207 protein-coding genes, 8 tRNA genes and 5 pseudogenes (1 of these 220 running past the window's edge) are annotated in these 227,649 nt (G+C 64.5%); 80 read left to right on the top strand and 140 right to left on the bottom strand.

The window, feature by feature from the left end; translation table 11 throughout:
- The 7 genes from QFZ94_RS18120 to iolB all read left to right on the top strand — a co-directional run.
- Window positions 1-928: the 3' portion of a sugar ABC transporter substrate-binding protein gene (locus tag QFZ94_RS18120; RefSeq protein WP_368587194.1), read on the top strand. 119 nt of this gene lie to the left of the window's left edge; 928 of the gene's 1,047 nt are visible here — the last part of the coding sequence; the start codon falls outside the window, past its left edge; its stop codon occupies window positions 926-928.
- Between the two features lie 224 nt (window positions 929-1,152).
- Complete coding sequence (locus QFZ94_RS18115; protein WP_368587195.1) at window positions 1,153-2,343, top strand: ABC transporter permease; 1,191 nt, start codon at window positions 1,153-1,155, stop codon at window positions 2,341-2,343.
- Between the two features lie 13 nt (window positions 2,344-2,356).
- On the top strand, window positions 2,357-3,163 hold the full coding sequence (locus QFZ94_RS18110; protein WP_410849503.1) for an ATP-binding cassette domain-containing protein: 807 nt from the start codon (window positions 2,357-2,359) through the stop codon (window positions 3,161-3,163).
- Window positions 3,164-3,249: 86 nt separating this feature from the next.
- Window positions 3,250-5,274 carry a bifunctional 5-dehydro-2-deoxygluconokinase/5-dehydro-2-deoxyphosphogluconate aldolase gene (locus tag QFZ94_RS18105; protein WP_410849504.1) on the top strand — a complete coding sequence of 675 codons (2,025 nt, stop codon included), beginning with the start codon at window positions 3,250-3,252 and terminating at the stop codon, window positions 5,272-5,274.
- A complete protein-coding gene (gene iolD, locus QFZ94_RS18100) occupies window positions 5,271-7,244 on the top strand; it encodes a 3D-(3,5/4)-trihydroxycyclohexane-1,2-dione acylhydrolase (decyclizing) (protein WP_429458585.1) in 1,974 nt (657 codons plus the stop codon). Before QFZ94_RS18105 ends, iolD begins: the two co-directional genes overlap by 4 nt.
- 19 nt (window positions 7,245-7,263) lie before the next feature.
- The gene (gene iolE / locus QFZ94_RS18095; RefSeq protein ID WP_410849506.1) at window positions 7,264-8,172 is read left to right on the top strand and encodes a myo-inosose-2 dehydratase; all 909 of its coding nucleotides are present in this window, start codon (window positions 7,264-7,266) and stop codon (window positions 8,170-8,172) included.
- Window positions 8,169-8,969, top strand: coding sequence for a 5-deoxy-glucuronate isomerase (gene iolB / locus QFZ94_RS18090; protein ID WP_368587200.1), 801 nt, complete (start codon window positions 8,169-8,171; stop codon window positions 8,967-8,969). Before iolE ends, iolB begins: the two co-directional genes overlap by 4 nt.
- Before the next feature lie 76 nt (window positions 8,970-9,045).
- Here iolB and QFZ94_RS18085 read toward each other — a convergent pair whose 3' ends face one another.
- The 9 genes from QFZ94_RS18085 to QFZ94_RS18045 form a co-directional block, all read right to left on the bottom strand.
- Window positions 9,046-9,771 carry an ABC transporter ATP-binding protein gene (locus QFZ94_RS18085; protein ID WP_429458582.1) on the bottom strand — a complete coding sequence of 242 codons (726 nt, stop codon included), beginning with the start codon at window positions 9,769-9,771 and terminating at the stop codon, window positions 9,046-9,048.
- A complete protein-coding gene (locus QFZ94_RS18080; RefSeq protein ID WP_429458580.1) occupies window positions 9,768-10,568 on the bottom strand; it encodes an ABC transporter ATP-binding protein in 801 nt (266 codons plus the stop codon). The genes QFZ94_RS18085 and QFZ94_RS18080 overlap by 4 nt, the downstream gene beginning before the upstream one ends.
- Window positions 10,565-11,887, bottom strand: coding sequence for a branched-chain amino acid ABC transporter permease (locus QFZ94_RS18075; protein ID WP_429458578.1), 1,323 nt, complete (start codon window positions 11,885-11,887; stop codon window positions 10,565-10,567). Before QFZ94_RS18075 ends, QFZ94_RS18080 begins: the two co-directional genes overlap by 4 nt.
- The gene (locus tag QFZ94_RS18070) at window positions 11,880-12,818 is read right to left on the bottom strand and encodes a branched-chain amino acid ABC transporter permease (protein ID WP_429458576.1); all 939 of its coding nucleotides are present in this window, start codon (window positions 12,816-12,818) and stop codon (window positions 11,880-11,882) included. Before QFZ94_RS18070 ends, QFZ94_RS18075 begins: the two co-directional genes overlap by 8 nt.
- Window positions 12,819-12,822: 4 nt before the next feature.
- Window positions 12,823-13,272: an acyl-CoA thioesterase gene (locus QFZ94_RS18065; RefSeq protein ID WP_410849511.1), complete on the bottom strand. Its 450-nt coding sequence runs from the start codon at window positions 13,270-13,272 to the stop codon at window positions 12,823-12,825.
- 40 nt (window positions 13,273-13,312) lie between these two features.
- Entirely contained in the window at window positions 13,313-14,461 is a 1,149-nt protein-coding gene (locus QFZ94_RS18060; RefSeq protein WP_368585275.1) for an iron-containing alcohol dehydrogenase, read from the bottom strand.
- 160 nt (window positions 14,462-14,621) lie between these two features.
- Complete coding sequence (locus QFZ94_RS18055; protein WP_368585274.1) at window positions 14,622-15,152, bottom strand: NUDIX domain-containing protein; 531 nt, start codon at window positions 15,150-15,152, stop codon at window positions 14,622-14,624.
- A 126-nt stretch (window positions 15,153-15,278) separates the two neighbouring features.
- On the bottom strand, window positions 15,279-16,310 hold the full coding sequence (locus QFZ94_RS18050; protein WP_429458573.1) for a threonine aldolase family protein: 1,032 nt from the start codon (window positions 16,308-16,310) through the stop codon (window positions 15,279-15,281).
- Window positions 16,311-16,397: 87 nt separating this feature from the next.
- Window positions 16,398-17,711 carry a YbfB/YjiJ family MFS transporter gene (locus tag QFZ94_RS18045; RefSeq protein WP_429458571.1) on the bottom strand — a complete coding sequence of 438 codons (1,314 nt, stop codon included), beginning with the start codon at window positions 17,709-17,711 and terminating at the stop codon, window positions 16,398-16,400.
- A 100-nt stretch (window positions 17,712-17,811) separates the two neighbouring features.
- Between QFZ94_RS18045 and QFZ94_RS18040 the strand changes: the two genes are divergently transcribed.
- Window positions 17,812-18,732 (top strand): LysR family transcriptional regulator, encoded by a 921-nt coding sequence (locus tag QFZ94_RS18040; RefSeq protein WP_368585271.1) that lies wholly within the window; start codon window positions 17,812-17,814, stop codon window positions 18,730-18,732.
- 163 nt (window positions 18,733-18,895) lie between these two features.
- Here the strand turns inward: QFZ94_RS18040 and alaS are convergent, their stop codons facing one another.
- Window positions 18,896-21,520 (bottom strand): alanine--tRNA ligase, encoded by a 2,625-nt coding sequence (alaS, locus tag QFZ94_RS18035; protein ID WP_429458569.1) that lies wholly within the window; start codon window positions 21,518-21,520, stop codon window positions 18,896-18,898.
- Window positions 21,521-21,842: 322 nt separating this feature from the next.
- Here alaS and QFZ94_RS18030 point away from each other — a divergent pair, with 322 nt between their 5' ends.
- Complete coding sequence (locus tag QFZ94_RS18030; RefSeq protein ID WP_429461847.1) at window positions 21,843-23,063, top strand: CaiB/BaiF CoA transferase family protein; 1,221 nt, start codon at window positions 21,843-21,845, stop codon at window positions 23,061-23,063.
- Window positions 23,064-23,081: 18 nt separating this feature from the next.
- On the opposite strand, the gene QFZ94_RS18025 is transcribed toward QFZ94_RS18030, so the two are convergent.
- Window positions 23,082-23,645 carry an RBBP9/YdeN family alpha/beta hydrolase gene (locus QFZ94_RS18025; protein ID WP_429458567.1) on the bottom strand — a complete coding sequence of 188 codons (564 nt, stop codon included), beginning with the start codon at window positions 23,643-23,645 and terminating at the stop codon, window positions 23,082-23,084.
- A gap of 52 nt (window positions 23,646-23,697) precedes the next feature.
- Entirely contained in the window at window positions 23,698-25,503 is a 1,806-nt protein-coding gene (gene ggt, locus QFZ94_RS18020; protein ID WP_429458565.1) for a gamma-glutamyltransferase, read from the bottom strand.
- A gap of 347 nt (window positions 25,504-25,850) precedes the next feature.
- On the opposite strand from ggt, the gene QFZ94_RS18015 reads away from it, so the two are divergent.
- Window positions 25,851-27,575, top strand: a complete 1,725-nt coding sequence (locus tag QFZ94_RS18015) for a glutamine--tRNA ligase/YqeY domain fusion protein (RefSeq protein ID WP_429458563.1) — start codon at window positions 25,851-25,853, stop codon at window positions 27,573-27,575.
- 104 nt (window positions 27,576-27,679) lie between these two features.
- Entirely contained in the window at window positions 27,680-28,669 is a 990-nt protein-coding gene (locus QFZ94_RS18010) for a transporter substrate-binding domain-containing protein (RefSeq protein ID WP_429458561.1), read from the top strand.
- Window positions 28,670-28,685: 16 nt separating this feature from the next.
- On the opposite strand, the gene QFZ94_RS18005 is transcribed toward QFZ94_RS18010, so the two are convergent.
- The 5 genes from QFZ94_RS18005 to QFZ94_RS17985 form a co-directional block, all read right to left on the bottom strand.
- Window positions 28,686-29,135 carry an NUDIX hydrolase gene (locus QFZ94_RS18005; protein ID WP_429458559.1) on the bottom strand — a complete coding sequence of 150 codons (450 nt, stop codon included), beginning with the start codon at window positions 29,133-29,135 and terminating at the stop codon, window positions 28,686-28,688.
- Window positions 29,132-29,515 (bottom strand): hypothetical protein, encoded by a 384-nt coding sequence (locus QFZ94_RS18000; protein WP_429458557.1) that lies wholly within the window; start codon window positions 29,513-29,515, stop codon window positions 29,132-29,134. Before QFZ94_RS18000 ends, QFZ94_RS18005 begins: the two co-directional genes overlap by 4 nt.
- 114 nt (window positions 29,516-29,629) lie before the next feature.
- On the bottom strand, window positions 29,630-31,195 hold the full coding sequence (locus tag QFZ94_RS17995) for a methyl-accepting chemotaxis protein (RefSeq protein ID WP_429458555.1): 1,566 nt from the start codon (window positions 31,193-31,195) through the stop codon (window positions 29,630-29,632).
- A 261-nt stretch (window positions 31,196-31,456) separates the two neighbouring features.
- A tRNA-Arg gene (locus QFZ94_RS17990) sits at window positions 31,457-31,533 on the bottom strand.
- Between the two features lie 119 nt (window positions 31,534-31,652).
- Entirely contained in the window at window positions 31,653-32,483 is an 831-nt protein-coding gene (locus QFZ94_RS17985; protein WP_368585263.1) for an undecaprenyl-diphosphate phosphatase, read from the bottom strand.
- A gap of 588 nt (window positions 32,484-33,071) precedes the next feature.
- Between QFZ94_RS17985 and QFZ94_RS17980 the strand changes: the two genes are divergently transcribed.
- From QFZ94_RS17980 to QFZ94_RS17970, 3 genes are all read left to right on the top strand, one after another.
- Entirely contained in the window at window positions 33,072-33,980 is a 909-nt protein-coding gene (locus tag QFZ94_RS17980) for an aldose epimerase (protein ID WP_368585262.1), read from the top strand.
- A gap of 153 nt (window positions 33,981-34,133) precedes the next feature.
- Complete coding sequence (locus QFZ94_RS17975) at window positions 34,134-34,856, top strand: peptidoglycan DD-metalloendopeptidase family protein (RefSeq protein WP_429458553.1); 723 nt, start codon at window positions 34,134-34,136, stop codon at window positions 34,854-34,856.
- A gap of 97 nt (window positions 34,857-34,953) precedes the next feature.
- Complete coding sequence (locus QFZ94_RS17970; RefSeq protein ID WP_368585260.1) at window positions 34,954-35,280, top strand: hypothetical protein; 327 nt, start codon at window positions 34,954-34,956, stop codon at window positions 35,278-35,280.
- A gap of 782 nt (window positions 35,281-36,062) precedes the next feature.
- On the opposite strand, the gene QFZ94_RS17965 is transcribed toward QFZ94_RS17970, so the two are convergent.
- Entirely contained in the window at window positions 36,063-36,215 is a 153-nt protein-coding gene (locus QFZ94_RS17965) for a hypothetical protein (RefSeq protein WP_368585259.1), read from the bottom strand.
- Window positions 36,216-36,273: 58 nt separating this feature from the next.
- Here QFZ94_RS17965 and QFZ94_RS17960 point away from each other — a divergent pair, with 58 nt between their 5' ends.
- Both QFZ94_RS17960 and QFZ94_RS17955 read left to right on the top strand, forming a co-directional pair.
- The gene (locus tag QFZ94_RS17960; protein ID WP_429458550.1) at window positions 36,274-36,582 is read left to right on the top strand and encodes a DUF2288 domain-containing protein; all 309 of its coding nucleotides are present in this window, start codon (window positions 36,274-36,276) and stop codon (window positions 36,580-36,582) included.
- Window positions 36,579-37,976, top strand: coding sequence for an MATE family efflux transporter (locus QFZ94_RS17955; RefSeq protein ID WP_429458548.1), 1,398 nt, complete (start codon window positions 36,579-36,581; stop codon window positions 37,974-37,976). The genes QFZ94_RS17960 and QFZ94_RS17955 overlap by 4 nt, the downstream gene beginning before the upstream one ends.
- Window positions 37,977-38,202: 226 nt before the next feature.
- Here QFZ94_RS17955 and QFZ94_RS17950 read toward each other — a convergent pair whose 3' ends face one another.
- Window positions 38,203-38,370, bottom strand: a complete 168-nt coding sequence (locus QFZ94_RS17950) for a hypothetical protein (protein ID WP_429458546.1) — start codon at window positions 38,368-38,370, stop codon at window positions 38,203-38,205.
- Window positions 38,371-38,550: 180 nt separating this feature from the next.
- On the opposite strand from QFZ94_RS17950, the gene QFZ94_RS17945 reads away from it, so the two are divergent.
- Entirely contained in the window at window positions 38,551-38,727 is a 177-nt protein-coding gene (locus QFZ94_RS17945) for a hypothetical protein (RefSeq protein WP_368585256.1), read from the top strand.
- Window positions 38,728-38,790: 63 nt separating this feature from the next.
- On the opposite strand, the gene QFZ94_RS17940 is transcribed toward QFZ94_RS17945, so the two are convergent.
- Window positions 38,791-38,982: a hypothetical protein gene (locus QFZ94_RS17940; protein WP_429458544.1), complete on the bottom strand. Its 192-nt coding sequence runs from the start codon at window positions 38,980-38,982 to the stop codon at window positions 38,791-38,793.
- 139 nt (window positions 38,983-39,121) lie between these two features.
- Here QFZ94_RS17940 and QFZ94_RS17935 point away from each other — a divergent pair, with 139 nt between their 5' ends.
- Complete coding sequence (locus QFZ94_RS17935; protein WP_176105549.1) at window positions 39,122-39,280, top strand: DUF3309 family protein; 159 nt, start codon at window positions 39,122-39,124, stop codon at window positions 39,278-39,280.
- A gap of 70 nt (window positions 39,281-39,350) precedes the next feature.
- Window positions 39,351-39,427 (top strand) — tRNA-Pro (locus tag QFZ94_RS17930).
- Between the two features lie 594 nt (window positions 39,428-40,021).
- Here the strand turns inward: QFZ94_RS17930 and QFZ94_RS17925 are convergent.
- The 12 genes from QFZ94_RS17925 to QFZ94_RS17870 form a co-directional block, all read right to left on the bottom strand.
- Complete coding sequence (locus tag QFZ94_RS17925; protein ID WP_429458543.1) at window positions 40,022-40,489, bottom strand: hypothetical protein; 468 nt, start codon at window positions 40,487-40,489, stop codon at window positions 40,022-40,024.
- A gap of 61 nt (window positions 40,490-40,550) precedes the next feature.
- On the bottom strand, window positions 40,551-41,123 hold the full coding sequence (locus tag QFZ94_RS17920) for an HD domain-containing protein (RefSeq protein WP_429458542.1): 573 nt from the start codon (window positions 41,121-41,123) through the stop codon (window positions 40,551-40,553).
- Window positions 41,124-41,347: 224 nt separating this feature from the next.
- Window positions 41,348-41,767, bottom strand: coding sequence for a DUF4279 domain-containing protein (locus QFZ94_RS17915; protein ID WP_429458541.1), 420 nt, complete (start codon window positions 41,765-41,767; stop codon window positions 41,348-41,350).
- Between the two features lie 10 nt (window positions 41,768-41,777).
- Complete coding sequence (locus QFZ94_RS17910) at window positions 41,778-42,287, bottom strand: hypothetical protein (RefSeq protein WP_429458539.1); 510 nt, start codon at window positions 42,285-42,287, stop codon at window positions 41,778-41,780.
- Window positions 42,288-42,492: 205 nt separating this feature from the next.
- Window positions 42,493-42,891 carry a hypothetical protein gene (locus tag QFZ94_RS17905; RefSeq protein WP_429458537.1) on the bottom strand — a complete coding sequence of 133 codons (399 nt, stop codon included), beginning with the start codon at window positions 42,889-42,891 and terminating at the stop codon, window positions 42,493-42,495.
- 432 nt (window positions 42,892-43,323) lie between these two features.
- The gene (locus QFZ94_RS17900) at window positions 43,324-44,016 is read right to left on the bottom strand and encodes a hypothetical protein (protein ID WP_429458535.1); all 693 of its coding nucleotides are present in this window, start codon (window positions 44,014-44,016) and stop codon (window positions 43,324-43,326) included.
- A 1-nt stretch (window position 44,017) separates the two neighbouring features.
- Window positions 44,018-44,632 (bottom strand): hypothetical protein, encoded by a 615-nt coding sequence (locus tag QFZ94_RS17895; RefSeq protein ID WP_429458533.1) that lies wholly within the window; start codon window positions 44,630-44,632, stop codon window positions 44,018-44,020.
- Window positions 44,629-46,032, bottom strand: coding sequence for an AAA family ATPase (locus tag QFZ94_RS17890; RefSeq protein WP_429458531.1), 1,404 nt, complete (start codon window positions 46,030-46,032; stop codon window positions 44,629-44,631). The genes QFZ94_RS17895 and QFZ94_RS17890 overlap by 4 nt, the downstream gene beginning before the upstream one ends.
- Window positions 46,029-46,418 carry a hypothetical protein gene (locus QFZ94_RS17885; RefSeq protein WP_429458529.1) on the bottom strand — a complete coding sequence of 130 codons (390 nt, stop codon included), beginning with the start codon at window positions 46,416-46,418 and terminating at the stop codon, window positions 46,029-46,031. The genes QFZ94_RS17890 and QFZ94_RS17885 overlap by 4 nt, the downstream gene beginning before the upstream one ends.
- Window positions 46,418-46,624: a DNA-binding protein gene (locus tag QFZ94_RS17880; protein WP_429458527.1), complete on the bottom strand. Its 207-nt coding sequence runs from the start codon at window positions 46,622-46,624 to the stop codon at window positions 46,418-46,420. The genes QFZ94_RS17885 and QFZ94_RS17880 overlap by 1 nt, the downstream gene beginning before the upstream one ends.
- A 193-nt stretch (window positions 46,625-46,817) precedes the next feature.
- Window positions 46,818-47,900 carry a hypothetical protein gene (locus QFZ94_RS17875; RefSeq protein ID WP_429458525.1) on the bottom strand — a complete coding sequence of 361 codons (1,083 nt, stop codon included), beginning with the start codon at window positions 47,898-47,900 and terminating at the stop codon, window positions 46,818-46,820.
- Between the two features lie 128 nt (window positions 47,901-48,028).
- Window positions 48,029-49,417, bottom strand: a complete 1,389-nt coding sequence (locus QFZ94_RS17870) for an integrase arm-type DNA-binding domain-containing protein (RefSeq protein WP_429458523.1) — start codon at window positions 49,415-49,417, stop codon at window positions 48,029-48,031.
- 443 nt (window positions 49,418-49,860) lie between these two features.
- On the opposite strand from QFZ94_RS17870, the gene QFZ94_RS17865 reads away from it, so the two are divergent.
- Both QFZ94_RS17865 and QFZ94_RS17860 read left to right on the top strand, forming a co-directional pair.
- On the top strand, window positions 49,861-50,319 hold the full coding sequence (locus QFZ94_RS17865) for a SixA phosphatase family protein (protein ID WP_368585253.1): 459 nt from the start codon (window positions 49,861-49,863) through the stop codon (window positions 50,317-50,319).
- 155 nt (window positions 50,320-50,474) lie between these two features.
- On the top strand, window positions 50,475-51,287 hold the full coding sequence (locus QFZ94_RS17860) for a GNAT family N-acetyltransferase (protein WP_013089997.1): 813 nt from the start codon (window positions 50,475-50,477) through the stop codon (window positions 51,285-51,287).
- Window positions 51,288-51,386: 99 nt separating this feature from the next.
- On the opposite strand, the gene ltrA is transcribed toward QFZ94_RS17860, so the two are convergent.
- The 3 genes from ltrA to ppx all read right to left on the bottom strand — a co-directional run bounded on the left by ltrA (window position 51,387) and on the right by ppx (window position 54,890).
- Window positions 51,387-52,754, bottom strand: a complete 1,368-nt coding sequence (ltrA, locus tag QFZ94_RS17855; RefSeq protein ID WP_429456418.1) for a group II intron reverse transcriptase/maturase — start codon at window positions 52,752-52,754, stop codon at window positions 51,387-51,389.
- A gap of 109 nt (window positions 52,755-52,863) precedes the next feature.
- The gene (locus QFZ94_RS17850; protein ID WP_429456375.1) at window positions 52,864-53,022 is read right to left on the bottom strand and encodes a hypothetical protein; all 159 of its coding nucleotides are present in this window, start codon (window positions 53,020-53,022) and stop codon (window positions 52,864-52,866) included.
- Between the two features lie 215 nt (window positions 53,023-53,237).
- The gene (gene ppx, locus QFZ94_RS17845; RefSeq protein WP_018433461.1) at window positions 53,238-54,890 is read right to left on the bottom strand and encodes an exopolyphosphatase; all 1,653 of its coding nucleotides are present in this window, start codon (window positions 54,888-54,890) and stop codon (window positions 53,238-53,240) included.
- A 204-nt stretch (window positions 54,891-55,094) separates the two neighbouring features.
- Here ppx and ppk1 point away from each other — a divergent pair, with 204 nt between their 5' ends.
- Window positions 55,095-57,158, top strand: a complete 2,064-nt coding sequence (gene ppk1, locus QFZ94_RS17840; protein ID WP_368585251.1) for a polyphosphate kinase 1 — start codon at window positions 55,095-55,097, stop codon at window positions 57,156-57,158.
- Window positions 57,159-57,275: 117 nt separating this feature from the next.
- Here the strand turns inward: ppk1 and phoR are convergent, their stop codons facing one another.
- The 11 genes from phoR to QFZ94_RS17785 all read right to left on the bottom strand — a co-directional run bounded on the left by phoR (window position 57,276) and on the right by QFZ94_RS17785 (window position 69,596).
- A complete protein-coding gene (gene phoR, locus QFZ94_RS17835; protein ID WP_368585250.1) occupies window positions 57,276-58,589 on the bottom strand; it encodes a phosphate regulon sensor histidine kinase PhoR in 1,314 nt (437 codons plus the stop codon).
- Window positions 58,590-58,674: 85 nt separating this feature from the next.
- Window positions 58,675-59,376: a phosphate regulon transcriptional regulator PhoB gene (gene phoB, locus QFZ94_RS17830; protein ID WP_008922879.1), complete on the bottom strand. Its 702-nt coding sequence runs from the start codon at window positions 59,374-59,376 to the stop codon at window positions 58,675-58,677.
- A 26-nt stretch (window positions 59,377-59,402) separates the two neighbouring features.
- A complete protein-coding gene (gene phoU, locus QFZ94_RS17825) occupies window positions 59,403-60,107 on the bottom strand; it encodes a phosphate signaling complex protein PhoU (protein WP_368585249.1) in 705 nt (234 codons plus the stop codon).
- Between the two features lie 28 nt (window positions 60,108-60,135).
- Window positions 60,136-60,984: a phosphate ABC transporter ATP-binding protein PstB gene (pstB, locus tag QFZ94_RS17820; RefSeq protein WP_018433457.1), complete on the bottom strand. Its 849-nt coding sequence runs from the start codon at window positions 60,982-60,984 to the stop codon at window positions 60,136-60,138.
- Window positions 60,985-61,000: 16 nt separating this feature from the next.
- The gene (pstA, locus tag QFZ94_RS17815; RefSeq protein ID WP_368585248.1) at window positions 61,001-61,897 is read right to left on the bottom strand and encodes a phosphate ABC transporter permease PstA; all 897 of its coding nucleotides are present in this window, start codon (window positions 61,895-61,897) and stop codon (window positions 61,001-61,003) included.
- A complete protein-coding gene (gene pstC, locus QFZ94_RS17810; RefSeq protein WP_368585247.1) occupies window positions 61,894-62,895 on the bottom strand; it encodes a phosphate ABC transporter permease PstC in 1,002 nt (333 codons plus the stop codon). The genes pstA and pstC overlap by 4 nt, the downstream gene beginning before the upstream one ends.
- 160 nt (window positions 62,896-63,055) lie before the next feature.
- Window positions 63,056-64,087, bottom strand: a complete 1,032-nt coding sequence (pstS, locus tag QFZ94_RS17805; protein ID WP_368585246.1) for a phosphate ABC transporter substrate-binding protein PstS — start codon at window positions 64,085-64,087, stop codon at window positions 63,056-63,058.
- A gap of 396 nt (window positions 64,088-64,483) precedes the next feature.
- A complete protein-coding gene (glmM, locus tag QFZ94_RS17800) occupies window positions 64,484-65,842 on the bottom strand; it encodes a phosphoglucosamine mutase (RefSeq protein WP_368585245.1) in 1,359 nt (452 codons plus the stop codon).
- 29 nt (window positions 65,843-65,871) lie between these two features.
- Complete coding sequence (gene folP, locus QFZ94_RS17795; RefSeq protein WP_429458518.1) at window positions 65,872-66,684, bottom strand: dihydropteroate synthase; 813 nt, start codon at window positions 66,682-66,684, stop codon at window positions 65,872-65,874.
- Window positions 66,685-66,854: 170 nt separating this feature from the next.
- Window positions 66,855-68,744 (bottom strand): ATP-dependent zinc metalloprotease FtsH, encoded by a 1,890-nt coding sequence (ftsH, locus tag QFZ94_RS17790; RefSeq protein ID WP_013090008.1) that lies wholly within the window; start codon window positions 68,742-68,744, stop codon window positions 66,855-66,857.
- 189 nt (window positions 68,745-68,933) lie between these two features.
- The gene (locus QFZ94_RS17785) at window positions 68,934-69,596 is read right to left on the bottom strand and encodes an RlmE family RNA methyltransferase (protein ID WP_410849632.1); all 663 of its coding nucleotides are present in this window, start codon (window positions 69,594-69,596) and stop codon (window positions 68,934-68,936) included.
- Between the two features lie 197 nt (window positions 69,597-69,793).
- Between QFZ94_RS17785 and QFZ94_RS17780 the strand changes: the two genes are divergently transcribed.
- Window positions 69,794-70,321, top strand: a complete 528-nt coding sequence (locus tag QFZ94_RS17780) for a YhbY family RNA-binding protein (protein ID WP_429458516.1) — start codon at window positions 69,794-69,796, stop codon at window positions 70,319-70,321.
- 196 nt (window positions 70,322-70,517) lie between these two features.
- Here the strand turns inward: QFZ94_RS17780 and QFZ94_RS17775 are convergent, their stop codons facing one another.
- From QFZ94_RS17775 to gloB, 7 genes are all read right to left on the bottom strand, one after another.
- Window positions 70,518-71,027: a DUF4149 domain-containing protein gene (locus QFZ94_RS17775; protein WP_429461844.1), complete on the bottom strand. Its 510-nt coding sequence runs from the start codon at window positions 71,025-71,027 to the stop codon at window positions 70,518-70,520.
- Window positions 71,028-71,047: 20 nt separating this feature from the next.
- Complete coding sequence (gene greA / locus QFZ94_RS17770; RefSeq protein ID WP_026228283.1) at window positions 71,048-71,524, bottom strand: transcription elongation factor GreA; 477 nt, start codon at window positions 71,522-71,524, stop codon at window positions 71,048-71,050.
- 152 nt (window positions 71,525-71,676) lie between these two features.
- Window positions 71,677-74,931 (bottom strand): carbamoyl-phosphate synthase large subunit, encoded by a 3,255-nt coding sequence (gene carB / locus QFZ94_RS17765; protein WP_429458514.1) that lies wholly within the window; start codon window positions 74,929-74,931, stop codon window positions 71,677-71,679.
- Window positions 74,932-75,098: 167 nt separating this feature from the next.
- Window positions 75,099-76,253, bottom strand: a complete 1,155-nt coding sequence (carA, locus tag QFZ94_RS17760) for a glutamine-hydrolyzing carbamoyl-phosphate synthase small subunit (RefSeq protein ID WP_368585240.1) — start codon at window positions 76,251-76,253, stop codon at window positions 75,099-75,101.
- A 327-nt stretch (window positions 76,254-76,580) separates the two neighbouring features.
- Window positions 76,581-77,822, bottom strand: coding sequence for an MFS transporter (locus QFZ94_RS17755; RefSeq protein ID WP_429458511.1), 1,242 nt, complete (start codon window positions 77,820-77,822; stop codon window positions 76,581-76,583).
- 263 nt (window positions 77,823-78,085) lie between these two features.
- The gene (locus QFZ94_RS17750) at window positions 78,086-79,774 is read right to left on the bottom strand and encodes a transglycosylase SLT domain-containing protein (protein WP_429458509.1); all 1,689 of its coding nucleotides are present in this window, start codon (window positions 79,772-79,774) and stop codon (window positions 78,086-78,088) included.
- Window positions 79,775-79,931: 157 nt separating this feature from the next.
- Window positions 79,932-80,723, bottom strand: a complete 792-nt coding sequence (gene gloB / locus QFZ94_RS17745; RefSeq protein WP_429458507.1) for a hydroxyacylglutathione hydrolase — start codon at window positions 80,721-80,723, stop codon at window positions 79,932-79,934.
- Window positions 80,724-80,741: 18 nt separating this feature from the next.
- Here gloB and QFZ94_RS17740 point away from each other — a divergent pair, with 18 nt between their 5' ends.
- The 5 genes from QFZ94_RS17740 to QFZ94_RS17720 all read left to right on the top strand — a co-directional run bounded on the left by QFZ94_RS17740 (window position 80,742) and on the right by QFZ94_RS17720 (window position 85,390).
- Window positions 80,742-81,623, top strand: coding sequence for a class I SAM-dependent methyltransferase (locus QFZ94_RS17740; RefSeq protein ID WP_429458505.1), 882 nt, complete (start codon window positions 80,742-80,744; stop codon window positions 81,621-81,623).
- Window positions 81,620-82,066, top strand: a complete 447-nt coding sequence (gene rnhA / locus QFZ94_RS17735) for a ribonuclease HI (protein ID WP_176105530.1) — start codon at window positions 81,620-81,622, stop codon at window positions 82,064-82,066. The genes QFZ94_RS17740 and rnhA overlap by 4 nt, the downstream gene beginning before the upstream one ends.
- An 82-nt stretch (window positions 82,067-82,148) precedes the next feature.
- Window positions 82,149-82,883 carry a DNA polymerase III subunit epsilon gene (dnaQ, locus tag QFZ94_RS17730; RefSeq protein ID WP_368585235.1) on the top strand — a complete coding sequence of 245 codons (735 nt, stop codon included), beginning with the start codon at window positions 82,149-82,151 and terminating at the stop codon, window positions 82,881-82,883.
- Between the two features lie 48 nt (window positions 82,884-82,931).
- Window positions 82,932-83,006 (top strand) — tRNA-Val (locus QFZ94_RS17725).
- A 509-nt stretch (window positions 83,007-83,515) separates the two neighbouring features.
- A complete protein-coding gene (locus tag QFZ94_RS17720; RefSeq protein WP_429458502.1) occupies window positions 83,516-85,390 on the top strand; it encodes an ABC transporter ATP-binding protein in 1,875 nt (624 codons plus the stop codon).
- 77 nt (window positions 85,391-85,467) lie between these two features.
- On the opposite strand, the gene QFZ94_RS17715 is transcribed toward QFZ94_RS17720, so the two are convergent.
- The 3 genes from QFZ94_RS17715 to QFZ94_RS17705 all read right to left on the bottom strand — a co-directional run bounded on the left by QFZ94_RS17715 (window position 85,468) and on the right by QFZ94_RS17705 (window position 88,256).
- A complete protein-coding gene (locus QFZ94_RS17715; protein ID WP_176105484.1) occupies window positions 85,468-85,932 on the bottom strand; it encodes a DUF2214 family protein in 465 nt (154 codons plus the stop codon).
- A 150-nt stretch (window positions 85,933-86,082) separates the two neighbouring features.
- Window positions 86,083-86,937, bottom strand: a complete 855-nt coding sequence (locus tag QFZ94_RS17710) for a hypothetical protein (protein ID WP_410849548.1) — start codon at window positions 86,935-86,937, stop codon at window positions 86,083-86,085.
- Between the two features lie 254 nt (window positions 86,938-87,191).
- The gene (locus QFZ94_RS17705) at window positions 87,192-88,256 is read right to left on the bottom strand and encodes a glycosyltransferase family 4 protein (protein WP_176105482.1); all 1,065 of its coding nucleotides are present in this window, start codon (window positions 88,254-88,256) and stop codon (window positions 87,192-87,194) included.
- A gap of 695 nt (window positions 88,257-88,951) precedes the next feature.
- On the opposite strand from QFZ94_RS17705, the gene QFZ94_RS17700 reads away from it, so the two are divergent.
- Window positions 88,952-90,787, top strand: a complete 1,836-nt coding sequence (locus QFZ94_RS17700) for an ABC transporter ATP-binding protein (RefSeq protein WP_368585231.1) — start codon at window positions 88,952-88,954, stop codon at window positions 90,785-90,787.
- An 85-nt stretch (window positions 90,788-90,872) separates the two neighbouring features.
- Here the strand turns inward: QFZ94_RS17700 and otsA are convergent, their stop codons facing one another.
- Window positions 90,873-92,351 (bottom strand): alpha,alpha-trehalose-phosphate synthase (UDP-forming), encoded by a 1,479-nt coding sequence (gene otsA / locus QFZ94_RS17695; RefSeq protein WP_429458499.1) that lies wholly within the window; start codon window positions 92,349-92,351, stop codon window positions 90,873-90,875.
- A 52-nt stretch (window positions 92,352-92,403) separates the two neighbouring features.
- Window positions 92,404-93,153 (bottom strand): trehalose-phosphatase, encoded by a 750-nt coding sequence (otsB, locus tag QFZ94_RS17690; protein ID WP_410849550.1) that lies wholly within the window; start codon window positions 93,151-93,153, stop codon window positions 92,404-92,406.
- A 471-nt stretch (window positions 93,154-93,624) separates the two neighbouring features.
- Here otsB and QFZ94_RS17685 point away from each other — a divergent pair, with 471 nt between their 5' ends.
- The 3 genes from QFZ94_RS17685 to QFZ94_RS17675 are packed head-to-tail and all read left to right on the top strand — an operon-like array spanning window position 93,625 to window position 95,662.
- Complete coding sequence (locus tag QFZ94_RS17685) at window positions 93,625-94,248, top strand: SCO family protein (protein WP_429458497.1); 624 nt, start codon at window positions 93,625-93,627, stop codon at window positions 94,246-94,248.
- A 28-nt stretch (window positions 94,249-94,276) separates the two neighbouring features.
- Window positions 94,277-94,738: a copper chaperone PCu(A)C gene (locus tag QFZ94_RS17680; RefSeq protein WP_410849551.1), complete on the top strand. Its 462-nt coding sequence runs from the start codon at window positions 94,277-94,279 to the stop codon at window positions 94,736-94,738.
- Between the two features lie 39 nt (window positions 94,739-94,777).
- The gene (locus QFZ94_RS17675; RefSeq protein WP_429458494.1) at window positions 94,778-95,662 is read left to right on the top strand and encodes a cytochrome c oxidase assembly protein; all 885 of its coding nucleotides are present in this window, start codon (window positions 94,778-94,780) and stop codon (window positions 95,660-95,662) included.
- Between the two features lie 36 nt (window positions 95,663-95,698).
- Here the strand turns inward: QFZ94_RS17675 and QFZ94_RS17670 are convergent, their stop codons facing one another.
- From QFZ94_RS17670 to uvrC, 8 genes are all read right to left on the bottom strand, one after another.
- Complete coding sequence (locus tag QFZ94_RS17670) at window positions 95,699-96,199, bottom strand: GNAT family N-acetyltransferase (protein WP_429458492.1); 501 nt, start codon at window positions 96,197-96,199, stop codon at window positions 95,699-95,701.
- Between the two features lie 118 nt (window positions 96,200-96,317).
- Window positions 96,318-97,298, bottom strand: coding sequence for a sensor domain-containing diguanylate cyclase (locus QFZ94_RS17665; RefSeq protein ID WP_429458490.1), 981 nt, complete (start codon window positions 97,296-97,298; stop codon window positions 96,318-96,320).
- Window positions 97,299-97,439: 141 nt separating this feature from the next.
- Window positions 97,440-98,189 carry a TraB/GumN family protein gene (locus tag QFZ94_RS17660; RefSeq protein ID WP_429458488.1) on the bottom strand — a complete coding sequence of 250 codons (750 nt, stop codon included), beginning with the start codon at window positions 98,187-98,189 and terminating at the stop codon, window positions 97,440-97,442.
- 377 nt (window positions 98,190-98,566) lie between these two features.
- Window positions 98,567-98,640: transfer RNA gene (locus tag QFZ94_RS17655), tRNA-Cys, on the bottom strand.
- A 129-nt stretch (window positions 98,641-98,769) separates the two neighbouring features.
- A tRNA-Gly gene (locus QFZ94_RS17650) sits at window positions 98,770-98,845 on the bottom strand.
- A 63-nt stretch (window positions 98,846-98,908) separates the two neighbouring features.
- A tRNA-Gly gene (locus QFZ94_RS17645) sits at window positions 98,909-98,984 on the bottom strand.
- A gap of 198 nt (window positions 98,985-99,182) precedes the next feature.
- Window positions 99,183-99,776: a CDP-diacylglycerol--glycerol-3-phosphate 3-phosphatidyltransferase gene (pgsA, locus tag QFZ94_RS17640; protein WP_410849555.1), complete on the bottom strand. Its 594-nt coding sequence runs from the start codon at window positions 99,774-99,776 to the stop codon at window positions 99,183-99,185.
- A gap of 214 nt (window positions 99,777-99,990) precedes the next feature.
- Window positions 99,991-102,222 carry an excinuclease ABC subunit UvrC gene (uvrC, locus tag QFZ94_RS17635; protein ID WP_429458486.1) on the bottom strand — a complete coding sequence of 744 codons (2,232 nt, stop codon included), beginning with the start codon at window positions 102,220-102,222 and terminating at the stop codon, window positions 99,991-99,993.
- Window positions 102,223-102,474: 252 nt separating this feature from the next.
- On the opposite strand from uvrC, the gene earP reads away from it, so the two are divergent.
- The 4 genes and pseudogenes from earP to QFZ94_RS17615 all read left to right on the top strand — a co-directional run.
- Window positions 102,475-103,668 (top strand): elongation factor P maturation arginine rhamnosyltransferase EarP, encoded by a 1,194-nt coding sequence (gene earP, locus QFZ94_RS17630; protein WP_429458484.1) that lies wholly within the window; start codon window positions 102,475-102,477, stop codon window positions 103,666-103,668.
- A 393-nt stretch (window positions 103,669-104,061) separates the two neighbouring features.
- Window positions 104,062-104,619 (top strand): elongation factor P, encoded by a 558-nt coding sequence (efp, locus tag QFZ94_RS17625; protein WP_013090038.1) that lies wholly within the window; start codon window positions 104,062-104,064, stop codon window positions 104,617-104,619.
- A gap of 216 nt (window positions 104,620-104,835) precedes the next feature.
- Entirely contained in the window at window positions 104,836-104,994 is a 159-nt protein-coding gene (locus QFZ94_RS17620) for a hypothetical protein (protein ID WP_429456375.1), read from the top strand.
- A 109-nt stretch (window positions 104,995-105,103) separates the two neighbouring features.
- Window positions 105,104-105,826 (top strand): annotated as a pseudogene (locus tag QFZ94_RS17615) (reverse transcriptase domain-containing protein); the annotation flags it as partial.
- A gap of 519 nt (window positions 105,827-106,345) precedes the next feature.
- Here QFZ94_RS17615 and QFZ94_RS17610 read toward each other — a convergent pair.
- Window positions 106,346-107,479 (bottom strand): annotated as a pseudogene (locus tag QFZ94_RS17610) (recombinase family protein); the annotation flags it as partial.
- 334 nt (window positions 107,480-107,813) lie between these two features.
- Here QFZ94_RS17610 and QFZ94_RS17605 point away from each other — a divergent pair.
- The 3 genes and pseudogenes from QFZ94_RS17605 to QFZ94_RS17595 form a co-directional block, all read left to right on the top strand.
- A pseudogene (locus tag QFZ94_RS17605) lies at window positions 107,814-108,473 on the top strand (group II intron maturase-specific domain-containing protein); the annotation flags it as partial.
- Window positions 108,474-108,747: 274 nt separating this feature from the next.
- Entirely contained in the window at window positions 108,748-108,954 is a 207-nt protein-coding gene (locus tag QFZ94_RS17600; protein WP_429458482.1) for a CsbD family protein, read from the top strand.
- 189 nt (window positions 108,955-109,143) lie between these two features.
- Window positions 109,144-110,526 (top strand): sigma-54-dependent transcriptional regulator, encoded by a 1,383-nt coding sequence (locus QFZ94_RS17595; protein ID WP_429458480.1) that lies wholly within the window; start codon window positions 109,144-109,146, stop codon window positions 110,524-110,526.
- Window positions 110,527-110,606: 80 nt separating this feature from the next.
- On the opposite strand, the gene nagZ is transcribed toward QFZ94_RS17595, so the two are convergent.
- The 22 genes from nagZ to QFZ94_RS17485 all read right to left on the bottom strand — a co-directional run bounded on the left by nagZ (window position 110,607) and on the right by QFZ94_RS17485 (window position 130,981).
- The gene (gene nagZ, locus QFZ94_RS17590) at window positions 110,607-111,635 is read right to left on the bottom strand and encodes a beta-N-acetylhexosaminidase (RefSeq protein WP_429458478.1); all 1,029 of its coding nucleotides are present in this window, start codon (window positions 111,633-111,635) and stop codon (window positions 110,607-110,609) included.
- Between the two features lie 67 nt (window positions 111,636-111,702).
- Window positions 111,703-112,170, bottom strand: a complete 468-nt coding sequence (gene acpS, locus QFZ94_RS17585; RefSeq protein ID WP_368585216.1) for a holo-ACP synthase — start codon at window positions 112,168-112,170, stop codon at window positions 111,703-111,705.
- 24 nt (window positions 112,171-112,194) lie between these two features.
- Entirely contained in the window at window positions 112,195-112,959 is a 765-nt protein-coding gene (gene pdxJ / locus QFZ94_RS17580; RefSeq protein WP_368585215.1) for a pyridoxine 5'-phosphate synthase, read from the bottom strand.
- Window positions 112,956-113,861, bottom strand: a complete 906-nt coding sequence (recO, locus tag QFZ94_RS17575; protein ID WP_429458475.1) for a DNA repair protein RecO — start codon at window positions 113,859-113,861, stop codon at window positions 112,956-112,958. The genes pdxJ and recO overlap by 4 nt, the downstream gene beginning before the upstream one ends.
- A complete protein-coding gene (era, locus tag QFZ94_RS17570) occupies window positions 113,848-114,747 on the bottom strand; it encodes a GTPase Era (protein ID WP_050783920.1) in 900 nt (299 codons plus the stop codon). Before era ends, recO begins: the two co-directional genes overlap by 14 nt.
- A 54-nt stretch (window positions 114,748-114,801) precedes the next feature.
- Window positions 114,802-116,082: a ribonuclease III gene (gene rnc / locus QFZ94_RS17565; protein ID WP_368585212.1), complete on the bottom strand. Its 1,281-nt coding sequence runs from the start codon at window positions 116,080-116,082 to the stop codon at window positions 114,802-114,804.
- A 192-nt stretch (window positions 116,083-116,274) separates the two neighbouring features.
- Window positions 116,275-117,168: a signal peptidase I gene (gene lepB, locus QFZ94_RS17560; protein WP_410849561.1), complete on the bottom strand. Its 894-nt coding sequence runs from the start codon at window positions 117,166-117,168 to the stop codon at window positions 116,275-116,277.
- Between the two features lie 18 nt (window positions 117,169-117,186).
- Entirely contained in the window at window positions 117,187-118,980 is a 1,794-nt protein-coding gene (gene lepA / locus QFZ94_RS17555; RefSeq protein WP_013090048.1) for a translation elongation factor 4, read from the bottom strand.
- Window positions 118,981-119,207: 227 nt separating this feature from the next.
- Window positions 119,208-119,480: a glutaredoxin family protein gene (locus QFZ94_RS17550; RefSeq protein WP_429458472.1), complete on the bottom strand. Its 273-nt coding sequence runs from the start codon at window positions 119,478-119,480 to the stop codon at window positions 119,208-119,210.
- Entirely contained in the window at window positions 119,477-120,994 is a 1,518-nt protein-coding gene (locus tag QFZ94_RS17545; protein ID WP_429458470.1) for a DegQ family serine endoprotease, read from the bottom strand. The genes QFZ94_RS17550 and QFZ94_RS17545 overlap by 4 nt, the downstream gene beginning before the upstream one ends.
- 37 nt (window positions 120,995-121,031) lie before the next feature.
- Window positions 121,032-122,072, bottom strand: a complete 1,041-nt coding sequence (locus QFZ94_RS17540) for a MucB/RseB C-terminal domain-containing protein (protein ID WP_429458468.1) — start codon at window positions 122,070-122,072, stop codon at window positions 121,032-121,034.
- 4 nt (window positions 122,073-122,076) lie between these two features.
- Window positions 122,077-122,691 carry a sigma-E factor negative regulatory protein gene (locus tag QFZ94_RS17535; RefSeq protein WP_429458466.1) on the bottom strand — a complete coding sequence of 205 codons (615 nt, stop codon included), beginning with the start codon at window positions 122,689-122,691 and terminating at the stop codon, window positions 122,077-122,079.
- Between the two features lie 93 nt (window positions 122,692-122,784).
- On the bottom strand, window positions 122,785-123,384 hold the full coding sequence (gene rpoE / locus QFZ94_RS17530) for an RNA polymerase sigma factor RpoE (RefSeq protein WP_006051939.1): 600 nt from the start codon (window positions 123,382-123,384) through the stop codon (window positions 122,785-122,787).
- 101 nt (window positions 123,385-123,485) lie between these two features.
- Entirely contained in the window at window positions 123,486-123,878 is a 393-nt protein-coding gene (locus QFZ94_RS17525; RefSeq protein ID WP_429458464.1) for a hypothetical protein, read from the bottom strand.
- Window positions 123,879-124,018: 140 nt separating this feature from the next.
- Window positions 124,019-125,257 carry a beta-ketoacyl-ACP synthase II gene (fabF, locus tag QFZ94_RS17520; protein WP_429458462.1) on the bottom strand — a complete coding sequence of 413 codons (1,239 nt, stop codon included), beginning with the start codon at window positions 125,255-125,257 and terminating at the stop codon, window positions 124,019-124,021.
- Between the two features lie 256 nt (window positions 125,258-125,513).
- Window positions 125,514-125,753 carry an acyl carrier protein gene (gene acpP, locus QFZ94_RS17515; RefSeq protein ID WP_004197638.1) on the bottom strand — a complete coding sequence of 80 codons (240 nt, stop codon included), beginning with the start codon at window positions 125,751-125,753 and terminating at the stop codon, window positions 125,514-125,516.
- 152 nt (window positions 125,754-125,905) lie between these two features.
- Window positions 125,906-126,655: a 3-oxoacyl-ACP reductase FabG gene (gene fabG, locus QFZ94_RS17510; RefSeq protein WP_368585205.1), complete on the bottom strand. Its 750-nt coding sequence runs from the start codon at window positions 126,653-126,655 to the stop codon at window positions 125,906-125,908.
- 114 nt (window positions 126,656-126,769) lie between these two features.
- Complete coding sequence (gene fabD, locus QFZ94_RS17505; RefSeq protein WP_429458460.1) at window positions 126,770-127,705, bottom strand: ACP S-malonyltransferase; 936 nt, start codon at window positions 127,703-127,705, stop codon at window positions 126,770-126,772.
- A gap of 118 nt (window positions 127,706-127,823) precedes the next feature.
- Entirely contained in the window at window positions 127,824-128,813 is a 990-nt protein-coding gene (locus QFZ94_RS17500) for a beta-ketoacyl-ACP synthase III (RefSeq protein ID WP_429458458.1), read from the bottom strand.
- Window positions 128,813-129,919, bottom strand: a complete 1,107-nt coding sequence (plsX, locus tag QFZ94_RS17495; RefSeq protein WP_013090058.1) for a phosphate acyltransferase PlsX — start codon at window positions 129,917-129,919, stop codon at window positions 128,813-128,815. Before plsX ends, QFZ94_RS17500 begins: the two co-directional genes overlap by 1 nt.
- Before the next feature lie 123 nt (window positions 129,920-130,042).
- Entirely contained in the window at window positions 130,043-130,222 is a 180-nt protein-coding gene (gene rpmF / locus QFZ94_RS17490) for a 50S ribosomal protein L32 (protein WP_006401275.1), read from the bottom strand.
- Between the two features lie 102 nt (window positions 130,223-130,324).
- A complete protein-coding gene (locus QFZ94_RS17485) occupies window positions 130,325-130,981 on the bottom strand; it encodes a DUF177 domain-containing protein (RefSeq protein WP_429458456.1) in 657 nt (218 codons plus the stop codon).
- 300 nt (window positions 130,982-131,281) lie between these two features.
- Here QFZ94_RS17485 and QFZ94_RS17480 point away from each other — a divergent pair, with 300 nt between their 5' ends.
- Together QFZ94_RS17480 and QFZ94_RS17475 are read left to right on the top strand one after the other, a co-directional pair.
- Complete coding sequence (locus QFZ94_RS17480; RefSeq protein ID WP_429458454.1) at window positions 131,282-131,896, top strand: Maf-like protein; 615 nt, start codon at window positions 131,282-131,284, stop codon at window positions 131,894-131,896.
- A complete protein-coding gene (locus QFZ94_RS17475; RefSeq protein ID WP_429458452.1) occupies window positions 131,896-132,615 on the top strand; it encodes an SAM-dependent methyltransferase in 720 nt (239 codons plus the stop codon). Before QFZ94_RS17480 ends, QFZ94_RS17475 begins: the two co-directional genes overlap by 1 nt.
- A gap of 110 nt (window positions 132,616-132,725) precedes the next feature.
- On the opposite strand, the gene QFZ94_RS17470 is transcribed toward QFZ94_RS17475, so the two are convergent.
- The 4 genes from QFZ94_RS17470 to QFZ94_RS17455 are packed head-to-tail and all read right to left on the bottom strand — an operon-like array spanning window position 132,726 to window position 135,870.
- Window positions 132,726-133,727, bottom strand: coding sequence for a S49 family peptidase (locus QFZ94_RS17470; protein ID WP_410849570.1), 1,002 nt, complete (start codon window positions 133,725-133,727; stop codon window positions 132,726-132,728).
- Window positions 133,728-133,755: 28 nt separating this feature from the next.
- Entirely contained in the window at window positions 133,756-134,172 is a 417-nt protein-coding gene (locus QFZ94_RS17465) for a Rieske (2Fe-2S) protein (RefSeq protein ID WP_429458450.1), read from the bottom strand.
- A complete protein-coding gene (locus QFZ94_RS17460) occupies window positions 134,169-134,828 on the bottom strand; it encodes an HAD-IA family hydrolase (protein ID WP_176105449.1) in 660 nt (219 codons plus the stop codon). The genes QFZ94_RS17465 and QFZ94_RS17460 overlap by 4 nt, the downstream gene beginning before the upstream one ends.
- Entirely contained in the window at window positions 134,821-135,870 is a 1,050-nt protein-coding gene (locus QFZ94_RS17455) for an RluA family pseudouridine synthase (RefSeq protein ID WP_429458448.1), read from the bottom strand. The genes QFZ94_RS17460 and QFZ94_RS17455 overlap by 8 nt, the downstream gene beginning before the upstream one ends.
- A 740-nt stretch (window positions 135,871-136,610) precedes the next feature.
- On the opposite strand from QFZ94_RS17455, the gene QFZ94_RS17450 reads away from it, so the two are divergent.
- The 5 genes from QFZ94_RS17450 to QFZ94_RS17430 all read left to right on the top strand — a co-directional run bounded on the left by QFZ94_RS17450 (window position 136,611) and on the right by QFZ94_RS17430 (window position 143,524).
- The gene (locus QFZ94_RS17450) at window positions 136,611-139,829 is read left to right on the top strand and encodes an Rne/Rng family ribonuclease (RefSeq protein WP_429458446.1); all 3,219 of its coding nucleotides are present in this window, start codon (window positions 136,611-136,613) and stop codon (window positions 139,827-139,829) included.
- A 191-nt stretch (window positions 139,830-140,020) separates the two neighbouring features.
- Complete coding sequence (moaA, locus tag QFZ94_RS17445; protein WP_429458444.1) at window positions 140,021-141,130, top strand: GTP 3',8-cyclase MoaA; 1,110 nt, start codon at window positions 140,021-140,023, stop codon at window positions 141,128-141,130.
- A gap of 11 nt (window positions 141,131-141,141) precedes the next feature.
- Window positions 141,142-141,768 (top strand): molybdenum cofactor guanylyltransferase MobA, encoded by a 627-nt coding sequence (mobA, locus tag QFZ94_RS17440; RefSeq protein ID WP_429458442.1) that lies wholly within the window; start codon window positions 141,142-141,144, stop codon window positions 141,766-141,768.
- Between the two features lie 61 nt (window positions 141,769-141,829).
- Window positions 141,830-143,146 carry a molybdopterin molybdotransferase MoeA gene (gene moeA, locus QFZ94_RS17435; protein ID WP_429458440.1) on the top strand — a complete coding sequence of 439 codons (1,317 nt, stop codon included), beginning with the start codon at window positions 141,830-141,832 and terminating at the stop codon, window positions 143,144-143,146.
- Window positions 143,147-143,248: 102 nt separating this feature from the next.
- Entirely contained in the window at window positions 143,249-143,524 is a 276-nt protein-coding gene (locus tag QFZ94_RS17430; protein WP_008923126.1) for a hypothetical protein, read from the top strand.
- Between the two features lie 56 nt (window positions 143,525-143,580).
- On the opposite strand, the gene QFZ94_RS17425 is transcribed toward QFZ94_RS17430, so the two are convergent.
- The 5 genes from QFZ94_RS17425 to pncB all read right to left on the bottom strand — a co-directional run bounded on the left by QFZ94_RS17425 (window position 143,581) and on the right by pncB (window position 149,639).
- Window positions 143,581-145,029, bottom strand: coding sequence for a DNA recombination protein RmuC (locus QFZ94_RS17425; protein WP_429458438.1), 1,449 nt, complete (start codon window positions 145,027-145,029; stop codon window positions 143,581-143,583).
- Window positions 145,026-146,015, bottom strand: a complete 990-nt coding sequence (locus tag QFZ94_RS17420) for a 2-hydroxyacid dehydrogenase (protein WP_368586545.1) — start codon at window positions 146,013-146,015, stop codon at window positions 145,026-145,028. Before QFZ94_RS17420 ends, QFZ94_RS17425 begins: the two co-directional genes overlap by 4 nt.
- A gap of 48 nt (window positions 146,016-146,063) precedes the next feature.
- Window positions 146,064-147,500 (bottom strand): sodium:proton antiporter, encoded by a 1,437-nt coding sequence (locus tag QFZ94_RS17415; RefSeq protein WP_429458436.1) that lies wholly within the window; start codon window positions 147,498-147,500, stop codon window positions 146,064-146,066.
- A gap of 91 nt (window positions 147,501-147,591) precedes the next feature.
- A complete protein-coding gene (locus QFZ94_RS17410; protein ID WP_429458434.1) occupies window positions 147,592-148,254 on the bottom strand; it encodes a LutC/YkgG family protein in 663 nt (220 codons plus the stop codon).
- 188 nt (window positions 148,255-148,442) lie between these two features.
- Window positions 148,443-149,639, bottom strand: coding sequence for a nicotinate phosphoribosyltransferase (gene pncB, locus QFZ94_RS17405; protein WP_176105439.1), 1,197 nt, complete (start codon window positions 149,637-149,639; stop codon window positions 148,443-148,445).
- 290 nt (window positions 149,640-149,929) lie between these two features.
- Here pncB and fdxA point away from each other — a divergent pair, with 290 nt between their 5' ends.
- The 8 genes from fdxA (at window position 149,930) to QFZ94_RS17365 (ending at window position 154,487) form a co-directional block, all read left to right on the top strand.
- The gene (gene fdxA / locus QFZ94_RS17400; protein ID WP_429458432.1) at window positions 149,930-150,253 is read left to right on the top strand and encodes a ferredoxin FdxA; all 324 of its coding nucleotides are present in this window, start codon (window positions 149,930-149,932) and stop codon (window positions 150,251-150,253) included.
- 115 nt (window positions 150,254-150,368) lie between these two features.
- A tRNA-Asn gene (locus QFZ94_RS17395) sits at window positions 150,369-150,444 on the top strand.
- 62 nt (window positions 150,445-150,506) lie between these two features.
- A tRNA-Asn gene (locus QFZ94_RS17390) sits at window positions 150,507-150,582 on the top strand.
- A 154-nt stretch (window positions 150,583-150,736) separates the two neighbouring features.
- Window positions 150,737-151,213 carry a CreA family protein gene (locus QFZ94_RS17385; RefSeq protein ID WP_368586549.1) on the top strand — a complete coding sequence of 159 codons (477 nt, stop codon included), beginning with the start codon at window positions 150,737-150,739 and terminating at the stop codon, window positions 151,211-151,213.
- Window positions 151,214-151,339: 126 nt separating this feature from the next.
- A complete protein-coding gene (locus tag QFZ94_RS17380) occupies window positions 151,340-152,182 on the top strand; it encodes a helix-turn-helix transcriptional regulator (RefSeq protein ID WP_368586550.1) in 843 nt (280 codons plus the stop codon).
- 187 nt (window positions 152,183-152,369) lie between these two features.
- Window positions 152,370-153,131 (top strand): AzlC family ABC transporter permease, encoded by a 762-nt coding sequence (locus tag QFZ94_RS17375; protein WP_368586551.1) that lies wholly within the window; start codon window positions 152,370-152,372, stop codon window positions 153,129-153,131.
- On the top strand, window positions 153,128-153,451 hold the full coding sequence (locus QFZ94_RS17370; RefSeq protein WP_429458429.1) for an AzlD domain-containing protein: 324 nt from the start codon (window positions 153,128-153,130) through the stop codon (window positions 153,449-153,451). Before QFZ94_RS17375 ends, QFZ94_RS17370 begins: the two co-directional genes overlap by 4 nt.
- A gap of 268 nt (window positions 153,452-153,719) precedes the next feature.
- Window positions 153,720-154,487 carry a DUF4088 family protein gene (locus tag QFZ94_RS17365; RefSeq protein WP_176105434.1) on the top strand — a complete coding sequence of 256 codons (768 nt, stop codon included), beginning with the start codon at window positions 153,720-153,722 and terminating at the stop codon, window positions 154,485-154,487.
- 30 nt (window positions 154,488-154,517) lie between these two features.
- Here QFZ94_RS17365 and QFZ94_RS17360 read toward each other — a convergent pair whose 3' ends face one another.
- The 3 genes from QFZ94_RS17360 to QFZ94_RS17350 form a co-directional block, all read right to left on the bottom strand.
- The gene (locus QFZ94_RS17360; protein WP_429458427.1) at window positions 154,518-156,656 is read right to left on the bottom strand and encodes an ATP-dependent helicase; all 2,139 of its coding nucleotides are present in this window, start codon (window positions 156,654-156,656) and stop codon (window positions 154,518-154,520) included.
- 120 nt (window positions 156,657-156,776) lie between these two features.
- Complete coding sequence (locus tag QFZ94_RS17355; RefSeq protein ID WP_410849580.1) at window positions 156,777-157,040, bottom strand: hypothetical protein; 264 nt, start codon at window positions 157,038-157,040, stop codon at window positions 156,777-156,779.
- Between the two features lie 92 nt (window positions 157,041-157,132).
- Window positions 157,133-157,651, bottom strand: coding sequence for a hypothetical protein (locus QFZ94_RS17350; protein ID WP_429458425.1), 519 nt, complete (start codon window positions 157,649-157,651; stop codon window positions 157,133-157,135).
- Window positions 157,652-158,008: 357 nt separating this feature from the next.
- Between QFZ94_RS17350 and QFZ94_RS17345 the strand changes: the two genes are divergently transcribed.
- From QFZ94_RS17345 to fumC, 5 genes are all read left to right on the top strand, one after another.
- Window positions 158,009-158,227 carry an RNA-binding S4 domain-containing protein gene (locus QFZ94_RS17345; protein ID WP_013090085.1) on the top strand — a complete coding sequence of 73 codons (219 nt, stop codon included), beginning with the start codon at window positions 158,009-158,011 and terminating at the stop codon, window positions 158,225-158,227.
- A 295-nt stretch (window positions 158,228-158,522) separates the two neighbouring features.
- Window positions 158,523-159,938, top strand: a complete 1,416-nt coding sequence (locus QFZ94_RS17340; RefSeq protein ID WP_410849581.1) for an MATE family efflux transporter — start codon at window positions 158,523-158,525, stop codon at window positions 159,936-159,938.
- A gap of 344 nt (window positions 159,939-160,282) precedes the next feature.
- Window positions 160,283-161,242, top strand: coding sequence for a ketopantoate/pantoate/pantothenate transporter PanS (gene panS, locus QFZ94_RS17335; protein ID WP_410849582.1), 960 nt, complete (start codon window positions 160,283-160,285; stop codon window positions 161,240-161,242).
- Window positions 161,243-161,492: 250 nt separating this feature from the next.
- Window positions 161,493-163,094, top strand: coding sequence for a phospholipase D family protein (locus QFZ94_RS17330; protein WP_429461842.1), 1,602 nt, complete (start codon window positions 161,493-161,495; stop codon window positions 163,092-163,094).
- A 15-nt stretch (window positions 163,095-163,109) separates the two neighbouring features.
- On the top strand, window positions 163,110-164,507 hold the full coding sequence (fumC, locus tag QFZ94_RS17325; RefSeq protein WP_368586558.1) for a class II fumarate hydratase: 1,398 nt from the start codon (window positions 163,110-163,112) through the stop codon (window positions 164,505-164,507).
- A gap of 73 nt (window positions 164,508-164,580) precedes the next feature.
- On the opposite strand, the pseudogene QFZ94_RS17320 reads toward fumC, so the two are convergent.
- A pseudogene (locus tag QFZ94_RS17320) lies at window positions 164,581-165,085 on the bottom strand (acyl-CoA thioesterase).
- Between the two features lie 119 nt (window positions 165,086-165,204).
- Window positions 165,205-165,345 (bottom strand): hypothetical protein, encoded by a 141-nt coding sequence (locus QFZ94_RS17315; protein WP_368586560.1) that lies wholly within the window; start codon window positions 165,343-165,345, stop codon window positions 165,205-165,207.
- 186 nt (window positions 165,346-165,531) lie between these two features.
- Here QFZ94_RS17315 and QFZ94_RS17310 point away from each other — a divergent pair, with 186 nt between their 5' ends.
- Together QFZ94_RS17310 and QFZ94_RS17305 are read left to right on the top strand one after the other, a co-directional pair.
- The gene (locus tag QFZ94_RS17310; RefSeq protein ID WP_368586561.1) at window positions 165,532-166,245 is read left to right on the top strand and encodes an ArsR/SmtB family transcription factor; all 714 of its coding nucleotides are present in this window, start codon (window positions 165,532-165,534) and stop codon (window positions 166,243-166,245) included.
- A 172-nt stretch (window positions 166,246-166,417) separates the two neighbouring features.
- Entirely contained in the window at window positions 166,418-169,021 is a 2,604-nt protein-coding gene (locus tag QFZ94_RS17305) for a DUF6600 domain-containing protein (RefSeq protein ID WP_429458421.1), read from the top strand.
- A 104-nt stretch (window positions 169,022-169,125) separates the two neighbouring features.
- Here the strand turns inward: QFZ94_RS17305 and QFZ94_RS17300 are convergent, their stop codons facing one another.
- Window positions 169,126-170,097, bottom strand: coding sequence for a thymidylate synthase (locus QFZ94_RS17300; RefSeq protein WP_429458419.1), 972 nt, complete (start codon window positions 170,095-170,097; stop codon window positions 169,126-169,128).
- Between the two features lie 246 nt (window positions 170,098-170,343).
- Window positions 170,344-171,738, bottom strand: a complete 1,395-nt coding sequence (locus tag QFZ94_RS17295; RefSeq protein ID WP_368586563.1) for a sigma-54 dependent transcriptional regulator — start codon at window positions 171,736-171,738, stop codon at window positions 170,344-170,346.
- 539 nt (window positions 171,739-172,277) lie between these two features.
- Between QFZ94_RS17295 and QFZ94_RS17290 the strand changes: the two genes are divergently transcribed.
- From QFZ94_RS17290 to QFZ94_RS17250, 9 genes are all read left to right on the top strand, one after another.
- Complete coding sequence (locus tag QFZ94_RS17290; RefSeq protein WP_429458417.1) at window positions 172,278-172,754, top strand: hypothetical protein; 477 nt, start codon at window positions 172,278-172,280, stop codon at window positions 172,752-172,754.
- 119 nt (window positions 172,755-172,873) lie between these two features.
- Window positions 172,874-173,425 carry a hypothetical protein gene (locus QFZ94_RS17285; protein ID WP_429458415.1) on the top strand — a complete coding sequence of 184 codons (552 nt, stop codon included), beginning with the start codon at window positions 172,874-172,876 and terminating at the stop codon, window positions 173,423-173,425.
- Window positions 173,422-174,099, top strand: a complete 678-nt coding sequence (locus tag QFZ94_RS17280) for a hypothetical protein (RefSeq protein ID WP_410849589.1) — start codon at window positions 173,422-173,424, stop codon at window positions 174,097-174,099. The genes QFZ94_RS17285 and QFZ94_RS17280 overlap by 4 nt, the downstream gene beginning before the upstream one ends.
- Window positions 174,100-174,124: 25 nt before the next feature.
- On the top strand, window positions 174,125-175,516 hold the full coding sequence (locus QFZ94_RS17275; protein WP_429458413.1) for a hypothetical protein: 1,392 nt from the start codon (window positions 174,125-174,127) through the stop codon (window positions 175,514-175,516).
- Between the two features lie 105 nt (window positions 175,517-175,621).
- Complete coding sequence (locus tag QFZ94_RS17270) at window positions 175,622-176,335, top strand: C39 family peptidase (protein WP_410849591.1); 714 nt, start codon at window positions 175,622-175,624, stop codon at window positions 176,333-176,335.
- A gap of 7 nt (window positions 176,336-176,342) precedes the next feature.
- Window positions 176,343-177,152 carry a peptidase C39 gene (locus QFZ94_RS17265; RefSeq protein WP_410849592.1) on the top strand — a complete coding sequence of 270 codons (810 nt, stop codon included), beginning with the start codon at window positions 176,343-176,345 and terminating at the stop codon, window positions 177,150-177,152.
- A 94-nt stretch (window positions 177,153-177,246) separates the two neighbouring features.
- Window positions 177,247-178,698 (top strand): hypothetical protein, encoded by a 1,452-nt coding sequence (locus QFZ94_RS17260; protein WP_429458410.1) that lies wholly within the window; start codon window positions 177,247-177,249, stop codon window positions 178,696-178,698.
- Window positions 178,699-178,722: 24 nt separating this feature from the next.
- Window positions 178,723-180,237 carry a sigma 54-interacting transcriptional regulator gene (locus tag QFZ94_RS17255; RefSeq protein WP_429458408.1) on the top strand — a complete coding sequence of 505 codons (1,515 nt, stop codon included), beginning with the start codon at window positions 178,723-178,725 and terminating at the stop codon, window positions 180,235-180,237.
- A 93-nt stretch (window positions 180,238-180,330) separates the two neighbouring features.
- Window positions 180,331-180,831, top strand: a complete 501-nt coding sequence (locus QFZ94_RS17250; protein ID WP_410849595.1) for a dihydrofolate reductase — start codon at window positions 180,331-180,333, stop codon at window positions 180,829-180,831.
- Window positions 180,832-180,930: 99 nt separating this feature from the next.
- On the opposite strand, the gene pmbA is transcribed toward QFZ94_RS17250, so the two are convergent.
- Entirely contained in the window at window positions 180,931-182,301 is a 1,371-nt protein-coding gene (gene pmbA, locus QFZ94_RS17245) for a metalloprotease PmbA (protein WP_429458406.1), read from the bottom strand.
- A 151-nt stretch (window positions 182,302-182,452) separates the two neighbouring features.
- On the opposite strand from pmbA, the gene yjgA reads away from it, so the two are divergent.
- Together yjgA and mog are read left to right on the top strand one after the other, a co-directional pair.
- The gene (yjgA, locus tag QFZ94_RS17240; RefSeq protein WP_429458404.1) at window positions 182,453-183,061 is read left to right on the top strand and encodes a ribosome biogenesis factor YjgA; all 609 of its coding nucleotides are present in this window, start codon (window positions 182,453-182,455) and stop codon (window positions 183,059-183,061) included.
- Entirely contained in the window at window positions 183,042-183,683 is a 642-nt protein-coding gene (mog, locus tag QFZ94_RS17235) for a molybdopterin adenylyltransferase (protein ID WP_429458402.1), read from the top strand. Before yjgA ends, mog begins: the two co-directional genes overlap by 20 nt.
- 38 nt (window positions 183,684-183,721) lie before the next feature.
- Here the strand turns inward: mog and orn are convergent, their stop codons facing one another.
- Window positions 183,722-184,333: an oligoribonuclease gene (gene orn, locus QFZ94_RS17230; protein WP_368586575.1), complete on the bottom strand. Its 612-nt coding sequence runs from the start codon at window positions 184,331-184,333 to the stop codon at window positions 183,722-183,724.
- Between the two features lie 227 nt (window positions 184,334-184,560).
- Between orn and QFZ94_RS17225 the strand changes: the two genes are divergently transcribed.
- The 3 genes from QFZ94_RS17225 to QFZ94_RS17215 are packed head-to-tail and all read left to right on the top strand — an operon-like array spanning window position 184,561 to window position 187,128.
- On the top strand, window positions 184,561-185,820 hold the full coding sequence (locus tag QFZ94_RS17225; RefSeq protein WP_410849598.1) for a M48 family metallopeptidase: 1,260 nt from the start codon (window positions 184,561-184,563) through the stop codon (window positions 185,818-185,820).
- On the top strand, window positions 185,817-186,806 hold the full coding sequence (gene rsgA, locus QFZ94_RS17220) for a ribosome small subunit-dependent GTPase A (protein ID WP_368586577.1): 990 nt from the start codon (window positions 185,817-185,819) through the stop codon (window positions 186,804-186,806). The genes QFZ94_RS17225 and rsgA overlap by 4 nt, the downstream gene beginning before the upstream one ends.
- A gap of 1 nt (window position 186,807) precedes the next feature.
- Window positions 186,808-187,128: a DUF2007 domain-containing protein gene (locus QFZ94_RS17215; protein ID WP_176380308.1), complete on the top strand. Its 321-nt coding sequence runs from the start codon at window positions 186,808-186,810 to the stop codon at window positions 187,126-187,128.
- Between the two features lie 72 nt (window positions 187,129-187,200).
- Here QFZ94_RS17215 and QFZ94_RS17210 read toward each other — a convergent pair whose 3' ends face one another.
- From QFZ94_RS17210 to rpsP, 6 genes are all read right to left on the bottom strand, one after another.
- On the bottom strand, window positions 187,201-188,139 hold the full coding sequence (locus QFZ94_RS17210; RefSeq protein WP_368586578.1) for a CobD/CbiB family protein: 939 nt from the start codon (window positions 188,137-188,139) through the stop codon (window positions 187,201-187,203).
- A 149-nt stretch (window positions 188,140-188,288) separates the two neighbouring features.
- Window positions 188,289-189,047, bottom strand: coding sequence for an NUDIX hydrolase (locus QFZ94_RS17205; RefSeq protein WP_429458398.1), 759 nt, complete (start codon window positions 189,045-189,047; stop codon window positions 188,289-188,291).
- Between the two features lie 87 nt (window positions 189,048-189,134).
- Window positions 189,135-189,521 (bottom strand): 50S ribosomal protein L19, encoded by a 387-nt coding sequence (rplS, locus tag QFZ94_RS17200; RefSeq protein WP_167050256.1) that lies wholly within the window; start codon window positions 189,519-189,521, stop codon window positions 189,135-189,137.
- Between the two features lie 146 nt (window positions 189,522-189,667).
- Window positions 189,668-190,435 carry a tRNA (guanosine(37)-N1)-methyltransferase TrmD gene (trmD, locus tag QFZ94_RS17195; RefSeq protein WP_429458397.1) on the bottom strand — a complete coding sequence of 256 codons (768 nt, stop codon included), beginning with the start codon at window positions 190,433-190,435 and terminating at the stop codon, window positions 189,668-189,670.
- Window positions 190,436-190,460: 25 nt separating this feature from the next.
- Window positions 190,461-191,195, bottom strand: coding sequence for a ribosome maturation factor RimM (gene rimM / locus QFZ94_RS17190; RefSeq protein ID WP_429458396.1), 735 nt, complete (start codon window positions 191,193-191,195; stop codon window positions 190,461-190,463).
- A gap of 134 nt (window positions 191,196-191,329) precedes the next feature.
- Window positions 191,330-191,584: a 30S ribosomal protein S16 gene (gene rpsP / locus QFZ94_RS17185; RefSeq protein ID WP_013090118.1), complete on the bottom strand. Its 255-nt coding sequence runs from the start codon at window positions 191,582-191,584 to the stop codon at window positions 191,330-191,332.
- A 171-nt stretch (window positions 191,585-191,755) separates the two neighbouring features.
- Here rpsP and QFZ94_RS17180 point away from each other — a divergent pair, with 171 nt between their 5' ends.
- Window positions 191,756-192,940: a PQQ-dependent sugar dehydrogenase gene (locus tag QFZ94_RS17180; RefSeq protein ID WP_429458394.1), complete on the top strand. Its 1,185-nt coding sequence runs from the start codon at window positions 191,756-191,758 to the stop codon at window positions 192,938-192,940.
- Window positions 192,941-193,137: 197 nt separating this feature from the next.
- Window positions 193,138-193,605: a TM2 domain-containing protein gene (locus QFZ94_RS17175; RefSeq protein WP_429458392.1), complete on the top strand. Its 468-nt coding sequence runs from the start codon at window positions 193,138-193,140 to the stop codon at window positions 193,603-193,605.
- 35 nt (window positions 193,606-193,640) lie between these two features.
- Here QFZ94_RS17175 and QFZ94_RS17170 read toward each other — a convergent pair whose 3' ends face one another.
- Together QFZ94_RS17170 and QFZ94_RS17165 are read right to left on the bottom strand one after the other, a co-directional pair.
- Window positions 193,641-194,792, bottom strand: a complete 1,152-nt coding sequence (locus QFZ94_RS17170; RefSeq protein ID WP_429458390.1) for a PA0069 family radical SAM protein — start codon at window positions 194,790-194,792, stop codon at window positions 193,641-193,643.
- 144 nt (window positions 194,793-194,936) lie between these two features.
- Window positions 194,937-195,425 carry an Lrp/AsnC ligand binding domain-containing protein gene (locus QFZ94_RS17165; protein WP_013090122.1) on the bottom strand — a complete coding sequence of 163 codons (489 nt, stop codon included), beginning with the start codon at window positions 195,423-195,425 and terminating at the stop codon, window positions 194,937-194,939.
- Window positions 195,426-195,605: 180 nt separating this feature from the next.
- Between QFZ94_RS17165 and QFZ94_RS17160 the strand changes: the two genes are divergently transcribed.
- Window positions 195,606-196,892: a D-amino acid dehydrogenase gene (locus QFZ94_RS17160; protein ID WP_368586585.1), complete on the top strand. Its 1,287-nt coding sequence runs from the start codon at window positions 195,606-195,608 to the stop codon at window positions 196,890-196,892.
- Between the two features lie 140 nt (window positions 196,893-197,032).
- Here the strand turns inward: QFZ94_RS17160 and QFZ94_RS17155 are convergent, their stop codons facing one another.
- The 6 genes from QFZ94_RS17155 to QFZ94_RS17130 form a co-directional block, all read right to left on the bottom strand.
- The gene (locus QFZ94_RS17155) at window positions 197,033-198,823 is read right to left on the bottom strand and encodes an acyl-CoA dehydrogenase (RefSeq protein ID WP_429458387.1); all 1,791 of its coding nucleotides are present in this window, start codon (window positions 198,821-198,823) and stop codon (window positions 197,033-197,035) included.
- Window positions 198,824-198,920: 97 nt separating this feature from the next.
- Complete coding sequence (locus QFZ94_RS17150) at window positions 198,921-199,868, bottom strand: electron transfer flavoprotein subunit alpha/FixB family protein (RefSeq protein WP_368624094.1); 948 nt, start codon at window positions 199,866-199,868, stop codon at window positions 198,921-198,923.
- A gap of 13 nt (window positions 199,869-199,881) precedes the next feature.
- Complete coding sequence (locus QFZ94_RS17145) at window positions 199,882-200,631, bottom strand: electron transfer flavoprotein subunit beta/FixA family protein (RefSeq protein WP_368624095.1); 750 nt, start codon at window positions 200,629-200,631, stop codon at window positions 199,882-199,884.
- A 236-nt stretch (window positions 200,632-200,867) separates the two neighbouring features.
- The gene (locus QFZ94_RS17140; protein WP_368586765.1) at window positions 200,868-201,665 is read right to left on the bottom strand and encodes a MetQ/NlpA family ABC transporter substrate-binding protein; all 798 of its coding nucleotides are present in this window, start codon (window positions 201,663-201,665) and stop codon (window positions 200,868-200,870) included.
- Window positions 201,666-201,713: 48 nt separating this feature from the next.
- Entirely contained in the window at window positions 201,714-202,367 is a 654-nt protein-coding gene (locus QFZ94_RS17135; RefSeq protein ID WP_429458384.1) for a methionine ABC transporter permease, read from the bottom strand.
- Window positions 202,357-203,391: a methionine ABC transporter ATP-binding protein gene (locus QFZ94_RS17130; protein ID WP_429458382.1), complete on the bottom strand. Its 1,035-nt coding sequence runs from the start codon at window positions 203,389-203,391 to the stop codon at window positions 202,357-202,359. The genes QFZ94_RS17135 and QFZ94_RS17130 overlap by 11 nt, the downstream gene beginning before the upstream one ends.
- A gap of 238 nt (window positions 203,392-203,629) precedes the next feature.
- Between QFZ94_RS17130 and QFZ94_RS17125 the strand changes: the two genes are divergently transcribed.
- Window positions 203,630-204,535: a lysophospholipase gene (locus QFZ94_RS17125; protein ID WP_429458380.1), complete on the top strand. Its 906-nt coding sequence runs from the start codon at window positions 203,630-203,632 to the stop codon at window positions 204,533-204,535.
- 27 nt (window positions 204,536-204,562) lie between these two features.
- On the opposite strand, the gene QFZ94_RS17120 is transcribed toward QFZ94_RS17125, so the two are convergent.
- The gene (locus QFZ94_RS17120) at window positions 204,563-205,372 is read right to left on the bottom strand and encodes an enoyl-CoA hydratase (RefSeq protein ID WP_368586768.1); all 810 of its coding nucleotides are present in this window, start codon (window positions 205,370-205,372) and stop codon (window positions 204,563-204,565) included.
- Window positions 205,373-205,375: 3 nt separating this feature from the next.
- On the bottom strand, window positions 205,376-206,299 hold the full coding sequence (locus QFZ94_RS17115) for a histone deacetylase family protein (RefSeq protein ID WP_410849611.1): 924 nt from the start codon (window positions 206,297-206,299) through the stop codon (window positions 205,376-205,378).
- A gap of 334 nt (window positions 206,300-206,633) precedes the next feature.
- On the opposite strand from QFZ94_RS17115, the gene mltB reads away from it, so the two are divergent.
- Entirely contained in the window at window positions 206,634-207,812 is a 1,179-nt protein-coding gene (gene mltB / locus QFZ94_RS17110; protein WP_429461840.1) for a lytic murein transglycosylase B, read from the top strand.
- 112 nt (window positions 207,813-207,924) lie between these two features.
- Here mltB and cysM read toward each other — a convergent pair whose 3' ends face one another.
- The 17 genes and pseudogenes from cysM to gyrA form a co-directional block, all read right to left on the bottom strand.
- Window positions 207,925-208,827: a cysteine synthase CysM gene (gene cysM / locus QFZ94_RS17105; RefSeq protein WP_368586771.1), complete on the bottom strand. Its 903-nt coding sequence runs from the start codon at window positions 208,825-208,827 to the stop codon at window positions 207,925-207,927.
- A gap of 238 nt (window positions 208,828-209,065) precedes the next feature.
- A pseudogene (locus QFZ94_RS17100) lies at window positions 209,066-209,439 on the bottom strand (ComEA family DNA-binding protein).
- A gap of 78 nt (window positions 209,440-209,517) precedes the next feature.
- The gene (rfaD, locus tag QFZ94_RS17095; protein WP_429458377.1) at window positions 209,518-210,510 is read right to left on the bottom strand and encodes an ADP-glyceromanno-heptose 6-epimerase; all 993 of its coding nucleotides are present in this window, start codon (window positions 210,508-210,510) and stop codon (window positions 209,518-209,520) included.
- A gap of 97 nt (window positions 210,511-210,607) precedes the next feature.
- Window positions 210,608-211,615, bottom strand: a complete 1,008-nt coding sequence (rfaE1, locus tag QFZ94_RS17090) for a D-glycero-beta-D-manno-heptose-7-phosphate kinase (protein ID WP_429458375.1) — start codon at window positions 211,613-211,615, stop codon at window positions 210,608-210,610.
- A complete protein-coding gene (locus tag QFZ94_RS17085) occupies window positions 211,581-212,984 on the bottom strand; it encodes a UDP-glucose dehydrogenase family protein (protein WP_410849616.1) in 1,404 nt (467 codons plus the stop codon). Before QFZ94_RS17085 ends, rfaE1 begins: the two co-directional genes overlap by 35 nt.
- 126 nt (window positions 212,985-213,110) lie before the next feature.
- A complete protein-coding gene (lapB, locus tag QFZ94_RS17080) occupies window positions 213,111-214,286 on the bottom strand; it encodes a lipopolysaccharide assembly protein LapB (protein ID WP_368586775.1) in 1,176 nt (391 codons plus the stop codon).
- A gap of 70 nt (window positions 214,287-214,356) precedes the next feature.
- Window positions 214,357-214,650, bottom strand: a complete 294-nt coding sequence (locus QFZ94_RS17075; protein ID WP_368586776.1) for a LapA family protein — start codon at window positions 214,648-214,650, stop codon at window positions 214,357-214,359.
- Window positions 214,651-214,948: 298 nt separating this feature from the next.
- The gene (locus QFZ94_RS17070; protein ID WP_006050255.1) at window positions 214,949-215,272 is read right to left on the bottom strand and encodes an integration host factor subunit beta; all 324 of its coding nucleotides are present in this window, start codon (window positions 215,270-215,272) and stop codon (window positions 214,949-214,951) included.
- A 21-nt stretch (window positions 215,273-215,293) separates the two neighbouring features.
- Complete coding sequence (rpsA, locus tag QFZ94_RS17065; protein ID WP_008921410.1) at window positions 215,294-217,027, bottom strand: 30S ribosomal protein S1; 1,734 nt, start codon at window positions 217,025-217,027, stop codon at window positions 215,294-215,296.
- 162 nt (window positions 217,028-217,189) lie between these two features.
- Complete coding sequence (cmk, locus tag QFZ94_RS17060) at window positions 217,190-217,876, bottom strand: (d)CMP kinase (RefSeq protein WP_368586777.1); 687 nt, start codon at window positions 217,874-217,876, stop codon at window positions 217,190-217,192.
- A 45-nt stretch (window positions 217,877-217,921) separates the two neighbouring features.
- The gene (gene aroA / locus QFZ94_RS17055) at window positions 217,922-219,226 is read right to left on the bottom strand and encodes a 3-phosphoshikimate 1-carboxyvinyltransferase (protein WP_429458372.1); all 1,305 of its coding nucleotides are present in this window, start codon (window positions 219,224-219,226) and stop codon (window positions 217,922-217,924) included.
- Window positions 219,227-219,244: 18 nt separating this feature from the next.
- Window positions 219,245-220,186 carry a prephenate dehydrogenase gene (locus QFZ94_RS17050; protein WP_429458370.1) on the bottom strand — a complete coding sequence of 314 codons (942 nt, stop codon included), beginning with the start codon at window positions 220,184-220,186 and terminating at the stop codon, window positions 219,245-219,247.
- A gap of 61 nt (window positions 220,187-220,247) precedes the next feature.
- Window positions 220,248-221,369, bottom strand: coding sequence for a histidinol-phosphate transaminase (gene hisC / locus QFZ94_RS17045; RefSeq protein ID WP_429458368.1), 1,122 nt, complete (start codon window positions 221,367-221,369; stop codon window positions 220,248-220,250).
- 81 nt (window positions 221,370-221,450) lie between these two features.
- Entirely contained in the window at window positions 221,451-222,530 is a 1,080-nt protein-coding gene (gene pheA / locus QFZ94_RS17040; protein WP_429458366.1) for a prephenate dehydratase, read from the bottom strand.
- Between the two features lie 63 nt (window positions 222,531-222,593).
- Window positions 222,594-223,676: a 3-phosphoserine/phosphohydroxythreonine transaminase gene (serC, locus tag QFZ94_RS17035; protein WP_429458364.1), complete on the bottom strand. Its 1,083-nt coding sequence runs from the start codon at window positions 223,674-223,676 to the stop codon at window positions 222,594-222,596.
- A gap of 206 nt (window positions 223,677-223,882) precedes the next feature.
- Window positions 223,883-224,488: a DUF2059 domain-containing protein gene (locus tag QFZ94_RS17030; RefSeq protein WP_176105377.1), complete on the bottom strand. Its 606-nt coding sequence runs from the start codon at window positions 224,486-224,488 to the stop codon at window positions 223,883-223,885.
- Between the two features lie 124 nt (window positions 224,489-224,612).
- On the bottom strand, window positions 224,613-227,243 hold the full coding sequence (gene gyrA / locus QFZ94_RS17025; protein ID WP_368586783.1) for a DNA gyrase subunit A: 2,631 nt from the start codon (window positions 227,241-227,243) through the stop codon (window positions 224,613-224,615).
- Window positions 227,244-227,649 lie beyond the last annotated feature (406 nt).

The raw sequence follows: 227,649 nt of genomic DNA, 5'->3' as shown, positions 1-227,649 counted from the left end.
CCACGCGCCGGATTCGGACTCGTGGTGGAACACGATCAAGAACGCGATCAAGCAGGCGGACGAGGACTTCAACGTTCAGACCGACTACCGCAACCCGCCGAACGGCGACATCGCCGACATGGCGCGTCTCGTCGAACAGGCGGCCGCACGCAACTATGACGGCGTGATCGTATCGATCGCCGACTTCGACGTGCTGAAGAGCTCGATCGGGAAGGTCACCGAGAAACATATTCCGCTCGTCACGATCAACTCCGGCACCGAAGAGCAAAGCGCGAAGCTCGGCGCGATCATGCACGTCGGCCAGCCCGAGTTCGCGGCCGGCAAAGCCGCCGGCGAAAAGGCCAAGGCCGCCGGCATCAAGTCGTTCCTGTGCGTGAACCACTACGCGACGAACCCGGCTTCGTTCGAACGCTGCCGCGGTTTCGCCGAAGCGATCGGCGCCAACTTCAAAACCTCGACGCTCGACGTGGGCCAGGACCCGACCGGCGTGCAGTCGAAAGTCAGCGCGTTCCTGCGCAATCATCCGGATACCCAGGCGGTGCTGACGCTCGGTCCGCTATCGGCCGACCCGACCTTGAAGGCGCTGCAGCAGATGGGCCTCGCCGGCAAGATCTGGTTCGCGACCTTCGACTTCGATAGCGACATCGCGAAGGGCATCCAGGACGGCACGATCCAGTTCGCGATCGACCAGCAACCGTACTTGCAGGGCTATATCCCGGTCGCCGTGCTGGCGATCGCGAAGAAGAACAACACCACCGATCCCGTGAAGATCCGCGAGGTCCTGCAGGCGAATCCGAAGTTCAAGGAGCGCCTCGCGACCTATGGGCTCGCACCGTCGTATGGGCCGCGCAATATCGGCTCGGGTCCAGGCTTCATCACCAAGGAAAATGTCGACAAGGTGCTGAAGTACGCGGGTCAGTACCGCTAAGCGCACGGCATCGCATCGCGTCGCGCGATCAGGCCGCCGCGCCAGCGGCAAGGTTCAAAAGGCAGTGACCGGTGGGACGCATTGCGTCTTGCCGGCACTCGCCCGCTCAGCGGACATGCCGCCAAGCGGATATACCGCCCAGCGGACATGCCGCCCGGCGGATTCACAAACGCCCAACGCATTGCGCCGACTCGCCGGTCGCGGGCGTATCAAGGAGAGCTTCAATGGGTGTCGCCGACCTGTTTCATCCCCATCACCGCAAGCAACCGCCGTCCGATCCGCAGGACCCTGCGCAGTCTGGCGCGACGACCGCCTCGCAATCCGCTGCCGTCGACGAACGCGTGCGCGAGGAATCCTGGTTCCGCCATCTGCTCGGCCGACCGGAATTCGCGGCGCTCGCCGGCACCGTGATGGTGTTCATCGTGTTCGGCCTGGCCGCCGGCAACTCGGGGATGTTCAACCTCGACGGCGTGATGAACTGGTCGCAGGTCGCCGCCTATCTTGGTCTGATCTCGGTCGGCGCATGCCTGCTGATGATCGCCGGCGAGTTCGATCTGTCGATCGGCTCGATGATCGGCTTTGCCGGCATGATGGTCGCGTTGCCGACCATGTACTTCCACTGGCCGATCTGGCTTGCGATCGTGTTCGCGTTCGTCGGCTCGATGCTGCTCGGCGCGCTCAACGGCTATCTGGTGATACGCACGCGTCTGCCGTCGTTCATCGTCACGCTTGCGTTCCTGTTCATTCTGCGCGGTCTGACGCTCGCGCTATCGGTGATGTTCGCCGATCGCACGATCATCTCCGGCGTCGGCGACGTCGCACGTCAGGACTGGTTCGCGCACACGTTCTTCCAGGGCGTCGCGTTCCGAGGTCTGTTCGTATGGCTTGGCCACCTCGGTCTCGTGAAGATGCTCGACAACGGCGCGCCGCTGGTGCCGGGCATTCCCAAGGTGCTGCTGTGGTGGTTCGTGCTCGCGGTGGTCTGCGCGTTCACGCTCGCGAAGACGCGCTTCGGCAACTGGATTTTCGCGGTCGGCGGCGATGCCAACGCGGCCAAGAATGTCGGCGTGCCAGTGCGTCGCGTGAAGATCTCGCTGTTCGTGCTGACCGCGTTCTGCTCGGCCCTGTATGCGGTGCTACAGGTGTGCGATATCGGCTCGGCCGCGGCCGACCGTGGTTTGCAGGCGGAGTTCGAGGCGATCATCGCCGCGGTGATCGGCGGCACGCTGCTGACGGGCGGCTACGGCTCGGTGGTCGGCGCCTGCTTCGGCGCGCTGATCTTCGGCGTCGTGCAGATCGGCATCACGTACACCAACGTCGATTCCGACTGGTTCCGCGTGTTTCTCGGCGTGATGCTGCTGTTCGCCGTGCTGTTCAACCACTACGTACGCGGCCGCGTCGCGGCATCGCGCTAGACGGAGGTTCACGATGAGCACCCCCGAACCGAACCCGGACGACATCATCCTGTCGCTCGAAAACGTCAGCCGCTATTTCGGCAACATCATCGCGCTGAACGACATCACGCTGCGGCTCAAACGCGGTGAAGTGCATTGTCTGCTCGGCGACAACGGCGCGGGCAAATCGACGCTGATCAAGACGCTCGCGGGCGTGTATCAGCCGAGCAAGGGCACCTACCGGGTGGACGGCAAGCCGGTGCATTTCACGTCACCGAAAGACGCGCTCGATCTCGGCATCGCAACCGTCTATCAGGATCTCGCGCTGGTGCCGCTGCTCTCGGTCGCGCGCAATTTCTTCATGGGCCGCGAACCGCAGAGAAAGCTGTTCGGGTTTCTCAACGTGATGGACCTCGAAACCTGCGCAATCACCGCGCGCGACAAGCTCGCCGAAATGGGCATCAATGTGCGCGACCCGCATCAGCCGATCGGCACGATGTCGGGCGGCGAGCGCCAATGCCTGGCCATCGCGCGTGCGATTCACTTCGGCGCGCGCGTGCTGATTCTCGACGAACCGACCGCCGCACTCGGCGTCAAGCAGAGCTTCAACGTGCTGAAGCTGATCCATAAGGCGCGCGCCAAAGGCATCTCGGTGATCTTCATCACGCACAACGTGCACCACGCGTATCCGATCGGCGATTCGTTCACGCTGCTCAATCGTGGACGCTCGCTCGGCACCTTCACCAAACAGACGATCAGCAAGGATGAAGTGCTCGACATGATGGCCGGCGGCGCCGAGATGCAGAAGATGATCGGCGAACTCGAAGGCGCGACGATCTGACTGATTCGTGCGGTCCGTCCGGCGCCGACGCGTTTCGCCCGGCCAGCCATCGCGCACTCACCGCGCACTGTTATTCAGGACTATTCATGGCTCACTCCAGCACCTCCAGCGGTAACGCAGCAAGCAGCCGGTTCGCGCCGGGGCGCGCCCGCGACATCGTGTGCCTCGGCCGGCTGGCCGTCGATCTGTACGCGCAACAGGTCGGCGCGCGGCTCGAAGACGTGTCGAGCTTCGCGAAGTATCTCGGCGGCTCGTCGGCGAACATCGCGTTCGGCTGCGCGCGGCTCGGGCTTGACGCAGCCATGCTCGCGCGCGTCGGCAACGATCACATGGGACGCTTCCTGACCGAGACGCTCGCGAAGGAAGGCTGCGACGTGAGCCACGTGCGCATCGATCACGAACGGCTGACCGCGCTCGTGCTGCTCGGCCTGAAGGACCGCGACACGTTCCCGCTGATCTTCTACCGCGAGAACTGCGCGGACATGGCGGTCGACGAGGCCGATTTCGACGAGGCGTTCATCGCGTCGTCGAAAGCGCTGCTGATCACCGGCACGCATTTTTCCACCGAGCAGGTCAATCGCACGAGCCGCCGCGCGCTCGAATACGCGCGCCGCAACGACGTGCGCACCGTGCTCGACATCGACTACCGCCCGGTGCTGTGGGGACTGACGGGCAAGGCCGACGGCGAGACGCGTTTCGTCGCGAGCGAGGGTGTCAGCACGCATTTGCAGCGGATACTGCCGCTGTTCGATCTGGTGATCGGCACCGAGGAAGAGTTTCGCATCGCCGGCGGCAAGACCGACCTGCGCGATGCGCTCGCGATGGTGCGCGCCGTGACGCCGGCCACGCTGGTGCTGAAGCGCGGGCCGCTCGGCTGTCAGATCATTGACGGCGAGGTGCCTGCATCGCTCGACGCTGCGCCGATTCATGGCGGCGTCGAAGTCGAAGTGCTGAACGTGCTCGGCGCGGGCGACGCATTCGCTTCCGGCTTCCTCTCAGGCTGGCTGCGCGATCAGCCGCTCGAGGCCTGCGCGCGCGCCGCGAATGCGAGCGGCGCGCTGGTCGTATCACGCCACGGCTGCGCACCGGCGATGCCGACCCCGGCCGAACTCGACTACTTCCTGCGCGAAGCGCAGGCCGATCCGCAGCGCATGCGCCGGCCCGATCGCGATGCGAAGCTCGCAAGACTGCATCGCGTGTCGCCGGCGCGTAAAGCGTGGCACGAAGTACTCGGCTTCGCGTTCGATCATCGCAACCCGTTCTTCGAACTCGCGCAGCAGACCGGCGCGGACGAAGCGCGCATTGCCTCGTTGAAGGGCTTGTTCGTCGAAGCGGTAGCCCAGACCGAGCGCGCATTGAACCTGCAGGGACGCATCGGCGTATTGATCGACGACCGCTATGGTCAGGACGCGCTGAATGCCGCGACCGGCCGCGGCTGGTGGATCGGCCGTCCGGTCGAGCTGCCCCACTCCGTGCCGCTCGTGTTCGATCATGGCCGCTCGATCGGCACCACGCTGATCGCGTGGCCGCAGGAGCACGTCGCCAAATGCCTCGTGCAGTTTCACCCCGATGAGCCGATCGAGCAGCGGCTCGAACAGGAGGCGCAACTGCGCGCGCTGTATGACGCGACCCAGGCCAGTGGCCACGAACTGCTGCTCGAAGTGATTCCGCCGAAGCATGCGTCGCTGCCGCAGGGGCCGGACATCGTGTATCGCGCGTTGAAGCGCCTGTACAACCTCGGCATCTACCCCGAGTGGTGGAAGCTCGAACCGATGGACGCCGCGCAATGGCAGGCCATCGACGCGCTGATCGCCGAGCGCGATCCGTATTGCCGCGGCGTCGTGCTGCTCGGCTTGTCGGCGGCGGTCGAGCAGTTGAGCGAAGGCTTTCGTGCGGCCGCGCAAGCGGCGACGTGCCGCGGCTTCACGGTCGGCCGCACGATCTTTCACGAACCGAGCCATGCGTGGCTCGCCGGTGAAATCGGCGATGACGAACTGATCGCGCGCGTGCGCCACACGTTCGAAACGCTGATCGCCGCGTGGCGCAATGCGCGCGGCGAACCGACGGCGCATGGCACACCTCATCACGCTCATCAGGAGCAAGCCGCATGAACGAGGGCATCATGCATGACGACACTCCATCCACCAGCGGCGCGCCGCAAGCGCCCGCCCGCACCGGCGGCACGATTCGCCTGACGATGGCACAGGCGCTGGTGCGCTACCTCGCCGCGCAACGCGTCGCCAGCGAAGACGGCGCCAGCGTCGAACCACTGTTCGGCGGCGTGTTCGCGATCTTCGGCCACGGCAACGTCGCGGGCATCGGCGAGGCGCTGTATCAGCATCGCGACGCGCTGCCCACTTTCCGGGCGCATAACGAGCAGGCGATGGCACACAGTGCGATCGCCTACGCGAAGGCTCACTTTCGCCGCCGCATGATGGCGGTGACGACGTCGATCGGCCCCGGTGCGACGAATCTGCTGACCGCGGCCGCGCTCGCGCACGTGAACCGTCTGCCGGTGCTGCTGCTGCCCGGCGACATCTTCGTGTCGCGCGCGCCCGATCCGGTGTTGCAGCAGCTCGAGGATTTCAACGACGGCGGCGTATCCGCGAACGACGCGTTCAAGCCGCTGTCGCGTTACTTCGACCGCATCGTGCATCCGGCGCAATTGCTGAGCGCGCTGCCGCGCGCGATCCGCGTGCTGACCGATGCGGCGTTGTGTGGCCCCGTCACGCTCGCGTTGCCGCAGGACGTGCAGGCGCAGGCATGGGACTTTCCGGAGGACTTTTTCACGCCGCGCGTCGTGCGCATTCATGCGCCCGCCCCGCGTAGCGACGATCTCGACGCCGCGTGCGCGCGCTTGCGGCACGCGAAGCGGCCGCTGATCGTCGCGGGCGGCGGCGTGCTGTACAGCCGCGCGGCCGATGCGCTGCACCGCTTCGCGAGCGCGCATGGCGTGCCGGTCGCGGAAACCCAGGCGGGCAAAAGCTCGCTCGCGTGGAACGATCCGCTGAATGCGGGCGCGCTCGGCGTGACCGGCTCGCCGGCCGCCAATGCACTCGCGCATGACGCCGACTGCGTGCTCGCGCTCGGCACGCGGCTGCAGGACTTCACGACCGGCTCGAACACGCTGTTCACGCAAGCCGACGTGATCGCGATCAACGCGAATGGCTTCGACGCGCTCAAGCATCGCGGCTTCGTCGTCGAAGCCGATGTGAAGCTCGCGCTCGATGCGCTCGCCGGGCCGCTGCAAGGCTGGCACGCCGAGCGCGCGTGGACCGCGCGCGCGCACAAGCTCGCGGCCAGTTGGCGCGACACCGTGCAAACGCTCACGCATGCGCCGCAACGCGACGCGGTGCTGCCCTACGAGGGCGATGTGATCGGCGCGGTGCAGCGTTCGAGCCCGCGCTCGCCGACCGACGACATCGTCGTCTGCGCGGCCGGCACGCTGCCCGCCGATCTGCACAAGCTGTGGCGCGCGGGCCGGCCCGGCGCGTATCACGTCGAATATGGCTACTCGTGCATGGGCTACGAGATCGCGGGCGGCCTCGGCGTGAAGCTCGCGCGGCCCGAGCGCGAGGTGATCGTGATTCTCGGCGACGGCAGCTATCTGATGATGAACAGCGAGATCGTGAGCTCGGTGATGCTCGGTGCGAAGCTGATCGTCGTCGTGCTCGACAATCGCGGCTTCGGCTGCATCAACCGGCTGCAACAGGCTTGCGGCGGCGCACCGTTCAACAATCTGCTCGACGATTGCGCGCAAGGACCGGAAGGCGTGCCGCGCATCGACTTCGCCGCGCATGCGCGCGCGCTCGGCGCGCAAGCCGAACATGCGCGTAATCTCGCCGAACTCGAAGTGGCACTGCAACGCGCACGCGCGGCCAACGGCACGTACGTGATCAGCATCGACACCGACCCGGCTCGCACCACCGAAGACGGGGGCTGGTGGTGGGAAGTCGCGGTGCCCGAAGTATCGACGCGCACCGAGGTACGCGACGCCCGCGCGAAGTACGACGCGCAGCTCGCCGCGCGCGCGGCGCCCTCCGCACCGCCCTCGCCGCCACAGGGCGCCGATCACGACTGAGAACCATGAGGACTTCTGCATGACTGCTTTCGACGTACGCATCGGCATCAATCCGCTGTCGTGGATGAACGACGACCTGCCGTCGCTCGGCGGCGAGACGCCGCTCGAAGTCGCGCTGACCGAGGGCCGCCAGATCGGCTACCAGGGCTTCGAGCTCGGCAACAAGTTTCCCCGCGAGCCGCAAGCGCTGAAAACGCTGCTCGCGCAATACGACCTCGCGCTCGTGTCCGGCTGGTACTCGGGACAACTGGCCAAACGCAGCGTCGCGGAAGAAATCGACGCGGTCGGCTCGCATCTGGAATTGCTCGCGCAGAACGGCGCGACAGTGATGGTGTATGGCGAGGTCGCCGATTCGATCCAGGGCGCGCCGCGCCCGCTGTATCAACGGCCGCGCTTTTTCAGCGACGCGCAATGGGCCGGCTACGCGGCACGCGTCGATGAATTCGCGCGCTATACGCTGAGCCGTGGCGTTCGGCTCGCCTATCATCATCACATGGGCGCGTATGTCGAAACGCCAGCCGACGTCGATCAGTTGATGGCGCGCACCAGCGATGCGGTAGGCCTGCTGTTCGACGCCGGGCACATCACGTTCGCGGGCGGTGATCCGGTGGCCGTGCTCGACAAGCACATTGCGCGCGTTTGTCACGTGCACTGCAAGGACGTGCGCCCCGCCGTGATGAAGCTCGCGCGCAATCGCAACTGGAGTTTTCTCGATGCGGTGATCGCCGGCGCGTTCACGGTGCCCGGCGACGGCGCGGTCAATTTTCCGGCGCTGATCGACCGGCTGAAGCGGCATGGTTATTGCGGCTGGCTCGTGGTCGAGGCGGAGCAGGACCCCGTGGTCGCACCGTCGTTCGATTATGCGCAGAAGGGGTACGGTACTTTGCGGGCGCTCGTCGATGCGCCGCTCGGCAAGGAGGCAGCATGAGCTTATTGGTAAAGGCAGAGCGCGAAGGCCAGACGATCGCGCGCGTCACGCCGCAGTCGGCCTGCTGGCGCTATGTAGGATTCGCCGCGTACCGGGTCGGCGCGAACGAACTCGTGTATGTATTCGAACCGGCGCGCGAATCGTGCATCGTGGTGCTGAGCGGCGCGGTCGATGTCGAAACGCCGGATACGACTTGGAGTTCGCTCGGTTCGCGCGACAGCGTGTTCGAAGACGCGGCACCGTATGCGGTGTATCTGCCGCCGAACGTGCGCGCGACGGTGCGCGCGAACCGCGACGCGGAGATCGGTGTCGCGAGTGCGCCGGCCAAGGGCGAGTATCCGGCGCGGCTGATCGAGCCCGCGTCGATGAAGCGCTCGACGCGCGGCAAGTCGCTGAATACGCGCTACGTGTGCGACATTCTTCCGCAGACCGAGCCGGCGGAGTCGTTGCTGGTGGTCGAAGTGAGAACGCCGGGCGGTCACGCGTCGAGCTATCCGCCCCACAAGCACGACACCGACAACATTCCGCACGAAAGCTCGCTCGAAGAAACCTATTACCACCGGCTCGATCCGCCGCAAGGCTTCGCGTTTCAGCGCGTGTACACCGACTCGCGCGATATCGACGAATCGATGGCCGTCGAGGATCACGACGTCGTGATGGTGCCGCGCGGCTATCACCCGGTCATCGTGCCGTACGGCTACGACTCGTATTATCTGAACGTGATGGCCGGTAGCCAGCGGGTCTGGCATTTCCATAACGATCCGGTGCACGAGTGGATCATCAATAAGGATGCTTGACCATCCAAAACCCTTGACGCGTTGGCGTGCCCAAGCGTAGCCCCCGCCCCGCGCCGGGCGCGCGCAAGCCTGCGCGTCAACCCACGCCGAGCCACTCGCGCATCACATCGTCACGCGACAGAAATGACGCGAGCGCGCCGTCGAACACGATCTCGCCGTGCCCCATCACCGCGACGCGGCTCGCGATGTCCTGCGCGATCACGAGCCTCTGTTCGATCAGCAACATCGCGACGCCACGCTCGCGCAGCGCATGCAGACAATCGGCGACCTGCTGCATCACGAGACTCGCGAGCCCTTCGCCGGGCTCGTCGATCAGCAGCAGATCGGGGTCGCCGAGCAGCGCCCGCGCGAGCGCGAGCATCTGTTGCTCGCCGCCCGACAGCGCGCCGGCACGCGTGCGCTTGCGCTCGGCGAGCACCGGGAATAGCGCATATGCGTCGTCGAGCGTGAAGCGCGGCGCGCGGCCACGCTCACGCGATGCGGCAGCCGGCGCAATGCCGAGCAGCAGGTTCTCATGCACACTCAGCGCGGCGAACACGTCGCGATGCTCGGCCACATAGCCGAGCCCGAGCCGCGCGATCTCGAACGTGCGCAGACCCGCGAGCGAGCGCCCCGCGAAACGCAGTTCGCCCTCGCAGCGCACGAGGCCCATGATCGCGCGTGCAAGCGTCGAGCGGCCCGAGCCATTGCGGCCGACCAGCGCAATCACTTCGCCGGGCTCGATGCTCAGCGTGACGCCGTGCAGCGCCTGGCTCGCGCCGTACCACGCGTTGAGGTCGCGAATGTCGAGCAGCGCGCTCATCGGCCTGCCCCGTTGCCGGGTTCGTCACCGGCCCGAGTGCGTGAGCCCGGGTCGACGCGCTCACCCAGATACGCGGCCCGCACCGCCGCGTCCGCTCGAATCGCGCCCGGCGACCCGCTCGCGATGATGCGCCCCTGCACCAGCACCGAAATCCGATCCGCGATCGCGAACACCGCGTCCATGTCGTGCTCGACCATCAGCAGCGTGCGGCCCGCGGTGGTGTCGCGGATCAGCTCGATCGCGCGCGCCGCCTCCGCGCGGTTCATGCCCGCGGTCGGTTCGTCGAGCAGCAGCGTGTGCGCGCCGCCGGCGAGCGCGATGCCGAGGTCGAGCGCGCGTTGCTCCGCGTAGCTGAGCGTGCCGGCCGCGACGTCGCGGCGCGGGCCGAGGCCGACCGCATCGAGCACCTCGGCGGCGCGCGCATCGATCGCGGCGGTGCCGGTCAGACGCTGCCACCAGCGCGTGCGATCGCGCTCGGCAAGCTGCGCCGCGCAGCGCAGGTTGTCGAACACGGACAGCCGCGCGAACACGCTGGTGCTCTGGAAGCTGCGCGCGAGGCCGCGGCGCGCGATCGCGGCGGGCGCCAGCCGCGTGATGTCCGCGCCGAACAGATGGATACGCCCCGCGCTCGGCCGCGCGCCGCCCCCGATCAGGTTGAACAGCGTCGACTTGCCCGCGCCGTTCGGGCCGATCAGCGCGTGCCGCTCCCCGGGCTCGATCGCGAGATCGACGCCGCGCAGTATTTGCGTCGCGCCGAAACGCTTTTCGATGCCGTAGAGCGCCAGTGCGGGGATCACCGTGCGGCTCCGGAGGAACGTGCCGCGCGTGCGTGGGCGCTCACGCGTGCATGCGCGCGCAGCGCATGGCGTGTGGACAATGCAGCCAGGGCGGCGAGCGCAACGAATGCCAGCGCCAGAGGAAGCGGCAACAGCATCGGTGCGACGGTGACATCGGCACCCGCGCCCGCACCGCCGCCGAACAATGCGCTAAATGCCGCCCCTTCGTCCGCACCGAACTGCGCCGCATAGGCCCACTGCACCGCGATCACGACGGCCGCGAGCCACAGCAACCCTGCCGCCGCGCTCCACAGATAAGCGGCGCGGCAACCTCGCCAGCCATAGGCCGCAATCCGCGCCACGTGTCGCGAGGCAAAGCCCGCAAGCCCATCCGGCGCGGCCATCACGACGACGACAAAGAACAGCCCGAGATAAAACAGCCACGCCCGCGTGACACTCGCGACCACCACGCTGAAAAACGTCAGCACGATCGCCCCCGCGACCGGCCCGAAAAACGCGGCAGTGCCGCCGATCACGGTCGCGATCAGCACCGCGCCCGAGCGCATCATGCCGACGCTTTCGGTCGATACGAGTTCGATATTGATCAGCCCGAGCGTCCCCGCGATGCCCGCGAAAAACGCCGACAGCACGACCACGCCATAGCGAACCCGGCGCGGATAGCAGCCGATCGCCGCCGCGCGCGCCGGGTTGTCGCGCACCGCGTTCGCGAGCCGCATGAACGGCGTGCGCGACAGCGCGAACATCGCGACACTCGCGACGACGCACCACAGCGCGATCAGCGCATAGGCCTCGCGCGCCGGACCGAAACTGCAGCCGCCGAAGAGCGGCCCGCTCGCGCGATCGATCGCGACGCCCGCCTCGCCGCCGAACCAGCCCGGCAGCGTCCACGCGGCCGCGACGACGAGCTCGCCGAGACCTAGCGTGATCATCGCGAACGCGGTGCCGGCACGGCGCGTCGCGATGAAGCCGAACAGCACGCCGCACAGCGCGCCGCCGATGCCGCCGACCAACGGCAGCAGCACGAGCGGCACGCCGCCCGCGTTGAACAGGCGCGCGGCGATCAGCGCGCCGAGCCCCGCATACGCGGCATGTCCGAACGACAGCAGCCCGGTCTCGCCGAGCAACAGGTTGTACGACAGCGCGAACACGATCATCGTGGCGCTTTGCGCGAGATAGGCGAGCAGCCAGCTGTGCGGCCAGATGAAAGGCGGCACGGCCAGAAAGGCGACGAGCGCGAGCCAGGGCGCGAGCGCGCCACCGCGCCTGCGCGGCGGCGCCCTGCTTTCCAGCGCATCTGACGGCCCGCCCCGCTTACGCATGATCGTCACGCCGTCCGAACAGCCCGCGCGGCCTCATCGCCAGCACCGCGACGAGCAGTAGGTACGGCAGCAGCGGCGCGACTTGCGCGAGCGTCAGCGCGTCCCATTCGGGCGGCAGCACCGCGCCGACGAGCGCCACCGCGTCGCCCAACGACAGATCGCTCGCGACCGCCAGCGTCTGCACGCTCCCCACCAGCAGCGACGCGAGGAGCGCCCCGCTAAGCGACCCGAGCCCGCCGATCACGACGACGACGAACACGATCGAGCCGAGCGACTCCGCCATCGCCGGCTCGATCACGAACAGCGGCGCGCCGATCACGCCGGCCAGCGCGGCGAGCGCGGTGCCGGCCGCGAATACGCCGGTGAACACGCGCGGCACGTTGTAGCCGAGCGCTTCGACGGCCTGCGCATGCGTGAGCGCGGCGCGCACGATCAGGCCGGTCTTCGATACGCGCAGCATTGCGATGAGCGCCGCGAGCATCGCGAGCGACACCGCCATCATGAACGCGCGATAGCGGGTGAAAACCGCGCCGTACAGCGAGAACAGCGGACCGTCGAGCACGGCCGGGATTCTCGCCGACAGCGGACTGAGCCCCCAGCCGAGCTTGACGAGTTCGCCGAGCAGATACGCGGCGCCGAACGTCAACAGAAGCTCGGGCAGATGACCGTGGCCGCGCACGCGCCGCAGCAGCCAGCGCTCGAGCGCCGCGCCGAGCAGACCGACGACGAGCGGCGCGACCACCAGCGCGCTCCAGAAACCGGCGCGCGCCGCCACCGAAAAGCCGACGTACGCGCCGAGCATGTAGAAGCTCGCATGCGCGAAGTTGAGCACGCCGAGCATGCTGAAGATTAGCGTGAGCCCGGCCGACAGCATGAACAGCAACAGCCCGTAGCTCAGGCCGTTGAGCAAAGTGATGATGAACGACTGCACGCGTCTAGTCCGCCGTCCCGCCAACGCACAACGGTTCGAGCGCCGCGCGCAGTTCGGCGGGCAGGTTCACTGGCCGCCGCGTCGCGCGATCCACGTAGACGTGCACGAAATGCCCCTGCGCGGCGGGCGCATCATCGCCGTCGCGGAACAGCCCCACCTCGTAGCGCACGCTCGACGTGCCGAGCCGCGCGACGCGCAAGCCCGCGTCGATGCGATCGGGAAATACGAGCGGCGCGAAGTAGTTGCACTGCGTCTCGACGACGAGCCCGATCGTCGCGCCGTGCTCGAAATCGAGCACGCCCGCGCGTATCAGATACTCGTTCACGACGGTGTCGAAGTAGCTGTAGTAGACGACGTTGTTCACGTGGCCGTAGACGTCGTTGTCCATCCAGCGCGTGGTGATCGACAGGAAGTGCGGATACGCGGCGCGGCCGGCAGGGGCGGGTTTGTTCATCGGACGTGGCGGTTGGTGGATGCGAGGATGCGGGGCTGCGTCACAAAGATTCCGTCAGCATGCGGCGATAGTCGTCGGCGCTCGCCTCACGCGGATTCGTGCGATGGCAGTGATCGAGCAGCGCGCCCTGCACGACCTTGTCGAACATGCTTTCGTCGACGCCCATCTGCCTGAGGCCGGTCGGCAGACCGAGCCGCGCGGTCATGTCGAACAGCGCCTGCGCGAGATCCGCATGCTCGGGCACCCCCATCACGCGACGCATGCGCGCATAGCGGCGCTCGGCCACCACGCTCGGCGCGCGCTCGTTGAAGCGCAGCACCGCGGGCAGCACGACCGCGTTCAACGTACCGTGATGCAGCGACGTGCGGCCGTTCACCTTCAGGCCGCCCAGCGGATGCGACAGCGAATGCACACAGCCGAGGCCCTTCTGGAACGCCATCGCGCCCTGCATCGACGCGCTCATCATGTTCAGGCGCGCCTCGCGATCGCTGCCGTCCGCGCACGCGCGCTCGATGCTGTGCCACGCGCGTTCGAGGCCGTCGAGCGCGATGCCGTCGGCGGGCGGATTGAAGGCCGGCGCGAGGAAGGTCTCGATGCAATGCGCGATCGCATCCATGCCGGTCGCGGCGGTCAGCCCCGGCGGCAGGCCGAGCGTGAGACCCGGGTCGCACAGCGCCGATTTCGGCAGCAGACTCCACGAATGAAAGCCGAGCTTGCGGCCATCGTTCAGGATCACGATCGCGCCGCGCGCGACTTCGCTGCCGGTGCCGGCCGTGGTCGGAATCGCGATCAACGGCGCGACGGCGTCGGTGATCTTCGCGCTGCCGCCTTCGATCGTCGCGTACTGCGTGAGCGGCCCCGGATGCGTGGCCGCGATCGCGACGCCCTTCGCGAGATCGATCGACGAACCGCCGCCCACCGCGATCAGCCCGTCGCAGCGCTCGTCGCGATACACCTGGGCCGCCGCGAGCACCTTGTCCTCGGTCGGATTCGACGGCGTGTCGTCGAACAGCGGCACGTCGCCGAGCTTCAGCGCATCGAGTGCCTGCCGCGCGATGCCGGCCGCGACGACGCCCTTGTCGCTGATCACCAGAGGCCGCCTGATGCCGATGCGCGCGCACTCGGACGACAGTTGCGACAGTGCGTCGTAGCCCAGATGAATATGGGTCAGGTAGTAGATGTAGGCCATGCCGTTGCTTCTCCCTGAGCGTGCGCTCATTGACCGCTGATTGACGTGGATGAACGATTCGATGATGCGTCGATGGCTGCTGTGTGCTGTCTCTATGTTGTCTGCGTTGTCCGCATTGTCTGTGTGCTGGCCAATGTTGCGGCTCGATGGGCCGAGCGCTTCACAGCCCCGGCCGCTCGACGAATTCGAACGGCAAATTGCGCCGCCGCATCCATTCGCCGAGCGCTTGCCCCGTGCCCGCGCGCCACGGCCGCAGCTTCGCGGGCTCGACGAGCTGGTATTCCAGGAGTTCCGGCGACAGCGCGATCGTCCCATGCGCCTTCACGTGATACGCGATGATCAGCTCGTTCTTGCGGATGAATTCGTACACGCCGATCAGTTCGACCGATTCCGTGTGCAGCGACGTCTCCTCCATCACTTCGCGAGCGATGCCCTGCTCCGGCGTCTCGCCGTTTTCGAGGAAGCCGGTGATCAGCGCGAACCTGCCCTCGGGCCATGCGGCGTTGCGCGCAAGCAGAACCTTGCCCTCGTACTCGACGATCGCGGCGACGACCGGCAGCGGATTATTCCAATGAACATAACCGCACTCGGTGTCGGGACAGATCTGACGGACGCGGCCACCGTCGTGTTCGGGGTCGGTGCGTTCGGTCAGAGGCTTCGCGCAGCGGGGACAGAATCGGTACTCGGTCATGGCGGGGGACGTCTCGTTGTTTCCTGTTTTTTGGCGGGTCGTAGTGGTGTGGCATTGCGCGTGTACCGAGTGGTGCGCCGAGGCGCCGGCAGTCACTCAGGCTCCGGCAGCTTCATGCGTCTTCGGTCACGCGATGCACAGTTCGCGTACGTCGGCCGCGAAACGCTCGACCGTTTCGGGCTGCGTGTCCCACGCGCACATCAGCCGGCAACCGCCCGCGCCGATGAACTCGTAAAACTTCCAGCCACGTGCGCGCATCGTCTTCGCGGCATGCGGCGGCAACTGCGCGAACACCGCGTTCGATTCGCTCGGAAACATGATGCTCACGCCCGGGATTTCCTGCAACCGCGCCTCCAGCAGACGCGCCATCGCGTTCGCGTGACGTGCATTGCGCAACCATACGTCGTTGTCGAGCAGGCCGAGCCACGGCGCGGAAATGAAACGCATCTTCGATGCCAGCTGTCCCGCCTGCTTGAGCCGATAAGCGAAATCGTCGGCGAGCGCGCGGTCGAAGAACACCACCGCCTCGCCGACTGGCAGGCCGTTCTTGGTGCCGCCGAAGCACAGCACGTCGACACCCGCGCGCCATGTGATTTCCGACGGATGCACGTCGAGCGCGGCGACCGCGTTCGCGAAACGCGCGCCGTCCATGTGCACCTTCAGATGACGGCGCTTCGCGATCGCGGCGATCGCGCGCACTTCCTCGACGCTGTAGACGGTGCCGACCTCGGTCGACTGCGTCAGCGTGACGACCTTCGGCTTCGGATAGTGGATATCGGCGCGCCGCGTGACGATGCACTCGATCGCATCGGGCGTGAGCTTGCCGCCGATGCCCGGCGCGGTCAGCAGCTTCGAGCCGTTTGAAAAGAACTCCGGACCGCCGCATTCGTCGGTCTCGATGTGCGCGAGTTCGTGGCAGATCACCGAGTGGTACGACTGGCACAGCGACGCGAGCGCGAGCGAATTGGCCGCCGTGCCGTTGAACACGAAGAACACTTCGCAATCGGTTTGAAACAGGTCGCGCAGACGGTCGCAGACCTGGTTGGTCCAGGAGTCGTCGCCGTAGGCCGGCTCGTGGCCGCTGTTGTTGGCGGCGATCAGCGCGTCGAGCGCTTCGGGACAGATGCCGGCATAGTTGTCGGACGCGAAATGTTGCATGGTCGAGCGACGCGCCCGGCGACAGGCGCGAGGGAATGACGGAAAGCGGTCATTTTAGTGCGCTCGTGCGAGATTTGTTTTCAGGCGCTAGTTGCGACCGCAATCCGGCATGCGGCCACGGCGCGGGCCGCGCGGCACGCGCATCACCGCGATCAGCCCTACCGCCCCCGCCAGCAGCGCGCCCGCGGCGAGCCACAGCGCCAGCGAAAACGATCCCGTGTGGGCGGCAATCGGCGCTGCCACCAACGGACCCGCGATCTGTCCGATGCCATAGGCCGCCGTCGCGTAACCCATCAGCCCGGCCGCATCGTCGCCGCGCAGCCGCCGCGCCTCGCGCATCGCGAATAGCGTGATCGCGGTAAACGGCAGGCCGATCAGGATGCTGCCGAGCGAAAACCCGCCCGCCGTCGGCCACACGATGCCCAACGCGATGCCGATTGCCTGCAGCACATATGAGCCTGCGAGCAGCGTGCGGTTGTCCCAATGCAACGGCAAACGCGCGGCGAGCAACGCGCCGACGATCAGCGCGGCACCGAACATCGGCCAGAACAGGTCCGGCCATGCCGAGCCCGGCAACGCGTGGCGCGCGATGACCGGCAGAAAGGTCGCGGTGATGATGTAGCCGAAGCCCGGGATACCGTAGAGCAGCACCAGCCAGAACGCGTCGCTGCGGTGGACGGCATGGCTCGTCTGAACGCCGGCCGTACGGGGCGGCGGGTTTGCGCCAGTGCGTGATCCAGTGGCGGATTTTGCTGCCGAGGAGCTCGCAACGGCAGGCCGCGCTGCCCCCGCGCGCCCTGTCTCGGCGAACACGGGCCACACCAGCACGGTCAGCACCGCGCCGATCACCGCAAAGCCGATCCATCCGACCACCGCGCCATAGCCACCCGCGACGCTGACCAGCAAGCCGGTCCCGACGATGCCCACGCCCGGCCCGGTGTAGATGACCCCGCTCCACGCATGCGCGCCGAGTTCGGCGAGCCGCCGCAAGCCCCACTGCGACGCGAACACGAAGGTCCATGCGCTGACCGCGCCGGCGACGAAGCGCACCAGCGCCCACACCCAGAACTGGCCGGTGACGCCCATCGCGAGCGTGAGCAGCACGGTCGCGGCGAGTCCGACGCGCACCATCCGCGCGGGCTCTGCCCGCAGCGCCGCGCAGGTCATCGCACCGACGAAATAGCCGGCGTAATTGAACGACGCGAGCCAGCCGCCATGCTGGATATCGAGGTGCGGCTGGCCGAGCGCCGCGCCGTGCAGCATCAGCGGCAGCAGCGGCGTGAATGCGAAGCGCCCGATCCCGAGCGCGACGGCCAGCGCGGCCATGCAGGCGAGCGCCGCGCGCCGGGCGGCGTGCGGTTCGTGAAAGCGCCGGTACGCGTGGGAAGCCAGGTCGTTCATGTCGGACGGTCAAGCAGCGATGGGGTGAATCCATATTAGCTTGACCTTTCGATCACGAAAAATGAATAATTAGAATGTAATTCATCGCCGGGAGAGAATCATGGATCTGGCTGCTCTGACGATTTTTCGCGCGGTAGTACGCGAAAACGGCGTGACGCGCGCTGCGGCGAAGCTCAATCGCGTGCAATCGAACGTGACCACGCGCATCAAGCAGCTCGAGGAGCAACTCGGCACCGAGTTGTTCATCCGCGACGGCCGCCGGCTCGTGCTGACGCCGGCCGGCGAGACCCTGCTGCCCTACGCGGAACGGCTGCTCGCGCTCGCCGACGAGGCGCGTCACGCGGTGCGCGAGGATCGTCCGAGCGGGCGGCTGCGTCTCGGTACGATGGAAAGCGTCGCGGCGACGCGTCTGCCGGCCCTGCTCGCGCAATATCACCAGCAATGGCCGGCCGTCGAACTGGAGCTGGAGACCGGCACGACCGGCAGGCTGATCGAGCGCGTGCGCGAGTTCGAGGTCGATGCGGCGTTGGTCGCGACGCCGCTCGATCCTGCGACGCTCGGCGATGTGTTCGAAACCGTGCCGATCTTCCGCGAAGAACTCGTGATGCTGACGCCGCGCGGCCATCGGCCGATCCGCGAGGTGCGCGACATCGCGCTATCGACGCTGATCGCGTTCGAGCGCGGCTGCGCCTACCGCGCGTATATCGAGAAGTGGTATCTGGAGCACGGGGTGCGACCGGAGCGCGTGCTGGAGCTCGGCTCGTATCACGCGATCGTCGCGTGCGTGGCGGCCGGCGCGGGCGTCGCGGTCGCACCGCGCTCGGTGCTCGATCTGCAGCCCGACACGAGCAATATCGCGGTGCACGAGTTGCCCGATATCGGCATCATCGACACGCTGCTGCTCTGGCGACGCGGGCATTTTTCGTCGGCGCTCAACGCGTTGCGGCGCGCGCTGGTCGCGTCGCAGGAAGGGACGGCCGACGCGGATGCGGCGGCGCCCGTGGATACCAATGCGGTCTGATCGTTGAATCCACCGCGCCGGCAAAGAGGTTCGACGCAAGCCGATCGGCTTCGGCAAAAGCGAAGGGGCCACGCAACGCGCCGATTCTGCTGGCGCGCCGCGTGGCCCCTTTGTCGAACCCGGCTCGACTTCGCGTCGAGCCGGACTCAACCGACCATCAGATTCAAAGCTGTGCTTCGACCCAGCCCTTGACGCCCGCGAGCGCCGCCGGCAGGTTGGCCGGCTCGGTACCGCCAGCCTGCGCCATGTCCGGACGGCCACCGCCCTTGCCGCCCACCTGCTGGGCCACGAAGTTGACCAGTTCGCCCGCCTTGACCTTCTTGCTGGCGTCGGCGGTCACACCGGCGATCAGGCTGACCTTGCCGCCTTCGACCGACGCGAGCACGATCGCCGCGCTCTTCAGCTTGTCCTTGAGCTTGTCGACCGTTTCGCGCAGCGTCTTCACATCCGCGCCTTCGAGCGTTGCCGCGAGCACGTGCACGCCGCCGACGTCGATCGCCTGGCCCGCGAGCTCGTCGCCCTGGCTCGACGCCATCTTCGACTTCAGCGCGCTCAGTTCCTTCTCGAGCGCCTTCACCTGGTCCTGCACCTGGCCGATGCGCTGCGTGAGTTCCGCCGGTTGCGCCTTCAGCACGGCCGCGGCCGCGTTGACGCGCGCTTCGAGCTCCTGCACGTAGCGCACCGCGTTGTCGCCGGTGATCGCTTCGACGCGGCGGATACCGGCCGCGACGCCGCCTTCCATCACGATCTTGAAGAAGCCGATGTCGCCCGAGCGATTCACGTGCGTACCGCCGCACAGCTCACGCGAGAAGCCGAGGTCGAGCACGCGCACTTCGTCGCCGTACTTTTCGCCGAACAGCGCCATCGCGCCGCCCTTCACCGCATCGTCGTACGACATCAAACGCACGATGCCGGGCGCGTTCGCCAGCACTTCCGCGTTGACGATTTCCTCGACGCGGCGGATCTGTTCGTCCGTCATCGGCGCGTTGTGCGCGAAGTCGAAGCGGGTCTTGTCTGCGTCGACGAGCGAGCCCTTCTGCTGCACGTGCGAACCGAGCACCTCGCGCAGCGCCTTGTGCATCAGGTGCGTGGCCGAGTGGTTGCGCGCCGTGCGAGCGCGGCGCACCGCGTCGATTTCCGCCTTGACGACGTCGCCAACCTTCAGCGTGCCCTGCTCGAGCGTGCCGTGATGGCCGACCACGTCGGCCTGCACCTTCAGCGTATCGGCAACGGCAAAGCGCGTGCTCGCGTTCGCGAGCACGCCCTGGTCGCCGACCTGGCCGCCCGACTCCGCGTAGAACGGCGTGTGATCGAGCACGACGACCGCCGGCTGGCCGGCCTGCACCTGTTGCACCGACGCGCCGTCCACATACAGCGCGACGACCTTCGCGTCGTCGAAGACGATTTCTTCGTAGCCGTGGAAGGTGGTCTTCGCGCCCGAGTATTCGAGGCCCTGGGCCATCTTGAACTTGCCCGCCGCGCGCGCCTGCTCGCGCTGACGCGCCATCGCGTCGTCGAACGCGGGTTCGTCGACCGTCACTTCGCGCTCGCGGCAGACGTCCGCGGTCAGGTCGAGCGGGAAGCCGTAGGTGTCGTGCAGCTTGAACGCGAGTTCGCCGTCGAGCGTCTTGCCGCCCTTCGCGTCGAGATCGGCCAAAGCGGCTTCGAGAATCGACATGCCGTGCTCGATCGTCTCGAAGAAGCGCTCTTCTTCCTGACGCAGCACGTCGGTCACGCGCTTCTCGGCCTGTGCCAGTTCCGGATAGGCTTCGCCCATCTGCGCGACGAGGTCGGCGACGAGGCGATGGAAGAACGAACCCTTCTTGCCGAGCTTGTAGCCGTGGCGGATCGCGCGGCGCACGATGCGGCGCAGCACGTAGCCGCGGCCTTCGTTGCCCGGAATCACGCCGTCGACGATCAGGAACGAGCACGCGCGGATGTGATCGGCGATCACCTTCAGCGAGTTGTTGGTCAGATCGGTCACGCCGGTTTCGCGACCAGCGGCCTGGATGAGCGCCTGGAAGAGGTCGATCTCGTAGTTGCTGTGCACGTGCTGCAGCACCGCGGCGATACGCTCGAGGCCCATGCCGGTGTCCACGCATTGCTTCGGCAGCGGCGTCATGTTGCCCTGCGCGTCGCGGTTGAACTGCATGAACACGAGGTTCCAGATTTCGATGTAGCGGTCGCCGTCTTCGTCGGGAGACCCCGGCGGGCCACCCCACACGTCCGGGCCGTGGTCGTAGAAGATTTCCGAACACGGGCCGCACGGCCCGGTGTCGGCCATCTGCCAGAAGTTGTCCGACGCGTAGCGCGCGCCCTTGTTGTCGCCGATGCGGATGATGCGCTCGACCGGCACGCCCACTTCCTTCGCCCAGATGTCGTGCGCTTCGTCGTCCTCCTGGTAGACGGTGACCCACAGCTTGTCTTTCGGCAGCTTGTAGACTTCGGTCAGCAGTTCCCACGCGTAGTGGATCGCATCGCGCTTGAAGTAGTCGCCGAACGAGAAGTTACCGAGCATCTCGAAGAACGTGTGGTGACGCGCGGTGTAGCCGACGTTCTCGAGGTCGTTGTGCTTGCCGCCGGCGCGCACGCTGCGCTGCGCGGTCGTGGCGCGCGAATACGGACGCGACTCCGCGCCGAGGAACACATCTTTGAACTGCACCATCCCCGAATTGGTGAAGAGCAGCGTCGGGTCGTTGCCGGGCACGAGGCTCGACGAACGGACGATCGTATGGCCCTTCGATTCGAAGAACTTGAGGAATTTCTCGCGGATATCAGCGGCTTTCATAGCGTGCGGGGGACGGTCCTGACGGTTCCTGACGAAGACTGGCGGTCGATGGGATGCGCCAACTGTCTGTTTCTTTAAACGACTGATTATACGGGATCGGCACGCGTGCGCGGCACCGCGCGCCGCCTGGCTGGCGATCCGGCCAGCACGGCATGCGCCCGCTGCGACACGCGCGCGTCCGATCGTCCGATCGGCGCTATGACGTTCGGCTGACTGCGCCCGCGAGCGGGAATCGCTTAAGATGACTTCCACGAAACGTCGCGCGAAATTGCGCATGGCGGCTCGCCGCGCGGCCTGCAACCATCAGGAGACATTCAGGAACATGGGCGCTCTCAGTCATATCCGCGTGCTGGATCTCACCCGCGTGCTCGCCGGTCCGTGGTGCGCGCAGACGCTCGCCGATTTCGGCGCCGACGTCATCAAGATCGAACGCCCCGAGGTCGGCGACGACACGCGCCACTGGGGGCCGCCGTATCTGAAGACGCCGGACGGCGCGGACACGCGCGAAGCCGCCTACTATCTCGCGGCGAACCGCAACAAGCGCTCGGTCACGCTCGACATCGCGTCGCCCGAGGGCCAGCGGATCGTGCGCGAGCTGGCCGCGCAAAGCGACGTCGTGCTCGAAAACTACAAGGTCGGCCAGCTGAAGAAGTACGGCCTCGACTACGAATCGCTCAAAGCGGTGAAGCCCGACCTGATCTACTGCTCGGTCACGGGCTTCGGGCAGACCGGGCCGTATGCGCAGCGCGCCGGCTATGACTTCATCGTGCAGGGCATCGGCGGCTTCATGAGCATTACCGGCGAGCGCGACGGTCAGCCGGGCGGTGGCCCGCAGAAGGCCGGCGTCGCGATCGCCGACCTGATGACCGGCATGTACTCGACGATCGCCGTGCTGACCGCGCTCACGCACCGCGATCGCACGGGCGAAGGCCAGTACATCGACATGGCGCTGCTCGACGTGCAGGTCGCGATGCTCGCCAACATGAACTCGAACTACCTCGCGAGCGGCCAGCCGCCAGTGCGCTGGGGCAACGCGCATCCGAACATCGTGCCCTACCAGACCTTCCAGACGAGCGATGGCTGGATCATCGTCGCGGTCGGCAATGACGGCCAGTTCCGCAAGTTCGTCGAGGTGGGCGGCCGCCCGGAGCTCGCCGACGACGACCGTTTCGCGACCAACCCCGCGCGCGTGCGCAACCGCGAACTGCTCGTGCCGATGCTCGCGGACATGGTCCGTCTGCAAGGCAAGCAGCAATGGATCGCGGCGCTCGAAGCGGCCGGCGTGCCGTGCGGGCCGATCAATAACCTCGACGAAGTGTTCGACAACGAGCAGGTGGTCGCGCGCGGTCTGCAGGTGGATCTGCCGCATCCGTCGGGCGGCACGGTCAAGCTCGTGCGCAATCCGATCAACATGACCGGCACGCCGCCGCAGGCGCTGAGCCATCCGCCACTGCTCGGCGAGCACACCGAGCGTGTGCTGCGCGACCTGCTCGGATACGACGCGCAGACGATGGCGGAGTTGAAGCGAAAGGCGGTGATCTGATCGACGATGCGACGAGACTCAGCGCGGCGCCCTTAGCGAAGCCAGCCAGCTGCGCCCCTCGTCCCAATCGCCGAGGCCGCTATCGGCGTTGATGTGGCCGCGCGCGCCAATCTCGATCCAGCGGCTGCCCCACGCGTTCGCGCAGGTTTGTGAAAACGGCACGCCGCCATACGGATCGTCGCTGCTCGCCACGACGATCGTCGCAAACGGCAGGCGTTCGAGCGGCACCGGCGCAAAGCCGGTCGCGTCCCGCGGGAAATGCGCTTCGGCCGGATCGGGCACGGCGACCAGCAGCGCGCCGGCCACCTTCGCGAGTTGCGCCGCGCTCGCGTACCGCGAGGCCCAGAACGCCGTGGTCAGACAGCCGAGGCTGTGAGCGGCGAACACGACCGGCGCGTCGAGGGAGTCGAGCGTGGCGGCCAGCGTGCGGCACCAGGCGTCTCGCGAAGGGTGGTCCCAATCCGGCATCCGCACGCGGACGAACGCGGGATCGAGCGCTTCCCAGCGCGTTTGCCAGTGGCCTGGGCCGGAGTCCAGATAGCCCGGCAGTACGAGTGTGGTTGGTTGTTGTTCGGTCGTCATGCTTCCCCGTGTTCGGCTTATGGCCCGCTCGCGGGATAGCGCGGCGGGGCGTCTACCGTATCACGCGTGCCACGCCGGCACCACGGGGATCGCTCGCGGGCTCGGGCGTCGTGCCGTTCACGCGGATCATCTGCACGTCGCCGTTGTACGGCTGCTGCTCGACCGTATAGCCGAGCGCCTTCAGTTGCGTGGCGAGCTCATCCGGCGCCGGATGGTACGGCTCGAAGTAGATCGTCTTTTGCGGCAGCAGCTGATGATGGAACCGCATCGCGGCGAGCGCGTCCGTCGGCGACATGTCGAAGTCGGAGAGATTCGTCATCACCTGGAAGATCGTCGTCAGGATGCGCGAGCCGCCGGGCGTGCCGATCGCCAGCGCGATCTTGCCGTCCTTCAGCAGCAGCGTGGGCGTCATCGACGAAATCGGGCGGCGGCCCGGCGCGATCGTGTCCGGCTCGGCATCGTCGGCGCCGGATGCCGAGGCCGCGCCCGACGCGCCCGTCGCCCCGGCGCCGGCCGGCTTGATCAAGAAATCGTCCATCGCATCGTTCAGCAGGAACCCGCCGCCGTCCACCACCACGCCCGAGCCGAAATCGCCGTTCAGCGTGTAGGTGTTCGACACCGCGTTGCCCCACTTGTCGACTACCGAGAAATGCGTGGTTTGCGCCTTCTCCGTCGCCTCGGCGCCGTCAGCGCCGGGCTTCACCGGCGCCGCGCCCGGCGCTTCGTCGGTTTTGACTTCGGCCGCGCGCTGCGCGACGTAGGCGTCGTCGATCAGCTTCGCGACCGGCACCGGCGATGCGTCCGGGTCGCCGATATAGCGCTGCCGGTCCGAGAACACCCGATCCTCGATCTGCGCGATCAGATGGATGTACGGCGCCGAATTCAACGCGAGGCCGTCGAACGCCGGCTGCAGAGCGGCCCGCATCTTTAGCATCTGGATCAGCCCGATGCCGCCCGAGCTCGGCGGCGGTGCGGTGATCACGCGGTAGCCGTGCCAGTCGGCTGCGAGCGGCTCGCGCCACAGTGCCTTGTACTGGCTCAGATCCTGGCTCGTGATCAGGCCGTGGCCGTACATCTGCGCGGCGATCATTTGAGCGGTGCGGCCCTCGTAGAACTCGCGGCCGCCGTCGCTCGCGATTCGCCCGAGCGTCTGCGCGAGTTCCGGCTGGCGCAGCGTCGCGCCCGTTCTCAGGTTGCCGAAATAGGCGTCGAAATTGGTCTTGCCGGCGAAACCCTTCGCGGCCGCGTCGCGCCGCTGCTGCAGGCGCGGGCCGACCTGGAAGCCGTCGGTCGCGTAATGGATCGCGGGCGCGAGCACCTGCTTCCATTTAAGCTTGCCGAAGCGGCGCTGCGCTTGCCACATACCATCGACGGTGCCCGGCACAGCCGCCGCGCGATGACCGACCGTGCTCATGCCCGGCACCACGTTGCCCTTGTCGTCGAGGTACATGTCGCGGTTCGCCTGCTGCGGCGCGCGCTCGCGATAGTCGAGAAAATACGGCTTGCCGTCGACCAGCAGCGTCATGAAACCGCCGCCGCCGAGGTTGCCCGCATCGGGCCGCGTGACGGCGAGTGTGAAGGCCATCGCGACCGCGGCATCGACCGCGTTGCCGCCTTCGGCAAAGATCTGCTGCGCGGTGTCGGCGCTATAGGCATCGGGCGCGGCGACGGCCGACGCATCGAGCGGCGGCTTCGGCGCCGCTGTTTTCGCGGCGGCGGACAGCGGCGCGGCCACGTTCACGGCAAGCGCGGCAAACCAGGCCGAAGCGAGCACGCGACGAGTACCGCAAGAAAATCGGGCGCTAGCCAAAGCGCCGGCAAAAGGCGCGCGAAACGCGCCGTGCATCGGGATAGACATCCGGGAGAACTCCGGCAACGAAGCGAGCATGGCGCACGAGCAAAGGAGCCTCGTGCAAGCGATGAAGGACAGCGTGGACAGCTCAGGCGGCCCGCCCCGCGCGAAGGCCCAGCCCGGGTGCGCGGGCCGCGCGCAGCAGCGCATCCTAAGTCGGCGCGTCGCGCGCCGCCAACCCGTTTTACCTCCTGTTACAGCCCCGCGCGCCTCCTTCGGCGACTGCGGCATCCGCGCCAGACCCGCCCCGCCGTTGGCTGCGCGCCGCAAGCGCCTGCCGCGAGCGGGCTCGTCAGGTAGAATTGTCGGCTAAGCGGGCGCATTGCGCGCCCCACGGACTCTCACCTTCTCGCATGAATACCGAACGCAAAGACGCTGATCGCAACGACGCGCCCACGGCATCCAATTTCATCCGCAACATCATCGACGACGACAACCGCACCGGCAAATGGAGCCAGCGCGTCGAAACGCGCTTCCCGCCGGAGCCGAACGGCTATCTGCACATCGGTCACGCGAAGAGCATCTGCCTGAACTTCGGCGTCGCGCGCAGCTACGGCGGCGTGTGCCATCTGCGCTTCGACGACACCAATCCAGAGAAGGAAAGCGTCGAGTACGTCGAGTCGATCATCGACTCGGTGCGCTGGCTCGGCTTCGAATGGGAAAAGGACCGCACCGAACATCTGTACTACGCGAGCGACTACTACGACAAGCTGTACGAGTTTGCCGAGCTGCTGATCCAGCGCGGCAAGGCGTACGTGGATAGCCAGTCGGCCGAGGAAATGCGCGCGAACCGTGGCTCGGCCACCGAAGTCGGCACGCCGTCGCGTTTCCGCGATCGTTCGGTCGAAGAAAACCTCGACCTGTTCCGCCGCATGAAGGCGGGCGAGTTCAAGGAAGGCGAGCACGTGCTGCGCGCGAAGATCGACATGTCGTCGCCGAACTTCAACATGCGCGACCCGGTCATCTATCGCATCCGCTTCGCGCATCACTACCGTACCGGTGACACCTGGTGCGTGTACCCGATGTACGACTACACGCACTGCATCTCGGACGCGCTCGAAAACATCACGCATTCGCTGTGCACGCTCGAATTCGAAGATCACCGCCCGCTGTACGACTGGATCCTGAACGAGCTCGCCGAAGCCGGCATCTTCAAGCGTCCGTTGCCGCAGCAAATCGAGTTTTCGCGCCTGAACCTGACCTATGCGATCACCAGCAAGCGCAAGCTGCTGCAACTCGTCAACGAAGGCCATGTGGAAGGCTGGGACGACCCGCGCATGCCGACCATCGTCGGGGTGCGCCGGCGCGGCTTCACGCCCGAATCGATCCAGCTGTTCTGCGAGCGCATCGGCGTGACCAAGGTCGACTCGTGGATCGATATGAGCGTCTTCGAAGGCGCGCTGCGCGACGATCTCGACGAGAAGGCGCCGCGCATCGCCGCCGTGCTCGATCCGGTCAAGCTGATCATCGACAACTTCCCCGAACGCCTCACCGAGCCGTGCCACGCACCGGTGCATCCGCATCATCCGGAACAGGGCGTGCGCGAGTTTCCGATTTCCCGCGAGCTGTGGATCGAGCGCGAGGATTTCACGGAAACGCCGCCGAAGGGCTACTTCCGTCTGTTCCCGGGCAACAAGGTGCGCCTGCGCTACGGCTACGTGATCGAATGCACGCACGCGGACAAGGACGAGAACGGCAACATCGTCGCGGTGCATTGCAACTACTTCCCGGACAGCAAATCGGGCACCGAAGGCGCGAACAATTACAAGGTCAAGGGCAACATCCACTGGGTCAGCGCCGCGGCTGCGTGCCCGGCCGAAGTGCGCATCTACGACCGGCTGTTCAAGGAACCGCAACCGGACGCCGGCGGCCGCGATTTCCTCGAAGCACTGAATCCGGACTCGAAGCGCGTGGTCCACGCCTACCTCGAAACCGGCGCGCGCCATGCGCTGCCGGAGCAGCGCTACCAGTTCGAGCGCCACGGCTACTTCGTTGCCGATCGCGTCGATTCGAAGCCGGGTAAGCCCGTATTCAACCGCATCGTCAGTCTGCGCGACAGTTGGGGCAAGCCGGCCTAAGCTCACGTCAGCGACGGCCCGGCGTTGCCGGGCCCAGACCGGTTGCCTGAGATTCGATCGACACTCATGCGCGCTCGCCTGGGCGCGCCGGTCCGGGAGGTCCGATGAAGGTTGCAGTCCGCCGCGGGGATGGGACTGAAAGTAGGATTTGCGTCGCAAGGAGTCCGCGCGGCTCACGCTTGCCGCGCTTCGTGCGCGATCTGCACCGCGCGCTGCTTGCGCTGGTCGCCTGCGGTGCGGTCGCGTTCGCTGGCCCGGCACGCGCGGATGAACTGACCGGTACGCTGAGAAAGATCCACGACGACGGCGTCGTCGTCCTCGGCGTGCGCGAGGCATCGATCCCGTTCTCGTACTTCGACGGCAAGCGCACGGTCGGCTACTCGCAGGCGATCGCGATGCAGATCGTCGATGAAATCCGGAAGACGCTCGGCATGGCGCAGTTGCGGGTTCACGAAATCACGGTGACTTCGTCGAACCGCACGCCGATGCTGCTGAACAACCAGATCGATCTCGAATGCGGCTCGACCACGCACACGGTCGAGCGCGAAAACGTCGCCGCGTTTTCGGACAGCCTGTTCCAGTACGCGGTGCGCATGATCACGCGCAGGAACAGCGGCATCACCGACTTCCCCGATCTGGCCGGCAAGCCGGTCGTGACGACCGCGGGCACGTCCGACGAGCGCCTGCTGCGCAGCCTCAACACCGAGAAGCAGTTGAACATGCGCATCATGAGCGCGCGCGACCATCAGGAAGCCTTCAACGCAATGAAAGACGGCCGCGCGGTGGCGTTCGTGATGGACGAGCCGATCGTCTACGGTTTCAAGGCGACCGACCCGCATCCCGACGATTTCATCGTGACGGGTGCGCCGCTCGGCTATGAGGTGTACGCGTGCATGTTCCGCAAGGGCGACGAGCCGTTTCGCGCGCTCGTGAATCGCGTGATCGTGCGCTCGCAGACGTCCGGCGACGCCGAGCGTCTGTACCGGCAGTGGTTCACGCAGCCGATTCCGCCGCGCGGCATCAATGTCAATTTCCCGCTGTCGGAGCAGAACCGCGCGTTGTTCGCGCATCCTAACGACCGCGCGCTCGACTGAACGCGGCGCGCGCCGTCTATAGCGACCGGTGCAGCTCCGCGAGCGACAGCGTCGTCTCGAAGAGCCGCGTCAGACTACGGCTCGCATACAGCGGGACCTCTTCGATCGACGCCCAGCGGTAGTCGTCCATTTCGGGGATCAGCGTGCCGTCCGAGCGGCGCGGAAACAGCGACGTGCAGGTGCACACGCTCAGATCGAGTTCGCCGGCACTCGCGCGCGCCGCGAATAGATGCAGGTCCTTGTCGCGCCGGTAGACGAACAGGCCGAGATCCTTCAGGCGGCCCGCCTGGAGCGCGATGCCGGTTTCCTCGACCATCTCGCGCAGCGCGGTCTCGTGCGGCGCCTCGCCGTCCTCGCCCTGCCCTTTTGGAATATCCCAGTGCGACGTTTCGGTGGCGTGCGCGAGCAGCACGCGTCCGTCGGGATCGAGCAGCACGATCCCGCACGAGACGATTCGCGGGCTCATCGCTTCTGCAGTTGCCAGGCGCCGCCTACCTTGCAGAAGTTCGGACGCAGGTTCATCGATTGCCCTTTCGCATTGAGTACGACGCCGAGGACGCGGCAAGTGCGCCCGCCTTCGGTCGAGGTGCTGTCCATCGTGATGGTCGCGTCGATCTTCACGCTATTGCCGGTGCCGTCGTTGACCCACGTGAAGCTGTCGCCGTCCTTTCTGTCATTGAGCGCGCTCATGACCGCGTGCTTGATCGAGTCGTTGTCGCGCTGCTTCATGTAGGTGATCGGCGTGTCGTTCAGAAAGGCGAGGTTCGCCGCTTGCGCGCCGATCGCCGCGCCGAGCAGCAGGCTCGCGGCACTGAGGCGGAACAGCACACGGGTTCGCGTCGACATGTGGGACTCTCCTTGAGGTGCGCACGGCGCGCACGGGCGCACGGCGGCTTTTGATCCTGACCTCAAAAGCATAGCATGCACACTTCTGCGGGCAGCGCCCCATCGATGCGGCCATCAACGCGCGGCGGCCGTCCCCTGCAGGCGGAACGTATTGACGACGTCGCGCAGCATCTGCGCCTGCTCCTGCATCGACTGCGCGGCGGCCGCCGCCTGCTCGACCATCGCCGCGTTCTGCTGGGTGGTCTCGTCCATCTGCGCGATCGCGAGATTGACCTGCTCGATGCCACGGCGCTGCTCGTCGGACGCGGCGGAAATCTCGCTGATGATGTCGGTCACGCGCTTCACTGCATCGACGAGCGAGTCCATCGTGCCGCCCGCTTTCTCGACGAGCGCCTTGCCGCTGCCGACGCGCGCGACCGAATCCTCGATCAGCGTCTTGATCTCCTTGGCCGCATCGGCGCTGCGGCGCGCGAGATTGCGCACCTCGCCCGCGACGACCGCGAAGCCGCGACCCTCTTCACCGGCGCGCGCGGCTTCGACGGCCGCGTTCAGCGCGAGGATGTTGGTCTGAAACGCGATGCTCTCGATCACGCCGATGATGTCGACGACGCGTGCCGAGCTCTCCGCGATGCTCTGCATATTCGCGACGACGTGCTGCACGGCCTCGCCGCCCTCGCCCGCGAGTTGCGACGCGGAGTGCGCCATGCGGTTGGCCTGCAGCGCGTTGTCGGCGTTCTGTTTGACGGTCGCCGTCAGCTGCTCCATGCTCGCGGCCGTTTCGCCGAGCGACGACGCCTGCTGTTCCGTGCGCGCCGACAGATCGAGATTGCCCGCGGCGATCTCTTCCGCCGCGACCGTGATGGTTTCGGTGCCGCCGCGAATGCGCCTGATCGCGTCGGCGAGGCGGCTTTGCATGCGCTGCATCGCGAACAGCATGCTTTCCTGATCGTTGCCGGCCAGTGCGACGGGGCACGATAGATCGCCGTCGGCGATCGTCTCCGCGACGCTCGCCGCGTAGGCGGGCTCGCCGCCGAGACTGCGCTTGACGTTGCGGATGATCAGCACGAGCGCGATGGTGCTGACGCTGCCGATCACGAGGATCGTCAGCAGATAGCGCAGCAGGTCGGCGCGGAACGCCGCGTCGATGTCGTTCACGTAGACGCCCGAAATCAGATACCAGTCCCACGCGGCAAAGCGCTTGACGAAGCTGATCTTCGGCACGTGCTCGTTGTGGCCAGCAAGGCGTCCCATGTAATCGACGAAGCCCTGTCCCTGCGCCTGCGCCACCTTGACCATCTCGACGAACAGCAGCTTGCCGTCGGTGTCCGCGTAGTGCGACACGTCTTTGTTGCGCAGATCGGCGAGCACCGGGTGCATGATCACGACCGGCGTCGCGGTCGTCACGATCATGTAGCCGCTGCCGGGGTAGCGCATCGCGGACAGGCGCGCCAGCGCCTGCTGCCGTGCCTGTTCCGGTGTCAGCTCGCGCCGGTCGGCGCGCTGCGCGTAGTCGGCGACGATGCCGTACGCGCTCTCGACGACGTTCTGCACCGCCGATTTGCGCTCGGCGAGCATCGTCGCGCGCGACTGCCACGCGGCCCAGCCGCCGAGGCCGAGCAGACCGAGCCACGTGATCAGCAGCGCGAGCCAGAGTTTGGTGTTGAGGCTGAGTCGGTTCACGCTGATTCCTCCAATCGCGGCGCGTCAAACGGTTCTGTTGAACTAACGGCGTCGCGCGCGATTTCCTGAGTCGGGAAACACCCGAAGCGAGCCATTCGATGACGGAAACGACAACGTGCGTGTGACGTCGGGGAGTTGCTGATCGTCAGCCGGGCCCGCGCGCCGATATCAGTTGCTCGACGATCCGGGCGAGGTGCGAAAAGACAGCAAAAAAGACAAAAAGGGTTACAGGCGCGAGGCTTGTAACCCTTTCGATGTTTCTGGTACGGCAGGAGGGGCTCGAACCCCCGACCCTCGGCTTAGAAGGCCGATGCTCTATCCAGCTGAGCTACTGCCGTATGGATCGCTATCTGCATGAAACCGGCACTCGCAGCGAGCCGCCCGATTTCGCACAAACTAAAATTCTAACTGACCTGCAAACAACCGGGCCCGGATTATAACCGATCGCCCGCCGCGCTCAGACCGGCTGCGGATGCAGCATGAACCAGCCGAGGAACACGATCCCCGCGATCGCGCAGTACAAACCGAACGACGCGAGACGCCCGCGGCCTTCGAAATAGCGCATCAGGAAACGCACGCTCAAGTACGCGGCGATCGCGGTCAGCACGCCGCCGAGCGCCGCGTCGGCAAGCTGGCTCGGCGCGTGGAGCAGCTTCGGCAGTTCGAGTACGCCAGCCGCGAAAATGATCGGGGTGCCGAGCAAAAACGAAAACTCGGCGGCTTTCTCGGTGGTGAGGCCGGCCGCATTGCCGGCGATCATCGTCAGGCCGCTGCGCGAGAAGCCCGGAATCAGCGCGCCGATCTGCGCGAGGCCGACGAAGAACGCCTGGCGGAACGTCAGCTTTTCCGGTGCCCGATGCGCGCGTGCGCGTTGCAGGCGATCGCCGAACCACAGCAGCACGCCGTTCACGATCAACGCAAACGCGACGATCCGCAGATCGTGAAAAATCGCCTCGAGGCGCTTTTCCAGCACGAGACCGACGAGACCCGCCGGAATCGTACCGATGATCAGCGCCCACATCATGTGACCGTCGTCGTTGCGGCGACCGCCGAGCGACGCGAAGAAACCGCGCACCAGCGCGCACCAGCGCTCGCGGAAGTACCACAGCAGCGCGAACGCGGTGCCCAGATGCAGAGCGACGAGGAACGGCAGCAACTGCGGCGCATGCTTGTCGATGTGCATGTCGAACAGGGCTGGCACGAGCAGCGTGTGGCCAAGGCTGCTCACCGGAAACAGTTCGGTCACGCCTTGCAGCACGCTGAGAAAAATCAGAAACGACAGGTTCACGCGGCGGTCCTTGTAAGCAAAGTGTCGGGAAACTGCGCGCCGCACAAAAGGGAAGCCGGCGCGTCAAAAGGCGCACCGATTATGCCTGGCTGCACAGTCAGCGCCAAGCGGTTAGACCACATTCGGAGAGAAATTGACGCGCCGCGTCACAACTCGACACGGTTGTTACGCGAGGGCAAGGAAGCGGGCAGCGGATTCGTCGCGCGCGTACTGCGAACGCAGAGGAATGAACCCAGCGGGATCAGCGCTTGAGCGAGTGGAAGAAGTAGTACGTGCTAGCCGTGAATATGCCGAACAAAGAAACGGCCATTGCCATTGCGAGATCCATGATGCCTCCTGAGCCGATTCGCCCGGGAGTCGGATAGACCGGACGCTCAGGCGGATTATCAATAGGATTCGCCCTTTTCCGACACCCGCAATTTCCCGGGAAGGGTTTCCCCGTAGCGCAAAGCAGCGCAAAATCGCGGTTTCAGCGCGCCTGACGCAGTCGCGGCGAGTGGCGCAAAACGCCGCTTCATCCGGATGCAACGGCCGACGCAGCCAACCGCTTTGCAGGACCCTCAACCTCTATCTGGCTACCTACTGACCATGCCCCTCTCCCCGGAACAGGACATTCTCGAGATCGCCCAGGACGCCTCCGTGCTCCGCTTTTCGCCGCAAGCCGGCGGCCGTCTGCTATCGTGGACGATCGATGGCGAAGAGGTGATCCACTGGCCCGAACACGCCGACTGGAGCGCGCCCGCGCGGATTCGCGGTGGCAATCCGCTGCTGTTTCCGTTTCTCGGCCGTCACTTCGTCGACGGCAAGATCGGCCATTGGCGTGACGCGCATGGCACCGTGCGCGAGATGCCGATGCACGGTTTCGCGCGCGACCTGCCGTTCGAGCCCCACGCCGACGTGCATGGCGCCGGCCTGCGCATGATTCTGACCGACAGCAAAGCGACGCGCGCCGTCTATCCGTTCGGCTTTCGCTTCGAAGCCGCTTACGAGCTCATCGATCCGCGCACGCTCGACGTGACGCTGACCACCACCAATACCGGCCACACGCCCCTGCCCTACTACGCCGGCCATCACTTCTACTTCACGCTGCCGCACACGCAGCGCGCGCAGACGACGATCGAGCTGCCGCCCACCGAGCGCTGCCGTCAGCTCGGGGATGGCTCGATCAGCCCCGCCGAGCCTGGCGAAGCGAGCTACACGCTCGACGAAGACCGCATCTACGACCGCTTCCATTGCCTGAGCGGCACGCCCGATCGACCGGTGCGGGTCGAGGCGCCGGGCATCAACCGCGTAATTACGATCGATCTGCAGCGGCCCGGCTCGGTGCCCTGGTACTCGGTCACGACGTGGACCGAAACGCCGCAATCGGACTTTTACTGCGTTGAGCCGTGGCTCGGGCTGCCCGATGCGATCCATAACGGCCGCGGCTTGCGCTGGCTCGAGCCGGGACAAACCGAGACGGCGGCGCTGCGCATTACCGTCGAGAAGACCAGCTGATATGCCGACGCCGGCGGCGAGCGGCTCGAAGCGGCCGCCCGTCGCCTCGCCCTCCTCGCCGGGGGGCGCAACACAAAACCGTTAGAATCGAACGCTTTGTCTGTCTGTGCCGCGTGATCGGGATCGGCGCGCGGCAGCGCTTTGCGAGGTCCAATGCTGGAAACAACAAGAATCAAACGACTCGGTTGCGCGGCGTTGTTCGTGCTGCTCGCCGCGTGCGGGTCGGCGCCGGTGGCGCCGGGCTACTACCGGGTCGAACGGGGCGACACGCTGTCGAAAATCGCGCGCGGCAACCGCCAATCGGTGCAGAACATCGCGCGCTGGAACAACCTGACCAATCCGGACAACATCGAGGTCGGCCAGGTGCTGCGTGTCGCGCCACCGAGCGGAACGGCGTCGACGAGCGGTGCGATCCGTAGCGGCGGCGGTGGTGGCGGTAGCGGCAGCGCGAGTGCGTCGGCCGCGCCGCGTGCTGCGCCGCCGGACACTGCGCCGGCCACCGCGCCCGCGCCCATTTCGCTGGTCTGGCCGGCCGACGGCACCGTGTTCCGCCGTTTCGACGGCGGCAACTCGAAGGGGATCGATATTTCCGCGGCGGCCGGCACACCGATCGTCGCGGCGGCGCCCGGCACCGTCGTCTATGCGGGCAACGGTCTGCGCGGCTACGGCAATCTTTTGATCCTCAAACACAACGCCGACTACCTGACCGCTTACGCGCACAACCGCGCGCTGTTCGTGAAGGAAGGCGAATCGGTCAAGCGCGGCCAGAAAATCGCCGAAATGGGTGACACCGATACCGATCGCGTGATGCTGCATTTCGAGCTGCGCTACCAGGGCCGCTCGATCGATCCGTCGAAGGAACTGCCGCCGCGCTAGGCGGCGGCGGGCGCGAGAACCCACCGTGCTATAAACGCTCAATTCGAAGCGGCGTGGCTGCGCGCCACGCCCTTCGTAGATTTGCAAGGAATCTGAAATGAAAAGCCCATTGGCGCGCGTCGCGGCGGCCGCAACGATCAGTCTCGGCCTCCTGACGCTCGGCGGCCTCGGCGGCTGCTCGACCACGACTACGATGACCTATCTGCCGAGCGGCGACACCGGCTTCGCGATCAACTGCAGCGGCAGCGACGCGAGCACGAGCTGGGCCGAGTGCTACAAGCGCGCGGGCGAAACCTGCGGCAACTACGGGTACGACGTGGTGTCGAAAGACGTCGACAGCGGCGCAACGTCGGGCGGCACGATCGGCGGGATTTTCGGCGCGAATGTGAAAAACCGTTCGATGGTCATTCGCTGCAAGCAGTAATGGCGGCACTTTGTGCGCCAGGCACGGCCGCCCAGCGGGAATAGCGTCACCGATCAGCGGCGTCGCCGGCGTCCCGAGCGCGGATCGATGCGAGCGGCGAAGCGCAGCAGCAACGCGAGCGCGATCACCCATACGCCGACAAAGATGATCACCCCGGTCATGAGCCTCGCGCCGAAAAAATAATCCGCCATCATCGGCCGTGTATGTGAATTCGCGGTGAAGATCGCCGCGACGGGTTAAACACCCGCGTAAATCGGTTCAAAAAAAAGCCCGGCACGAAGCCGGGCTAACGGGGGTTCGGCGCATATCGGCAAAGGACCGGTTCACCATGCGCCAGAACGAAATCTAACAATCTGCATTTACAAGCGCAATCGATTAATTTTGCGGTCAATGTTACACGGCGTACGGATTACGCAATCCGTGAATCGGAAATGTCGGAATGAGACCGGCTAAATGCGCCGCGGCCGGGCTACTCGGCCCGCGAGGTCATTCAAACTGGATTGTCCGAGCCCCGCACCAGCCAATGTTCTTGGGCCATCGAGGAAAATGCCGGGAAAACAGCAGAGGAAAGACATCTGTCCGAATAACACTAACTCGTTCGGCAATAAGCCCGCTTTTGCTCGTGAAGATTAACTTGGTGCGGAAACGCACGTAACGTATCGATTAGTCGCGGCAACGGCTTCGGAATAAGCTTCGATATTTCATCACAACAAATTCGCGAATAGTGAAAGATTTAACATCGACAATTCCCCGACAATCTTGAAACCATTCAAACTCGCGTTTCAATTCGGAATATTCGGACGATTAATCGCGGCGCTGATTGGCGGCATGGCGCGTGCGCCGTCGTCGTTGAATCCGTCGGCATCCAGGTTCAGAATCCGACTCAGTCCGGCGATGCATAAAAGACCGCTCCGCGCGTTGCGCAGGCCCGCCATGCGGCTCGCCGGTCTGCGCCAATGGTTTATAGTGACGACCCCGTCCGACCCGCCTACTATGACTTCCAACGACGCCCCCCAAAGCCCCCTGTACGCGAAGCTGCTCGGCGAAACCGCCAAGATCGGCTGGAGCGAACTCGAACGTTTCTTTGCGCGCGGCATCCTGCTGCACGTCGCGCGCGACCTTGATCTCGTGAGCGTCGCCGAAGCGATCGCCAACGACGACACCGCCCAGGTCGCCCAATGGTTGTCTTCGGGCCTCGTTGAGCGCGTGCAGTCGGAGACGGCCGCCGATTTCGCCGCGCGCGATCCCGAGCTGTGGGCAGTCGTCGTCTCGCCGTGGGTGTGCGTTCAGGAGCGCTCTTGAGCGACGCGAGGACGCCCGATGCCGGGACGCCCGACGGCGCGCCTTCCCAAACCGCCGCGCATTCAGCCAGCGGGCGGGCGCTGCCGGTACGCTGGCATCGCCGGGTGCTCGCGCTCGCGTTCCCGATCGTCCTCGCGAATCTGACGCAGCCGATCCTCGGCGCGGTCGATACCGCCGTCGCCGGTCATCTGGATAGCGCCTCCTACCTCGGCGGCGTTGCGCTCGGCGGGCTCTTCTTCAACTTCGTGTTCTGGGGCTTCGGCTTCCTGCGCATGGGCACCACCGGCCTCGTCGCGCAGGCGCACGGCGCGGCCCACGGCGACGAGCTGCGCAACAGCGTGGTGCGCGCACTGCTGATGGCGGCTGCGATCGGCGCGCTGGTGCTGCTCGTGCAGCAACCGCTGATCGACTACGCGCTGCGGGCGATCGGCGGCAGCGACGCGGTGCAGCGGCATGCGCAGGTGTATTGCCACGCGCGCATCTGGGCCGCGCCGCTCGCGCTCGGCAATTACGTGGTGCTGGGCTGGCTGCTCGGCACGCAGCGGGTGCGGCTCGCGTTGCTGTCGCAGGTGTTCATCAACAGCGTGAACATCGTCGCGGTGCTGCTGTACGTGTACGCGTTTCATTGGGGCGTGGCCAGCATCGGCGCGGCTACCGCGACTGCCGACGCGCTCGGCTTCTTGCTCGGCCTCGCGCTGCTATGGCACGGCAGGCCGCGCGGCCTGCCCGCGCTGAATCGCGCCGCGTTGTTCGACACCGCCGCGCTGAAGCGTCTCGTCGTGCTCAATCGCGACATCTTCGTGCGCACGCTGTGTCTGCTTTCGTCGTTCGGCTGGTTTGCGCATCTCGGCGCGCGGCAAGGCGACGCGACGCTCGCCGCGAACGCATTGCTGCTCAATTTTCAGACCTTCATGGCGTACGGGCTCGACGGTTTCGCGCATGCGGCCGAGGCGCTGGTCGGCGCGGCGATCGGCGCGCGCGATCGTCACGCGTTCGCGCAGGCGGTCAAGGTCACCGCGATGTGGTCGGCGCTCGGCGCGATCGGCTTCTCGTTCGTGTACTGGGGCGCGGGCGCATGGATCATCGAGCGGCTGACCGATCAGGCCGTCGTGCGCGCGGCGGCCGAAACCTATCTGCCGTGGGCGGCGCTGTCGCCGGTCATTTCGGTGTGGGGCTTCCTGCTCGACGGCGTGTTCATCGGCGCGACGCGCACGCGCGAACTGATGATGGCGATGGTGGTGTCGCTCGTGGTGTTCGTCGCGGCGTCGTCGGCATTGCTCTCGTGGCACGGCAATCACGGGCTGTGGATCGCGCTGCTGATCTTCATGGCCACGCGCGGCGCGACGCTCGCGCGCTACCTGCCGGGCGTGTCGCGAGGGATTGCGGCGGCGTAGTCGCGCGGTGCGGCGCGCCGCGCCCCGTTGGCTGTTCGGCGGACGACAGAACGTTACGGCTTGAAACAAGCGCATACATATCGCATAACGAGCGCGTCCTAGAATGTTTCCAGCCCGTGCTCTCCGCGCGAACAGTCGGCACGGGTCAGAAGTGCCGGCGTGCCCGCGCCGGTGCTTCGCTTTCCCCGCCCCTCCCTTTCCCGATCGTTTTCAATTCGACGAGCGCTCACTGTGCGACGGGCGCGGGCACCATGGCGGGCGGCCGATCGTCGGTTGGCACGCCGTGGTAGTCGGCGGGATCATGTGGCGGGCTGCCGCGATGCGCGGACGGATGGTCCGCACAGCCGGCGACGCCGGCGCACAACAGCAAGGCAACAGTCAGAACGCGGGTCATTTTGCAATCTTCTCCGGGACAAAGGGGATGGCGGAAGTCCGCCGGCGCGCCGAGAGTCTACCCGCAAAGCGCGTTCCGCGACGCCATCACGCCCGCTCGTGCCCCGCTCGTTCCATTTCGTGAGATTTCGCCAGACCTGCGCTACTATGGGTTCATGGCTGAACCTACCGGGAGACTGCCATGGACGGTGAATCGATCGCGGGCCTGATCGGGCTCGCAATAGGCTTGCTCGTGCTGGTGGCGTTGTCGATTTTCGAATCGCGGGCCTACCGGCGAGAACACGACGGCGAGGGCATGCTGCATCACTGGACGCATCAGCACCTGCATATGCCGCATTGGAGGCGTCCAAGGCACTGATGCGGGTGATCTTCGACTCGGACCGAGTCGGCTCTAGTCGCGGCACCGGCATATCGCAGTGCCTCAGTTGCGCGTCCGCTCGATGACGCGATGACCGGCGTTGCGGCGCATGTTTGCGCCGCGCGCGTCGTCGTCCGCTGCACGTGCGCAATACCTTTTCAGTTCCTTCGGCATACATACATCGAACGGTGACGCTACGCGCGTCGCCCCCTCTTTTTTCACCGTCGTCCAAGGCCTCGCCGCATCGATCTTCATCGGTGATGGGCACACGCCTTGCGGGTTCCGATCCAGCAACAGGCGCGCGATACACGCGTCGATTGTCGCGGCGCGCGTGCGCCAAACCAGCGTGACGATGCGGCCAGCGATTTCGCGGCCCCTCGAAAAGGAGAACGCCATGACCGTCGGAACCATCCTGCTAATCGTGCTCATCCTGCTGTTGATCGGCGCATTGCCAAGCTGGCCGTATAGCAGCGGCTGGGGCTATCGACCGACTGGGCTTGTCGGCGTCGTGCTGATCGTCGTGATCATTCTGCTGTTGATGGGGCGAATATAGCTGACCGCCGAGCCAGCGCAAGGCAAGGCATTGACGCTCCTGTCCGTACCCCCTATACTCTCGGATTCGTCGGAGCGTAGCGCAGCCTGGTAGCGCATCTGATTTGGGATCAGAGGGTCGAAGGTTCGAATCCTTTCGCTCCGACCAATAGAATCAAGCATTTAGCCCAGCCCTAACCGGCTGGGCTTTTTGCTTTCTGAGTCCGTGTAGGCGCTGTGTAGGCAAATTCAATCGGCATTTGGCAACGCCTTCTCCACGGCTTACGGGACGCGTGGGAATGGTCTAGACCTGACCATCGTCCTCTTGCGGCGTGCAATACCGTCGCGTCATGCCGAGCGCCGTGGCTGGTTGACCCGTCCTCAAACGTGGTTCCGAGGTCGGGATATTCCCAGCGGCAACACCCGATGGTTGGGGTCGGGCCTTTGTCACGCCAGAGACAACCCGAACCCCATCGGCTCTTTTCAAGACTGTCTGGCAGCACAGGATAGTCGCAGCCTTAGGAACGAACCCGCACGGATCGCCCATCTTCACCCGAGGATGAAGTTGCCGCTCATTACCAAACAGCAGGGGTAGCAGATTTGCGCGTCGCCCGACGACGCATGAAGCCAGGATCACCGGCGACCTTTGTCATCACGTCCTGAACGGCTTCGGGCTGGCGCACAAGCGCGCGATTCTAGCACTCCGGGAAAACCCCCGGGAATTGGTCCGCTGCGCCTTGATAGCAGTCGCAAAAATCTGTTATCAAAAGCTATCACTTTCGCAAGCCGCTTTGTTTTCGGTCCGCGCGGCGTCAAGGCGCGGCCTTGCCGCGTACACTTGGCCCTTGCTCAACGCGACAAAGTTCGGCAGGGTGCAATCCGTTTCGGCGCTTGCCACATGTTCGCCGCAGCTGCATACGAGATTGGGGCCACACCGGCCTGTCATGCCGCAGCAGCCATATGTCCGCTCAATTAAGGGCGTGACGCTCAACCCGATCACGTCATCTTCCTGTACAAGCCAGCAGCCCGCGTAGGCTTGCCATACATCGCCGCGTTCCTTGATGGCAAACCCCGAGGGAAAGCAGGGCTCGCCCCATTTCCACGACTCGCCGCCGTGTGTGGTGTATTGCGACGCGTTCCCAACCGTCAAAACACGTGTAACTGGCGCGTTACAGCGGTTGCAGCGAAAACAGATGAGTTGCACACCCAGCTCGTTATGAGATTTCTCCATAGTGTCCTTTTGTCGGAGCGAGGGAACGACCGGCAAGGTCAAACCCGATGGCAGTGATCCATCAGGCCCGTTCGTCGCTCCCCTGCCGTGTGAAGTAGTCGTCGATGATGGCACGCACCTCAATTCGCAGACGGCCATCAGCTTTCGTCAGTACCTCCAGCAATAGCCGTTTCTCGCGCATGTAGACTGCTGCGAACTGCGGGTCGCGGGCCTCGACGGTACGCAGGTTCGATATGAGATCAGCCGCCTTGATGGTCTGCGCCGCAGCTGATGCATGTGCCGTATGCCTCCGGTCCAGTGCCTTTCGCGTGGCCCGGTCGCCGTCATCAGGTGTTGATATTGCGGTCAGCTCGCTCACAAGTCTCCCGACGCATACACCGAACTCCGCTTCGATCAATGCCAGCGGAACGGCGGTGTCCTCGACCGTATCGTGCAGCCAGGCGGCGGCGACCATTTCCGCCGTTACACCCGGCACCCGTGTCACCAGTTCGGCTACCTCAGCCAGATGCGTCGCATAAGGCTCGCCCACGTATTTGCGCCGCTGGTCAATGGCGGCGTGCGCACCAAGCGCAAACGCTCGCGCTCGGTCTATCAGCGCGAAATCCCGGTCTTTGTTTTTGTCGTTTTCCTTCATCGTCATCCTCAATCAAACGGTCACGTCTACGCATCAGCACGGCCCTTCTGGAACAGCGCCGCCCGATGATGGAAGCGTGGGCGCGGCACATCTTGTCGCTGTAATCGTTGCAGTCGCATCAATGAAAAACCCCGCCGAAGCGGGGCATGGTTCGCGTGCTTACGGGTTGATACTGTAACTTTGTACGAGGCGTAACTCGGGGATCGTCGCAGATCCATGCGCAGCTACCGGTATTCGTCAATCTCGACCGTCCCACCCATTGCTTCCATCATGGTGCGAATATCGTCGGGCACATCAGGTACGCGGTCGCCGCTCTCGTTGTCCCAGTAACAGAAGAAACGCATATGCGCGCCAGTGCGCTTAAGCAATTCCGGTAAATCTGATCGCGGTAGTGTCAAGTATTCAACAAGATAGCGAAGATGAGGCGTTAGTTGGTCGCTCGTGACTGCCTGCTCACTCGACACGCTCCATGTGCCTTGCCGCCAAGGGGTGCTGCTCATCTTGCCGGATGGCATTAACTTTGGTTGCCCTTTGGCTCCAGCGCGAGACGGTGATACGCCGAAATAGTCCGTCCAGAATTCGGGCGGCTCGGTGTCTTGGTAGATCGTGAACGATGCGTAGGCGAGTTGGTGTTTGGGTGCCATATTATTTCTCTCAAGGTGTCCAGCTATGCATGTTATCGATGATCGCGCCTCTGAACTCGACACCCCCATCGTCGTGCCAAATAACGTTGTCGTCCCCGCGCAATCGATTGTCCTCTTTCATCATGTGAATCATCTTGCCAAACGTCTTGCGGTCATACCCTAGCATTTTCGCTGCGTAGTCCGGATTGTTCGTGCTCGCGGCAAGTTCTTCGGTATCACCGCTCACTGTATCCGGCTGATACGTGAACCCCTGCGCGTTACCGAGGTTCTGCGGCGGGGTTCGTGAGCGTCCGCGACAAGTGCATGCCTGTGCGTAACCCAGGGCTTTGACCATGTCGTAACCGGATTTCATCTTGCGAACCCTGTCAAACGGAAAGAACTCGCCGGTCTCGACGTTCAGGGCTTGTGCAGACGGCATCGGCGGGAACTTGGAATAGATCGAATAGGTGATCTTGCAAAGGTCACAGACCTCCTCGTCCGTCGTCTGCGCTCCAGTGCCTTTCTGACTTTGTTCTTCCATTGCACTCCTCAAGAGTTTTCAGGCGATACCCCGCGAATTAACCATCGAAACGGACGAGGGTCAAACGCTTTAAATCGGGATAAGCCCGTTTTGACAATTATTTGCGACTGTGTCGGACATCTCGATTTCTATTGCATATTCCTGCTCGCGCAGGACGAAAAAACGGCGGCATTGTGCCGCCGTTATCGTCAGGGATCGAAACGGGTTAGTGTTGCGTCCATGAAGCGTCCATCGCCGCCAGTTTCGCGTTCACGCCTTGCGCAGCGTCAGCGAGAATCGCTGCCGCGTCTTCCGATGACAGTTGGCGCTGGGGAAGCCCCTTTGCGTCGAGCGCAAGCACGGTGAACAATTCCTGATCGCAGCAGTTAGCCTGGTAGTAGCTCTGGCCGGTCTGGATCATGATCTCCAGCAGGTTCCTGTGTTCGTGTCTTTCCTCGACAGTCACAGCAGGACTCCTGAACATCGAGGTCGCAAGCGTAATCAGGTGTCGGAGTTGCTGACCCTGCCGGTCGCAGGCGTGGAAGGCGGCAAGCGCGAGCTGTTCATACCGGAGAGCGTCCACAGGGGGACGGGCGGGAGACTGCTTTGTGGTTGGTTTGGTCATACGCTGTCCTGATTATCGTGAAGGATCGCCCGGACACATAGGGAGGCAGGTGAGCGGGCACGATAGCAAGGTTGGCAGACCGGTCCTGCAACCACAACCGGCAGACCCGAAGGTCTCCCCACCACGGCCCGCCCATTGGCAATGGACGTGCAGAGGTAGCGCACGACCTGCCTGAACAGGTGTGCGGGTTGCAGGATTTCAGGCTGCCAAGCCTGAGCCGTCGCTGTTTCGACGGCGCTTTGATTATAAACGTATGCAGAAAAGCTTAGTGCGCTTTCGTGTTGGTGAACTGTCAAATAGGATCGCTGAGCAAGTCACAAGCGCTTCACGCGCTTTTTGCACTCGCGCAACAAGGCATTCAGTTCGCGCAGTTGGCTCCGCCAGCGCGCGCTCATCATGCCGTGCGCGGTCGCATTGCCGGCGGATACCGCTTTACCCGCCTCGGTGCGCGGCCCCGTCGAGCTTTCCCACGGCTTCCACCGCCTTATCGCTTCGGCCTGCTTTGCCCGTTGCTCCGGTGTGCAGTGTCGTTTCGCCATTGCCGCTCGCTAATAGTTCGTTCGAAGGATTCGCGGAATTTTCCGCGCGCGCGTGAGGGTCGGGCGGCGCGCCGCCATTGCTGCCGTTGTTCACCTGCTGCGGGCCGTTCGCGATGTTCGCCTGTTTCACGAAGGCCACCGGACGCGGGTTCTTGATCTCCGTCAGCGCTTCGAGCGTCGCGCGGCTCTGTGCCTGCGCTTTCAGCGCCAGTGACAGATGCGCCTGAAACTGGTTCAGGTATTCGGAGAAAGCGGCCTTGCGCGCGCACTGGTTGAAAATCATGTCGAGCGTGTTGGCCTGGGCGATCAGCATCGCCTCGACGCCGGACATATCGCCGCCCTTCACGGCGTTGATCCGGGCGCGCAGTTCGCCCACGTAGGCGGTCAGGTCCACGCCCTCACCAAAGATACCCTCGGCGTACTTGCGGCCCGTCACGGCCCCGCGAACGACCGGGCTGGCCGCAATCATCGCATCGCGCTTTACCGGGTCGTCGTACTGACTCCCCGACAGCCCCAGCGCTGCCGGGTTGCGTTTTGGTGGCGGCGCGCTTGCTGCTTCCTTTGTCGCCTTCCTTTTCGCCACCATGTCACGGCCTCCGTTTGCAGCTTCGCGACGTCCCCACGCATGAGCCGCCGCAGCCTGGGCACCCGTGCCGGTCGTCCAGGCCTTCGAGCTTCCACGAGCGCGCCGCCAGCAGTGCGCGCGCCTCGGCCTCGGCGCGGCACTCGATCACCTTCGCATTGAAGTATTCGACGTTCGGCAACAGGTCCGCCAACGGACCATTGGCGGCGCGGCCCAGCGTGTCGGCATGGCGCTCGCGGGTCCAGCCTTCCGCGCGCGCCAGCTCGTCAATCATCGCGAACAGTTCGGCGCGCAGCCGCCGCACATTGTCCGCCGCAAGATACGGCCCCCAAGGCAGATACGCGCCGCCGTGCGGGTCGATCAAAGCCCCGGCGCAATCGTCCGGTACGGCTTGCGGATCGCTGGCGGCTTCCCCGGCTAACAGCGTGCCAGCGGCGGGCTCCCTCGCGCCTTCGCTGCGTTCCAGCAGATACGCCATGACCTCGGGCTTGTGGGCGGCAAGTTCCGGCTTGATCGTTGCCACTGCGCGCGCCGGTCCCTCGATGCCGATGCGCTCCCCCTCGATTGACAACGAGACGCCTAGGGCGGCGGCGCGCTCCACGATATCGGCGGCACTCATACCGAATCCTGAACACGGTCATCGTCGTCGGGCGGGTCGTTTTTCTCCGAAGAACCCGACTCCTGCGGCATGTCCCCTTCGGCAGAACCGTCCAAAGGGACAGACCGTAAAGCCACGCCGGGGCCGAAGGGGACAGCCGGCCCCGAAGGGGACATCGTATTTTGTTCAGTCTCCTTCGTGTCCCCTTCGGAATCTGTCCTCTTCGGTAGCGCCCATTGCCACCCCTCTTTCATGCTCAGCTTGCGCGTCTCGACGCCGAGCCGCGACGCCGCGCGCTGCATGGTCTTCCAGTTGAACCCCGCGCCGTCAGCATCCGCTTTCAGTTCACGCGCCCTCACCGGGCCGTCTGCAAGCAGACCGCGCAAGAGTGCTTCCGCCTCGGCCTGTTCGGTTTTCGCTTCGTCGTCCTGCTGCTCGACTTCGCCCAGGATATCGCGGGCGCTGCCGTCGATGCGCTCGCCCCAGGCAATGTGCTGTCCAATGATCCCAGCCTGAACCTCGACGCGCTCCAGCGTGTAGGCGAACCCGCCATCGTCCGCTGCAATGTTGGACTTCGCGCGGGCCAGAATCCGGCGTTCCGCGCCGTCGTCCTTCGCCGTCACCAGCACCATGCGCGCGAGTGCGCCAAACGCCTGTGAGCCGATCACGCGCTCTACAGGAGCCTTGCCGGACGATCCCTTGGCAAAGTGCGAGATGCCGATCACCGCGCAGCCGTGACGCGCCGCCAGATCAACCAGCGGTTGCAGGTCGCGGCGAACATCGTTAGCGCGGTGCGCGTCGCCACCAATGGCACTCACGACCGGATCGACGATCAGCAGCCGCGCGCCGCCCATGCTCGCCATGCGTTCGCTCAACAGCGGCATGTCGCGCGCCGGATCGAAGGGCACGAGTTCGCCGCCGGTCTTCGCCACGTTGCGGACAAGATGAATCCTCGACAGGTCCGCATCAGCGGCCATCAGGCGCGGCACCAACGTATCGCTCGCGTCGTCCTCACTGCTCCAGATCAGCACCTGGCCGGGGTGCGCACACGCGGTCCCGTCCGGCCACGCGCCCCCACGCGAGACGACGGCGGCCAGATCGAGTGCGAGTGTGGTCTTGCCGGTCCCCGACGCGCCCGCCAGTATGGTGAGCTTGCCTGCTGGCAACCAGTCCGGCCACAGCCACGTCACCGGCTGCGGCGTCACGTCTGCCGCGCATTGCAGCAGTACCGAGTCGGCGGGCGGCTCGGCACCGGCCCTGCCGTTTAATGGCGCAGCATGGGCAGTCGCCTTCGCCGCCTCTGCGTTCGCCGTCGCGAGTCGTTGCTTGCCAAGCTCGATCTGTTCGCGGCGGTTTTCGTTGAACTCGATCACTTCGGCGGCGCGCATCACATCAGCTTCGCTCCAGCGGCGATTATTCATAACGCCCCCTTGCGCGAACGCCGCGTGATCGCCGCCCACAGCGACGCGCGCGCGTTCTCCTCAATCCATTCGTGGTGTTCGCGCCATTCGTGCGGCATCATGCATGACTCGCAGCGCTGCAACTCCCTGTCGATCAGGTATTCGAAGCGCACAAGAAACGCCTCGGCGTCACGGCGGCGCGATCCCCGTACGGCGGCGCGGTGTTCCTGTTCGCGGACCTTCGGCGCTGAGGCCGCTTCGCTGCGCGCCGCCAATGTCGCCGGGCGGCGCGCTTGGACATTGGGCTGTGCGCCGCGCCACCGTGTCCAGAATGCAGCGCGGGCGGCGGCGAGCGCTTCGGCGTCGTCAGGCGGTGACGTCTGCGGTTCAATGGCTGCCGTATCCATTACGCGCCCCCTGTGAGCAGCTTCTGGATATCCGCGACCTTCCACGCAAGACGTCCATTGATGCGAATGGGGCGGATAGGGCCGTTTTCCAGACAGGCCCACTTACGCAGGGTCTGCGGGCGGCGGTTCAGGGCGACAGCAGCGGCCTCGGTCGTCAGGATGGCCTCAATGCCGTGTGCAACAGGGATGGTTTGCAGGGTGTTCATGTCAACGTCCAGTCGGGCCTTTCGCGGCGGTCCCTGGACGTTGATAACGTGCCGAATTCGTCTCAACGTCCGAAGGTTTCCGCCGTGGTCGGCCTGATGCTTCGGCGTTGATAGTTTCGAGTGGGGCGCTAGTGGTGACGCAAGAGTGGGAAGTGGGGTATTTGAAGTGGTGAGGTGGGGTATTTTTACCCCACTACCTCCGGGCGAACTTCTCGCGGTCCCTGATTGACACGCGTCCGGCCTTGCTCGCCTCCTTCCAGGCTTCGTTAAACGAGGAGTCGCCCGTTCCGAACAGCGCTACGTCCTCAGATTTGCAGCGCTCCCGGATTGCCTTCTTCCCGCCGGTCGGAATTGCATTGCGCTGATAATCGAGCGCGTCGGCAGCGCGCTCGATAGCCCTGATCTGGCGTTCGCGCCTGGACAAACGCGCATCACCGATACCGCTCCCGACAACAACGTCTGTCGCCACCTCGGCGCGCGGCTGTGGCCTAACTTCCGGCGCGGGCGGCACATGCTCGATATCAATGCGCAACCGGCTTTCCCGCAGAACCCCGAAAATCAGGCGGGGATAGAAACCAAACTCAGGCGACAGGCTACTGCCTGTCTGCAACGCCATGACGTAGCCCGCGACCCCCAGCAGGCCAGCACTGAGCACATCAACGCCGGCAATCCGTTGCAGATAAAGCTGGGCACGATTCGCGTCGAACCCCGTGGCAGGCTGTACCCCGTTCAATGCATCGCGCGTGATCCAGTCCGGGGCGCTGCCCGACTCCCTGAATGCCCTGTGTAGCAGCCTTGCGGCCTGCGACGGATCACAGGCGGGAATAACCACGCACATGCGACGCAGTACCTCGTTCACGTGGATGAAATTGGACTCGCCTGCGCTCAGAATTTCAGCGGCGGTAAGGGGGACTGGCGGTAGCAGCTTGGCCCGTTCAGCCAGCCCGGCGTCCTCGATCAGCCCCGCCTGCACCAGCACAATCCCGGTCTCCTGGGCTGCATTGCCGGGGTTCTTTTGTGAATCGAGCCATTCAAGCAGGGCTGCGGTCGCAACCGTTGTCAGATGCGGGTCAACCGGCGCGACCGGATTGCCTGTGATGCGATTGAGTTCCGGCCTGATATCGGCCTTCAGCTTCCCGCTCGTCACCGCGCGAACCAGAAGCCGCCGCGCCTCATCGGCTCCCCACTTACGCACAAGCAGCAGACTTTCGGCTTGCGCAAGCGTGAGAACATCGCGTTGCTTCAACTCACACACCCAGTCTTCAAGACGTGTCATGTGCCCCTCCAGCACGCCCTTCGGAAGGGCCCTGCCAGGCCGGGAAGGGAACCGGCTTTTCGCTCCGTCGAGCTAGACAGGGACATCGCGAATTATGCCTGCGTCCAGCGAGCTGCAGACTACCGGCTCTAGCTGACGGCTTGCAGGCCGCTCTTCCCCTCTTCGGCCTTGAACTCGATGCCAGCCTCTTCCAGCATCCACGCCTCGATGCGGCAATGCCACAGACGCAGCAGATCGAGCGGACGGCGACGGTAGTGTTTCTCGGCAATGGCGCTTGGCTTGTGGCCCTGAATTTGCGCAACCACGCCAACCGGGCATTCCACCCATTCAGACAGCGTGCCGAACGAGCGGCGCAGGCCGTGCAACGAGATATGCGGCAGGCCTGCCGCACGCAGCGCCTTGGCGTGGGCAATGCGCGGCTCGGCCAGCTTGCCGTCCTTGGCGGTCCGGCTACTGAATACCCACGGCGACGGCTCCCACTTCTCGCCGCGCGCTTCCATGCGCGTTAATGCCCGGACATTGGGCGGCGTGTCGTTACGCCGCTTCAGGTCAAGCAGCAGCGACGCCACATAGGGCGGCAACGGCACCACGCGCCCCTCGCTCTCCACCTTGTCCGACAGGCTAAGGCTCCCCCAGCGGAAATCGACGTCGGTCCACCGCAGCGCGGCCAGTTCCTCGCGGCGCGGTCCAACCAGCAGCAACGTTTGCAGGTAAGCAGCGATAACCGGATTCCCGATCTTGCGCATGCCATCGAACCACGCGCGCAACTGTTCGCGTTGCAGGCAATCGCCTTCGCGCGCCTTCGGGGAAGGTACGGCCTCCTTGACGGCTCTTGCTCGGTAAGCATCGGCGGGCACAAGAGACTGATACGCCGAGGTGTCCTCACACCACCGGATGAACGCTCGCAGTAAGCGATACGCAAGGGCAGCCAAAGCCGGTCGATCAGAAAGATGTTCGAGCCATTTGGCGATCCGCTCGCCGGTCAGTTCCGGCAGGCGCAGCATCATCAGTTCGGCGAGTGGCCCAGCTTGCGTGACACCGTTGCCGCGCTTCTTCTTGATACCACCAGTTGCTGCCAGCCGCACATGTTCAAGCATATGTCGTTCGCCCCACGCCTTTTCGACGCCACGCTGCTGGCGGTCCTTCTGATAGGCAAGATAGGCCTTCCACGCGTCGTCTACCGTCGCCTCACGCCGTTGCGCCGCCTCGCGCTTCGCGTCGGCGGCGGCGCGCTGCAGGGCTTCCTGTTCGCGCGGGTCGGTGCCCTTGTCGATCAGCACGCGCAGGTCGGCGGCATGCTGGCGGGCGTCCTCCAGCTTCCAGTTGGCAGGATCGCCGATGGTGCAGCGGATCGTGCGGCCGTGCAGGCGACCTTCGACAATGTAGGCTCGCGCGCCTGCCGAGGTGACCCGCAGGCCGAAGCCGCGCGTCTTGGCGTCGTACAGAATGGCCTGCTGTTTGCCGGGTTCGCACTGGAAGGCGGCGACGCGCGCCGCCGTGAGATTGGTTTTTGCCATTGGGGTTGCCTGAGAGTTCGGGGTGGCCGTGTAGGCGTCATGTAGGCAAATTCTATGGCAATCAAGCAATCTCGATCAACACAAAAATCAGATGGTTTTGCTTAAATCCCTTATACAGCCGGCAATTCTTTGCCTACATGAACACCAATCAACAAGCCGAAATATTAAAACGCACTGATTTGGGATCAGAGGGTCAAGGTTGGTCGAAGGTTCGAATCCTTTCGCTCCGACCACGAAAAGCAAGTCGAAACCCGCGAAGCCTCCGGCTTCGCGGGTTTTTGCTTTTTTGGCCCGCGCTCACCCGGACGCTGACAGCCAATCCATCAGGCACTCGCCTTGCAAATCATCATCCGTGCATGCGACAGTGCTTGCGCACGTACCTCGCTGCGAAGACGCGCAAACCCGCCGCAATGCCTTCCTAGGCCGCTCAAAAGGAGACTCTCATGGACCTGATCCTCTGGCGTCACGCCGAAGCAGAAGATGTCGCCTCGAGCGATCTCGCCCGCGCGCTCACGACGCGCGGCCGCAAGCAGGCGCAGAACGCCGCGAAATGGCTTCGCGCGCGCCTACCCGAGGACGCGGTCGTCCTCGCGAGCCCCGCCGTGCGCACGATCCAGACCGCCGAGACGTTGAGCGACCAGTATCGCGTCGTGCGCGAACTCGCGCCGAACGCGAGCGCGAACGATGTCCTCGAAGCGGCCGGCTGGCCCGGCGGCATCGCGCAGACCGTGGTGATCGTCGGCCATCAACCGACGCTCGGCCACGTCGCCGCGCAACTGCTCGGCGACAGCCGCGCGAGCTGGCCGCTGAAAAAAGCGGGCATCTGGTGGATCGAGAGCCGTGAGCGCCACGGCGAAGAGGAGGCGGTGTTGCGCGCCGCCATCAGTCCCGATCTGATCTGAGCGCGCGCGTCGCGCGACGCATCCGACTTTACGGGCACGCACGCGAGGGCTTACGGGCAGTCATCCAATCGTCACAGCTTTGCCATGCGAGCGTCACCGCGCGTTACTACATTGGCGAAAAAAGAAATCCTCCCTCTTTTCGACCAGGACAGCCAATGCGAGAACTGCCCACGCCCACCCTGCCCTTCGCCTCGCTTTTCGAACCGCGCCGTCTGCCCCGCGCCGAGGAAACGGTCACCGCGCAGCATCGCCTGCAAGTCTCGTGGGCGCGTACCGACGAAGAGCTGCGTGAAGCGCAGCGTCTACGCTATCGCGTCTTCGCCGACGAAATGGGCGCGCGCCTGAGCGGCCCCGCCGGCCTCGACGTCGATGCGTTCGATTCGTACTGCGACCATTTGCTGGTACGCGATCTCGACACGTTGAAAGTAGTCGGTACCTATCGCGCGTTGCCGCCGCATCAGGCCGCGCGCATCGGCCGTCTGTATGCGGAAAGCGAGTTCGACGTGTCGCGTCTCACGCATCTGCGCGCGAAGATGGTCGAGGTCGGCCGCTCGTGCGTGCATCCCGACTATCGCAGCGGTTCTGTGATCATGTCGCTGTGGGCAGGGCTCGGCGCGTACATGAAGCACAACGGCTACGAGACGATGCTCGGCTGCGCGAGCGTCGCGATGGCCGACGGCGGCCACTATGCGGCAAACCTGTATTGCTCGCTGCGTGACAACGCGCTGACCGCGCCCGAATATCGCGCGTTCCCACATACACCGCTGCCGGTAGACGACCTGCAGACCGGCGCCGCCGTCGCGCCGCCGCCGCTCGTGAAGGGCTACTTGCGACTCGGCGCGAAGATTTGCGGCGCACCGGCGTGGGACCCCGACTTCAATACCGCGGACTTCCTGACGCTGTTCCGCCTGTCCGATATCAACGCCCGCTACGCGCGGCACTTCCTCGGCGATGCGTTGCCGCGATAAGCTGCATCACCGGATCGGCATAGGGGGCAGCCATCGGGCTGCGCCCCTGCCACACCACCCGGCATGCGGGTCCGCACCGGGCGGTTCGGGAAGTTGAGGTCATGAGAGACGGGGCAAACCCAGCCGGTCGAACCACGCCACCGTGAACAGTCTGCTTAGCAGCCTGCCGCTGTTGCGCCACCAGCGACGGCCGTTGGCCGCCACCCGTCGCGCCACATCAACGGCGGCGCCCATCGCGCGCAGTTCGCGGTACATCGTCGTACCGCGCTTCCACTGCTTGAGCTGGATTGCGCGCAGTCGGTGACGCAACCACTTGTCCAGCTCACGCCAGACCTTCGGTGTCTGCGCCAGACGGAAGTACGCCTTCCAGCCCAGCAGGTACGCGCGTACCTGTCGCACCACTTCCCGCAGGCTGCGCCCGCATGAACGAGCGGTCAGTTCCCGGATGCGTTGCCGAAACGTCGCCAGCGGTTTGTCCGCCACGCGGCGCTTGACCTCGCGTCCGGGTGCCACCCAGAAGCTGTAGCCCAGGAACTTGCGTCCAAACACGCTGGCCACTGCGCTTTTGGTCTCGTTGACCTTCAAACGCAGTCGCCCGTACAGCCGCCGCAGCAACGCCATCACCCGTTCGCCCGCGCGCCGACTGCGAACGTACACGTTCGCGTCGTCGGCATAGCGCGCGAAGCAGTGACCGCGCCGCTCCAGTTCCTTGTCCACCTCGTCGAGCAACACGTTGGCCAGCAACGGCGATAGCGGCCCGCCCTGCGGCGTGCCCTGTTCGCGCTGCTGAACCACACCGCCATCCATGATGCCGCTCGTCAGATACGCCCGGATCAGCCGGATCACCCCGGCGTCCCCAATACGTTTCTGTAGACGGTCGATCAGGATGTCGTGGTTGACCCGGTCGAAGAACTTCTCCAGATCAACGTCCACCACGATTCGCCGGCCCGACTGCACGTACGACTGCGCGGCAAGCACCGCATCGTGCGCACGCCGTCCGGGCCGGAAACCATAGCTGTGCGCGCTGAAGGTGGGGTCCAGAACCGGTTGCAGCACCTGCAGCAGCGCCTGCTGGATCAGCCGGTCCGTCACCGTCGGGATGCCAAGCTCGCGCTCGCTTCCGTCCGGTTTCGGGATCGTCACCCGCCGTACCGGGCTGGGCCGGTACGTCCCCTTCAGCAACTGTTCACGGATCGCCGGCCACGCCGTCACCAGATGGCGCGACGTCTGGTCAATGTCCAGACCGTCCACGCCAGCGGCTCCCTTGTTGGCCCGTACCCGTTTGAATGCCTGCTTCAGGTTCTCTCTCGTCAGCGCCGCCATCAGCAGCGCTGACCCTGTGTCCCCGGATTCATGGCGCGGGCAACAGGCTTCGTCGCTCACGGGCATAGACGCAGCTTCACCGCGTGTGCCTCCCGCTCGCCCCGCTTGCACGGGCTTCTGACGCAGTACCTGTCGCATCGACATGACGCTGGACACTCCTTCCCGTTTGGCCCTTCGTCACCAGCTTCGGACTCATCGACCTGTCCTGTGACTACTACGGCCTCTGCTGACTCCTCGCTCCGGCTCGACGCCGTCACCCTTTCAGGCATGAGGCGAGGCCTCCCCAGGTAAGAACGCACTCCTTCATCGCACAACCGCCGCATCTACGCCACTTCACCTTGGTCACGAGAGCTTCGCGGTTTTTCGCCCGCTCGCCCTGCTCGGCAGCGCCTTCTATACGGTTCTTGTTCATCGGCTCGCGATTTACGCTCCACGCTTCCTCCCCACATCCGGTCGCCCTCGTGCAGTTGCGCTTCACTTCATTCGCTGTGACCAGCTTATGGCGGGACTTACACCCGCAGGAATGCGCCCATGCTGGGCGCACGAAACGAAAAAGCCCTGCATTTGCAGGGCTTTTTTTGTGCACGCGCACGCTGCGAATCGAAGCGTGCGTCGATCGGCGCGACATCAATCGTCGGTATAAACCACGCGATACGGAATCCCGACTTTCTCCCACTCCGCGGCTTCCTGGATCAGGCTGTAGTCCGTCAATGGATTGTTGGCGACCCACTCATTCGGCAAACGCACTTCGTAACCGCCGTTCGCCTGAGCAACCGTGATACCCGGCAGGCCGACGTCCGCGCGTCGACGGCACAGCAACGCCGCGAGCCGCAGGCAGAACAGCAGCGGCCATTCGACGTCGCGCGTCTGCGACAGCTTGCCGAGCTTGCCCGCGTGGCCGAGCACGAGCGCGGCGAGGCGTGCCTGATCGGTGCGCGAAAAGCCGGGCATGTCGGCGTTGCTTGCGATATACGCCGAATGCTTGTGATAAGCGCTATGCGAGATCGACAGCCCGATTTCGTGCAGCGACGCCGCCCAGCCGATGAACATGCGGTTCTCCGCGCGGCGTTCTTCGTCCGGTTCGATGAACTGATCGTAGAAGCTCGTCGACAGATCGCTGATACGCCCCGCCTGCGCACGATCGACGCCGTAGCGCCGCATGAAGCCGCCGACCGTCACCGTCCGCATGTCCTCGTGCTGCGAACGGCCGAGCAGGTCGTACATCACGCCGAGACGCAGCGCGCCGTCGGTGGTGTCGACATAGTCGACGCCCAGTTCGTCGAACACCGCGATCATGATCGACAGGCCGCCCGCGAGCACCGGCACGCGGTCGCTCTTCAGCGCGATCAGCTTCAGCCGGTTGACGTTCTCTGCCTTGATCAGTGCGCGCTTGAGCCGCTCGAGGCCGCCGCGCGAAATGCCGTGCGTGACGCCGGCATCGTTGAAATTGTTCGCCTCGACCAGTTCGGCGAGCGCGCGGGCGGTGCCCGATGAGCCGATCGCCTGCTCCCAGCCGGTCTTCTTGTATTCGGCGGAAATGATCTGGATTTCGCGGCGCGCGGCGAGTTCGGCCTGACGCATCGTGTATTCGTCGACGTTGCCGGCCGGGAAAAACGTGCGGCTATGGCTCACGCAGCCGATATACAGGCTCTCCATCTTGATCGGCGTGTAGTGCGAGCCGATGATGAATTCCGTCGAACCGCCGCCAATATCGACGACGAGCCGCTTGCCCGCGCTCGCCGGCACCGAGTGAGCGGCGCCTGCATAAATCAGGCGCGCTTCCTCACGCCCCGCGATCACTTCGATCGGAAAACCGAGCGCCGCCTGCGCTTCGCCGAGAAACTCGCCCGCATTCTTCGCGATGCGCAGCGTATTGGTCGCGACCGCGCGCACGTGGTCGGGGTGAAAATCGCGCAGACGCTCGCCGAAGCGCTTCAGCGCATCCCAGCCACGCACCTGCGAGGCGCGATCGAGCATTTTGTCGCTCGATAGCCCGGCCGCGAGCCGCACCGGCTCGCGCAAGGCGTCGACCTGATAGATCTGGCTGCCCGCGTCGGTTTCCTCGACCCGGCCCACGATGAGCCGGAAGCTGTTCGAACCGAGATCCACGGCGGCGAGGAGATGAGGGATATTGACCATCGGGTAAGCGTACTCCATGCGCGCGAGCGCGGCGGCTGCGGCTGCGGGCGTGGCGGCGGACGCTGGCAGCGCCACGCGCCTGCCCGGCGCCTTCGACGCATGATGCGCGTCGCGGCCGGCCGCACTGTTCAAAGACGCCATTCTAAGCGTAGCAGCCTTCACGGTGTCACCTCGCGGCGCAGGGAGTTCGGTATCGTCGCATAGGTAGCGCGTCATATTGACGACAGCCGACGATTGCGGCATAAAATGTTTAAAACACCGCCGATGTCATCAGGACGTCATCAAATCGTGAGAATTTCCGAGCGTCTTTCCGTCGCCATTTCAGACATTCCAATCTCGCCACCGATGTCCGTCCGCTATCCCCTATTGAATCGCGAGCTGGGCATTCTGGGTTTCAACGAGCGCGTGCTGGCGCAAGCCGCCGATCCCGCCGTCCCCCTGCTCGAACGTCTCCGTTTTATCTGCATCACCAGTAGCAATCTCGACGAATTCTTCGAAGTCCGCATGGCCGGGCTTCAGGAACAGATGCGCGACAACCCCGGCGCATTGTCGCCCGACGGCATGTCGCTGCAGCACGTGTACGACCTCGTGGTCGAACGTGCGCAGAAGCTCGTGCATCGCCAGTACACGATGCTGCACGACACGGTGCTCACCGCGCTCGAGGAGGAAGGCATCTATTTCCACGGCACCGAAGCATGGAGCGACGCGCAGACCGAATGGGCGCGTAACTACTTCTTCGACGAACTGCTGCCGGTGTTAACGCCGATCGGTCTCGACCCCGCGCATCCGTTTCCGCGCGTGCTGAACAAGAGCCTGAACTTCGTCGTCGAGCTCGAGGGCAAGGATGCATTCGGCCGCCAAGCGATGATGGGCATCGTGCAGGCGCCGCGCGCGCTGCCGCGCCTCGTGCGCATGCCGCAGGAGCTGTCGGGCTATCCGCATGGCTTCGTGCTGCTGAGCTCGCTGCTGCAGCGCTTCGTCGGCGAGCTGTTTCCGAATCTCGTCGTGCGCAGCTGCAATCAGTTTCGCATCACCCGCAATAGCGAACTGTTCGTCGACGAAGACGAAATCACCAATCTGCGCGTCGCGTTGCAGGGCGAACTGCCGGCGCGGCATCTTGGCAATGCGGTGCGGCTCGAAGTGTCGGCGGAAACGCCCGCGCACGTAGTGCGGCGCCTGCTCGACGAAAGCGGTCTGTCGAACAAGGACTGCTACTACGTGAACGGCCCCGTCAACCTGGTGCGGCTGATGCAATTGCCCGAGATGGTCGACCGGCCAGATCTGAAGTTCGTGCCGCATATTCCGTCGACGCCGCCCCAAATCGCCAATGCCGCGAGCATGTTCGACGTGATCGACCAAGGCGACGTGCTGCTGCATCATCCGTACGAGAGCTTCCAGCCGGTGCTCGAACTGCTGCTGCAGGCCGCCAAGGACCCGAACGTGGTCGCGATCAAGCAGACCATCTATCGCACCGGCACCGACTCGCCGCTGATGGACGCGCTGATGCAGGCCGCGCGCAACGGCAAGGAAGTCACGGTGGTCGTCGAACTGCTCGCGCGCTTCGATGAGGAAACCAACATCAATTGGGCCTCGCAGCTCGAAGCGGTAGGCGCGCATGTAGTCTACGGCGTGGTCGGCCACAAGTGCCACGCGAAGATGATGCTGATCGTGCGACGCGTATTGGCGGGCGGCAAGTCGACCCTGAAGCGCTACGCGCACCTGGGTACCGGCAACTATCACCCGCGCACCGCGCGCCTCTATACCGACTTCGGTCTGATGACCGCCGATCAGAAGATCTGCGAGGACGTGCACCATGTATTCCAGCAGCTGACCGGCATCGGCGGCGAACTCAAGCTGCACGAACTGTGGCAATCGCCGTTCACGCTGCATCCGAAGCTCGTCGAAGCGATCCGCAAGGAAGCCGAGCACGCACGGGCGGGCAGGAAGGCACGCATCGTCGCGAAGATGAACGCGCTGCTCGAGCCGACGGTGATCGCCGAACTGTACGAAGCAGCGCAGGCCGGCGTGAAGATCGATCTGATCGTGCGCGGTGTGTGCTCGCTGCAGCCGGGCGTGCCAGGACTCTCCGAGAACATCACGGTGCGCTCGATCGTCGGGCGCTTTCTCGAACATCATCGCATCTACTATTTCTACGACGGCGGCAAGGAGCAGGTCTATCTGTCGAGCGCCGACTGGATGGATCGCAATCTGTTCCGGCGCGTCGAAGTCGCATTTCCGGTCAACAACCGGCGGCTGAAACGGCGCGTGATCGCGGAAGGGCTATCGGCGTTTCTCGGCGACAACCAGTCGGCCTGGTTGATGCAAAGCGATGGTCACTATCGCCGGCGCCGGCCGGGCAAGGCGTCGCGCAATGCGCAGATGAGCCTGCTCGGCAAGTTCTGTTCGTAGTCGCCCGTGTTGCGGGTGCTCGCCGCGACGGCGGGCACCTGACGATCTGCGCGCATAAAAAAACCGCCTGTTCCAGGCGGTTTTTTGTTGGATCGACCAGTCGGACGACTGCCGTGCTCAAACCTGTGCGGTTTGACAGCGCGCGGTCCGATACACCGGAAAGCGCACCGTGAACGTGCTGCCGCGCCCTTCTTCGCTCTTCACTTCAAGTTGCGCATCGTGCCGTTGCAATACGTGCTTGACGATCGCGAGACCGAGCCCGGTGCCGCCCGTGTCGCGCGAACGGCTGCGATCGACGCGATAGAAGCGCTCGGTGAGCCGTGGAATATCGGCGGCCGGAATGCCGAGGCCGCTATCGGTGACCGAGAACACCGCATGGCCACCCTGCGCACGCCAGTTGACCTTGATCGAGCCGCCGTCCGGCGTATAGCGGATCGCGTTCGTCACCAGGTTGCCGAACGCGCTGAGAATCTCGGTTTCGACGCCGGTGACCGTCAAAGCTTCGTCGGCTTCGAAGACGATCTTGTGATGATCGCTGGACAGGCTCTGCGCGTCGTCGTGCAGATGCCGCAATACCGCCTGCATGTCGATCATCTGATCGCTCGGCGGCTTGTTGTCGCCTTCGAGCGTCGCGAGCACCAGCAGATCGCTGACGATATGACGCATGCGCGACGCTTGCTGCTCCATCAGGTCGAGATAGCGCGCGCGCTCGGCCTCGCCCAACGGCAGCTCACGCATCGTCTCGAGAAAACCGGACAGTACGGTGAGCGGCGTCTTCAGTTCGTGCGACACGTTGGCGACGAAGTCACGCCGCATCGCATCGGTGCGCTCGAGTTCGGTGATGTCCTGCGACAGCACCAGCTTGCGATTGTCGCCATACGGAAACACCTGCACCGACAGCACGTTCTGGCGCTTGTCGCCCATGCCGCGCATGATCAGCATTTCCTCGTACCGATGCGAATTCAGATAGCGCACGAAATCCGGATGACGCACCAGATGCGTGATGTGCTGACGCAGATCGCGCTTCGCATCGAGCCCGAAGTGGCTTTCGGAAATCGCGTTGCACCACTCGATCTGATCGTGATCGTCGAGCATCGCGACGCCGTTCGGCGACGCCTGGATCGCCTGGATGAACCGCGAATGCTGCTGCTCGACCTGGCGCACCTGGGCGTGCCAGCGCTTCGCGAGCTTGTGCAGACGGTAATAGATTTCGCCCCAGATGCCGGGGGCGCTCGGCACTTCGCCGTACACCGGCGCATCGAGCAGACGCCACAGACGCTGCTTGTGGAAGGTACTGAAGACGCTCTGTGCGAGCAGCATGACGATGGCGAGAGCGAGCCCTGCCTTGACGTTCACCAGTGCGCCGACCAACGCGCAAAGAACAGCAAGCAGCACGACCGACACGATGGAGCGCGCCCAGATGATGTTCATGGTCTAGCGATCGAAGAGAAAATACAGCGCAGCAAGGAGGTGTGGCGGCTCACCGTTACGCAGTGCAGTGCGCCGCCGGCGGCTATCAGGCGCTCTTCGCCAGCCGGTAGCCGCTGCCGCGTACCGTTTCAATCATAGCATCGCACCCGGCCGGCTTGAGAGCCGCGCGCAGACGCTTGATGTGCACGTCGACGGTACGCTCTTCGACGAACACGTGATCGCCCCACACCTGGTCGAGCAGTTGCGTGCGGCTGTGCACGCGCTCCGGGTGAGTCATGAAGAAGTGCAGCAGACGGAATTCGGTCGGGCCGAGATCGAGCTTGATCTCGCTGCCTTCCGCATGCGCGGCGACGCGGTGTGTGGCCGGATCGAGCTTCAGGCCGTTGATTGCGACCACGTCTTCGGTCAGCTGCGGCGCGCGGCGGCGTAGCACCGCCTTGATGCGCGCCATCAGTTCCTTCGGCGAGAACGGCTTCGTCACGTAGTCGTCGGCGCCGATCTCGAGGCCGAGCACCTTGTCCTGCTCGTCGCCGCGCGCGGTCAGCATGATGATCGGGATATGCTTCGTGCGCTCGTTGTTGCGCAGATCGCGGGCGAACGAAATGCCCGATTTGCCCGGCAACATCCAGTCGAGCAGCACGAGATCGGGCAGCACGTCGCTGATCAGGTTGTGCGCCTGCTCCGCGTTGTACGCGCGAATCGGGCAGTGTCCGGCGTGTTGAAGATTGACCGAAATCAATTCGGAAATGGCGGGCTCATCTTCAATGACGAGAATGCTGCTGGGCATCGGCACCTCTGTTCCTTATCTCTGGATTAGCTGAGCGCTTCGCGTTCGAGCGCGTCGCGCGACTGGTGCCGCACGTCGGTACCCTTGACGATGTAGATGATGAATTCGGCGATGTTCTTCGCGTGGTCGCCGATCCGCTCGATCGCCTTGGCGATGAACAGGAAGTCGAGGCCCACCGAGATCGAACGCGGATCTTCGGTCATATACGAAATCAGCTTGCGCACGAACGCGCGGAATTCCTCGTCGATCGCCTTGTCGTCGCGCACGATCTGCGCGGCAGCGACCGTGTCCAGACGCGCGAACGCGTCGAGCGCACGGCGCAGGATCGACACGGCCATCTCGCCGGACAGCTTGATTTCGGCGATGTTGATGGTGCGCGAGGCGCCGTCTTCCATCAGACGCTTGGTGCGCTTCGCGATCTTCTCGGCTTCGTCGCCGGCGCGCTCGAGGTTCGTGATGGTCTTCGAGATCGCGATCAGCAGGCGCAGATCGCGCGCGGCCGGCTGACGGCGCGCGATGATGTTGCTGCACTCTTCGTCGATGTCGACTTCCATCTTGTTCAGACGGTCTTCGGCGGCGATGACCTGCTCGCACATACCGAGGTCGAATTCGTTGAGCGCCTGCATCGCGTTGACGATCTGCGATTCGACGAGACCGCCCATTTCGAGCACTTTCGACGAAACGAGGTTCAGGTCGGCGTCGAACTGGCTGGACAGATGTTTATCGGACATGTCGTACTCCGTTGTATTGCCCGGCGGATCAGCCGAAGCGGCCGGTGATGTAGTCCTCGGTTTCCTTGCGGACCGGCTTGATGAAGATTTTTTCCGTGTCGCCGAATTCGATCAGTTCACCGAGGTACATATAGGCAGTGTAGTCCGAACAGCGGGCTGCCTGCTGCATGTTGTGCGTGACGATCACGACCGTGTAGTCGCTCTTCAGTTCGGCGATCAGCTCTTCGATACGGCCCGTCGAAATCGGGTCGAGCGCCGAGCACGGCTCGTCGAGCAGCAGCACTTCGGGTCGAATCGCGATACCGCGCGCGATACACAGACGCTGCTGCTGGCCGCCCGACAGACCGTAGCCGCTCTGGCCGAGCTTGTCCTTCACTTCGTTCCACAGCGCCGCCTTGGTCAGCGCCCATTCGACGCGGTCGTCCATTTCCGAGCGCGACAGCTTCTCGAACATCTTCACGCCGAAAGCGATGTTGTCGTAGATCGACATCGGGAACGGCGTCGGCTTCTGAAACACCATGCCGATGCGCGCGCGCAGCAGCGAAATGTCCTGGCGCGTGGTCAGCAGGTTCTCGCCGTCCATCACGATCTCGCCTTCCGCGCGCTGCTCCGGATAAAGCGCGTACATCTTGTTGAAGGTTCGCAGCAGCGTGGACTTGCCGCAGCCCGACGGGCCGATGAACGCGGTCACCTTGCCTTCGGGAATCTGCAGGTTGATGTTCTTCAGCGCGTGGTACTTGCCGTAGAAGAAGTTGAGATCCTTGACTTCGATCTTCGGACGCGACGGGGTTTGCGCGTGAGCGCTGTGTTCGGGGTCGGAGCCCGCGGGCGCGGTTGCGTGCCCGACCGGATTGAGTTGGGTTTCTGCCATGTTCATCGGATTCACTCCGCCCTTACTTGTTCGAGAAGATCGTGCGCGCGAGGATATTCAGTCCCAGCACCGCGAGCGTGATCAGGAAGACGCCGGCCCACGCGAGCGACTGCCACTGCGCGAACGGGCTCATCGCAAACTTGTAGATCGTGACCGGCAGGTTCGCGACCGGCTGGCCCATATCGACCGAGAAGAACTGGTTCGACAGCGCGGTGAAGAGCAGCGGCGCGGTTTCGCCGGCAATCCGCGCGACCGCCAGCAGCACCCCCGTGACAATGCCCGCGATCGACGCCTTCAGCGTGATCGACAGCACCATCTTCCACTTCGGCGTACCGAGCGCGAACGCAGCTTCCCGCATCGCATTCGGCACGAGCTTCAGCATGTTTTCGGTCGTGCGGATCACGATCGGAACCTGCAGCAGCGCTAGCGCGAGCACGCCGGCCCAGCCGCTGAAGTGGCCCATCTTCGCGACGACGAGCGCGTAGACGAACAGACCGATCACGATCGACGGCGCCGACAGCAGGATGTCGTTGATGAAGCGCGTGAGGTTCGCAAGCCAGCCTTTCTGGCCGTATTCGGCGAGATAGACGCCCGCCATGATGCCGATCGGCGTGCCGACGAAGGTCGCGAGCGCGACCAGCAACAGGCTGCCGACGATCGCATTCGCAAGACCGCCGCCATCGGTGTTCGGCGGCGGCGTCGACTGCGTGAACAGCTCGACCGACAAACCACCGATCCCGAGATGCAGCGTCGTATAGAGAATCCACACGAGCCACAGCAGGCCGAACGCCATCGCCGCGAGCGACAGCGTCAGCGCGATCGCGTTAGTCATCCGACGGCGCCCTTGCAGACGCACGCGCATCGCTTCGAGCGTCGCAGGGTCCTTCAGGCCCGGCATATTCAGGGACGGTCCGCTCATTTCGCGCCCTCCCCTTTCTCGAGACGCAGCAGCATGATTTTCGAAATCGCCAGCACGATGAATGTAATCACGAACAGGATCAGGCCGAGCTCCATCAGCGCCGACGTGTGCAGGCCCGGGTCCGCTTCCGCGAACTCGTTGGCGAGCGCCGACGTGATGCTGTTGCCCGGCGAAAACAGCGAAATATTGTCGAGCAGATTGGTGTTGCCGATCACGAAGGTGACCGCCATCGTCTCACCCAGCGCGCGGCCGAGGCCGAGCATGATGCCGCCGATCACACCGGTCTTGGTGTACGGCAGGACGATCTTCCACATCACTTCCCACGTCGTGCAGCCGATACCGTAGGCCGATTCCTTCAGCAGCACCGGCGTCACTTCGAACACGTCGCGCATGACCGCCGCGATGTACGGGATGATCATGATCGCAAGGATGACGCCCGCGCACAGGATGCCGATGCCGATCGGCGGACCCGAGAACAGCGCACCGACGATCGGAATGCCGCCGAGCACCGCGCCGAGCGGCTTCTGGAACCACACCGCGAAGATCGGTGCGAACACGAGCAGACCCCACATGCCGTATACGATCGACGGAATCGCGGCGAGCAGTTCGATCGCGATGCCGAGGGGCCGACGCAGCCATGCAGGCGACAGTTCGGTCAGAAACAGCGCGATGCCGAAGCTGACGGGCACCGCGATGATCAGAGCGATGATCGACGTCGCGAGGGTGCCGTAGATCGGCACGAGCGCGCCAAATTGTTTGCTGGGTGGATCCCACACCGCCGTCCAGAGGAACGCGAGACCGAACTCGCGAATCGACGGCATCGAGGCAATGATCAGCGACACGATGATGCCGCCGAGCAGCAGCAGCGTGACGATGGCGGAAAGGCGTGCGAGGCCGCCGAAGATCACATCGCCGGAGCGGCCAGGCGCTTTCTGCTGCGACGCGCTGCCAGGCGGAGTGGCCCGGCTCGTGCCGGACGCTAAATGAATATCGGACATGAGAGCCTGAGGGACCTGTATCCAGTTGCCGGACGACACATGTCGGGCGGGCGGTGATGCATGCGGCGCATGCCGCGTGAAAGTCACAGGCCGTCCTCATGCGAGGACGGCCGGGGTGCTACCAGGCACGATTCAGACATACCGCGCCAGCTTACGCCTGTTACTCGGCGAGCGTCTTGCCTGCCGAATCCTTGACCTTTTGCTTCCACTGCGTGCGGATTTCCGACACTACCGATTCCGGCAGCGAAATGTAGTCCAGATCGTTCGCAGCCTGACCGCCGTTCTTGAACGCCCAGTCGAAGAACTTCAGCGTTTCCGCGCCTTGCGGTGCCTTTTCCTGCGTCGTGTGCAGCAGCACGAACGTCGCGCCGACGATCGGCCATGCGTTCTTGCCCGGCTCGTTCGTCAGGATCTGGTAGAACGACTTCGACCAGTCAGCGCCAGCAGCCGCTGCCTTGAACGTGTCGGTCTGCGGCTGAACCACGGTGCCGGCTTCGTTCTTCAGCGCGACGTAGTTCATGTGGTTCTGCTTGGCGTACGCCCATTCGACGTAGCCGATCGAACCCGGCAGACGCTGCACGAATGCCGCGACGCCGTCGTTACCCTTGCCGCCCGTGCCGGTCGGCCAGTTGACCGTCGCACCTTCACCTACCTTCGTCTTCCATTCCGGGTTGACCTTCGACAGGTAGTTCGTCCAAATGAAGCTGGTGCCCGAACCGTCGGCGCGGCGCACCACGGCGATGTCCAGATCCGGCAGCTTGACCTTCGAGTTCAGCGCGACGATTGCCGGGTCATTCCACTTCTTGATCTTGCCGAGATAGATGTCGCCGAGCACTGCACCCGACAGCACCAGTTCGCCCGGCTTCACGCCCGGCACGTTGACTGCCGGCACCACGCCGCCGACCACCGTCGGGAACTGGAACAGGCCTTCCTTCGCGAGTTCGTCGTCCTTCAGCGGAGCGTCCGAACCAGCGAAATCGACGGTCTTCGCCTCGATCTGCTTGATGCCGCCCGACGAACCGATGCCCTGGTAGTTAACCTTGCCGCCGCCGGTCTTCTGATAAGCGTCGGCCCACTTCGTGTAAATCGGTGCCGCGAACGTGCTGCCCGCGCCGGTGATGTCTGCGGCTTGCGCTGCGATTGCGAAAAGCGCGCCAGCGACGCCAGCGAACACGGTTTGCATCAATTTCATGAGACCTCCAAGGGAGTGTGAGCGTGTGGTGTGAGCGGGAAACTCGAACACCGCGAAGCTTAGGGTCTCTTTATGACAAAAACGTGACTGATCGTGAATCGGATGTGACAGTCACATTACCCAGTGAAAGGTTCGGGAGCGGGCGAACGCCGCCATAGCGATGCTCGCTGCATCGCATTTTGCAAGTTAGACGAAAAAGACGGAGCGCGAACGTTTGCGCTCGGTGCGGAGGGACGTTTTTGTGCGGAGACGTCGACTTTCTGGTGGCTGGGGCGCGGGGAGTTGTTGGGGTGAAGCCCGGCGACGAAGTTTATGAGACGCGGGTCGCTGAACCTTCTCGTAGCGACCGTCAGGCAGCAAGCGGTCGCCACCGCCCGCCGCCTGTTCGGGAACAGATCAGGCCGTCGCTACCCGCACGGCTTCCGCAATCGCTTCCGAATGCTCGAGCGCGTCCGCGGCGTTCTGCGCCTCTACCATCACGCGCAGCACCGGCTCGGTGCCCGACGCGCGGATCAGTACGCGACCGCGGCCGTCGAGCGCGCCTTCGGCCACCTTGATCGCGCTACGAATCGTATCGCTGCCCTTCCAGTCCGCGCCGGGCTTCATGCGTACGTTGATCAGCTTCTGCGGGAACAGCGTGACACCGTCCAGCAGATCCGCGAGCGATTTGCCGCTGCGTTGCATCGCCGCCAGCACGAGCAGAGCGGACACGATGCCGTCGCCGGTCGAATGGCGATCGAGCGACAGAATGTGGCCCGAACCTTCGGCGCCGAGCTGCCAGCCGTGCTCGCGAAGCTGTTCGAGCACATAGCGGTCGCCAACCGCGGCGCGCACGAACTTGACGCCGGCTTTCTGCAGCGCGACCTCCACGGCCATGTTGGTCATCAGCGTGCCGACCGCGCCTTCCACATGGCCGGCCGTCGCGATACGGTCCTTGACCAGCACGTACAGCAGCTCGTCGCCGTTGAACAGGCGGCCGGACTCGTCGACGACCTGCAAGCGGTCGGCGTCGCCATCGAGCGCGATACCGAGGTCCGCGTGGTTTGCGCGCACCGCGCGAACCAACGCATCCGGAGCGGTCGCGCCGACGCCGTCGTTGATATTGAAGCCGTTCGGCGAGACGCCGATCGGGATCACTTCCGCGCCGAGCTCATGGAACACGTGCGGCGCGACGTCGTACGCGGCGCCGTGCGCGCAATCGACGACGAGCTTCATGCCGCGCAGGTCGTACGCGGCCGGGAACGTGCTCTTGCAGAACTCGATGTAGCGGCCGGCCGCGTCGTCGAGACGGCGCGCCTTGCCCAGTTGCTCGGAAGCCGCGCATGCGAGCGGCAGCTCGAGCTGCTCCTCGATCTGCGCCTCGACGTCGTCCGGCAGCTTGTTGCCGTCGGCCGAGAAGAACTTGATACCGTTGTCGTAGTACGGGTTGTGCGACGCGCTGATCACGACGCCCGCGGCAAGCCGCAGCGCGCGCGTCAGATAGGCGATGCCGGGTGTCGGCATCGGGCCGGCCAGCATCACGTCGACGCCGGCCGCCGAAAAGCCCGATTCCAGCGCGGCTTCGAGCATGTAGCCCGATACGCGCGTGTCCTTGCCGATCAGGACGGTCGGACGAGCGCCTGTCTTCGCCCATTGATCAGCGCCCGCGAGCACCTTGCCGGCCGCGTAGCCGAGCCGCAACACGAATTCCGGCGTGATCGGGCCTTCGCCGACCTTGCCTCGAATGCCGTCCGTTCCGAAGTAACGACGTGCCATATTTGTTCTCCCTCTATCTGGCTGCGGGTTCAACCGTGCGCGCGGCTCTGCTTTGCCGCGTCGCGCAGGGTTGCCCATACTTTCAATGCATCGACTGTTTGCGCGACGTCGTGTACGCGCAGAATCGCGGCGCCCCGCTCGGCCGCGCACACCGCTGCGGCGATGCTGCCGGCCACGCGCTCCGGCGCCGGCCGCCCCGTCACCGCGCCAACCATCGATTTGCGCGACATGCCCGCAAGGATCGGATACGGCGACGCGGCGCGCGGCGCCGTGTCGCCCAGATGCGCGAGCAGCGCATAGTTGTGCTCGACGACGACCTTGCCGAAGCCGAAACCCGGATCGACGCTGATACGCTCGCGCGCAATCCCCGCCTGCTGCAAAGCTGCGACACGCTCCTCGAGGAACTGGCGCACTTCGCTGACAACGTCGGCATAGTGCGGCTCGCCGCGCTGCATGGTCTGCGGCTCACCTAACATATGCATTACACAAAGGCCGCAGTCGCTGTCGCGCACCGCGTCGATCGCGCCGGGCATTCGGAAGGCCCAGACGTCGTTGATCAGGTCGGCGCCCGCGTTCAACGCGCTCCGCATCACTTCTGGCTTGTAGGTATCGACCGACAACGGCACGTTCGCGCCACGCAGTTGCTCGACGAGTGGTATCACGCGCTCCAGTTCTTCGTCGAGCGGCACGGGCGGCGCGCCAGGACGCGTCGATTCCCCGCCGATATCGATAATGTCCGCGCCCTCGAGCATCATGCGCTCGGCCTGGCGCAGCGCATCGCCGCGCATCGCGTACAAGCCGCCATCAGAGAAGGAATCGGGAGTGACGTTCAGGATGCCCATGACCAACGGGCGTTCAAACGTCAGCTTGAAGCGGCCGCACTGCAGCGGCTCTGGAAGGGGTACGGAGGAAGAATCGGCTTTCGACACGTAGCAATGCTTCACTTTGAACGGATAAATGCAAAACGGGCCGGTGTGTAGCACACCGGCCCGCACTTTCTACTGGCAACCTATCAGGCCGGCGCGGTTGCGCTGCCCGGCTTGACTTCAGTGCCCGCGCTGCCGCCCGACGAGGCGTCGCTTGCCGACGGCGGCGAGCTCTTCGGCGAACGCGGCGGACGGCCAGCCATGATGTCGTTGATCTGATCGGCGTCGATCGTCTCCCACTCCATCAATGCGGCGGTCATCGCTTCGACCTTGTCGCGGTTTTCTTCCAGCAGGCGCCGCGCGAGATTGTACTGCTCGTCCAGCACACGACGAATTTCCGCATCGACCTTCTGCTGCGTCGCTTCCGAAATGGTCCGCGTGAAGCCGCGGCCGAACGGCGAAGCGTCGTTTTCGTCGTCGACATAGACCATAGGTCCGAGCGCATCCGTCATACCGAAGCGGGCAACCATTGCGCGAGCCGTCTGGGTCGCCTTGTTGAAGTCGTCCGACGCACCGGTGCTGATGAGGTTCAGGAACAGCTCTTCTGCGACGCGGCCACCGAACAGAATGGCAAGACGGTCGAGCAGATAGTCCTTCGAGTACGTTTCGTTGTCATGCTCCGGCAACTGCCACGTGACGCCAAGCGCACGGCCGCGCGGAATGATCGTGACCTTGTGCACCGGATCGGCCTTCGGCAACAGCTTCGCGATCACCGCGTGACCCGATTCGTGATACGCGGTCGCACGCTTCGATTCTTCGCGGATCACGGCCGACTTGCGCTCCGGACCCATGAAGATCTTGTCCTTCGCGTCCTCGAAGTCCGTCATTTCGACGATGCGCTTGCCGCGGCGCGCCGCGAACAGAGCTGCTTCGTTGACGAGGTTCGCGAGATCAGCGCCCGAGAAGCCCGGCGTGCCGCGCGCGATCACTGCCGCATCGACGTCGTTCGAAATCGGGACCTTGCGCAGGTGCACCTTCATGATGTGCTCGCGGCCGCGGATATCGGGCAGACCGACATACACCTGACGGTCGAAACGGCCTGGACGCAACAACGCCTTGTCGAGTACGTCCGAACGGTTCGTCGCCGCGATCACGATGACACCCGAATTCGCCTCGAAGCCGTCCATTTCGACGAGCATCTGGTTCAGCGTCTGTTCGCGCTCGTCGTTACCGCCGCCCATGCCGGCGCCGCGATGACGGCCGACCGCGTCGATTTCGTCGATGAACACGATACACGGCGCGTGCTTCTTGGCCTGCTCGAACATGTCGCGCACGCGAGCCGCGCCGACGCCGACGAACATTTCCACGAAGTCCGAACCCGAAATGCTGAAGAACGGCACCTTCGCTTCGCCGGCGATGGCGCGCGCGAGCAGCGTCTTACCGGTTCCCGGCGGGCCCACGAGCAGCACACCGCGCGGAATACGACCGCCGAGCTTCTGGAATTTCTGCGGATCGCGCAGGAAGTCGACGAGCTCCGACACTTCTTCCTTGGCTTCGTCGCAACCGGCGACGTCGGTGAAATTGATTGCGTTGTTGTTCTCGTCGATCAGCCGCGCGCGCGACTTGCCAAACGAGAAGGCCCCGCCTTTGCCGCCCCCCTGCATCTGTCGCATCATGTAGAACCAGAAACCGATGATCAGGATCGTCGGCCCGAGGTAATACAGCACGGACATCAGTGCATTGGGTTCGTCGTCAGCCTTGCCGCTCACCTGTACGCCATACTTCATCAGATCGCCGACCATCCAGATGTCGCCGGGCGACACGATCTGGTACTTCTGGCCGTCTGCTGGAGTGACCGTGAGGTTCCGCCCCTGGACAATGACGTTCTTGACTTTGCCGTTCTTCGCGTCGTCCATGAACTGCGAATAGGAAACGCCTTCCTGGACACGGGGCTTGTCGAACTGCTTGAACACCGTAAACAGCACCAGTGCGATTACCAACCACACTGCTGCTTTCGAAAACATATTGTTGTTCAAAGCACCACTCCTTCACTTAGACGGGCGCCTACATTTGCCTTGCGGCACCACGAAAGCATTCTAATCCAGTCCGCAGACCCCTGCCATAGCGTTTCACTACCATGGAAATAGGGTAGCAGGCCGGCTTGGCGTCGGTCTTCGACGCATCGGGCTCATTATTGGCAGAAATGGAACCGGCTCGCCGCATCCTTATGCGGGACGCTTCAAATGCTTACCCAAAATAAATGTTTCTGACGATTTATCCCGCGACGCCTTCGGCTTGCGGGCCGCAACCACCTTGAATTGGCGCTTGAACTTTTCGACAATCTGACTATATCCGCTGCCGTGAAAGCATTTGACTAAAAGGGCACCATCCGGCTTCAGGTGATTTTGTGCAAATTCGAGCGCGAGATCGCATAAATGCTCGATCCGCGCCGCATCCGCGATCGCCACGCCAGAGAGGTTGGGTGCCATATCCGAAATTACAAGGTCTACCTGGCGCGCGCCGACCAATTCTTCGAGTTGGATCAGCACGGAGTCTTCGCGGAAATCGCCCTGGATGAAGTGCACGTCGGCTACCGGCTCCATCGGCAAAATGTCCAAAGCGATGATCGTGCCGTCGATGCCACCTTCGCGCTCCGCGTTGCGCTGCGAGCCGCCGGCAAGCTTGTTACGCGCGTACTGGCTCCAGCTGCCCGGCGAGGAACCGAGATCGACGATCACCTGTCCCGGGCGGATCAGCTTGTCCTGCTCGTCGATTTCCTTGAGCTTGTAGGCCGCGCGGGCACGATAACCTTCCCGTTGCGCCATTTTGACGTACGGATCGTTGATGTGGTCGTGCAGCCACGCGGTATTGAACTTGTTTTTTGCCATTAAAGATTGAACTATTGCTGCGTCGAGTCGCGCTTTAGGGGATAATACGCGGTTAATTCGCGCGGCCACCGCCAGACTGGCGGCCATCCGCGATTCTGTTGTTCTGACGCGCACCCTGCTGAATCAACCCGCCCGAATCGCTCGGCGATCGGACGAAAATGCAGGAGCCGCCATTTTAGTCGAGTCTTCCACTTTCCATGCCAGCCCTCAAAGTCTCTCCCGACCAACGCGCCGAGTTGCGCTCCCAGGCACATGCGCTCAAACCGGTCGTGCTCGTCGGGGCCGAAGGCTTGACCGACGCTGTGCTCGCCGAAATCAAGGTGCACCTCGCAGCGCATCAACTGATCAAGATCCGCGTGTTCGGTGATGAGCGCGAGGAGCGCATCGCCATCTACGAAGAAATCTGCGACACGCTGAACGCGGCACCGATTCAGCATATCGGCAAGTTGCTCGTGATCTGGAAGCCAGAATCGGCACAGCCTGCGGCAAAAGCGAAGCGCGGCGCATTGCCGAGCGCCCGTGAAGCGGCAGCTGAAGAAGCCCGGCCGGCCAAGGGCCGCGCACCGCGCATCGTCAAGGTGGTGAAGCCGACCGACGTGCCGATGCGCAAGCCGCGAGCGAAAGCGGTGTTGGTGCGCGGCAACGAACGCGTGACGCAGGGCGGCAACATCAAGCGCGCGAAGAAGCGGCAAACCAGCGCGAAGCGTTCGCATCAGTCGAAGTAAGAGAACACGCGGCCATGGTGCGGACCGGCTCCGCACCGCGCGTTGGGAGCCTTGAGCGCAAGGCCGAAACAGCGCGAATGAACTGTAGCTGGCCGCCGGAATCGCGACGATTCGTCGCAACATGAAGTTCGTCGCGGGGCATCGGCATCGACCGGCGGACACAGCGCCGAGTCACACCGCCAGCCACCCACGAGCTTCAGCCCGCCACCTTCCCCCTGACTGCGCGCGCGCCCTCTTCGTCGGCCGCAGTACCGACATGCGCCGGCAGCAGCCACACGAGCGCAACACCTAGCAGGCTCTCGATCAGATAGAACAGACTCGACACGCCATGCAGGATGCCGAAGCGCGTTGCATAAACGGAATGTCCGACGTCGCCGCCTGCCTCGAGCGCGGCGACGCGCATCGCGTTCATGAACGGCTGCAACGCGAAATAGCCAACCAGCACGCATACGAGCATACCGGCGAGCAGCCAGCGCAGGCGGCGATACGCGCCACTACCGCGCCGCACGAGCAGATTGGCCAGACCGAGCAGCAAAATACCGCACACGACGCCAATCACACCCTGAATCCGAAACAGCTGCGCGGCAATGGCACCCGCCGTCATGCGGTCGAGCGACGTGAAGAGCACGGGCGCAACCGCGTAGCCGATGGTCAACAGACTACCAACCCACACCACCGTCAGCAGGCGGAATAAACGATGCGGCATCAGAGACACCGGCGCCATCCTCAGATGTAGCTGACCGCGATGATTTCGTATTCGCGAATGCCGCCCGGCGCCTGCACCGACGCGACGTCGCCTTCCGACTTGCCGATCAGCGCACGCGCGATCGGCGAGCTGATCGAGATCAGGCCGTGGTCGATGTCCGCTTCGTCGTCGCCGACGATCTGGTATTTGACCGACGCGCCCGACTCGAGGTCTTCGAGCTCGAGCGTCGCGCCAAACACCACGCGGCCGTCGGCTTCCACTTGCGACGGATCGATCACCTGCGCGCCCGCGAGCTTCGACTCGATTTCGGCGATGCGGCCTTCGATGAAGCCCTGCTTTTCCTTCGCAGCGTCGTATTCCGCGTTTTCCGACAGATCGCCCTGGGCGCGCGCTTCCGCGATCGAGTTGATCACAGCCGGACGCTCAACCGATTTCAAGCGCTGCAATTCATCGCGCAGCATGTCAGCTCCGCGCTTCGTCAATGGAATAGTGCTCATAAACAACTCTGGAGGCAAAAAACGGCCATAAAAAAAATCACCGCGGTTAAGTGCATTCCGCGAAAGCCGCCGCCCATGGATAGACCTGGGCCGCAGCACCTGCGGAACGCCGCTTAACCGCGGCACTTACATCTTGGACAGGTATCGAAGCCTTAGTTTAGGCGAGCGTGGAGTCCTTGTAAATCATAGACTTCCAGGTTCTTCAGATAACGAAGACCCTCCACCGCCGCGCGTGCGCCCGACATCGTCGTGTAATAGGTAACCTTGTTCGCCTGCGCGCTCATGCGGATCGAACGCGAATCGGCGATCGCCGCGCGCGTTTCGTCGACGGTCGTGAAGACGAGTGCGATCTCGCCGTTCTTGATCATGTCGACGATGTGCGGACGGCCGTCCTTCACCTTGTTGACGACCTTGACCGGCACGCCGGCAGCTTCGATCGCGGCAGCCGTGCCCTTGGTCGCGACGATCGGGTAGCCGAGCTCGTGCAGCATGCGCGCGACTTCGACTGCCTTCTGCTTGTCGGCGTCCATCACAGTCAGCAGCACCGTGCCCGACTCGGGCAGACGCGAACCCGCCGCGAGCTGCGACTTGAACAGCGCCTCGCCGAACGTCTGGCCGACACCCATCACTTCGCCGGTCGAACGCATTTCAGGTCCAAGCACCGGATCGACCGTCGGGAACTTGACGAACGGGAACACCGCTTCTTTCACGCTGAAGTACGGCGGCTCGACTTCCTTCGTCACGCCTTGCGCGGCGAGCTTCTGGCCGACCATCGCGCGCGCCGCGATCTTCGCGAGCGGCAGGCTGGTCGCCTTCGACACGTACGGAACCGTGCGCGACGCGCGCGGGTTCACTTCGAGCACGTAGATGATGTCTTCTTTCGAACCATCCGCCTGCGGTACCTGCTGGATCGCGAACTGCACGTTCATCAGGCCGACCACGTTCAGCGCCTTCGCCATCGCGGCGGTCTGGCGCTTCAGTTCGGCAACCGTCTCCTTCGACAGCGAATACGGCGGCAGCGAGCAGGCCGAGTCGCCCGAGTGCACGCCCGCCTGTTCGATGTGCTCCATCACGCCGCCGATAAACACGGCGTCGCCATCGGAAATGCAATCCACGTCGCATTCGATCGCGTCGTTCAGGAAGCGGTCGAGCAGCACCGGCGAATCGTTCGACACCTTGACGGCCTCACGCATATAGCGTTCGAGGTCGCGCGGCTCGTGGACGATTTCCATCGCGCGGCCGCCCAGCACGTACGACGGGCGCACGACGAGCGGATAGCCGATTTCGTCGGCGAGCTTCAGCGCTTCGTCTTCGGTGCGCGCGGTGCGGTTAGGCGGCTGACGCAGGCCGAGGTCTTGCAACAGCTTCTGGAAACGCTCGCGGTCTTCGGCCGCGTCGATCATGTCCGGCGACGTACCGATGATCGGCACGCCGTTGGCTTCGAGATCGAGCGCGAGCTTCAGCGGCGTCTGGCCGCCGTATTGCACGATCACGCCGACCGGCTTTTCCTTGTCGACGATTTCGAGCACGTCTTCGAGCGTCAGCGATTCGAAGTACAGACGGTCGGAGGTGTCGTAGTCGGTCGACACGGTTTCCGGGTTGCAGTTGACCATGATCGTTTCATAGCCGTCTTCGCGCATCGCGAGCGCGGCGTGCACGCAGCAGTAGTCGAACTCGATACCCTGGCCGATCCGGTTCGGGCCGCCGCCCAGCACCATGATCTTCTTGTTGTTGGTCGGGTTCGCTTCGCACTCTTCCTCGTAGGTCGAGTACATGTACGCGGTCCTGGTTGCGAACTCGGCGGCGCACGTGTCGACGCGCTTATACACCGGACGCACGTTCAGCTCGATACGGCGCGCGCGCACGTCCGCCGGCTTCGCGCCGAGCAGCTTGGCGAGACGCCGGTCCGAGAAGCCGCTCTGCTTCAGATACTTCAACTCTTCCTTCGACAGGCTCGCGAGCGTGCGGCCGGCCAGCGCCTTTTCCTTCAGCACGATCTGTTCGATCTGCGCGAGGAACCACGGGTCGATCGCGGTCTCTTCGAAGATCTCTTGCGCGCTCATGCCGACGCGGAACGCATCGCCGACATACCAGATGCGATCCGGACCGGCTTCGCCGATCTGGCGGATGATCTCGTCGCGATCGGCAGTCTTTTCGTCGAGACCGTCGACGCCGACTTCGAGGCCGCGCAGCGCTTTCTGGAACGACTCCTGGAACGTGCGGCCGATCGCCATCACTTCGCCGACCGACTTCATCTGCGTGGTCAGGCGCGGATCCGCTTCGCGGAATTTCTCGAACGCGAAACGCGGGATCTTCGTGACGACATAGTCGATCGTCGGTTCGAACGACGCCGGGGTCTGGCCGCCGGTGATTTCGTTCTTCAGTTCATCGAGCGTGTAGCCGACCGCGAGCTTCGCCGCGACCTTCGCGATCGGGAAGCCGGTTGCCTTAGACGCCAGAGCCGACGAACGCGACACACGCGGGTTCATTTCGATCACGATCATCCGGCCGTCCTTCGGATTGATCGAGAATTGCACGTTCGAGCCGCCCGTGTCGACGCCGATCTCGCGCAGCACCGCCAGCGACGCGTTACGCAGGATCTGGTATTCCTTGTCGGTGAGCGTCTGCGCCGGCGCGACCGTGATCGAGTCGCCGGTATGGATGCCCATCGGGTCGAGGTTTTCGATCGAGCAGACGATGATGCAGTTGTCCGCCTTGTCGCGGACCACTTCCATCTCATACTCTTTCCAGCCGAGCAGCGACTCTTCGATCAGCAGCTCGCGCGTCGGCGACAGGTCGAGACCGCGCTTGCAGATCTCTTCGAATTCGTCGCGGTTGTACGCGATGCCGCCGCCCGAACCGCCCAGCGTGAACGACGGACGGATCACGACCGGGTAGCCGCCGCTGCCGGTTTCCGCGGCGATCTTCGCCTGCACCGCGAGTGCTTCTTCCATCGAATGCGCGGTGCCCGACTTGGCCGAACCGAGGCCGATCTTGGTCATCGCGTCCTTGAACTTCTGGCGGTCTTCCGCCTTGTCGATCGCTTCGGGCGACGCGCCGATCAGTTCGACGTTGTACTTCGCCAGCACGCCGTGCGCGTGCAGATCGAGCGCGCAGTTCAGCGCGGTCTGGCCGCCCATCGTCGGCAGGATCGCGTCCGGGCGCTCCTTCGCGATGATGCGCTCGACCACTTCCCACGTGATCGGCTCGATGTAGGTCACGTCGGCCGTGTTCGGGTCGGTCATGATCGTCGCCGGATTGCTGTTGACGAGAATGACCTTGTAGCCTTCCTCACGCAGCGCCTTGCATGCCTGCGCGCCCGAGTAATCGAACTCGCACGCCTGGCCGATGATGATCGGACCCGCGCCGATGATGAGGATGCTCTTGATGTCTGTCCGCTTGGGCATAACGCTCTCGCTAATGTATTCCTGAATTCTTTCCGTCGGCGCGCGCCGTTTTCACGTTGCGCGCGCTGTTTGCGGCGCCCGCCGCATCGTGCCGCGGGCCGCCGCGGCCGCCGCGAGCCGCTTTCGTTTCCGTCTCGGGCTGGCTCGTGGGGCCGATCTTTACGTCTTCAAGCCGCCGCGCTGTTGCCGCTCTTCTGCGCGTCCATCAACGCGGTGAAGCGGTCGAACAGGTACGCGATGTCGTGCGGACCAGGCGACGCTTCCGGGTGGCCCTGGAAGCAGAACGCCGGCTTGTCGGTCAGCGCGAAGCCTTGCAGCGTGCCGTCGAACAACGACACGTGGGTCACGCGAGCGTTCGCGGGGAGCGTGTCGGCGTCGACCGCGAAGCCGTGGTTCTGCGACGTGATCACCACGCGGCCGTCTTCGAGATCCTTGACCGGGTGATTCGCGCCATGGTGGCCGGTCTTCATCTTCATCGTCTTAGCGCCGACCGCGAGGCCCATGATCTGGTGGCCAAGGCAAATGCCGAAGGTCGGAATGCCGCGCTCGATGAACTCCTTGGTCGCCGCGATCGCGTAGTCGCACGGCTCCGGGTCGCCGGGGCCGTTCGACAGGAACACGCCGTCCGGGTTGAGCGCGAGCGCGTCGGCGGCGCTCGCCTGCGCCGGCAGCACCGTGACGTGGCAGCCGCGCTCGGCCAGCATGCGCAGGATGTTCTGCTTGACGCCGTAGTCGAATGCGACCACGCGGTACTTCGGCGCCTTCTGCTCGCCGTAGCCCGTGCCCAGACGCCACTCGGTTTTGGTCCACTCGTAGGTTTGCTCGGTCGACACGACCTTCGCGAGGTCCATGCCGGCGAGGCCAGGGAACGAGCGCGCGAGTTCGATGGCCTTGGCTTGGTCGTCGGAACCAGCGAGGATCGCGCCGTTTTGCGCGCCCTTGTCGCGCAGCAGGCGGGTCAGCTTGCGGGTGTCGATGCCGGCGATGGCGACCACGCCTTCGTCCTGCAGATATTGCGGGAGCGTACGCTCCATGCGGAAGTTCGACGCGAGAACCGGCAGATCACGGATGATCAGGCCGGCGGCATGGACTTTCGTCGCTTCGACGTCTTCGGCGTTCACGCCGACGTTGCCGATATGCGGGTACGTGAGGGTCACGATCTGGCGCGCGTAGCTCGGGTCAGTCAGGATTTCCTGATAGCCGGTGATGGCGGTGTTGAACACGACTTCACCGATGGTATGCCCGGGGGCCCCGATCGAATAACCACGAAAGACCGTGCCGTCGGCGAGCGCGAGAAGAGCGGGAGAAAATGACGGCAACACGGGAGACTCCTTGGGGGAACACCCTGTTGCCACCTGTCTATCCGATTTCGAGCCGCAGCGGAACACATTCTGGATGCGCGCGCAGACTCGCTCGCGAGCTGCCGGTAACGATGCAAGGGGCGCGATGAGTCCATTGTGTGGACGACTTCGGCTGGGTGCGGGGCCCTTCTTGCTACGCCAATGGCGCGCGGCGGATGAACGGTATGGGGGAGGTAGGCGCTAGGGTGCGGGTTGATAAGCTCAAACCTTGAAATTATAGCCTGAAACCGCCCTTCCTTCCAAATCTGAGATGGGGCGCGGACCTGCAACGGCGTGCCGCACGGCCGTTCAGGCCTCCTGCTCCGCGCGCATGTCGCCCGACAGGGCAAGCTGCCGCCCCGGCAATACGTACCAGATCGCGCTCAGCACCTGCAGCGCGACAAGGATTTTCCACGCGCTCAGATGCGCGACCGCCGGATAGTGCCCGCCGCTCGCCGGCCAGTGCGACAGCACCGCGCCAACGCCGATCTGAAAACCGAAGATCAGCAGAAAAATGATCAGCGTCAGCGTCGTGTTGACCCGGCCGATCATCTGCGGCGGGAAATGTCGCGCCATCACTGCGTAGCTCAGAATGCCGGTGCCACCGAAGATTCCGTATGCGGCCCACAACAGGCTCGCCGGCAATGGCGCGTTCAACATAATCAGCATCTGCGTCAGCACGTATAAGGCCATGCCGATGCCGCAGAACGCATACAACGAGAGGCCGCGCCGTTCGAGACTACGCGCCGCCGCGCCGAAACCGACGCACCCCGCCATCATCGCGAAGCCGAGAATCGACACGAGCGCCGCCGCCTCGCGCGGCTCGAAGCCTTGTACATCGCGCAGCCATGCTCCGACCCACAACGACTGCATCGCGTAGAAAACACCCTGCGTAACGACCGAGAATGACGCGATTTTCCAGAATGCCGCGCTGCGCAGGATATGCAACGTACCCTTGAACTGCGCGACGAGGCTCGTCTGGCGATGCGCGTCGCGCGCGTCCGGCGCGAGCGTCCATTGCGCGAGCGCGACCACCACTGTCAGCACACCGAGCCCTACACAGACCGAGCGCCAACTGGAAAAGCCGAGCACCCACGTGAGCGGCGAACCGACCATCACGCCGCCGAACCCGCCGATCGCCATCACGAGTCCGTTCATCAATGGCAAACGCGATACCGGAAAATGCTGCGCGAGCGCCTTGAACGCGGCGCCCAGACACACGGACACGCCGACGCCGATCAGCAGCCGCCCGACCATCATCATGCCGAGACTATGCGCGGCACCGAACACCCAGATGCCGAGCGCGGCGAAGAGCAGCGTGACGGCCGTCACGCGACGGGCGCCGAAGTGGTCGAGCAGCACGCCAGCGGGAATCTGCGCGCCCGCGAAGCCGAGGAAATACAGACTCGTCAGCACACCCAGATCGGCAGCTGACAGACCGAGATCGCGCGTGATGAACGGCGCGAAACCGAGATTGACGCCGCGAAACACGTAAGAGACGAAGTAGCCGGCGGAAAAAAGCAGAAAGACGCGCAGTTGGGTCGACGACATAAATCAGGAAGAAAACCTGGAAATGGACCTCGAAAACCTGGCCCGAGGTTCGGACGGATCAGGACAAAACGGCGTCCCGCGGCCAACGCGGCCGAAGCACGAACAATAAATTAAATACGGCAAGTCCGCAGGAATCGTCCGCCAATGAAAAACGCCGTCACCCTGAGATGACGGCGTTGGATGAACACGGTACGTGATCGGAGCGCAATCCATGCGCTGCCCCCGCAACGCATGTGGTCACTACCGTGAGAGCCGCTATTGGTCTATTTACCCTTCTTCTTCGCGTTGGCCACGGTCTTCGGGCGGCTCTCAGCCGCGGCCTTCGACGCCTTGCCGGGCACCGGGGCCGACACCTTCTCGACCTTGCCCTTGCTGGCGGGCGCCGCCGCCGGTTTGTCAGCCTTGCCGCCCGGCTGGGAGACCTTGACGATGGCAGAGTGGCCGCGCCCTTTCTTCTTATCGTAGCGCGAATCGCCGCGGGCGTCTGCGGCATGGACGCCAATCTTCTGCACACTGCCGCCTTGCACATCGGCGGCGATCTTTTCGGGACCCGGCTCGCTCGGTACCGGCTTGCCGACCGGCACGTGCAGCACGACCACCTGGCCGCGCGAAACCTGATCGCGACGGGTCTTGTTCCAAGCCTTCAACTGACCGACCGACACGCCGTAGCGCAAAGCGATGGCGGCCATCGACTGATTGCGGCGCACACGGATCAGCATCTTGCGCGTGTCAGGTACGTCGGGCTCCATCGCGAGCACCGCGCTTTCGGCGATGTCGGCGCTGATGTCCTCATCGTCGTCCGAGCCGCGCGGCACGACGATCGTCGAGCCCGGCTTCAGGCGCATGCCGACCGGAATCTTGTTCACTTCCATCAGCGTATCTGCGTCGACGCCGATCTTCTGTGCGATCGCCGCGGGTGTCGCCCGTGCGTCGACGGTGTAGGTCGTCCAGGACGACAGCGAGCCCGAGTACGTTTTCAGATTGCGCTCGAACGCGGACGCGTTGTCGAAAGGCAACAGAATCTGCGGCTGCGTCGCGCCGAGAATCACCGGCTTCTTGAACGACGGGTTCAGCGAGCGGAACTCGTCGGTCGACATGTTGGCAAGCCGTGCGGCGACGTCGACGTCGATATCGTGCGAGGTCGTGACCGTCACGAAGTACGGGTGGTTTGGAATCGGCGGCAGCGTGAGCCCGTACATCTGCGGGTTCATCACGAGGTTCTTCACCGCCTGCAGCTTCGGCACGTAATTGCGCGTTTCGTTCGGCATGCGCAAGCTCAGGTAGTCGGTCGGCAGACCAGCCGCCTCGTTGCGCGCGATCGCGCGCTGCACGTTGCCCTCACCCCAGTTGTACGCGGCGAGCGCGAGTTGCCAGTCGCCGAACATATCGTGCAGCTTCGACAGATAGTCGAGCGCGGCACTGGTCGACGCGAGCACGTCGCGGCGCTCGTCCTGCCACATGTTCTGCTTCAGGTTATAGGTACGACCTGTGCCCGGCATGAACTGCCACATGCCCGCCGCCTTGGCGACCGACAAAGCCTGCGGACTATACGCGGACTCGATGAACGGCAGCAGTGCGAGCTCGGTCGGCATATGGCGCGACTCGAGCTCCTCGACGATGTGATACAGATATTTCTGCGAGCGCTCGGTCATGCGCTGCACGTAATCGGGACGTTGCACATACCAGTTGAGCTGCATGTCGACGAGGTCGCTCTGCAGGTCTGGCATCTGGAAGCCACGGCGAATGCGGCCCCAAAGATCGGCGTCCTGGCTCGTCAACTGATTGACGGAGCTCTGGTCGACATTGATGGTTTCTTTAGCGGTGGCGTTCTTGCGAAGTGCGTCGGCTACGGCTTGCTGGCTGGCGGGGTTATTGGCGGTATTCGTCGTCGGTCCCTGACTCGCGCACGCGGCGAGTGTCAGGACCAATAACGCGCTTAAGATAAATCGCATGAACGTCTCGGTTTCCACAAGGGCTGGAATTTGCAGCCGATAGTACGAAACGTCAACGTTTCCGTCAATTGGAAAATCAAGAAAAAAATCAACCAAATCTGGGGCTTGGCGAATTTTTCCGATTCATCGCGTGAAGAACTGCCGAATGCGCTCCGGATCAACGGAAGCGGTTCTTCCATTCGCGCATCAATGTGAAGGCCTTCAGCCTGTCAGAGACCGTTTCGTGCAATTGTGCTTCGAGATTCGACTGGATCGCCGGCACGTCTGCACGCAGGAACGGATTGACCGCGCGCTCGTGCGCGATCGTGGTCGGCAGCGTCGGCTGGTGGCGGCCGCGGAGTTCGATCGCCTTGTCGCGCCACGCCTGCAGTTCCGCGTTGTGCGGCTCGCAAGCGAGCGCGAAGCGGATGTTCGGCAGCGTATATTCGTGCGCGCAATGCACTTCGGTTGCGCCGGGCAGCGCGGCGAGCGCATCGAGCGAATTCAGCATCTGCTGCGGCGTGCCTTCGAAAAGGCGCCCGCAACCGCACGCGAACAGTGTGTCGCCGCAAAACACGTGCGGCGTGCCGCGCGTATCGGCCGCCTGGAAATAGGCAATGTGTCCGCTGGTGTGACCGGGCACGTCGAGCACGCTGAATTCGAGTGCGGGTGCCGCGATCGTCACCTGATCACCGCTTTTGAGACGATGCGTAAGATGCGCAATCGCCTCGCCGGCGGGGCCGTAGACAGGCACGTCCTGGCCGTTCAGCAGATCGGCCACCCCGCCGACGTGGTCTTGATGATGGTGCGTGAGTAAAATAGCGCTCAGCCGCCAGCCTCGTTGGGCCAGACAGGCGCGCACAGGGGCGGCTTCGCCCGGATCGACGACGACCGCATGATGTCCGTCGGCAATGACCCAGATGTAATTGTCTTCAAACGCCGGGACCGGCACGTACTCGAGCGCATTCATAGGCGACGCATTTTTAATATGACTGACCGAGCGATTATAGACTGGCCCGCCTGGACCGATTCGCCGCCAGGCCGCTACGTGCTCGACTGGGAGCAAACCCAGCTCGATCGCGTGGTGTCGGACGTGTTCGGCTATCATGCGCTGCAACTCGGCCTGCCGCAGCTCGACGCGCTGCGCGAAAACCGCATGCCGTGCCGCGGCCTCGTGCTCGACGCGGCGAGCGGCGCGAGCGCGCCGTACACGTATCCGCCGGCGGCACGTCGCGCCAGCGTCGGCGGCATCAGCGGCGCGGGCAACCCTGGCGGCGACAATCCAGCCAACGCGGCGCCCGGCGCGCCGGGTCCGCACGCGCCGGCCGGGCGTAGCGCGGTATGGTGCGACCTGCTCGATCTGCCGTTCGAAGCGCAAAGCGTCGACCTCCTAGTGATGCCGCACACGCTCGAATTCACCAGTGACCCGCATCGGCTGCTGCGCGAAGCCGAACGCGTGCTGGTGCCCGAAGGCCAACTGATCATCCTTGGCTTCAACTCGTTGTCGCTGTGGGGCGTACGGCAATCGATCGGCAAGATGACGGGCCGCCCGTTCGTGCCTTCGGCCGTCGACCTGATCGCGTTCACGCGCCTGAAGGACTGGATCAAGCTGCTCGGCTTCGACCTTGAACGCGGGCGCTTCGGCTGCTATCGTCCGCCGCTCGCGAGCGATCAATGGCTCGCGCGCTACGGCTTCATGGAGGCCGCCGGCGACCGCTGGTGGCCGATTTTCGGCGCCACCTACATGATCAAGGCGATCAAGCGCGTGCGCGGCATGCGTCTCGTCGGGCCGCTCAAAGTGAAAAAGCCCGTGCTCGCGGCAGGCCTCGCGCCCGCCGCCACCCCGAACACACGTAACCACACCGAATGACTCCGGACCACATCGACATCTATACCGACGGCGCCTGCAAGGGCAATCCCGGCCCTGGCGGCTGGGGCGCGTTGCTGCGCTTCGGCAACCAGGAAAAAGAACTGTTCGGCGGCGAGGCCAACACGACCAACAATCGCATGGAGCTGATGGGCGTGATTTCCGCGCTCGAGGCGTTGAAGCGCCCATGCAAGGCGATCGTGCACACCGATTCGCAATACGTGCAGAAAGGCATCAGCGAGTGGATTCACGGCTGGAAGAAGAAAGGCTGGGTCACCGCGGCGAAGCAGCCGGTCAAGAACGCCGATCTATGGAAGCGGCTCGATGCGCTCGTCGCACAGCACGAAGTCGAATGGCGTTGGGTGCGCGGTCACAACGGCCACCCGGAAAACGAGCGCGCCGATCAGTTGGCCAATCGCGGCGTGGCATCGCTCGCCGAGATGTAACGAGCGTGCGCGCATCGGCCAACGACGCGCGCCGCCCTCTTCGCCTTTTTTCTGCACTTTTTTCGAAGCAGGCTAATCCGACATGCGTCAACTGATCCTCGACACCGAAACTACCGGCCTGAACGCCCGCGGCGGCGACCGGATTCTCGAACTCGGTTGCGTCGAGCTGGTGAACCGCCGGCTGACCGGCAACAACCTGCACTTCTATATCAACCCAGAGCGCGACAGCGATCCGGGCGCGCTCGCGGTGCACGGCCTCACGACGGAATTTCTGAGCGACAAGCCGAAGTTCGCGGAGATCATCGACGAGTTCCGCGACTTCATCCAGGGTGCGGACCTGATCATTCACAACGCGCCATTCGACATCGGCTTTCTCGACGCCGAGTTCGCGCTGCTCGGTCTGCCACCGGTGAGCACGCACTGCGGCGAGATCATCGACACGCTCGCGCAAGCCAAGCAGATGTTCCCCGGCAAGCGTAATTCGCTCGATGCGCTGTGCGACCGCTTCGGCATCAGCAATGCGCACCGTACGCTGCACGGCGCGCTGCTCGACTCGGAATTGCTCGCCGAGGTCTATCTGGCGATGACGCGTGGCCAGGAAAGCCTCGTCATCGATATGCTCGGCGAAGCACAGGCCGGCGGCGATATACATGCGCCGCGTGTCGCGTTCGACTCGCTGGAATTGATCGTGATCGCCGCGAGCGACGACGAAGCCGCCGCGCACGAAGCCGTACTCGACGATCTCGACAAGGCGAGCAAAGGCGCGAGCGTATGGCGTCTCGAACCCGCGCCAGCAGCTGATGAGCAAACTGCTTAAAAAAGACTAGACGAACCCCAAATTCCCTGACATAATCTCAATCTCTTCGGGTGGTTAGCTCAGCGGTAGAGCACTGCCTTCACACGGCAGGGGTCACTGGTTCGATCCCAGTACTACCCACCAGATTCTTGGTGTGTCGATCACCGAAGAAAAAAGGGCTTACGCAGCAATGCGTAAGCCCTTTTTCTATTTGCCGGCAAAAACATCGCTTGCGCAGCACGCGATTCCACTGGCTGTAGAACCACGTCGTTCCGTAGGATGGCGAGCGCCCCGCACTGTTGCTATATTCGACAGACGGGCATTCGCCCGGTCCGGCTCTGTCCGGTTTCTCCATCTTGAACCATCTCAGGGAGGCGCCACATGTTCGCAGTGCATCGCGCGCTCCCTCACATGGTCCCACGACCGTCAGCCCGTCCGCCGCGACCTTGAATGCCGCAGCGTCGTAGCTGATGCGCCGCCGTCCCGACAGGCGCGCTGCGTTCACTCCAGACAGTCCGTTGTTCCGCTGCCGTTGTTTGCCGCCGTATTTTTTCGCGCGTTCCCGCGCACATTCCGGCATCCGCTGGCTGTCTACCTTTTTTCGCTTCTGACTGGAACCTCGGCGCACTCGTACGGCGCCGGGTCGAAAGCAAATGGCCAACAAAAAACTCGACTTTCGCGGACAAGCCTTCAAGGATGTCCTCGGCTTCACCTTCCGTCACTGGGCACAACAGCCGTGGCGCATCGTCGTGATTGCGGCGCTCGCGCTGCTCACGGCGGGCGCGGACATCCTGACGCCGGTTTTCGCCGGACGTCTCGTCGACGCAATCGCGGCCGGGCCGGCGTCGTCGGCGCCCGTCTGGCATCACGCGCTCGAGGCCTTCGGCGTGCTCGCCGCGCTCGGGCTCACCGCGACGCTGCTGCGCCAGGGCGTGTACTTCAACATCATCCGCTTCACGCTGAAGATGATGAGCGAGATCGCTGCACGCGCTTTTCATCGCGTGCAGCGCTTTTCGACCGACTGGCACGCGAACAGCTTCGCCGGCTCGACCGTGCGCAAGATCACGCGCGGCATGTGGGCGCTCGACCTGCTTAACGACACGCTGCTGATCGCGCTGCTGCCGTCGCTGGTGATGCTGGTCGGCGCGACCCTGCTGCTCGGCTCGCGCTGGCCGATGATGGGCGTCGTCGTCGGCATCGGCTCACTGCTGTACATCGGCGTGACCGTGACGGTGTCGCTCGGTTTCGTCGCGCCGTCCGCACGTCTCGCGAACGCGTGGGACACGCGCATGGGCGGCGCGCTCGCCGATGCGGTCAGCTGCAACGGCGTCGTCAAGGCTTTCGGCGCGGAAGCGCGCGAGGAAGCGCGCCTCGGATACGTGATCGGCAAATGGCGGCAGCGCACGCGCCGCACGTGGGTGCGCGGCACGCTCAACGGCGGCCTCCAGGGCGGCATGCTGGCCGCGATCCAGGCCGCGATTCTCGGCGTGGCGCTGCTGCTGTGGGCACGCGGTGAGGCGAGCGTCGGCGACATCACGTTCGCGTTGACGATGTTCTTCATGCTGCAAGGCTATCTGCGCGACATCGGCATGCACATCCGCAACCTGCAGCGCTCGGTCAACGACATGGAGGAACTGGTGTCGCTCGAAAGCCAGCCGCTCGGCATCGAAGATCGTCCCGGCGCCGGCCCGATCGCGATCCGCAACGGCGAAATCCGCTTCGAGCATGTGTCGTTCCACTATGGCGCGCACAGCCGGCCGCTCTACGACGACTTCTCCATCCGCATCGCGCCGGGCGAGCGCGTCGGGCTGGTCGGTCATTCGGGCTCGGGCAAGACGACCTTCATCAAGCTGATCCAGCGCCTTCACGACATTTCGGGCGGCCGGATCACGATCGACGGCCAGGACATCGCGCAGGTCCAGCAGACGTCGCTGCGCAGCCAGATCGCGATCGTCCAGCAGGAGCCGGTGCTGTTTCACCGCTCGCTTGCCGAGAACATCGCGTATGGACGGCCCGGGGCGAGCCGCGCCGACATCGAGCGCGCCGCGCGGCTCGCCAGCGCGCATGACTTCATCGCTGCGCTGCCGAACGGCTACGACACGCTGGTCGGCGAGCGCGGCATCAAGCTATCGGGCGGCGAGCGTCAACGCGTCGCGATCGCGCGGGCGTTTCTCGCCGACGCGCCGATCCTGATTCTCGACGAAGCCACCTCGAGCCTCGACAGCGAAAGCGAAGTGCTGATCCAGCGCGCGATGGAGCGGCTGATGCAGGGGCGTACCACGCTGGTAGTCGCGCATCGGCTATCGACGGTGCGCGCGCTCGACCGGCTGCTCGTGCTGGACGAAGGCAAGGTGATCGAGGAAGGCAGCCACGACGCGCTGATCAAGCGCGACAACGGCTTGTACCGTCGCTTGTTCGAGCGTCAGGCGCTGGAGTTGATCAAGGGGCTCGGCGAGCCGGAACTCATGCGCGAGTCGGCAGCGGTCAAAGCCGACCGGGTCGACGATTCTGGCTTGCTGGTTGGCTAGCGTGACGCAGGCGTGCTCGAGGCGCCACGCTTGGCGCGCACCACCAGCCCGTCGCAATGGAAAGAAGGCCCGCCGCGCTACACCGCGCCGGCGGGCAGTCCGATGCCGCGCGCCATTCCGGTCGCCGCAAACACCATCAAAACCAGCAGCACGGTCTGGATCACGCTGAAATGCGCGTAGGAACGCGCCTTCTTCAGATTCGGCGCCGCGCCGCTGCGGATCGACGCGCGCCAGCGCATCAGGCCGAGCATCGTGGGCACTTCGAGGATCAGGATCAGCACCAGCAACGTCATCTTCACGTGAAAGAGCGGCTCGTGCAGGTAGTAGTCGGCGCCCTTCTCATAGCCGCCGAACACGCGCATCAGGCCGGTCACGATCAGCACCAGCGCGGCGATGCCCCAGCGTGAATCGGCGCGAAACACCGAACGCAGCGCGGCAGGCACCGATGCGCGACGCAGCGACCACGTGCGTCTGAGAATCGACGCGAGCGCAAAGCCATAAGCAAGCAGATGAAGGGCGGCAAGCAACCAGCGAACCAGCATAGCGACTCCTGCGAAAGACGCGATACGATCGATGAGTGTCCCACTCGCCCGCCAGCAGGCCGGGCGGCTTGATTGCATTATCGACGAAGCTTCGCTTCGGGATGCGTGCAATGGCCACGCGATGTGACCGATAGCACAAAACGTGCAGCGTCAGACTTGGCGCAGCGTCGAGTCGAGCGCGCGAGCGGCGACGCGATCGCCTTCGGTCGTCAGCGCGGCGCGGAAAACGGTCTGCCGGTTATGCCCAGCGGCGGCCGGCGAATCCCACAGCAACTCGACCTTCGGACGAACGCCGAACGTGCTGCGCGCCAGCGAGGGCGCCGCGACCGCCGGCATCGGCGCCGCCGACGCACCGGCCTCGCCCGCCGCGCCGAACGCAACTGCGGGCGCGGGCGCCGGCGTCGCGCGCGCATCGGAACCGCTCGCCCAGCGCACCGACAATTCGCGCGCATCGTATTGCCCCACCTTGCGCCGCTCGGCCCACACGACGACAGTGCGCGTCACCGGATCGAGCGACACCGCGTAGCGGCCGATCGCAAAACGCCGCGCCGCCACATTGGTGCGCCACAACGGCAGCGGCCGGCAGATCCACAAGACGATCGCATACAGCACCGGCGCAGCGACGAGCCAACCGTTGGTGGCCGCCACCGCCTGCATCGCGCGACGCCAGCCCGCGCTCGCGACGAACGCGCCGACCGACCACAGCGCAAACAGAAAGCCGAGGAACGCAAACAGGCGCAGCGCCTGACGCAGCCATTGCGGCAACGGATGGAACGGACGCTCGGCGACGGCGCGCGCGCCCGGCAGGAAGATCAGCAGGAACAGAAAGACGAGATTGATACATGCCCACGGTGAAGACGCCATCGCGGTCAGCGCGGTGGTCAGTCTCATCTCGGACATCGAGAAAAGCCAGCGGGCGGCGAGCACGAGACCGATGGCGCGCAACGTAAAAATCGTTCCGGCGCCGGGCGCGGCGTTCGCGCGCGTCTCTTTCGTTCTCGCCAAGGCATCCTCCTGTCGTCGGCGGCACCGCAGCCCAATTTGCGGCACGGCAATTATAGGGATATTACCGAGCCTGGCTCGTTCGCGCCGCGCGGAAACCGGTATTTTCATCGGTGCACCGACGAAAAACGCGGCGCGCATGCAACAACGCCCCGCCGGCAACATGCCGGCGAGGCGTTCAGAGCAGCGAGGGAAGCATGGTTCCCGCCGCCAGCGTCTTATCCGTCGCGAAACAACCGCGGCGAATCAAGCGCCAATCAGCCCGCGTTGACTTCGCGCAGCACCGTGCGATGCTTGCTGCGCAGCAGGTCTTCGTAGACTGCGACGTAGTTCTTCGCCATCACCTTCGACGTGAAACGTGCTTCGAAGGCTTTGCGCACGCCAGCGCGAGGCAGCGTGTGCAGACGCTTGAGCGCAGCGACCGCGCTGATTTCGTCTTCAACGACGAAACCCGACACGCCATTTTCGATCACTTCCGGCACCGAACCGCGGTTGAACGCGATCACCGGCGTACCGCAAGCCATCGCCTCGATCATCACCAGGCCGAACGGCTCCGGCCAGTCGATCGGGAACACCAGCGCATGCGCGTTGCCGAGGAACTCACGCTTTTCGGCTTCGCCGATTTCGCCGATGTACTCGACATGCGGGAGCGCCATCAGCGGCTTGATCACTTCTTCGTAATAGGCACGGTCGGCCTTGTCGATCTTGGCGGCGACCTTGAGCTTCATGCCTGCCTGGCCGGCGATGCGGATCGCGCGGTCAAGACCCTTCTCCGGCGAAACACGGCCGAGGAATGCGAGGTAGCCCGGTTCGACGTCGGGAATCGGCGTGAGCACGTTTTCCGGCAGGCCGTGGTAGACGGTTTGCAGCCAGTTCGCCTGTTGCAGCGGGATGCGCTGGTTGTCGGAAATCGACACGACCGGCACGTCCTTGAACGTATTGAAGATGGGCTGCAGTTCCGGCAGATCGAGACGGCCGTGCATCGTGGTCAGGAACGGCACCGGCTGACGCGCGAATAGCGAGAACGGGTAGTAGTCGATGTGGAAGTGCAGCACGTCGAATTCGTCCGCGCGGCGGCGCACTTCTTCGAGCAGCAGCATATGCGGCGCCATCACGTCGCGGATCGTCGGGTCGAGGCGCAGCGCCTGCGGCCAGAAAGCTTCGAGCTTCGCCGAGGTTTGCGAATCACCGCTTGCAAACAGCGTGACGTCGTGGCCCTGCTCGACCAACGCTTCGGTCAGATTGGACACCACGCGTTCCGTACCACCGTACAGCTTGGGAGGAACCGCCTCGTGCAGCGGAGCGATTTGAGCGATTCGCATATTGACGAACTCCTAGTAAAAAATCAGGCAAAAGTACTGCGATTGGAAAAAGCGACTCGCTTGCTCGCCAGGGCAGTCTGGCCGGAGATACCGGCGCGGGCCTGATTCTTTTGAGAAATCCAGCGATGGATCGCTTGGGTCACGAGCCCAGACAAGTGGATCAGCGTCTGCGCATGTGCGAGTAAACGCGCATGGGGCACCTACGTTGACAAACTGTCAGAAAATTTGCCGGGGCTAACGAGCACGCATTATCGATGCCCGAATTGTCGCCGCACCACAACATTTCAAAGTCTTTACGTTGTTACAAACGCGAAACACTTTGCAAACCCTTGTTTTCAAAGACAGTTCTACAGTATCGACGAGGTTAGGCGAGGCACGGCGTACCGAGTCGGTGAGCTCTCACGCATCCAACGTTGCGGGTAGGCATTGCAAAATTGCTACGGCCCGGTTGAATGCAAACTGTAATTATATCTCGAAATTTTCCGCGATCTGCCCGAATGGTCCGTCGGCTGGTGTGTCGAGACGACGCAGATCGCGGAGGTCCATCGCGAAATCAATCGCGTCAAAGCCCGGATACACAGGGCGCAATCGTCTTTGCATGTTTACAATGCGAAGCATCGGCTTCACGGAGCGATGCTTGTCCGTGTGGTCCGCGCATTGCATGCACAACCCGCAACACATCGATCTCAGCTCAATTGGAACACTTGACTATCGCCCAGCGAAACGCCGAGAACGCAAAGCTCGCGAGCTATGCGCACCGGCCGCTTGCGTTTCTCTTCCGCTTTATCCGCCGCCATCCGGTCGCGCACGCGATCGTGCTGTGCAGCGTGTTTGCGGCCGTGGGCTGTGCACTCGCTTCGCAATACGCGATCAAACATCTGATCGACGTGCTCGGCGGTGGCCGCCATCATCCGGGGCCGTTGTGGGGCGCGTTCGCGATCCTCGTCGGACTGATCGCCGCCGATAACCTGTTATGGCGGGTCGGCGGCTGGTTCGCCGCGCACACGTTCGTCGCCGTGACCGGCGATTTGCGGCGCGACCTGTTCCAGTACCTGAGCGGCCATTCGCCGACCTACTACGCCGAGAAGCAGCCCGGCATGCTGGCAAGCCGGATCACCGCGACCTCGAACGCCGTCTACACCGCCGAGAACACCACCGCGTGGAACGTGTTGCCGCCGTGTATCGCCGTGCTCGGCGCGATCGTGATGATCGTCTCGGTGAACCCGCTGATGGCCGCCGGCCTGATGCTGTGTTCGGCGATCCTGGCGATCGTGCTCTACAAGCTCGCGGGCCGCGGCTCCGCGCGTCACCATAATTTCGCGACCAAGGCGGCATCGGTCGACGGCGAGCTCGTCGACGTGATCAGCAACATGGGCCTCGTGCGCGCGTTCGGCATGACATTCCGCGAACAGCACCGTTTTGCGTCGACGGTCAAGTCGGAAATGGACGCGCGCCAGCAAAGCCTGCTGTACCTGGAAAAGCTGCGTCTGCTGCACGCCGTGATCACCGCACTGCTGTCGGCCGGCCTGCTCGGCTGGGCGCTGTGGTTGTGGGACCAGGGCCGCGCGACCTCGGGCGACATCGTGCTCGTCAGCTCGCTCGGTTTCACGATCCTGCACGGCACGCGCGATCTCGCGGTCGCGCTCGTCGACGTCACCCAGCACGTCGCGCGACTCGCGGAGGCGGTGCGCACGCTGCTCGAACCACACGGCATGCCCGATCGGGACGACGCGACCGAACTCGTGCCGCAGGGCGGCCGCGTCACGTTTGACGCTGTCACGTTCGCCTATCCGCGCCGCCGGCCGATCCTCGATCACTTCGACCTCAATATCGAGCCGGGCCAGCGCGTCGGCCTGATCGGCAAGTCGGGCGCCGGCAAATCGACGGTGCTCGCGCTGCTGCAGCGCTTTTACGACACCCAGGGCGGCGCGATCAAGATCGACGGCCAGGATATCGCGTCGATCACGCAGGACAGCCTGCGTCACGCGATCGCGCTGGTGCCCCAGGACATCTCGCTGTTCCATCGCACGGTGTACGAGAACATCGCGTACGGCCGCCCGGAAGCGAGCCGCGAGGAAGTGCTCGCCGCGGCGCGCGAGGCGCGTTGCGCGGACTTTATCGAAGCGATGCCGGAAGGCTACGACACGATCGTCGGCGACCGCGGCGTGAAGCTGTCGGGAGGCCAGCGCCAGCGCATCGCGATCGCGCGCGCGATTCTGAAAAACGCGCCGATCCTGCTGCTCGACGAAGCCACGTCGGCGCTCGACAGCGCGTCCGAGGAAGCGATCCAGAAGGCGCTCGACCGCCTGATGGTCGGTCGTACCGTGATCGCGATCGCGCACCGTCTGTCGACGCTGAACAACTTCGACCGGATCATCGTGATGAGCGCCGGCAAGGTCATCGACGACGGCTCGCCGGAAGAACTGCGTCAGCGTCCGGGCCTCTATCGCGACCTGCTCGCAAAGCAGTATGGCAAGGGCCAGACGCTGCATATCGGCGGCAAGAAGGTCGACGAACAGCACGTGGCCTGACGCCACGCAGGGTCCAGGCGCTGCGCGCCGCATGCAAAAAGCCGCTCCAGGGAGCGGCTTTTTGCTGTCTGGCTTCGCGGCTAGCTTAGCCGGTCACGCTCTCGCGCGCCGCCCTCTTCCGCCCGGCGCGAGCCGCACCCGTGGCCGCGCGCGCCTTCCCGCTTCTAGCGCGCTTCGCGCGATCGACGCCCTGCAGATCGCGCATGAAGTTATCGCGCCACACCGACACGTTGTTCTCACGCAGCTGCGCCATCATGTCGCGATAGCGCGCCTGCCGCTCGGCGAGCGGCATGTCGAGCGCCTGCGCCAGCGCCTCGGCCATGCCGTCGATATCGACCGGATTGACGATCAGCGCGCCGTCGAGCTCCTGCGCCGCGCCCGCGAAGCGCGACAGCACCAGCACGCCGGGATTCTCCGGATCCTGTGCCGACACGTATTCCTTCGCGACGAGGTTCATGCCGTCGCGCAACGGCGTCACATAGCCGACGTGCGCGGTGCGGAACAGCGCCGCCAGCACCGAGCGCTCGTATTGCTTGTGGATGTACAGGATCGGCGTCCAGTCCAGCTCGGCGAAACGTCCGTTGATCCGTCCGGACTCGCCTTCGAGCTGCAGCCGGATGTCCTGATACGCGTGCAAGTCGGCGCGCGTCGGCGGCGCGATCTGCAGGAACGACACCTTGTTGCGCTGCGCGGCCGTATGCTCGAGCAGGCGCTCGAACGCGCGGAATCGCTCGACCAGCCCCTTCGAATAATCGAGCCGGTCGACGCTCATGATCAGCTTGCGCGAATGCAGCGTCGCCTTCATCGTGCGCACCGGCTTGCCGCGCTCGCCCGCCTTCGCGAGCTCGGCAATTTCATCCGGATAGACGCCGATCGGATAGGCCGACGCGCGCAGCGTGCGGCCGAATGCATGCACGGTGAGCGGACCTTTCGGCGACGCGTCGGTCGAGCCGCCCGCCTCGTTGATCACGTAGTCGCAGAACGCGCGCAGATCGGGGCCGGTCTGGAAGCCCAGCAGGTCGAACGAACACAGCGCCTCGACGAGCTCGCGATGCGGCGGCACCGTCAGCAGCACCTGCGCGGCCGGAAACGGAATGTGCAGGAAAAAGCCGATGCGGTTCTTCACGCCTGCGGAGCGGAGCGCCTGAGCGAACGGGATCAGGTGATAGTCGTGCACCCAGATCACGTCGTCTTCGCGCAGCAGCGGCAGGAGTTGCTGCGCGAGCCAGGCGTTGACGCGGCAGTAGCCTTCGAAGTCGTGCCGGTCGTAGTGCAGCAGGTCGGATCGATAGTGGAACGCGGGCCACAGCGTCGCGTTCGAGAAACCGCGGTAGTACTGGTCGTAGTCGCGGCGCATCAGCGGGACGGTCGCGAAGGTCACCGGACCGCGCTCCTCGAGCTTGATCTGCGGCTGGCCGGAGCTGAGCACGTCGCCGCTCCAGCCGAACCACATGCCGCCAGTCTCTTTCAGCGCGTCGTACACGCCGACCGCCAGACCGCCCGCCGCCGGGCCGCCCTCCGAAATGGGCGCCACCCGGTTCGAAACAATGATCAGTCGGCTCATGAAGCGCGATTCCCGATGCAGTATGTTGTTTTCGTTGAACGTCGCACCGGCGTCATGCGCCGCGCGCCGCCGCGACAATCGTTTCGAGCCAGTCGAGCAGTGACGACACCGACTCGACGCGCGTGCGCGCCATCGTTTCGCCCGCGCCGACCTTGATCGACAGACCGCCACGTTCGTTGACGACCGCGAAGCCCTTCTCGTCGGTCAGATCGTCGCCGGCGAACACGGGCGTGCGGCCGGTGAACGGCAGCTCGTCGAGGAACGCCCGCGTCGCGCGGCCCTTGTCGACGTCCTTCGGCTTGATCTCGTAGACCATCTTGCCGGGCTGCAGCACGTACGACGTGGGGTAATCGGCGACGAGCCGCTCGGTTGCCTCGCGCGCGACCGGCTCGCGGTCCGGCGCATTGCGGTAGTGCAGCGCGAGCGCCGCGCCCTTGATCTCGAGCAGCATGCCCGGGTGCTCGTTGACGACCTGCGCGAGCACCTGCTCCATGCGCAACAGGCGCTGGTCGTGAAAGCCGATGCGCTGCGTGTCGCCGTTCGCATCGCGCCGCTCGGCGCCGTGCAGACCAGCGACCGGTAGATCGGGCATGCCGAGAAAACTGTCGATGCTGTCGATGCCGCGCCCCGACACCACCGCAACCGCGCCATTCGTCAGACTGCGCAGTTTGCGCAGCAGATCGATCACGCGCGGCTGCACGAGCACGCCGTCCGGCGTGGGGGCGAGTTCGACGAGCGTGCCATCGAAGTCGAAGAAAAATGCCGTCTCACTCGGAGACAGAACAGCCGGAAGTGCTTGCATTGCCTAGGTTCGCCTTTCAGCCATCTGGGGCCGGAAAAGTGTGCGCATCTTACCGCGCATCGGTCAATTTTTCGAGAAAGTAAGCCGGGACTCAAGCCCGGCGCGCCGTTTGCCCGCCCGCTCGCGGTGATTGCATTCAAAAGCGCAACGATCGGGCTTCGCCCGACCTTCAGCTTGCTGCGTCAAATTGACTCGCATATCGTGCGCCCGGCGCGCCCCGCGACGCTGGCGCCAATTTTGCGCTACAGTCGCTGCCACGCAGACCGTCGGCGTAATGGACATCGTTGCACCTGCCGCTCAATTTCGTGCCGCGCGCGAATCTTGCACGGCATGACGGGCGACGGTGCGCCTCCCCGCACCATCGATTCGTGTGGCCTGCTCCCAATCGAGTCATTGAACCCTGCTTTGTTCCCGATCTTCCCGCCCCGACGCCCGCAGCCAAACCTGTCCCGCTCACGATCCGACCGGCCCATGCACCGGTTGACGAACGGGGTAGCACGCCGGTTGGCGGCGGCGGCGCTGGGCACGCTGGTCGCGCTCGTCACACTGACCGGTTGCACGCAGCGCGCCGAGCCCTGGCGGCTGACCAACGTGACCGGGCACCTCCCGGATCTGGACTTTACGTTGACCGACGACACCGGCAAGCCCGTCAATGCCGCTTCGTTCAAGGGCCGCACCTCGCTGGTCTACTTCGGCTACACGCATTGCCCGGACGTCTGCCCCGAAACGATGGGCCGTCTGATGCTGGTGCTGGGCAAGCTCGGCCCCGAGGCGCAGAAAGTGCGCATCCTGTTCATCACCGTCGATCCCGCGCGCGACACGCCGCGGGCCTTGCACGACTATGTCGGCGCATTCGACGCGCAGCACGCCGAAGGGCTGACCGGCACCGACTGGCAGATCGAGTCGCTGGCGAAGCGCTATCGTGTTGCGTATCAGATGGAAAAGCGCGACCCGAACGGCAACTACGAGGTCACGCACAGCTCCGCCGTCTATGTGTTCGACAGCCAGGGCCGCGCGCGCCTGCTCGCCACCGATCACGACACGCCCGATGCGATTGCTAAGGACCTGCGCCGCATCATCGATGACCAATCCTGATTCTTCTTTGATCCCACTCCATTTCATCATGACGATCAAGCTCAAACCATTCGCTTCCCTCGCCTGCACGCTCGTGTTGTCTTTCGGCGTCGCGTCCGCCGCCCACGCGGCCGATGCTCACGCGATCAGCATCAAGGACGCGTGGGTCCGCTGGCTGCCGAACAACCTGCCCGCGGCCGGCTATGCGACGCTCGTCAACGCAAGCGACAAGCCGATCGACCTCGTTGACGTATCGAGCGACGACTACGGCGACGCGATGCTGCATCAAACCGTATCGAACGGGTCGACCCAGAAGATGGTGATGGTCGACAAGCTGACGGTGCCCGCGCATGGCCAGGTCGCGATCACGCCGGGCGGCTATCACCTGATGCTCGAGGACGCGAAGCACAAGGTTGCGCCGGGCGACACCGTGCATCTGACGCTGAAGTTCTCCGATGGCGAAACCTTGAGCGCACCGTTCGCGGTCAAAGCGCCGGGCCAGGCCAAGTAAGCGGCAACACGGGCCGCCGCCACCGCACACGCCACCGCCATGAACCTGCTCTACTGGCTCGATCCGTGGGAGTTTTCGCCGACCGTGGTGATCGCGTTGCTGATTCCCGCGATCCTGTTCGTGCGCGGCGCGCGCAAGGCGCGGCTGTCGTTCGCGCGGCGTCTGTCTTTCTGGTTCGGGCTGGTCGCGCTGTATGTCGTGCTGCATACGCGGCTCGATTATTTCTTCGAGCATGAGTTCTTCATGCATCGCTTGCAACATCTGGTGCTGCATCATCTCGGGCCGTTCTTCATTGCGCTGTCGTATCCGGGCGCGGCGTTGCGCGCGGGCATTCCATTGCGCTGGCGACAGCGTTTCGTGCGGCCCGCGCTGCAGACTCCGCTCGTGCGCGGGGCGCTCGACGTCGTCATGCACCCGGTCGTGGCGGTCACGCTATTCGTCGGGCTGATCTATTTCTGGCTGCTGTCGCCGATCCATTTCATCGCAATGCTCGACTGGCGGATCTATCGCGTGATGAACTGGAGCATGGCGATCGACGGTCTGCTGTTCTGGTGGCTCGTGCTCGATCCGCGCCCGGCGCCGCCAGCGCGTCTGTCGCCGGGCAAGCGCGTGCTCGTCGTGATTGCGGCTATTCCGCCGCAGATCATCCTCGGCGCGTTCATCTTCTTTACGCCGCACGAGCTGTATCCGATCTATTCGATCTGCGGCCGCGCGTTCACATGGCTGAGCCCGATGCGCGATCAGCAGATCGGCGGGCTGCTGCTATGGATTCCGGGCTCGATGATGAGCGTTGTCGGCGCGCTGATCGCGCTGCGTCACTGGATGCGGCTGTCGGCGCGCGGACGCCTGCGCGCCGAGCGGCGCGCGAAAGCGGCGCGCGGGCTCACGCATGCTGCGTCGACGACCGCGAACGGGCCTCGCTGACCCGTTTACAAGAAGGTTGAACTGACCGGCTCGCGTTCAGAGCGAGCGCATCCACACATGCGGGATGCCGTCTTCGTCGTGAATCTCCGAGACCGGCTCGAAACCGAACGCACCGTAAAAGCCTTGCAGATGCGCCTGCGCGTGCAGGCGGATCAGCGTATCGGGCCACTGCGCACGAATGTGCGCGAGCGAGCGTTCGAGCATCGCATTGCCGAGACCGATGCCGCGAAACGACGCGGTGGTCAACACCCGGCCGATGCGTACGTCGGCATCCGTCGCATCGGGCAACAACACGCGCAAATAGCCGGCCAACGGCGACGGCGCCGCTTCTCCGCCGGTGCCATACGCGAGCAGATGCCAGGCTTCGACGTCGAGCCCATCGATATCGCCATACACGCAGTTCTGTTCGACGACGAATACCGCGCTGCGGGCGGCCAGCATCTCATAGACTTCGACGCTCGTGAGGTCCGCGAACGGCTTCCAACGCCATTCGAGTTCGGTGAGCCGCGTGGCGGCGGTGTGCTGCAAATCAGTCATCGGTAGCTTTCAGGGTCAATGCGCGACAGCGCGGGCAACGATCCGTAATTATGCCGCGCGTGCCTGGGTTGGGCCATCGCACGGGTCGGCTGGAGATTGGCCGCGAGTCGGGCGCCCGTCAGTGCCGTTGCGCCGAGCGCGCCTTCGACGCCTGCTTGTGGCTATACATCGCCGCATCGGCCGCAGCGAGCAGTTCGGCGACCGTGCCGTGGCGCGTCGGCTCGTACGTCACCTGGCCGACGCTGAAGTGGATCTGATAGCCGGGCAGCAGCTCGGCATTGCGTTGGTCGAGCAGCTGCTCGAGACGCTGCGTCACCTCATGCGTCTCCGCGTTGCTGGCGCCGGTAAGCAGCGCGACGAACTCGTCGCCGCCGAGCCGCCCGATCACGTCGCTTTCGCGCAGCGCGGTACGCAGCACCTCGGCGAAGGCCTGCAGCGCGCGGTCGCCCTCCGCGTGCCCGAGCGTATCGTTGATCTGCTTGAAATCGTTCAGATCGAAGAACAGCAGTGACGCCGGCTTATCCATGCGCCGACAGACGTTCAGCGCGTGTTGCGCGAGCACTTCGAAACCGCGTCGGTTCGACAGCAGCGTGAGGTCGTCGAGCGTGGCCAGCTGGATCGCGGCGAGTTCCTGTTCGGCCATGCGCGCGAGGTCGCGCAGCAACGCGCGATCTTCGTCATCGAGCATGCGCGGCTTCGTGTCGAGCAGGCACAGCGTGCCGACCTTGCCGCCGTTCGCAACCTGCAGCGGACAGCCTGCGTAGAAGCGGATGTGCGGTTCGTCGGTGACGAACGGATTGTCGTTGAAGCGCGGATCGGCGAGCGTGTCGGGCACCATGAAAATATCGTCGCCGAGAATGGCGTGCGCGCAAAACGACACGTCGCGCGAGGTCTCGCTCGCCTCCAGGCCAATGCACGATTTGAACCACTGCCGGTTCGCATCGACGAGACTGACGACGGCGATCGGTACACCGAACAGCCGCCGCGCGAGGCGGGTCAGGCGATCGAAGCGCTCTTCCGGCGCCGTGTCGAGAATATGCAGTGCGTGCAATCCGTCGAGACGGGCGCTTTCATTGCTGGGGATCGGAGGAACAAGCATGAAGTGAGGTCGGCGGGTGTCGGATGTTCTAGCGGGTAAGGATTAGTGTATAGCGGCATTCCGGCGCGTGGAATTGAGGAAACGGCCAGTCGTCCGGGCGGTCGACACAGCCGTGTACAGCCGCGAAATCCGCGCACGCGCTCAGAACACTGCTTGCACGGGTCGCGCGAGACAGTCGAGCAGGTTGTCGGGGCCACACAGATGCAGCGCGCCGACGACCACCAGCGTGCGCTCGCGCACGTCCAGCAATTCGTTCAGCCGCGCGGCCCATGCGCGATTGCGCACGTCGAGGATCGCCTGACGGATGCCGGGTAGATTGAACATCGGCGATTCGACGGCGATTTGCTGTATCACTTGCAGATCGCCGTCCAGCCACGCCCCGTGCATCCGTTCGAGCGTGCGTTGCGGCTCGCCGCGATCGGCCATCAGCATGTCGAGCGCGGCGGCAATGGCTTCGAGCGGAATCGATTCGAGCGCGACGGCGACGTCCTGCGCGGACTCGAGATAGCGGTACGGCTTCGCCTGCGCGATCGCCGAGCGCAACATGCGCGGCTCGACACCCTCGACGACCTGCTGCAGCAGCGTCGGCGCGACGATCAGCGCGGCCCACGGACGCAGTGTTTCAAGCGGCGCCAGCAGACCAGCGGTTGGCCATAGGGCCTGCAGTTGGGTCCAGGCTTCGTCGCGCATCAAGGGCCGCAGTTGTGCGGCAGCGGGGTGTGCGTCGGCTTTGAGGAACGGCAGGATCGTCGCTGGATCGGACTCGAGCACGAGCGTGTCAGCCCAGTCATAGGCCTCGGCGATCCATGGCGGCGTTCGACGGCTGGTCGCAGGAAACAGATGCATCGAGCCGAGCAAGCGGACCTGGGTGCCGGTGAATTGGAAATACATGCGGCTTCAATGAAAGCGGGCGATGACGATGCTGTGATTCTATCGTCCGTTCCGGATGCGGCGCGACGGCAGACTTTGTCCTTCTCCGCGAGCCGGACACGCCATTAGTCTGAATGCGCTGCTCATGTGTGAGCAGGAGTCAAACGCGGTAATAGCGATGCACCGAAAAATGCGGTCATGCCGGTTCCTGAACAACGTCCCCCTGCCGTCAATCAAATCCGCGCTCCATTTCTGATCGATTCGAAGCAACGTCTACAGCACGCGGCGGGATCGACCGGTCCTCTCGCATCGCTGACGACGGTCGGCAAAAGCTGACGAAAGAGGAATAGAAAAAAGAAAAGCCCCGACAAGTCGGGGCTTCTCTTTACATCAAAGACTGGAGGCGCGAGCCGGAGTCGAACCGGCCTAAACGGCTTTGCAGGCCGCTGCATAACCGCTTTGCTATCGCGCCGCAAGCGGACTGGAACCTAGACACGGGTTCGCAGATTTATCTGGTGGTTACCAGAAGAACCGAAGCTCTGGAAAGTTCAGAACGACCGGCCTTCCAAACAAAAAGGGAAGCGTTGCTTCCCCTGATGTATGGAGCGGGAGACGAGGCTCGAACTCGCGACCTCAACCTTGGCAAGGTTGCGCTCTACCAACTGAGCTACTCCCGCATTGAACTGCTTCACACCGCGCTGCGTTTTTTACTTCGCCAAACAACGCGATGCTTCGAAAACTGGAGCGGGAAACGAGGCTCGAACTCGCGACCTCAACCTTGGCAAGGTTGCGCTCTACCAACTGAGCTATTCCCGCGTCGTACTGCATTCACTGCTACTTCTTTGCTGCGTCTCCGGTGTTTCGCGTTGCGTGCATCGGAGAAACGAGATTATGGAGAAACGACTGAAACGTGTCAACCCCTTTGGCCCATCAGTTTTTAAGAAAATATTTCGCTCGTAGTAGCGCGGGGTTCGAACACACTTTCGCGTCCCCGCGCTCCTTCTGTTCACACCATCACGCGACACCACCGCGCTCGCGAATCTGCGGCCACGCGAGCTTCATGTAGTACAGCATCGACCAGATCGTCAGGAACGCGGCCAGATAGATCAGCCACAGGCCCCACACCCGCGTATCGACTGTCACGCCGCCGCCGAGCGACAGCGGACCATAGAACAGCAGCATCGGAATCGCGACCATCTGGCAAGCGGTCTTGAACTTGCCGAGCGAGTTCACCGCGACGCTCTTCGATGCGCCGATCTGCGCCATCCATTCGCGCAGCGCCGAGATCGCGATTTCGCGGCCGACGATCACGAGCGCGATCGCCGAATCGATCCGCGCGAGCTGCACGAGCACGAGCAGCGCCGCGGTCACCATCAGCTTGTCGGCGACCGGATCGAGAAACGCGCCGAACGCCGAGGTCTGATTCCATTTACGGGCCAGAAAGCCGTCGAACCAGTCGGTGAGCGCCGCCAGGATGAAGATCGTCGCGGCCGCGAGATTGCGGTGCGCGGGGCTCATCATCATGTCAGGCAAATAGAACACACCGACGACGAGCGGAATCAGCACGATCCGCAGCCAGGTCAGGAATATCGGGAAATTAAACGGCATGGGGCAGGCGCAGCGTCTGACGAGTGAGTTGCAATTGTGCCGTGTCGCAAGGCCTGCCACAAGCAAGCGGCCCGGGCATGGCCACGCGGGGGCGGCAAGCGGGCCGCGCCCGGCGCGTGGTTTGCGGAGTCGGCGCCAGCCGGCGCATCCGCCGCGCGACGCGTCAGCTCCGGCGAGCGGTCGTGTCGACAACAGCGCGGCCCGGCCCGTCGATTCAATGCAGTTGCCGGTAGATCTGCTCGGCAAGCGCCTGCGAAATACCCTCGACGCTCGCCAGATCCTCGACGCTCGCGGCCACCACACCGCGCAAGCCGCCAAAGCGCGCGAGCAGGCGCTGACGCCGCTTGGCCCCCACCCCTTCGAGTTCTTCGAGCCGCGAGGTCTGGCGCGTCTTGCCGCGCTTGGCGCGCATGCCGGTGATCGCGAAGCGGTGCGCTTCGTCGCGGATCTGCGCGACCAGCATCAGCGCGGCGCTTTCCTTGCCGAGTTCCAGCGGCGTACGGCCGTCCGCGAAAATCAGCGTCTCGAGACCGACCTTGCGCCCCTCGCCCTTCGCGACGCCGACTAGCATGCCGGTGTCGAGCCCCAACTCGGTGAACACCTGCCGCGCGATCTCGACCTGCCCCTTGCCGCCGTCGATCAGCACGATGGTCGGCAGCACGCCGCCGGCCGCGGCGGGCTCGGCGGCATCGGCGGCGAGCGACGGATCGGCGGCCGCATCGCTTTGCGATTCGGCGGCTTCGTCGCTCGCGTTCGCGGCGGCTTGCGCGACCATCTTCTCGTAGCGGCGCGTGAGCACCTGGCGCATCGCCGCGTAATCGTCGCCGGGCGTGATGCCGGTGATGTTGTAGCGCCGATACTCGGACGACTGCATCTTGTGATGGTGATACACGACGCACGACGCCTGCGTCGCCTCGCCCATCGTATGACTGATGTCGAAGCATTCGATGCGCAGATGCGCGAGGTCGTCGCACTCCATGCCGAGCGTGTCGGTCAGCGAGCGCGTGCGCGCCTGTTGCGAGCCCTGCTCGGACAGCAGCCGCGCGAGCGCGAGCCGCGCGTTCTGCTCGGCCATCGCGAGCCACGCGCGCCGCTGTCCCTGCGGTTGACGCAGCACGCTCACCTTGTGGCCTGCCTGCTCGATCAGCACGTCGACGAGTTCGCGCGCCGGCGCGTGGCTGACCACCAGCACCGGCGGCACGCGATTGCCGAGGTAATGCTGCGCGATGAACGCTTCGAGCACTTCGGATTCGACGCCGCCGGGCGCGCGGCCTTTGCGGCCCTTCGCCGCCGGGCCGGATTCCGGGCGCCCGTCGGCGCCTTCGTCCACGCCTTCGTCGCTGATGGCGTCCGCGGCCGCTTCGGTAGCCTCGTCGAGCGCTTCTTCGTCACTACCATCGGTGTCTTCGTCTTCCGACGGCATGTCCTGCGCGATCGCGAGCGCATCGGCCGTGGCCCTCGCCGCTTCGGCCGACGGCGCGACTGCCTGCCCCCCCGCCGATGCACCGTCCTGATCGCCGTCTTCTTCGAGCCCGCCTTCCTCCGCCGTCAACGCGCTCTCCACGTGCGTGGGAAAGTACGCCTTGTCGCCGAGATGCCGCCCGCCGCGCACCATCGCGAGATTCACGCACACGCGGCCGCCTAGCGCGACCACCGCGAGAATGTCGACGTCGCTATCGCTGCCGACTTCGATCGCCTGCTGATGCAGCACCGTCGACAGCGAGCTCATCTGGTTGCGCACCGCCGCGGCCTGCTCGAATTTCAGCTCGCTCGCGAACGCGTGCATCTTCTGCTCGAGCTCCCTCATCACCTCGCCCTGGCGGCCGAGCAGAAAGCGCGACGCGTTGGCGACGTCGCGCGCGTAATCCTCTTCGCTGATATTCGCGACGCACGGCGCGGTGCAGCGGCCGATCTGATGCAGCAGACACGGCCGCGTCCGGTTGTTGAACACCGAGTCCTCGCAGGTGCGCAGCTGGAACACGCGCTGCAGGATCTGGATGCTCTCGCGCACCGCCCACGCGCTGGGGAACGGACCGAAGTACTGGTTCTTGCGATCGACCGAGCCGCGGTAATAGGCCATGCGCGGAAACTTGTGACCGGTCAGCTTCAAGTACGGATACGACTTGTCATCGCGAAACAGGATGTTGTACCGCGGCGTGAGCGCCTTGATCAGGTTGTTTTCGAGCAGCAGCGCCTCGGCCTCGGAACGGGTGACCGTCGTCTCGATACGCGCGATGCGCGTGACCATCATCGCGATGCGCGGCGACAGCTGCGTCTTCGTGAAGTAGCTCGATACGCGCTTCTTCAGATCGCGCGCCTTGCCGACATAGAGCACCACGCCGCTCGTGTCGTAATAGCGGTACACGCCGGGCAGATGCGGCAGTTGGGCGAGCACTTTTTTCGGCTCGAAGGTGTCGGGGGCGTCGGTTGCTTCGGGTTCGGTCATGCGGGATCGATTGGGGTGGGACTGTCTCGCGCCGCCTCGCCGCTTGCACCGATTACGTGGATTGCGCGGATTGCGCCGATTGCCCGGCACTACGCGCCGGGGGTCGTGTCGCGCATCGTGCCATGCGGCCCGCGTGGCGGACAAACGGCGCGCGCGATCGCGAGCGAGGCTTTAGAATCGCCAGTTTAGAACATTCCGCGTTCGTTCGAACCCGCTCCGCGTCGCCGGAGTCACCAAGCCAGCCGAGCCGCCATGTCCTCCGTCGCGCCCGCTTCCGGATCACCCGCTGCCCCTGCCAACCCGGTCGCCTGCGATATCTACTGCGCGGTGATCGACAACTTCGGCGACATCGGCGTGTGCTGGCGCCTCGCGCGCCAACTCGCGCACGAGCATGGCTGGCAGGTGCGCGTGTTCGTCGACGATCTGCATGCGTTCAAGAGGTTGTGCCCGTCGCTCATGCTCGAGCGTGCGCGGCAGACGCTCGACGGCATTGTCATCGAGCATTGGCACGAGCCGTCTCACGCAGGCGATACGCTCGAAGTCGCCGACGTCGTGATCGAGGCGTTCGGCTGCGAATTGCCGCCCGTCTATATCGCGGCGATGGCAAAGCGCGCGCGCGCGCCGCTGTGGTTCAACCTCGAATATCTGAGCGCCGAGGACTGGGTCGCCGATTTTCATTTGCGGCCCTCGCCGCATCCGCGCTACGCGCTGAGCAAGATCTTCTTTTTTCCCGGCCTCGGCCCCGGGACCGGTGGCGTCCTGAAGGAGCGCGATCTCGACGCGGCGCGCGCCGCGTTCGAAGGTTCACCGGCCGCGCGCACCGACTGGTGGCGCAACGTCACGGGCCACGCGCCGCCGCCCGCCGACGCGACCGTCGTTTCCCTGTTCGCATACGAAAATCCGGCGGTCGACAGTCTGCTCGAACAATGGCGCGACAGCGCAAGCCCGATCGTGCTGCTGGTGCCCGAAGGACGCATTTCCGGCGCGCTCGCGCGTTTTTTCGGCCTACCGTCATTTGCAGCAGGCACCCATGCGATGCGCGGCAACCTCAGGGCGCACGCACTCGCTTTCACCGAACAGCCGGGCTACGACGCACTGCTATGGGCGAGCGACATCAATTTCGTGCGCGGCGAGGACTCGTTCGTGCGCGCGCAGTGGGCCGCCAAACCGTTCGTCTGGCACATCTATCCGCAGGCCGACGACGCCCATCTGCCAAAGCTCGACGCCGCGCTCGCGCACTACACGCGCACGCTGTCGAGGGACGCACGCGCCGCGCTCGGGCGTTTCTGGCACGCGTGGAACGGCGCCGGTCAGCCGGACTGGGCGGAATTCCAGCGCCACTATCCGGCGCTTAAGCGGCGCGCCGCCGCGTGGTCGGTCGAACTCGCGCAAGTCGGCGATCTCGCCGGAAATCTGACCTCGTTCGCAAAAACTCAGTTAAAATAAGCGGTTATCCAACGGCCGACGACGCAAGCGCGGCCCGATTCGAGCAACAACCCCATGGTCAGCCCGTCTGACCGGTCCCCTCGAAAAACACAGCACGTGTCCCAATCTCCTGGTCGGGCACGCGAATGTCAAAAAAGGGACGTATGTTTGGGCGTATTGCAGATCGGCGCCACTCGTGTACACGCCCGAACAGGGTAAAACTCAGGTAACGGACAGGTGGAAACGCCGGGGCATCACGCCGCGGATTTTCGCCGTGAGCCGGTCCCGTTTCACGCATCCGGGCTGCGGTCGCTTCGAGCGGCGCGCGGCAGGCGGTGGGCGAAACGCCGAAGCCGCTTGGCACCTATGCCGTTGAGCAACAGTTAAGCTATTTATCTCGTACAGGACAGTTTTATGAAGACCGCACAGGAACTCCGCACCGGCAACGTCGTGATGATCGGCGCAGACGCAATGGTCGTGCAAAAGGCCGAATACAACAAATCGGGCCGTAACTCCGCCGTTGTCAAAATGAAGTTCAAGAACCTGCTGACCGGCGCAGGCATGGAAGCCGTGTACAAGGCGGACGACAAGTTCGACGTCGTCGTGCTCGAGCGCAAGGAAGTGACGTACTCGTACTTCGCCGACCCGATGTACGTGTTCATGGACGCCGACTACAACCAGTACGAAGTCGAAGCCGAAATGATGGGCGACGCGATGAACTACCTCGAAGACGGCATGGCTTGCGAAGTCGTGTTCTACAACGAGAAGGCCATTTCGGTCGAACTGCCGACCACGCTGGTTCGCGAAATCATCTACACGGAACCGGCTGTCAAGGGCGACACGTCGTCGGGCAAGGTCCTGAAGAACGCCAAGCTGAACACCGGCTTCGAACTGCAAGTGCCGCTCTTCTGCAACATCGGCGACAAGATCGAAATCGACACGCGTACGCACGAGTACCGCAGCCGCGCCTAAACGGCGGCCTGCGTCACCCCGCCAGCGCCGGCGCCCTGCCGGCCTGCACCGAAAGCGCTCAATTTTTGGGCGCTTTTTCTTTTCGTGCGCCCAGCATGGGCGCATTCCTGCGGGTGTAAGTCCCGCCATAAGCTGGTCACAGCGAATGAAGTGAAGCGCAACTGCACGAGGGCGACCGGATGTGGGGAGGAAGCGTGGAGCGTAAATCGCGAGCCGATGAACAAGAACCGTATAGAAGGCGCTGCCGAGCAGGGCGAGCGGGCGAAAAACCGCGAAGCTCTCGTGACCAAGGTGAAGTGGCGTAGATGCGGCGGTTGTGCGATGAAGGAGTGCGTTCTTACCTGGGGAGGCCTCGCCTCATGCCTGAAAGGGTGACGGCGTCGAGCCGGAGCGAGGAGTCAGCAGAGGCCGTAGTAGTCACAGGACAGGTCGATGAGTCCGAAGCTGGTGACGAAGGGCCAAACGGGAAGGAGTGTCCAGCGTCATGTCGATGCGACAGGTACTGCGTCAGAAGCCCGTGCAAGCGGGGCGAGCGGGAGGCACACGCGGTGAAGCTGCGTCTATGCCCGTGAGCGACGAAGCCTGTTGCCCGCGCCATGAATCCGGGGACACAGGGTCAGCGCTGCTGATGGCGGCGCTGACGAGAGAGAACCTGAAGCAGGCATTCAAACGGGTACGGGCCAACAAGGGAGCCGCTGGCGTGGACGGTCTGGACATTGACCAGACGTCGCGCCATCTGGTGACGGCGTGGCCGGCGATCCGTGAACAGTTGCTGAAGGGGACGTACCGGCCCAGCCCGGTACGGCGGGTGACGATCCCGAAACCGGACGGAAGCGAGCGCGAGCTTGGCATCCCGACGGTGACGGACCGGCTGATCCAGCAGGCGCTGCTGCAGGTGCTGCAACCGGTTCTGGACCCCACCTTCAGCGCGCACAGCTATGGTTTCCGGCCCGGACGGCGTGCGCACGATGCGGTGCTTGCCGCGCAGTCGTACGTGCAGTCGGGCCGGCGAATCGTGGTGGACGTTGATCTGGAGAAGTTCTTCGACCGGGTCAACCACGACATCCTGATCGACCGTCTACAGAAACGTATTGGGGACGCCGGGGTGATCCGGCTGATCCGGGCGTATCTGACGAGCGGCATCATGGATGGCGGTGTGGTTCAGCAGCGCGAACAGGGCACGCCGCAGGGCGGGCCGGTTACGCCGCCTACAATGTTGCATACTTTTCTCTCCTGCGTCTGAGTCGGTCGAATTTTCGCTGCCGCGAACCGGCGGTTGCGGATCGACACGGAACACGACGACGATCTCGTCCTTGTGGATTTCTACGCGCTTGACCAGGCCCAGAACGATCTTGCGTTTCGTTTCAAGATCAATCGCATCCAGCTTTTCAGTGACGGCGGCTGCAAACTCCTCAAGCCGGTTAATGACGAGAAACAGCTCGCTTTGCATCGCGCCGTGGCGCCGTGATTCCTGGATCTGCTGTTCAATCTGTGCGAGCCGACTCTTCAACTGCTGCATCCTTGGCTCGAAGTCAGCCTTGTCGATGATACCGTCGGAGTAGCCGTCGATCAGTCGCGATTTGCTCTTTTGGAGCTGAAGCCGCTGCTTTTCCAGACTGCCGGTATCGAAGCCGCGCTTTTCGCTACGCTCCATCACGTCGAGTCGACGTTCATACTCTTCTTTCAGTCGATCGGGATGCCTGAGCAATTCCACAACCTGATGCCATACCAGCTCATCGAGCTTGTCTGTCCGTACCTGCAGGTTGTCGCAGATACGTTCGCCGCCGAACCGGTAGGCGTCGGTTCCAACGCAGCGGTAATAGGCATAGTCTCGATGATGTCCCTTGGCCGCCGACTTGCTCACTTTCTTCGCGTAGTAGGCGTAACGGCACTGCCCACAAACAGTGAGCCCCTGCAGCAGGCGAAGCGGCGCATTATCCCGGCGCTGGCGTGCCAGCTTGCGGTTCTCGGCAAGCTGCTCCTGAACGATTTCGAACAGTGCTTCGCTGACGATTGCTGGCACCGGAATTTCGATCCACTGCTGCCGGTCCGCGCGTTTCGCTGAATACGGTTTCCTGGGCACGCAGGCGCTGTGACGCTGGGCACGCACGCGCACCTGATGATCGCACGCCTGCGTTTTGCCAAACGCAGCCCGCCCCATGTACGCCGGATTACGCAAGATGCCCCATACCACGCTGCGGTCCCAGTACGGCTTGCCCGATGCCGTCACGGTACCGGCCTCGCCAAGCCGACGTATCACTTCTCCGAGGCTCAGGCGCTCCAGCCCGACCCACTCGAAGATCGCTTTCACCGTGGCGGCTTGCGGCAGTTCGATGACGTACCGGGCTGGCGTCCCGTCGAGCTGTCTTCGGATATAGCGGTAGCCGTAAGGCGCCCCTGATAGCACGTTGACGGTACCGCGTTTCGCGCCGTGAAGCTTGCCGCGGCGGTGACGCTCTGCGATTTTTGCCCGCTCGTACTCCGCTATCATGCCCTGCATCTGCAGCAGCAGTGATTCTTCCGGCGTCGTGCCAATTGCATGATTGAGAAACACGACCTGTACGCCGCACGAGGAGAATTCCTCCATCAACAGGGCCTGGTGCGCATATTTGCGCGCCAGGCGGTCTGGCGCGAGGATGTACAGCCGATCGACCGTCCCGAGCGCGGCGGCGTCGCGCAGGCGCTCCAATTGCGGCCTGACCAGCGTTGCACCGCTCACCCCGGCATCGACGAAGCACATGTCCTCCACAATCTGCGCCCCGTCGGCCTGAATTCGTTCTTTCAATGCAGCGATCTGGCTGTCTATCGTGCCGCGTTTGCTTTGCTGCTCGGATGACACGCGCGCGTAAAGCGCGACCATGGCAACGTTGCTCATCGTTTCCCTCGCTTCATCGCTTTCGCCGTTGCTGGCCTTGCATCCGATGCGCGCCTCGTGCTTCGGGCATCAATCGGACTGAGCTGATCATAGGCCTTCTCCAGTTGTTCGCTGGAATAGCGGTTCGGCTCGAAAGCGAGACGCACTCGCCAGTGTTTGCGTCGTCCCCGTGTCATCGACTGGGCTCCCGGTTAGCGGGAGCAACGGCCTCAAGCACGAGAACCGCATTACTGGCAGGACATTCTCTGGACCATGGCGCCAGACACTCCCTCGATATGCGAAGGCCCCATCTTACCCGCGAGTTTGCTATGTTGTTGCCGGGGCTCTATCGCCGTTGCTGGCCAACGTGTTGCTCGACGAGGTGGACAAGGAACTGGAGCGGCGCGGTCACTGCTTCGCGCGCTATGCCGACGACGCGAACGTGTACGTTCGCAGTCGGCGCGCGGGCGAACGGGTGATGGCGTTGCTGCGGCGGCTGTACGGGCGACTGCGTTTGAAGGTCAACGAGACCAAAAGCGCAGTGGCCAGCGTGTTTGGACGCAAGTTCCTGGGCTACAGCTTCTGGGTGGCACCCGGACGCGAGGTCAAGCGCCGCGTGGCGGACAAACCGCTGGCGACGTTTCGGCAACGCATCCGGGAACTGACCGCTCGTTCATGCGGGCGCAGCCTGCGGGAAGTGGTGCGACAGGTACGCGCGTACCTGCTGGGCTGGAAGGCGTACTTCCGTCTGGCGCAGACACCGAAGGTCTGGCGTGAGCTGGACAAGTGGTTGCGTCACCGACTGCGCGCAATCCAGCTCAAGCAGTGGAAGCGCGGTACGACGATGTACCGCGAACTGCGCGCGATGGGCGCCGCCGTTGATGTGGCGCGACGGGTGGCGGCCAACGGCCGTCGCTGGTGGCGCAACAGCGGCAGGCTGCTAAGCAGACTGTTCACGGTGGCGTGGTTCGACCGGCTGGGTTTGCCCCGTCTCTCATGACCTCAACTTCCCGAACCGCCCGGTGCGGACCCGCATGCCGGGTGGTGTGGCAGGGGCGCAGCCCGATGGCTGCCCCCTATGCCGATTGTCGCGCCGTGTATGGTTTAGGAAAACTTTACCGGCAAATTTCTCAAAATTGCCATCGCGACATCATGAATTCGCGTCGGGCGCGCGCCAGGCCCTTGATCCATTTCATCCAGGCTTTTTGGCACGATGCCTGCTAGGTGGAGAGAGTTACGCGAGTACCGCTCAATATCCACCTGGGAGAGCCACCATGAACAACGACATTGCTGAAGGCAAATGGAAACAGATGGTCGGCAAGGCGAAGGCCGCATGGGGCGAACTGACTGACGACGAACTGACCAAAGCCGAAGGCCGGGCCGACAGGCTCGCCGGTCTGATTCAGGAACGCTATGGCAAAACCCGTGAACAGGCGGAACTCGAAGTGCGCCGGTTTTTCGATAGCAACCGGGATTTCTGACAGGAGCAGTGAAGGAACTACAGGCGCCGGCCCGCGCCGCTCAAGACGCAGTGCCGGCGGCTGTCGTTTTTTCACCGTGCAAGGACCGTTCGTTTAGCCCTGTCATCGAGCCCCCAGGAGCCCACGGTGCGCGCCATCAGCGTTGGCGGCGCCCCGGGCATTCAACCCATTCATAAAATTGCGCTCGCCATGCCACACGCCCTGATTGTTGAAGACGATCCCAATAGCCTGTCCGGTCTGTCGGCAATCCTCGCCGCCGACGGCTTTTCAGTCGACACCGCGACCACGCTCGCCGAGGCGCGCGGCGCATTGACGCGCTTCATTCCGGACGTCGTGCTCGTCGACCTGAATCTGCCGGACGGCAGCGGCCTCGATCTGTTGCAGCATCTGCCCGCGCATCCGCCAGGCGGTGCGCTTCCAGTGATCGTGATGACCGGCAATGCGACGGTCGAGAGTGCGATCGAGGGGTTGCGGCACGGTATCTGGGACTATCTGCTGAAGCCGGTCAACATCCCGCGTCTGCGCAGCCTGCTCGCGCGCATTCCGCGGCCTTATGAGCTGACCGAGGAGGTCCAGGCGCTGCGGGCATCGCTGCGTCAACTCGGCCGCTTTGGTTCGATGCTCGGCCGCAGCAGCACGATTCAACACGTGTACGACACGATCGAGCGGCTCGCGCCGACTGAAGCCGCGGTGCTGATCTCCGGCGAGGCCGGCACCGGCAAGCAGATCGCCGCGCGCACGCTGCACGACATGAGTCGCCGCCGCAAAGGCCCGTTCGTCACCTTCGATTGCCGCGGCGCGGCCGCCGGCGGCCTCAATCGCTCGCTCGACAGCTTGTTGTTCGGCCACGAACGCGGCGCGTTCGGCGGCGCAGAGCAGCGCGAGCCAGGCCTCTTCGAACAGGCGAGCGGCGGCACGCTGTTCATCAACGAAATCACCGAACTGCCGCGCGCGCAGCAGGAAGCGCTGTTGCGCGCGCTCGATTCGCAGACCTTTATGCGCGTGGGCGGCAGCAACCAGATCGTGACCGACTTCCGACTGATCGCGTCGACGCGCAAGCCGCCGCGCGCGGCGGTCGCGGACGGCTCGCTGCATCAGGACCTCGCGCTGCGTCTCGAAGCCGCCGCGGTCAACCTGCCGCCGCTGCGCGAGCGCGGCGAAGATCCGGTGCTGATCGCACAGGCAGTCGTCGACGAACTGAATATGGAAGCGACCGCGCGCGGCACGGCCGAGGTCGCGAAGCAGGCAGGGCCGAACTTCCTGCGCGAATGCCTCGCGTACGACTGGCCGGGCAATGTGCGCGAGCTGCAGGAACGCGTGCGGCGCGCCTATCAGGCGTCGGGTGACGTGATCGAATCATTGCGCGCCGACGAAGCCGGCACGGCCAACGGCCGCGATCTTAACGGCAGCCGCGTGCAGGTGACCGTCGGCACGCCACTCGCTGACGTCGAAGAAATGCTGATTCGCGCGACGCTGGACGCGGTCGGCGGCACGCGGCATCGCGCGGCGTCGTTGCTGGGAATCAGCCCGAAGACGCTGTACAACAAGTTGCAGCGCATGCGCCTGAACTGAACGATTGCCCGACGGCGGTTCGGGCCAGTCGAAGCTGATAAAAAATGGCGCCTTGAATTGCTTCAAGGCGCCATTTCCATTTATGCAAAGGTACTGCGCACCAGTCTCTGCGCTTCGGCGTACCGTGGCTCGGCCATCAGCTTGCTCCACGTGAGCGCCTTGCCGCGCGGCCGCATGCGCTTCAACCGCCGCAGCGATTCCTTCGACGGCGTGACGCGCAGTGCGTCGAGCACCTTCTCCGCTTCGTCCGGCTGGTTGCAGATCAGCACCATGTCGCAGCCGGCCTCCAGCGCGGCTTGCGCGCCTTCGGTCAACGTGCCGCCCTGGCGCGCGGCTTCCATCGACAGATCGTCGCTGAAGATCGCCCCTTCGAAGCCCAGCTTGCCGCGCAGGATGTCCTGCAGCCAGATGCGCGAGAAGCCGGCCGGCTTCGCGTCGACCGCCGGATAGACTACGTGCGCGGGCAGCACCGCGCCAAGCGACAGACCGAGCCAGTCGTACGGTGCGACGTCGTTGCCGAGAATCTCGTCGAGCGGGCGTTCGTCGATGGGCATCGCGACGTGCGAATCTGCCTGCGCGAATCCGTGCCCCGGAAAATGCTTGCCGCAGTTGCTCATGCCGGCGAGCGCGAGACCGTGATTCAGGCTCTTCGCGAGCAGCGCGACCACGCGCGGATCCCGATGAAACGCGCGATCACCGATCACCTGCGAATGCCCATAGTCGAGGTCGAGCACCGGCGTGAAGCTCATGTCGATGCCGCATGCGCGCAGTTCCGCGGCGAGGATGTAGCCGACCGCGGTCGTCACCTTCGTCGCGCGCAGCACGTCCTGGTCCCACAACGCACCGAGCTTGCCCATCGACGGCAGCACCGTGAAGCCGTCAGTACGAAAGCGCTGCACGCGGCCGCCTTCGTGATCGACCGCGATCAGCAGATCCGGGCGAATCGCGCGGATCGCATCGGTCAGCGCGACCAGTTGCGCGCGGCTCTCGTAGTGGCGCGCGAACAGGATCACGCCGCCGGTCATCGGATGCGCGAGACGCCTTTTGTCATCGCGGTTCAGCGTTTTGCCGACCACGTCGAGCATCACCGGTCCGGGTGTGGTTTTCATCGAATTCCGCTGGAAAAGAGTCTGACGCAAAGACAAACGCGACCGACAGCGGCCGCGTTCAACATTTTTATTCGGTGGCCGAGTGCGCGGACGAAGCCCGCGACGCCGACGCGGCAAACGAAGCTTCCGTCTCGTCCGGCCGCTGCGTCTCGGCGATCACGAACGACACCGCGTAGTCGCGCTCGTCGCTGATCGTCACGCGCGCCGTGATGCCGCGCGCGTCGAGCCAGTCGGCCAGCTCGCCGGAGGCGACCACCATCGGCTCGCCGCTCGGCCGGTTCAGCGTCTGCAGCGCGCGCCAGCTCATCGGCCAGTGCATGCCGAGGCCGATTGCCTTCGAGAACGCCTCTTTCGCCGAAAAGCGCGTCGCGAGAAACGCGAGACCGCGGGCCGCCGAACGGGCGTGACGCGCGTGGTAGACGCGTAGTTCGTCGGGACCGAGCACCTTCTCGGCGAAACGGCCATTGGTGCGGGTCATCACCGCTGCGACACGGCTGACCTGAACGATGTCGGTGCCGATTCCGTAGATTGCCATGCGTGCGTCCGTCGCGAGATCGGGTTACGCGCGCGCGCCGAGACGCGCGGCGACCATGATCGCCTTCATCTCGCGCACCGCGTTGTCCCAGCCCGCGAAGATCGCGTGCGCGACGATCGCATGGCCGATGTTGAGTTCGACGATGCCGTCGATCGCCGCGATCTGCTGCACGTTCGTGTAGTGCAGGCCGTGGCCCGCGTTCACCTTAAGGCCGAGCGTCGTGCCGAATTCGACCGCGCGCGAGATGCGCTCGTATTCGCGCTGCTGTTCGGCGGGATCGTGCGCTTCCGCATAACGGCCGGTGTGCAGCTCGATCACCGGCGCGCCGGCTTCGTGCGCGGCGCGAATCTGGGTTTCGTCGGGATCGATGAACAGCGACACGCGCGAGTTCGCGTCCGCCAGTTGCTTACATGCGGCGCGCACCGCATCGAACTGTCCGGTGACGTCGAGGCCGCCTTCGGTCGTCAGTTCCGCGCGTTTTTCAGGCACGAGGCACACGTCGTGCGGCTGCACTTCGCACGCGATGTCGAGCATTTCGGCCGTGACCGCGCATTCGAGATTCATGCGCGTTTTCAGCAGCGGACGCAGCTTGTGCACGTCCGCGTCGACGATATGCCGACGGTCTTCGCGCAGATGCAGCGTAATCGCGTCGGCGCCGGCTTCTTCGGCCATCAGCGCGGCGCGGATCGGATCGGGATAGGACGTGCCGCGCGCGTTGCGCAGCGTGGCGACGTGGTCGATATTCACGCCGAGGTCGATCACGGTCGGCGAAGTCAGGAAGAAGCTCATAAGTTCTGCAGGTCGATCAGGATCTGGCGGGTAGCAAGCGGCGCGCCGCCGAGATAGGTGTTGAGCAGGAAGCGCATCAGCGTTTTGCTTTGCGCGACGGTCTGCGCTCGATGGTAATCGTCCTTTTCCATATCGAGCAAGGTCTGTCCCGATACCACCGGCCACTGCGCGGGCCATTCGTCCGATGCCTCGCGCACGCCGCGCTCTGGATCGAACACGTAGCGGCCGTCGGCGAGCACGGCCCTGCGCGCGACCGTGCGGTCGAGCGCCATCGCGTAGCCGGTCTCGCGCAGCAGCACGCGTTCGAACGAGCGCAGCACCTGCACCGGCGGCTCATCGTGCGCAAGGCGGGTCAGCGTGACGACGTAGTGATGGAACAACTGAGGATGCGGGTCTTCGCGCGCGCAGAAGCGCACTAGCAATTCGTTGGCATAGAAGCCGCACAGCAGCGCGTCGCCGGTCAGCGGCAGCATGCCGCCGACCCATTCGGCACCGGTCAGCGTGCGCATTTCGGATTTGCCCGACCATGCGAGCGACAAAGGCTGGAACGTTTGCAGCACGCCGCGCAACGCGGAGTGCGGGCGCTTTGCGCCCTTCGCGACGAGCGCGAGACGACCGTGATCGCGCGACAGCACGTCGATGATCAGGCTGGTCTCACGATACGGGTAGCTGTGCAGCACGAACGCGGGCTGCTCGGTGATCCGGTATTCTGATGTGGAGGTGCGCGGCGAGCGACGCGCCGGCGTTTTGCGCGGCTCGCCGTCGTCGGCGGGCGCGCCTTTCGCGCCTTTCGCCTGAGCCGACGATTTCCTCGCGCTACGCGCGGGCCGCGACGGCTCGTGCTCCGGTTGGTCCGGAGCCTCGTCTGAATTGAGCGTCATCCACGCGTCATTCGTACCCATACGCACGAAGCCCGGCTTCGTTGTCGGCCCAGCCGCTCTTCACCTTGACGAAGGTCTCGAGATACACCGGCCCATCGAACAGCTTCGCCATGTCGAGGCGCGCCTCGGTGCTGATCTGCTTCAGCTTTGCGCCCTTCTGCCCGATGATCATCGCCTTGTGCGTGTCGCGATCGACGAGGATCGTTGCGAAGATACGGCGCAGCCGCCCTTCGGTTTCGAACTTGTCGATCAGCACGGTGCTGGTGTACGGCAGTTCGTCGCCGGTCCAGCGGAAGACCTTCTCGCGCAGGATTTCGGCCGCAAGGAAGCGCTCGCTGCGGTCGGTCAGGTCGTCCTCGCCGTAGATCGGCTCGCCTTCCGGCAGGAACGGCTTGATGGTCGCCATCAGACGCTTGATGTCGTCGGTATTTTTCGCGGACAGCGGCACGATCTCGTTGAACTCGCGCAGCGTGCTCATCTGCTGCATGAACGGGAAAAGCGAGTCCTTATCCGATACGCGATCAAGCTTGTTCGCGATCAGCAGCGTCGGCACCTTCGCCGGGATCAGGTCGAGTACCTTCTGGTCGTCGGGGCCGAAGCGGCCTGCTTCGATGACGAACAGGATCGCATCGACCGAGGTCAGCGTCGACGTTACGGCGCGGTTCAGCGAGCGGTTCAGCGCGCCGCTGTGCTTGGTCTGGAATCCGGGCGTGTCGACGAAGATGTACTGAGCGTCTTCGAGCGTGTTGATGCCGGTGATGCGATGTCGCGTGGTCTGCGCCTTGCGCGACGTGATGCTGACTTTCTGGCCGACCAGCGCGTTCATCAGCGTGGACTTGCCGACGTTCGGGCGGCCGACGATCGCGACCATGCCGCAGCGAAAACCAGTGGGAGTGGGAGCGTTCATATTCGGACTACGGCAGGTTCAGGTCGGCGCGCGCGACGCGCACGCCGATGGCAATCAATGGCCCGCATCGGCGACGCGCGTTTGCACCGCGCCGGCGACGCCGGGTTCGTGTTCGGCAGGTGCCGGGGCCGCCGAGACGACCGACGCGGGTGCGGCGGAAACGCTCGAAGAGCCCGTGCCCGGCGCGGCTTCGCGGTTACGCTGACGCTCTGCGCTACGGGTGTGTGACGGCGCGTCGGCTTTGAGGTCGGGGGTTTTGTCCGCTGCGGGCTTTTCGGCTGACTTGTCGACAGGTTTCTCGCCTGAGTGCACCGAAACCTTGTCGGTTCTCTCCGCTTTTTCGGACTTCTCGGCGCGTTCCGGCTTGTCATGTCCGCTGTACTCCACATGCGCGGCACGGATGACAGCCAACGGCGCACCGGCGGGACCTGGCGCGGCACGCTCGGCTGCAGGCCGTTCAACGGCTGACTTTTCCACGGCAGACTTGTCGGCGTGGGCTTCAATCGTGGCAGGCGCGCGCCCTTCGCCGCGCGCGCTCTTGCGATCCGGCGTGCGTAAATCCAGTGCGGCCTGTACGCCGGTCACGCCCGGCACGATTTCCTGCTCGGCGTTTTTCGCGGCGCGTGCGCTTTTCGACCGCTTCGGCTTCGCAACCACGGCGGGCGCTGCGGCCATTACTTCGTCGAGCGCCTTCTTTGCGGCCGCCTGCTCCGCCGCGCGACGGCTCGCGCCCGAGCCGGACACTTTGACGTCGAGCTTTGGCACCGTGCATTCGACTTCGAATTGCTGATTGTGCGCCGCACCATGGGTAGCGACGACCGTATAGGTAGGCAACGCAATCTTGTGGCCTTGCAGATACTCCTGCAGCAGCGTCTTTGCGTCCTTGCCGAGCGTACGGGGGTCGATGTGGTCGAGGATCGGCACGTAAAGGCGCTTGATGACCGTCTGCGCAGCGTCGAAGCCGCCGTCGAGAAATATCGCACCGAGCACCGCCTCGAGCGTATCCGCGAGGATCGACGGCCGGCGGAAGCCGCCGCTGCGCAACTCGCCCTCGCCGAGGCGCAGGCCTTCCGAGATATTGAGTGCCTGAGCGATCTCGTAGAGAGACTGCTGTTTGACCAGATTGGCGCGCACGCGCGATAGGTCGCCTTCGTCGAGTTTGCCGAAACGTTGGAACAAAAGCGCAGCCACCGCGCAATTCAGAACGGAGTCGCCGAGAAATTCGAGCCGTTCATTATGCGTGGAGCTGTGACTGCGGTGTGTTAAAGCCTGACGCAGCAATTCCGCATTGCGAAATTCGTAGCGCAAACGGCTTTCCAACGGAGATAGAGGCATGGGCAGAGTATAACGCGGGCGCCTGACCCGGCGGAAACGCGGGGCGCCAGAGGAAAAAGCGTGGTGAAGCGACGTTACCGCGAGTTCTTAAAGTTGCATGACAACACGCCGCGACCGAGATAACCGGTGCCGGTTATTCGCGCGGCGTGTGATCGCTCATGAAGTGATCACGAAGCGATCAATGCACACGACTCACTGGAAGGAGCCGATGCGTCGCAGATCGCTGAAGTTCATCCAGATGAAAAATGCGCGGCCGACGATATTGCGTTCAGGCGCAAAACCCCAGTACCGGCTATCCGCGCTGTTGTCGCGGTTATCGCCCATCATGAAGAAATTGCCCGGCGGCACTTTGCAGATCACGCCACGTGCGTTGTATTGACAGTTGTCGCGATAGGGGAAGTCTTCTGCACCAACGATGAACGGCGGCACCGCCGGATTGTTCAGAATCGCGTTCTTGCGGCCGTCGATATCTTCCTGGAACTGCTTCGCATAGCCGAGCCGCTCTTCGTCGAGATAATCGGGCAGTGGCGTTTCTGGCACCGGCTTGCCGTTGACGGTCAACTTCTTGTCCTGATACTCGACCAGATCGCCCGGCAGACCAATCACGCGCTTGATGTAATCGACCGATTCGTCTTTCGGATAACGGAACACCACCACGTCGCCGCGCTGGACCGGGCGGCCCTGCGTGATCCTCGTGTTGGTGATCGGCAAACGAAGACCGTATTCGAATTTATTGACGAGGATGAAGTCGCCCACCAGCAGCGTCGGCACCATCGAGCCGGATGGGATCTTGAACGGCTCGACCACGAACGAGCGCACGACGAACACCACCAGAATCACCGGAAAAAAGCTCGCCGTATATTCGAGCCACCACGGCTGACGCAGCTTGTCGTCGCGCAAACGCGCGCGCGTTTGCGCGGCGTTTTCATCGGCGAAACGCTCGCCGATGCGCGCCTGCTGACGATCGAATTCGGCGACTGCGGCTTCCGCCTCGCGGCGCCGTTTCGGCAGGAAAACCAGTTTGTCCGCGACCCATGCGACGCCCGTCAAAACGACGAGCACAAAAAGAATCAGCGCGAAATTCATAGGGTTCCGTTATTCAACTTATTTGTCTTCGACACGCAGAATAGCGAGGAAAGCCTCTTGCGGGATTTCAACCGAACCCACCTGCTTCATTCGCTTCTTGCCTGCCTTCTGCTTTTCAAGCAGCTTCTTCTTACGCGTGATATCACCACCGTAGCATTTTGCCAGCACGTTCTTACGCAACGCTTTAATGTTTTCGCGCGCGATAATGTTTGAACCAATCGTGGCTTGAACCGCTACGTCGTACATCTGACGCGGAATCAGCTCGCGCATTTTCGCTGCCACTTCGCGGCCGCGATACTGGCTTTGCGAGCGATGCACGATCACCGACAGCGCATCGACCTTGTCGCCGTTGATCAGCATGTCGACCTTCACGACGTCCGACGCGCGGTATTCCTTGAACTCGTAATCCATCGACGCGTAACCGCGAGAAATCGACTTCAGACGGTCGAAGAAATCGAGCACGACTTCGCCCATCGGGATTTCGTACGTCAACTGGACCTGACGACCGTGATACTGCATGTTGATCTGGTTGCCGCGCTTCTGCGTACACAACGTGATCACCGCGCCGACGTAGTCTTGCGGCATGTACAGGTTCACGGTGACGATCGGCTCGCGCACTTCCTCGATCTTCGACGGCTCGGGCATCTTGGCCGGATTCTCGACCATCAGGGTCGTGCCGTCGCGCTGCAGTACTTCGTAGACCACGGTCGGCGCCGTTGTGATCAGGTCCATGTCGAACTCACGTTCGAGACGTTCCTGCACGATTTCCATGTGCAACAGACCGAGGAAGCCGCAGCGGAACCCGAAACCGAGCGCTTGCGACACTTCCGGCTCGTACTGCAGCGACGCGTCGTTCAGCTTCAGCTTTTCGAGCGAGTCGCGCAGCGCGTCGTACTGGTTCGCTTCGACCGGATAGAGACCCGCGAACACCTGCGGCTTCACTTCCTTGAAGCCCGGCAGCGGCTCGGCCGCCGGCTGGTTCACCAGCGTAACCGTGTCGCCGACCTTCGCCGCCGCGAGTTCCTTGATGCCGGCGATGATGAAGCCCACCTGCCCCGCCGACAGCGATTCGAGATTCTTCGACTTCGGCGTGAACACGCCGATATGTTCCACCGGATACTGCGCGCCGGTTGCCATCAGGCGGATCTTGTCCTTCGGACGCAGCGTTCCGTTGACGATGCGCACGAGCATCACGACACCGACGTAGTTGTCGAACCACGAGTCGATGATCAGCGCCTGCAGCGGCGCTTCCGGGTCACCCTTCGGCGGCGGCACTTTCGCGATCAGCGCTTCGAGCACGTCTTCGACGCCGAGGCCAGTCTTCGCGCTGCAATGTGTGGCGTCGGTCGCGTCGATGCCGATCACGTCCTCGATCTCGGCGATCGCGTTTTCGGGGTTCGCCGCCGGCAGATCGATCTTGTTCAACACCGGCACCACTTCGACGCCGAGCTCGATGGCCGTGTAGCAGTTGGCGACGGTTTGCGCCTCCACGCCCTGGCTCGCGTCGACGACGAGCAGCGCGCCTTCGCACGCGGACAGGGAGCGGCTGACTTCGTACGAGAAGTCGACGTGCCCGGGGGTGTCGATCATGTTCAGGTTGTAGACCCGGCCATCGCGCGCGCGATACGACAACGCGGCGGTTTGCGCCTTGATGGTGATGCCGCGCTCGCGCTCGAGATCCATCGAGTCGAGCACCTGAGCTTCCATCTCGCGGTCGGACAGACCACCACAAATCTGGATGATGCGATCGGCGAGCGTCGACTTGCCATGGTCGATGTGCGCAATGATCGAGAAGTTACGAATATGATCCATTCAGTGCCGATCAAGCGAAAAGGCGCGCCCGGACAATAGCGGAGCACGCCTTGTAAGTAGGTGAAAAACCTATCTATTTTAGCCGAAAAGCCCCTCGGCCGGCGCATCTTGCATAGCGCGGGCCTCAAGACGGCGTAGAGGAGGCGAGAAATTTACCGGGCGCATCGAAGCGAGTCGCCGCAAACATGTGCATGTATCGCGCGAATCACATGCCGCGCGGATGTAAATCAGGATGCCGCCGCAACACGCGACGCATGCGCCGCCAATGCTGCGCGCACTCGCGCTTCGTCGAGATGGTAGTGGCACAACTCGACGCCATCGCATACCAGCACCGGCACCAACTCGTTGTAACGCGCTTCGAGCAACGGATCGCTGTCGACGTCGATCACCGCGACTTGCGCCCCGGACTCGGCCAGCAACGGCTCGAGCGCGGCGCGCATGTCCTCGCACAGATGGCACCACGCGCGCCCATACAGCGTGAGCGATGCCGTCTTCGTCATTTCTGCGCGCCGCGCGGACGGACCGGCACAAACTGCGTGTTGTCGCCGCGACGAACCAGCAACGCGACCATCTTCTGCGAATCGAGGTGTGAGGTCAGTTCGTCGAACTGTTTCGCGCTCGTCACATCGGTGTCGCCAACCCGCAGGATGATGTCGCCCTTTTGGAGCCCGACACGGGCTGCCGGACCGTCGACAGCGTCGATCTGCACCCCGTTCTGAATCTTCAGCGTTTTCTGCTGGTCGGCGGGAATATCGCTCACCGCGATGCCAAGCGCGTTGGTCGCGCGCTGCTTCGGCGCCTGCGGCTTCTTCTGGTCCGCTTTCGCGACCTTATCCTGCTGCATTTCTGCGATCGTGATCGGCAGTTCGCGCGTCTGACCCTTGCGCCAAATCGAGATCGACGTCTTCGTGCCCGGCTTCGTATCGCCGACCATACGCGGCAGGTCCGTCGCGGTGTCGACCGAATGACCGTTGAACTTCAGGATGATGTCGCCCGGCTGCACGCCGGCCTTGTCGGCCGGGCCGCCCGGTTCGACGCTGCTGACGAGCGCGCCCTGCGCCTTCGGCAAACCGAGCGAATCGGCGACGTCCTTCGTCACCTCACCGATCGCCACCGCGATGCGGCCGCGCACCACCTTGCCCGAACTCTTCAGCTGATCGGCCACGCGCATCGCTTCGTCGATCGGAATCGCGAACGAAATGCCCATGAAACCGCCGGTGCGGCTATAAATCTGCGAATTGATGCCGATCACTTCGCCCTGCATGTTGATCAGCGGGCCGCCCGAGTTGCCCGGATTGACGGCCACGTCGGTCTGGATGAACGGCAGGTAGTCGCCGGTGTCGCGTCCCTTCGCGCTGACAATACCGGCCGTCACCGTGTTTTCGAGACCGAACGGCGATCCGATCGCGACGACCCATTCGCCGACGCGCACCTTGTTCGAATCGCCGATCGTGATGGTCGGCAGATTCGACGCGTTGATCTTCACGACCGCGACGTCGGTTCGGTCGTCGACCCCGATCAGCTTCGCCTTGAATTCGCGCTTGTCGGTCAGCGTCACGTAGATCGTGTCCGCGTCGTCGACGACGTGCGCGTTGGTCATCACGTAGCCGTCCGCCGACAGGATGAAGCCCGAGCCCACCCCGCTGTTCTGTTCGGGGTCGGTGTTGTCCTGTGAATCCGGGCTGCCGCCGCTGCCGCCCCCCCCTCCACCACCGCCGTTATCACCACCGCGCGGTGATTGGGGAGACTGCGGCAATGGAATCCCGAAGAAGCGCCGGAAGAACTCCGACATATCGCCGTCGTCCATACCCGGCGGCAGGCCGCCGCGGGAACTACCGTTCGACACGCGCGTTGTCGTGCGAATGTTGACGACCGCCGGGCCGACCTTGTCGACGAGGTCAGTGAAGTCGGGCAGATTGGCAGCGGGAGCCGCCGATGCCATATGCGGCACAAGCGGCAAACACGCCGCCACCACTACGGCCGCGAGGAATTTGCGCACCGAGAAAGTCGTCATATCGTAGCAAGCCGAGGGATTTCAGGATTCGGAAGGGTTACTTCGGAGCTTTGTATTCTATGGCAGACGCGAATTGCTGCAATGTGGTTTGGGGCACCTCACCAAGCAGGGTAATCCAGAAGTCACCCTGACGCTTGACCAGGACGTGCGTCGCGCCGCTATCGCCCGTGCCCTCTTTGCGCGTGTTGTTCTCGACCGGCTCGACGAAAACCGAAATCGCCGCGAGGCCGTCGGAAAACACGGCCTGGTCGACGGGGATCGGCGGCTGCCCTGCCTCGCGCGACGCCATCGGACGGCGCAACTGACGGATGATATGGAAGCCCCGCACCGACGGATTGATTTGCCAACCCTGCGCGGCCATGTCGACCGGCTCGACTGGCGGACGCACGACCGTCCAGCCCGTGAGATTGCGGATGCCGTTGACGATGCCCGCCTTGTCGACCGGCACGCCGATGCGGACCTGCGAAAACGACAGTTGCTCGAGCACCTGGCCGCTCGGGTCGAGCGTCTGCGCGCGCAGCAGCAGACCGGTCTTCTTGTCGGCCCACAGCTTGTACGCGAACCGGTAGGCGTCTTTCGGATCGAGTTCCATCACGAGACTGTCGACGCCCGCGACGCGGTCATCGCCCAGCATCTTCGGCTCGTAGACGGACAGAACCTGCTCGCCGTTCACGGACAGCAGCGCGGGGAACGAATCTTTGTTCTGCCGCTTTTCGAAGACCACGATACGCCGTTCCGGCAGGAACGTGTACATGTCGTCGTTGTGGCGGAGCATTTTGCGCGGCTTACCGTCGAGGCTTTCGAGCTGCTCGAATTCGCCGTCCGTATGCGTGGAGTAATGCGCGATACGCGACGTCTGCACGAAATTGCCGCGCTGATAGACGAAGGCGCCCTCGTAGTTCTGCTGCTGGGCGGCCTGATGAATGCGGTCGAGCAGTTCCGCGGCCGTGCGACGGGCAACGACCGGATCGTCTTGAGCGAAGACCCGCGGTGTAGCGGACAACAACACAGCTGCACAGAACAGAAATGCTGGCAACCGCCCCCAGATAGTCGTTTTATTGAACCGCGGAGTCTGCATCAAACTATTGGCCCTGCGTGGAGACTGAGGCAGCGCGAATTACCGGCATCGAGCCTGCCATCGCCGGTTGCTGCGCGAATTGCTGATGAGCTTCGAGGTATTGATCGAGGCTCGCGTCGCGAATGATGTTGGAGTCTTGCGCGGGCACCGAGGCCATGGCGACACGCTGCACCGGGTCGCCGTGCGACTGGAGCGAAGCGAGCTGGGCACCTGACCCACCCGGCACGCCCTGCAGCTGCGGCACGACGATCCAGGTCAATGTAGCGGCCGCGGCAGCGACGGCAAAAGCCGGCACGACCCGCCGGCGCAGCCCGAGCAGGCGGCGGGTGACCGACGCGGACGCGGCGGCTGGCGCCAGCACATGCGGCTCGCTTTCGAGGCGCGCGGCAAAACCGCTCAGAAAGGCGCTGCTCCGCGCCGGGCTGACTGCCAGATCGTCGGAACGTAGCGCGTCGCCGATCAGGTGGTAGCTCGACCAGGCGGCGCGATCATCGCCGTCCAGTTCCGCAAGAAATTTGTCCAGATTCAGATGCTCTTCGCCGAACAATTCACCGTCGACGAAAGCGGACAGACGCTCGCCGCGCGAGCCCGCTTGCGATTGCATCGAGACCGACCCCATGATGCTCCCCATCTTCCAAATACCCCGTAGTGACACCACTAATCCAGATATTGCACCGCTGCCCCGCCAAGCCAGCTGGACGCTCAGAGACGTCTACCAGCGCTTGCCCTCGGGTGTGTCAAGCAACGGTCGCAATTTTGCCGCAATGGCTTCGCGAGCGCGGAAAATTCGTGATCTGACTGTGCCAATTGGGCAACCCATCATCTCAGCGATTTCCTCGTAGCTCAAACCCTCAATTTCTCGAAGAGTAATGGCGGTGCGCAATTCTTCCGGTAAAACCGCCATCGCAGCATTGACCGTCTCTGCGATCTGCTTGCTCATCAACATCGACTCAGGCGTGTTGATATCCCTTAGTTGGTCAGCGTCGGAGAAAGTTTCAGCTTCTTCAGCATCCGCTTCGGTCGAGGTCGGCGCGCGCCGGCCCTGGGTGGCAAGGTAGTTCTTCGCGGTATTGACCGCAATCCGGTACAACCACGTATAAAACGCCGACTCGCCGCGAAACTGCGGCAACGCGCGATAGGCCTTGATAAATGCGTCCTGCGCGACGTCTTCGACTTCGGCGGGGTCCCGCACGAGACGCGAGATCAGCCGGAGAATCTTGCGGTGGTATTTGGAGACCAGAAGCTCGAACGCGGCCTTGTCGCCCTTCTGGACGCGTTCGACCAGCACCTGATCAATTTCTTTTTCGCTCACCTGATAAGTCCGTTAACTATAGGGCGCATGGCGGGGGACCATTGTAGCGTCCCCCTCGTGAGGGCACGTTACTACGGTAACAGCGGTTACAGTCGTTACAGTCAGGCGCCGGCCGCACGCCGGCCCAGCACGGAAAGTTCGCGGAAAACAGTGGGCGGCAGCGCGTCGGCGGCGATTATCAGGGAGCGCGTACGGCCCGGCGGCACACGCATGAGGGCACGCCTCCGACCGCCCTCGGGCGCGAGCGCGAGCACCAGCAAACGGCTGCTCCACTGCGCGCAACCGACGATGCGACCTCGCGCGAGCAATTCACCTGCGCGGTTCCAGGCGGCAATCTCACCCATCGCGAAATGCAGCGCGGCGGGCTGCGCCGCGTCATGCCTCGCCGCGCACAGTGCAAGGACCGCTGCGACGGCGAGCGTCAACGCCGCGGCCGGCCACCCGCCCAACCGTGGTGCGAGGCAGGTATAAACGGCTAACGTCGCAATCAGCATGAACGCCCCCGCCGCGGCACGCATTCCGACAGAGCGACGCAACGCAATCCGCTGCGTCGTCGTGCTCAACGTTGCCGGTGCGGTGGAAAGCGCCGGCGAAGCCGGCGTCGTGAACTGATGCGGCACCCGTGACCAGGCGATCAGGCGCGCTTGATCACCAGCGTGCCGTTCGTGCCGCCGAACCCGAACGAGTTCTTCAGCGCGACGTCGATCTTCATGTCCCGCGCGGTGTTCGCGCAGTAATCCAGATCGCAGGCCGGGTCCTGGTTGAAGATGTTGATGGTCGGAGGCGAGACCTGGTGATGCACGGCGAGCACCGTGAACACCGACTCCAGACCGCCGGCGCCGCCCAGCAGGTGACCCGTCATCGACTTGGTCGAATTTACGACCATGTCCTTCGCGTGGTCGCCGAACGCCCGCTTGATGCCGGTCGTTTCCGCCAGATCGCCGAGCGGCGTGGATGTGCCGTGCGCGTTCAGGTAGTTCACCTGATCGCCGTTGATGCCCGCGTTCTTCAGCGCGGCGAGCATGCAACGACGTGCGCCGTCGCCGTCTTCGAGCGGCGCGGTCATGTGATACGCATCGCCGCTCATGCCGTAGCCGCCGATTTCCGCGTAGATCTTCGCGCCGCGCGCCTTTGCGTGCTCGTATTCTTCGAGCACCATCACGCCCGCGCCTTCGCCCAGCACGAAGCCGTCGCGGTCTTTGTCCCACGGACGGCTCGCGGTCGCCGGATCATCATTGCGTTGCGACAGCGCGCGCGCCGCCGCGAAGCCGCCGATACCGAGCGGCGATACGGTCGATTCCGCGCCGCCGGCGATCATCACGTCGGCGTCGCCGTATTCGATCAGGCGCGAAGCCTCGCCGATGCAGTGCAGACCGGTCGTGCACGCGGTGACGATCGACAGATTCGGACCCTTGATGCCGAACTTGATCGACAGGTGGCCGGAGATCATGTTGATGATCGAAGCCGGCACGAAGAACGGCGAAATGCGACGCGGGCCGCGATTGAGCAATTCGGTTTGGGTGATTTCGATCATCGGCAGACCGCCGATGCCCGAACCGACCACTACGCCGATGCGCTCCGAATTCTCGTCGGTGACTTCGAGCCCGCTGTCCTGCATCGCCTGGATGCCCGCGGCCACGCCGTAGTGGATGAACGTATCCATGTGGCGCGCTTCCTTGCCGGGGATGTAGTCCTCGATATTGAAGCCCTTCACCTCGCCGGCGAAACGAGTCGAGAAGTTCGACGCATCAAACTTCGTGATATTGGCAATCCCAGACTTGCCGGCGACCAGATTGGCCCAGCCATCGGCAACATTATTGCCAACAGGCGAAATCAGCCCCAGGCCTGTAACAACAACACGACGGCGGCTCACGGTAACCCCTTATTCATAGATGACAAAAAGCAAAAGCCACAGCGGCCACAGGAATTGCCCTGTGTGCCCTGTGGCTGTTTAAGTCGGCAATCGCGCGGAAAGTTGCGCTGTCAACATCGCTGGCTCCTGCGTGGCAAACGGCGCGGCGTATGGTGTGTCGATGGACACGCCCCATAGCGCCGACCCTGCGGGCGCCGGCAAGCGGCACGGCAGGGCGTCATGCGCGGCCCGTGCAGAAACGCAGGCGCGAATGACCTTAGGCCTTGACGTTCGCGCGAGCGTAGTCGATCGCTTGCTGAACGGTGGTGATCTTCTCGGCTTCTTCATCCGGAATTTCCATGCCGAATTCGTCTTCGAGGGCCATCACGAGCTCAACGGTGTCGAGCGAGTCGGCGCCGAGATCGTTCACGAACGACGCTTCGTTCTTGATTTCCGCTTCCGCAACGCCCAGTTGTTCCGCGACGATCTTCTTGACGCGCTGTTCGATATTGTCCATTACCCCTCCAAGGGAAAAGAAGTTCAAAAATACAGGTGCGCGCATTTTATCAGGTTTGACCCGGCAAAAAAGCGGCGCTTCGGGTTCCTGTCAACGCATGCGCCTCGTGCTTCTTGCAAACGCATCAAGGCGCGGATAGTAACTGAATTTGGTTACTGCATGTACATGCCGCCGTTCACGTGCAGCGTCGTGCCGGTGATGTAGCCCGCTTGCGGCGACGCGAGGAACGCGACCGCGTGCGCGATGTCTTCCGGGCTGCCGAGACGGCCGAGCGGAATCTGCGTTTTGAGCACGGTCTGCTGCTCTTCGGGCAGCGCCTTGGTCATGTCGGTATCGATGAAGCCAGGCGCCACGCAATTGACCGTGATTCCACGGCTGCCGATCTCGCGCGCGAGTGCACGCGTCATGCCCGCGACGCCCGCCTTCGCGGCCGCGTAGTTGATCTGGCCAGGGTTGCCGGCCGAGCCGACCACCGACGTGATGTTGATGATCCGGCCGCCCTTTGCTTTCATCATCGGGCGCAGCACCGCGCGCGACAGACGGAACACCGACTTCAGGTTGGTGTCGATCACCGCGTCCCAGTCGTCGTCCTTCATGCGCATCGCCAGTTGATCCTGCGTAATGCCGGCGTTGTTCACCAGCACGTTCAGCGCGCCGAATTCCTTGACCGTGCCGTCGATCAGCGCTTCGGCCGCCGCCGCGTCGTTGACGTCGAGCACCGCGCCGCGGCCGTTCACCCCGGCCGCTTTGAACGCCTCGGTGATCGCAGTCGCGCCGCTTTCGCTGGTCGCGGTGCCGATGACCGTCGCGCCCTGACGCGCGAGTTCCATCGCGATCGCACGGCCGATGCCGCGCGATGCGCCCGTCACGATTGCGATCTGCTTGTCGAGAGTCTTTTCCATCTGTCAGTCCGGATGCCCTTCAAATAGGGCTCATTGATTCTTGTTGATTCGTCTGTCGAGGGATGCTGCGCCAGCGCGGTCCTGCTTTGCCGATATCCGCTCGTGAAAGCGCGCTCAGCCTGCCGTCACGAGCTTCAGCGTTTCTTCCAGCGATGCCGGATCGAACACAGACGCGCCGACCAGATTGCCGTCGATGCGCTTGGTCAAACCCGCAAGGACCTTGCCCGGGCCGCATTCGATCACGTGCGTGACGCCCTGCGCGGCCATTGCCTGCACGCATTCGACCCAGCGCACGGCACCAGCCGCCTGACGCACCAGCGCGTCCTTGATTTTGGCCGGCTCGTTGACCACGGCGACGTCGACGTTGTTGATGACGGGAATCGACGGCACCTGCACGTCGATGCTCGCGAGGTATTCGCGCAATTGATCCGACGCTGGCTTCAGCAGCGACGAGTGGAACGGCGCCGACACCGGCAGCGGCAGCGCGCGCTTCGCACCCTTCGCCTTCGCGACTTCGCAGGCTTTCTCGACTGCGGCTTTGTGGCCCGCGATCACGACTTGCGCCGGCGCATTGAAATTGACCGCTTCGACGACGCCCGCCACCGACGCTTCCGCGCAGACCGCGCGCACCGTGTCGTCGTCCAGGCCGAGAATCGCGGCCATACCCCCTTCGCCCACCGGCACCGCGGTTTGCATCGCCTGCGCGCGAAAACGCACGAGCGGCACCGCGTCGCGAAACGCTAGCGCGCCGGCCGCGACGAGCGCCGTGTATTCGCCGAGGCTATGGCCGGCGACGATCGCCGGCGCCGGGCCGCCCGCCTGCTGCCACGCGCGATAGGTCGCGTAGGCCGCAGTCAGCATGACCGGCTGGGTGTTGGTGGTGAGATTGAGATCTTCGGCGGGGCCTTCGGCGATCAGCTTGCCGAGGTCCTGGTTGAGTGCGTCGGAGGCTTCCTGAACCGTCTCACGCACGACTGCGTGATCGGCGAATGCGTTGAGCATGCCGACCGCCTGCGAGCCCTGCCCAGGAAAAACGAACGCGAATTTCATATCGTCCCCAAAATCTGTTTAATCGGATGTGGCGGCCGGCCGCGGCTGCCAGATGGCGCGCGGTATTACTCCGGCCGCGCGGGCGCCGCCAGCGACGCCCTGCGCTACGCCGTCGCGCTCAGTAGCGAATGACCGAGGCGCCCCACGTGAAGCCGCCGCCGACGCCTTCGATCAGCACGTTCTGGCCACGCTTGATGCGGCCGTCGCGCACCGCGACATCGAGTGCAAGCGGAATGGACGCCGCCGACGTATTGCCGTGCTCGCCCACCGTGACGACCATGCGCTCCTGCGGCAGGCCGAGCTTGCGGCAGGTGCTTTGCATGATGCGGATATTGGCCTGATGCGGAATCAGCCAGTCGATCTGCTCGGGCTTCAGATCGGCTTTTTCCAATGCTTCGATTGCGACCTTCTCGAGCACGTTGACGGCGAGCTTGAACACCGCCTGACCGTCCATGTGCAGGAACGCGCTGCCGGCGACCACGCCGCCGTTGACGTTGCCCGGCGTGCACAGAATGTTCGAATGGTTGCCGTCCGCGTGCAGCGCGCTCGAGAGCACGCCAGGTTCGTCGGAGGCCTGCAGGATCACAGCGCCGGCGCCGTCACCGAACAGCACGCAGGTGGTGCGGTCGTTGAAATCGAGAATGCGCGAGAAGGTTTCCGCGCCGACCACGAGGGCCGTGCGATGCTGGCCAGTGCGAATCAGGCTGTCGACCGTCGCGACCGCGTAAGCGAAGCCAGAGCAGACCGCCTGCACGTCGAACGCGGCGCCCTGATTCTTGATGCCGAGCTTGTTCTGCAGCAGACAGGCGGTGCTCGGGAACACGAAGTCGGGTGTGGAGGTGGCGACGACGATCAGGTCGATGGACTGCGGATCGATGTCCGCCGCTTCGATCGCGCGCTGCGAGGCGATCAACGCTAGGTCGCTGGTCGTGACGTCCGGATCGGCGAAGTGACGCGCATGGATGCCCGTGCGCGCGACGATCCATTCGTCGCTCGTTTCGACACCTTGCCTGGCAAGACGCTCAGCCAGATCCTGATTGGTGACGCGGTTGGGCGGCAGACAGCTGCCGGTGCCCAGCACGCGGGAGTAGATTGTGGATTGAGCCATTATGCCTTCGAGGATTGCGCAGCGTAGGGCTCGGCCGGCTGGCCTGCGATCGGGCTTGCGTGACCCGCACCGCTTGCGTCGCGCGCCGCCTGTTCGAGAGAACCTGCGTTCTCTTCCATCGCTCGCGCAAGGCGCTCCAGCACGCCGTTTTTGACGGCATCATACCCGCGTTTGATAGCCCACTCAAACGCGTAGGCATCGGCGGAACCGTGGCTTTTGATCACGAGACCGCGCAAGCCGAGCAGCGCAGCGCCGTTGTATTGCCGATGGTCAACGCGTTTCTTGAAGCGCATCAATACCGGCAGCGCGAGCACCGCCATCACCTTGGTCAACCACGAACGGCCAAACTCTTCCTTGATGATGTTGGACAGCATCTGCGCGAGACCTTCCGACGTCTTCAGCGCGACATTGCCGACAAAGCCATCGCAGACGATTACGTCGACGGTGCCCTTGTAGATGTCGTCGCCTTCGACATTGCCATGAAAGTTCAGTGTACTCGCACGCAGCAGTTCGCCGGCGCGCTTGATGATGTCGTTGCCCTTGATGACTTCTTCGCCGATGTTGAGCAGGCCGATGGTGGGCCGTTCTTTTCCTTCGAGCGCGGACACGAGCGCGTGCCCCATCTCGGCGAACTGCAGCAGGTGCTGCGGCTCGCAGTCGACGTTGGCGCCCAGGTCCAGCATCATCGTATAGCCGGTGGGATTGGGCAGGGCGAACGCGATGGCCGGGCGTTCGATGCCCGACAGCGTTTTCAGCACATAACGCGAGACGGCCATCAGTGCGCCGGTGTTACCGGCGGAAATGCAGGCTTGCGCCTCGCCTTCCTTGACGCGATTCAGCGCCACGCGCATCGACGAATCTTTTTTCTTGCGCAGCGCGACCTCGACCGGATCGTCCATCGCGACGACCTCGGTAGCAGGCACGACGGTCAGCGCCGGCAGATCCTGAGCCTTGAGCTTCTTCAGCTGCGCACGAATCGCACTTTCAATGCCGACGAGCAGCAACTGCGCATCGGGATGCGAACGAACGAAGTTGACGGCAGCGGGAACGGTCACGGACGGGCCGTGGTCGCCTCCCATGCAATCTATCGTGAGCTTTACTGTCATGGAGTGCGACGAATTTCAGACACAAAAAAGCGGCAGTTGAATGCCGCCTTTTTGCCGAACCGGGAAAATGTCAAGCGAGCCGATCGCTACGCGAAACGCCACAGGGCGCATCGCAGTCGACGATTAGTCGTTCTTCGTCTTGACTACTTTCTTGCCGCGATAGTAGCCGTTCGGGCTAATGTGGTGACGCAGATGCACTTCGCCCGTGCTCGGCTCGACGGCCAGCGGCGCTGCCGTCAGGAAATCGTGCGAACGGTGCATGCCGCGCTTCGACGGCGACTTCTTGTTTTGTTGAACTGCCATGACTAAAACTCCAAAAAATTTTCCGAATTCTAACACAGCCCGATACGGACTTAACCACTGGCCGAATGGCCAATGCGCCAGCATCGCGCCCCCTGCAACTATTCAGTGCTTCTTGCCGCCCGGTTCGTCGCGTTTCAAACTCTCAAGCGCCGCGAACGGATTGGGCCGCTCGCTGGATTGATCCGGCTCGCCGACATCGCCAGCTTCGTGCTGCGCGGCTTCGTCACCCTCCCCTTCACTGCCGTCCGCGCCCGAAACAAGGCTCTCGTGCACTTCAGGACAGACCTCGTGTTTGGGCACGAGCGGCAAGGAAAGCAGCAACTCTTCTTCGATCAAGTCGATGAGATCGAACTGGCGCGAGCCCACGATCACCTCGACTTCATCCTCGTCGAGCGGAAACTCTTCGGCTTCCGCCTCCGTACTGACGATCCGGTAAGTTGCATCGACGTTGAACGACTGCGAATACGGCGTCAAGCACCGCTGGCATTCGAGCCACGCGGCACCATGAATCGCCAGCCGCAGATAAGGCTGGGGACCTTCGGTGCCGTCGTCCTGCAATTCCGGCTGCGTCGTCCCTTCGGCCTGCCATGTGAACGCGGTGTCGCGGTCTGGCGCTTCCGCCGGGACTTCGTTTAACATGCGCGGCAGTTGCGAGACGCGCACGACACCCGCGGCCTGACGCCCACTCCGCGCAAATTCGAACAGATCGAGTTCATGCGGGTCGGACAGACCTGCAGGTTTGCCAGGATGTTGAGTCATGTGCGCTCCTGCGTCGGCAAGCAAGTTGCCGGGGTGATTCGCGGAGGACGATCAGATCCGCCGCGAAGATAATCCGGTGTGCGAGGCAGCCAGTGGCCGTTGCGTTCAACCTCGCCGAGCTTTCTTCGACCTTCCGGCTGCCGAAAAATTGGCGAACGCGCAAGACCCTTCAAGCGTAAGCATACCGTGAAAAGCCCAAAATCATATCCGTTTTGTCTTTTCGAGTCAAACACTTAAGCCCGTACGCACACGAGCCTCGCGCGACCCCGTACGACCCGCCTCTTCCGTTGCCCGCAAACCATGTCAGATTCCCCCAAACGCCCGCCACGCCTGATTCTGGCGTCGAGTTCGCAGTATCGCCGCGAGTTGCTCGAACGCCTGCGCGTGCCGTTCGACATCATCGTACCCGCGATCGACGAAACCCCTCTCGCCGGCGAAACGCCCGAAACCACTGCGCTGCGCCTCGCCGAATCCAAAGCCCGCGCGGTCGCCCGAGGCCTCGCCACCACCGAACCCGCTCTCGTGATCGGCTCCGACCAGGTCGCCACCTACGACGGCCTGCAGATCGGCAAACCCAGCACGCATGACAGGGCGCTTGCGCAATTGCAGGCGATGCGTGGTCGCGAGGTGCTGTTCCATAGCGCACTATGTCTGTTCGACAGCGCGACGAACAGCGCGCAGACCGTCGACGTGATCACCCGCGTCCGCTTTCGCGACCTGCCGGACGCGGCGCTCGACGCCTATCTGCGCGCCGAAACACCCTACGACGTGGCCGGCAGCGCCAAATCCGAAGGACTCGGCATCGCGCTGCTGGAGGCGATCCATTCCGACGACCCGACCGCGCTCGTCGGCCTGCCGCTTATCGCGTTATCGCACATGCTGCTCGCGGCCAACTATCCGCTTCTGGGTGCATGATGACCGGTACGCTCTATCTGATTCCGAACACGCTCGGCGAAGGCGACGCAAGCGCACTGGAGCTGGTACTGCCCGCGCCCGTGCGCGCCCGTGCGGCGTCGCTTCACTATTACATTGGCGAAAACGCGAAAACCACGCGCGCGTTCCTGAAAAAAGTCGGCACCGAACGGCCGATTCAGGAGATCGAGATTCGCGAACTGAACGTCAATACGCCGGCTGGGGAAATCGACAAGCTGCTCGCGCCGCTGCTCTCGGGCACCGACGCTGGCCTCGTCTCCGAGGCTGGCTGCCCGGCAGTCGCGGACCCGGGCGCGCTACTTGTGCGACGCGCGCACGAGCGCGGCGTGAAGGTCGTGCCGCTGGTCGGGCCGAGTTCGATCCTGCTCGCGCTTATGGCGTCGGGGCTGAACGGCCAAAGCTTCGCGTTTCACGGATACCTGCCCGTCGACGCGGCCGAGCGCGCCAAACGTCTGCGCGATCTCGAGCAGCAGTCGCGCAAGAGCAAGCAAACGCAGATCTTCATCGAAACGCCGTACCGGAATCGCGCGTTGCTCGATACGTTGCTCACGACCTGCGCGCCGTCGACGCTCGTGTGCGTGGCCGCCGATCTGACGCTGCCGAGCGAAGTCATCGCAAGCCGGAGCGTTGCGGACTGGAAAAAGAAGCCGGAGATCGAACTCCATAAGCGGCCGGCGATTTTTCTGATTCTGGCGGCCTGAGCGCGGCCCCGGCCGGGCGGCGAACAGCAGGCCGCCCCGAAGCCTGCACGCAAGACAAAGCCCGCGCGATCGGCCAAGCCGACCCGCGGGCTTCTTTCCTTACTGCGGGTTCAACGCAGGTTCATTTTCGCGCCGAGCGCCATCGCCCGAACCGCGCCGGCGCCGACCGCGGCGCCGAATTTGCGCGCAACGCGATCCGTGATGCTCTCCTTTACCGTGTAATCGACGATATCCGGTGCCTTGAAGATCTCTCGCGCAACGTAATCCGCATTGCCCAAACCGTCCGCGAGGCCCAATTCGACGCTCTTCTGCCCCGTCCAAAACAGACCCGAGAACATGTCCGGTGTCTCATGCAGCCGCTTGCCGCGCCCCTGACGCACCGCGTCGATGAACTGCGCGTGGATCTGATCGAGCAAAACCTGCGCATGTTCGTCCATCTTCGGCGTCTCAGGCGAGAACGGATCAAAAAACCCTTTGTTCTCTCCCGAGGTGTGCAGCCGGCGCTGAATCCCCAGCTTGTCCATCAGACCAGTGAAACCGAAGCTGTCCATCAAAACGCCGATCGAACCGACGATGCTCGCCTTGTCGACATAAATCTTCTCCGCGGCCGCGGCCGCGTAGTAACCGCCGGACGCGCACATATCCCCAACTACGACATACAGCGGAATAGACGGATATTTCCCGCGCAAACGCCGAACTTCGCTGTTGATAATGCCCGCCTGGACCGGACTGCCGCCCGGGCTATTGCAATAGAGAATCACCCCCGCGGTATTGGAATCTTCGAATGCGGAATCGAGGGCAGTGTTGATATCTTCTGCGTTCGCGTTCGTATCCGTCGAGATCTCACCGTCAAGCGACACCATCGCCGTATGCCGGCCGGTAGTGGCGACCCGCTCGCCCGAAAAACTCAGCACACCCCACACTACCAGTGCGAGGACTCCGAGGAACAGGAAGCGGAAAAAAATCCGCCAGCGCCGCGCGGCGCGTTGCTCATTGATCGCGGCGAGCGCGATGCGCTCGAGAGCGGCACGCTCCCAGCCGGGCCGGTCGGCGGGCGCACCCGAGCGGTCTCCTGAGGCAGGGTCCTTTCCGGGGGTCAAATTGTCGGACATGCGGACAGTGGATAAATTGGAGAGGAAATCAGCGCGTGACGGGCAGCAATTCGTCGTCAGGCAACCAGAATACCGCACGGCCCTCAGGCGTATCGCGTTCCTCGACCTGCAGGGCACGCAATCTGCCTCCACGACATGGACCACCGACGCATTTGCCGGTATCCGGCACGTAAATCGCGCCATGTGTCGCGCACATCAAGTATAAGCCGGACGATTCGAAGAACTGCCCTTCCTGCCAGTCGAGTTCCACCGGCACGTGAGCGCAGCGGTTCAGATAGCCGTAGGCGCGGCCATCATAGCGGACGAAAAACACCACGGCATCCTGCCCGCCGAGCCGCGCGTCGCGCCGGATGCCCTCGCCCCCGTCGATCAGCTCCTCGGCCGCGCAAATGCGCACCGCCTGCGCAGCCGCGGCCGTCGCAGCATTCACGCCGCCGGCGCTCATGCGTTCTCCCGCAGCCAGCTGGACAAATCGCTGATGCTCGAAGCAACGAACTTCGGCGACATCGCATTCAGCGAATTCGCCGGATGCGCGCCGTAAGTCACGCCGATGCCCGCCACGCCGGCGTTGAGCGCCATCTGCAAGTCGTGCGTCGTATCGCCGATCATGACCGTGCGCGCCGTATCCTGCCCCAACTCACGGGTAAGCTCGTGCAGCATTGCCGGATGGGGCTTCGAGAAGGTTTCGTCGGCGCAACGCGTGCCGTCGAACAGGCTCGTCAGACGTGCCTGATCGAGCGCGCGATTGAGCCCGACGCGACTCTTGCCGGTCGCGACCGCGAGCAGATAGCCGACATCGCGCAACTCCTGGAGCATCTCGCGCACGCCGGGGAATAGCTCGGTGGTCTGATCCTTTACCAGAAAATGAAAGCGGTAACGCTCAGAAAGCCGCGAATAGTCGGCCGGATCGAGCGTCGGCGCGGCGATCTGCAGTGCGTCGCGCAGGCCCAGGCCGATCACATAGCTCGCGGCTTCGTCGGCGGGTACCGGCAGGCCGAGATCGCGACACGCTGCCTGGATGCTGCGCGTGATATGCGCGGTCGAATCCATCAGCGTGCCATCCCAGTCAAACACGATCAGGTCAAATTGCTCTCTAGCCATGCAAGGTCGTCTCCGGGTTGGACCCAGTGCGTAGTTCGTTGAGTTGTTCTATAAAGCCGCGGCAGTCGGCCGGCAGCGGCGCCTCGATTTGCAACGGCGCGCCGGTGGCCGGATGCGTGAGCTTGAGCCGGTAAGCGTGCAGAAACATACGCTTGATCCCGGGCTTCGCGTTCGCGCGGGAAAGAGCCTTGTTAAGCGCGAAATCACCGTATTTGGCGTCGCCGACGATCGGTAGTGCCAGATGCTGCAAATGCACGCGAATCTGGTGCGTGCGCCCCGTCTTTAGTTCTGCCTCCAACAGCGCGTATTCCGGCCAGCGGTCGACCAGATTGAAGATCGTGTGCGACGCGAGCCCATCGGCCTGCACGCGCACGCGGCGCTCGCCGTCGGCGGTCAGGTACTTGTGCAGCGGCTCCTTCACCGCTCGACGGCGCCCCCAGTCGCTTGCCCATTCGCCGTGCACGCAAGCGTAGTAGCGCTTGTCCATCCGGTTGTCGCGGATCTGCTCGTGCAGATTGACGAGCGCCGCGCGCTTCTTCGCAAGCATCAGGATGCCCGAGGTCTCGCGATCCAGCCGGTGCACGAGTTCGAGAAACTTCGCCTGGGGCCGGGCCTCGCGCATCTGCTCGATCACGCCGAACGCAACTCCGCTGCCGCCGTGGACCGCGACGCCGGCTGGCTTATCGATCACCAGCAAATGCTCGTCTTCGAACAGAATGCGAAAGCCCGCCGCGGGCACGGGCACCTGGGCTACGGCCTGATTCGGCTGGGCGATGCGGATCGGCGGCACACGCACCAGATCGCCCAGTTCGAGCCGGTATTGCGCATCGATCCGGCCCTTGTTGACGCGCACTTCGCCGCTACGCAGGATGCGGTAAATATGGCTTTTCGGCACGCCCTTGCAGACGCGCAGCAGGAAATTATCGATGCGCTGACCAGCCGATCGGTCGTCGATTTCGATCAGCGAAACCTGGTCGCCTGAAACCGAGCCTTCGACCGCGCCTGCAACCGATCTCTGGGATGTTTTGCCTAACTCTTTCATTCTGAATATAATTTGCCCAGCAGTCCGCGACGGCCGGCGCAGTGTCCGCACAGCGTACGGAATGCGAGTGGATTGCGGCGAGCGCAAGCGATAAACCGTTATTTTACTTGCGCCGGGGTCTGGTTGCTCGCCCTGAAAATGAGATGCAACAAGTTGCACGCACGAAGTCAGCCCCCGGCAGGGACGGCGCCCGCAGGCGCGTTCGGCCAAGGTCGGCTTCGACGGTAACGGAATTTTGGTAAAAAAGAATTTAGCTTCCAGCTTCGTGATCCGGGTGGTATGACGCCCTGCTGGACGAAGCTGCAAGTCGCGAAAATACGGCGTGCGCCCGAGGCGTCTTGTAGAAAGTACAAGACATGGCGACGTCAAAAGAAAGGCGAGACACCCCCAGCAGGAAAAGACGCGCCGCCTGCGCGAACTTCCCGTTGCGGCATGACCGCGGACTTCGGCCCTCCGCTCGTGCGCCTAGTTGGCGCGCCGGCTTCACAGGACGAAGACTTATGAAGGTCTGCTGGCTAAACGCGGCGTGTCAGGCCATGATTTGAAGCCGTGTTCGCATGTGCCCTGCGGCACCGTGCCCATCTTTTAATCGGGCCGGGCCCTCTCAGGCAATTCTCCCGCCATCTTTCCCGCTCCAGCGTGCTTGTGAAAACACAATAAGACGCGGCACGCCTGCCCTTTACGCTCTCGCGACTGACAACCGCGCAGCCGGGCCGGCGAGGCCGCTCTGGAGCCGTTCAATGAAACGAATGTTGTTCAATGCGACGCAGCAGGAAGAACTGCGCGTCGCCATCGTCGATGGGCAAAAACTCATCGACATTGACATCGAAACCGCCGGGCGCGAACAGCGCAAAGGCAATATTTACAAGGGCATCATCACGCGCATCGAGCCGTCGCTCGAGGCCTGCTTCGTCAACTACGGCGAAGACCGCCACGGCTTCCTGCCGTTCAAGGAAGTCGCCCGCCAGTACTTCCGCGAAGGCGTCGACATGCGTTCCGCACGCATCCAGGACGCGCTGAAGGAAGGTCAGGAACTGATCGTCCAGGTCGAAAAGGAAGAACGCGGCAACAAGGGCGCAGCCCTGACCACGTTCATCTCGCTCGCCGGCCGCTATCTGGTGCTGATGCCGAATAACCCGCGTGGCGGCGGCGTGTCGCGCCGGATCGAAGGCGACGACCGTCAGGAACTGCGCGAAACCATGGCGCAGCTGCAACTGCCGGAAGGCATGAGCATCATCGCGCGCACGGCTGGTATCGGCCGCAGCGCCGAAGAGCTGCAGTGGGACCTGAACTACCTGATGCAGCTGTGGCGCGCGATCGAAGCCGCGTCGCAAAGCGGCACGGCCGGCCAGCCGATGCTGATCTATCTGGAATCGAGCCTCGTGATCCGCGCGATTCGCGACTACTTCCAGCCCGATATCGGCGAAATCCTGATCGACACGACCGAAATCCATGACCAGGCGCGCGCCTTCATGGACATCGTGATGCCGGACAACGTCGGCAAGGTGAAGCGCTACCACGACGACGTGCCGCTGTTCTCGCGTTTCCAGATCGAGCACCAGATCGAGACCGCGTACTCGCGCACGGTGCCGCTGCCGTCGGGCGGCGCGATCGTGATCGACCACACCGAAGCGCTCGTCGCAATCGACGTGAACTCGGCGCGCGCTACCAAGGGCGCCGACATCGAGGAAACCGCCGCGCGCACGAACCTCGAAGCCGCCGACGAAGTCGCCCGCCAGCTGCGTCTGCGCGACCTGGGCGGCCTGATCGTGATCGACTTCATCGACATGGAATCGGCCAAGAGCCAGCGCGAAGTCGAGCAGCGACTGAAAGACGCGCTGAAGCATGACCGCGCCCGCGTCCAGATGGGCAAGATCTCGCGCTTCGGCCTGATGGAGCTGTCGCGCCAGCGTCTGCGCCCGGCGCTCTCGGAAGGCAGCCACGTCACGTGTCCGCGTTGTAACGGCACGGGTCACATCCGCGATACCGAATCGTCCGCGCTGCAAGTGCTGCGGATCATTCAGGAAGAAGCGATGAAGGAAAACACCGCCGCGATCCACTGCCAGGTGCCGGTCGAAGTGACCGCCTTTCTGTTGAACGAGAAGCGCGCCGAAATCAACAAGATCGAGTCGCGTTTCAAGGTCAACGTCGTGCTGATCCCGAACAAGCACCTCGACACGCCGCACTACAAACTCGAGCGTCTGCGTCACGACGACGCGCGCCTCGACGATCCGCGCGCATCGTGGAAGATGGCCGAAGAAGCGGCCCGCGAGCTCGAATCGGAAACCGGCTACAGCAAGCGCACCGAGGAAGTGAAGCCGAAGCAGGAAGCGGCGGTCAAGGGCATCACGCCCGAGAAGCCGGCTCCGAGCGCACCGGTCCGCCCGGCGGCCACCCCCGCTCCGGTCGCGGTGACACCGGCCAGCGGCGGCTTCATTGGCTGGCTGAAGAATCTGTTCGGCATGCAGCCGGCTGCTCCGGCACCTGCCGCGCCGGCCACGGCCGACAAGCAGGGCCGTCCGCAACGCGGCGAACGCACCGAGCGCGGTGAGCGCACGGGCGAGCGCGGCGGCGATCGCAACCGCAATCGCCGTGGCGGCGCAGGGGGCCGCGACGCGGCAGCGCGTGGCGAAGGCGTCACCGGCGGCCGTCAGGCGCAAGGTCAGCAGCCGTCGCAGCGTCGCGAGGAACGGGAAGGCCGCGAGGCACGCGAGGGCCGTGAGCCGCGCGCGCCGCGTGAGCAACGCGAACCGCGTGAGGCTCGTGAAGGCCGCGAACCGCGTGAGACTCGCGAGCCGCGTGAAGCACGCGAACGCGACACCCGCGGCGCCGAGCGCGTGGAAGCCGTCGAAGGCACGGCACGCGCCGAACGTCAGGAACGCGGTGAGCGCCGCGAGCGTGGTGAACGCGCTGAACGCGTCGAGCGTGGCGAGCGTCGCAAGCCGCAGGCGGAAGCCGCCGCGGCGCTAACCCAAACCGACACGCAAGCCGCCGACGAACTCGCGCGCAACCGCGCCGCAGCCGGTGAAAACGGCGTGCCGGTCGACCAGGAAGCGGTCGCGCGTGACGGTGAAGAGCGTCGTCGTCGCCGTCGCGGCCGTCGTGGTGGTCGTCGCGAGCGTGAAGAGGACGTGAATGGCAACCTCGCGGCGGACGTCGCGGAAGCGGAAGGTGACAACGTTGCCGCCAGCGACGAAGCGCCGGTGCGTATCGAGCAGCCTGTCGAGCACACGCCTGCGGCCAGTGAAGCGAAGGACGTGACCCCGGTCGAAGTGGTGGTCGCCGCTGTCGCAACGCAAAGCGCCGTCGTCACCGAACTGCATGCGGCAGCCGAAACGCCGGCTCTCGCCGCGGAAAATGCCGCGAAGACCGAAAAGGTCGTGCCGGTCGAGCAGGCTCCGGTGGCGGCGCAACCGGCTATCGAAACGCCGGCGCAAGCAGAGCAAGCCGCGCCGGCCGCGAGCGAACCGGTCGCGCCGGTTGCCCCGGTCGAACCTGCCGCACATGCCGAATCGCCGGCAGTCGAGCCGGCGCTGGAAGCGCAACCGGCCGTCCCGAGCGAACCGCAAGCCGCCCCGGCTGCGCTCGACACCGCGGCTCCGGCCACGATCGTCGAGGCACCGGCAGCCGTGCCGGCACCGCAGGCCGAGATCGTCGAGCCGCAACCGGTCGTCGCACCGGAACCGGCCGTGGCCGAACCGGCGCACGTCGCTGCGGCCCCGCAGCCGGCGCCCGTGCGCAGCGCAGCGCCCGCCGCCGCATCGGCCGATGCATTGCAGCCGATCCTCGAGCAAGCTGGCCTGATCTGGGTGAACACCGACGCCGACAAACTGCGTGCCGCGCAGGAAGCGGCGGCGCAGACGGTCAAGCCGCCGCGCGTCGTCCGCGAGCGCAAAGCGCTGCCGCCGGTCGACAACACTCCGATGCAACAGGTCGAGACGATCAAGCATCCGCAGTAAGCCGCGTCGTTGTACGTGAAAAAGCCCGCCCTTCCCGGCGGGCTTTTTTTTGGGACGTTTTGTCCTGGCCGCAAGGCGCGCCACGTCGCTCCCCGTATACCCCGACAACGCGCGCCGTCCGCCTGCCATCACGGGCATTTCCGATAGAATTAATCATCCGCGATCCGTTCAAGCCTCTGACGAAGCACTCCATGCCACGACGCATCATCCCTGTTGCCGATCTCAGCGCGGCGCCGGTCATCACCGGCCCAGTGCAGGCGCCTAGCGGCGCGCTGCACGATGCGCTCGCGCGTCCGCTGCACGACCTGCGCATCTCGGTGACGGACCGCTGCAACTTCCGCTGCGTCTACTGCATGCCGCGCGCGGTGTTCGACAAGGACTATGCGTTCCTGCCGCACAGCGCGCTGCTGAGTTTCGAGGAGATCGAGCGGCTCGCGCAGCAATTCGTCGCGCATGGCGTCGAGAAGATTCGCCTGACGGGCGGCGAACCGCTGCTGCGCAAGAACCTCGAGTTCCTGATCGACCGGCTCGCCCGCTTGAGCACCCCTGCCGGCCGCCCGCTCGATCTCACGCTGACCACCAACGGCTCGCTGCTCGCGCGCAAGGCGCGCAGCCTGAAAGACGCCGGCCTCACGCGCGTGACCGTCAGCCTCGACGCGCTCGACGACGCACTGTTTCGCCGCATGAACGACGCGGACTTCGCGGTCGCCGACGTGCTCGACGGCATCGCCGCCGCTCAGGCGGTCGGGCTCGCCCCGATCAAGGTGAACATGGTCGTCAAACGCGGCACCAACGACGGCGAAATCGTCCCGATGGCGCGTCATTTCAGAGGCACGGGCGCGGTGCTGCGCTTCATCGAGTACATGGACGTCGGCACCTCGAACGGCTGGAACATGACCGAAGTGCTGCCTTCCGCCGACGTCGTCACGCGCATCGCCGAGCATTTCCCGCTCGTTCCGCTCGAAGCGCACAGCGCCGCCGAAACCGCGCAACGCTGGGGTTATGCCGACGGCGGCGGCGAGATCGGCGTCATTTCGAGCGTCACCCGCGCGTTCTGCGGCAATTGCACGCGCGCGCGTTTGTCGACCGAGGGCAAGCTGTACCTTTGCCTGTTCGCATCGGGCGGGCATGACCTGCGCGCGCTGTTGCGCGGCGGTGCGAGCGATGCCGAGATCGCCACCGCGATCGCCGAAATCTGGCAGGGCCGCAGTGACCGCTACTCGCAGCTGCGCGGCAGCCAGCCGGCCGATTCGAGCGAGCCGGCCGGGCGTCGCGTCGAAATGTCCTACATCGGCGGCTGAGCGGCCGGCGCATGTCCATCCCCCGCGAACAGATCACCGGCCTCGTGCTTGCGGGCGGGCGCGGCACGCGCATGGGCGGCGTCGACAAGGGGCTGCAGCCGCTGCACGGTGAAGCGCTCGCCGCTCACGTGCTACGACGCCTCGCGCCGCAGACCGGCCCGCTGATGATCAGCGCGAACCGCCATCCCGACATCTATGCCGCGCTCGGCGCGCCGTATCGCGCGACGGTCGTCGCTGATCCGCTGCCCGACTTTCCCGGCCCGCTCGCCGGCATGCTCGCCGGACTGCGTGCCGCCGGCACGGCCTACCTGCTGAGCGCGCCCTGCGATTCGCCGTGGCTGCCGGCCGACCTCGCCGTGCGCCTCGCTGATGCGCTCGACGCGAACCACGCCGATATCGCGACCGTCACCACCGTCGACACTCATGGCGAAACTTCGCTGCACCCAGTGTTCGCGTTGATGCGCACCGCCGTCGCGGACGACCTGGCCGCCTGTCTGGCCGCAGGGGAACGCAAGGTCCGCGCGTGGTACGCGCGCCACAAGACGGTCGAAGTCGTCTTTGCCGACGAGCGCGCGTTCTACAATGCCAACTCGTTACAAGAACTCGCCGACCTCGAACGTAATCGAGGCCCCGGCTGACATCCGCTCCGGCCGCACGGCAATAGCCGCGCCCGTCTCCGGTCGCGACGCCCAGCCATTCATGACCACGCTCAACGACTTTTCACGCTGCGTCGCGCAGTACGATCCTCATGCGCTACCCGTCCCGGCCGCTCAGGCGATCGTCCGGCAGTGGGCGACGCCCGTGGCGGCCGTCGAGCGCGTGGCGTTGCGCGATGCGCTCGAGCGCGTGCTCGCCGCCGACATCGTGTCGCCGATCGACGTGCCCGCGCACGACAACTCCGCGATGGACGGTTACGCGTTTAATCACGCGGCGCTCACGGCCGGTATGCGAGGCGGCGCGGACAGCGTCGAGCTGACCGTCGCCGGCAAGGCGCTCGCGGGCCATCCGTTCACGGGCCGCGTCGCGGCGAACCAGTGCGTGCGCGTGATGACGGGCGCCTGCATACCCGCCGGCTGCGACACCGTCGTGCCGCAAGAGCGGGTCGAGCGCGACAGCGCAGATTCCCCTTCGATCCGCTTCGCGGCCAGCGCGGTCGCGGCGGGCGCGAACCGCCGTCGCGCCGGCGAAGATCTCGCGCGCGGCCACGTCGCGCTGCATGCCGGGCGCATCGTGCGCGCGTCGGACCTCGGCCTGCTCGCGTCGCTCGGCATCGGCGAAGTCAGCGTGCGGCGGCGTCTGCGGGTTGCGTTCTTTTCGACCGGCGACGAGCTGCGCTCGCTTGGCGAGCCGCTCGACGCCGGCTCGGTCTACGACAGCAACCGCTACACGCTGTTTGCAATGCTGCGGCGCCTGAACGTCGACGCGCTCGATCTCGGCGTCGTGCGTGACGAGCCGGCCGCGCTCGAAGCCGCGCTGCGCAGTGCCGCGGCCAATGCCGACGTGGTGCTGACTTCGGGCGGCGTGTCGGTCGGCGAAGCGGACTTCACGAAGCAACTGCTGCAGACTTTCGGCGACGTCGCCTTCTGGAGTCTCGCGATGCGCCCCGGCCGGCCGCTCGCGTTCGGCCGCCTGTGGTCCGGCGCCCAGCCAGGGCTCGGCAAACCTGCGTTATTCTTCGGCCTGCCCGGCAATCCGGTCGCCGTGATGGTGACGTTCTATCAGATCGTGCGCGAAGCGCTGCTGCTGACGGCCGGCGCGACGCCACGGCCATTGCCGGTGATTCACGCGACGAGCCGCGTGGCGGTGAACAAGCGCGCGGGCCGCACCGAATTCCAGCGCGGCATCGCCGAACAGGACGCGCACGGACACTGGCACGTGAGCCCGACCGGTTCGCAAAGCTCCGGCGTGCTGAGTTCGATGAGCGAAGCGAACTGCTTCATCGTGCTCGGCCACGACGAGGGCGAAATCGACGTCGGCGATCGCGTGTCGATCATGCTGTTCGACGGTCTCATCTGACGTTCCAGGCGGCGCATCGATCGCACGACATCGGCACTACATCAGCATCTGATCCGCACTCCACCCACTACCACTACTAAGACACACTGGGGTTTGACTTACATGAAAAAACAGATCTCGTTCATCGCACCAGGACAGACGGCCAAAGCGCTGATCCTCGTGTATCTGACGTTCTCGGTGCCGATCGTGCTGCTCGGCGTGGTGGTCGCTTTCGTTCGCTATGGTTCGGTGGAGCTGAGCACGGTATTTAGCGCGCTGCTGTTGAACGCGATCCTCGGCTTCGTGCTGTTGTGGATCGCGTGCCACGCCTACAACTGGGTCGCGTCGCGCTTCGGCGGTATCGAAATCCATCTGGCCGACGCACCGGAAGAAGCGTGACGGGCGATGCGCTGGCGCGTCGGGCCAAAAGAGCCCGGATTCCAGCGCTTCACCCGTCATTGCTCATCGGGTTCCACACCCGACAGCGCATCCCCAAGCAACCCGCTCGCCTCCTCGCCCGGTAACGCCTCGACGTCGCGCAGTTTGCGGTTCATCATGCGCGTACGCGTTTCGGCGGCCTCGATCGAACGTGTGACGGTTTCGAGCTGCGCCTTGGTCTTCGCGAGCACGTCGCCGAATTTGCCGAACTCCGTCTTCACCGCGCCGAGCACCTGCCACACCTCGCTCGAACGCTTTTCGATCGCGAGCGTGCGGAAACCCATCTGCAGACTGTTGAGCAACGCGGTCAGCGTGGTCGGCCCCGCAATCGTCACGCGATAGTCGCGCTGCAGCAGATCCGAGAGCCCCGGCCGGCGCAGCACTTCGGCGTACAGGCCTTCGGTCGGCAAAAACAGCAGCGCGAAGTCGGTCGTATGCGGCGGCGCCACGTACTTCTCCGCGATGGTGCGCGCCTCGGCGCGAATCCGCACTTCGAGTGCGCGCGATGCTTCCTCGACCGCAACGGGATCGGCGCGCTCCTGCGCTTCGATCAGCCGCTCGTAATCCTCGCGCGGGAATTTGGCGTCGATCGGCAGCCATACCGGCGTATTCGCGCCGCCGGGTTCCGGACGCCCCGGCAGTCGAATCGCAAACTCCACGCGATCACCGCTCTTCGGCACGGTCGCAACGTTCTTCGCGTATTGATCGGCGGTGAGCAGTTGTTCGAGCAAGGCTTCGAGCTGCACTTCACCCCACGTGCCGCGCGTCTTCACGTTGGTCAGCACGCGCTTCAGATCGCCGACACCGGCCGCCAGCGTCTGCATTTCGCCGAGCCCGCGATGCACCTGTTCGAGCCGGTCGGACACCAGCTTGAACGATTCGCCGAGCCGTTGCTCTAGCGTCGCATGCAGTTTTTCGTCGACGGTGCGGCGCATCTCCTCGAGCCGCGTCGCGTTGTTCGCCTCGATGTCCTTCAGACGCTGCTCGATCGTCGCGCGCACTTCGGCGAAGCGCCGGTCGTTCGCCTCGGTCAGTTGGCCGAGTTGCAGGCTCAGCGTGTCGCCGAACTGCTTGAGCGAGCGGCCCTGCTCGTCGCGCGCCTGCTGCGCCTGCGCCTGCAGGCTGTGACGCACGGCATCGAGCTGCTGCGCGAAGCCGTCGATCTTGCCCCCCTGCACCGTGGTCATGCTGCTGAACTGCGCGGCGAGGGTCTGCTGAAACTGCGCGAAGCCGCCGCTCTGCTCGGTGCGCGACACGCGCGCGGTCTCGGCGATGTCGTTGCGCAGTTGCCGCTCGAGCCGCTCGGCGGTATGCACTTGGGCGTCGACGACGGCATCGACGCGTGCGTTCAGCATCTCGAACTGCTCGTGCTGCTCCGTGCGGTCGTGACCGCGCATCAGCAAGGCCAATGCGATCACGAGGGCGACCGCCAGCACCGCGACGGCCGCCACCAGAATCATCGTCATGAACGCGCCTTGCCGATCACGTCGGGGTTGATCGGATTCGGCGGCTGACCGGCGCGCGGTCCTGCGCCGAGCCCGGCGATCAGATTGTCCGCGGCGAGGTTCGCCATCGCGCGGCGAGTGGTTTCGGTCGCGCTCGCGATGTGCGGCGTCAGCACGACGTTCGGCACGCTTAGCAGCGCCGGATGCAGATTCGGTTCGCCCTCGAACACGTCGAGACCAGCGGCCGCGATGCGCCTGTCGCGCAGCGCTTCGGCCAATGCCGCATCGTCGACGATGCCGCCGCGCGCGATGTTCGTCAGCGTCGCGCTCGGCTTCATCAGCGCGAGTTCGGCCGCGCCGATCGTGTGGTGGTTGTCTTTGGTGTACGGCAGCACCAGCACGACGTGGTCGGCGCGCCGCAGCAGATCCTCTTTCGACACGTATTCCGCGTTCAGCTCGGCCTCGATTTGCGGCGCGACGCGCGAGCGGTTGTGATAAATGACTCGCATATTGAAGCCCTGCGCGCGACGCGCGAGCGCCTGGCCGATGCGGCCCATGCCGATCACACCGAGCGTCGAGCCGTACAGGTCGCTGCCGAGGAAGCCGTCGTAGCTCCACTTCTGCCAGAGTCCCGCGCGCAGCCAGTGCTCCGACTCGGCGATGCGGCGCGCGGCGGCCATCATCAGCGCCCAGCCGAAGTCGGCGGTCGATTCGTTCAGCACGTCCGGCGTGTTGGTGCCGAGCACGTTCGCCGCGTTGAACGCGGCCATGTCGAAGTTGTTGTAGCCGACCGCCATGTTCGACACGACGCGCAGACGCGGTGCCGCGGCGAGCACGCTCGCGTCGATCATCTCGCCGGCCGTCAGAGCGCCGTCCTTGTCCGCGAGACGGCGCTTCAGCTCGTCGGCGGGCAACACGTCGCCCTCGTTCCAGTCGACGTCGAAGTATTGTTTGAGCCGCTCGATCACATCGGGAAAGATCGAACGGGCAACGAGGATTTTCTGCATTGCAAGTCTCCGTATCGCACGCCGAGGGAGTGCCTCGGCGTTGCAGAGTCAGCGTCCAAAAAAGAGCCAGCCGGTGAGCGCGAACAACGGCAGCAACATCGCGCCCGACCAACCCATATACGCGAAAAAGCTCGGCATGCGCACGCCGCGCGATTGCGCCATCGCCTTCACCATGAAGTTCGGCGCGTTGCCAATATAGGTGTTCGCACCCATGAACACGGCGCCGGCTGAAATCGCCGCGAGCGTGGTTGCTCCGGTGGTCATCAACGTCTGCGCGTCGCCGCCGGCCAGGTTGAAGAACACGAGGTAAGTCGGCGCGTTGTCGAGAAACGAAGATAGCAGGCCGGTCGCCCAGAAGTACATGATGTCGCGCGGTTCACCGGACGGATCGTTGACCAGATGGACGATGCCCGCGAACGCGCCGGCATCTCCCGCGCGCAGGATCATGATGACCGGCACGATCGTCACGAAGATGCCGGCGAACAGTTTGGCGACTTCCTCGATCGGCGCCCAGTTGAAGTCGTTACCGGCACGGGCGGCGCGCGGCGTCCACGCGAGCGATAGCAGCGTGACGACAATCAGCGCGGCGTCGCGCACGATGTTTTGCAACGCGACGTGAGTGCCGAGCACGTCGAATGTGATTTGCGGGCGCCACAGTCCGCTCATCAGCACGAGCGCGATCGCCGCGGCGAGCAGCACGAAATTGATCTTGCCGTCGATGCCGAGCGGCGCGCCGTCGGGCGTCGGGTCGAGGAAGGCCGAACGTGCCTCCTCGCGCTGGTGAAAGTAGTACGAGTCGAGCGCGTAGAAAGCGGCGAGCAGCATGCCGCTCACGAACAGCATCGGAGCCGCCAGATGCGTGGTGGTCCAGAAAAAACTCACGCCTTCGAGAAAGCCGAGGAAGAGCGGCGGATCGCCGAGCGGCGACAGCGCGCCCCCAATGTTCGCGACTAGGAAGATAAAGAACACGACCACGTGGGTCACATGGCGGCGATTGTCGTTGGCGCGCAGCAGCGGGCGGATTAGCAGCATCGCCGCGCCGGTCGTCCCCATCACGCTCGCGAGCAACGTGCCGAGCGCGAGAATCGCGGTGTTCAGGCGCGGCGTGCCGTGCAGATTGCCGCGTACGCAAATGCCGCCCGCGACGGTGTAGAGCGCAGTCAGCAGAATGATGAACGGGATGTACTCGTCGAGCATGGCATGTGCGAGCGCGCCTAGCGCGGCGCTCGTGCCGAAGCTCACGGCGAACGGCACGATGAACGCGAGCGCCCACGCCGCGGCGATCTTGCCGTAATGGTGATGCCAGAAGGCTGGCGCGATCAGCGGAAAGATCGCGATCGACAGCAGCACACCCGCGAAGGGCAAGCCCCACAGCGCAGACAAGCGCGCACCGTCGAGCGTCGCGGCATGCACGGACGGCGCGCACAGCGCGAGCGTGGAGGCAACGGCGAGCCACAGGCTCAGACGACCAGACTGTGAACTCATGCCGATACAGGACTTGCCACGGTTTGCCAGCGCACATACGACAGATACCGCGTGCTTCGCATATGCGTTAGCAAGTCGCCGCCCGACGCGTTCAAGCATCCTGCACGACGATCGCATGCACCCGGTAAGGGCCGTGCGCGCCCAGCACGATGGTCTGCTCGATATCGCCGGTGCGCGACGGCCCCGACACGAAATTGACCGCACGCGGCAGCTCGCCGCGTTCCTTGCGGATCAGGCCGAACGCCTCCTCATGACCCGCGACGATGCGCGACGCCGGCACGATCGCGATATGCGTCTCCGGCAGCAGCCCGGCCGACGCATACGTCTCGGGTCCGGAGAGCAACACGAGCGTGCCGGTCTCCGCGGTCGCGCAGAAGCAGCCGGTGAGGCCAACCACGTCGTTGTCCTGGGGTTTGCGAAATTCAACGGCGAGGCCGGCTTCGGCCCACGGCAGATCGCGCAGCGTTTGCCATCCGATGGCCTGCAGCGGCAAGCCGTGTTGGGTCAGGTAGCGATGCGCGGCGGCGGGCACATCGGCGAGGGTTTGAACGGTGTCGACGGTGGTCGACATCTTCTGCGCTTCTTCGATGAACTGTGCGCGCAGATCGACGGGGATGTCCGGACGCGGACCGGCCGGATGACGCGCGAGATAGTCCGCCGCGGCTTCGCGCTCGGCGGCGCTCGGCTCGGGCTCGCGCCCTTGCGCGGCGCGGATACGCGCCAGGATGTTGCGGCGGGCAATCGATGTGTCCATGGGCGAAATCCTCGTGTCGACAGCCGTGCGATATGGCGAGGATTATACCGGCGGCCTTGCAAGCAAACACCCTGGCCGAACGGCATATTGCCGGGCGTCGAGAGTGCGGCGACACTGTTCCCTACACCACCCCGAACGCGAGCCGATCATGAACAGGCGATGAACCGAAAAGCAGGCCGCGAAGCGTGCTACTTGGCCGCCTCTTCTTCCGGCTGCGCGATGCCGAACACCTGGCGCAGATACGCGAGATACGCCTTGTCCTCGCACATGTTCTTGCCCGGCGAGTCCGACAATTTCGCGACAGGCTGACCGTTGCAGCGGACCATCTTGATCACGATCTGCAGCGGGTTGTAGCCGAGGTCGTTGGTCAGATTGGTGCCCACGCCGAACGCGAGCTTGCAGCGGCCGCGGAAGCGCTCGTATAGCTGCAGCACCTTCGGGATATCGAGCGCGTCGGAGAACACGAGGACCTTGGTGCGCGGGTCGCAGCGATTCGCCTCGTAGTGCTTGAGCAGGCGCTCGCCCCAGTCGAACGGATCGCCGGAATCGTGGCGAGCGCCGTCGAACAGCTTGCAGAAGTACATGTCGAAGTCGCGCAGGAACGCCTGCATGCCGTACACGTCGGAGAGCGCAATCCCGAGGTCGCCGCGATATTCCTTCGCCCACATCTCGAAGCCGAAGATCTGCGAGTCGCGCAGCCGCGGACCGAGCGCCTGGCAAGCCTGCAGGTACTCGTGCGCCATCGTGCCGAGCGGCGTCAGGCTGTGCTTCATCGCGTAGAAGACATTGCTCGTGCCGGCGAACTGCTCGCCGAGGCCGTCCTTCAGCGTGAGGATCACCTCCTCGTGCCATTGCTTCGAGAAACGGCGGCGCGTGCCGTAATCGGCGATCTTGCAGTCGGCGTATTCGGGACGCGCGCCGAGCAGTTGGATCTTGTCGAGCAGACGGCCGCGACCTACGTGATAGTCGGGCGTTTGCTGCGTGTTGCGGAAATACACTTCGTTGACGATCGCAAGCACCGGGATCTCGAAGAGGATCGTATGCAGCCACGGCCCCTTGATGTCGATGTCGATTTCGCCATTGCCCTTCGGCGACGGCGTGATCGAAATGTACTTCTCGTTCAGATGGAACAGCGCGAGGAACTCTATGAAGTCGCCCTTGATGAAGCGCATGCGGCGCAGATAGTCGAGCTCGTCGTCAGTGAAACGCAGCTCGCAGAGCTTGCGCACTTCGTCGCGAATCTCGCCGATGTACGGCACCAGATCGACGTTCGGCGTGCGGCAGCGGAAGCGGTACTCCACGTTCGCGGCGGGAAAATGATGCAACACCACCTGCATCATCGTGAACTTGTACAGATCGGTATCGAGCAGCGAAGTAATAATCATGATGGTACGAACTGGACCGCTGAAAAAACGAAAAGGGCTCACGGCACCCTTGCAACGGACGCGCTGAGGCGAGCGGCGCGCCAACCTGACGCATGTTACCCGAATGCGTCCGCATCCATCGTGCCACCGGCCTGCGCCGGTTGTCCGGGGCCGCTCGCGGCACCCCATAAACTAATCACAAAAACATATAAGACGCATGGGCCGATGTTTCATCTGCCTGTTGACGTTAAGTTACAATAACTCTTTTGGCGTCCGCGCCTTCCCTGATTCCGCATGCAGGAGCTGCCTGAATGACTCACGTTGTGACCGAAAGCTGCATCAAGTGCCGCTATACCGACTGCGTCGATGTGTGCCCGGTGGACTGCTTTCGCGAAGGTCCCAACTTCCTCGCGATCGACCCCGATGAATGCATCGACTGCGCTGTGTGCGTGGCCGAGTGCCCGGTGAACGCCATCTATGCCGAAGAAGACGTGCCGGGCGACCAGCAGGACTTCATCGCGCTGAACGCCGACCTGGCGAAAACGTGGCCCAGCATCACGAAGACCAAGGCGCCGCTGCCGGAAGCCGAGGAATTCAAGGACGTGAAGGAAAAGCTCGCGCTGCTCGCGCGCTGAGCGTGGCCGCCTGTCGCGCGCCTGCCCATTCAGATTTGATGAAGATGCGCGCAGGGGTATTGACAGGCGTTTAAGCCGCCTCTACAATTTCGCTTCTCTGCTGTTGTTGTTCTGTTCCTCGATAGCTCAGTCGGTAGAGCGCCGGACTGTTAATCCGTAGGTCCCTGGTTCGAGCCCAGGTCGAGGAGCCAAGAATTGCAAAAGCCCGTTAACCAAGACGGGTTTTTTTATGTAGATCAAGTTGTACTGCTGTTCCTCGATAGCTCAGTCGGTAGAGCGCCGGACTGTTAATCCGTAGGTCCCTGGTTCGAGCCCAGGTCGAGGAGCCAAAATATTGAAAGGCCCGCATCCGTGCGGGCCTTTTTGTTTTTGCGCGCCGATCATCCCCTCACGCGCGCCGAACGCCGTTATAGGATGGCAGCTTCACGGCGCACGTTTTACCCTCCGGCGCCGGCTCACTCCAGACACTCAACCGGCACGCTCATGAAATCCACCTCGCTACACATCGCGCTCACGGGGATCGGCGCCCTGCTGCTCTCGTCGGCGCACGGCGAAGAAATCGCCAGCGTCAATACGAATTTTCACGTTACCGGCTCCGATCGTGTGGTCGTCGAAGCCTATGACGATCCCGCCGTGCAAGGCGTTACCTGCTACGTGTCGCGGGCGCGGACCGGCGGCGTCAAAGGCACGCTCGGAATCGCCGAAGATCCTACCGAGGCGTCGATCGCGTGTCGCCAGGTCGGGGAGCTGCATTTCACCGGCCCCATCAAGCAGAAGGACGACGTGTTCTCGGTCAGCATGTCGCTGATCTTCAAGTCGCTGCACGTGGTGCGAGTAGTCGACACGAAGCGCAACGCGCTGGTCTATCTGACCTACAGCGACCGTGTGGTCAGCGGCAGTGCGAAAAACAGCGTGAGCGCCGTGCCGATGCCGACCGGCACGACGATTCCGCTCAAATAACGCAAGTATCGTCAATTGACGGCGCGAGCGGCACGCGGCGCGACGCTGCGCGCCCGCGCGCCCATCGCCGTGCACACCCACGACACCACGACGCGTTAAACTGACCGGTCCTGCCGGACTTTCGTCATGACCGCCACCCCTCGTTTCCGCGATTCCGCCCGCTACTGGCGCACGCCGCTCCTGCCCGGCGCGGATCTGCTCACCGCCGAATATCACGACCACGAGTTCGCGCCGCATTGGCACGACGCCTACACGATCCCGGTGATCGTCGCGGGTGCGGAATGCTATCGGTATCGCGGCGAGAACCATGTCGCCGAAGCGGGCAGCGTGCCGATCATCAATCCGGGCGAGTTGCATACGGGGTCGAAGGCGGTCGAGGCAGGCTGGCGGTATCGCGTGATGTATGCGCCGGTCGAGTTCCTCCGCGCGCTTGCCGACGAAGTCGCCGGGAAACCGCAGGCCTTGCCGTGGTTTGCGCCCGGCGTGATCCGCGATCCCGATCTCGCGATGCGGCTCGGGCACGCGCACCGTCTGCTCGAAGCCGGCGACGACGCGCTCGCCGCCGAAGCCGCGATGCTCGACGCACTGTCCACCTTGCTGGTCCGCTATGCGCAGACGCGCCCCGCCTCCGCGCGCGTCGCCACCGACGATACCCGCGTCGCACTGATGCAGGAGCGGCTGACCGGCGACCTCGTCGAACCGGTGACGCTCGCCGAAGTCGCGAAGTCCGCGGGTCTGTCGCCGTTCCACGCGGCGCGGCTGTTCACGCAATCGACCGGCCTGCCGCCTCATGCGTGGCGCAATCAGGTGCGCCTGCAGCGCGCGCTCGCGCCGTTGCGCGCCGGCGTCCCGGTGACCGACGTCGCTGCCGCGAGCGGCTTCACCGATCAGAGCCATTTCACGCGGCATTTCCGGCGCATGTTCGGCGTGCCGCCGGGCCAATGGCAGGGCACACAGCGCGGCTCGTAACGCGACGCGGCACCGCCGTCGCGTGCGCCGCGCGCGGTGAGCATCGAGCCACAATTCACCGGCCTTCGCCAGCCCTTCACCAGCCATCCCCCCGCTACGCCGTAGCACCGCATCAGCACCCGCCGCAAGAACGTACAAGTCCGAGCGCCCGTCAGTCGCTATGCTTCCGAAATCAAGGAGGCTCAGATTGACCGATTCCACCCAAGGCCAGCCCACCCACGGCAGCCATCTCAAAGAATTCGCCGCCGGCGCGCGCGACATCATCCCGATGATGGTCGGTGCCGCGCCGTTTGGCGTCATTTTCGGCACGCTCGTGACGTCGGGCCCGCTGCATCTGTGGCACGGCCAGTTGATGTCGCTCGTCGTCTTCGCGGGCTCCGCGCAGTTCATCGCGCTCGGTCTGATCGCCGGACATGCGAGCTTCGCCGTGATCTGGGCGACCACGCTGGTCGTCAATCTGCGTCACGTGCTGTATAGCGCCACGCTCGCGCCGCACGTCGCGCATCTGCCGAAGCGCTGGCGTTGGGCGCTCGGCGCGCTGCTCACCGACGAAGTCTTCGCGGTCGCGTGGGAGCACTACCGGCATCGTGAGCCGGGCACCGTCGGTCCGTACTACTTCTTCGGCGCCGGCGTCGCGATGTATCTGAACTGGCAGCTGTGGACCGTCGCCGGCCTGCTGTTCGGCGCGGCCTTCCCGGGGCTGCAGTCGCTCGGCCTCGACTTCGCGATGGTCGCGACGTTCATCGCGATCGTCGTGCCGCAACTGGTCGCGCTGCGCTATATCGCGGCGGCCGTCACCGCCGGCACACTGGCATTTTTCTGGCAAGCTTGGCCGTACAAGCTCGGCCTGCTCGGCGCGGTGTTCGCTGGGGTCGCGGTCGGCGTACTGCTGTCGATGTCGCGTCTGAACCCGCGTGGCGCGCGCCGTCCGGTGGAGGCCACGCGATGAACTACGTCGCTCTGATCGTCGGCATGGCCGCGATTACATGGTTGATCCGCGCGGCCGTGTTCGTGCTCGGCGACCGCCTCGTGTTCCCGCCGCTGATGCGCACCGCGCTCAGCTTCGTGCCGGTGACCGTGCTAACCGCGATCATCGTCCCGATGGCCGTGTCGCCGCACGGCAACAACGCCGAGTTGACCTGGCGCAATCCGCAGCTGGTCGGCGCGCTCGCCGCGGTCGTCGTCAGTGCCGCGACGCGCAGGCCGCTGCTGACGATCGCAGTCGGTCTAGTGGTGTTCTTCGTGTGGCAGTGCGTAGTGCTGAAGTAAGCGCGCCCCCTCCCCAGTCGCAGCGAGGCGCGCAAGCGCCCGAAGCACCCCTCCAAAGCCCGCGCCCGTCGCCGGGCCGCCCTCAAGTTTCCCGCCACCCCGCCGATATGCAGTCGAGGTCCGCTCATCGGGAATCGTCCCGTTGGTTACGCGGCAACAGCTTGAAATCGAGCGCGTCGGCAGCCGGCGTCGCGTCGCCTCGGTCCGGAAGTGACCGGGCGATCGTGCCACGGCGTGCCGCGCGCGGCCGCATTAAACGGGATAACACATGGGTCAAATCACCCTGAAACTGAAGGACGAGACCGTCGCGTCGCTGCGCAAAGACTTCGAGGCCTTTTTGCGGGTCTCGCTGAAGCTCGATCCGCAGTTCGCGACGCCGTCGTTCGAAGATTTCTTGCGCGCGAAGCTGCTCGACAACATGGTGCCGCTCACCGAACACGCGGTGCAGCGGATGCTGCAAGGCGGCCAGTACGCTTGGGCCAAACGCACGTTGGACAAAGAGTTTCCCGACGTCGTGTCGATCCTGATGCGCCAGGCGAGCGAGTTCGGCTTCGGTTTCGCGGCGCGCTCGGAATGGACGCCCGAGGAACTCACCAAGCAATGCCGCGACTGGGCCGCCGCGATCGTCAAGGAAGCGGAAGGCGACGCGACGCTGGTCGATCCGCTCGCCTCGCAGATCAAGAGCACGGTGCAGGACATCCAGGCGCTCGAGGAAGTGATGCAGACGCCGGCATGGCGGCTCGTCGAATCGCTGCGCCAACGCGTCTACGAGGCGAAGATCGCGTGCGAGACGAGCGTGGGCAGCACCGCGCGCGAGAAGCTCGGTGAACTGCGCGGGCTGTTGCGGCTCGGCATTTCGCACGGCACGTTTCAGAAGCAGGAAGCGCAGCAGATCATGGAGTATCTGCGGCTATTGAAGCCGGAGATTTTCGTCGAGGAGCCGTACGACGTGTTCTCGCGGCTCGCGGCATGGCTGCGCAATTTCTTCGTGCCGCCGCCTCCGGTCGCGCAGCAACAGCAGCGGCAGCCGCGTTGAGCTGCCACTGACCCGAGCGGCGCTAGCCGCTCAGTCCCACATCTTCCTGAGCTTCGCCGCGATCTCGATCTTCGCCTGCGCTGCGGCGGCAAGCCCCGCCGCGCTCGGCGCGCTCGCCACCGGCACGCGCGGCCACGCGTAGGCGTCGAAAAGCGGCAGCATCGGCGTGGCGATGAAGCGGGTGCGCGACGCCCACACATGGCGGTCGCCCAGATGCGTCTGGTTGTGCACGTAAAAGCGCTGCGGCACGACGATATGCAGGTCTTCCTTCGCGCGCGTCATCGCCACGTAGAGCAGGCGCCGCTCCTCGTCGATTTCCTCGTCGCTACCGGCGCCCAGATCGGACGGAATGCAGCCGTCGACGCCATTCAGCACGAACACGTTGCGCCACTCCTGGCCCTTCGCCGAATGGATCGTCGACAGGATCAGGTAGTCCTCGTCGATCAGCGGCACGCCGGATTCGTCGCTAGTGGCGTCGGGCGGATCGAGCGTCAGTTCGGTCAGGAAGCGCTCTCGCGACGGATACGTGCCCGCGATGCTTTCCATCTGCAGCAGGTCCGCGTGACGGATCGCGGCGTCCTCGTGATTGCGCTCCAGATGCGGTTCGTACCAGCGCCGCACCATCTCGAACTCGGCGGGCCACGGCGTTTGCCGGCCGTACACGCTCGACATCAGCTTGACGAACGGATGCCAGTCTTCCTGCGCCCTTGCGGGCGCCGCAAACGCGGCCAGCACACCGCCCGCGGTCGCGACCGGATCGCCGCCACCCGCGCGCGCGACGATGTCGTCGAGCACCTTCGCCGCGGTGGCCGGACCGACGCCGGGCAGCAGTTGCACGACGCGAAAGCCGGCGACGCGGTCGCGCGGATTCTCGGCCCAGCGCAGCACCGCGAGCACGTCCTTCACATGCACCGAGTCGAGAAATTTGAGCCCGCCGAACTTGACGAACGGAATGTTGCGGCGCGTGAGCTCGATCTCGAGCGCGGCGCTGTGATGCGCGGCGCGAAACAGCACCGCCTGCGACTTCAGCTTCACACCCTGCTCGCGCGCTTCGAGTACCTGCTCGACGACGTAGCGAGCTTGCGCCGCGTCGTCGGCGACCGTGACGAGGCGCGGGCGCTGCGCCGACGCCTTGTCGGTCCACAGATTCTTCGTGTAGCGCTCGCTCGCGAGTTCGATCACCGCGTTCGACGCCGCGAGAATCGGCTCGGTCGAGCGATAGTTGCGCTCGAGCGTGACCTGCTTCGCGGGCGGCTCGAACTGCGTGGGGAAATCGAGGATATTGCGCACGGTCGCGCCGCGAAACGAATAGATCGACTGCGCGTCGTCGCCGACCACGGTCAGGCCGCGGCCGTCCGGCTTCAGCGCGAGCAGGATCGACGCCTGCAGGCGGTTGGTGTCCTGGTATTCGTCGACCAGCACATGGTCGAAGCGCGCCGACAGATCGGCCGCGATGCTGGGCTCGGCGGCCATGTGCGACCAGTAGAGCAACAGATCGTCGTAGTCGAGCACGCTCTGCTTCTGCTTGGCGTCGACGTACGCGGCGAACAGCCGGCGCAGATCGTCTTCCCACTCGCGACACCACGGAAACGCGCTGTCCAACACCTGGCCGAGCGATGCGCCGGTGTTGACGACGCGCGAGTAGATCGCGAAGCAGGTGCCCTTCGCCGGCAAGCGCCGCTCTTTCGCGGACAGTCCGAGCTCGTGGCGCACGAGGTTCATCAGGTCGGCGGAGTCTTCGCGGTCGTTGATCGTGAACGCGGGCGCGAGGCCGATCAGATCCGCGTATTCGCGCAGCAGCCGCGCGCCGACGCTGTGAAACGTGCCCGCCCACGTCAGCCCTTGCGCGAGCGCGGCGCGTGCACCGACGGTGGTAGCCGCGGCGCCGGTGATGCGTGTCACGCGGCGGGTCATTTCGAGCGCCGCGCGGCGCGAAAAGGTCAACAGCAGGATGCGCTGCGGATCGGCGCCCTTCACCACCAGATTGGCGACGCGATGCGCGAGCGTGTTGGTCTTGCCGGAGCCCGCGCCCGCGATCACGAGCAGCGCGCCGGGCAGCGCGTCTGGCGTGTCGGTCCCGTATTCGACGGCTTCGCGTTGAGCGTCGTTGAGCTTGGCGAGCCAGGCGGCGGTATCGAACGACGGAGCGGATTCGGCGACGGTGGACACTGAGCGGTTTTTAACGGGTTGGATGGATTTTCAGGATGCGACGCATACTGTATATCCATACAACCCCATGCGACAAGCGCCCCTTTTTTGGGGTGCCTGCGCGCCGGTCTAAACCGCCCGCTACTGCTTCTTCGCGTCCTTCACGTTGGCATCAGCGGCGGCCTTGTCGGCGTCGGCCTGCGCGTCGGTTTTGGTCTTGTCCGCCTTCGCCTGGGCGACCGCGGCTTTCTTGTCGGCCTTCGCCTGTTCCTTCGCGGCCTTCTTGTCCGCGTGCGTGGCGGGTGCCGAAGCCGGGTCCGCGGTCTGCGCGAATACGGCCGATGACAGGCAAGCCGCGATCAGCGCGGCGTAAATGCGATTTCGGCTGGAACGGTCGATGTTCATTTTGAATTCTCCATGAGGCACAGCTTGCAAAGTGACAGACGCCCGCGGCGGGCGAGCCTCGCCGACCCACGCGCCGCGGCATCCTGCGGGGCTTAGTGCTTGACGTCCGCGCCGTCGGCCTGCGCGGCAGCCTGCCCTTCCATCTCCATCTTCATTTCGTTATTGGCGCTCTGTTTGTCAGCCTTCTGGTTCAGCTTGGCGCCGCGCACCTGCTCCTTGTACTGGTCCTTCGCGGCCTTTTGCTCCGCCTTCAGTTCCGCTTTCGAGGACTTCTTCGCCGCGCGATACTCGGCGCTGGCCTTCGCGTCGGCGTCGCGCTTCTGCACGAGCGGGTCGGTCGAGCCCGAAGCCGTCAGACGTGCCGGCGGCGGCGCGGCGACGCCTTGCGCGGCGGGCGCGCCCGGGACTTGCTGCATGCCTTGCGCCGAAGGCGGCACCTGCATGCCCTGGGCACCGGCCCCGGACTGCGGCGCCATCCCGGCGGCCCCCTGGCTCTGGATCTGCGCCTGACCGCCGATGCCTGTTGACGGCTGCGCGGTCTGCGCGACGGCGGCCGTCGCGGCAAAAGCAGTGAGGGCGGTACCGATCAGGAGCGTACGAATCTGGGTCATGGCAATCCTCTCTAGACTTAGTTGTGATTCGGGCGGACTCTCTGGCGTCGTGAAGACTGATGGTCCACGCGCCCCGCCAGGTCTGTGCGTCGCTGGATGGGTAGCCGGGGAGCGATCCCGGAATACCAGCGGGCTTTGCTGCTGAGGTGCACTTTAGGAGTGAAATCCATCCGGTGCGACCAGCGTTACGGAACGTTTCACTTTCCGACAACTGAATAACATCTACTTTCATTTGCTTGCGTGATGGCTCGCTGGATGCATCCGGAACAGGCGCGACGGCCCGGAGCCGCCGCGCCGCCGTGCACTTGCTTTATGATGCGAACCCCCAACGCGACCCGTGCCCAAGGTGCAAACGCCATGCCCAATCTCAATTTCACGCTGACCGGCGAGTACGTCGAACTGCACAATCTGCTGAAGATCACGGGCCTCGCGGATAGCGGCGGCTCCGCGAAGATGATGGTCGCGGACGGCGCGGTGATGGTCGATGGCCGGGTCGAGACGCGCAAAACCTGCAAGATCCGCGCGGGCCAGGTCGTGCTGCTCGGCGATACGCGGATCGCGGTCCACGAAGGCTGACGCCACTCCGGAAATTCGCAGGACGCCGCGCACCGGAACTGTGCGTTGTCCATCGACATCGCCCGGGCGAGGCAATAAGCTGTCGGTTTCGACAGGTAAACGACGGACCGCGCCACTGGCGAGGAGTCGGCTGACCGGCTCGTCGCCGCGCCGCGGAATTTCCCCGCCCGCTGCGCCACCGCTCCAACGCCCGTCGGAGCGCGGCGCGATGCAATGCGGCGCCGCTCGCGCCCGCCTTTCGCTGTCGCCACTGCTGTTGCCACCGCAGTGGCCAACTTTCGCCGCCAGGCATTCGATGACTCAACCCAGCTTCGCCCACGCGGCCAGCCGGCCGCCGACCCTATCCCGCCACGCGGCCGACACCGCGCGGCTCGCCGCGCCGCTCGCGATCGCGCAACTGTCGCAGATGGCGATGAGCGTGACGGACACGATCCTGCTCGGCTCGCTGGGCCCCGACGCGCTCGCCGCAGGCGGCCTCGGCGCCAACCTCTTTTTCGTCGTCGTCACGCTGCTGCAAGGCGTGCTGACCTCGGTCAGCGTCAGCGTCGCGCACGCGCGCGGCGCGCAGGACGACGGCCGCGTGCCGCATATCTACTGGACCGGTTTCCTGCTTTCCGTGCTGCTGGCGGTGCCCGCGTTCATCCTGTTGTCGTTCGCGTCGCACATCCTGCTCGCGTTCGGCGAGCCGGGCCTGCTCGCGCACAACGTCGGCCAATACGCGGCGGTGCTGCGCTGGGGCGCGCCCGCGAGCCTGATCGGCGTCGGCCTGATGCGCTCGTTCCTGCCGGCGATCGGCGCGGCGCGGCGGCTGCTGTGGGTGTCGATCGTGAGCGTCGGCGTGAACGGCTTCCTGAACTACGGGCTGATTCACGGCGCGTATGGGCTGCCGCGGCTCGGCTTTCTCGGCTCGGCGGCCGCGACCACGATCACCGTGTGGCTGACTGCGCTCGTGCTGATGGCGCTGCTTCATCTGCGGCCGCGCTTCCGGCATTTCGTCGTCGCGACGCGGCCGAAGCTGCCGCTGATGGGCGAGCTGTTCGGCATCGGCTGGCCGGTCGCGATCACCTACGGCGTCGAGTCGACGCTGTTCCTTGCCACCGGTCTGATGGTCGGCCTGCTCGGCGAATCGCAACTCGCCGCGCATCAGATCGCGCTGAACGTCGCGTCGGTCGCGTTCATGGTGCCGCTGTCGATCGGCCAGGCGGCCAATGTGCGGGTCGGCTACTGGGCCGGCGCCGGTCAGCCGCTCGCCGCGCGCCACGCGGGCTTCGTCGCGCTCGCGCTCGGCGTCGGCTTCATGTCGATGTCGGGTCTCGTGCTGATCACCGCGCCGCATTGGATCGTCGGGCTGTATCTGCATCTCGACGATCCGGCCAACGCGCCGACCATCGCGCTCGCCAGTTCGCTGCTCGGCGTGGCGGCGATCTTCCAGATCGTCGACGGGATGCAGGCGGTAGGCTCCGGCTGTCTGCGCGGCCTGAAAGACACCCGCATCCCGATGATCGCCGCCGCATTCGGCTACTGGGTGATCGGTTTTCCGACCGGCTATCTGCTCGCGTTTCGCGCCGGCCTCGGCGCGCGCGGCTTGTGGTGGGGGCTCGCCGCAGGCCTCGCGAGCGTCGCGCTGCTGATGACGCTGCGTTTTCACAAGCTGAGCGGGCGGCAGCCGCCGACGGTGGCATCGGCCACACCGCCCGCGCACTCGGTCTGAGCAGTAGCGGCAAGCCTCGCTCCTGAAGCACTCCCTGTAAAAGGTAAAATGCCCGCCGCTGCACGCGAGCGCTAACCCGCGCTCATGCCACGAACCGCACGACGGCGCGCCTCACGAAGGCAGGCGCCGGACTGGCGCCGCCGGGACACCCCACCATTGCCCGCGACGCGTGCGGCTCCGACTGGCCGCCCGCGTCTGCCGCGCTTTCGCCACGGCGCTTGCCGTAGCCGCTTCACCCGCTTCACCGTGCTTCGGCGCGGCGAACGCCGCAACGCCGGCCGACACCCGGCCGCGCCGCGGCCCCCGCTTTCTCGCGATACAACATAACCAAGGACCACCCCCCCATGCTTGCCCGCGTCACCCGCCTGTTTCCGCTCTGGGCCGTGCTCGTCTCGGTCGCCGCGTACTTCTCGCCGGCCTCGTTTTCCGGCGTCGCACCGCACGTCACCACGCTCCTCACGATCATCATGCTGGCGATGGGCGTCACGCTGTCGGCCGGCGATTTCCTGCGCGTGTTCACGCGCCCCGCGCCGGTGATCGCCGGCATCGTGCTGCACTACCTCGTGATGCCGCTCGCCGCATGGGTCATCGCGAAGGCGCTGCGCATGCCGCCCGACCTGACCGCCGGCATGGTGCTGGTCGGCAGCGTCGCGAGCGGCACCGCGTCGAACGTGATGATTTATCTCGCGCGCGGCGACGTCGCGTTGTCGGTGACGATCAGCGCGCTGTCGACGCTCGTCGGCGTATTCGCGACGCCGCTGCTCACGCGCCTTTACGTCGACGCGTCGATCTCTGTCGATGTGCACGGCATGCTGATGAGCATCCTGCAGATCGTCGCGCTGCCGATCGTCGTCGGTCTCGTCGTCAATCATCTGTTCGGCAAGCTGGTGCGCAAGATCGAACCGATCCTGCCGCTCGTGTCGATGGTCGCGATCGTCCTGATCATCGGCGCGGTGGTGGGCGGCACGCAGAAGAGCATCGCGTCGGTGGGCTTCCTCGTGATGATCGGCGTCGTGCTGCACAACGGTATCGGCCTGCTCGGCGGCTACTGGGGCGGCCGTCTGCTCGGTTTCGACGAAGCCGTCTGCCGTACGCTCGCGATCGAAGTCGGCATGCAGAACTCCGGCCTCGCCGCGACGCTCGGCAAGCTCTACTTCACGCCGATCGCCGCGCTGCCGGGCGCGCTGTTCTCGGTCTGGCACAACCTGTCGGGCTCGCTGCTCGCGGGCGTGTGGGCGGGCCGACCGGCGAAAGGCTCGACCCATCCCGAGGGCGAGCGCGCGCTGCACGCCGAGCGCGTCTGATACGGCGTTCGCGCGCCGTGGTTCGTAGCAGGTGATGGATCACCGAACCGCGGTGCCCGCGCGACCAACGCGCGGCACTCCGCTGCGTTTGCCGACGTACGCGGAACCCGCGCCCCAATTCCCTTAGAATGGTTTTCTCGACAGCGTGCACAGGCCTGCGCTGTCGCCACGCGAAAAGCTTGCAAAACAAGGGGAAAACAGCGTGCAGGGCCAATTCGAACAACATAGGCGGGCCGCGCGCCGCCGCTCGATAGTCAGCACAACGAGGCAACTCTTCCTGCTCTGCTGCGCGGCGGCATTTTTGACCGCCTGCGCGACGAAGCCGCCCGCCACCGCGTTCGACCGCCAGGTCACGCACGCGCTGCCGGCCACCGCCGACACGCCGCTGCGCGAAGCGCTCGCGCCGCTCGAGGCGAAGCATCCGGAGCAGTCGGGTTTCCGCGTGCTGGCGAACGGCACCGACGCGCTGCAAATGCGCATCGCGCTCGCGCGCGCGGCGACCAAAACCCTCGACATGCAGTACTACATTGCCAACGAGGACACCACCGGCAAGCTGCTGCTCGGCGCCGCGTTATATGCGGCCGATCACGGCGTGCGGGTGCGCATGCTGGTCGACGATCTGAACTTCAAGGACATCGACAGCATCATGGCGGGCCTGGATACGCACCAGAACATCGAGATCCGCGTGTTCAACCCGTTCGGCAGCGCGCAGGAAGGCTTGTTCGAGCGCACCGCGAACGTGTTCACGCAGATCGGCCACTTCACGCGCCGCATGCACAACAAGGCGATGATCGCGGACAACCAGCTCGCGATCGTCGGCGGGCGCAATCTGGGCGACGAGTACTTCAGCGCGAGCGAAACGCTGCAGTTCCGCGATCTCGACGTGCTCGCGGCGGGCCCGATCGTCGCCGACGTCTCCGCGAGTTTCGACGACTACTGGAACAGCGACCTCGCCTATCCGCTGCGCGCGCTGAACAAGCAGAAGTTCGATCAGAACGAACTCGACCAGACGCGCGACGACCTGCGCCATCACTGGCGCACCAACGCCGATCCGTACAACGCGAAACCGCTGAACGCGACGCCGCTCGCCGCGCAGATCACGAGCGAGCAGCTCGGCCTCACGTGGGCGCGCGCGGAATTCAGGGTGGACCTGCCGGAGAAGATCGAGCATCCGTCGCCAGACTACGTGAGCCCGCCGCTCGCGCGGCTGCGCGAACTGATGCGCGACGCGCAGCACGACTTCCTGATCGTGTCGCCCTACTTCGTGCCGCATGCCTCTGGCGTGCAGGCGGCCAGCGAGCTCACGCATCGCGGCATCCGTATCGCGGTGCTGACCAACTCGCTCGCGGCCACCGACGCAGTCGCCGTGCAGGCCGGCTACAGTCCGTTTCGCGTGCCGCTGCTCAAGGCTGGCGTCGAGCTGTACGAATTCAGGCCGCGCCAGGAAACGCCGAACGTGTGGCTGGTCGGCTCCCGTTCGCGCGCGAGCCTGCATGCGAAGACCTACGTGATCGACCACCAGATACTTGTGATCGGCTCGATGAACCTCGATCCGCGCTCGGCCAATCTGAACACCGAGCTGCTGCTCGTGATCCACAGCCCCGAACTCGCGAATCAGGTCGCGAAGATCTTCGAGCGTGCAACGCAGCCGGACCAGAGCTACCGCGTGACGCTCGCCGACTCTGCCCAGCTCGCCTATCTGCGCTCGATCGGCGCGCCGCTGTCGCCGCTCGTCTGGACCGACGTCGAGAACGGCGAGACACGCACCTACATTTTCGATCCGCAGGCCGGTTTTTACCGGAATGCGCTAACCGGTCTATTCTCCTTATTGCCTGTCAACTCGGAACTTTGAGAAGCGGAGTCAACCATGACTGAAGACGTACGGATGGAGCGCGACACCTTCGGCGAAATCGCGGTGCCGAACGCTCGCCTGTGGGGCGCGCAGACGCAGCGCTCGCTGCAGAACTTCAAGATCTCGACGGAAAAGCAGTCGCCCGAACTGATCACCGCGCTCGCGGTGATCAAGCGCGCGGCCGCCGAGGTCAACCTCGGCCTCGGGGTGCTCGACGAGCAGAAGGCCCGCGCGATCATGCAGGCGGCCGACGAGATCATCGACGGCAAGCATCCGGGTGAATTTCCGCTCGCGGTCTGGCAGACCGGCTCGGGCACGCAGACCAACATGAACCTGAACGAGGTGATCGCGAACCGCGCGAGCGAGCTGCTCGGCGGCGAGCGCGGCGAAGCGCGCAAGGTGCATCCGAACGATGACGTGAATCGCGGACAGTCGTCGAACGACGTATTTCCGACCGCGATGCACGTGGCCGCCGCGGACGCGATCGTCAAGCATCTGCTGCCCGCGCTGAAAACGTTGCGCGATACGCTCGACGCCAAGGCGAAAGCATTCACCGATATCGTCAAGATCGGCCGCACGCACCTGCAGGACGCGACGCCGCTCACGCTCGGCCAGGAATTCTCCGGCTATGTCGCGCAGCTCGAGCACGGCATCCGGCACGTCGAGTCGGCGCTGCCGCATCTGTACGAACTCGCGCAGGGCGGCACCGCGGTCGGCACGGGACTGAACGCGCATCCGAAGTTCGCCGACAGCGTCGCCGCCGCGATCGGCAAGCTGACCGGTTTGCCGTTCGTGTCGGCGCCGAACAAGTTCGAGGTGATGGCGGCCGCCGATGCGCTGGTATTCGCGCACGGCGCGCTCAAAACGGTGGCGGCGAGCCTGAACAAGATCGCCAACGACATCCGCTGGCTCGCGAGCGGCCCGCGCTGCGGTCTCGGCGAGCTGTCGATCCCCGAAAACGAGCCGGGCAGCTCGATCATGCCGGGCAAGGTCAATCCGACCCAGTCCGAAGCGCTGACGATGCTGTGCGCACAGGTGTTCGGCAATGACGTCGCGGTGAACATCGGCGGCGCGAGCGGCAACTTCGAGCTGAACGTGTTCCGTCCGATGATCGCGCACAACGTGCTGCAGTCGGTGCGGCTGCTCGCCGACGGTGCGCAGAGCTTCAACGACAACTGCGCGGTCGGCATCGAGCCGAATCACGAGCGCATCGATACCTTGCTGAACGAATCGCTGATGCTGGTGACGGCGCTCAATCCGCACATCGGCTACGACAAGGCCGCGCAGATCGCGAAAAAGGCGCACAAGGAAGGCACGACGCTGAAGGCGTCCGCACTGGCGCTCGGCTATGTCACCGAGCAGCAGTTCGACGAGTGGGTGCGACCGAAGGATATGGTCGGACGCACGGCATGATGATGCGCGAGGCGGCGTGACAGAAGGCGCGAGAAACGGGCGCAGCGCCCGCCGCCCTGCCGCCCCACCGCGCTCAGATCTTTCCCTGCGCGACTTCTTCCGGCTTGAGCTCGACGATCGCGTCGAGCGCTTCCTTCACGTCCATCGCGTACTTGGCGAGGCGCTTCTGCTCCTCGGTCTCGGGCAAGAAAGCGGGTACCGGCACCGGATGGCCGTTCTCGTTGACGGCGACCATCACGACCAGACAGTCGGTGGTTTGCCGCAGTTCGCCGCCCTTCGGGTCGCCCGCATGCACCGACACGTGGATGTGCATGCTGGTGCGGCCCGTCGCGACGACGCGCGCGCAGCTCTACCAGATTGCCGACGAGAATCGGCCGACGAAAACGGATATTGCCGACGCTGACCGTCACGCAATAGCGCCCCGACCATACCGCCGCGCATGCGTAGGCGGTTTCGTCGATCCACTTCATCAGCGCGCCGCCGTGCACCTTGCCGCCGAAGTTGACCGAGGTCGGCTCGGCGAGAAAGCGGAAGGTGGTTTCCGAACGGTCCAGCGGTGCGGTGGGAACAGTGCTCATCTTGACTCCGGTCAATCGGATGCATTGAAAGGAGGCGATTATACGAGCGCAATATTGCGCGCGGCGCGGCGTCGCATGGAACACGCCGCGCGCGGCACGCCGAGGGGCCGGTGGTCGGCCTAATTGTGGATGGTGATCCCTTGGTCGATGGTGCCGTACATGCTGATGCTGCCGCTGCCGGCCGAGCCCGAGCCGGCTCCGCCCCCTGCGCAGGCGGTGAACAGCAGAACCGTCGCGGCGACGGCCAGAAGCGTTTTCATCACATCGTATTCCTGCAAGAACAGGCTTCGATTCTAGCCTGGCGGCACGAGACGGCGCGGGAACGCGGGCGAGCGTGACACCTCCGTCACATTGATTGTTCACGCAAAGCTGAAACATCGAATACCGGATGCGCGTAGAGTGGAAATCGTGGCGGCGCCCTTTGCCGCCCCTTCAGGAGACGCGCCATGACCGCCCCCCTCTTAGACGACCAGAACCACTTCCCCGGCCTGAGCCGCATCGGCGCGCTACTCGCCGATCCCGGCCGCGCCGCGATGCTGTGGGCGCTGATGGACGGCAGCGCGCGCCCCGCGGGCGAACTGACGATGATCGCGGGGCTGTCGCCATCGGCGGCGAGCGCCCATCTCGGACGGCTTACCGACGGCGGGCTGCTCGCGCTCGAAGTGCGCGGCCGGCATCGCTATTTCCGGATCGCGTCGGCGGATATCGCCGCCTCGATCGAAGCACTCGCGAACGTCGCGCAAGTCAGCGCGCCGCAGCGCTCCGTGCCGCGTCCGGCACGCACCGTGCCGGTGGAAATGCGCTTTGCGCGCACCTGCTACGACCACATGGCGGGCGAGCTGTCGGTGCGGATGTTCGAGCGCATGCTCGAGCGCGGGCTGCTGACGCAAAACGGCGAATCGCTCGAAGCGACCGCTCAGGGCGCCGCCCGCTTCGCCGACTGGGGCATCGACCTCGCCGCGCAGAAGACCCGGCGGCGGCGCTTCGCGTGCACCTGCCTCGATTGGAGCATGCGCCGGCCGCATCTGGGCGGCGCGCTCGGCGCGGCGTTGCTCGACGCGTGGTCGGCGCATGGCTGGGTCGAGCGGACCGAGCGGCCTCGCGTTCTGCGCGTCACGCCAGCCGGTCATCAGCAATTCGATGCGTTTTTGACCCGATAGGCCGCTGAACTGACGGTGCCGGCGGAGCCGCGAGACCCGCGCGAGACCCGCGCGAGACCTTTTGTTACAGGCGAGCGAATCCACCTTACAAAGGTGCGGGCCTTGAAACATAGGCGGCAGGTACAGTGACTGAACGGACTCGGCCGATTGCCGCGTCCGTCGGAGATCAGTCATGACACACGCCAAGCAACCCATACGGCAAGCCGGGATTCATCGCCGGATCAGCGGCTATACGCTGATCGCGTCCGCTGTCGTCGCGCTCGCTGCGCAAACCGCTCTCGCACAGGAAGCGCCACCTGCGCCACCCGCCGCGGTAGCCGTCGGGTCGGGCGGCGAACCGTCGGGGGGCGATCCTCCTGGGCGCATCGCGCGTCTGAACTACACTGCCGGCGCAGTGACCACCGAGCCAGCCGGCGCAACCGACTGGTCGTATGCGCAGATCAACCGGCCGCTGACGACCGGCGACCAGCTGTGGAACGACCAGAATGCACGTTCCGAACTGCACATTGGCTCGACCGCGGTGCGCCTCGGCCAGAACACGAGCCTCGACGTGCTCAATCTCGACGATACGACCGCGCAACTGAAAGTCGCGCAAGGCACGCTGTCGACCCGCGTGCGCGAACTCGCGCCGGGGTCGTCGTATGAAATCGACACGCCGAACCTTGCGCTCGGCGTGAACGGTCCCGGCGACTACCGCGTCGACGTCGCGCCCGACGGCAGCAGCACGACCGTCACCGTGCGCAGCGGCAGCGCGATTGCGTACGGCGACGGCGGCCAGGTGCCGGTCGCGGCGGGCCAGCAGATCCGCTTTGCCGGCACCGACCTGCAGCAGCTCGCCGACAGCCGCGCGCCCGCTGCCGACGAACTCGACCAGTGGGCCGCCAGTCGCGACGCCACCGAAGACCGCTCGCTGTCGGCGCGCTACGTGTCGCGCGACATCCCCGGCTACGAGGATCTCGATGCCAACGGCACATGGCGCGAGACGCCGCAGTACGGCGCAGTGTGGGTGCCGAACGCGACGCCGGCCGGCTGGGCGCCGTATCACGACGGCCGCTGGGTCTGGCAGGCGCCTTGGGGTTGGACCTGGGTCGACGACCAGCCTTGGGGATTCGCGCCGTACCACTACGGCCGCTGGGCTGACATCGACGGCACGTGGGCCTGGGTGCCCGGTCCGCTCGAAGCGGACGTGGCGCCGGCCTATGCGCCGGCGCTGGTCGCGTTCGTCGGTGATGACGGCGGCGGCGCCGACTGGGGTGTCAACCTGGCGGTCGGCGGCGTCATCGCGGCGGGGGTCGCGTGGTTTCCGCTCGGGCCGGGCGAGCCGTGGCATCCACATTGGCGCGGTCACGATCGCTGGAGCGCCGGGTATTACAACCGCGTGAACCGCACGTCGATCTTCAACGACTACCACCGCAACGTGAACACGTACGTGAACTATCGCGTGCCGGGCTGTGTGACGGCCGTGCCGGCGACCGCGTTCGTGCACGGTCAGCCGGTCCGACGCTTCTCGCAGAAAGTCGACCCGGCGCAGTGGCGCAACGCGCGGATCAATCCGGGTGCACCGGGGATCGCGCCGGTGCGCGAAAGCTTCGGGTCGGATCTGCGGCGCGCGAACTATCGGCCACCGGCGAGCGTCGTCGGCCGGCCCGTAGTCGCGACCCGCAATCCCGTCATGCCCGCTGCTTATCACGACGAACTCGCGCAACGCTTCGCGCAAAGCGGCGGTCGAGTGCCCGGCGGCGGCCAGCCGGTCGTGCGCACCTCGGTGCCCGCGCATATGACCGGCGCTCCGGGCGCGCTGCCGATGGCGAATGTGCGGGTCGTGCAATCGCACGTGCCGGGACGTCCGCCGGGGATGGCGGCGGGTGCGCCTGGTACGCCAGGCGCAATCGGCGGCAACGCGCCGCATGGCGTCGAGCAGGCCGGTCAGCGGCCCGGTGAAGCTGGCGCCGTGAGGCCGCGTGGCGAAGCGCCTCCGCAAGCGCGCGCGGGCATGCCGCCGCAGATGATCGGCAACGCGCGTCCGCCGCAGCCTGGAGAGAGCGGGTTCGCGGGCAATCTGGGCCATCCGTCGAACGGAGTGCCGCGGCCGCCGCAAGCAGGCGGCGGTAATCCGGCCGACGCGGCGGCGCACGCACGGCAGCATGGCGCGCCGCAGGAATGGGGTGCGGTCGGTCGGTCTCAGCCCGCATGGACGCAGCCGCATACGCCGACGGCGCAGCAGGCGCCGCGCATCGAACAGTCCGGCCGTCCGCAGCAGCCGAGCGTCGCGCCGCAGTCCGGTGTGCCGCATCCACCGGAAAACCCGTCCGCGCAGCAACAGGCGCGTGGGTCGAACTGGCATCCGCCTGCGATGCAACAGGTGCCGCGCGCCGTCGCGCCGCAGCAACCGCGTGCCGAACCACAAATGCAGCAGGCGCAACAGCCGCATTTCGAACCGCGTCCGCAGCCGATGCCGCAAGCCCCTCGGCCCGAGCCGCAGTTGCAGCAGGCGCAGCAGCCGCATTTCGAGCCGCGTCCGCAGCCGATGCCGCAAGTTCCTCGGCCCCAGCCGCAATTCCAGCAGGCCCAGCAGCCACATTTCGAGCCGCGTCCACAGCCAATGCCGATGCCGCAAGCCCGGCCAGAGCCGCGTCCGCAGATGCAGATGCAGCAGCCGCGCCCCGAACCGCGGCCCCAGCCAGTGCAACAGCCCCGTGCGCAACCCCAGCCGCAACCGCAACACGTCGAGCAGCACCAGGGCGGCGGCAATCGCGACGACCATCACAGGAGCTGAGCAGGACACCTGCCGTTGCGACAAAAAAGCCCCGCGATGCAAACCATCGCGGGGCTTTTCTACATTCGACGGGGGCGAACGCTAGCGCCCCGCTTCCACCGGCATCAGATCGCCATTGGCGCTGTCAGCGGCTCGTGATGCTGATAGCCGATCAGCGAGAAATCCGCCGGCTCGATCTTCTCGAGCCATTCCGGCTCGTACACGCCGGTCTTCGCGTAGTCGGGCACGCGATCGGAAATCGCGAGCCGCGGCCTCTCGTACGGCTCGCGCTTGAGCTGCTGGTGCAGCATATCGAGCTGATTCTCGTAGATGTGCGCATCGCCGATGAAATAGCTGAACCAGCGCGGCGTATAGCCCGTCAAGCGTCCGACCAGATGCAGCAGCGCCGCGCCCTCCGTCAGATTGAACGGCGTGCCGAGCCCGACGTCGTTGCTGCGGATATACAGGCACAGCGAAATTTCGCGGCGCGTAACGTTCGGTAGAAACTGGTACAGCAGATGGCAAGCCGGCAGCGCGATCTGATCGAGCACGGCCGGATTCCAGGCATGGAACAGAATCCGTCGATCGGCGGGGTTCTGCATGATGGTGTCGAGACACTGGCGCAGTTGATCGATCGCCTTGTAAAGCAGCACCTTCGAACGGCCATCTTCGTCGAACTGCGTGATCACGCGAAAACCGCGCGCTTGCGCGTCGGCCAGCTGCGCGCTCGCGCTGGCGTCGAGCACCTTGTAGGCGGGCCACTTGCGCCATTGCACGCCGTACACGTCACCGAGATCATCCGGGCCCTCGCGATACGGATTGGCGAGCCACTGCGCGTTCTGATTCGCGTTGCCGTCCCACACCTTGCAGCCGAGCTCGCGGAAGTCCGCGGCGCTGCGCGAAGCGCGCAGAAACCCGACCAGCTCGCCGATCGCCGACTTGAACGCGAGCTTCTTCGTCGTGACCGCGGGAAAGCCTTGCTGCAGATCGAAGCGCAGCATCGCGCCGGGCATGCTGATGGTGCGGATGCCGGTGCGGTTTTCCTGCCACGTGCCGGTGTCGAGAATCGTGCGGACGAGGTCCAGGTATTGTTTCATGCGGTTTCCTTCGACGCGGCGCGAACCCGATCAGGCGCGCTCACGGAATTGAGCAAAGCCCGATTCTAACAAGCGCGACCGGACGACGCCGGGGCATGGCGCGCCGCCTGGGAAATATCGAGGGGGAATATCAGACGGAAAGGAAAACCACGCGGTACACGATAGATGCGAGCGGCAAACGTGCACGCAAAAGTGCTTCGAGGCGACGCGCCAGACCTTCACATGCCGCGTCGCCAGCCTCGCCGCCTACAGATGCTGCACCGACGCCGGCAAATCGCCGTGCGGCGCCGACATCGGCTCGCCTTCCATATGACGCATGCCGTGCGAGCACAGCAGCCGGTACAGCGTCACCCGGGAGATGCCGAGTTCCTGCGCCGCATCCCCGAGCCGCCCGCGATGCCGCAGCAACGCGAGTTCGATAGCCTGACGTTCGGCCGCTTCGCGCGCCTGCGCGAGCGACACCGGCACGATCTCGACGTATTCGGCGAGTTCGAGGTCGCGCGCGGTGATCGCACGTCCCTCCGACATCACGATCGCGCGCCGCACCCGGTTGATCAGCTCGCGCACGTTGCCGGGCCAGCCGTAGTTATGAAGTGCGGCGATTGCGTCGGGCGCGAAGCCACGCAGACGGCGGCTCGCATCCTTCTTGAAACGTTCGAGCATGTGCCGGGCGAGCAGTTCGATGTCCTTGCCGCGCGCGCGCAGCGGCGGCTCGTCGATCTGCAGCACGCAGAGGCGGTGATACAGGTCGGAACGGAAGCGCCCTTCGATCATCGCCGCGGTCATATCCACGTGCGTAGCCGAAATGATGCGCACGTCGACATCGATCGCGGTATGTCCGCCGAGCCGCTCGACCTTGCGCTCCTGCAGGAAGCGCAACAGGCTCGCCTGGCTTTCGAGCGGCAGATCGCCGATTTCGTCGAGAAACAGCGTGCCGCCGTTGGCCGCTTCGACGCGGCCGATCTTGCGCTGGTTCGCGCCGGTGAACGCACCGCGCTCGTAGCCGAACAGTTCCGATTGCAGAAGATGCGGCGGAATCGCGCCGCAATTGATTGGCACGAACGGCGCGTTGCGCCGCGCCGAGCGTTCATGAATCGCGACCGCCGTCAGCTCCTTGCCGGTGCCCGATTCGCCGGAGATGAACACCGGCGCGTCGGTCATCGCGACTTTGCGGATCGAGCGGAACAGCGCGAGCATCGCGTCGCACGAGCCGACCATCTCGCCCTCGGCGCCTTGCAAGCCGTCGTGCGAGGTCGTGTCGCTCAGCGAAATCATGCCGTATGCATGACCGACCGAGTCGACGATACGGTCGCCAGAAGACGGCACCGTCACGTAATCAAAGCAGTAGTCGCGCACGAGCCGGCGCAACGCGGCGTCTTTCAGTTGGCCAGGCGTGGTCGCAGCAACCCAGCCGACGTTCGGCATGGTCAAACAGGATTCAAAAGCGGCGATTTCGTGCGGCTGGAAATCACTGGACAAATCGAGCAGGCCGCCAGCTGCCGAGCCGGTGCGCACTGCCCGGCGCGCATCGCGCGCGGATCCCACGACTTCCACATGCCAGCCACGCTGCATAAAACGCGTATTCAGTTCCGCGCTCGGGTCACGCGAAACGTAAATCAGTTGCCGCGTTGCGGGTTCCATTATTCAGATCCTCTCGTCAACGAACGTTAAGGACGACGCATGCACCTGAAACTGCGGTTCAGACACGCTGACTCGTCCGGGATTCGCGAATCGCAAAACCCGAACGGCCATTCCATTCCGTGCGGACAGCTGATCCCCAAGAAAGCGGCGTGTGTGTTTGAGACGGCCTGATATGGGCCTTTTTTTAAATCTGAAGCTGTTTTCGAGAGCTTACTATACGTGCGCCGCTTCGAAAACAATTATGCGAATTTAATCGATGGACCCCTTGCCCATCATGGTTTAGCGGCCGATCTCCATTTATTCAGCCGACAAATAAAACATTAGTGGAAGCGCTTTTCGTGGCGTTCTCGCGACGGTAGTTCGTACCTTGCGGATTATCGAATTATAGGTATTTTCTGCTGACCCGTTTCAGTGCTGCAACGTTTTTTCCCGATTTCGAACGCATTAGTTGTCATTCCGCTGGTGGCGGCCAGACGCATCAATGGATTGCGAGCGATGGCACATGTTTCGCTAAATGGCGAACACCAGGGAGACACATCATGCGACTCGCGTTCCGCATCGATCTGATAAGCTGCCGCGCGCCATTTTTCGCAATTTGCGCAGCCCTCGCGCTCAGCGCTCTGCCGGCGGGTGCCGGCACCCCGACAGCGCCAACCGCTCCGACGCGATCCGTCACGCTGGCGAATTTCAACGATGCCACCGAGCCCGCCTCCCCCAGCCTGCAAACCGCTTCGCCGGTTGCCGCGGAAGACGACAGCCAGCTTGCCGCCAACGCGTCGAACCCGGCTGCCGATGCTGCATCGATGAACGATATTTCGCTCGACGACCAGATCCTGTCGCGGCAACGCGGCGGCGCAGTCGGCATGTTGATGGTCGCCGCGCCGCCGCGGCTGATGCAAAGCGGCGGTAACCAGGTGACGTTGTGGGACGAGATCGCCCCGCCCTCGCCGCTGCCCGTGCCCGTCGATGCAGCACGCGCCGCCCAGGGCAACGTCGCGGCATACCAGCGCAGGTAAGCAGGACGAAGCAACGAACCGATAGCAAATAACCAGGGAATGCGGGACCGGTGGCCGCGCCAAAATTGACGCGCCCCACGACGGCGGGACACAAGCAACAACAGAGAAGGGACCGGGACATGAGCACGAACCACCAGAAGCCGCACGCCCTCGGGCTGCCGGCGGCTTCGTTCAGCATCGCTCCGGTCTTGCCGCGCGCCGCGTTGGCCGGCACCGCCCTCCTCGCCAGCGTCCTCGTCAGCGCCTGCTTCGCGAGCCAGGCGCATGCCGAGCAGGTCGCCAATCCCGGCGACATCATCGTCGAGCGCAGCGTCACGCCGCGCGACGCGTTCGTCCCGGTGCCGCGCGACCAGGACCCGGTCGCGGTGCGCGCCACCACGTTCCCGGCCAATTCGTTCGACCCGACGATCGCGACGCTCGTCGGCGACACCGATCTGACCAACGCACACGGCTCGAACGGCGTCGTCGCGGGTGGCGTGCTCGGCGGCACCGGCATGCAGGCCGTCACGCAGATCCTCTCCGGCAAGGCGACCGGCAACACGATCCCGCTGAACGCGGGCGGTATCGGCGGACCGGCGACGGGCGTCGGCGGCACGATCAGCTCGTCGGTGACGGGTGCGCTCGCGCCGCTGTCGAACGTGCTCGGCGGCGCGCTCGGAGGTCTGAAATGAGCACGCGCCTGCGCCCCTCGCTGCAATCGCTGCAATCGCTGCAATTCACTTCGGCGCGCACTGCCCTGCGCGTCTGCGCGTGCCTGTGCATGGGCGTCGCTGCGCTCGTCGCCGGCGAGTCCCGCGCGCAGTCGCCGGCGGTGCCGGTCGTCGGCGCCACCGCGACGATCGGCAGCGGCGCGGGCATGGGCGCGACGGGCGCGCTCTCGGTCAACGAAACCGCAGGCCTCGACAACGCGCAGATCAACCAGATCACGGTGACGAAAGGCGCCGCCGTCGGCAACGCGAACGCGAGCCTGCAAAGCGCGTCGGTGGTCGCGAACGTGCCGCGCGCACAAGCGTCGATCGAGGCCCATGCGTTTTCGAACACCTCCGGCGCGGTGCTGGTGAACCAGTCGGCCGGAGCAGGGAATCTGCAGCGCAACAGCACCCAGATCGGGACTGCGGCGCTCGGAGTCGAGACTGTCTCGGATGGGGAGCTATCCGCGACGGCCCCGAAAAACGGCAGTCCGGGGCAGTCGAACACGATTCACGGCGTGCGCGAGGCAAGCATTTCCAGCGATGCCTTCCGTAACGCGAGCGGAATCGTGCAGATCAACCAGGCAGCCGGCGCCGGTAATGCCACGGCAAACAGTTTTGTGCTCCGTCCCCCGGCGGGCACTTTTTTTAACTGACCACACTTAAGTATCGGAGCGAATCATGAAGCGCACTCTTATTGCCACGGCCGTTCTCGTTGCCGCGTCCGGCAGCGTGCTTGCCGCGCCGCAGAAGGCCTACCTGTTCAATACGACGGTCGTCGGCGAGATGGTCGGCGTCGAGGGTATGGTCGGACTGTTTGGCTGCGTGTATGTCTCCAGCACGGCTAACGCGGTGATCAACAACAACCAGATGGTCAACGTGAACGCGACGCTCGATCCGCAGGCGCAGACCTACACCACCGGCACCGTGACCACGACCATCAACAACAACAGGAGCTCGCTCAGAGGCGGTGGCGCGGCATTCGCGTTCACGACGCAAAGCCATACCTCGTCGAGTTCGAACGCGCAGGGCTTCGAAGCTTCGGGCAGCTATGCGTACGGCAGCCAGAGCGCGAGCGTGACGAAGAGCGGCTATGAAACCAGCCAGCAGGCAGCCGGCATCGCGGGCAGCTTCTCGCACACGAGTCAGAACTCGGGCGGCCATCTCTCGGCGGGCGGCTCGATCGGCGGCAGCTACAGCTATCAGGACCACAACACGCCCTCGCACGGCAGCGGCTCGTTCAGCGCCCACGGCGGCCTGCACGCCGGTTATCGCGAATCGAGCTACTCGAACTCGTCGGGCGTCGCCGGCGCCTTCGAAGCGAGCGAAGCGTCCGGACAAAGCCGTTCGTGGGGCTTCAAGGCGAGCGAAGGCTCCGGCTTTGCGAGGATCGGCGAGCAATCGTCGAGCTACTCGCGCAGCAGCTCTTCGTCGACCAACGCGTACGGCGCCTTGTGGGGCATCGACGAAGGCATGACGACGACCGATGTGACGACGCGCGGCTCGATCACGCAGCACATCAACAACGAAGCGGCCGCCACGCTGAACGCGACCACCGGCACCAACGCGGCCAGCAACGTGTCGGGCAACCTCGGCATCAACATCGCGGAAGGCATCGACAACGCGCAGAGCAACGACGTGTCGCTCGCGTCGGTCGACGTCGGCAACGTGTTCGGCAACGCGCAGGACTTCAACGTGCAGTCCTCGAGCGGCAGCGCGGCGATCCATAACTTCAATCTGAACGCGTCGGTCGGCAACGGGTCGCTGTCGGGTGTGACAGGCAACGTCGGCGTGAACATCGCTTCCGGCATCGGCAACGCGCAGGACAACGCGCTCGCCGGCGCGGTGACGACGACCTCGCCGGGCAAGGCGCTGACCACCGCGATGGACGCAACGGATGACAACTCGCAATCCGCCACGATGGTCGTTCACGGGCAGTTCCAGGGCACCGCGAGTCTCGGGGCCGATACGTTGAAAGGCGCCTCCGGCAACATCGGCGTGAACATCGCCGGCGGCGCGGGCAATCTGCAGCACAACGGACTTGCCATCGCGGCGCTGAACAGCGGCAAGTAAGCCGACGACGCGACGACCGCGGGCCAGCAGAAGAAGCACAAAGCAGTCGGAAGGGCGCGCCGGCAGCCATAGAAGCTGCCGGCGCGGATCGGGCAGGAGACCAGCATGACCGGGTTTAAGGGGTTCCCGGCGCTACCGCTCGCCGTAGCGCTGGCAGGCTATGTGCTGTGCGCGGATCACGCCGCCGCACAGTCGAGCATCGACACGTCCACGTTCGTCGGCGTGCCATTGACGAAAACGGTCCGTTCGATGAAGGACCTGCGCTACAACCACATCGTCAATCAACAGTTCGACTACAGCTGCGGCGCGGCGGCGCTCGCCACCCTCCTCAAGTACGGCTACGGCATCGATATTCCGGAAACCGAACTGATCCGCCGGATGATGGTTTTTTCTACGCCCGAAGTCGTCGTCAAGAACGGCTTCTCGATGCTCGACATGAAGCATTTCGTCGAGACCATCGGACTGCGCGGCCGCGGCTTTCGCGTCAACGTCGACGCGCTCCACCATCTTCAGATCCCCGTGATGGTCCTGATGAACATCGACGGCTACGAGCATTTCGTGATCGTCAAGCATGCGCAGGACGGCCGCGTGTTCATCGCGGACCCGGCGCTCGGCAATCGCATCGTGCTCGAAGACGACTTCGCGAAGACCTGGAACGGCCTCGTGTTCGCGGTCCTCGGCAAACCCTTCAGGGAGGATTCACCGCTGTTGCAGGACAACGAGTCGCTCGCGCTGAAGCTGCGCGCCGCCGCGCTGGCGGCCGGCAGCGCGGCGACGCCCTTTTTCGAGTACGGCTTGAACAAGGCAGACATGTTCTGATCCCGCCATGAAGTCACACCTCACACCGCTTGGGTTAGTGCTCTGTGCCGTCGCCTATGGCGCAAGCAGCGTTGCCCATGCTTCGGAGGGCGCCGCCTCGCCACCGGCTCCCGAACTTTCGATACGGTCCGAGCCAGGCGCCGAGCCGCTGCGAGTGCAACTGGTCGGCGACGATGTGCTCGCGACCCAGACCGGCAAATACGCCGGCGCGACGATGATCTCCGGCTTCGTGCTGAACGTCATTTCGCAATGGCGCTTGCCCAACGGCGCGAGCGCGCTCGCTCAAGGCTCGCTGAGCGCGGTACAGAACGGTGGCGGCCAACTCACGAGTTCCGTCAGCACGTTCGCGAGCGTGAGCGGCGGCACGCACGGCCATGCAGGTGATTCGGGCGCCAACCCGAATGCGCAGGCGCGCGGCGGCCAGAGCATCGGCGTCAACGGCGTGTCGCAGGTTACCCAGGTCGCGGGCGATCGCAACAGCGGCACCAACTCCGCGCTGATCGACTTCAATAACAGCGCCGCGACGCTGACGGGCTCCGCCAACGCGCCGTCGGCGACGGCCAGCAATTCGACCGGCTCCGTGAAAGCCGGCATTTCGTTCGGCAGCAACGGCGTGAACGTCGCGCTGCAGACACCCGCTGGGCTCGCCACCCAGACCATCGCGCCGAGCAACGGGCAGATCGCCCAGTTGCTGCAGATCGCAGGCAATAACCAGCAAGTCGCCAACGCCCTGCAACTGCATCTGCAAACCCAGCAGATGTCGGCTTCGATGCTTCGTCAGTTGGGCGTACTGCAGGCACTGCAAAACAGGAGATAACGGCGCGGGCCGCCACCCGCCAGTTGGACCACAAGCAGTGAAGAGAAGGCCGCGCAGGCAGCACCGCGCGGCCGGACCACCGGGGGAGCAAAAAATGAAAAAAGTGTCATCGACCAGGGCGCCGCGCATGGCTCTCGCGGCCATTCCGGCCGCCGTCATGCTTTGGGCTCTTTCTCAGCCGGCGAGCGCGCAGGCGCTCGCCGGTCAATCCGTGGAGGACCGTCTGAATACGCTGATGCGCGTCGTCAACGAGCAGCAGCGGCAAATCCATTCGCTCGAACGCCAGGTCACCGAACTCGAGATGGCGCAACGCGGCCGCGGCGTGCCGGGCGCCGGCGCTCCGGCGGGCAGCGGCACGGTGGCCGAGCAGCCCGGCGCCGACCGCCTGCCGGTGCCGCTGCCGCCGCTCGCGCAGATCGCGCCTGGCGCGCCCGCGCCGGCGGGCACCACCGGCACCGCGACCGGCGTGCCGGTCAATCCGCCGACACCGGACGGCAGCAACGCGGGCAACGCCAGCGCCGGCGGCCTGCCCGCCGCCACCGACGGCAGCGGCGCGGTCGGCCAGACCCAGCGCGCGAACGAACCGGTGCGCACCCAGGCCGAGCAGGCGGTCGTGCAGCGCGAGCATGCGCCACTGTTCGACCACAAGCTGACGATGGACTTCGGCATCAGCGACACCTACTACGACCGTCGCCAGTTGCAGTTGTCGGGCTTCCTCGCGCTCGATGCGATCTTCCTCGGCAACATCAACCTCGGCCAGACCAAGTCGCATCAGGTGATGGCAGACCTCGACACGCGCTACGGCGTGTCCGACCGCATCAACGTCGACGTCGACGTGCCGTACGTGTACCGGCGCAGCACCTTCATCGTCGGCGGCGCGGGCGGCGCGGCGAGCACGCTGTCGGACGCGACGGTGTCGAGCCACGACATCGGCGACGTGAATTTCGGCATCTACTATCAGTTCGTCAGGGAAACCAACGCGCTGCCGGACGTGGTCGGCAGTCTGCGCGTGAAGGCGCCGACCGGCAGCTCGCCGTTCGGCGAAAAAGTCGTGCAGGTCGACGCGGACAACACCAACCTCGTCGCGCCGACCCGACTGCCGACCGGCACCGGTTTCTGGAACATCACCGCGGGTCTGTCGGTGCTGAAGACCTACGACCCGGTCGTGCTGTTCGGCAGCGTTTCCTACACCTACAACCTCGCGCGTTCGTTCGCGGACATTTCGTCGGTGCAGGGACAAACCGAACCGGCGACGGTCAAGCTCGGCGATATCGTCCAGTTCGGCGGCGGCGTCGCGCTCGCGTTCTCCGACAAGGATTCGGCCAGCGTGGCGTTCACGATGGCGCTCGAACCCGAGTCGCAGACCAAGGCGCCGGGCGGCAGCTACCAGAAGGTGCCGGGCAGCGAGACCACGGCCGCGGCGATGAATTTTGGCCTGAACCACGTCGTGAACAAGCACCTGACCATCAACGGCTCGGTATCGATCGGACTCACACCCGACGCGCCGAACTTCGTGGTCGGCGTGCGCTTTCCGTACACCTTCTGACGTGCCAACGATACGAGGTCGAACGTGCGTGAATCACCTCATCTGAGCAGTGTGACTTCCGTCGCGGCAGCGGGATCGCATCTGCCGCTCGCGGTGCCGGCAGCCGCTCCACCGGCGAGCAATGAAACCGGCGCCCAAGCGAGCGCCGCGATGCCAGGCGTCGCGCGACAGCTGCTATACGTCGCGCGCACTCCTGACGAAACTCTGATCGCACATCTGAAAGGCCGCGGCTGGCAGGTCGCGGCCGCGCGCTCGGCGCACGAACTCGGGCGGCTTTTAAAGCCGGACCTCGCGTGCGCGGGCATCGTCGATCTGGCGAGCTTCGCGCCGCGCGACATCGGCGGACTCGAGGCGAGCCTGCGTCAGCAGCAGATCGGCTGGATCGCGCTCGCGAGCAACGAGCGGCTCAACGATCCGCTGGTGCGACGCCTCGTGCGCCACTACTGCTTCGACTTCGTGAAGCTGCCGGTCGCGCACGCGACGATCGACTATCTGGCCGGCCACGCGTTCGGCATGGTCACGCTGTGCGACCCGGAATTCCCGCCGCCCGCCGGCGAAGCAGGCGACGAGGAAATGGTCGGCACCTGCGAGGCGATGCAGCAGCTCTTTCGCACAATCCGCAAGGTCGCGAACACCGACGCGAGCGTGTTCATCGCGGGCGAATCGGGCACCGGCAAGGAGCTGACCGCGCTGGCGATCCACGAGCGCTCGCCGCGCCGCAAGGCGCCGTTCATGCCGATCAACTGCGGCGCGATTCCGCATCACCTTCTTCAATCCGAACTGTTCGGCTACGAGCGCGGCGCCTTTACCGGCGCGAATCAGCGCAAGATCGGCCGAGTCGAAGCGGCCGACGGCGGCACGCTGTTTCTCGACGAGATCGGCGACCTGCCGCTCGAAAGCCAGGCCAGCCTGCTGCGCTTTCTGCAGGAAGGCAAGATCGAGCGGCTCGGCGGACGCGAATCGATTCCGGTCGACGTGCGCATCATCTCGGCGACCCACGTCGATCTCGACGGCGCGATGCGCGACGGCCAGTTCCGCGCGGACCTGTTTCATCGCCTGTGCGTGCTGCGCGTCGACGAGCCGCCGCTGCGCGCGCGTGCGCGGGACATCGAGATTCTCGCGTACCACATCCTGCACAAGTTCAAGACCGACAACGCGCGCAAGATTCGCGGCTTCACGCCGTCGGCGATCGAGGCGCTCTACAACTACAACTGGCCCGGCAACGTGCGCGAGCTGATCAACCGCGTGCGCCGCGCGATCGTGATGGCCGAGAACAAGCTGATCTCAGCCGACGATCTCGACCTCGCCGGTTTTACCGAACAGCAAAGCATGACGCTCACGCAGGCGCGCGAGGCCGCCGAGAAGCGCGCGATCGAGGCCGCGCTGCTGCGCCACCGGCACCGCTTGAACGAGGCGGCGGTGGATCTGAACATTTCGCGCGTGACGCTGTATCGGCTGATGGGCGTGCACGGTTTGCGCGAACCGGGCGGCGCCGATGACAAGGAAGGGCTCGCCACGGACGGGCCGGCGGGAGGGTGAGCGGCGGCTGAACGGCGGCTGAGCGGCGGGCGGGCATCGGTGCGCATCGGAGCGTCGGGTAGAATCGCCCGGTTACCCTCCTCTTTCCATTCGATGACGACGCTCACCCTGATCGTCGCTCGCGCCAGCAACGGCGTGATCGGCCGCGACAACCAGTTGCCCTGGCGACTGCCCGAAGACCTCAAGTTCTTCAAGCGCACGACGATGGGCGCGCCCATCATCATGGGCCGCAAGACGCATGAATCGATCGGCCGGCCGCTGCCCGGACGCCGCAACATCGTCGTCACACGCGATGGCTCGCGGCGTTTTCAGGGCTGCGACACCGCGACCAATCTCGACGAAGCGCTCGCGCTCGCCGCGCAGGACCAGGCGCCGCAGGCGTTTCTGATCGGCGGCGCGGAGTTGTACGACGAAGGGCTGCGCCACGCGGACAAGCTGATCGTCACCGAAATCGCCGCCGACTTCCCCGGCGATGCGACCTTCCCTGCGATCGACCCGCACGTGTGGGAAGAAATCGCGCGTGAAGCGCATCACTCGAATGCGCCGAACGACTTCGATTACGCGTTCGTCACCTATCAACGCAAGGACGTCTGACGGCACGCGCCACGGCATGCAATAAAAAAACGCCACGCAACGTTGAGCTGCGTGGCGTTTTCGTTTGATACGGGGCGGCGCCGAAACGCGCCGCCCGGCTTACTGCCCCGCGATCGTCATCCGTTCGATCAACACCGAGCCGGTCTGCTTGGTGCCGCGCGTGATCGTATCCGCGCCGATCGCGACGATATGGCGGAACATCTCCTGCAGCGTGCTCGCGACCGTGATCTCCTCGACCGGGTACTGGATCTTGCCGTTCTCGACCCAGAAGCCCGACGCGCCGCGCGAGTAGTCGCCCGTCACGTAGTTGACGCCCTGCCCCATCAGCTCGGTCAGCAAGAGACCGGTGCCGAGCTTCTTCAGCATCGCCTCGAAGTCGTCCTCGGGACGCGTGTTCGAGCTGAGCAGCGACAGGTTGTGCGAGCCGCCCGCGTTGCCGGTGGTCTTCATGCCGAGCTTGCGCGCCGAGTAGGTGGACAGGAAGTAACCCTCGACGACGCCGTCCTTCACGACCGATCGCTGGTGCGTGCGCACGCCTTCCTCGTCGAACGGCGCGCTGCCCATCGCGCGCGCGACGTGCGGATCTTCGACCACCTGCACGTGCGGCGCGAACACCGGCTTGCCGAGGCTGTCGACCAGAAATGAAGTCTTGCGATACAGCGCGCCGCCGCTCGTCGCCTGCACGAACGCGCCGAGCAGGCCCGCCGCGAGCGGCGCTTCGAACAGCACCGGCACCTTGCGCGTATCGAGGCCGCGCGCGCCGATGCGCGCGAGCGCACGCTGCGCCGCGTAACGGCCCACTGCCTCGGGATCGGCGAGTTCGCCGGCGCTGCGCGTCGACGTGTACCAGTCGTCGCGCTGCATGTTGCGGCCGCTGCCGGCGATCGGCGCGCACGCGATGTAGTGGCGCGAATACGGATAGCCGGCGAGGAAGCCGCGCGAGGTCGCCAGCACGAACTGCGAGTGCTGCGCCGACACGCTCGCGCCTTCGGAGTTCTTGATCTGCGGATCGGTCGCGAACGCGGCGTCTTCGGCGCGGCGCGCGATTTCGACGGCTTCGTCGGCCGACAGATTCCATGGGTGATACAGATCGAGGTCGCGCGGCGCGGTTTCGAGCAGTTCGGCTTCGGCGAGGCCCGCGCAATCGTCTTCGGCGGTGAAGCGCGCGATGTTGTACGCGGCCGCGACCGTGTCCTTCAACGCCTGCGGCGAGAAGTCCGAGGTGCTCGCGTTGCCGCGCTTGTTGCCGATGAACACCGTCACGCCGACCATCTTGTCGCGGTTGTGCTCGATCGTCTCGACTTCGCCGCGCCGCACGGAGACGGACAGGCCGTCGCCCTCGGAGATTTCGGTTGCGGCGTCGGTACCGCCGAGCGCCTTCGCGTGACGGAGGATGTCCGTGGCGATTTCCTTCAGCTCATCCTGGGTATGCGGAAAAAAGCGCTGCTTGACGTCCATGTCTGCTGCCATTGTGGTTGCCGTCCTGTTGGGGCCGCGCGGCCCAGGGTATGCGCACCGTGTTCGGCGCGAGGCGCGCGGGTGCGGGATAAATGCATCCCGCGATCATAGCAAGGTACGCGCCGCCGCGGGTCGGGCCGGCGCGGCAAGTTACAATACCGCCATGACACGCAAAACCCGCATTCAACCGATCGAATCCGTCGTCACGGAAGTCGACGAAAACGGCTACGATCGTCCGAGCAAGTCCCAGGTCAAACGCGAAATGCAGGCGTTGCAGGATCTGGGCGCGGCGCTCGTCGCGCTGCCGAAAGACGCGCTCAAGCGCATGCCGATGCCCGAAAAGCTCGACGAAGCCGTGCGCGAAGCGCGCCGCATCACCGATCATGAAGGCAAGCGCCGCCAGATCCAGTACGTCGGCCGCGTGATGCGCTCGCTGCTCGATACCGACACCGCCGCGCTGCGTACCGCGCTCGACACCTACAACGGCGTCAACAAGACGGAAACGGCGAAGCTCCACTGGATCGAACGCACCCGCGAAAAGCTGCTTGCCGACGACGCCGCACTGACCGAGTTCATCCGCCAGCACCCGGCCGCCGACCCGCAGCAGGGTCGCACGCTGATCCGCAACGCGCGCAAGGAAGCGCAGCAGAGCAAGCCGCCGCGCTATTTCCGCGAGCTGTTCCAGTGGATCAAGAACGCAGCCGGCGCCGGCGACGGAGCCGAAGACGCTGACCTCGCCCCGGAACACGACGATGACGACCGCGACGCCTGATCAACATAAGCAACGTAACCACCCCGACGAAATCGTGATCGGCCTCGTGTCGATCAGCGACCGCGCGTCGACGGGCGTGTACGAGGACAAGGGCATTCCGGCGCTGCAGGAATGGCTCGGCGCGGCCTTGAGCTCGCCGTGGCAAGTCGTCACGCGGCTGATCGCCGATGACGCGCCGACCATTTCGGCGACGCTGATCGAACTGGTCGACGAAGTGGGCTGCGATCTGGTGCTGACGACTGGCGGCACCGGCCCGTCGCTCCGCGACGTGACGCCCGAGGCGACGCTCGCGGTGGCGACGAAGGAGATGCCCGGCTTCGGCGAGCAGATGCGGCAGATCAGCCTGAATTTCGTGCCGACCGCGATCCTGTCACGCCAGGTCGCGGTGATCCGCGAAACGGCGCAGCACGCCGCGCTGATCATCAACCTGCCCGGCCAGCCGAAATCGATCCGGGAAACGCTGGAAGGCCTGCGCGATGACGGCGTGGTCAAGGTGCCGGGGATTTTCGCGGCGGTGCCCTACTGTATCGACCTGATCGGCGGGCCTTACGTGGAAACCAACGCCGACGTCGTGAAGGCGTTCCGGCCGAAAAGCGCGCAACGCGCGCCGCGGCAGGACTGAGGTTCGAGGATCAGGGCCTGCCGGTGCAGGCCCGCGCTTTATTTGCCGCTCGCGGCGGCGTCGGGCGCCGACGGCACGAGGAAATGCTCGCGGTAGTACTTCAGTTCGTCGATCGACTCGTGAATATCGGCCAGGGCGGTGTGCATCGCGCGCTTCTGGAAGCCCTTGTAGATCACCGGCTGCCAGCGCCGGCACAGCTCCTTCAGCGTGCTCACGTCGAGGTTGCGGTAGTGGAAGAAGCTCTCCAGGTCCGGCATCCAGCGCGCCATGAAGCGGCGGTCCTGGCAGATCGAGTTGCCGCACATCGGCGACTTGCCCGGCGGCACGTACTGGCCGAGGAATTCGCGAATCTGCGCGGTCGCATCGGCCTCGCTGACCGTCGACGCCTTCACGCGATCGATCAGCCCCGAGCGGCCATGCGTGTTCTGATTCCACTCGTCCATCTTCGCGAGCGTCTCATCGCTCTGATGAATCGCAAGCACCGGACCTTCGACCATCCTGTCGAGCGTCGAATTCGTCACCACCACCGCGATCTCGATGATGCGGTCGGAGTCGGGCTCGAGCCCGGTCATTTCCATGTCCAGCCAGACGAGATTCATGTCGCTGCGCACGAGCGGCGGCTGTTCGGTGGATGCGAGGATGTCAGTCATGAAGGCAACCCTGAGGGCCGCGCCGCGGGGTTCGCTGCAAACCCGCGCGGCGCGGCATGTGTTCATTTGAAATGGATTCGCGCGGTTCGAGCCGGGCCGGCCGCGCCGAAGCGCCGCCTTGAACTGCTGCCCGGAGCTAATGCGTTAAACCGTCGCGTTAAACCGTATCTCCGCCCTGAGGCGGGAAGAAACATATAATTCTCGCATAGATACCACGGAATCCTCGGATGCCTACCCTGTACTTCACCGCCCTCTTCATCGTCGCCGTCGTCGCGATGGTCGGCACCAAACTCTGGCTCGCATCGCGGCAGATCCGCTTCGTCGTCGCGCATCGCGAACAGGTGCCCAGCCAGTTCGTGAACACCATCGCGCTCACTGCGCATCAGCGCGCGGCCGACTACACCGTCGAGCGCACGCGGCTCGCGATGGTCGAGATCGTCGTCGGCGCGGCCGTGCTGATCTGGCTCACGCTGCTCGGCGGCGTGCAGATGCTCGATCTCGCGATCTCCGACTGGCTCGGCCGCGGCTACGTCGGCCAGATCGTGCTGGTTGCCGCCGTGATCGCGATCACGAGCGCGATCGACCTGCCGTTCGACTACTACCGGCAGTTCGTTGTCGAGCAGCGCTTCGGCTTCAATCGCATGAGCAAGAGCCTGTTCTTCTTCGACCGCCTGAAGGGCGCGCTGCTCGGCATCGCGTTCGGCCTGCCGCTGCTGTTCGTCGTGCTGTGGCTGATGAACCGCGCGGGCAACCTGTGGTGGCTGTGGGCATGGGTCGTGTGGGTCGCGTTCCAGATGTTCGGCCTGCTGATTTTCCCGACCTTCATCGCGCCGCTCTTCAACAAGTTCGAGCCGCTGAAAGATGAAGCTCTCGTGACCCGCATCGAGGCGCTGATGAAGCGCTGCGGCTTCGCCGCGAAGGGGCTGTTCGTGATGGACGGCAGCCGCCGTTCGGCGCACGGCAACGCGTACTTCACCGGCTTCGGCGCGAGCAAGCGCATCGTGTTCTTCGACACACTGCTCGCGCGGCTGTCCGGCCGCGAGATCGAGGCGGTGCTCGCGCACGAGCTCGGCCACTTCAAGCGTCGTCACGTGATGAAGCGCATGCTCGTCACGTTCGCAATCAGCCTCGCGATGCTCGCGCTGCTCGGCTGGCTGACGCAATGCGTGTGGTTCTACGAAGGGCTCGGCGTGCGGCCGTCGCTCATTGGCGGCAACAGCGGACTCGCGCTCGTGCTGTTCTTCCTCGCGCTGCCGGTGTTCATGTTCTTCGTCACGCCGCTCGGCAGCCTCAGCTCGCGCAAGCACGAGTTCGAAGCCGACGCGTTCGCCGCGTCGCAAACCGACGCGCACGATCTGATCAACGCGCTCGTCAAGCTGTATGAGGACAACGCGTCGACATTGACGCCCGATCCGCTCTACACCGCGTTCTACTATTCGCATCCGCCGGCCTCGCAGCGGATCGACCGACTGCTGCAGCACGCATGAGCGGCCGCGCTCCGAAAAAAGCGGCGCGCGGTGCCGGGTCCGGCATGCACGGCGCGCGCACGGGCGGCCTCGTGGTGGCCGCGCACGGCCGCCACTATCTGGTCGCGCCTGAAGACGGCGGCGCGCTGCTGCAATGTTTCCCACGCGGCAAGCGCAGCGAGGTCGCGGTCGGCGATCGCGTGATCTACGAGCCGACTTCCGCGGATCAAGGCGTGATCGTCGAGATCGGCGAGCGGCGCAATCTGCTGTATCGCTCGGACCAGTACAAGTCGAAGTTGTTCGCCGCGAACCTGGATCAGCTGCTGATCGTGCTCGCGACCGAGCCGCATTTCAGCGAGGATCTGCTCGGCCGCGCGCTCGTCGCCGCCGAGGCGAACGAACTGAAGCCGCTGATCGTGCTGAACAAGATCGACGTTACCGCTGCTCTGGACGGCGCGCGCAAGCGGCTCGAGCCGTATCGCGCGCTCGGCTATCCGGTGCTCGAAGTGTCGATCCGCATGCAGCCCGAGGCGGCCCGCGCCACGCTGACCGAGCATCTGCACGGTCACGCGACGCTGTTGCTCGGTCAGTCCGGCATGGGCAAATCGACGCTCGTGAACCTGCTGATTCCCGATGCCGAAGTGGCGACGCGCGAGATCTCGACCGCGTTGAACAGCGGGCGCCATACGACGACGTTCACGCGTCTTTATCCGCTGCCTCCGTCGGCGGGTACGGCCGATGTGAATCACGTCAACGGCGCGGCCGGTGCGCTGATCGACTCGCCGGGCTTCCAGGAATTCGGCCTGCACCATCTGACCGAAGGCCGGCTCGAACGCGCGTTCCCCGAGTTCCGGCCGCTGCTGCCGAACTGCCGTTTCTACAACTGCCATCATCTGCACGAGCCTGGCTGCGCGATCCTCGAAGCAGTCGCCGACGGCCGGATCCGCCGCGAACGGCATGCGCTTTATGCGCAACTCGTGCACGAGGCGAGCCAGATAGTCCGCTGACATGAAACTGATGCGCGCGCCGAACCTGATCATCGGACAGCATTGGGTCAATGTGCTGGAGACCGCGGGCATCGCGTGCGAGCTGCATAACCGCTATCTGAACGGCGCGCTCGGCGAGATTCCGGCCGATCAATGCGCCCCGGAGCTGTGGCTGGTCGATGAACGCGATGAGGCGGTCGCGCGGCGGCTGATCGAAGCGGCGTCGCGAGGACCGGCGCCAGGCGCGCCGCAATGGCAATGTCAGCAGTGCGGCGAGATGCTCGAGGCGCAGTTCACCGTATGCTGGCAGTGCGGGACTGTGCGCGATCCGTTGAAGGGGTGAAGCGTCGTCGGGAATTGAAAAAGCCGGGCAATGCCCGGCTTTTTCTTGCGCTGCGCGCGTGCGTGGGCCGCTTCAGGCGAGCCACACCGCGATGGTCAGCATCAACAGCAGGATCATCCACAGCACGACCGCGCGCCACACGAGGCCCACCGCCGATTGCAGCGTGCGCGGCGTGCAGTCGTCGCCGACTTGCATCGGACCGCCATCGCCAGTGGCGAGCGCGTCGAGGCTCGACGGCTCCGCGAGCGGCCCGGCCAGGCGCGCGCCGAGCGCCCCGCTGCCCGCGGCGAGCAACACGCCGTCGTTCGTATCGGGCCACTGCCGCGCATGATTGCGCCACGCGTAAATCGCATCCTCGAAATTGCCGACGATCGCAAAGCCCAGCGACGTCAGCCGCGCCGGCACCCAGTCGATCACGAAGAACGCACGCTGCGCGAAGCTCGAAAACGCGACGGTGCGGTCGTCGGCCGGCCGCGCCCATGCGCGCGCGAGGTATTCCGCGCAACGGTACAGCACCGCGCCGGCAGGACCGACCGGAATCAGGAACCAGAAGAACACGCCGAACACGTGGCGATGCGACGCGACCACCGCGTGAATCAGCGTGTGACGCACGATTTCGCTGACCGGCATGTCGACAGTTTCGAGCCCGGTCCATTCGTTGAGAATTTCGCGCGCGTGCGGCACGTCATCGTTGTTCAACGCGAGATGGATGTCGGTGAAGTAATGGCTGAACTGCCGAAAGCCGAGCGTGAAGTAAAGCACCACGACGTTCCACAGGAACGCGAGCATGAAGTGAATGTGATACAGCACGTAGTAGACGAGCGCGACCGCCAGCGTCCAGGGCACCACCACGACGAGCCACGCGAGCAGACCGTGACGTTGCTTGCCGGCATCGAATCCGTGCGCCGCCGACTCCGCATGGTATTGAAGCAACGCGGACACCGGATTGTTCGGCGAGAGCGCGCGTACCTGTTCAATGATCAGAGCCAGCAATACGGAGAAAAAAGTCATGCGATGCGCCGTGCTTTTTAAGTTTTTACGATTGTTTTATAACGATAGCACAGGGTCGGATGAGTCTGAACGCGGACGCTGACAAAGCGCCGACAAGTGCGTCGTCCGCGCAACTCGCATCGTCGGCGCGTCGATGCGGGTCATATCAATCATGCGGCGAGGAACCGATACAGGTTGCGCAGCATCGCAGCCGTCGCGCCCCAAATGAAATGCTGGCCGCTTTGCACGGCCGCTGGCGTGACCGTCTGCGCGTGTTGCGGGCCGTGCTGCTCGGCGGCTTCCGGAGCCACCGTCAATTCGCCGCGCGGATACGGCATCGCGAAGAAGCGGCGCTCCCCGCCCTCGTAGCGGAACAGCCGCTCTTCATGGTTGGACGGGTCCATCAGGAACGCGAGCGGCACTTCGAAAACCTCGGCCACTTCGAGCGGATCGATCTCCAGGGTGAACGGCGGGTGCACGAGAGCGATGATCGGTGACACGCGAAAGCCGGTGCCAGTCAGATAGTCGGGCAACGCGCCGAGAACTTCGACGCGCGAAGCGTCGAGACCCACCTCTTCGCGCGCTTCGCGCAGCGCCGTGGCAGTCGCATCGGCGTCGAACGGTTCCTGGCGGCCGCCGGGAAAACTCACCTGGCCGGCGTGATCGCTCAGATGGTCCGCGCGCTGCGTGAGCAACACGGTAACGCCTCGCGCGCGCATGACGAGCGGCACCAGCACCGCGGCCACGCGTGGATCGAGGTCGGTGTTGCGCCACGGCGCATCGGCGATCTTCTCAGGAGTCCAGGCAAGTTGCCGATCGAAGCGCGCCCGCAGTGCATCGGGCGTCAGACGCTCGCCCGTGACCGGTGGCAGATCGGCGCCCGTCGCGATGACAGGCAGAGTTTCGGGCTCAAAGACGGGGCGGATCAACGGGTCTCTCTGATGAGCGGGGACATGCCGCTATTTTGACCTGGCCAACAAAAAAGCACCCGCGAGGGGTGCTTTTTCTTACAGCATTTACGCTTCGGAAGCAGCGCGGTCCTTCGAGACCAGCTTTTCCTTGATTCGAGCCGACTTGCCCGAACGCTCGCGCAGATAGTACAGCTTCGCACGACGCACATCGCCGCGACGCTTGACGACGATGCTTGCCAGCAGCGGCGAATACGTCTGGAACGTACGCTCGACGCCTTCGCCCGACGAAATCTTGCGGACGATGAACGACGAATTCAGACCACGGTTACGCTTGGCGATCACGACGCCTTCGTAAGCCTGCACACGCTTACGCGTGCCTTCAACCACGTTCACGCTGACGATGACCGTATCGCCCGGACCAAAATCCGGAATGGTCTTTTCGCCGAGAACGCGCGCGATTTCTTCCTGCTCGAGTTTTGCAATCAGATTCATCACTGACTCCTAGATCCATCTTGTCGGCGTTCGTACCTGCCCGCGCTTACTGCGTTGGGCTACGGCCCCGATAGAGGATGGGTTCACATCTGGCACCGCACACGCATGTACGGCACCGCCTCTTGTCCGCTCGAAAGACCGGAGCCTCAGGCCTTCGGCTCTTCCTTCGCGAGACTTGCGAGCCACGCCTCGTCGGCACGGCTCAGCATTCTGTTCTTTCTGGCCTTCACGATCAGATCGGGCCGTTTGTTCAACGTGTTGCGCAGTGCTTCGCGCCGCCGCCACGCCTCGATTTCCGCATGATGGCCGCCGAGCAGCACATCGGGCACCCGCACGCCCTCGTATTCCTCGGGACGTGTGTAGTGCGGACAATCGAGCAGCACTTCGACGAAACTATCCTGCACCGCCGACTGCGAGTCGTTCAGCACACCGGGCAACTGACGCACGACCGCATCCATCAACGCCATCGCGGGCAGCTCGCCGCCCGATAACACGAAGTCGCCAAGGCTGACTTCTTCGTCGACGACACGGTCGAGCAAACGCTGGTCGATCGCTTCGTAACGCCCGCACAACAGGATCAGACCGGGTTCGGCCGCGAACTTCATCACGCGCTCGTGATTCAGCGTCGCGCCTTGCGGAGACATCATAACGACGCGCGACGCACCGATGCCCTGCTCCGACTGCGCCGCTTTCGCGGCCGTGATCGCATCTTCGAGGGGCCGAGCCAACATGACCATGCCGGGGCCTCCGCCGTACGGGCGATCGTCGATCGTGCGGTAGTTGTCGGTCGTGAAATCGCGCGGATTCCACGTACGCAACCCATAACGCAGCTGCTTCGCGGCCCGGCTGGTGATACCCCAGTCAGTCAGCGCGCGGAACATTTCTGGAAAGAGCGTCACGACATCGAACTGCATCGCTCTCCCCACTCAACGATAGATTTCAATAGTCTGCTTCCCAGTCGACGACGATCTGCTTAGCCGTCTGGTCCACAGTTTTGACAAAGACGCCGACGAACGGGATCAAACGCTCGCCTGCGATCGGCTTGCCGCTTTTATCGGTAGCCGGATACTCGATGCGCAGCACCGACTGCGCGCCGTTGTCGATCATGCTGGCGACCTTGCCGAGGCTGAGCCCAGCGAGATTCACCACGTCCAGGCCGATCAAATCGACCCAGTAGAATTCATCTGCTTCGAGCGCCGGAAATTCGCTACGGCTGATGTACACGCGAGAGCCGCGCAAAGCCAGCGCTACATCGCGGTCAGCGACACCACCCAGACGGGCGACCACGCTGTCGCTATGCGTTTTGGCCTGCAAGGACGGCGTCGATTTGCGCTCCTGGCCTTTCAGCAACCACCAGCGCTGCGCGCTCAGCAAGGCGTCTCCGCCCTGCCCGGCATCCGCGTGCGCGGCTACCTTGACCCATCCTTTGAGACCATAGGCGTCGACGATCGCGCCCACCTCGACCGCATCGGCCGGCCAGCTCGCCGCCGTTTCGATACGCATTTCTGCAGCTTCGGAACCAGCGTTCGCGACGTTGGCTTGCGCCTCTTTCGCCTTGCCGTCGGTTCGTTCGACCGGCTTGCGGACGAATGCACCGAACGACGCCTGACCAGACGCCTTTGCGCGCGAAGCTGCCTTGGCGGTACCAGAACTGCCGGAATCACGCTCAGACATCGAATAACCTCGACGACAACTTCGCAGCCTGCTTTGGCGTCTGCTTCAGTAAAACAAATCGCGCATCGGACTGCTCACGCGAGTTGCGCGAGCCGCCGGCTGAACCGACGACGATACGCCTGCGGGCCGCCATATCAAGCAGCCGGCTGGGCCTTTTGGGCTTCCTTCACGAGACGCTCGACGGTCGGCGACAGTTGCGCGCCAACACCTTGCCAGTACGTCAGGCGATCCTGAGCGATACGCAGGGATTCGCCCTTCGTAGCGACCGGGTTGTAGAAACCGACGCGCTCGATGAAGCGGCCGTCACGACGGCTACGCGAGTCGGTGGCGACGATGTTGTAGAACGGGCGCTTCTTGGAGCCGCCACGAGCCAAGCGGATGATGACCATACTAGAATCCTTGAAAACCGGGGTTCGGAACGACTGAAACACGCGATTATAGCGGGAAACCGACGCCATAACAAACACTTACCGGGATAAACTGAGCAACCGGGCCGCACCGGCCTTCTACAAGAGGTGCGCGACCCCGCTCAAACGCCCGAATTATCTGAAGGAGCGCGTGTGCAACGCCAGCCGAACCTCCTGTTTCGATTCGCCTTTTTTGCCTTTTTCGTGCGCTTTGCTGGACTTTCGCGCACCCCGCGCAGCCGGATTCTACGCGTGGCGGCGGCCACGTTGCTCACCGCGCAGGCGTTGACCGCAAACGCCGCGCTACCCATCGAAAAAATCAAACTGCCGCCGGGCTTTCACATCGAGGTGTTGTCGGACGACGTGCCGAGCGCACGCGCGATGACGTTCTCGCCCAAGGGCATTCTGTACGTGGGCAGCGAGGATGGGCACGTCTATGCGCTGGAACTGCGAAACGGCCGCGTGACGGGCCGCCACGTGATCGCGTCCGGGCTGCAGATGCCAACCGGCGTAGCGTGGCACGATGGCGCGCTGTACGTGTCGGCCGTGTCGAAAATCGTGCGCTTCGATGCGATCGACTCGCACCTGGACGATCCGCCAAAACCGGTCGTCGTCACCGACAAGCTGCCGACCGACACGCATCACGGCTGGAAATTCATCGCGTTCGGCCCCGATGGCAAGCTGTACGTGCCGCAAGGCGCGCCGTGCAACATTTGCCAGAGAGATCCGGACCGCTTCGCGCTGATTGGCCGCATGGACCCGGACGGTAGCCACTACGAGGTCGTCGCGCGCGGCATCCGCAATTCGGTCGGCTTCGCGTGGCATCCGGTCACCCACGAACTGTGGTTCACCGATAACGGTCGCGACCTTCTCGGCGACGACATTCCGAGCGACAAGCTCAGCCGCGCGTCACGAGTCGGAATGAACTTCGGCTTTCCGTACTGTCACGGCGGCGACACGCCCGACCCCGAGTTCGGCAAGGATCATCCATGCAGCGAATTCACGCCGCCCGTGGTCAAGCTTGGCGCGCACGTGGCGGCGCTTGGCATGCGCTTCTACGACGGCCCGATGTTTCCGGCCGACTACCGCAACAACATCTTCATCGCCCAGCACGGCTCTTGGAACCGCAGCAAGAAGGTCGGCTACCGCGTGGTGCGCGTGATCACCGACCCTGACGGCAGCCACGCACGCCAGCAAGTCTTTGCCGAAGGCTGGCTGCAACCCGGCGAATCGGTGTGGGGCCGTCCCGCCGACGTGCTGCCGCTGCCGGACGGTTCGCTACTGATCAGCGACGATACCGCCGGCGCGATCTATCGCGTCACATATTCGACGCCGTAGCGCGCGGATGCATGCGCGTGTGGCTGAGAGGCTGCACCAGTCTTCAGCCAGGTCCGGCGCGTTTCGCCACCGCGCTTTCAGCGCGGGTGCTCGCCCTCAACGTGACCACCCGCCCGCCGCAGGCGTAGAATGCGCGTCGGTCCACGTCCTGCGGCGCGCCGCTCCTTTCGACCGCCTGTCACTCTGCCCACGCGTTCATGTCCACCATTGCCTCGACCTCCCCGCGCTTCAGATCCAAGACGCTCACCGCCGCGCTGGCGTTCCTGTTCGGCAGCCTTGGCGCCCACCGCTTCTATCTGCATGGCATGCGGGACATCTTCGGCTGGGCCCATCTGCTCGGCACGCTGATCGGCACTCCCGGCGTGATGCTGCTGATCGCGACCGAGCGCGCGTCGATCCTCGGCTGGGTGCTCGCGTCGATCGGCGCGGTTTCGCTGTTCGCCGCGTTTCTGGCCGCGCTCGTCTACGGGCTACGCCCGGATCGGAAATGGGATGCGCAATTCAACGCCCACACGCAACGCAAAAGCCGCTCCGGCTGGACCGTTATTTTCGTCGTGATCTTTTCGCTGCTGATCGGTGCGTTTCTGCTGATGACCGGTCTCGCGCTCGCATTTCAGACCTACTTCGAAAGCCAGGTCGAAGCGGCCAAAGCAATTTCGCAGTAACGCACCGTAGCGGGACCAGCAGGTATTCCCGCACGCTAGAAAAGCCTCAGTTGCGGATTGTCGCGAGCCGGTTCGCTTGCCTGCTCGGCGCGCGGCGACTCGATCCGGCGAAACTGCGACATGTCGAGAATGCCGCGGTCACGTCCGCTCAGCCCCAACCGGCGCGCGGCCTTGTGAAATCGCTGCTTGAGCAGATCGGCCCATAAGCCCTCTCCCTTCATGCGGGTCGAGAACGACGAGTCGTAATCCTTGCCGCCCCGCATGTCGTGCACACGGTGCATCACGCGCTCGGCCCGATCCGGGAAGTGTGCGCTCAGCCAATCCTTGAACAGCGGCGCGACCTCCCACGGCAATCGCAGCACGATATAGCTCGCGTTGCTGGCGCCCGCTTCCGCGCATGCCTCGAGCACGCGCTCCATGTCCGGTTCGGTGACGAACGGGATCACCGGCGCGATGCTGACGCCGACCGGAATACCCGCCTCGCTGAGGGTACGGATCGTGCGTAGCCGGCGCGACGGCGTGGCTGCACGCGGTTCGAGCGTGCGCGCGATGTCGGCGTCCAGCGTGGTGATGGTGATCGCCGCCATGAATTGGCCGCGCTCCGCCATCGGCGCGAGCAGGTCGATGTCGCGCTCGATCAGCGACGACTTGGTGATCGCCGCGAACGGGTGATTGCGCTCGCTGAGCACCTCGATCACCCGCCGCGTAAGCCGCAAGTCGCGTTCGGCCGGCTGCCATGCATCTGTCGCGACGCCGAGCGCAATCGGCTCGGGCACATATGATTTCTTCGACAGTTCCCGCTCGAGCAGTTCGGGCGCGTTGATCTTCGCGTAGATGCGGCTCTCGAAATCGAGCCCCGGCGACAACCCGAGGTAGCTGTGCGTGGGCCGCGCGAAGCAATAGATGCAGCCGTGCTCGCAACCGCGATACGGATTCAGCGACACATTGAACGGAATGTCCGGCGACGCGTTGCGTGTGAGGATGGTTTTCGCGCGCTCCTCGAACACCTGCGTGCGCAGCACTTTCGGCTCACCGTCTTCGCCGGCCGCCTGCCAGCCGTCGTCGACGGCCTCGCGCTGGTCGACTTCATAGCGGCCTTGCAGGTTCGTGACCGCACCACGCCCCTTGCGAGGCGCCGGCGGCGCGATCAGAAATTCGGGAATGTCAGGGGTGTCGGGATCATCCACGGCGGGCCACGCAGAGCAAACGCAAACTGGAAGTGCAAAAGGAAAACGGCGCAAACACCTGTATAAATATACAGTGTTTACGCCGTTTGTCGAGCACTTCGTTGCCCGCGAGATGCGCGGCCAATCCCGTCAGCGATCGGCCACCTAGTCGGTCACCGCGATCGTCAGCGTCTCCTTGATTTCCTCCATCACCACATAGCTCTTCGACTGCACCGCCCCCGGCAACTGCAGCAGGATGTCGCCGAGCAGCTTGCGGTAATCGGCCATTTCGCCGATGCGCGCCTTGATCAGATAGTCGAAATCGCCCGATACGAGGTGGCACTCGAGCACCTCGGGGATCTTCTGCACCTCGCGCCGGAACTGGTCGAACATGTTGCCGCTCTTGTGATCGAGCGTGATCTCGACGAACACCAGCAGCGCCGCGCCCAGCTCGGCCGGGTTCACGCGCGCGTAGTAGCCGGTGATCACGCCGTCGCGCTCCATCCGCTTGACGCGCTCGATGCACGGCGTCACCGACAAACCGACCCGTTCCGCCAGGTCCTTCATCGCCATACGGCCGTCTTGCTGCAGGAGCCGCAGGATCTTGTGATCGAGCTTATCGAGAGCCCGCACGGGATGGCGCTGGGTACGCATGGTGTTTTTGCTGAAAATGATGAAAATACGATAACAAAACCTGCCTCACTGTTAATAGTATAGCGGTTAACACTGGGCAGACGGCATTTCACCTCACGTTGCAGCTCGTTGAATCGAATCAGATCGAATCCATCGAAGCGCGCGTTGCCCTCACTCAATTCTTGGATATCTGGAGCAGCTATGCGAGTCGTCGTTTTGGGCAGTGGCGTCGTCGGTGTAACGAGCGCGTACTACCTCGCGCGCGCCGGTCACGAAGTGACCGTCATCGATCGCGAGGCCGGCCCGGCGCTCGAAACCAGCTTTGCCAACGCGGGCCAGATCTCGCCGGGCTACGCGTCGCCGTGGGCCGCGCCGGGCGTGCCGCTGAAGGCCGTCAAGTGGATGTTCCAGAAGCACGCGCCGCTCGCGATCCGCCTCGACGGCACCGCATTCCAGCTGCAATGGATGTGGCAGATGCTGCAGAACTGCACGGCGCCGCGCTATGCGGTGAACAAGGGCCGCATGGTGCGGCTCGCCGAATACAGCCGCGACTGCCTGCAGGCGCTGCGCGCCGACACCGGCATCCAGTACGAAGGCCGCACCGGCGGCACGCTGCAGGTATTTCGCACGCAGCAGCAGTTCGACGGCGCAGCGAAAGACATCGCCGTGCTGCAGGAAGCCAACGTGCCGTACGAACTGCTGAGCGCCGACCAACTCGGCAAGGCCGAACCGGCGCTCGCCGCGGTGTCGCACAAGCTCACCGGCGGCCTGCGCCTGCCGGGCGACGAAACCGGCGACTGCCAGATGTTCACGACGCGCCTCGCGGCGCTCGCCGAGCAGCTGGGCGTCAAGTTCCGCTACAACACGCCGATCGACGCACTCGCGATGACGGGCGGCCGCATCGCCGGCGTGCAGTGCGGCGGCGAACTGGTGCGCGCGGATTCGTTCGTGGTCGCGCTCGGCTCGTACTCGACGCGCTTCCTCGACGGCATCGTGAAGATTCCGGTCTATCCGCTGAAGGGTTATTCGATCACCGCGCCGATCGTCGACTCGGCTGCCGCGCCGGTGTCGACCGTGCTGGACGAGACCTACAAGATCGCGATCACGCGCTTCGATGACCGGATTCGCGTCGGCGGCATGGCTGAGGTCGTCGGCTTCGACAAATCACTGCGCGAGGCGCGCCGCAAGACGCTCGAGCTTTCGGTGAACGACCTGTTCCCGGGCGGCGGCGACACGTCGAAGGCAACGTTCTGGACCGGTCTGCGGCCGATGACGCCGGACAGCACTCCGATCGTCGGCCGCACGCCGGTGCCGAACCTGTTCCTGAACACCGGCCACGGCACGCTCGGCTGGACGATGTCGTGCGGCTCGGGCCAGTTGCTCGCCGACCTGATGTCAGGCAAGCAACCGGCGATTCGCGCGGACGATCTGTCGGTGCATCGCTATCTCGGCGAGACGGCGGGCGAACATCGGCCGGCGTATGCGTGAGTTCTAGCGCGTGCGCTAACGCGGCATTGGCCGCAAGCGCACGCGGCAACAAACAGCAGCTGCAAAAACAAACGGCGCCTTGCGAGGCGCCGTTTGTTTTTCAAGGTGTCGCCGCAATCGCGGCAGGCATCGAGGCATGCTCAGAACTGGTCTTCCGACAAAGCCAGCACGCCCTCGCCACCCTTCGCGCTGACGATCGCCACTTCGAGCGCCGCCGCCTGTGGCAGCACATGCTCGGCGTAAAACCGCGCGGTCGCGATCTTCGCGTCATGAAACGCGGGATCCTCGTCGCGCCTCGCCGCCGCGGCAAGCTGCGCACGGGCCATCTGCCAGCCGCCCAACACGATGCCGGCGAGCTTCAGATAGGGCACGCTGCCCGCGAACACCGCATTCGGATCGCCCTTCGCATTCGCGACGACGAAATCGACGACCGAGCCGAGCGCACGATGACCCTCAGCGAGTTGCGTCCGCATCGACGCGAACGCCGCGCCCTGCTGCGCGCCGAGCGCTTCAACCGTTTCCGCGATGCCAGCGAGCAGTTCCTTCGCGACCTTGCCGCCGTCGCGCAGCGTCTTGCGACCGATCAGGTCGTTGGCCTGAATCGCGGTCGTGCCTTCGTAGATCGGCAGAATGCGCGCGTCGCGGTAGTACTGCGCGGCGCCGGTTTCCTCGATGAAGCCCATGCCGCCATGCACCTGCACGCCGAGGCTCGTCACGTCGATCGACAGCTCCGTGCTCCAGCCCTTCACGATCGGCACCAGGTATTCGTAGATCGCCTGATGCTTCGCGCGCGTCGCTTCGTCGGGATGACGATGCGCGATATCGCAATGCGCGGCCGCGACGTACGCGAGCGCGCGCGACGCCTCGGTAAGGCTGCGCATCGTCGACAGCATGCGGCGCACGTCCGGGTGCTGGATGATCGCGACCGACTGCTTCGCGGAGCCATCGACGGGACGGCTCTGCACGCGCTCCTTCGCATACGCGACCGCCTTCTGATACGCGCGATCCGAGATCGCGACCCCTTGCATGCCGACCGCGAAACGCGCGGCATTCATCATGATGAACATGTATTCGAGGCCGCGATTCTCTTCACCGATCAGCTGGCCGAGCGCGCCGCCGTGATCGCCGAACTGCAGCACCGCGGTCGGGCTCGCCTTGATGCCGAGCTTGTGCTCGATCGACACGCAATGCACATCGTTGCGCTCACCGAGCGAGCCGTCCAGGTTGACGAGAAACTTCGGCACGAGGAACAGCGAAATGCCCTTTACACCATCGGGCGCGTTGGGCGTGCGCGCAAGGACGAGATGGACGATGTTCTTCGCCATGTCGTGCTCGCCCCAGGTAATGAAAATCTTCGTGCCGAACAGCTTGAACGAACCGTCGGCCTGCGGCTCGGCGCGCGTGCGCACGAGCGCGAGATCCGAGCCCGCCTGAGGCTCGGTCAGGTTCATCGTGCCGGTCCATTCGCCCGAGATCAGCTTCGGCACGAAGGTCTGTTTCTGCGCTTCGCTGCCGGCGGTCAAGAGTGCTTCGATCGCGCCGTCGGTCAGCAAAGGACACAACGCGAACGACAGATTCGACGCGTTGAGCATTTCGACGCATGGCGTCCCGATCAGCTTCGGCAGCCCCTGCCCTTCATAGTCGAGCGGATGCTGCACACCCTGCCAGCCGCCTTCGGTGAACTGGCAGAACGCGTCCCTGAAACCGGGCGTCGCGGTGACGACGCCATCCTTCCAGCTGCTAGGGTTGCGATCGCCGTCGACGTTCAACGGCGCCAGCACTTCGCCGCACAGTTTCGCCGACTCGCCGAGCACGGCCCGCGCCGTGTCGAGGTTTGCGTCTTCGAAGCCGGGCAGCTTCGCGATGTCTTCGAGTCCGGCCAGTTCTTTCATCACGAACAGCATGTCCTTGATGGGCGCCGTATAGCTCATTTCGGTTCTCCTCCCTTGATATGCAAAAAGGGCGCGGGACTCGGTCGGTCCTGCGCCCTTCGCTTATTTTCGGCGGCCTGTTCAGCCGCCGCGGCGCTTAGCCGAGTTCCTTCACGAGTTCCGGCACGAGGGCGAACAGATCGCCGACGAGGCCGTAGTCGGCCACGCTAAAGATCGGCGCTTCTTCGTCCTTGTTGATCGCGACGATGACCTTCGAGTCCTTCATGCCGGCGAGATGCTGGATCGCACCCGAGATGCCGACCGCGACGTACAGTTGCGGCGCGACGATCTTGCCGGTCTGGCCGACCTGATAGTCGTTCGGCACGAAGCCCGCGTCGACGGCTGCGCGCGATGCGCCCAGTGCCGCGCCGAGCTTGTCGGCCAACGGCTCGAGCACCTTCGTGTAGTTCTCGCCATTGCCGAGACCCCGGCCACCCGACACGATGATCTTCGCGCTCGTCAGTTCCGGCCGATCGAGCTTCGTCACTTCCCGGCTCACGAACTGCGAGATGCCGGCGTCGGCTGCGGCTTCGATCTTTTCGACCGCTGCGCTGCCGCCTTCGGCCGCGACGGCGTCGAAACCGGTCGAGCGCACGGTGATGACCTTGATCGGATCAGCCGATTGCACGATCGCAATGGCGTTGCCCGCGTAGATCGGACGCTCGAACGTGTCGGCGCTGTCCACCGCGGTGATGTCGCTGATCTGCGCGACGTCGAGCTTTGCGGCGATACGCGGCGCGACGTTCTTGCCGTACGCGGTAGCCGGCGCGAGGATGTGCGTGTAGTTCCTGGCCGCATCCTGCACAAGCGTCAGCACCGTCGCTTCGACGTTTTCTGCGAGACCCGCTTCGAGTTGCGGCGCGTCGGCGAGCAGTACCTTGCTGACGCCGGCGATCTTCGCTGCGGCATCGGCCGCGGCTTGCGCGTTGTGACCCGCGACCAGCACGTGAATCTCACCGCCGATCTTCTGTGCTGCTGCGATCGTATTCAGCGTCGCGGCCTTGATCGACGCGTTATCGTGTTCTGCAATTACCAGATTCGTCATTTCTTGCGTCTCCTCACAGCACCTTGGCTTCGTTCTTCAGCTTCTCGACCAGCGTCTTTACGTCCGGCACCTTCACACCGGCGGAGCGCTTCGGAGGCTCGGCGACTTTCAGCGTCTTCAGACGCGGCGTGACATCCACGCCGAGGTCTTCGGGCTTCACCGTTTCGAGCGGCTTTTTCTTGGCCTTCATGATGTTCGGCAGCGTCACGTAGCGCGGCTCGTTCAGGCGCAGATCGGTCGTGACCACGGCCGGCAGCGTCAGCGACAGCGTTTCCGCGCCGCCATCCACTTCGCGCGACACCGTTGCCTTGCCGTCCGCCACGACCACCTTCGACGCGAACGTCGCCTGCGGCAGGTTCGCGAGCGCGGCGAGCATCTGGCCGGTCTGGTTGGAGTCGTCGTCGATGGCCTGTTTGCCGAGGATTACCAGCTGCGGCTGTTCCTTGTCGACCAGCGCCTTGAGCAGCTTGGCAACGGCCAGCGGCTGCAGGTCTTCGTTCGATTCGATCAGGATCGCGCGGTCCGCGCCGATCGCGAGCGCGGTGCGCAGCGTTTCCTGCGATTGCGTCACACCGGCCGACACGGCGATCACCTCGGTCGCGACGCCCGCTTCCTTCAGACGCACGGCTTCTTCAACCGCGATTTCGTCGAACGGATTCATCGACATTTTCACGTTCGCAATATCGACGCCCGTACCGTCCGATTTCACGCGGACCTTCACGTTGTAGTCGACCACTCTTTTCACTGGCACCAGAATTTTCATGCACACGCTCCAAAGTTACGAATACGTCAACCCGACAAACATTATAGCGACTGCCCTCATGGCAGCCGTGTCGCGGGCGCTTTGCGGAAGGATATCGCTCCTCCGCGGCTTGACGACAATATCGAACGATCGTTCTATTTTAATCTCCAAAAAACCCGGGAGACAACCCCGGGTTCCGACTCCGACCTCTAATTTCGCATTGCCGTCGTGTTCTGCCAGGTCCGTGGACCATCGCATCACCAGGAAGTGATCACCGAGCCGCCGAATTTGCTGTCGACGAACTGCTTCACTTCCGGCGAGTGGTACGCCGCGACGAGCTTCGCGACCCACGGCTTGTTCTTGTCCGCTTCGCGAATCGCGATCACGTTCACGTACGGACCCTTGGGGTCTTCGATGGCGATCGCGTCCTGCTTCGGCTTGAGGCCTGCTTCCATCGCGAAGTTGGTGTTGATCGCGGCGGCATCGACGTCGCCCAGCGAACGCGGAATCTGCGCCGCATCGAGCTCGACGATCTTCAGCCTCTTCGGATTGTCGACGATGTCGAGCGGCGTCGCCTTCAGGCCGGCATCGGCGCGCAGCTTCAGCAAGCCCTGCTTCTGCAGCAACAGAAGCGCGCGGCCGCCGTTGGTCGGGTCGTTCGGCACGGCGATCTTCGCGCCCGGCTGCAGTTCGGCGAGCGACTTCACCTTCTTCGAGTAGATGCCCATCGGGAACGTGACCGTATCGGCGATACGGATCAGCTTGTAGCCACGGTCCTTCACCTGCGCCTGCAAGTACGGGTCGTGCTGATAGCTGTTCGCGTCCAGATCGCCGCTTGCGAGCGCCGCGTTCGGCTGCACGTAATCGGAAAATTCGACGATCTTGATGGTGAGGCCGTTCTTCGCGGCGACCGTCTTCACGACGTCCATGATCTGCGCGTGCGGGCCGCCGGTGACGCCGACCTTGATCGTGTCGTCGGCATGCGCCGCGGTGGTGGCGAAAAGCGTTGCCGCGCCGAGCGCGGCAGCCAGCTTGAGAATGAAGCGACGTTGCATGATGGACCTTTTCCGAATCTCTATTAGCGGGCTTCCGAACACCCTTGTTTATCTATGGCTCAAACGACGCACGAGCCAATCCCCAAACGACTGCACCAGTTGCACGAACACGATCAGGATCAGCACGACCGCGAGCATCACTTCCGGCAGGAAGCGCTGATAGCCGTAGCGGATGCCGAGGTCGCCAAGACCACCGCCGCCGATCGCGCCCGCCATCGCCGAATAGCCGACCAGCGATACGAACGTGATCGTCAACCCGGCGACTACGCCCGGCAGCGATTCCGGCAGCAGCACCTTGAAGACGATCTGGCTGGTGGTCGCGCCCATCGCCTGGGCCGCCTCGATGAGCCCGCGATCGACCTCGCGCAGCGCCGTCTCGACCAGACGCGCGATGAACGGCGCCGCGGCGATGGTCAGCGGCACGATCGCGGCCGCGGTGCCGATCGACGACCCGACGACGAGCCGCGTAAACGGAATCACCGCGACCAGCAGGATGATGAACGGTGTGGAGCGCACCGCATTGACGATCACGCCCATCACGCGATTCACCGCGACGTTTTCGAGCACGCCCTGGCGGTCGGTCAGATACAGCAGCACGCCGAGCGGAACGCCAACCACGGCGCCAATCAGTCCGGAGATGCCGACCATGATCAGCGTCTCCCAGAACGACTGGACGAACATATCGAACATTTCACTCAACATGCGTGAGCTCCTCCACTACGACACCCTGCTCGCGCAGAAACGTGATCGCCTGCGCGACCTTGGCCGGATCGCCGCCCGCCAGAACCGCGAGCGAGCCGAACGCCTGCCCCTGGATCTCGTCGATCTGGCCGTGCAGGATATTGAAGTCGAGTTCGTAACGGCGAATCGTCTCCGACAGGATCGGCTGATCGACGCCCGAACCGGTGAACGCGAGACGCAGCAGATGGCCGCTGCCGGTCTTCAGGCGCTGTGCGACGCGCGCCTTCATGGCGGGCGGCAAATCTTGCGCAATCACGTCGCCGATCAGCGCGCGCGTGACTTCGTGGTGCGGCTGCAGGAACACGTCGATCACCTTGCCCTGTTCGACGACGCGGCCCGCGTCGAGCACCGCGACGCGATCGCAGACCTGCTTGATCACGTCCATCTGGTGAGTGATCAGCACGACCGTCAGGTTCAGTTCGCGGTTGATGCGCTTCAGCAGATCAAGAATGGCGCGCGTGGTTTCGGGATCGAGCGCGGAGGTCGCCTCGTCCGACAGCAGCACCTTCGGCTTGCTCGCGAGCGCCCGCGCGATACCCACACGCTGCTTCTGCCCGCCGCTGATCTGCGCCGGATAGCGGTCTTTCTGCGCCGACAGACCGACGAGCTCGAGCAGCGGCAGCACGTTCGCCTCGATTTCGTCGCGCTTCAGGCCCGCCAGTTCGAGCGGCAGCGCGACGTTCTCGTACACGGTGCGCGACGACAACAGATTGAAGTGCTGGAAGATCATGCCGATCTCGCGACGCGCGTCGCGCAGTTGCGCGGCGGGCAGCGTCGTCAGATCGCGGCCGTTGACGAGGATGTTGCCCTCGGATGGGCGCGTCAGCAGGTTGATCGTGCGCACGAGCGTGCTCTTGCCGGCGCCGCTGCGGCCGATGATGCCGAACACCTCGCCTGCCGGAATTGTCAGATTGACGTTGTGCAGCGCCTCGACCCAGCCCCGGGGTCCGGCGAACCGCTGGGAAACATTGCGTATTTCGATCATGGACAAACGAAAACGGCGGAGGCTGCCGGCGAGCGTCGTGCTCCCGACAAGCGGCCGCCGTTTCTTTTATTGGGATTTAAGGTCGCCATTCTACCGCAGCGGCGACATACCGTTTAATAATCAATTCCGATCTTTTCATAACCACAGGGCATTAGAGCCGCGTGTTATGCACAAAGCTCGCGCGCATCGCGCCGCTGCGACTATGATCGGGCCACCCCCTTCCGCACAGGCTGCCGCCATGCAGACTTCCCCGAGCCACACCGTGCGCGCGAGCGCCGGCAGTCTTAATAAAGACGCGCCGCAGCGCGCGTCGGTCACGACCGGCGATGGCATCGAGTTGCCACTGTATCGCTGGCAGCCGAACGGGCCGATACGGGCGACGGTCGCGCTGCTGCACGGTCTCGCCGAGCATGCCGGCCGTTACGCGGCCGTAGCGGACCGGCTCAACGCGGCGGGCATCGAACTCGTCGCGATCGATCTGCGCGGCCACGGCCACGCGCCCGGCAGGCGCGTTTATGTGAAACGCTTCGACGACTACCTGCTCGATGCGCAGGCGCTGCTCGACGCCGCCGCGCAAAGCTGCGCGCCGCTATTCCTGATGGGTCACAGCATGGGTGGCGCGGTGGCCGCGCTGTACGCGATCGAACGTCTCGACGCGAGCGGGCGGCGCCTGAGTGGTCTGATCCTGTCGAGCCCCGCGCTTGCGCCGGGGCGCGACGTGCCGAAATGGATGCTCGCGCTGAGCCAGGTGATCAGCCGCGTCTATCCGGGCTTCCCGGCGATGAAGATCGACCCGGCGCTGCTGTCGCGCCTTCAGCCGGTGGTCAAAGCCAATCTCAACGATCCGCTCGTGCATCACGACGCGATTCCGGCGCGCACGGGCGCCGAGCTGCTGCTCGCGATGGCGCGCATCGAACGTGGCCGCGCGGGGCTGCGCATGCCGCTGCTCGTGTTTCATGGCATCGAAGACAAATTGACCGAGCCCGACGGCAGCCGCGCGTTCGGCGAGCACGCGGGCTCGCCTGACAAGACGCTCACGCTGCACGAAGGCAGCTATCACGAGACGATGAACGACCTCGACCGCGATCGGGTGATCGCGGCGTTGGTCGATTGGATCGAAAGACGGTCGGTGGGACGAAGTTGAAAAGATGCGGCGCCGGATAGCCGTCGGCTAGCGCTTCCATTCCGGCGCGCGTTTGTCGATGAAAGCCTGCACGCCTTCGAGCGCCGAGTCGTCCATCATGTTGCAGGCCATCGTCTGCCCGGCGAGCTGGTACGCGGCCTCGATGCCCATTTCGAGCTGGCGGTAGAACAGGCCCTTGCCCGCGCTGACCGCTTCGACCGGCTTCGCGCAGATGCTCGCGGCGAGCCGCGCGACTTCGTCGTCGAGCGCATCGGCTGGGGCGACGCGGTTCAGGAGCCCCTGCTTGCGGGCTTCGGCAGCGTCGATGAAATCGCCGGTCAGCAGCATTTCGAGCGCGGCCTTGCGCGACAGGTTGCGCGACAGCGGCACCGATGGTGTCGCACAGAACAATCCGAGGTTCACGCCCGAAACGGCGAAGCGCGCGGTATCCGCGGCGACCGCGAGATCGCACATGGCGACGAGCTGGCAGCCGGCCGCGGTCGCGATGCCGTGCACGCGCGCGATCACCGGCTGCGGCATACGCTGGATGGTCAGCATTAGCTTCGTGCAGCGCGCGAACAGCTGCTGGTAGTACGCGAGCGACGGCGCCGCGCGCATTTCCTTCAGATCGTGCCCCGCACAGAACGCGCGGCCCGCGCCGGCGATCACGACCACGCGAGCATCGGTCTTCGCGATGTCGGTCAGCGTCTGCTGAAGCTCTTCGAGCAGCGCTTCGGACAGCGCGTTGAACGCATCGGGCCGGTTCATCGTTACGCGCACGACGCCCGGTACCTGATACGCGTCGCGTTCGATCGTGACCAGCGACGCGTCGCCGCTATTGACGGGGTTGACTTTCATGGCTCAGATCTCCGCGAGCGAGCGCACGTGCGCGACCACGCTGCGCCCGAGCGCCGACAGGTTGTAGCCGCCCTCGAGACAACTGACGATGCGCCCGCGCGCATAGCGCCGCGCGATCTCGCACACCTGGCCCGTAATCCACGCGTAATCGTCTTCGACGAGGCCCATGTTGCCGAGGTCGTCCTCGCGATGCGCGTCGAAGCCGGCCGAGATGAACAGCATCTCCGGCCTGAACTCGTGCAGGCGCGGCAACCACAGCATATCGACCGCTTCGCGCACGGCCATGCCGTTCGAGCGTGCCGGCATCGGCACGTTGCACATGTTGGACGCCTGATTGTCGGCGCCGGTGAACGGATAGAACGGGTGCTGAAAGATGCTGCACATCAGCACGCGCGGGTCGCCCGCGAATGCGGCCTCGGTACCGTTGCCGTGATGCACGTCGAAGTCGATGATGGCGACCCGCGCGAGACCATGCACGTCGAGCGCGTGGCGGGCGGCGATCGCGACATTGTTGAAGAAGCAGAAGCCCATCGCGCGCGCCGGCTCCGCGTGATGGCCGGGCGGGCGCACGCTGCAGAACGCGTTGTCGTAGCGGCCTTCGATCACCGCGTCGGTGGCGGCGACCGCCGCGCCCGCCGCGCGCAACGCGGCCCGCAACGTGTGCGGATTCATCGTCGTGTCGGGATCGATTTCGGCGACGCCCTCGAGCGGCGAGCGACCGCGGATGTAGTCGACGTGCGCCTGCGTGTGCACGCGCAGCAGCGCGGCCTCGTCGACGAGCGGCGCCGGCTCGCGCTCGATCAACGCGTCGATGCGGCTCGCGATCAGCTGATCCTCGATCGCCTGCAGCCGCGCGGGGCACTCGGGATGCCACTGTCCCATGTCGTGCAGCAGACAGTCGGGGTGGGAATAGAAACCTGTTGCCATAGTTCGTGTTGTGCGTCTCTTCTACGGCGCGGCGCATCAACTGCGCGCGCGGCGTGTCTCCGTCGAGCGGCGCGCGCCCCCGCGCGCCTACATTCGTCAAGTTACCACACGACGCCGCTGTCGCCGATTCAGCACGGTTTTGCGGGAGCCGTCGGGTATACTTCCCCGACCCGTTATTCGCCGTTTCGTTCCTGCCGCTTTCCGACTGCTTCCAGCCTTTCACGCATCGCGCTCACTGCTCACCATGACCGTCAAGCTTGCTCTGTCCGCAGGATCCCCACGCAACCGGCTTCGCCTCAACACCCTCGCCGCCTCACTGACCGTCGCATCGTGCATGTTCATCGCAGCAAATCCCGCGAGCGCACAAAGCGCCGCGCGCAAAGCCTCGGTGCAGCTCGCGCAGAGCCAGCCGCAACAGCCGGTACCGCAAGGGCAAACGTTTGAGGAAGAGATCATTCCGCAGCGCTATGCGAACAACGCGAACGTCGATGCGTTCATCAACGAGATGGTCGCGCGCTACGATTTCGACGAAGCGTCGCTGCACGCGTTGTTCGCCAGCGTCAGCTACTCGGCGACCGCGGTGAAGCTGGTCACGCCGTCGCTGACTCCGTCGGTCAAGAACTGGCGCTCGTATCAGGCGCGCTTCCTCGACCCGGTGCGCATCAACGCCGGCGTGCAGTTCTGGCGCGAGAACCGGGCCACGCTGCAGCGCGCGTATCAGGAGTTCGGCGTGCCGCCGGAGATGGTCGTCGGCATCATCGGCGTCGAGACGATCTACGGGCGCTACATGGGTAATTTCCGCGTGCTCGATGCGCTGACCACGCTGAGCTTCGACTATCCGAACACCGCGAATCGCGCGGACCGCCAGGCGACCTTCCGCAAGAATCTCGAAGACTACCTGGTGTGGACGCGCGATGCGCAGATCGACCCGAACACGGTGCTCGGCTCGTACACGGGCGCGATCGGCATTCCGCAGTTCCTGCCGAGCAGCATCGTCCAGTACGCGGTCGACTACGAGGGCAACAAGCACATCGATCTGCGCACGAGTGATGCCGACGCGATCGGCAGCGTCGCGAACTATCTGCGCCAGAACGGCTGGGAAAGCGGCCGGCCGGTGGTATGGCGAATCGGCTCGGACGCGGGCAGCCTCGGTGTCGCGCAGGCGGCGGCCACTGGGCAGCCGGAGCCGCACTGGCCGCTCGACCAGTTGCTGCGCGCCGGCCTCGTGCTGAACGAGCCGAACGTCGACATTGCTTCCGAAGCGGGTACGCCGGTCACGGTGGTCGATCTGCCGACGCCGGGGCGCGGCACCGAGTTCGTGCTCGGCCTGAAGAACTTCTACGTGCTCACCCGCTACAACCGCAGCTTCTTCTATGCGCTCGCGGTGTATCAGCTCGGTCAGAAGGTCAAGGCGCAGATGGAAGCGATCGACACGGCGAATGCCGCGAAAGCGGCCAACAATGGCGGCGCGTCGCAAGGTGGGGCGGATCAGTCGAACTCGAATTCGCAGTGAGTCGCGCCGCGAGTCGCCGTGCGCGCCTCGCATTGAAAGACGTAAAAAAAGCGCCGGCTCGACCGGCGCTTTTTATTGGCTCGTGCGCCCCCGAAGGCGCCCGCCGACCCGCTTACGCGGGAAATACCCCCGTGGACAGATACCGGTCGCCGCGATCGCAGACGATGAAAACGATGGTCGCGTTCTCGACCTGACGCGCGATGCGAAGTGCGACTTCGCACGCACCACCCGACGAAATGCCCGCAAAGATGCCTTCGACCGATGCCAGGCGGCGCGCCATTGCCTCGGCCGCGGATTGGCTGACGTTCTCCACACGGTCGACGCGGCTACGGTCGAAGATTTTCGGCAGATACGCTTCCGGCCACTTGCGAATACCCGGGATACGCGAGCCCTCTTCCGGCTGCGCGCCGATGATTTCGATCTGCTGATTCTGCGTTTTCAGATACGTGGATACGCCCATGATCGTGCCGGTCGTGCCCATCGACGACACGAAGTGCGTGATGCGTCCTTCCGTGTCACGCCAGATTTCCGGGCCGGTGCCTTCGATGTGAGAAGCCGGATTGTCCGGGTTCGCGAACTGATCGAGGATGATGCCCTTGCCTTCGCGCTGCATCTGCTCCGCGAGATCGCGCGCGTACTCCATGCCGCCTTTGACCGGCGTCAGAATGATTTCCGCACCGTAGGCGGCCATGCTCTGACGGCGCTCCACCGACAGATCTTCCGGCATGATGAGCACCATCTTGTAGCCGCGGACCGCCGCTGCCATTGCGAGTGCAATGCCGGTATTGCCGCTGGTCGACTCGATCAGCTTGTCGCCCGGCTTGATGCGCCCGCGCGCCTCGGCCTTCTTGATCATCGACAATGCCGGACGGTCCTTCACCGAACCCGCCGGATTGTTGCCCTCGAGCTTCGCGAGGATCACATTGTTGCGGCTGCGGATCTCGTCGTCTGGAAGCCGGACGAGTTGTACGAGCGGCGTGTTGCCGACCGTGTCTTCAATCGTTTTGTATGCCATATGGGGTCTAGCGATCGATGCGCGAAAGAGTGTCTTTAATCCATCGATTCTAAACCACGATCTCCGGCGCTGCCCTGCAGCCCTTCTGTCCGCATGGATGCATGCCGCTTGCTGCGCAAAAAGCCCGCGGCTGCGAGCCGCGGGACGTGATGTGTGCAAATCGAAGCAATGGGATGTTCGCGGACCCTGCGCGCCGCAAGCCGCTCGTCAGCATCGCACGCGCAAGGCTCGCGGCCGCTTACTTCTTCACCGCCACTGCGGCGGCGCCCTTCTGCGCGGCGGCGGGCGCGGCCGCAGCGGCCGGCTCCCTGCCCGCTGCAGCTGCCGCAACCTGCGTGCTAGCAGCCGCGCCAGCCGGTCCGACAGCGAGACCCTCCGCTTGCAGGCGCTCGATGGTGTGCCCGCCCATGCCCTTAACGCGCTTGCCGAGATCGGCCGCGTCCTTGAACGGGCCGTGCGCATTACGTTCGTCGACGATCGCTTTGGCTTTTGCCGGACCGATGCCCTTGATGCCGCGCAGCGCGTCTTCGTTAGCCGTGTTGACGTCGACCGCCGCATACGCGTGGCCGAAAGCGGCGAGCATCGCCGCGGTAACAGTACTTTTCGAAACATATTGGAATCTCCCTGTTGCCACTGGCCGGCGACCATCACCGGACAGGAGATTCCAGTTTAAAGAGGACGGCGTACTAATTACACCTGGCCGAACAGCCAACGCACGTAACGATCGACACCTTCCTGCACTCTCAGAAACGGCGCGTCGTAGCCGGCCGCGCGCAGCTTCGACTGATCGGCCTGCGTGAAGCACTGATACTTGCCGCGCAGCGCGTCGGGGAACGGAATGTATTCGATCAGCCCGCGTTGCACCTGATCCGCGAGCGACAGCGCCGGCTCGTTGTTCAGCGCGCGCAGCGTGTTGACCACGGTGCTCGCGATGTCGTTGAACGGCTGTGCGCGGCCGGTGCCGAGATTGAAAATGCCGGACTTCTCCGGATGATCGAAGAAGAACAGATTGACCTTGACGACGTCTTCGACGGAGATGAAATCGCGTGTCTGCTCACCGGCCGCATAGCCGTTGTATTCGCCGAACAGCTTGACCTTGCCCTCGGCGCGGAACTGGTTGAAGTTGTGAAACGCGACCGATGCCATGCGCGCCTTATGCGTTTCGCGCGGACCGTACACGTTGAAATAGCGGAAGCCCACGATCTGGCTTTTGGCCGTGGGCAGCACGCGGCGAATCACCTGGTCGAACAGGAACTTCGAATAACCGTACACGTTGAGCGGCTGCTCGACCTCGCGCTCCTCGACGAAGCGGCTCGAACCGCCATACGTCGCTGCCGACGACGCATACAGGAACTGGACGTCTTGCGCGAGGCAGATGTCGAGCACGTCGCGGCTATAGCGGTAGTTGTTGTCCATCATGTAGCGGCCGTCGGTTTCCATCGTGTCCGAGCAGGCGCCTTCGTGGAAGATCGCGCGCACTTTGCCGAAGTCGCCGCGCCTGAAGCGCTCGACGAATTCGGTTTTGTCGAGATAGTCGTCGATTTCGCAGTCGACCAGATTCCTGAACTTGTCCGCGCGCGTGAGGTTGTCGACCGCGATGATGCGTTGTTCGCCGCGCTCGTTGAGCGCCTTCACGAGATTGCTGCCGATAAAACCGGCCGCGCCGGTGACGATGACGGTCATGATGATCCTGCCGTAGTGAGCTTTGTAGTGAGCTTCGTTCAGTCAACACCGCGCGGGGTTCGCTGGTCCGTCGGACGACGGCGCCCCGCGGGCTGCATCAGGAGAAGAGTTCGTCGTAGTCGACGGTGGCGGTGCCCAGTTTGCCGACCACGATGCCGGCCGCGCGATTCGCGAGTCCGACCGCGTCGACGAGCGAAAGACCCGCGCCGAGCATCGCGGCAAGCGTCGCGATCACGGTGTCGCCCGCGCCCGAGACATCATACACTTCGCGTGCAACGGCCGACGCGTGCAGGATGCCATCGTCGGCGAAGAGTGTCATGCCCTCCTCTGAGCGCGTCAGCAGCAGCGCCTTGAACTGGAGTTCGGCACGCAGCTTCGTGACGCGCGCGATCAGGTCTTCCTCGGACTTCCACTGCCCGACGACCTCGCGCAATTCCGCGCGATTCGGCGTGATCAGCGTCGCGCCGCGATAGCGCTCCCAGTCGTCGCCCTTCGGATCGACGAGCACCGGTTTTCCAGCCGCGTGCGCCTTCGCGATCATTTGCGTAACGTGCGTGAGGCCGCCCTTCGCGTAGTCGGACATCAGGATCACGTCGTGCGACGGCAACAGCTCGTCGAAACGCGCAAGCCCAGCGAGCAGCACTTCATGCGCCGGCGAGTTTTCGAAATCGACGCGCAGCAATTGCTGCTGACGCGACAGCACGCGCAGCTTGATCGTCGTCAGCAAGGCCGGATCGCGTTCGAGATGCGGCGTCACGCCGCTTTCGTCGAGCAGCTGCACGATGCGCTCGCCGGGTTCGTCGTGACCGACCACGCACAGCAGACCCGCTTGCGCGCCGAGCGCGACCGCGTTGCGCGCGACGTTCGCCGCGCCGCCCAAGCGATCTTCCTGGCGCTGCACGTGCACGACCGGCACGGGCGCCTCCGGAGAGATGCGGTTGACGTCGCCGAACCAGTATCGGTCGAGCATCACGTCGCCGACCACCAGCACGCGCGCCGCGTTGAGCTGCCCGCGCGGCACGACCGTGAGCTTCTGCGCCGTGGTGGACGCGGGCGCCGCGGGCATGGCCTCAGGCATCGGCCGGAAGTTCAGAGGGTTGGGCATAGGGGCGTCCAATAGCGTGGTAGTCGATCCCGAGCTCGATCATCGCGTCCGGCTCGTATAGATTGCGGCCGTCGAAAATCAGCGGTGTCTTCAGCACCGATTTCAGGTGCCCGAAATCAGGACTCTTGAACTCCTTCCATTCGGTCACGATGACGAGCGCGTCGGCGCCGGTCAGCGTTTCATCCTGAGTGTTCGTGAACGTGAGACGTGCGAGCTGCTCGGGCGCCGCGTGCAGATCCATCGCGAAGACGCGCTGCGCCTCGGTCACGGCGACCGGATCGTACGCGCGCACGTTCGCGCCGCGCGCGAGCAGCTCGCCGATCACGCGACGGCTCGGCGCCTCGCGCATGTCGTCGGTATTCGGCTTGAACGCGAGGCCCCACACCGCGAACGTGCGGCCGCTCAGATCCTCGCCGAGCTTTGCGGCGATCTTGTTCACGAGCACGTCCTTCTGCTGGTCGTTCACTTCCTCGACCGCCTCGAGAATGCGCAAGTTGTGGCCGCTCTCGCTCGCGGTGCGGATCAGCGCCTGCACGTCCTTCGGGAAGCAGGAGCCGCCGTAGCCGCAGCCCGCGTACAGGAAGTGATAGCCGATGCGCGGATCGGAACCGATGCCGCGGCGCACCGCCTCGATGTCGGCGCCGACCTTGTCGGCGAGATTCGACATCTCGTTCATGAACGAGATGCGCGTGGCGAGCATCGCGTTGGCCGCGTACTTGGTGAACTCGGCCGAGCGCACGTCCATGTACAGCGTGCGTTCGTGATTGCGGTTGAACGGCGCGTACAGACGCTTCATCATTTCGCGCGCGCGTGCGCCCGCTTCGTCTTCGTCGATACCGATCACGATACGGTCGGGGCGCATGAAGTCGTCGACGGCCGCCCCTTCCTTCAGGAACTCGGGGTTCGACACGACCGAGAAGCGATGCTGCGCGCTGCCGGCGAGCCCGCGCTTCGCGAGTTCTTCGTTGATCACGGCGCGCACGCGTTGTGCGGTGCCGACCGGCACCGTCGATTTGTCGACGATCACCTTGAAGCCGTTCATCGTGCGGCCGATGTTGCGTGCGGCTTCCAGCACGTATTGCAGGTCGGCGGAGCCGTCTTCGTCGGGCGGCGTGCCGACCGCGATGAACTGCACGTCGCCGTGCGCGACGCTCGCCGCGACATCGGTCGAGAACGTGATGCGGCCGGCCGCGCGCGTGCGGGCGATCATCTCCTGCAAGCCGGGTTCGTGAATCGGCACGCCGCCTTTGTTGAGGATGTCGATCTTGCGCTGATCGACGTCGAGACAGAAGACGTCGTTGCCGATTTCGGCGAGACACGCGCCGGTGACAAGGCCCACATAGCCGGTGCCGATAATGGTGATTTTCATACGCTGTCCGGTAGATGGTTCCGGTGATGAATGCCGCTCATGAGGCCGGCGATAAACTCGTTGCGAAATTCGCGGGGCGCTTGCGCGGCAATCAACGCCGACGCGGCCACAGCCGCCCGTGCGGCGTCAGTTCGACGCGGCAATCGGCTCGACGCGGCGCGGCGCATAGGTTTCCCAACCGCTGCATCCCGGGCACTGCCAGTAGAAAAGCCGGGCCCTGAAACCACAATTCTGGCACGTATAGCGTGGCAGATTTTTGGTGCGCTGGCGGATCAGTGTGCGCATCAGTTCGAGCTCGCTGCGTCGCGGCTCTTCGGCAACGGCCTGCTGCGCTTCGAGCAGACGCGTCATGCCGGCCAGATTCGGCGACTTCTGCATCTGCGTGCGGGCGAGCGCATGCGCAGCATCGGCGCCGCGCAGCGACGCGACGTGCTGATACGCAACGTCGAGCAGATCGTTGCTCGGATGACGATCGACCCACGTGGTTAGCAGATCGGCGCCCTCGTGCGCGCGGCCGAGCGCTTCATACGCCTTCATGATCTTCTCGGCGACGAGCGGAAGATACGCGGGGTTCTGCTCCTCCACGCGGCGCCATTGCCCGATCGCCGCTTCCGGCGCGCCGCCGGCCGCGTCGACATCGCCGAACAGGATCGTCGCACGCACGTTGGTCGGGCTCGCCTGCAGCGCGAGGCTGAGCTGATGACGCGCTTCGTCCGGCTTCTTCTGCTGCAGCGCTTCCTGCGCAAGTTCGCAGTGGAACTGTGCGATTTCCTTGTCGAGCGACGGTGCGCCCATCGTTTCGAGGTGCCGCGCAGTATCGATCGACTTGACCCAGTCCTTCTCGATCTCGTAGATCGTCAACAGCGCGCGTTGAGCACCCAGTGCGTAATCGCCCGCCTGCAGCGAGCGGAAAGTTTCTTCGGCACGGTCGAGCAGACCCGCTTTCAGGAAGTCCTGGCCGAGTTCGTACAGCGCGTGATCGCGCTCGTTGACCGGCAGGTCCGCGCGGCTCAGCAGATTTTGATGCACGCGAATCGCGCGGTCAGTTTCACCGCGCCGACGGAACAGATTGCCGAGCGCGAAATGCAATTCGACGGTTTCAGGGTCGAGCTTGACGACTTCGATGAATGCGTCGATCGCCTGGTCGGGCTGCTCGTTGAGCAGAAAGTTCAGACCGCGAAAATACGACCGCGGCAGGTTGGCGCTTTCGGACAGCAGCGTCTTGAGGTCGTAGCGCGCCGCCATCCAGCCGAACGCGAACGCGACGGGTATGACCAGCAGCCACCAGAAGTCTAGATCCATGCGATTAATGCAAATGTGCGGAAAAGCGAAAACGAAAAGCCGCGTTCAGAGCCGCGCGGCGCAAGACAGCTCAGATTAGCGGCGGCATCGGCGGCTGCTCTACCACGGCGGGAGTTTCGCGCGCCACGCGCAATTCCCGCCTGAGCCGGCCGTTCTCCATGCGCAGACGCACGACGGCCGGCATCGCCGACACGAGCCCCGCGAGCAAGCCGATCACGAAAAACGCGAGGCCGATCAGAATCAGAGGCGCCGACCAGACGTAGCCGGCGAGGAAATTCAGCGTAGCGGGTTGCGTGTTGGAGAGCGCGAGCACGAGCAGCAGCACGAACACCAGCACACGTAGCAGCCAGACGATAAATTTCATGAATAGATCTCTTCACGGCAGTTGCGGGGGGACGCCGGCTTGATGACGCGTCGCGCCACGGTGTTGCCCGCGCCGAAGTGACCCGTATTGTAATGGATGCCCTTGCGGCTGGGCAGCAAGTGACGGAATGCAGGACTTACGGGCAATTCGCGAAATGCAAAAGGCCGCAGCGGAAGGCGCCACTTCTTAAATGATGGACGAAAAAAAAGCGCCCGAAGGCGCTTTTCCTGGTCTTTTGCCTACTGGCTTTGGCCGCTGACGCTAGCTATGCCACGCTGCAAGACACACAGCGGAGTCATTAAAGGTCGTCATCCGGCTCCTCGGCCTTCAGCGGCTCGCCCGCGCGACGATCCACCCGCTCGCGCAATTCCTTGCCCGGCTTGAAGTGCGGTACGTACTTCTCCGGTACCAGCACCTTCTCGCCCGACTTCGGATTGCGTCCGACGCGGGAGGGACGGCGGTTGAGGCCGAAGCTGCCGAAGCCACGAATTTCGATGCGATGACCTTTGGCGAGCGCCTCCGACATCGCATCAAGCATCGTCTTCACCGCGAAATCCGCATCCTTGAGAACAAGTTGCGGAAATCGCGTAGCCAGCTGGGCGACCAATTCCGATTTGGTCATACTGCAGCAGACCTCTCAGGCTTACTGGTTCTGGCCGTCGAGCTTGGCCTTCAGCAGCGCACCGAGGTTCGTCGTGCCGGTAGCAGCTGCGCTCGAATCCGAAGCAGCGAGACCGCGGATGGCTTCCTGCTGCTCAGCCGAATCCTTCGCCTTGATCGACAGGTTGATGCCGCGCGACTTGCGATCGATGTTGATGATCATCGCGTTGACCTTGTCGCCTTCCTTCAGCACGTTGCGAGCGTCTTCCACGCGGTCTTGGGCGATTTCCGAAGCCCGCAGGTAGCCTTCGACTTCACCCGACAGCTGGACCACAGCACCCTTCGCGTCGACCGACTTGACGGTACCGTCGACGACCGAACCCTTGTCGTTCATTGCAACGTAGTTGCTGAACGGGTCGCCTTCGAGCTGCTTGATACCCAGCGAAATACGTTCCTTCTCGACGTCGATGCCGAGAACGATCGCTTCCACTTCGTCGCCCTTCTTGTACTTGCGAACGGCTTCCTCGCCGGTTTCGCTCCACGACAGATCCGACAGGTGAACCAGACCGTCGATGCCGCCCGGCAGACCGATGAACACGCCGAAGTCGGTGATCGACTTGATGGCGCCGCTGATCTTGTCGCCCTTCTTGAAGTTGCGGCTGAAGTCGTCCCACGGGTTCGGCTTGCACTGCTTCATGCCGAGGCTGATACGGCGGCGGTCTTCGTCGATTTCGAGAACCATGACTTCGACTTCGTCGCCCAGCTGGACCACCTTCGACGGAGCAACGTTCTTGTTGGTCCAGTCCATTTCCGACACGTGAACGAGGCCTTCGATGCCCGATTCCACTTCGACGAATGCGCCGTAGTCGGTGATGTTAGTGACCTTACCGAACAGACGCGTGCCCGACGGGTAACGGCGCGAGATGCCTTCCCACGGATCGTCGCCCAGTTGCTTGATACCGAGCGAAACGCGGTTCTTTTCCTGGTCGAACTTGAGGATCTTCGCGGTGACTTCCTGGCCAACCGACAGAACTTCGCTCGGGTGACGCACGCGACGCCATGCGATGTCGGTGATGTGCAGCAGGCCGTCGATACCGCCGAGGTCCACGAACGCGCCGTAGTCGGTGATGTTCTTGACCACGCCTTCGACGATCGCGCCTTCCTTCAGCGTTTCGAGCAGCTTCGCGCGCTCTTCGCCTTGCGTTGCCTCAATGACAGCGCGGCGCGACAGCACGACGTTGTTACGCTTGCGGTCGAGCTTGATGACGCGGAATTCGAGGGTCTTGCCTTCGTACGGGGTCGTGTCCTTGACCGGACGCGTATCAACCAGCGAACCCGGCAGGAACGCGCGGATGCCGTTGACCATCACGGTCATACCGCCCTTGACCTTGCCCGTAATAGTGCCGGTCACGAGTTCGTTGTTGTCCAGCGCCTTTTCCAGCGACAGCCACGAAGCCAGACGCTTCGCCTTGTCACGCGACAGGATGGTGTCGCCATAGCCGTTCTCCAGCGCGTCGATCGCGACGGAAACGAAGTCGCCCGCCTGCACTTCTACCTCGCCCGCGTCGTTCAGGAACTCTTCGAGCGGGATGTAGGCTTCGGACTTCAGACCAGCGTTCACGACCACGAAGTTGTGGTCGACACGCACGACTTCGGCGGAGATCACTTCGCCAGCGCGCATGTCCTGCTTGGTCAGCGACTCTTCGAACAGAGCCGCAAAAGATTCGGTATTCGGGGTAGAGGTTTGCAGGTCGGACATAAAAATCAGAGTTTGCATGGTCTTCGCAACGCCTGGCTCACCGGATCGGTCAGCAACTGCGGCAAATACGCGAACGCCACGCGGGGTTAAAGGGTTAAAAACAACGCTTCGCGACCATCGCGAAGCACCTACCAACAACGGGACTGCCGCTGCTGGCCACTTTTGCGCGACCGTTTTCAGTTACGCATGTGGGACCAGCGCTTCATACCATTGCACCACCTGCTCGACCGCCTGGTCGACCGACAATGCGGAGGTATCAAGCAGCTTTGCATCCGCCGCGGGCTTGAGCGGCGCGGCTGCGCGCTGACTGTCACGCTCGTCGCGCTCACGCAAATCCCGGAGCAAGTCATCTATATTAGCAGAAAATCCTTTTTGGATCAATTGCTTATGCCGGCGCATCGCGCGGGCCTCGACGCTCGCGGTCATGAACACCTTCAGCGCGGCGTCCTGGAAGATCACAGTGCCCATGTCGCGGCCGTCGGCGACCAGCCCCGGTTCCTTGCGAAACGCCCGCTGGCGCGCCACCAGCGCGGTTCGCACCGGCGCGTGCACGGCGATTGCCGAGGCGCGGCTGCCCACATCCTCGGCGCGGATTTCCGTCGATACATCGACCCCGTCCAGCTGCGCGAGCCCCTCGCGAAACGTGATGTGGAGGTCGTCGATCAGTTTGACAAGTGCGTCGACGTCGTCCGCTGCAATGCCATAGCGCAGGCTCGCGAGCGCAGCGAGCCGATACAGCGCGCCGCTGTCGAGCAGGTGAAAGCCGAGGTTGGCGGCCACCATCGCGGCCACTGTGCCTTTGCCGGAGGCGCTAGGGCCGTCGATCGCAATGACGGGCGTCTGGTGAAAGGGACGGGTCGGTTTCATCTAAAAATGTCGCACATCGGGGATTGCACGCAAATCCGGGTTGCATCAGGGTTGTGTGAGCGCGGTGAAGCGCTGGAAATAATCGGGGAATGTTTTGCCGACGCACTTCGGGTCGTTGATGCGGATCGGCACGCCGCCCAGGCTCACGAGCGAGAAGCACATCGCCATGCGGTGGTCGTCGTAGGTGTCGATCGCGGCATTCGGGATCAGCTTTTTGGGCGGCGTGACGACGAGGAAATCTTCGCCTTCCTGCACCTTCGCACCGACTTTGCGCAGCTCGGTCGCCATTGCGGCGATGCGGTCGGTTTCCTTCACGCGCCAGCTCGCGATGTTGCGCAGCGTGCTCGTGCCGTCCGCGAACAGCGCGGCGACCGCGATCGTCATCGCGGCATCGGGGATCAGGTTGAAGTCCATGTCGATCGGATCGAGCTTGCCGTGGTCGTTGCCGACGCCACGCACTTCGATCCAGTCGTCGCCCATCTGCAGGTTCGCGCCCATCTTGATCAGCGCATCGGCAAATCCGACGTCGCCCTGGATGCTCGCGCGGCCCACGCCTTCCACTCTTAGCGGCCCACCGCCGAGCGCGCCCGCGGCGAGGAAATACGACGCCGACGACGCATCCCCTTCCACCATGATCGTGCCCGGCGACTGATACCGCTGCCCCGCCGGCACCACGAACTGGTGCCAGCCGTGGCGCTCGACCTCGATGCCGAAGCGCGCCATCAGCTTGATCGTGATCTCGATGTACGGCTTCGAGATCAGCTCGCCGTCGACCTGCACGGTGGTGACGCCGCTCGCGGTGCGCAGCAGCGGCAGCGTCATCAGCAGCGAGGTCAGGAACTGGCTCGACACGTCGCCGCGCACGCGGATCGGCGCGTCGGCCGTGATCTGGGCGGGACGGATGCGCAGCGGCGGATAGCCTTCGTTCTGCTCGTAGTCGATCTTCGCGCCTATCTGGCGCAGCCCGTCGACGAGATCGCCGATCGGCCGTTCGTGCATGCGTGGCACGCCGTGAATCCGGTAGTCGCCACCGTTCACGGCGAGCGCCGCGGTCAGCGGGCGCACTGCTGTGCCCGCGTTGCCGAGGAACAGGTCGGCCGTGCGCGCGGTGAACGCGCCGCGCGTGCCGGTCACGACGCAGGTGTCGCCGTCGCGCTTCAAACGTACGCCGAGCTTTTCGAGCGCGTCGAGCATCACGCGGGTGTCGTCGGAGTCAAGCAGGTTCGTGATCGTCGTCTCGCCTTCGGCGAGCGCAGCGAGCAGCAGCACGCGGTTCGAGATGCTCTTCGAGCCGGGCAGACGAACCGTGCCGGACGCACGGGAAAAAGGTCCGAGATCGAGGAATTCCATGATGTGTCCAGTTTCCGGTTATTTCGACGCGTCGCCGCTGGCCACGCCAGCCGCGCGCTGCTCCTGCCACTGACTGCGTGCGACGCGCGAGCGCGCGAACACGGCTTCGAGCGCGGCGCCGTCGCCGGCTTCGATCGCCGTGCGCAGGCGCACGAGCACCGCGGTGTACGCGTCGAGCTCATCGAGCAGCGCTACGCGATTGGCGACGCAGACGTCGCGCCACATCTCCGGACTCGACGCAGCGATGCGCGTGAAGTCGCGAAAACCGCCCGCCGCGAACGAGAACTTCAACGCAGCGTCGGGCGAATTGAGGATCTGCTCGACGAGCGCGAACGACAGCACGTGCGGTAAATGACTGACCGACGCGAACACGCGATCGTGCTGCTGCGGCGTCATGTCCCGCACCAAGGCGCCAGTGGCGCGCCACATCGCCGCGACGCGCTCGACCGTGTCCGGCGTATTCTCCGGCAGCGGGCACAGCACGACGTTGCGGTTCACGTACAGATCGGGCAACGCCGCATCGACGCCGCTCGACTCGCGACCGGCGATCGGATGGCCCGGCACGAACTGGCCTATCCGCGCGCCGAGCGCCGCGCGGGCGGCGGCGACCACGTCGGATTTGGTGCTGCCCGCATCGGTGACGATCGTGTTGGCGTCGAGATGCGGCGCGATGCGCTCGAGCAGCGGCTGGGTCTGCGCGACCGGCGCCGCGAGCAGCACGAAGTCCGCGCCCGCGAGGGCGTCGCGCAGCGCGGCGTCGTCGGTGAGTGCCGCGGCACCGTCGATCACCCCGAGCGCTAACGCCTTTTCGCTCGAAGCCGACGACCGTCCGACCCCAACCACCGTGCGCGCCCCGCCAGCCTCGCCGCGTTCACGCAACGCGCGCGCGAGCGATCCGCCGATCAGGCCGACACCGAAAATCACCAGCTTGTTAAAAGAAAACGCGGCCACGTCGCTCACACAATACGGACATTAAGCGCGCCGCTCCTGACGGTCGACGCGCGGGATCAAGAATCAAGGCTTACGCTGCGTCAGTCTCGGCAAGCGTCTTCTCGAGCGCCGCGAGGAACGCTGCGTTTTCCTCCGGCAAGCCGATCGTGATGCGCAGCCACTGCGGCAAGCCGTAGTTGTCGACCGGTCGCACGATCACGGCCTGCTTCAGCAGCGCGAGGTTCACCCGGGCGCCGGCTTTGTCGTCGCTGCCAACGCGCACGAGCACGAAGTTGCCTTCGGACGGCACGTATTCGAGGCCGAGCTTGTCGAACGCCTCCGTCAGAAGCGTATAGCCCTGCGCGTTCAGGGCCGCGCTTTTCTGCAGGAACGCGCTGTCGTTCAGTGCCGCAATCGCCGCGGCTTGCGCGAGCGTATTGACGTTAAACGGTTGACGCAGTCGATTCAGCAAATCGGTCAACCCGGGCTGCGCGATCGCGAAGCCGATGCGCAAGCCCGCAAGCCCGAACGCCTTCGAGAACGTACGCGAAACCAGCAGGTTCGGATAGCGGCGCACCCAGTCGATGGAGTCGTAGCGCTTGTCCGCCGACAGATACTCGGTGTACGCCTCGTCGAGCACGACGACCACGTGGCGCGGTACCTTGTCGAGAAACGCCTCGAGCGTCGGGCCGTCGACGAACGTGCCGGTCGGATTGTTCGGATTCGCGACGAACACGAGACGCGTGTCGTCGTCGATTGCGCCGAGCATCGCGTCGAGGTCGTGACCATAGTGCAGCGCGGGCACGACGATCGCGCGCGCGCCGACGCCTTGCGTCGCGAGCGCATAGACCGCGAACGAATACTGCGAGAACACGACCGCCTGGCCCTTTTCGACGAACGCGTGCGCGGCCAGTTCGAGGATGTCGTTGCTGCCGTTGCCGAGGGTGATCCACTCAGCCGGCACGCCGTAGCGCGCGGCGAGCGCCGCCTTCAGCTCGAAACCGTTCGAGTCCGGATAGCGGCCGAGATCGGCGATCGCCTGCGCCATCGCGTGCTGCGCGGATTCCGGCATGCCGAGCGGATTCTCGTTCGATGCCAGCTTCACGATGCTCGCCTCGTCGAGACCGAACTCGCGGGCCACTTCCGAAATCGGCTTGCCGGCGATGTACGGCGCGATCGCGCGCACATAGGAAGGGCCGAAAGACGCTGTCATGAAAATCTCCGAACGACGATGGATAGTGAAACCTGCTTTCGGGCAACGCACGCGGCGCCGCCCGGACTGCGCTGCCAGCCCTTAGCGGGCGCGCGGATACGAGCCGAGTATTTTCAGGAACGCGGCCTTCTCGCCGAGACCGGCGAGCGCGGCAGCCACAGCCGGATCGTCGCGATGGCCTTCGACATCGATATAGAAGTAGTACTCCCACGTTCCGACGCGCGCCGGACGCGATTCGAAACGCGTCATCGACACGCCGTGGCGCGCGAGCGGCTCGAGCAGCTTGACCATCGCGCCCGGCTCGTTCGCGACCGACACGATCAGCGAGGTCTGGTCGTAGCCGCTCGGACCGGTCAGCTCCTTGCCGATCATGACGAAGCGCGTGCGGTTGTGCGGATCGTCCTGGATCAGCGCGTTGGTGACCTGCAGGCCGTAGTGGATCGCGGCGCGATCGCCGGCGATGGCCGCAACGGTCGAATCTTCGGCCGCCATCCGTGCAGCTTCCGCATTACTCGACACCGCCTGGCGCTCGAGATGCGGCGCATTGGTCGACAGCCAGCGCTGGCACTGCGCGAGCGCCTGCGCATGCGCGCATACGCGCGTGACGCCAGCGAGCCCGTTTTGCGTGAGCAGGTTGTGATGGATCGGCAATGCGAGTTCGCCGCCGATGGTCAGCTGGGTTTGCAGCAGCAGATCCAGCGTGCGCGACACCGCGCCTTCGGTCGAGTTCTCGACCGGCACGACGCCGTAGTCGGCGGCGCCCGCCTCGACCGAGCGGAATACTTCGTCGATCGACGGGCACGGCAGCCCTTCGATCGACTGACCGAAGTACTCGTGCATCGCCTGTTCGCTATAGGTGCCGACCGGCCCGAGGTACGCGGCCTTGATGCTCTTTTCTAGCGCGCGGCTCGCGGCCATGATCTCGCGCCAGATCGCGCTGATGTGCTCGTCGGCGAGCGGCCCGGCGCTCATTTCCTGCAGGCGCGCGATCACCTGCATCTCGCGCTCGGGCCGGAACACCGGAGCGTTGAAATGCTTCTTGACCTCGCCCACTTCGAGCGCGACCGCCGCGCGCTGGTTCAGGAGCGCGATCAGCTGCGCGTCGAGCGCGTCGATGCGATCGCGCAGAGGTTTGAGTCGTGTATTCAGTTCGTCGTCCATGCGTAAAACGGCTCTGCCGGGTAACTGCTGGAAAAGATGCGCACGCCTGCCAGTCAGTGTGACTCAGGCGCTGCGCTGTTCGAATTCCTTCATGTATTCGACAAGCGCTTTGACGCCTTCGAGCGGGACGGCGTTATAAATCGACGCCCGCATGCCGCCGACGGACTTGTGGCCCTTTAGCTGCACCAATCCCCGCGCTTTCGCGCCGGACAGGAAATCTTCGTTGCGCGACTCGTCGGCGAGGAAGAACGGTACGTTCATCCGCGAGCGCGAGCCACGTTCGACCTTGTTCAGATAGAAGCTGCTCGAGTCGATCGTGTCGTATAGCAGCTTCGATTTTTCGAGGTTGCGCGCCTCCATCGCCTGGAGGCCGCCCTGCTTCTTCAACCACTTGAACACGAGCCCGGCGATATAGATCGCATAGGTGGGCGGCGTGTTGTACATCGAGTTGTTCTCGGCGACGGTCTTCCATTCGAACGCCGATGGGCAAATCGGCATCGCGCGATCGAGCATGTCCTCACGCACGATCACGACCGTCACGCCCGCCATGCCGATGTTCTTCTGCGCGCCGCCGAACAGCACGCCGTATTTGGCGATGTCCATTGGGCGCGACAGGATATGCGACGACGCGTCCGCCACGAGCGGAATATCGCCGAGGTCGGGAATCTCGAAGGTTTCGACTCCATGGATGGTCTCGTTCGTGCACAGGTGCACGTAGGCCGGATCGTCCGACAGTTGCCATTCCTCACGCGCCGGCGCGCGGGTATAGCCCTCGGCCGTCTTGCCGGTTGCGGCCAGATGCACGCTGCCGTATTTTTCCGCTTCCTTGAACGACTTCTGCGACCACGAGCCGGTGACGACGAAATCCGCCCGCGGTTTCGAGCCGAGCAGGTTCATCGGCACGATCGCGTTCTCGCCGAGCCCGCCGCCCTGCAGGAACAGGATCCGATGGCTTGCCGGCACGTGAAGCAACTCGCGCAGATCGGTCAGCGCTGCTTCGTGGATCGACATGAATTCCTTGCCGCGATGGCTCATTTCCATCACGCTCATACCACTGCCTTGCCAGTTCAGCATCTCGTCGGCTGCCTGGCGCAGCACTTCTTCGGGCATGGCCGCCGGGCCGGCGGAGAAATTAAAAACGCGCATGTGAGGTCCTGGAAGCGCGCGCGAAGTAACGAAGTCGCGCGGGAATCGGCGAAAAGAACTGCGAAATGGCTCGCCGAAAAAGAAAATGGCCGTCTGCGCCAGTGCGCAAACGACCATTATCGCATTGTCGCCGCCAACCCGCCACGCCGGGTGTCCCAGCGGGCGCGGCGACAGGCCGGCTGATTAGCGCGGCCTGCGAGCGGAACTTACTTGGCCGCCGGCTTGACCGATGCGACTTCCTTGTCGGCCTGGTCACGCGTTGCCTTGATCGATTCCGGCATGTACTTCTGCATCAGACCGTTCACGACGTCGCGGCCAACCTGGTCTTGCACCTGGATGAACTTGCGGCCGGTCGGGCTCTTGTAGAACGTGGTCAGGTCCTTGATTTCCGACACGCTGTAGTACTTCGCGTACGCATCGTACTGAGCTTGCATCGCGTCCTGACGGAAACCGTCGGTTGCGAAGACCTGACCTGCCGCGTCCACCAGCTTCGGCACCGCGTTCTTCTGCAGCGTCGGCACGGCGGCCTGCTTCTGCTTGTCCGTCATCGTCTTGTTCTCGGTCAGCGCGTCCGACAGGATTGCCGGAACGAGCTGCTTGGCCTGCATCTGCGCGCTGTTGCCGATTGCGCCAACCAGCTTCTGCGCGTCGATGGCGTCGAGCAGGTCCTTGATGGCAGCTTGCTTGGCCGGATCAACCGGTGCTGCTGCGGCAGCCGGAGCTGCGGGCGCCTGGTTCTGCAGCGCTTGAGCCATGGCGAAGGTCGGCACGATGGCAGCCAGCAACATCAGTTGTTTGAATCGTTTTTGCATCATTACTCCCTAAGAGAAATTAACTTGAACCGCACGCCGCACGGGAAAGCGTACCGGCCCGATACGCGTTGACCCGGAGCGTAGCTTCAACGTATTAACTGAGACTGAAAGCCGCTGGCAAGGATCAAGCCGCGCCGCCGCCCTCACCGCCGTTATCACCTTCAGCGGAGCCGTCGGAATCGCTTTCCGACTCGCCCTCGGCCTCAGCTACCTGTTGCAGACCGGACAGCTTGGTCCCTTCGTCAAGGCTGATGAGTGTAACACCTTGCGTTGCGCGTCCCATTTCACGAATTTCCGACACGCGCGTGCGGATCAGCACGCCCGTCGTGGTAATGAGCATGATCTGCGCTTCCGAGTCCACGAGCGTCGCGGCAACGACCCTGCCATTGCGCTCAGACGTCTGGATCGCGATCATGCCCTTCGTGCCGCGGCCGTGACGCGTGTACTCGGTGATCGGGGTGCGCTTGCCGAAGCCGTTCTCGGTTGCGGTGAGCACCGACTGCTGCTCGTCGCCGGCCACCAGCAACGCGATCACGTTCTGGCCGTCCTCGAGCTGCATGCCGCGCACGCCGCGCGCCTCGCGACCCATCGGACGCACGTCGTTTTCGTCGAAGCGGACTGCCTTGCCCGAATCAGAGAACAGCATTACGTCGTGCTGGCCATCGGTGATCGCGGCGCCGATCAGGTAATCACCCTCATCGAGACCGACCGCAATAATACCTTTGCGCAGCGGCCGGCTGAATGCCTCGAGCGGCGTCTTCTTTACCGTTCCTAGCGCGGTCGCCATGAATACGAACTTGTCGGCCGAGAACTCCTTGACCGGCAGCACGACCGTAATCTTTTCGCCTTCCTGCAGCGGGAACATATTGACGATCGGCCGGCCGCGCGAATTGCGCGAGCCCTGCGGCACCTCGTAGACCTTGACCCAGTACACACGGCCGCGATTCGAGAAGCACAGGATGTGGTCGTGCGTATTGGCGATGAACAGCGTGTCGATCCAATCGTCTTCCTTCATGGAAGTGGCCTGCTTGCCACGACCACCGCGCTTCTGGGCCCGATATTCGGACAGCGGCTGCGATTTCACGTAGCCCGCGTGCGACATCGTCACGACCATTTCTTGCGGCGTGATCAGGTCTTCGGTGTTCAGTTCGGTTGCGTTCAACTCGATCTTCGAGCGACGCGCATCGCCGAATTCGGCCTTGATCGACGTAAGTTCGTCGACGATGATCGCCGAAATGCGTTCCGGGCGAGCCAGAATGTCCAGCAGGTCAGCGATCTGCGCCATCACATCGCGGTATTCGCCAATGATCTTGTCCTGCTCGAGACCGGTCAGGCGCTGCAGACGCATCTGCAGGATTTCCTGCGCCTGGGTATCGGACAAGCGGTAGAGGCCGTCGGCCTGCATGCCGAACGAAGGGTTCAGCCCCTCCGGACGATATGCTTCGCGACCGCCCGCCGACGCGTTATCCGCCTCGGCGCGCGACAGCATTTCGCGCACGAGCGACGAATCCCACGAGCGCGACATCAGTTCCTGCTTGGCGATAGGCGGCGTCGGCGCGGCCTTGATGAGCGCGATGAATTCGTCGATGTTCGCGAGCGCAACCGCCAGACCTTCGAGCACATGGCCACGTTCGCGCGCCTTGCGCAGCTCGTAGACGGTGCGCCGCGTCAGCACTTCCCGGCGATGCGACAGGAAGCACGTCAGCATTTCCTTCAGGTTCAGGAGCTTCGGCTGACCGTCGACGAGCGCGACCATGTTCATGCCGAACGTGTCCTGAAGCTGGGTCGCCTTGTACAGATTGTTCAGCACGACCTCGGGCACCTCGCCGCGCTTGAGCTCGATCACGACACGCATGCCGCTCTTGTCGGATTCGTCGCGGATGTCGGAGATGCCTTCGAGCTTCTTCTCGTTGACGAGTTCGGCGATACGCTCGAGCAGCGAGCGCTTGTTCACCTGATACGGCAATTCGTCGACGATGATCGCCATGCGCTGCCCGCGGTCGATTTCCTCGAAGTGCGTCAGCGCGCGCATCACGACGCGGCCGCGACCGGTGCGATAGCCGTCGCGCACGCCGGCCACGCCGTAGATGATGCCGGCGGTCGGGAAGTCGGGTGCGGGGATGATCTCGATCAGCTCGTCGATCGTCGCTTCCGGGTTTTTCAGCAGATGCTGACACGCGTCGACGACTTCGTTGAGGTTGTGCGGCGGGATGTTGGTCGCCATGCCGACCGCGATGCCGGACGAGCCATTGATCAGCAGATTAGGGATGCGCGCAGGCAGGATGGCCGGCTCGTTTTCGCTGCCGTCGTAGTTCGGCACGAAGTCGACCGTTTCCTTGTCGATGTCGGCCAGCAGCTCGTGGCCGATCTTCGCCATGCGGATTTCGGTGTAACGCATCGCCGCGGCGTTGTCGCCGTCGACCGAACCGAAGTTCCCCTGGCCGTCGACGAGCATGTAGCGCAGCGAGAAGTCTTGCGCCATCCGTACGATCGTGTCGTAGACGGCAGTGTCGCCGTGCGGATGGTATTTACCGATGACGTCGCCGACGATACGCGCCGACTTCTTGTAGGCGCGGTTCCAGTCGTTGTTCAGCTCGTGCATCGCGTACAGCACGCGCCGGTGCACCGGCTTCAGCCCATCGCGGACATCGGGAAGCGCTCGCCCTACGATTACGCTCATCGCGTAATCGAGATACGAACGGCGCATTTCCTCCTCAAGGGAGATTGGCAGAGTCTCTTTGGCGAATTGATCCATTATCCGTATCTTTTACGTGCGAAAGCGGGGGTTCGCCGCAACTTCGCGTAAGCATTGCAGGCGCAACGCATCACGCGATTCTAACATGCCACGCATCCGCGCCCGACGCAGGTACGTATACATATTAGAGGGGCACCCGCCAACACCTCGCCGATCGCACAATTTCGAGCTCACCAGGCTCGATTCCTGCGTGGGGCCAATTCGCCGCTTAGCCAGAGCCCGCGGACCGCTCAGACGAAAACATTTGTTGCTCATGCACCACAATTGGAGGGGGATTTGAATGGGGGCAGATTTTTTTTTCGTCGGAAGGGAACGATATGGCAAAATGCCAACGCACAAAGAGTCAGACACTGCTCGAAGTCTACACAGCCGGTTTTTGTTCCGCACCAATGTTATACTTCGAGCA

Source organism: Paraburkholderia sp. JPY465 (assembly GCF_050436725.1).
GTDB classification, from domain to species: Bacteria; Pseudomonadota; Gammaproteobacteria; order Burkholderiales; family Burkholderiaceae; genus Paraburkholderia; species Paraburkholderia youngii.
The sequence above is the reverse complement of the archived record's forward strand: the minus strand, read 5'-3'. Positions and strand labels throughout refer to the sequence as shown.

Bases quoted from the DNA above. Each gene is read 5' to 3' on its own strand.
- QFZ94_RS18115 (WP_368587195.1), top strand. From the start codon at position 1,153: ATGGGTGTCGCCGACCTGTTTCATCCCCATCACCGCAAGCAACCGCCG.
- QFZ94_RS18110 (WP_410849503.1), top strand. From the start codon at position 2,357: ATGAGCACCCCCGAACCGAACCCGGACGACATCATCCTGTCGCTCGAA.
- QFZ94_RS18105 (WP_410849504.1), top strand. From the start codon at position 3,250: ATGGCTCACTCCAGCACCTCCAGCGGTAACGCAGCAAGCAGCCGGTTC.
- iolD (WP_429458585.1), top strand. From the start codon at position 5,271: ATGAACGAGGGCATCATGCATGACGACACTCCATCCACCAGCGGCGCG.
- iolE (WP_410849506.1), top strand. From the start codon at position 7,264: ATGACTGCTTTCGACGTACGCATCGGCATCAATCCGCTGTCGTGGATG.
- iolB (WP_368587200.1), top strand. From the start codon at position 8,169: ATGAGCTTATTGGTAAAGGCAGAGCGCGAAGGCCAGACGATCGCGCGC.
- QFZ94_RS18085 (WP_429458582.1), bottom strand. From the start codon at position 9,771: ATGAGCGCGCTGCTCGACATTCGCGACCTCAACGCGTGGTACGGCGCG.
- QFZ94_RS18075 (WP_429458578.1), bottom strand. From the start codon at position 11,887: ATGCGTAAGCGGGGCGGGCCGTCAGATGCGCTGGAAAGCAGGGCGCCG.
- QFZ94_RS18065 (WP_410849511.1), bottom strand. From the start codon at position 13,272: ATGAACAAACCCGCCCCTGCCGGCCGCGCCGCGTATCCGCACTTCCTG.
- QFZ94_RS18060 (WP_368585275.1), bottom strand. From the start codon at position 14,461: ATGGCCTACATCTACTACCTGACCCATATTCATCTGGGCTACGACGCA.
- QFZ94_RS18055 (WP_368585274.1), bottom strand. From the start codon at position 15,152: ATGACCGAGTACCGATTCTGTCCCCGCTGCGCGAAGCCTCTGACCGAA.
- QFZ94_RS18050 (WP_429458573.1), bottom strand. From the start codon at position 16,310: ATGCAACATTTCGCGTCCGACAACTATGCCGGCATCTGTCCCGAAGCG.
- QFZ94_RS18045 (WP_429458571.1), bottom strand. From the start codon at position 17,711: ATGAACGACCTGGCTTCCCACGCGTACCGGCGCTTTCACGAACCGCAC.
- QFZ94_RS18040 (WP_368585271.1), top strand. From the start codon at position 17,812: ATGGATCTGGCTGCTCTGACGATTTTTCGCGCGGTAGTACGCGAAAAC.
- alaS (WP_429458569.1), bottom strand. From the start codon at position 21,520: ATGAAAGCCGCTGATATCCGCGAGAAATTCCTCAAGTTCTTCGAATCG.
- QFZ94_RS18030 (WP_429461847.1), top strand. From the start codon at position 21,843: ATGGGCGCTCTCAGTCATATCCGCGTGCTGGATCTCACCCGCGTGCTC.
- QFZ94_RS18025 (WP_429458567.1), bottom strand. From the start codon at position 23,645: ATGACGACCGAACAACAACCAACCACACTCGTACTGCCGGGCTATCTG.
- ggt (WP_429458565.1), bottom strand. From the start codon at position 25,503: ATGTCTATCCCGATGCACGGCGCGTTTCGCGCGCCTTTTGCCGGCGCT.
- QFZ94_RS18015 (WP_429458563.1), top strand. From the start codon at position 25,851: ATGAATACCGAACGCAAAGACGCTGATCGCAACGACGCGCCCACGGCA.
- QFZ94_RS18010 (WP_429458561.1), top strand. From the start codon at position 27,680: ATGAAGGTTGCAGTCCGCCGCGGGGATGGGACTGAAAGTAGGATTTGC.
- QFZ94_RS18005 (WP_429458559.1), bottom strand. From the start codon at position 29,135: ATGAGCCCGCGAATCGTCTCGTGCGGGATCGTGCTGCTCGATCCCGAC.
- QFZ94_RS18000 (WP_429458557.1), bottom strand. From the start codon at position 29,515: ATGTCGACGCGAACCCGTGTGCTGTTCCGCCTCAGTGCCGCGAGCCTG.
- QFZ94_RS17980 (WP_368585262.1), top strand. From the start codon at position 33,072: ATGCCCCTCTCCCCGGAACAGGACATTCTCGAGATCGCCCAGGACGCC.
- QFZ94_RS17975 (WP_429458553.1), top strand. From the start codon at position 34,134: ATGCTGGAAACAACAAGAATCAAACGACTCGGTTGCGCGGCGTTGTTC.
- QFZ94_RS17970 (WP_368585260.1), top strand. From the start codon at position 34,954: ATGAAAAGCCCATTGGCGCGCGTCGCGGCGGCCGCAACGATCAGTCTC.
- QFZ94_RS17965 (WP_368585259.1), bottom strand. From the start codon at position 36,215: ATGGCGGGCCTGCGCAACGCGCGGAGCGGTCTTTTATGCATCGCCGGA.
- QFZ94_RS17960 (WP_429458550.1), top strand. From the start codon at position 36,274: ATGACTTCCAACGACGCCCCCCAAAGCCCCCTGTACGCGAAGCTGCTC.
- QFZ94_RS17950 (WP_429458546.1), bottom strand. From the start codon at position 38,370: ATGACCCGCGTTCTGACTGTTGCCTTGCTGTTGTGCGCCGGCGTCGCC.
- QFZ94_RS17945 (WP_368585256.1), top strand. From the start codon at position 38,551: ATGGACGGTGAATCGATCGCGGGCCTGATCGGGCTCGCAATAGGCTTG.
- QFZ94_RS17940 (WP_429458544.1), bottom strand. From the start codon at position 38,982: ATGAAGATCGATGCGGCGAGGCCTTGGACGACGGTGAAAAAAGAGGGG.
- QFZ94_RS17935 (WP_176105549.1), top strand. From the start codon at position 39,122: ATGACCGTCGGAACCATCCTGCTAATCGTGCTCATCCTGCTGTTGATC.
- QFZ94_RS17925 (WP_429458543.1), bottom strand. From the start codon at position 40,489: ATGGAGAAATCTCATAACGAGCTGGGTGTGCAACTCATCTGTTTTCGC.
- QFZ94_RS17920 (WP_429458542.1), bottom strand. From the start codon at position 41,123: ATGAAGGAAAACGACAAAAACAAAGACCGGGATTTCGCGCTGATAGAC.
- QFZ94_RS17915 (WP_429458541.1), bottom strand. From the start codon at position 41,767: ATGGCACCCAAACACCAACTCGCCTACGCATCGTTCACGATCTACCAA.
- QFZ94_RS17910 (WP_429458539.1), bottom strand. From the start codon at position 42,287: ATGGAAGAACAAAGTCAGAAAGGCACTGGAGCGCAGACGACGGACGAG.
- QFZ94_RS17905 (WP_429458537.1), bottom strand. From the start codon at position 42,891: ATGACCAAACCAACCACAAAGCAGTCTCCCGCCCGTCCCCCTGTGGAC.
- QFZ94_RS17900 (WP_429458535.1), bottom strand. From the start codon at position 44,016: ATGGTGGCGAAAAGGAAGGCGACAAAGGAAGCAGCAAGCGCGCCGCCA.
- QFZ94_RS17895 (WP_429458533.1), bottom strand. From the start codon at position 44,632: ATGAGTGCCGCCGATATCGTGGAGCGCGCCGCCGCCCTAGGCGTCTCG.
- QFZ94_RS17890 (WP_429458531.1), bottom strand. From the start codon at position 46,032: ATGAATAATCGCCGCTGGAGCGAAGCTGATGTGATGCGCGCCGCCGAA.
- QFZ94_RS17885 (WP_429458529.1), bottom strand. From the start codon at position 46,418: ATGGATACGGCAGCCATTGAACCGCAGACGTCACCGCCTGACGACGCC.
- QFZ94_RS17880 (WP_429458527.1), bottom strand. From the start codon at position 46,624: ATGAACACCCTGCAAACCATCCCTGTTGCACACGGCATTGAGGCCATC.
- QFZ94_RS17875 (WP_429458525.1), bottom strand. From the start codon at position 47,900: ATGACACGTCTTGAAGACTGGGTGTGTGAGTTGAAGCAACGCGATGTT.
- QFZ94_RS17870 (WP_429458523.1), bottom strand. From the start codon at position 49,417: ATGGCAAAAACCAATCTCACGGCGGCGCGCGTCGCCGCCTTCCAGTGC.
- QFZ94_RS17865 (WP_368585253.1), top strand. From the start codon at position 49,861: ATGGACCTGATCCTCTGGCGTCACGCCGAAGCAGAAGATGTCGCCTCG.
- QFZ94_RS17860 (WP_013089997.1), top strand. From the start codon at position 50,475: ATGCGAGAACTGCCCACGCCCACCCTGCCCTTCGCCTCGCTTTTCGAA.
- ltrA (WP_429456418.1), bottom strand. From the start codon at position 52,754: ATGTCGATGCGACAGGTACTGCGTCAGAAGCCCGTGCAAGCGGGGCGA.
- QFZ94_RS17850 (WP_429456375.1), bottom strand. From the start codon at position 53,022: ATGAACAAGAACCGTATAGAAGGCGCTGCCGAGCAGGGCGAGCGGGCG.
- ppx (WP_018433461.1), bottom strand. From the start codon at position 54,890: ATGGCGTCTTTGAACAGTGCGGCCGGCCGCGACGCGCATCATGCGTCG.
- ppk1 (WP_368585251.1), top strand. From the start codon at position 55,095: ATGTCCGTCCGCTATCCCCTATTGAATCGCGAGCTGGGCATTCTGGGT.
- phoR (WP_368585250.1), bottom strand. From the start codon at position 58,589: ATGAACATCATCTGGGCGCGCTCCATCGTGTCGGTCGTGCTGCTTGCT.
- phoB (WP_008922879.1), bottom strand. From the start codon at position 59,376: ATGCCCAGCAGCATTCTCGTCATTGAAGATGAGCCCGCCATTTCCGAA.
- phoU (WP_368585249.1), bottom strand. From the start codon at position 60,107: ATGTCCGATAAACATCTGTCCAGCCAGTTCGACGCCGACCTGAACCTC.
- pstB (WP_018433457.1), bottom strand. From the start codon at position 60,984: ATGAACATGGCAGAAACCCAACTCAATCCGGTCGGGCACGCAACCGCG.
- pstA (WP_368585248.1), bottom strand. From the start codon at position 61,897: ATGAGCGGACCGTCCCTGAATATGCCGGGCCTGAAGGACCCTGCGACG.
- pstC (WP_368585247.1), bottom strand. From the start codon at position 62,895: ATGTCCGATATTCATTTAGCGTCCGGCACGAGCCGGGCCACTCCGCCT.
- pstS (WP_368585246.1), bottom strand. From the start codon at position 64,087: ATGAAATTGATGCAAACCGTGTTCGCTGGCGTCGCTGGCGCGCTTTTC.
- glmM (WP_368585245.1), bottom strand. From the start codon at position 65,842: ATGGCACGTCGTTACTTCGGAACGGACGGCATTCGAGGCAAGGTCGGC.
- folP (WP_429458518.1), bottom strand. From the start codon at position 66,684: ATGGGCATCCTGAACGTCACTCCCGATTCCTTCTCTGATGGCGGCTTG.
- QFZ94_RS17785 (WP_410849632.1), bottom strand. From the start codon at position 69,596: ATGGCAAAAAACAAGTTCAATACCGCGTGGCTGCACGACCACATCAAC.
- QFZ94_RS17780 (WP_429458516.1), top strand. From the start codon at position 69,794: ATGCCAGCCCTCAAAGTCTCTCCCGACCAACGCGCCGAGTTGCGCTCC.
- QFZ94_RS17775 (WP_429461844.1), bottom strand. From the start codon at position 71,027: ATGCCGCATCGTTTATTCCGCCTGCTGACGGTGGTGTGGGTTGGTAGT.
- greA (WP_026228283.1), bottom strand. From the start codon at position 71,524: ATGAGCACTATTCCATTGACGAAGCGCGGAGCTGACATGCTGCGCGAT.
- carB (WP_429458514.1), bottom strand. From the start codon at position 74,931: ATGCCCAAGCGGACAGACATCAAGAGCATCCTCATCATCGGCGCGGGT.
- QFZ94_RS17755 (WP_429458511.1), bottom strand. From the start codon at position 77,822: ATGTCGTCGACCCAACTGCGCGTCTTTCTGCTTTTTTCCGCCGGCTAC.
- QFZ94_RS17750 (WP_429458509.1), bottom strand. From the start codon at position 79,774: ATGCGATTTATCTTAAGCGCGTTATTGGTCCTGACACTCGCCGCGTGC.
- gloB (WP_429458507.1), bottom strand. From the start codon at position 80,723: ATGAATGCGCTCGAGTACGTGCCGGTCCCGGCGTTTGAAGACAATTAC.
- QFZ94_RS17740 (WP_429458505.1), top strand. From the start codon at position 80,742: ATGACTGACCGAGCGATTATAGACTGGCCCGCCTGGACCGATTCGCCG.
- rnhA (WP_176105530.1), top strand. From the start codon at position 81,620: ATGACTCCGGACCACATCGACATCTATACCGACGGCGCCTGCAAGGGC.
- dnaQ (WP_368585235.1), top strand. From the start codon at position 82,149: ATGCGTCAACTGATCCTCGACACCGAAACTACCGGCCTGAACGCCCGC.
- QFZ94_RS17720 (WP_429458502.1), top strand. From the start codon at position 83,516: ATGGCCAACAAAAAACTCGACTTTCGCGGACAAGCCTTCAAGGATGTC.
- QFZ94_RS17715 (WP_176105484.1), bottom strand. From the start codon at position 85,932: ATGCTGGTTCGCTGGTTGCTTGCCGCCCTTCATCTGCTTGCTTATGGC.
- QFZ94_RS17705 (WP_176105482.1), bottom strand. From the start codon at position 88,256: ATGCGAATCGCTCAAATCGCTCCGCTGCACGAGGCGGTTCCTCCCAAG.
- otsA (WP_429458499.1), bottom strand. From the start codon at position 92,351: ATGAGCCGACTGATCATTGTTTCGAACCGGGTGGCGCCCATTTCGGAG.
- otsB (WP_410849550.1), bottom strand. From the start codon at position 93,153: ATGCAAGCACTTCCGGCTGTTCTGTCTCCGAGTGAGACGGCATTTTTC.
- QFZ94_RS17685 (WP_429458497.1), top strand. From the start codon at position 93,625: ATGCACCGGTTGACGAACGGGGTAGCACGCCGGTTGGCGGCGGCGGCG.
- QFZ94_RS17680 (WP_410849551.1), top strand. From the start codon at position 94,277: ATGACGATCAAGCTCAAACCATTCGCTTCCCTCGCCTGCACGCTCGTG.
- QFZ94_RS17675 (WP_429458494.1), top strand. From the start codon at position 94,778: ATGAACCTGCTCTACTGGCTCGATCCGTGGGAGTTTTCGCCGACCGTG.
- QFZ94_RS17670 (WP_429458492.1), bottom strand. From the start codon at position 96,199: ATGACTGATTTGCAGCACACCGCCGCCACGCGGCTCACCGAACTCGAA.
- QFZ94_RS17665 (WP_429458490.1), bottom strand. From the start codon at position 97,298: ATGCTTGTTCCTCCGATCCCCAGCAATGAAAGCGCCCGTCTCGACGGA.
- QFZ94_RS17660 (WP_429458488.1), bottom strand. From the start codon at position 98,189: ATGTATTTCCAATTCACCGGCACCCAGGTCCGCTTGCTCGGCTCGATG.
- pgsA (WP_410849555.1), bottom strand. From the start codon at position 99,776: ATGCCGTTTAATTTCCCGATATTCCTGACCTGGCTGCGGATCGTGCTG.
- uvrC (WP_429458486.1), bottom strand. From the start codon at position 102,222: ATGACCGAACCCGAAGCAACCGACGCCCCCGACACCTTCGAGCCGAAA.
- earP (WP_429458484.1), top strand. From the start codon at position 102,475: ATGTCCTCCGTCGCGCCCGCTTCCGGATCACCCGCTGCCCCTGCCAAC.
- efp (WP_013090038.1), top strand. From the start codon at position 104,062: ATGAAGACCGCACAGGAACTCCGCACCGGCAACGTCGTGATGATCGGC.
- QFZ94_RS17620 (WP_429456375.1), top strand. From the start codon at position 104,836: ATGAACAAGAACCGTATAGAAGGCGCTGCCGAGCAGGGCGAGCGGGCG.
- QFZ94_RS17600 (WP_429458482.1), top strand. From the start codon at position 108,748: ATGAACAACGACATTGCTGAAGGCAAATGGAAACAGATGGTCGGCAAG.
- QFZ94_RS17595 (WP_429458480.1), top strand. From the start codon at position 109,144: ATGCCACACGCCCTGATTGTTGAAGACGATCCCAATAGCCTGTCCGGT.
- nagZ (WP_429458478.1), bottom strand. From the start codon at position 111,635: ATGAAAACCACACCCGGACCGGTGATGCTCGACGTGGTCGGCAAAACG.
- acpS (WP_368585216.1), bottom strand. From the start codon at position 112,170: ATGGCAATCTACGGAATCGGCACCGACATCGTTCAGGTCAGCCGTGTC.
- pdxJ (WP_368585215.1), bottom strand. From the start codon at position 112,959: ATGAGCTTCTTCCTGACTTCGCCGACCGTGATCGACCTCGGCGTGAAT.
- recO (WP_429458475.1), bottom strand. From the start codon at position 113,861: ATGGGTACGAATGACGCGTGGATGACGCTCAATTCAGACGAGGCTCCG.
- era (WP_050783920.1), bottom strand. From the start codon at position 114,747: ATGAACGCTCCCACTCCCACTGGTTTTCGCTGCGGCATGGTCGCGATC.
- rnc (WP_368585212.1), bottom strand. From the start codon at position 116,082: ATGCCTCTATCTCCGTTGGAAAGCCGTTTGCGCTACGAATTTCGCAAT.
- lepB (WP_410849561.1), bottom strand. From the start codon at position 117,168: ATGAATTTCGCGCTGATTCTTTTTGTGCTCGTCGTTTTGACGGGCGTC.
- lepA (WP_013090048.1), bottom strand. From the start codon at position 118,980: ATGGATCATATTCGTAACTTCTCGATCATTGCGCACATCGACCATGGC.
- QFZ94_RS17550 (WP_429458472.1), bottom strand. From the start codon at position 119,480: ATGACGAAGACGGCATCGCTCACGCTGTATGGGCGCGCGTGGTGCCAT.
- QFZ94_RS17545 (WP_429458470.1), bottom strand. From the start codon at position 120,994: ATGACGACTTTCTCGGTGCGCAAATTCCTCGCGGCCGTAGTGGTGGCG.
- QFZ94_RS17540 (WP_429458468.1), bottom strand. From the start codon at position 122,072: ATGCAGACTCCGCGGTTCAATAAAACGACTATCTGGGGGCGGTTGCCA.
- QFZ94_RS17535 (WP_429458466.1), bottom strand. From the start codon at position 122,691: ATGGGGTCGGTCTCGATGCAATCGCAAGCGGGCTCGCGCGGCGAGCGT.
- QFZ94_RS17525 (WP_429458464.1), bottom strand. From the start codon at position 123,878: ATGCTGATTGCGACGTTAGCCGTTTATACCTGCCTCGCACCACGGTTG.
- acpP (WP_004197638.1), bottom strand. From the start codon at position 125,753: ATGGACAATATCGAACAGCGCGTCAAGAAGATCGTCGCGGAACAACTG.
- fabG (WP_368585205.1), bottom strand. From the start codon at position 126,655: ATGGAAAAGACTCTCGACAAGCAGATCGCAATCGTGACGGGCGCATCG.
- fabD (WP_429458460.1), bottom strand. From the start codon at position 127,705: ATGAAATTCGCGTTCGTTTTTCCTGGGCAGGGCTCGCAGGCGGTCGGC.
- QFZ94_RS17500 (WP_429458458.1), bottom strand. From the start codon at position 128,813: ATGGCTCAATCCACAATCTACTCCCGCGTGCTGGGCACCGGCAGCTGT.
- plsX (WP_013090058.1), bottom strand. From the start codon at position 129,919: ATGACAGTAAAGCTCACGATAGATTGCATGGGAGGCGACCACGGCCCG.
- rpmF (WP_006401275.1), bottom strand. From the start codon at position 130,222: ATGGCAGTTCAACAAAACAAGAAGTCGCCGTCGAAGCGCGGCATGCAC.
- QFZ94_RS17485 (WP_429458456.1), bottom strand. From the start codon at position 130,981: ATGACTCAACATCCTGGCAAACCTGCAGGTCTGTCCGACCCGCATGAA.
- QFZ94_RS17480 (WP_429458454.1), top strand. From the start codon at position 131,282: ATGTCAGATTCCCCCAAACGCCCGCCACGCCTGATTCTGGCGTCGAGT.
- QFZ94_RS17475 (WP_429458452.1), top strand. From the start codon at position 131,896: ATGACCGGTACGCTCTATCTGATTCCGAACACGCTCGGCGAAGGCGAC.
- QFZ94_RS17470 (WP_410849570.1), bottom strand. From the start codon at position 133,727: ATGTCCGACAATTTGACCCCCGGAAAGGACCCTGCCTCAGGAGACCGC.
- QFZ94_RS17465 (WP_429458450.1), bottom strand. From the start codon at position 134,172: ATGAGCGCCGGCGGCGTGAATGCTGCGACGGCCGCGGCTGCGCAGGCG.
- QFZ94_RS17460 (WP_176105449.1), bottom strand. From the start codon at position 134,828: ATGGCTAGAGAGCAATTTGACCTGATCGTGTTTGACTGGGATGGCACG.
- QFZ94_RS17455 (WP_429458448.1), bottom strand. From the start codon at position 135,870: ATGAAAGAGTTAGGCAAAACATCCCAGAGATCGGTTGCAGGCGCGGTC.
- QFZ94_RS17450 (WP_429458446.1), top strand. From the start codon at position 136,611: ATGAAACGAATGTTGTTCAATGCGACGCAGCAGGAAGAACTGCGCGTC.
- moaA (WP_429458444.1), top strand. From the start codon at position 140,021: ATGCCACGACGCATCATCCCTGTTGCCGATCTCAGCGCGGCGCCGGTC.
- mobA (WP_429458442.1), top strand. From the start codon at position 141,142: ATGTCCATCCCCCGCGAACAGATCACCGGCCTCGTGCTTGCGGGCGGG.
- moeA (WP_429458440.1), top strand. From the start codon at position 141,830: ATGACCACGCTCAACGACTTTTCACGCTGCGTCGCGCAGTACGATCCT.
- QFZ94_RS17430 (WP_008923126.1), top strand. From the start codon at position 143,249: ATGAAAAAACAGATCTCGTTCATCGCACCAGGACAGACGGCCAAAGCG.
- QFZ94_RS17425 (WP_429458438.1), bottom strand. From the start codon at position 145,029: ATGACGATGATTCTGGTGGCGGCCGTCGCGGTGCTGGCGGTCGCCCTC.
- QFZ94_RS17420 (WP_368586545.1), bottom strand. From the start codon at position 146,015: ATGCAGAAAATCCTCGTTGCCCGTTCGATCTTTCCCGATGTGATCGAG.
- QFZ94_RS17415 (WP_429458436.1), bottom strand. From the start codon at position 147,500: ATGAGTTCACAGTCTGGTCGTCTGAGCCTGTGGCTCGCCGTTGCCTCC.
- QFZ94_RS17410 (WP_429458434.1), bottom strand. From the start codon at position 148,254: ATGGACACATCGATTGCCCGCCGCAACATCCTGGCGCGTATCCGCGCC.
- pncB (WP_176105439.1), bottom strand. From the start codon at position 149,639: ATGATTATTACTTCGCTGCTCGATACCGATCTGTACAAGTTCACGATG.
- fdxA (WP_429458432.1), top strand. From the start codon at position 149,930: ATGACTCACGTTGTGACCGAAAGCTGCATCAAGTGCCGCTATACCGAC.
- QFZ94_RS17385 (WP_368586549.1), top strand. From the start codon at position 150,737: ATGAAATCCACCTCGCTACACATCGCGCTCACGGGGATCGGCGCCCTG.
- QFZ94_RS17380 (WP_368586550.1), top strand. From the start codon at position 151,340: ATGACCGCCACCCCTCGTTTCCGCGATTCCGCCCGCTACTGGCGCACG.
- QFZ94_RS17370 (WP_429458429.1), top strand. From the start codon at position 153,128: ATGAACTACGTCGCTCTGATCGTCGGCATGGCCGCGATTACATGGTTG.
- QFZ94_RS17365 (WP_176105434.1), top strand. From the start codon at position 153,720: ATGGGTCAAATCACCCTGAAACTGAAGGACGAGACCGTCGCGTCGCTG.
- QFZ94_RS17355 (WP_410849580.1), bottom strand. From the start codon at position 157,040: ATGAACATCGACCGTTCCAGCCGAAATCGCATTTACGCCGCGCTGATC.
- QFZ94_RS17350 (WP_429458425.1), bottom strand. From the start codon at position 157,651: ATGACCCAGATTCGTACGCTCCTGATCGGTACCGCCCTCACTGCTTTT.
- QFZ94_RS17345 (WP_013090085.1), top strand. From the start codon at position 158,009: ATGCCCAATCTCAATTTCACGCTGACCGGCGAGTACGTCGAACTGCAC.
- QFZ94_RS17340 (WP_410849581.1), top strand. From the start codon at position 158,523: ATGACTCAACCCAGCTTCGCCCACGCGGCCAGCCGGCCGCCGACCCTA.
- panS (WP_410849582.1), top strand. From the start codon at position 160,283: ATGCTTGCCCGCGTCACCCGCCTGTTTCCGCTCTGGGCCGTGCTCGTC.
- fumC (WP_368586558.1), top strand. From the start codon at position 163,110: ATGACTGAAGACGTACGGATGGAGCGCGACACCTTCGGCGAAATCGCG.
- QFZ94_RS17315 (WP_368586560.1), bottom strand. From the start codon at position 165,345: ATGAAAACGCTTCTGGCCGTCGCCGCGACGGTTCTGCTGTTCACCGCC.
- QFZ94_RS17310 (WP_368586561.1), top strand. From the start codon at position 165,532: ATGACCGCCCCCCTCTTAGACGACCAGAACCACTTCCCCGGCCTGAGC.
- QFZ94_RS17305 (WP_429458421.1), top strand. From the start codon at position 166,418: ATGACACACGCCAAGCAACCCATACGGCAAGCCGGGATTCATCGCCGG.
- QFZ94_RS17300 (WP_429458419.1), bottom strand. From the start codon at position 170,097: ATGAAACAATACCTGGACCTCGTCCGCACGATTCTCGACACCGGCACG.
- QFZ94_RS17295 (WP_368586563.1), bottom strand. From the start codon at position 171,738: ATGGAACCCGCAACGCGGCAACTGATTTACGTTTCGCGTGACCCGAGC.
- QFZ94_RS17290 (WP_429458417.1), top strand. From the start codon at position 172,278: ATGCGACTCGCGTTCCGCATCGATCTGATAAGCTGCCGCGCGCCATTT.
- QFZ94_RS17285 (WP_429458415.1), top strand. From the start codon at position 172,874: ATGAGCACGAACCACCAGAAGCCGCACGCCCTCGGGCTGCCGGCGGCT.
- QFZ94_RS17280 (WP_410849589.1), top strand. From the start codon at position 173,422: ATGAGCACGCGCCTGCGCCCCTCGCTGCAATCGCTGCAATCGCTGCAA.
- QFZ94_RS17275 (WP_429458413.1), top strand. From the start codon at position 174,125: ATGAAGCGCACTCTTATTGCCACGGCCGTTCTCGTTGCCGCGTCCGGC.
- QFZ94_RS17270 (WP_410849591.1), top strand. From the start codon at position 175,622: ATGACCGGGTTTAAGGGGTTCCCGGCGCTACCGCTCGCCGTAGCGCTG.
- QFZ94_RS17265 (WP_410849592.1), top strand. From the start codon at position 176,343: ATGAAGTCACACCTCACACCGCTTGGGTTAGTGCTCTGTGCCGTCGCC.
- QFZ94_RS17260 (WP_429458410.1), top strand. From the start codon at position 177,247: ATGAAAAAAGTGTCATCGACCAGGGCGCCGCGCATGGCTCTCGCGGCC.
- QFZ94_RS17250 (WP_410849595.1), top strand. From the start codon at position 180,331: ATGACGACGCTCACCCTGATCGTCGCTCGCGCCAGCAACGGCGTGATC.
- pmbA (WP_429458406.1), bottom strand. From the start codon at position 182,301: ATGGCAGCAGACATGGACGTCAAGCAGCGCTTTTTTCCGCATACCCAG.
- yjgA (WP_429458404.1), top strand. From the start codon at position 182,453: ATGACACGCAAAACCCGCATTCAACCGATCGAATCCGTCGTCACGGAA.
- mog (WP_429458402.1), top strand. From the start codon at position 183,042: ATGACGACCGCGACGCCTGATCAACATAAGCAACGTAACCACCCCGAC.
- orn (WP_368586575.1), bottom strand. From the start codon at position 184,333: ATGACTGACATCCTCGCATCCACCGAACAGCCGCCGCTCGTGCGCAGC.
- QFZ94_RS17225 (WP_410849598.1), top strand. From the start codon at position 184,561: ATGCCTACCCTGTACTTCACCGCCCTCTTCATCGTCGCCGTCGTCGCG.
- rsgA (WP_368586577.1), top strand. From the start codon at position 185,817: ATGAGCGGCCGCGCTCCGAAAAAAGCGGCGCGCGGTGCCGGGTCCGGC.
- QFZ94_RS17215 (WP_176380308.1), top strand. From the start codon at position 186,808: ATGAAACTGATGCGCGCGCCGAACCTGATCATCGGACAGCATTGGGTC.
- QFZ94_RS17210 (WP_368586578.1), bottom strand. From the start codon at position 188,139: ATGACTTTTTTCTCCGTATTGCTGGCTCTGATCATTGAACAGGTACGC.
- rplS (WP_167050256.1), bottom strand. From the start codon at position 189,521: ATGAATCTGATTGCAAAACTCGAGCAGGAAGAAATCGCGCGCGTTCTC.
- trmD (WP_429458397.1), bottom strand. From the start codon at position 190,435: ATGCAGTTCGATGTCGTGACGCTCTTTCCAGAAATGTTCCGCGCGCTG.
- rimM (WP_429458396.1), bottom strand. From the start codon at position 191,195: ATGTCTGAGCGTGATTCCGGCAGTTCTGGTACCGCCAAGGCAGCTTCG.
- rpsP (WP_013090118.1), bottom strand. From the start codon at position 191,584: ATGGTCATCATCCGCTTGGCTCGTGGCGGCTCCAAGAAGCGCCCGTTC.
- QFZ94_RS17175 (WP_429458392.1), top strand. From the start codon at position 193,138: ATGTCCACCATTGCCTCGACCTCCCCGCGCTTCAGATCCAAGACGCTC.
- QFZ94_RS17165 (WP_013090122.1), bottom strand. From the start codon at position 195,425: ATGCGTACCCAGCGCCATCCCGTGCGGGCTCTCGATAAGCTCGATCAC.
- QFZ94_RS17160 (WP_368586585.1), top strand. From the start codon at position 195,606: ATGCGAGTCGTCGTTTTGGGCAGTGGCGTCGTCGGTGTAACGAGCGCG.
- QFZ94_RS17155 (WP_429458387.1), bottom strand. From the start codon at position 198,823: ATGAGCTATACGGCGCCCATCAAGGACATGCTGTTCGTGATGAAAGAA.
- QFZ94_RS17150 (WP_368624094.1), bottom strand. From the start codon at position 199,868: ATGACGAATCTGGTAATTGCAGAACACGATAACGCGTCGATCAAGGCC.
- QFZ94_RS17145 (WP_368624095.1), bottom strand. From the start codon at position 200,631: ATGAAAATTCTGGTGCCAGTGAAAAGAGTGGTCGACTACAACGTGAAG.
- QFZ94_RS17140 (WP_368586765.1), bottom strand. From the start codon at position 201,665: ATGCAACGTCGCTTCATTCTCAAGCTGGCTGCCGCGCTCGGCGCGGCA.
- QFZ94_RS17135 (WP_429458384.1), bottom strand. From the start codon at position 202,367: ATGTTGAGTGAAATGTTCGATATGTTCGTCCAGTCGTTCTGGGAGACG.
- QFZ94_RS17130 (WP_429458382.1), bottom strand. From the start codon at position 203,391: ATGATCGAAATACGCAATGTTTCCCAGCGGTTCGCCGGACCCCGGGGC.
- QFZ94_RS17125 (WP_429458380.1), top strand. From the start codon at position 203,630: ATGCAGACTTCCCCGAGCCACACCGTGCGCGCGAGCGCCGGCAGTCTT.
- QFZ94_RS17120 (WP_368586768.1), bottom strand. From the start codon at position 205,372: ATGAAAGTCAACCCCGTCAATAGCGGCGACGCGTCGCTGGTCACGATC.
- QFZ94_RS17115 (WP_410849611.1), bottom strand. From the start codon at position 206,299: ATGGCAACAGGTTTCTATTCCCACCCCGACTGTCTGCTGCACGACATG.
- mltB (WP_429461840.1), top strand. From the start codon at position 206,634: ATGTTCATCGCAGCAAATCCCGCGAGCGCACAAAGCGCCGCGCGCAAA.
- cysM (WP_368586771.1), bottom strand. From the start codon at position 208,827: ATGGCATACAAAACGATTGAAGACACGGTCGGCAACACGCCGCTCGTA.
- rfaD (WP_429458377.1), bottom strand. From the start codon at position 210,510: ATGACCGTCATCGTCACCGGCGCGGCCGGTTTTATCGGCAGCAATCTC.
- rfaE1 (WP_429458375.1), bottom strand. From the start codon at position 211,615: ATGCCCAACCCTCTGAACTTCCGGCCGATGCCTGAGGCCATGCCCGCG.
- QFZ94_RS17085 (WP_410849616.1), bottom strand. From the start codon at position 212,984: ATGAAAATCACCATTATCGGCACCGGCTATGTGGGCCTTGTCACCGGC.
- lapB (WP_368586775.1), bottom strand. From the start codon at position 214,286: ATGGATCTAGACTTCTGGTGGCTGCTGGTCATACCCGTCGCGTTCGCG.
- QFZ94_RS17075 (WP_368586776.1), bottom strand. From the start codon at position 214,650: ATGAAATTTATCGTCTGGCTGCTACGTGTGCTGGTGTTCGTGCTGCTG.
- QFZ94_RS17070 (WP_006050255.1), bottom strand. From the start codon at position 215,272: ATGACCAAATCGGAATTGGTCGCCCAGCTGGCTACGCGATTTCCGCAA.
- rpsA (WP_008921410.1), bottom strand. From the start codon at position 217,027: ATGCAAACTCTGATTTTTATGTCCGACCTGCAAACCTCTACCCCGAAT.
- cmk (WP_368586777.1), bottom strand. From the start codon at position 217,876: ATGAAACCGACCCGTCCCTTTCACCAGACGCCCGTCATTGCGATCGAC.
- aroA (WP_429458372.1), bottom strand. From the start codon at position 219,226: ATGGAATTCCTCGATCTCGGACCTTTTTCCCGTGCGTCCGGCACGGTT.
- hisC (WP_429458368.1), bottom strand. From the start codon at position 221,369: ATGACAGCGTCTTTCGGCCCTTCCTATGTGCGCGCGATCGCGCCGTAC.
- pheA (WP_429458366.1), bottom strand. From the start codon at position 222,530: ATGGACGACGAACTGAATACACGACTCAAACCTCTGCGCGATCGCATC.
- serC (WP_429458364.1), bottom strand. From the start codon at position 223,676: ATGCGCGTTTTTAATTTCTCCGCCGGCCCGGCGGCCATGCCCGAAGAA.
- QFZ94_RS17030 (WP_176105377.1), bottom strand. From the start codon at position 224,488: ATGCAAAAACGATTCAAACAACTGATGTTGCTGGCTGCCATCGTGCCG.
- gyrA (WP_368586783.1), bottom strand. From the start codon at position 227,243: ATGGATCAATTCGCCAAAGAGACTCTGCCAATCTCCCTTGAGGAGGAA.